Consider the following 230686-nt stretch of genomic DNA (forward strand, 5'->3'; position numbering starts at 1 on the left):
GATGATTTAACAACAATTGCGTTATCAGAAAAAGATGTGGTTGTCGGTATTGCGGCCAGTGGACGAACACCTTATGTATTATCTGCTATGCAATTTGCCAAAGCGCAAGGGGCAAAGGTTATTGGTATCAGTTGTAGTGTTAATAGTAACTATGCTAAACATGTTGATGTGAATATTTGTGCTGTGGTAGGTGCTGAAGCATTAACCGGCTCAACACGCATGAAGTCAGGCACAGCACAAAAACTTATTCTTAATATGTTAAGTACCGCGAGTATGATCCGCAGTGGTAAAAGTTATAAAAACTTAATGATTGATGTGAATGCCAGTAATGAAAAATTATACGCAAGAGCAGTACGTATAGTTATGCAAGCAACAGAATGTGACTTTACCAAAGCAGAGCAGGCATTAGCACAAGCAAACAATCAAACGAAACTTGCTAGTTTAATGGTGTTAACAGGCTTAGATGCTACAAGTGCTCAGCATGTACTTGTTGAGAACAAAGGTTTTTTACGTAAAGCCGTAGAGCAACAAGGCTAATAATAGAACTTATTTACAAAAGATTATTATACTCAGCCTATTTATAAAGTTTACTAATGAGGTTAACTATATTTATATTATGAAATTACGTATTCTTTCTAACACTCTTTTAACGCTATTTTTATCATGCTTCAGTTTATTTAGTGTGCACACTGTAGCTTCAGCAAAAGAGATTAACGAAGCCACAATGCCAAGTAAAAATATAATTGTGGCAGCTGAGCAGCTTGCTCAATACCTGCCATTATTAGCGGATAAAAAAGTTGGATTAGTCGTTAATCAAACATCAAGAGTTTTTAATCAGCATCTTGTTGATGTGCTTTTAGATAAACATATAGATATTAAAATGATCTTTGCCCCTGAACATGGTTTTCGAGGTGATCGTGATGCAGGTGAAAAGTTTGATTCAAGCATAGATGCTAAAACAAGTTTACCACTGGTTTCACTTTACGGTAAAAATCGTAAACCATCAGTAGCAACAATTAAATCCCTTGATGTTATCGTCTTTGATATTCAAGACGTCGGTGTTAGGTTTTATACCTATATAAGTACTATGCACTATATGATGGAAGCGGCTGCTGATGCGGGAGTTAAATTTATAGTACTTGATAGACCTAATCCTAATGGCGCTTTTGTTGATGGTCCGGTACTTGATATGGCGTTTCAATCATTTGTTGGTATGCACCCAATTCCATTACTACACGGTATGACGGTTGGTGAGCTTGCGAATATGATCAAAGGTGAGGGTTGGCTTAATGTATCGAATGTGCTCGATTTAACCGTAGTTCCCATTAATAATTATCAACGTGATCTTGCTTATTCATTACCTGTAAAGCCGAGTCCTAACTTACCTAACGCACAATCTATAACTTTATATCCATCACTGGGATTCTTTGAAGCAACGCCGGTGAGTATTGGCCGAGGTACTACTTTCCCGTTTCAGGTGATCGGTCATGATAAATTAAATATTGGTCAATTTAGTTTTACCCCAGTTTCAATTGCTGGCGCGGCAAGCAATCCTAAATTAATGGGAAAAGTTCTGCAAGGTGAAGATCTTCGACACATGAATTACGCGGTTAATCGCCAAGGTGTAGATTTAAGTTATATCATTAACTGGCATAAATTATTTGCTGAGCAAAAAGAGATATTTTTTAATAGCCCGAGTTTTATGGATAAACTGGCAGGTACAGATAAATTAAGAAAAGCAATAATTGCAGGGCAAAATGAAGTACAAATAAGGAAAACGTGGCAAGATGATCTCGCCACGTTTAAGCATAAACGCCAACCTTATTTGTTATATAAATAAGAAAATAGAGATAACAAAAATGCAGAGTGTATTTGTTCTTATCTCTATTTTAAGTCTTTATACCTAATTTGATTGGTCTTGTGATTCCAATGCAGGTAATAGATTTAAGTGATTGTGAATAGCGTGGTGAATGAAACTCAATTTTGTTCGCACCGCATCTGTTAATACAAAAGGATAAGCATCGGCTAAACCCATACTTCGGTTAAGCGAGTTTAGGATCACAGATAACCTCATCCATTCTTCTAATATTTCAGTAATTGAAGTTTGTGAAGAAAAGTATTGTCTTCCTTGGGGTAAACATAATTTTTCGGTATCACTCTCTTCTACTTCAACACCTGAAATTGATCCATTAATTTCAAAGTTTTTTGCTGTTTCAAGCGTGTCTATAATATGCATGTAATGCGCCCAGGTTTCTGCCCAGTCTTCATAAGGGTGCATTGTCGCATAACTACTGATAAAGGTTTGCGACCAATTAGCGGGCGAACCGTTTTCATAATGATGTTGCAATGCGGCTTGATAATCAAGCTCGTCATCACCAAAGTATGTTTTGCACAAGGCATGTTTTGTTGGTGAATTGGCAATTAACTGATCAAAGTAATAATGACCTAATTCATGACGAAAATGGCCAAGTAATGTTCGATAATTTTCACCCATCGCCAATTGTGTTTGAGAACGAGCAACATCATCTGCTTCGGCTAGGTTAATTGTAATGTGACCACAATCATGCCCAGTAAATACCACATCTTGATGAGGTAATTGACTAGTGAAATGATCATTAACATCTCTATCAGTTATAAAATCAAAACTTAAGCCATTTTCAGGATCTTGAGTTGTATTACGTAAAGGTACAGGTAACACTTTTAAAGTATACAAAGCACGTCGTTTTGCATTTTCCATTTTTTGCCACAATGGAATGTGCTCTTTTATGTTTAAGTCAGGCACAGTGATGTTAAAGCGACAGGCAAAACATAAAATGTCGTCATCACCTTCAACGGGTACAAAGGTACTTAAATTAACCATACCATTACACACTTGATATTTTGCGTTGTTATCACATTTTTGATAATGAATTTTGGGGTAGGCTGCTTTATAAAATAAGCCGGTACTTTGATCAAGTTCATAAGGTTCAACTTGATCAAAGTCATCATCAATACCAAGGGTTCTGCCGCAAGAAAGACAATGGGAACTTTCAAAAAATAAAATGAGTTTATCTTTGCAATTACATTGAAATGTTTTCATGTGAGTATCGAATTAAAAAAGAAATGATAATGATTTAAATAAAATATGAATTCAAGAAAATTATAGTTTGGTAACTCTAAGTTTCAGGCACTAATTTAAGCACTAGTTGAAGCATTGAAGTGCACTTAAATACGTTTTAATAAATCTGCTTTTTTGAGATTATATTCTTCATCGGTTAAAGCGCCATTATCACGTAACTTAGCTAACTTATCTATTATCTCGAGTGTTTCAGTAACGGAATAAGTTGTCGATGAGCTATTCATTGCTTGAGTATTAACCGCTTGAGAATTAACAGGGGGCATTGAAGCCTCAGTAGCTTGATTAACCGGTGTTGCTGTATTGTCTACTGCCTGTTCATTCATCGGCGAGGTTGGTATATTATCTTCCGGTTGTGACTGCCCAGGTCCTGAAATAAGTGGTAAATTACGCACATCAATATTTCCCCATTGGCTAGTAAAGTTCAGCGTTGAGCTATTACCTTGTTGTTGACTTATACCACCAATATTATGATCTAGCGTATCATAGATAGATAATTGACCATTTAATTCAACAACCAGACGATTTGGGAAAATAGCGTAACGAATATTGTTTTGCGCGCCGCTACTAAATGGGCTACCTAAATTAGCCGGCCACCATTGATTACTACCGGGACTACCAGCCGGAACAACAGGAAAAATTTGGTTATTACTCAAAATATTTGCTAATTCAGAGCATAAATTATCAACCGTGGTTTTAAGGCCGTTATTAAACATGTCGCCTACCATAGTCATACCACCGCGCATCCATTGGCCAGAGCCACCCAATTCAGGGCAACTAAATTGTGCCATTGAACCGCCGCCATTATTAATGGCAACCATCATATGGATCACCGCTTCACGGCTTACCCCGTAACGATTACTAATTCCTGAAACTAAATTTTCACCAATGTCTGTTAAATTTTGCATGATATTTATCCTAATAGTTAGGTTGGACTGCGTTGACTAAGCTTATGTAAAGCATTGGTGATAATTTCTTATCTATATATGTCTTATCAATTAGTTTCACTAGGTTACTAAAAAGTAGAAATTAATGAATAACAACATACCAACAACAATGTTTTTTTATACCTATTTCAGTTGAATGTTGTATCTTCAAAGAGAACTAGGTAATGGCGATATTATACCACTTTAACTCAACTTCTTATTAGCTTTATTATTAACTATTTTTTAAAAGCACTTTGAGGTTACTAACGATTAAATTATTCAAAAAACATAGGTCAATAAGTACTATTTTGGTGCGATGAACGCACCAAATAAAAAGTTAATAGTGGCTAATAGCAGAAGATAGTGTTCTTAATGTAATAGTTTGCACTTAAATGAGCCTATTTAACCTGAGTTCGGGATAATGAAAGTGAGTAGAATAATAATATCAATTACTTAGGATTTTACCTTTACAATAGTTTTAATTATTCGTAGTACAAGGCAGGAAAGCGAAGCCAATAACGGGTTATTGGGAGCTTTCATAACGAAGTAATACGGGTAATTAATGCTGTTGTAGCATTTTGCTTATCCCGAACTCAGGTTATTTAAGATAAATTGAGTGAAAATAAGCGATCTATTGAGAAAATTTAATGGAATACTTCTTGCTAAACTAGAGTATGCTAGTGATTAACATAACGAATGTTATATTTACGCTGCTTTATTTTATTAAAGGGGAATTAATCGATGACCATAACAGTTGGTATTGCACACCATACTCAATATAAATACGATCGCTCTGTGAACATGGGGCCACATATATTCCGCTTGCGCCCAGCGTCTCATAGTCGTACTAAGATTAAAAGTTACTCCTTAAAAATAGTACCCGAAGATCATTACATTAATTGGCAGCAAGACCCTTTTGGCAATTATCAAGCCCGGGTAGTATTTAATAAACCGACTACTGAGTTTAGCTTTACCGTTGATCTAGTTGCAGAGTTAACGGTAATAAACCCATTTGATTTTTTCTTAGAAGAATACGCAGAAGAATTTCCTTTTGTTTATGATTCTGTATCAAAATCTGAACTTGCGCCTTACTTAAAAAAACGTAAAGCCAGTGTAAAATTCTTAGCATTAATAGATTCACTACGACCCACAGAAAAAATTCGTAGCGTTGATTATCTCGTTGCTGTTAACCAAGCAATTTATAATTTAGTTGGCTACGGCATTCGTTTAGAGCCTGGTGTACAAACACCCAATGAGACTGTTACTAAAAAAACAGGCTCATGTCGTGATTCGGCTTGGTTACTAGTGCAACTTTTCCGCCATTTAGGTTTAGCCTCTCGATTTGTTTCGGGTTATTTAGTTCAGTTAACCTCAGATCAAAAATCATTAGATGGACCAAGTGGGCCAGAAGAAGATTTTACTGACCTACACGCATGGACAGAAGTCTATATACCAGGTGCTGGTTGGATAGGACTTGACCCTACTTCTGGCTTATTTGCAGGTGAAGGGCACATACCTTTAGCTTGTACTCCAGAGCCTAGTTCAGCAGCGCCGGTAACAGGTGGTATTGATGACTGTAAGTCAGAGTTTAGTTTTTATAATAAAGTTACCCGCGTGCATGAAGATCCACGTGTTACTAAACCTTATTCAGAGCCGCAATGGGCAGCGATTAATCGTTTGGGTCAGCAAGTTGATGATATATATACTGAAGAGGGTATTCATTTAACCATGGGCGGTGAGCCAACGTTCATCTCTATTGATGATATGGAACACCCACAATGGAACACCGAAGCTGACGGTAAAGAAAAAAGAGTATTAGCACAAAACTTATTTGTGGAAATGAATAAAGTCTTCACCAAAGGTGGATTTACCCATTACGGTCAAGGTAAGTGGTATCCAGGTGAGCCGCTACCTCGTTGGCAGTACGCCTGTTATTGGCGCAAAGATGGTGTGGCATTGTGGAAGGATGTAAATTTACTTGCTGATCCTAATAAAGATTACGGTTTGGATCATAAAGATACCAAAAAATTTGCTGAAAAATTAACCGAAGCATTAGGTCTAGATAAAGCTGCGTTAACAACCGCTTATGAAGATATTTTATATCATTTATGGCAAGAGGGCTCATTGCCTAATGAACCTGGTCCTAAAGACTCTAAATTGTTGCATGCAATGAGTCGTAAAGGCTTTTTAGAGAAAATGGAACAAGGTATAGAGAACCCTGTTGGTTATGTTCTGCCATTACAGTGGAACGAGGGGAAAAATTGCTGGCAGTCTTGTACTTGGGATTTTAAGCGTGGTCATTGTTTCTTATTACCTGGTGAATCTCCATTAGGATATCGTCTGCCGCTAGACAGTCTTGCTTGGACTGACAACATCATTGACCGTGACCCGTTTGATATTCCGGAAGAATTCTCTAAAACCAAAAAACTAAAAAAAGGTTTTATTGGTAAAGAAATGATTAAGACGGCCATGGCGTTAGAAGTAAGAGAAGGCCGTTTATATATTTTTATGCCACCAACGAGTCATTTTGAGCATTACTTAGGTTTATTAACTGAAATTGAATCCGTGGCGAAAGCGCTGAAAATGCCATTGGTGATTGAAGGCTATAGTCCACCAAAAGATAGTCGTGTTGAAAAATATGCAGTTACACCTGATCCAGGTGTGATTGAAGTGAATATTCACCCGTCTACCTCGTGGAAGCAATTAGTTGAAAGAACAACAACGCTTTATGGTTTAGCTAAAGAGGCGCGTTTAGGTACCGATAAGTTTATGGCCGATGGTCGTCATACCGGAACAGGTGGCGGTAATCATGTAACTTTAGGCGGCGAAACACCCGATCAAAGTCCATTTTTACGTCGCCCTGATATCTTACGAAGCTTTATTACTTATTGGCAGCATCATCCAGGATTATCATACTTATTTTCTGGTTTATTTATTGGTCCAACAAGTCAAGCACCGCGAGTTGATGAAGCCCGTGATGAAATATTATATGAACTTGAAATCGCTTTTTCTCACATGCCCGAAGGTGAAGTACCAGAGCCTTGGTTAGTTGATAGATTGCTGCGTAACTTACTGGTTGATTTAACCGGTAATACGCACAGAGCAGAGTTTTGTATTGATAAACTTTATTCACCAGACTCGGCAACAGGCCGTTTAGGTATCGTTGAGTTCAGAGGTTTTGAAATGCCGCCGCACGAACAAATGAGTTTAGTGCAAATGGTATTGTTGCGTACGTTATTGGCATGGTTTTGGAAAAAACCCTACCATAAGCCGTTAGTACGCTGGGGCACAGAATTACATGATAAGTTCTTATTACCTCAATACGTAGAAAATGATTTAGGTGAAATTTGTCGTGACTTACAACAAGCAGGTTTTCCATTTCAATTAAATTGGTTGAATCCATTCTTTGAATTTAGATTCCCAGTATGTGGCACACGTGAACTTGATAATGTAACCCTAGAGTTAAGAACTGCAATAGAGCCATGGCATGTACTTGGTGAAGAAGCGAGTGCTTCAGGTACGGCAAGGTATGTAGACTCATCATTAGAAAGAGTACAAATTAAGGTGATTGGTGCAATTAGCGAGCGCTATATTGTTACCTGTAATGGTCGTCGGGTACCACTTAAGCCTGTTAAGGGGAAAGCAAAAGACGAACAGGTTGCTGGTATTCGTTACCGTGCATGGCAACCACCAACGGCTTTACACCCTACAATTGGCGTACATGCACCCTTAACGTTTGACTTAATTGATACATGGGAAGGGCGCTCATTAGGCGGCTTTGTTTATCATGTAAGTCATGCTGGCGGTCGAAATCCTGAGTCTTTACCGGTTAATGCTTTTGAAGCAGAAGGTCGCAGAGTGGCAAGATTCTGGGAGCATGGACATAGTCCATCACTGCAATCATCGGCTTTACCACCGTGGAGTCCGTCAACTATGACACGTAGTTTTAACCCAGCAGAAACAGTAAGTGAATTTGTTGTTCCAGAAGAAGAGAGTATTAACAACGATTATCCACATACTTTAGATTTACGTCGTCAACCCGCCTTTAAATAGACGTGATAACTAAACATAACTAAACATAACTGAACAATACAGAACATAAGCTGAAATAGCTGATAATAGATGTATAATTCCACTTTAAAATTATTTAAAGTGGAATTAGGGTATGTTGATCATTCAGGGTTAAAATTTATTCAATTTAAAACGGATTTAATCGCGGCGCGAGCTTTGTATCATAGTTATTCTATTAAAAAGTGAGCAACAATGAGTATATTCGTTTTAAATGAACCCTAAAGATCAACCGACCTTATTAGTTATGTCTTATATTAATAACAGTATTTCAAAGCCTGAGTCATCTATTTATTCACCATGGAGCATGCGCAGTTTGTATCATAATTATAACGCGATGTCTGAATTGCCTGAATGGTTATCTCTTTACTTAAATAAGTCTCATACTCATGATGAACTTGTAAATCATAGTGGATTAAAACCAGTCCATTGGGATGCCTTATTTAATCGTTTAGCCAGTTTAACGACAGAAGACGTCAGTAGTCGTTCAGTTGAAATAAGTCAACTAATGCAAAATGGTAATGTTAAGCCTGAAAAAAATCAGCAGTGCTATTTTGATCCCTTACCTTTTATGTTTTCAAAGTCTGATTGGGCATTAATAGAAAAAGGCGTTATTCAACGTACTTTGCTATTAAATGATATACAGCAAGATATATACGGCGAACAAAAATTATTAATTGATGGTTATATTAATGCGCGAAAATTATATGAAGACAGTAATTTTCTTCGCGAAGGCTTTAGTTTACCTAGCGATGAATTAAAATTATTTTTTACTGCTGTTGATCTTTATCGTACGCAGTCGGGCGAATTTAAAGTATTAAAAGACCACTGTCAGTGTCCTTTGGGTTTAGGCTTATTATTAAAAAGCCGTATCATTGCGCGTCGGGTTATGGCCGAGGAATTTGCCGATTGTAGTGTCTTGCAAATTAAAGAATTTTTAACTATTTTTCAAGATGCTATCAATGAATATTCACGTTATATGGACGATCCTCGAGTAGTTATTTTAACCCGAGGCATTGACGATCCTAATTATAACGAGCATGCATTTCTATCTACTTATTTTGGCTACACCCTAGTACAAAGTGCTGATTTAACAGTACGTGAAGGTGAAGTTTGTTTAAAATCTTTACAAGGACTGGGCAAAATTAATGTGATTCTACGTTGGTTGCCCGATCGTAATATTGATTCGTTAGAGCAAACGGACTATTCGTTATATGGCATTCCTGGATTATTACAAGCAGTTCGAGAAGGCAGTGTAAAGGTTTTAAATCCTTTTGGTAGTGGTGTGTTATCGTCTCCTGCAATAAAGCGACAGTTGAATAAATTATCTGAATTGCTATTAAATGAACCTTTATTGCTCAGTGAACCTAATAGTTACGATGTTGAGCAAGCCAGTACACTAGACTGGAACACAATAGAGTTACTGAGTTACCAAGACCCTGATTTTAAGCTTGATGCAGCGACTCAAGCTGAAAAGATAAAAAACTTAATAGATACTCAACCGGATAATTATTATTTTCAAGATAAACCTGAATTAAGTACCGCACCCTTTTGGATTGATGGCAAGTTAGTTGCCAAACCTGTGGTGTTTAGATGTTATGTCTTAACTACTGAACACGGTATTGAAGTATTACCTTCGGCGTTATGTTTTTCAACCAAAGCATCAAATGGGGCTGGTGTACCTGGCTGGATAAAAGATACTTGGATTAATACCGAGAAAAATACTGACTTTAATAACACCACAATACCAACAAGACTGCGTATGGATGTCAGCTTATTAGAAGGAGTCATTTCAAGTAGAACAGCAGAACATCTTTTTTGGTTTGGCCGCTATTTAGAAAGAAGTGAAAGTACGGTGCGTATTTTACGTATCTTTATTGATAAATATACAGAGTCAGCTATATATTCAGATGCCGTTCGTAATAGTGTCGTCACTCGTTTTACTGCTGCGATTAAATCACAACGCATTGTTTATCCTTATCTTGAAAACGGTGTAATCTTAAATGAAGGTATCACAGCCACGCCCAAAGATATGGCTTTTCAATTATTAGCAGATAAGCAATTTCCGGGCAGTATTATTAATACCCTAGAATATTTATGTAATACCTCTAAACAGATACAAGAACTATTATCCCATGATAGCCGCAGAATGATGGATGATATTAATGGGCAAATACAAATTTTAAAAAACCTGACGACTCATATTTCAACGCGAACTATGCAGAGTCTATTAGACCGAATTATTGGCTCAATAATGGCCTTTAATGGTTCAATTACCGATTGTATGCCTAATAGTAATGGTTGGTTTTTGTTAGAAATTGGTCGTCGTATTGAACGTAGTATACAAGTAAGCTCATTAAGCTCCACGTTGTTAACTGAAGAGTATGAAGAAGCTGAAGAGCTTGGTGTACTTGAAGCGGTATTGAGTTGTCAGGTAAGTTTAGTCACCCATAAACGTCGTTATCGAATGCATCAAAGTATTGGAACCGGTCTTGAACTGTTACTACTTGATGCAGAATATCCAAGATCTTTACTCTTTCAATTAGAGCAAATAGATGAATTGTGTCGTCATTTACCTACCAAAAGACGACCAGGGGTAATTTCAGCCCATGAAAAAGCGATATTATTGTCTAAAACGAGTTGTTCTATTACCGAAAAAGATTATTTACAGCAAAGTGTTGATGAAAAAAGACAACATTTAGTTGAGTTTTGTCATAACATTCGTATTAATTTAGATACTTTTTGTGATGTATTATTATTGCAATATTTTTCTCATACCCAGACAGCTCAAAAGCTAAACTGGACTAATATTGAACAAGCGCAACCGTGAAATATAAAATAAAACACTCAACTACTTATCAGTATTCTGATTTTGTAACCTTATGTCAAAATCAGGCAAGACTAACACCGAAAACTAACCGAGGACAGATTTGCCACAGTAGTCGTATTGATATTGTTCCCCCTGCAAATTATCAACAGCAATTTACCGATTACTTTAATAATAAGGTAACTGTTTTTGAAATTTCAACTCAATACAAAACGTTAAATGTTACGGTAACCAGTGAAGTAGAATTATTAGTTACTGCAAAAAAGGATTTAGAAAATCTGGATATGCCATGGCATAAAGTGCGAGATTTATTAGCAACCCCTAATTCCAAAGAGCTATTAAAAACGTCGGAATTTATTTTAGCTTCGCCATTAACGCCGATCGAAGAAGGAATAAAAGATTATGCATTAATTTCCTTCACAGCAGAGGAAAAATTAATTTCTGCTTGTAAAGACTTAATGGCACGGATTTTTCATGACTTCAAGTATGATCCTGGTTTTAGCACAATCAGTACCCCTTTAAGTGTCGTTTTTGCACAAAAAAGGGGCGTATGCCAGGATTTTGCACACTTTGCTCTCGCTTGTTTGCGTAGCATAGGTTTAGCTGGAAGGTATGTGAGTGGCTATATTGAAACTCTGCCACCTGAAGGCGAAGAAAAATTAGAGGGGGCTGATGCAACACATGCTTGGTTTTCAGTATTTTTACCTAGCTTTGGTTGGGTAGACTTTGATCCAACTAACAATGTATTACCTAGTGAGCAGCATATAACCTTAGCGGTTGGACGTGACTTTTCAGACGTCTCCCCTTTAAAAGGGGTGGTGTTTGGTGGTGGTAATTCGCTATTAGATGTCGCAGTGGATATGATTCGGTTAGAGTAACTTTAATCGCGGCATATTACAGATTCATAATGAGTTAATGATTTAATAAGGCGAAAGTGTATGAAAATTGATTGGAAAGCGTACCAAACGAATGGTTTCTTTGATGAATTAATTGATGGTCAAGGGAAGGTCAGATTACACGGTAAACAGTTAGCACATTTTTTCTCTAAGTTGTCGGCAGAAGAATTAAGAAAAGCTAGAGCTGTTGCGGATTTAGCCATTAAAGAAATGGGTATTAGTTTCACTGTTTATAATGAAGGCTCAATGATCGATAGAGCTTGGCCTATGGATATTATTCCGCGCACCATTGGTAAAAAAGAATGGCAAGGTATTGAAGTTGGTTTAAAACAACGTACCGAAGCATTAAACCTTTTTATTGATGACTTATATCATGATCAAAAAATTATCAAAGACGGTGTTTTCCCTAAAGGTCTATTAGAAAAATCAGTTAACTTTCGTGAACAATGCGTAGGTATCAACCCACCAAATAAAATTTGGGCGCATATTTGTGGTTCTGACTTAGTACGCGATGGTAACGGTACAATGTTTGTATTGGAAGATAACCTACGTGTACCGTCAGGCGTGTCATACATGCTTGAAAATCGCTCAGTAATGAAACGCGTATTCCCTGAGCTATTTGAACAGGTTTCTATTTTACCTGTTGATGATTATCCCTCGCAATTATTTGATATGTTAGCCGCTATGTCACCACGCCCAGATGATAAACCTGAGGTGGTGGTATTAACACCGGGTATCTATAATTCAGCTTATTTCGAACATTGTTATCTTGCTCAGGAAATGGGTTGTCAGCTAGTTGAGGGCCGAGATTTAGTGGTTGAGAAAGACGACTGTGTTTACATGCGAACCATCACAGGCTTACAACGTGTTGATGTTATCTATCGCCGTATTGATGATTTATTTCTAGATCCCGAAGCATTTTTACCCGACTCACAACTCGGCGTTCCTGGTTTAATGCGTGCTTGGTCTAAAGGCAATGTAGCATTAGTTAATGCGCCAGGTGCTGGTGTTGCCGATGATAAAGTGGTTTATGCTTATGTACCAGACATGATTAAATATTATTTAGGTGAAGAAGCAAAACTAGCCAATGTACCTACCTTTAAATGTATGGATGAAAAAGAGTGTGATCATGTTATCAAAAACATTGATAAGTTAGTGGTTAAACCCGCCAATGAATCAGGTGGCTATGGTTTATTAATAGGTCCTAAATCAACGAAAAAAGAACAACAACAAACCATTGCCGCGATTAAAAAAGACCCACGTAATTGGGTGGCTCAACCTACATTGAGTTTATCTACTGTACCTACGTTAGATGATATTGAACCAGACGGACGTCATGTTGATTTACGACCGTTTATTTTATCGTCAGGTAAAGACACTAAAGTCACAACTGGTGGTTTAACACGTGTTGCCATGGTTAAAGGATCGCTGGTGGTGAATTCATCACAAGGTGGCGGTAGTAAAGATACTTGGATTGTTGACGAAGAGGCTAAATAATATGTTATCAAGAGTAGGTGAAACTTTATATTGGGTATCTCGTTACATCGAACGTGCAGAAAATGTTGCGCGTTTAATCAATGTTAATAATATGTTGATGATGGACTTACCCAAAGGGGTTAGTACAGGGTGGGAACCATTAGTTGATATTATTGGTGCGCGTAAAAGTTACTTAGAAAACCATAGTGATTTTTCTGAACAAAAGGCATTAAGATATTTACTGGTTGGTAGTGATAACAACTCTTCAATTCTCAACTCTATCATTTCAGCTAGAGAAAGTGCTAGAACGATACGTGATGTAATTCCAAGAGATGTATGGGAAGAAATTAATTCACTGTATTATTTTGTTAAAGATAACTCAAAAGAGGGCTTATCTAAACGTGGACGATTTTCGTTTCTAAAACATATTATTGATTCAGCGCATCAAATATTTGGTGCTTTAGATGCGACAATTAATCATGATCAGGGCTATGTGTTTATACGCTTTGGTTCAATGATTGAACGAGCCGATATGACTTCTCGTATTCTAGATATTCGTTCTGAAAGTTTAGTGATCAGTGATGAAGCTAAACCTTACGAAAATATTCAATGGATCAGTTTATTACGCTCCTTAAGTGCTTATCAAATGTATCGTCAACAAATGGGTGTGAGAGTACAACGCTCTGACGTAATTGAATTTGTAATGCACAGCGAAATATTTCCAAGATCGATAATTTTCTGTTTATACGAATTAAAAGAGTTGATATCACCGCTTATTAAGTCGGCAGAGCTGATTAAACTTATTGATGACGCTATTAAAGAGCTGAAGTATAAAAATGTAAGGGCACTTAAAAACGGTTATTTACATGATTATATTGATACCATTCAAATCCGTTTGGCTGATATTCATAATGCTCTGGCTGAGTCATATTTTTTGAAACCACCGGAAGAAGTTTAAACTATTCAACCTGAGGTTAGGTCGTATTGTCTCGCCCTGAAATACACTGACGTTTTTAATGAAAGGCCAGATAGCTATTGCTCCTGGCCTTTTTTGTGCGCTTCATTTAGTGTTTTTGTTCCTAAAACTTTATTCCCTAAACTTTTTAATCCTAAATTAATACAAAGTGCTCACCGTGATTAAATCTGTCTAAAAATAACAAAAAATATTAAATCATTCGTTGGGAAAATCGACTAACGCTGAAGTTAATAAGGCATGTTACTACCCTTAAATTTTTTGTTCAGGTAAACTAAGCTCACTCCTTCAATGTCTTTATTTCTTAGAGCCTGTAACCATTTTATGCGTATTATCCATACATCAGATTGGCATTTAGGCCAGTATTTTTACGGCAAAAGCCGCGCCAATGAACACCAACAATTTCTCAATTGGTTATTAGAACAAGTTAGTTTACATCATGTTAATGCCATTATTGTTGCGGGCGATATTTTTGATACTTCTACACCACCAAGTTATGCCCGCGAAATGTATTTCGATTTTATTGCTAAGCTACATGCCAGTAACTGCCAATTAATTATTTTGGCGGGTAATCATGACTCAGTAGCTATGTTAGCAGAATCGCAATCTGTGTTAGCAAGCTTATCTACTCGGGTCATCACCCAAGTTATCCCAATCTCTATAGCAGAAGAAGCGTTGGAAACAGTAGATGATGAGCAGAGTCAATCTTCGAACGCTTTACAACAACAAGTATTTTCTATTTTAGATGTACACGGTAAAGCCAGCGCAATCATTTGTGCTATTCCTTTTGTGCGTCCTCGCGATGTGAGCAAAAGCCGAGCAGGACAATCCGCCCAAGATAAACAACAAAGTTTACAACAAGGTATCAGTGATCATTATCAAAATTTATACCAACAGGCCTTAGCGTTATCAGTACGTTTGGCTAAAGAGCAGAACTTACCTGAAGGCGAAATACTGCCGATTATTGCCACTGGGCATTTAACTGCTTTGGGGGTTTCGGTAAGTGATAGTAAAAGTGATTCGGTGCGAGATATTTATATTGGTTCGTTAGAGGCGTTTCCAGCAAGTGCCTTTCCACCTGCAGATTATATTGCACTTGGGCATATTCATCGTGCACAAAAGGTGGCTAAATCTGAGCATATTCGTTACTGCGGATCGCCTATACCGTTAAGTTTTGATGAAGCAAGTCAACAAAAAAGGGTATTAGTTGTTGATTTCTCTTCAGGTAAGCTCGCCAAAGTAGATGAGTTAGCCATTCCATGTTTTCAACCATTGTATATGGTGAAAAGCTCGGTAGATGAACTTGAAGTAAAATTACAAGCGACTTTAACTCAATTTAAAAAATATCAAGAAGATTCGCTACAAACGCTATTGGTTAATAAAGCTTGGTTAGATATTGAAATAGACAATGGTGATCACTTAAGTGACTTGTCACAACGTGTTACTGAACTAACTACGGACATGCCGTTTGAAGTGTTGCTAGTGAGACGTAGTAAAAAAGCCCGTCAACGTAGACAAACACAATTTTCACAGCAAGAAAACAGCACGTTGAGCGAATTGTCGTTGGCGGAAGTGTTTGACTCACGCTTATCATTACTTGACTGGCAAACGGATGAAGAAATTGCGCGTAAAAGTCGTTTAAAAGAATTATTTGCACAATTGTCGATTGAATTGTCATTAAATGTAAAACAAGAGAATCAAGTAAAACAAACAGAAAATAGCAATGCGCACCAGAAACACACACAAAATAATACAGATCAAAAAGAGCAAAAGTCGTTATGAGAATTTTAAGTTTACGTTTTGAGAACATTAATTCTCTTAAAGGCAGCTGGAAAATTGACTTTACTCAAGCACCTTTTGACAACAACGGTTTATTTGCGATCACAGGCCCTACAGGAGCAGGTAAAACCACCATACTCGATGCCATTTGTTTAGCACTCTATCACGAAACACCGCGGTTAACTGTGTCTAAAAGTCAAAATCAGCTAATGACTCGCCATACTAGTCATTGTATGGCAGAAGTTGAATTTGAAGTAAAAGGCCAAGCTTATCGTGCTTTTTGGAGTCAAAAGCGTGCACGAAATAAAGTTGATGGTAATTTATTAGAGCCGGTTGCCGAGCTTGCCAAACTTGATGACAGCGCTAATGCTAGTGAAGGAACCATTGTTTCAGATAAGTTAAGAACAGTACGTAGCGATATTAGTGAGTTGACTGGTCTTAATTTCTCACGTTTTACTAAGTCAATGATGTTATCGCAAGGGGAATTCGCGGCGTTTTTAAATGCTCAGCCTAATGATCGCGCACAATTATTAGAGCAACTTACTGGCACAGAAGTTTATGGTGATATTTCTAAACAAGTTTTTGATAATCATAAAAATGCACAAAATGAATTAAAACTATTACAAGCGAAAAGTCAGGGCGTAACTTTATTAGATGACATTAAAGTAGCTGAGCTTGAAGCGTTATTAAGCCAAAATAGTGAAGCAGAAAATGAATTGAGTAAACAATATAATCAAGCTCAACAAGTTAAAAACTGGAGTGTTAGTTTTCATGCTAATGAAGAAGCGTCTAATAGTGCTCAGCAACAATTAACGGCGGTTATTCAGCAAGAGTTAGCCAACAAAGCAGACTTAGATACTTTAGTGCGTGCTAACGTAGCCGAGCCATTACGCTCGGCTTATGAAAAAATAGAGAATGCTAAAGCTGAGTATCAAAAAACGTTACAACAAGTTAATAGCCAAAAAGAACAGTTGTTCACGATTGAAAAAACGCTGTTGGCTAATGAGCAGAAATTAACCGAGTTAAAAAATAGCCAAGCCATTGCTGAAGCTCAACGTAAAACCATAGAGCAAGTCATCAATGAAAAAATTCAGCCACTTGAGCAGGAAATAACACACAATAATAACGCCTTACAAACGATACAAAATGAGTTAACAGCACAAAATAGTACGCTTGCAAGTAGTAAAACTGTATTAATCGCCATTGAAACAGAGCATCAACAGGTATTCACAACAGTTCAAGCACAGCAAACTGTTTTGACTGACGGAGAGTCATTAGCACACCTACACGAAAAACTACCGGTATGGCAGAATAATTATCAGCAGTTAACAAAGTGGCAGCAAGATATAGAAAATACTATTGCAGAGCAAAAACAAGCTGAATTAGCGTTATCGAGATTAGAAGAGCAGCGCCAAGTACAACAAACCGCGATTAAAGAAAGTGAAGGGCACTTACAAGCGTTAAAGGCACATAAAAGTAAATTAATCAGACAAGCAAAGCAGCTTGTTGAGCAAAGCCAAGGCGCACAAATTATATTGCATGATAGCTCACATAATAATTCACATGATAGTTCGAGTAATAGTTCGGGTAATAGTTCGGGTAATAGCCCAGACGATCACAATGTACAAAATAGTGAATTAACCAGTGAGCATCTCAATCAAGCGATACTTGAACAGCAAAACACACAGGTAGGTTTAAAAGAAGCTGAACAGTTAGCTAAACGTTATCATGTGCTGTTATCTGAACAGCATAAGCTCAGCGAGCAACAGCAACACGATACAGAAGCTTTATCGGCTATTGAACAATCACTTGTCGTTCTTCGACAAGAATACAGTGTGGCCAAGCAACAGAAAAAAGATGTTGAAACCTTATTAACACAACAACAAACGATTATGGCGCTAAGTGATCATCGCGCTAAGTTGCAAGCCCATCAATCATGTCCTTTGTGTGGCTCAACAGAGCACCCAGCGATTGATGCATATCAGAGAATTGATAACAACGAACATGAACAACGATTAGCGTACTTAATACAAACATTAGAAAATGTTGAAAAACAGGGTAACGGGCTTAAACAGCAACAGTCTGATCTTAATGCACAAATAAAAGCACAGTATAATAACCTAGAACGCATTAGTGGCGAGCAAAGTGAGATTGAACAACATTGGGCTGCACTTATGGGTAATAATCTTAATTCTCAGCTTGTAAAAGCGAATAACGGAAAAGCTGTAGACTTGTTAGATTTTGTCATCATAGTGCAAATACAAAATGCGTTAATGCAAGTTTTTGAACAACTGACTGATTTACAATTATTACAAAAATCACTCTATGAAAACCACCAAGCCCAACAGCAAAATGCAGAGCAAATTAACCATAGTGATAAAGCACTAACGGCTCAGTTAAACCAAGCTGAAATAGGGCAACAAAAAGCACAATCTTTAGTTGAAAATATTAGCCGTATCACAAATGATTTAGCACAAAAACAGCATGACTTTTCTGCACTAAATGAACAACTTGTTTCGCAAATTATAGCTGAAAAAATACACCTGCCAATAACGCAAAATAATGATGATTTTACACAAATAAAATCTATCTGTATTGACCCTGAGTGGTTATTGACATTAGCGCAAAAAGTACAACAATATCAATTTACCTTGACTAGCTATCAAGCATCTAAAACACAACTTGAAGAGCTTAAACATCAACTAGCTTTACAAAATCAACAGGTCAATCAACAACAAAAGCAAGTTGACCAAAGTAGCGCTCAGTTAAATAGCTGCAGAAGTGAGATATCACGCCTTGAATCGTCACGCGTTACTTTTTTTGTTGAAGCAGGAGTGATTGATGTTAATCTTCAAGATGTTGTTTTATTGAGGGAAAGTATAAGTGATGAAAGAGATCATGCAGTAGCTGAATTGGCTTTAATTGAAAAGGGATTTAACGATAAATTAGCTGATAAACAAGATCGTAAAGGCCAGTTAACGACTGCTGAAAGTCAATTGTCAGCTTTGTTATTACAAACGGAAAGTGTCAATAAACTTTGGCAGACAGCATTAAGAGCAAGTGAATTTGAAAATGAAAAACAGTTTTTATCAGCGTTGATAAGTGCGGAGAAAAAGCAACAACTAACGCAACTTTTTAATGAACTTGATGACAGTAAAAAGCAAGCGCAAACATTGCTAGCGCAAAGCGAAAAAACAGCTGAGAAATTGCATGTCGAAAAGCTAAGTTTATGCGAGCAAGGAGCCACAGATTTTGAATTAAATTCATTGGAAAGTACGTTAGTTAAGTTAAGCGATTCATTAAAACAATGTCAGCAAAAAATAGGGCAGATATCACAGCAAATAACACAAGATAAAACCAATAAAACAGCGCAACAGTCTTTATTAGCTGACATCAAAAAAGCACAAAATGATTTAGATGATTTAAGCCATTTAAATGCACTTATTGGCTCAGCTGATGGTGCTAAATTTAGAAAATTTGCACAAGGTTTAACATTAGCTAATTTGGTCCATCTTGCTAATTTACAACTAGAACGGTTATTTGGTCGTTATCAATTACAATGTCAACAAACAGATACCTTAGCGTTAGAAGTAGTTGATACTTGGCAGGGAGATACCGCGCGTGATATTAAAACCTTATCAGGCGGAGAAAGCTTTTTAATTAGTTTAGCATTGGCTTTAGCGTTATCTGATTTGGTAAGTAATAAAACCAGTATCGACTCACTCTTTCTTGATGAAGGCTTTGGTACCTTAGATAATAATACCTTAGAAGTTGCTCTCGATGCCTTAGATAACCTAAATGCGAGTGGTAAGATGATTGGTGTGATTAGTCATGTTGATGCTTTAAAAGAGCGTATAGGCGTACAAATAAAAGTTCAAAAGCTCAGTGGCTTAGGTGTAAGTAGTTTAGAGAAGCAGTATCAGTTTACTGAAAATCTTGATGAGCAACCTGCAGAGTCTAGTAACGATATATCAAATGGCTCACAAACTAACAGTAAAATAGAGTAGGGAACACTTTTGGAAATTTGGATTTATTTTACTTTACTGGCTGCTTTCATGCAGGCGGTAAGAACAGCAGGTCAAAAACAGTTATCAGGTAAACTTAACTCTATGGCTAATACCGGTGTTAGGTATCTGTTTGCTTTACCTTTTGCTTGGTGTTACTTGTGGTGGTTACTTGATTACCGACAAGCAGTTATTCCTGAACTTAACAGCCAATTTCTTCGATACGCACTGATTGCTTGCGTGATGCAAATAGTAGGAACCGCCTGTTTGGTTGCAGCCTTTCGCTATCGTAACTTTGCTGTTGCAACCAGTTTAGCAAAAACAGAAGCAATTCAAGTGGCTGTTGTTGGTTCTTTAATCTTTGGTATAAGTTTATCCGGTTTAGGTTGGTTTAGCGTTGTGGTTGGTGTTATTGGTGTATTTTTAGTTTCTAAAGTGAAGTTTAATTTACGCGATATTATTTCTGACTCGCAAAGTTTAGTGGGCGTTGGTTATGGTTTAGGTGCAGGTTTAGGTTTAGCCATAACTACGTTATTGATTCGAGAATCAAGCCTGGCTTTAAATACCGACTTAATGATCAGTGCGGCTGTAACTCTAGTATTTATGATCACTGTACAGTCGTTAATTTCACTCATCTATGTGCTTATTGAGGATAAATCACAATTAAATAAAATGTTTAGCCATTGGCGTTTATGTTTATTTGTTGGCATTACTAGCTTATTAGGCTCTATTGGCTGGTTTACTGGGGCAAGCTATCAAAATGCCGCTTATGTTAAAGCGTTAGGGCAAGTCGAATTTTTCATTACCTTAGCCTTAACCTATCGTGTATTTAAAGAAACCATCACTTTGAAGGAATATATTGGAATGGCATTAATTATTTTGAGTGTGATGATCTTATTATTGTGGGCCTAGTTATTATCATTGCAACTGTTGTATACATGGAATAACTTTGTACTGTAAATCGCTCGTAATGAGACACAATACCGACTATTTTAATTGATTACTGGGCTAAGCAAGGTAGAATGGCGGCATTAAATAACATAGCTATATATTTTGCTTATATGCTTAACCTAATGCGTATAAATAATAAATTAAGCCGTAAATCCAAAGTAATAATGAAGAGAATACTATGAAAATCGCTGAAAAAACTGTTGCCCACTTTCACTACACACTTAAAAATGAATCTGGTGAAGAACTAGAATCATCAAATGGTCATGAGCCATTAGCTTATTTACATGGCGCTAATAATACTTTACCTGGTTTAGAAAAAGCACTTGAAGGTAAAGAAAAAGGAGATAAATTTTCTGCAACGTTACAACCTGAAGAAGCTTACGGTGAATATCAGCAAGGCCTAGAGCAACGTGTACCAGTTAAACATTTACACGGCTTACCTAGCAAAAATGCGACATGGAAAAAAGGTATGACAGCGGTTGTACAAACAGAGCAAGGTCAACGTCAAGTAACCGTAGTAAAAGCGGGTAAATTTATGGTAACTGTTGATATTAACCCGCCATTAGCAGGTAAAGTATTAACCTTTGATATTGAAATTGTTGACGTGCGCGCAGCAACTGAAGAAGAAGTTACTCATGGCCATGTACATAGTGCTGATAGCAGTTGTGGGCATGATCACTAGTCGATAAAATAATATACAACACAACTAAAAATGGCTAAGTAGTTTAACTACTTAGCCATTTTTTATGGTATTAACTTTATATTTTAGCAAATTTAAGTTATTTAATAAGAAAATTTAAGCAGCTTTTCTTGCTTTAAGTATTTCTTCTTTAGCTCGACTAATTATATGGTGCAAGTCTTCGCCATTTGCTTGAGAAGCACCTGCGCTGCAGGTAATTTCAGTACCCTTTGACCAAGTCATTCTTTTGATAGTTTGACTAATTTTATTCGCAAGTTTAGTCGCATCTTTCAGTGGCATATCAGGACAAACCAAAACTAGTTCTTTTAAACTCCAGCGTGCAAGTAGATCTCTATCGCCACAGCAGGTGTTAATAATTTGATTAACAATTTTTTGTAAATTTTTATCTGAAGCCGTAGTAGAGAATTGACGAACATGATCGTCAAAATAATCCAGTTCAATAAAAATAAGGCTCATCTTAGATAATTCAGAAGGAACTATTTGATCAAAATAACTACTTAAACCAATACGACTTAATGCCCCTGTTAAAGGACAGATCATGTTGGCGAACTCATCTTCTTCAACGGTTTGAGCACGCTCTTTCACTATTTTTTGTTTAATCGTTTTTAAGAAGCCAAAAGCTTTAGTAAGTTTTGAAGATATGCCTTGTTTTTCAGCTTCTTTATTGACTGCAGTTTTCATCAAAATGTTCTCTTGAGGTTTAATATCTGTTAAATGGCTACTTTTGTGTAACACGATATTAACATATTTTAGTGGGAATAATAGTTATTAAACATAAAAATTTTAAATATTCAGGATTTATTACTCTTGTGTCACCCTATATTAAGTAGCACTAAAGTACAATTTAACAGAGTATTTAAATTTATAAAGCTATAAATTGCAAAGATTTGTAATTACTTTATTTATCAAGTGGCAGGAAGTAAAATGTCAGTTATGGAGCTTTGGAGTTTATTGAACTTTCGATGTAACTTTTACAGAAACATGTTTGATATTTAAATAAGCCAAGGCAGAGCATGCAAGTGTTGCTGGCTAGATGAATACGGGAAAATGAAATTGAGTTAGTTAATTATATGAATAGTCAGTAATTAGTAGCTTAGTAACAAAAATATAACATCGTTTTAGCTATTGTTCTGCAAGTCGAGAAAACGAGTCAAATAACACGGTATTGGAAGCTTTCATTACGCGACTGATTTAAGAAAGCACAAGATAATTAGGTTTGCAGTATTGTGCTTATCCGAGTTAAGTAAAATAATAAGCGTTAAAGAAAGGGCAGCTAATAGTTTAATTAATGACTGATTTTTAAAAACTCAAAATAAAATAGCTAAGCGATCCCGAGTTGCAGCTAAGAAACAAAATATAACTCACCAAAAAACTCGGGTCGATGGTAGTCAGGGGTTGATACCTCGATATTATTCCACACGGCATACTGTGGTTCTATCCTTCCGCCGCAACGGTAAAAATTAGCAAACCACTTTTCTTTATTAACTTTCTCTTCTGTTAGCTGCTCAATGACAGAAAATGGTATGGCTAGCTCGATAGTCCAACTACTATCAGTATCATTTTCTATTTTTGTTAATGTGTTGATAGTACTAGTAGACTTTATTTTTCGAGCTATTTCGGGGCTAATGAACCGACGGTTATCTCGATTACCGCCATAGGCAAGATGCAATGTTCCGCAACAATTTACTTCTACATTGAGATAACTATTACCGAGTATTCCAGATGGGCTAAAAAAGAACTCAACGCAAGAATCTTGGCAAATTAACATGTGATTTAATTGCGTTTGTTTAGCATAACTGTACTTGTCTTGGGCGTTTATTTGTAAAAATAAAGTATCGTTGTTGGCACAAAGCTTTACTTGAGTTTGTTGTTGCAAACCAGTTTCATACCAAGGGAACTGATTAATGTTTAATGCTTCAATGTTTTGCCAATCAGGCATATTGTAACTGTCATTATGTGTAGTTTGTGTACTTTCATTGGTAAATTTCGCGGCTTTAATTACATACTTTTTCATAATTGACCTTGCGTTATGTTCATGACGGTTATGCACTCTAACGAGGTAAACTGCCATTGGATGTTTAAGTTGTATAAACTCATGCCGTAAACTTTATCGTCAGCTTTACCTTGTTTATAAGCGGGTCTTGGATCCTGTTTTAATACTTGCTCGATAAGTAAGATCAAATCATAGTCAGCGTGTAAATGATTATCGCCTTCATCTTGCTTTGATAAATGAGATAACTTTGCTAAATCTATTTTAGCTTGATGACTAAATTCAACGGAAACATTACTTTTGGGTTGTTCTTGTGCAAAACCGCCTATGGCATCACTGATTGAATCTGAGTAGGGCACATAAGGCTTTATATCAATAATTGGCGTGCCGTTTAATAAATCTAACCCCGAGATATGTAAAGTGATTTGTTTGTGTTCACGGGTGACTTTGTCAAGCTTAACCACTGACATACCAATAGGGTTTGGTCGAAAGGTAGAGCGAGTTGATAATACCCCTGTTTTAACATTACCACCAAGACGAGGCGGACGAACAAGCGGTTTCCAACCTTGCTCTTGTGTTTCATGAAATACAAAAATCAACCATAAGTGACTAAATTGTTCGATATCACGCACGAGATCAGTATTATTAGCTTCACCTAAAAGTATTACTTTGCCTTTAGCGGCGCTCACTAAATTAGGTTGGCGTGGTATAGCAAATTTTTCTTGATAAGGTGACTCAATTGTAGCGATAGGCGTAAAACTAAAGTTATTATTCATTTGATGTAACCACTTTGTAAGCTTTCCCGTAGCAAACTATCTGCGCAACACAGTGTTGCGCATCGATATTAATGCAGCTTGTAAAAATTACCGCATTGGCTTTTTGAGCGTAAGCCGATTGTCTTGCTTGAGTTCGGGCATTGATAGGATCTGGTGGTGCTAAGTGTGCTTTGGTTTGGCAATCATCACCTTCGACTAAACCAACGAGTTCAAAAGGCCCTGGAAATTCTTTTATATTGTTATAAATTTTAACATTACTAGCACTAAAGTATTGATCGGCATTGTCAGGTTTAACATTACTATTAAAGGCATAATTACCGCTACAACTTGAGATAAGCGTAGTAATGACAGATATAGTTACTGCGCAGAGTAACAGTTTATTGTGTTGATGAAAAAATTTAATCACGGTTGATTACCTAATATATTGATTTTATGAAATTGTTTACGTTAAATTTATTTTTTAAAATGAATACATAATCCCAATACTTTTAAATCAAAAGTCATAAAAATACGGATATAAAAAAAGGTATAGTGGATACTATACCTTTTATATCATGTAAAAATCCTACATTTGTATAATATTATGTAGCTATTTTGTGTTGATAATTACTTAACTCGCATACCTGCTATAGCGCCTTCATCAGGATTTAATATCCATAAATCTTTATCGCCAGGTCCTGCCGCCAATACCATGCCTTCTGACATACCAAAGCGCATTTTACGTGGGGCTAAATTTGCTACCATTACCGTATGCTTACCAATTAGGTCTTCAGGTTGGTAAGCTGACTTTATGCCGGCAAATACTTGGCGTGTTTCAGTGCCTGCTTCATCAAGGGATAAAGTAAGTTTTAATAACTTATCTGCTTTTTCAACATGTTCAGCGTTAATGATTTTAGCGATACGTAAATCAATTTTTGCAAAATCTTCAAATTGAATTTCTTCAGAAATAGGATCAGCTGCTAACGGATCAGCTAGAGCTGCAGAGTTATCTACAACTTTCGCAGCTTTTGCGGTTTTTTGTTTCTTTGCAGGCTTTTCTGCAGTTGCTGCGCCACCCATGTTTTCTTTAGAAGCGTCAGTCATCGCATTGACTTTATCCATCTCCACACGTTGCAATAAGGCTTTAAACTTATTAATTTTATGGTCAGTTAATAAGACTTTATGTCCTTCCCACGTTAGGTCGTCATTTAAAAAGATTTCAGTGTTTTCAGCTAGAGCAGGTAATACTGGTTTTAGATAAATCATTAACGTACGGAACATGTTAATGCCTAATGAACAGATATCTTGCACTTCTTGCTGTTTAGTTTCGTCTTTAACTAACTGCCATGGTTCTTTAATAGCAATATATTCATTAACTTTGTCAGCCAATGCCATGATTTCACGCATTGCGCGGCCAAAGTCACGTGCTTCATAATGAGCGGCAATACTGTCACCGGCAGCCATTACTTCATCAGCTAAGGCTTGGTTGTCAATATTAATAGACAACATGCCATCAAAGCGCTTGGTGATAAAACTTGCACAACGTGATGCTATGTTAACTACTTTACCTACTAAATCAGAGTTTACGCGTTGGGCGAAATCTTCAAGATTTAAATCTAAATCATCAATTTTGTGCGTTAATTTTGCAGCGAAGTAATAACGTAAGTATTCAGGATTTAAATGCGTTAAATAGGTACTTGCTTTAACAAAAGTACCTTTTGACTTAGACATTTTTTCGCCATTAACCGTAACAAAACCATGGGCATATACAGCAGTAGGTTTACGGTAATCAGCACCTTCTAACATTGCCGGCCAGAAAAGGCTATGGAAGTTAATAATGTCTTTACCGATAAAGTGATAAAGCTCAGCGTTAGAATCTTTATTCCAAAAACTGTCAAAGTCGATATTATCGTTTCTATCACATAGATTTTTGAAACTGCCCATATAACCAATAGGTGCATCTAACCATACATAGAAAAATTTACCTGGGGCGTTAGGGATTTCAAAACCAAAATATGGTGCATCGCGGCTAATATCCCACTGCTTCAAACCTTGTTCGAACCATTCGCTTAGCTTGTTTGCTACTTCTTCTTGCAGTGTACCGCTGCGGATCCAGTCTGCTAACATGGTTTCAAATGCTGGTAAATCGAAGAAGTAATGTTCAGAGTCTTTTAATACTGGTGTTGCACCAGAAATCGTCGATCTCGGGTTTAGTAACTCTGTTGGAGAATAGGTGGCACCACAGTTATCACAGCTATCACCGTTTTCATCTTCACTTTTACATTTAGGACAAGTTCCTTTAACAAAGCGATCCGCTAAAAACATGCCTTTTTCAGGATCATATAATTGCGAAATAGTACGCGTTTTAATATGTCCTTTAGCATGTAAGCTATTGTAAATCTTTTCAGAATATTCTTTGTTTTCATCACTGTGTGTTGTGTGATAGTTATCAAAGCTGATGTGAAAATCAGCAAATTCTTTGATGCGCTCTTCACGTACACCTTTGATCATTTCTTCAGGTGTAATGCCTAGCTCTTGCGCTTTTAGCATAATTGGTGTGCCGTGAGCGTCATCTGCACAAACAAAATAAGTTTCATGGCCGCGCATTCTTTGAAATCGGACCCAAATATCAGTTTGAATATGCTCTAGCATATGGCCTAAATGAATAGCGCCATTAGCGTATGGCAGGGCACAAGTAACTAAAATTTTACGCCTTTGTGGTGTTGAACTTGATACAGCGTTTGAAGGTGCTTTTGATAAAGTAGTGTCAGTCATGAAAAATAGTTGTATTTTGATGGTAATAAAGGCGGCAATAGTACAGAATTTAGTGAAGATTTTCATTAGTTGAATGCAACTAATTTCGTTATTTTTTTATAAAGGTCTAGCAAGTACTATGTCTAACCAAAAGTTTAGTCAAAAATTGGCTAATATTTTCTCGAAAAAAACGACTGAAAAAGTCGAAAAATCAACCAGAACCATGGATAACTCCTCATCTAATGCCTCCTCTAATTCATTGCCTGAAGCTTTAATTAGTGCATCAGACACTAAGCAGTTTATTAAAGAGTCTTTAAACAATTATATTACCGATAATTTCCCACAAGGGGTGTTAGCGGTTTGTAAAAAACTGAGCATTAGTGAAAAAACTGCCAACCATGAAATCCACATTGAATTAACCATGCAATTTGTTTGTCAAGGTGAGTTAGATCTTGTTGCTAAAACACTAAGTTCAGCTTTAGCGAGTAAGGTGATTATTAAGGTAAATTTAGCAATAAAAGCGGTTCGCCAATTCACTTTAGGTAAAGAGCCTGTAAATCCAGTACAAAACAATACACAAGGTAAAGTTGCCAATATCATTGCTATTGCATCAGGCAAGGGGGGGGTGGGTAAATCAACAACAACAGTTAATTTAGCTTATGCCTTAATGAGTGAAGGGGCTCGAGTTGGGGTTTTAGATGCCGATATTTATGGACCATCTATCCCTTCTATGTTGGGTATAAAAAATGAGAAACCAGGCACTAAAGACGGTAAGTTAATGACACCGTTAAATGCTAAAGGTTTAAGTGCCATGTCAATTGGCTTTTTGGTTGATGAAGCTGATGCAACTGTATGGCGAGGGCCTATGGCGAGCTCTGCTTTTAATCAATTACTCAATGAAACAGACTGGCCAGAGCTTGATTACCTACTAATTGATATGCCGCCAGGTACAGGTGATATTCAATTAACCTTAGCGCAAAAAGTACCTGTAGCTGCTGCGGTTATTGTAACCACGCCACAAGATATTGCCTTAATCGATGCAGTTAAAGGTATTGCAATGTTTGATAAAGTTAAAGTACCAGTATTAGGTATTGTTGAGAATATGAGTTACCACATTTGTGAGAATTGTGGTCACCAAAGTCATATCTTCGGTGAGTCTGGTGGTAAACACATGGCTGAAGATTATGAGACTCATTTGTTAGGACAATTGCCGTTGGATATTTCTATTCGTTTAGATGCAGATTTGGGTGAATCAGAGATAATTGAAAATAGCGCTGGTGAAATAGCTAATCATTACCGTAAAATAGCTAGAAATATTTCTGCGCAATTATTTTTACAATGCGACACTGCAAGTTCGTTAAATGCAGATGTGGTTAGAAAGTAACAGCTATTTAAGTACGCTTAATAAAACTAGAATATAAAGCTTCCAACGGTTTAACGTGAAGTAAACTAACAATAAAGTAAACTAATATAAAGACCCGGCATTATGAGATTAAGTGATAAAGATATAGAACAATACCTTGATGATGAAGCAATCATCATTGTACCAAAACCCGACAGTTCAATGATCTCAGGCGTTAGTGTTGATATTCGTTTAGGTAATGAATTTAGAGTTTTTCAAGACCATACCGCTCCTTATATCGATTTAAGTGCACCTAAAGGGGCTGTACAAGATGCGATGAATTCTATCATGAGTGATGAAATTCATATTGCAGATGGGGAAGCTTTTTTCTTGCATCCTGGTGAATTAGCATTAGCGGTAACTTTTGAATCTGTTACTTTGCCTGACAATATTGTTGGTTGGCTCGATGGCCGTTCGTCATTAGCGCGTTTAGGTTTAATGGTACATGTAACGGCACATCGCATCGATCCAGGTTGGTCTGGTCAAATTGTTTTAGAATTTTATAACAGCGGCAAACTACCGCTTGCATTACGTCCGAAAATGAAAATAGCGGCGTTAAACTTTGAGACCATGTCGTCAAGTGCCGCACGTCCTTATAACACCCGTGAAGATGCTAAATATCGTGGTCAAAAGGGCGCTGTAGCGAGTAGAATTAGTCAAGACGATAACAAGTAAGTTTAATAAGGGCTAAGTTTGTCGACCTGTTATATATATTTATTACTTTAAAATCTTGGATTAAATCAGTACACAAATAATTATATAGCTCAGTAGTTAGTCATGAATAAGTTAGTGCTTAAGTTAGTACTTGTTTGAGCAATAGCGAGCAACTGCTCGCTATTTTCTAGGGTCACTTATCCGCTTAAAAGCTAGCCGGCATGACTTTCATCTAAAGGAATTTGTCTTACACACACTTCTAAAGCATGCAACAACTTCTCATTATCGTGATAATGCTCGAAATTATTATGCGCTAAATCTTGGCAAATAATTTTTACTCTATCAGAGCTGATATTTTTATCTTGGCAAATAACAGTGTCAATTGGCATACAACCAATATTACGTTCAATCCAATCAAGTTTTTCATCGAGTGTTAAGGTAGCAGCTGGACTGTGTTCAGCCACTATATTGTCTATAAATACACAGTGTGCCTTACTTTTGTCTATGGCTTTTGCAATATCCATGATTAAAAGTGGTGGCACCACACTCGTTAAAAAGCTACCAGGTCCTAAAATAATTAAATCGGCGTTATCTAAAGCATCGATACAAGGTTCAACCGCTTTAACTAATGGCGCTAACATAAGGTCAGTTGGCATTATTGGCATTTCATCAACAGACATTTCACCTAAGCGACAAAGCCCTTCAGGATAAAAAGCCATTAAATCTGTTGGTGTTTCTGACATAGGTAACACTTTAGTTTTTACACGTAATATGCTGCGAACTAAGGTGATAGACTCCATAGGGCTTGATTGAATTTTACCTAGTCCGTAAAGAATTAAATTACCTAAGTTGTGGCCGCCAAGTTCATCTTCTCCTTTAAAGCGAAAGTTAAACAATTGACTACCAATAGAGTTTTCATCAACCAGTTCGGTTAAACAATTACGTAAGTCGCCCCATGCAATAGTACTACTTCTTTTTCTTAATCTGCCAGTAGAACCACCATTATCTGTAGTGGTCACTATACCTGTTAATTTATTACCCATGAAGGAGAGGGTGGAGAGTACACGGCCTAAACCGTGTCCGCCGCCAATGGCGACAATGTTAATTTTTTTAAGCTGCATACTGTTTTATTTCATTATGGTATGGCTGAGTATTATAAAGATTAACGTTAATTGGTAAATAAATAAAGTAATACCATAATCGATAAATGAGTAGCCTTGCTGTACTATTATGCTTATTCTGCACTGGTATTTAAGTTAAAGTAACTTAAGTGAAATTATATTGACGAGTTATCAGACACGCAATCATCGACGCGCTATCATTTAAATATAATTGAAAGTGTAAATATTAAGACTTGGTTTGCAATTATACTATATTTACAAAATGTTAGCTTATTTAAGGTGATTATTTATTTGTCGATTATCGATGAATAGGTCTTGAATTAGATAATAAATGACCACCTTGGTTGTTATGCAATCAGTTAAGTCGTTTCTAACTATAAAAATGTCTTTTTTTACAAATAAGTGTTGACAGTTTCTAAGCTGCTGCTTAGAATGCGCCTCGTTTTCAGCAAGTGTTAGGTCCACTCGTTGCGAGCATGTTTAATAGCTATTAGGCCAGTTATTAAATAACCCGAATATTTCGGGGCTATAGCTCAGCTGGGAGAGCGCTTCGCTGGCAGCGAAGAGGTCTGCGGTTCGATCCCGCATAGCTCCACCAAGTTAGGTTTTTCGTTACTTTTACAATTAGTTTTTATAACTAATTTAATAACGAAAAATAGATAGTTTAGTTAGTTTTACAATTTGTATAACTACCTTGTGTCCCTATCGTCTAGAGGCCTAGGACACCGCCCTTTCACGGCGGTAACAGGGGTTCGAATCCCCTTAGGGATGCCACTATTATCTTTACTTTATTATTATCAGTTATGATATTTGTAAGGTAAAGGCAATTAAGTTACTTAGACTTATAAAAAACTAAGTGTTTTAGAAAAATGTTCTGAAATAACAAATGATTGTTATGTCTGTGTCCCTATCGTCTAGAGGCCTAGGACACCGCCCTTTCACGGCGGTAACAGGGGTTCGAATCCCCTTAGGGATGCCAATTCTTATTTTTATAATTTAAGGCTTGGGCATTTAAGCTAGAAGAGTTTACATATAACTCGCCAAAACTAAGTGTTTTAGAAAGATGTTCTGAAATAACAAGCAATTGTTATGTCTGTGTCCCTATCGTCTAGAGGCCTAGGACACCGCCCTTTCACGGCGGTAACAGGGGTTCGAATCCCCTTAGGGATGCCAATTTCCTTTATTAAGTTAATTGAAATAGAGCATAGAAAGTAAAGTTATCTTATAACTTAAATAAGAATTTAGAGTTTTAATTGTAATTTTTAATAAATTGCTTAATTAATACAGCAGAGTGATCTGCTAGATAGTTTGAAATGATTTAACTAATATAGGTTAATTCTATCAGTGTCCCTATCGTCTAGAGGCCTAGGACACCGCCCTTTCACGGCGGTAACAGGGGTTCGAATCCCCTTAGGGATGCCACTTTCTTTTAGTTGAATAACAATAAGAAATGTGAACTATACGAGAAAACCCACGCAATATGTCAATATTGCGTGGGTTTTTTTTTGCCTGAATTTTGATGAATAACAAAAATTAGTTCGACACATCTTCAGTTATTAATTAGCCGATCTATTTTAACAAGTATGAAAGGTCACATATTTAATGAGATTGGTATCATACTTGTGTTCGTCTATTTAATAGGATTGCTATAAAATAAAATTTCTTTTAATTCAACTGAATGCAGTTTATAAAGGGTATTAGTTTAACTTAATATAAAAGGATTTAACTTTGTCTAAAATACTACATTATTGTTTATACTCGTTTGTAGGCTGTTTAAGTTATCGATGCCTAGCTATAATTGTGGTTAGTTTTATTCCACATATCGCAATAGCTGCAACTTTAACTCTAAGCGACAACTTGGTGTTACGTGATATTGATGATAAACCGATAGAAAAAAGTTTTTTTTCACAACAGCAAACATTTGAATTACCTGCGGGTGAGCATGTCATCGTTATTAAATATAAAGATGTATTTGAAGATTTAGAACTTGGTGAAGAGAGATTAGTTAGCTCAGATTATTTTGTCGTGAAGTTTAGTTTTAACTCACAACAGTCACTTGCGTTAACTACCGGTAACATTAAAAATCTTACTGCAGCAGAGCTCTATGTAAAGTCACCTGTTTTAACATTACGCGATGAAAATAACCGTGAATTACCATTAGTTTTAGAAACATTAAATGATTATGAAATGGCAAAAGAGGTGTCTAAACAACTCGCTATTTCGTCTACAACTAGTGTGGCGCCCACCAATGTATCACCAACAACTACTTTAAATAGTACTCAACCTAAAACTATATCTGATAATCCTTCAGTAAATAAAGTCAAGACACAAGTAAGCCCTGAAGTAGATGCGGTGCCCATGCTTAAATATTGGTGGCAAAAAGCAAGCAAACAGCAAAAAGCTAGTTTTATGCAATTTATTAATGATAATAATTAACGATATAATTAACTTCGTAAAAATTAAGAGTAAACAAATCACTTTGAATAAATAACTTTAAGGATCTACCATGAACATTCTCTCAAATTTAGCGGACCGGATATTACTCAAGACAAAAAAACGGGTTAAACCTATGTCTTTACTTTGTCTGCCTTTGTTATGTTTATTACTGCCCGTAGAATTACTTGCAGCAGACGATGACGGTATTGAAGTCTCTGGTCAGGGCAGCATTGAGGTTGTACCGGATCAATTTTCATTAACATTAACCATCACCGAGCGCGGTAGAATACCTAATAAACTAAAGTCTTTAGTTGATAAAAAAAGTACTTCGGTGGTTAATGCCGCATTAAAACTTGGAGTAAAAGACACCAATATTTCATCTGCACGTGTGAATTTGCGTATTGTGGAAGAAGTGCCTGCAATTCAGGTACAAGCCATTGAATTAAACAAAGGTCGGGAGGGGAGTGTTTTTGTTGATGGCCAAAATGTTAATCAGCAACAAAATTCAAATAATCAGCATAAAAACCCACTATTTGAGTTAAGCCGACAAGTAAGTGTTAATTTTACTAAAATTGATCAATACGACGATTTTCTTAGTGACATTATTAAAATAAATGTTAGTCACATATCTTCATTATCTATGAATGTTGAAAAGCGTGATGAATACTACCAACAAGCTTTAGTGCAAGCTATCAGTCATGCACAACATAAAGCGGGGCGTATGGCTAACCAAGCAGGAAAAAAACTTGGCGATTTACAGTTTATTAAAGAGGTATCTAGTAATAGTTACCGCCCAATGTATGCTGAGCCAATGATGAGAAGCTCAAGCTCAGTTGCGCATACTTCTTTAACGGGTAATCAAACTATTTCTGCACGTGTATCAGTTAAATTTAGTCTTGAAGATTAAATATTTAGTAATATCAGGCCTTAGTTTGTTATTTGTGCGAGAAAAGCTTTAATTTTACTGAGTTTTTAGGTATGTTAGCGCTTTTTAAATAAGTGTTTTGACTGATAGTTATGCCGTATAAAATAGAGCAATAAAGCGTCAATCCGTTTTATGAGCCTAAAGGTAAATTTGTTTAAAAGTTTATACAAGGTTTTCGTTTGTTGATCTAGTTAACTATAAGCTAGTTAATGCTAAATAATTTGCTTTGTATAATCTTATTACAAGGTACAGTACTAACACGTATTACAAACAAATTAATGTAAAAAGTAAACTCTAACGATCAGCTGATCTTATAATTTAAGCTTTGATTTAACAAACAAGATTAATCAAAATGGCTATTAATGATTTTATAGCCTAAATAAGCAACATTTATCATTAACTATTCAGCCAATTTAAGCGCTAATCGTCAATGAATCTGTTAGAATTGCACATAGAGTGTTTTATCTAAAATATTATCTAAATAGTGTTTATAGGTAAAATAATGTTTATTGATAAAAAGTGAAGGTTTGATGAAAGAATTTGTGGTCATTCATGACTATTTAGTCACCCAAGAATTAGTGGGTGATTGGGATGGCCAGGAAGAAGAAGTCGCTGAACGTATGAATGAAATTTATCATACAATGTACGATTTAGCAGAAGAAGATATTGAAACAGAAGTTTTAGAGCAATTATTGGCACTTATTTGGGATACCTGGATAGGTAACGAAGACATTGCGGAAATTGAAACAAATGATATTTATGATTGGTGTAAGCATGTGCTTGATAATCCTGAGCAACATCTCCAGTCTGAAGAATAACGAAAGATCAACATTGGCGCTATTTTCTTGCTAGAGTAACTTTCTAGGAGTACTGCTTGCAGACAAATGAAGCTAGCTTAATTAATCAAAAGTGTAAAAAAGTGTAGTTATGGAAACTGAAATTAAACGTACAAGTACAAAAGACATCATTGCTTATTTAACTGAAAAGTTTCCTGAGTGTTTTTCAATTAAAGGCCCGGTTAAACCGCTTAAAATTGGTATATTCCAAGACTTAGCAGAAAAGCTTAGTGATGATGAAACGGTGAGTAAAACACGTTTACGTCAAGCGTTAAGACACTATACAAGCAGCTGGCGTTATTTAAAAGTTATCAAAGCAGGCGCTTCTCGTGTTGATATTGATGGCAAAGATGTTGCTGTAATTGATGAAGAGCAAGCCGCATATGCGAGTAAAACGCTAAAAGAAAGCCAAGAAAAATTTGGTAACAAAAAAGCGACAGACAGCGAAGCTAAAAAACCGTATAAAGGTAAAGCAAACGCTACAGCTGACAGCGCAAAAGCACCGAGTAAATCGGTTGATAAAAAGCGTGATTCAGCAAAGTTTAAAACAGTTAAGTCAGCGCCTAAAAAAGTGGCAAATAAAGAAGTTGCTCCGCTTAAACCGGTTGCTACAGACACTATTAAAGTTGGTAGTAGTGTGAGAGTTCAGTTAGGAAACTCGCCAATGAATGCTACCATCACTGAAATATCAGGAAAAGATATCAGTGTACAGCTTGACTCTGGCATGATTATTAAAACCCAACTAAAAAACATCTACGCGTAGTTGCAAGGTATAAAAAAGTAACTATTCTAGCAATATAAAAAGCCGATATTCGTTAAGAATGTCGGTTATTTTTATTCTTTGTAGTAAAAGTTGTTAAGTATAAACTAGGTCTAAGTTAGGCTATAAATTATAGCCTGCTCTAAATTCTAGTTAGATACAAATATCGTTAGAAGCAAAAAATTATTAGGTCAAATCTAAATCGAATAGGAAGTTAATGCATGCAAAAAATTTGTCGTATCGCTATCGCCGTCTCATTATCATTAGGTTTGTCTATAAGCGTTAACGCGTTTGAAAAAATAAAAACACCAGAAGAGCTTCCTGTACTCATACCTGAATCTCAACATGCTACGGCAACTAAGCGCATTACGGCACGATTTACCCGTGCACATTATAAAAAAGTTGAAATTGACGATGCTTTATCTGCGGAAGTTTTTGACCGATATATCAAACAACTTGATTATGCCCGTAATATCTTTTTAGCTAGCGATATTGAAAGCTTTCAAAAATATCGTCTAGATTTCGATACTGTTCTAATGCGCGGCAAACTAGAAGCTCCCTATGCAATTTATAATGTAAATATGCAAAGACGCTTAGAGCGCTACGAATATGCGATTAGTTTATTAGAAACGAAAGATGGTAAAAACCCATTCGACTTTACGCAAAAAGAAGTCTACTCCTTTGATCGTGAAGACGCTGCTTGGCCTGTTAGTGAAGCTGAGTTAAATGAATTATGGCGTTTAAAAGTCAAGTCTGACGTGTTGAATTTAACTCTTACTAATAAAGAGTGGCCGAAGATCAAAGAAGTTCTAACCAAACGTTATAACTATGCGATTAAGCGGTTAAAACAAAATGAAAGCGAAGATGCTTTTCAATTGGTTATGAATAGCTTTTCTCGTGTTGTAGAGCCACATACGTCTTATTTATCTCCTCGTAATGCTGAACGTTTTCAAGTGGATATGAATTTATCTCTTGAAGGGATTGGCGCTGAATTACGTTCAGAAGAAGACTATACTGTTATTCAACGTGTGATCACGGGTGGTCCTGCAGATAAATCCAAACAACTTAAATCTAAAGATCGAATTGTTGGTGTTGCTCAAGCTGATGATGATTTTGAAGATGTCATTGGTTGGCGTTTAGATGATGTTGTTGAACTGATTAAAGGCCCTAAAGGTACAACCGTACGTTTACAAATATTACCGGAAGATAGTGACGATGCAGCAAATATAAAAATTGTTTCTATTGTTCGCGATATTATTAAATTAGAAGACAGAGCAGCAAAATCAGAAGTTTATTTACAAAACCCAGAAATGGAAAACAGTAAAAAACTTGGCGTTATTACTATTCCTAGTTTTTATAATAATTTGTCTCAAGATGTTAAAAAAGAAATTGTTTTATTAAAAGAGCAAGGTGTTGAAGGTATTATCGTTGATTTACGAGGTAATGGTGGTGGCTCTTTACCTGAATCATCATTATTAACAGGGTTATTTATTGATAAAGGCCCTGTAGTTCAAATTAGAGATGGTGCAAATCGTATTGAAGTACAAGGTGACAGAGACGGAGTCAGTTACTTTGATGGTCCGCTTACCGTCATGGTAGATAGATACAGTGCTTCTGCCTCTGAAATATTCTCTGCAGCGATTCAAGATTATGGTCGTGGTATTATTATTGGTGAACATACTTTTGGTAAAGGTACTGTGCAGCAGCATAGAGGTTTAGGTCGCGTATATGACTTATATGAAAAGCCATTTGGCAGCATTCAATATACCATAGCTAAATTTTATCGTATTAATGGTGGTAGTACTCAACATCGTGGTGTTTTACCGGATATTTCTTTTCCAACAGCAATAGACCCAGAAGACTGGGGTGAAAGTAAAGAAGAAAATGCCTTACCTTGGGATCATATTCAAAGAGCTAACTACACACCATTGAATGATTTAAGTGCTGATATTGCTTATTTAACACCACGCTATTTAGAGCGAATTAAAACTAACCCTGAATTTAATTATTTGTTAGAAGACATCAGTATTTATCAAGCAGAAAAAGATGATAAAACAGTTTCCCTAAATCTTGTTAATCGTCAAACTGAACGAGAAGAAAATAAAGCGAAACGTCTAATTAGAGTCAACGAACAGCTAGTACTTCTCGGTGAAGAGAAGGTTACTGACTTAGATGACTTAACGGATGAGTTAGATGATGTAGACCCATTTTTAGATGAGGCTGCTCGGATTACTTTTGACTATATCGCGTTAGATAAACTGGCTAAAAAATAGTGTTGTAATAGAGCCGCCCATTGAGGCGGCTTTATTATTTATAATAACTCTTCTTTTAGGTATTCGATTATTAATAGCAATCATTCACAACATAATAGCAATCAGTCTAGCACTGAGACGACTATAAGTGTTAACTCCAAAGTCAAACAACCTACCTTGTTAGATGCCGCTATTCCTGTAATTACGCTCATTACATTATTAACCATGGCGGTTAATTATTTTGGTGATAATTCATCTTATGGACCGAATCAAATAGCATTGCTTATAGCAATGGGCGTAGCCGTTGTTATTGGTATCAAAAATGGGTATCACTGGTCTGAACTTGAAAATGCAATCATCCAAGGGATTTCACTTTCGTTAGGGGCTGTGCTTATTTTATTAGCCGTTGGCTCATTAATAGGCGCTTGGTTATTGTCAGGCACAGTTCCAACGATGATTTATTACGGATTAAAAATATTAGACCCTACCTGGTTTTACGTTGCTGCGTGTGTAATGTGTGCTGTTGTTTCAATGAGTATTGGTAGCTCGTGGACCACAGCTGCAACCATTGGAGTGGCTTTAATAGGTATTGCCCAAGGCTTAGAATTATCACCAGCAATTACTGCAGGAAGTATCATTTCAGGAGCTTATTTTGGTGATAAAATATCACCATTATCAGAAACAACTAACTTAGCACCGGCTATTGCAGGTAGCGAGTTATTTTCGCATATCCGTTATATGTTTTGGACAACGGCACCATCAATGGTTACAGCATTAATACTTTTTATGTTTCTAGGCTTCACCGAAACAACTCAAACTGATAATCAAGCGATCAATATACTAAGTCAACAACTTGCCGAGCAATTTGATTTATCACTTTATAATTTAGTGCCGTTACTCGTGTTACTACTATTAGCTATAAAAAAAGTTCCTGCGTTCCCCGCTGTGGCTATAGGCGCTATTATTGGCGGTATATGGGCAGTGATTTTTCAACAAGACCTTATTCTTCGTATAGCACAAAGCGGAACAGATACTTTAAGTGCGAATATTATTATTGTATGGACTGCATTTTTTGATGGGGTAGTGATCGAAACGGGTAACAGTGAGCTTAATGATTTACTTAGTGGCGGCGGTATGTCTAGTATGTTAAATACTGTTTGGCTCATTATGTGTGCATTAAGTTTCGGTGCGGTATTAGAGCATTTAGGTATGTTGAAAAAATTTGTTGATACCATACTTTCATCAGTCAAATCGACAGGAGCTTTAATTGCAACCACAGTCGCAACCTGTATTGGCACCAATATATTAACCGCGGATCAATACATGTCTATTGTTATGCCAGGGCGAATGTATAAAGAAGAATATGCGCGCAGAGGATTAGATCCTTTAGTGTTAAGTCGCACCCTTGAAGACTCAGCTACAATAACTTCGCCACTTATTCCTTGGAATACTTGTGCGGTTTATATGTCAGCGGTTTTATTAGTTAATCCACTTGATTATATCTATTATTGTTTCTTTAATTGGATGACGCCTATTTTGGCAGTTGTTTATGGTTTTATTGGATTCAATATTAAGACAATTGTTGTAACAAAAATACGTAGTACAAATACATCGCAGCTTATTACTGATTAATTTTAACTTTACCCAAGGCTTTATCATGTCATCTACAGAACCACGATTTTTAGCAGATTACCGACCAGCTGACTTTACAATTAATACTGTCAACTTATCTATTGAGCTCGCCGATACTAGCACTAAGGTCATCAATGAGTTGGAGTTAGTTAAACAAGGAGATCATCAACAAGCATTAGTGCTAAATGGTGAACACTTAACCCTAATCTCATTAGTACTTAATGATCAACCGTTACACGCCGAACTCTATCAACTTAATGATACATTATTAACGATTCCTGCGAGTAGCTTACCAGAAGGTGATAGTTTTACGCTTATTATTACCACCGAAATAAATCCTTTAGAAAATACCGCGTTAGAAGGTTTATTTAAATCGGGCGATGCTTTTTGTACACAATGTGAAGCGGAAGGTTTCAGACGCATTAGTTATTACCTTGACCGACCTGATGTGATGGCAACTTTCACTACTAAGGTGACTGCCGATAAAACCTTATATCCATTTTTATTATCTAACGGCAATAAAATTGATAGTGGTGATTTACCGGGTAATCAACATTTTGTTACTTGGTATGATCCGTTTCCAAAACCTTGTTATTTATTTGCCTTAGTTGCGGGTAACTTTGATCTACTTGAAGATAAATTTACGACTATGAGTGGCCGTGAAGTGGCTCTTGAAATTTTTGTTGATAAAGGTAATTTAGCTAAAGCAGAACATGCCATGGTGTCATTACAAAAATCAATGGCGTGGGACGAGCAAACCTTTGGTTTGGAATATGATTTAGATATTTACATGATTGTTGCTGTCGACTTTTTCAATATGGGAGCGATGGAAAACAAAGGTTTAAATGTTTTCAATTCAAAATTTGTATTAGCTGATAGTCAATGCGCAACCGATAGTGATTACTTCAATATTGAAGCGGTTATTGCTCATGAATACTTTCATAACTGGACAGGTAATCGTGTAACTTGTCGTGACTGGTTCCAGTTAAGTTTAAAAGAAGGTTTGACGGTTTTTAGAGATCAGCAATTTAGCGGCGATATGCATTCAAGTGCAGTAACCCGTATTCAAAATGTTCGGGTGTTACGTTCATTGCAGTTTGCTGAAGATGCAGGCCCGATGGCGCATCCTATTCGTCCTGAAAAAGTATTAGAGATGAACAATTTTTACACCCTAACTGTTTATGAAAAGGGCGCAGAAGTTATCCGTATGTTACATACCTTAATCGGTGTTGAAAATTTCCGTAAAGGCATGGATTTTTATTTTGCTCGTTTTGACGGTATGGCTGTAACGTGCGACGATTTTATTAACGCAATGAGCGATGCCAGTGGTAAAGATTTAACTCAATTTAAATTATGGTATAGCCAATATGGCACACCAGTAATAAAAGTTGCACAAGCTTTTGATGCAGCAACGGGAATATATACGCTAACGTTATCACAGCAATCCCCGGTTACTAAGAAACAAGAAAATCCACAAGCACTTCATATTCCTATTAAAATAGAGCTTATCAATAAAGACTTTGATACCAATGCTAGCGTAAATACAAGTAATTTAAATCAAACCAAATTACTTGAGTTAACGCAAGACACACAAACGTGGAGTTTTAGTGGCTTTAGCCAACAACCAACATTAGCAATGCTTGCTGATTTTAGTGCACCGGTTAAATTAGATTTTAGCCAAGATGAAACCGCTTTGTTAACCGTGATGAAAAATGCAGAAAATAGCTTTTGTCGTTGGGATGCAGGTCAAAAATTATTAATGTCATATATTCAACATTTAACCTTTGATGCGGATTATGTGATCTCTCCTGCATTAATTGATGCGATAAATTCGATGTTAATGGGGGGGGAAGACCGAGCCTTTATTGCGGAGCAAATTTCATTACCTAGTTTTGATGAAGCTGCAGGGTTAATGATAGATATTGAACCGTTAGCGCTTTTTGATGCTATTTCCACACTATCTCTTTTTATCGCACAGGGTGCTCAACAACAATTACTAGCAACTTATCAAGCTTGTCAGCAAGTAGGTGAAGAAGATTGTGTCGCCAATAGAGCGTTAAAAAATGTTTGTTTAAGTTATTTAAGTCGTTTACCGGAATATCAATACTTAGTTGCGGAGCAGTATCAACAAGCAGCTAATAATAATGATATAACGCAAGAGAATATGACAGATACATTAGCAGCGCTTACTTGCTCTGCAAAAGTTAACTTGCCCGATTTAAGTGAGCAGTTGCAGCATTTTGAGAATAAATGGCACGATACAACGTTAGTGATGGATAAATGGTTTGCAATAGGTGCGTCAATTGTCAGTGACGATATATTCACTCAGCTAAATGATTTACTTAAACACCCACAATTTACCTTGAAAAACCCTAACCGTGCGAGATCAATTATCAGTGCTTTTGCGATGAATAACCCTAAATACTTTCATTGTAAAACAGGTAAGGGCTATCAATTTTTAGCGCAGCAAATTGCTAAAATGAATGAAATTAACCCACAAGTGGCGTCAAGGTTGGTTACACCACTTATTCAATATAAAAGTTTTGCAACTGCGCATCAACAATTAATGAAGGCTGAATTAATAACGCTACACGCATTGCCTAATTTGTCGAATGACTTAAAAGAAAAACTTGATGCGGCGTTAATTGATTAAACTTACTTAACCTGAAAACTGGATAAGCAATATTACTTAATTAAACTACACAACAACGCTATTTTACTCGTTCTTTACGTAATTGATACTTAGTAACAGTTACGTAAAGAATATATAAAAATGCGTTGATAACGAATAAACTATCATTGTTTTGTGAAAATATTATGAGAAAATTATATCGACCATTTAATTTTGAAACGCTTATCAAGTTAATCATCCAGAGTTAGAACTGAGTCAGGTTATCTAATAAATTAACGGCATTAATGCGCATTGCTACCATGAAGCGTTCTAATGTCTATACTATTACAATAGCAAAACATGAAATATTACTTCTCTATTAAAATCACTGCTAACGAGTTTCTGCCTTATTACCAAGGAAAAATTCAAAATGTAGTGGTAACTACAAATCAAGGCATTAAAGTTCAATTTCCCGCGATGCACCTGAGAAAATACCTTACCTTAAATGGTGTACAGGGTAGTTTTTGCTTAGAAACACAGCAAAATAAATTTTTATCTTTATCAAAACTACGCTAATCCAATCTATCTTTAGATATATAGAGCAAATACTTGAAACAGTGGTCTGACCTTTTTTGTGAATTATCGACTATAGTTAAGTAAACTAATGGGTGATATTTCATTAGCTTATAAAATAAATATTATTACGATAATTAATTGTATTTTTGTGATTTAAACGCTAGTTTTAAACGAGAGGATTAAATAGCTGCTTATTATGATGCAAGTCCTTAAAATATAGAGTTTTAACTCCTATTTTTAGACTTGCTACCTAAGTTAAATGATGTAATTATTGATTCGTTAACTACATAATAAAACTAATATTAAATAAAAAGTTAAATAGAAAGTTGAATAAAAAAGATAATAAATAACATTAACAATTTATAGCAATCACTATGGATTAAATCTTAGTGATTTTATAGCTTCTGAGCATATCAGGAATAGGGGATAGATTCGATGGAACATAAGTCGCAACCTGGTTTTTCCAAAAAACCTTTAGCTGTTGGCATTGCCGCAGCAGTTTCAATGTCATTGTTAACGTCAGCATTTAATACGGCACAAGCTGCAAGGTGGGATGTGTCTGATGTAGAGATCACTTTTGATTCTACCTTTAGTGCGGGTACCAGTTGGCGTACCGAAGATCGCAACTGGAACGATAATGTTGGTAAGTCAAATAATGCCAATAATGGAATCGACTTTAGTAACTATAAAGTTTATGCGCCAAACCCAACCAAAGAAGATATTTGGGCGCAAGGCGCTGGTAGCTATTCAACGAATGGTGATAATGGCAACTTAAGCTACAATGCAGGTGAAAGCTTTTCTACCATGCTCAAAGGTTTACATGAGTTAGACGTACATTATGAAAACGTTGGTATGTTCGTTCGTTTTATGTATTTTTATGATTATGCAATGATGAATGAAGACCGAGCATGGACAAATTCATTAACAAACACTACCTATGATCCTTGTCGTGATAAAGATGCTAAAGAACAAGTTTGTGAAGACTTTCGATTTTTAGATGCTTATATTTACGGTAATTTTGAAATTGGTGATATGCCACTTTCAGTGCGCCTTGGTGATCAAGTTATTAGTTGGGGTGAAAGTACGTTAATACAACATGGTGTTAGTGAAATTAACCCTGTTGATATCGCTCGTTTACGCGCACCTGGAGCTGAAATCAAAGAAGCATTTATTCCTTTTGGTGCTTTATGGGCGTCTTTAGGCGTTACAGATAACTTTAGTGTTGAAATGTTCTATCAATACAGCTGGGAAAAAACTGTATTACCACCACCAGGCAGTTATTTTTCTACTAATGATTTTGCTGGTGATGGTGGACAATATAATAATGTTCAACTCGGTTTTGGCGGAAATCCAGACATGAATTTAGATTATTTAACCGCAAACCTTAATGACATTGGCGACTCAATGCGAACTGCTATCGCTAGTGGTGATCCTGAAGTAATAGCTGCAGCATCTGCAGCAGCAGGGCAAATATATTCAGCCTATGCAGCAAACCTTACGCTAAGAGCTCCAGGTACAAGCGCTGAAAACGAACCCGATGACGGCGGCCAATATGGTTTACGTTTATCTTGGTTTATACCCGAGCTAAATGACACCGAATTAAGTTTATACTATGTTAATTATCATAGTCGACGTCCTATATTCTCAGGTATTACTGCAAACTTTAGTCCTGAATCTATTGGCGGTGATGTAGGTTTGTTAGCAACAACAACCATTACCGAAGATAACTACACCGATTTAAATAGCTTCTCTCGTGTTGAGCTAGATTACCCTGAAGATATACAAATGTATGCTTTAAGTTTTAATACCGGGATTGGTACGACAGCTTTTGCAGGTGAAATTACGTATCGTCAAGATGAGGCTTTTCAAATTGATGATGTAGAGCTTTTATTTGCCGCAGTACCACAACAGCTTGCTAATACGGGTAACCCGGCTTATGAAGCTTTAGATGGTGTATCGCAAATGGTTAAACCTGACGGTTCTACTTATGGCTCAAGTGAATATGCTAAAGGTTATATTCTATCTGATACTATTCAAGCGCAAATGACAATAACACAGCTGTTTGGCCCAACTTTAGGAGCAAGTCAATTAGCAGGTCTTATTGAGGTGGGGGGGATTAATATAAATGATATGCCAAATCCTGACGTGTTACGTTTAAACGGCCCTGGAACGTCTCGTAGTGGTGGTATTGCAGATAGCCCTGGTTTGGAGAACGCTCTACAAGGTGGGGTTGAAACCAATCCATTCCCAACTGAGTTTGCTTGGGGTTATCGCGCTGTAGCAAGGCTTGATTATACTAACGTTATTGCCGGTATTAATATAGCGCCACGAGTTGTATTTGCACATGACGTTTCAGGTATCACACCAGATCCACTCTTTATGTTTATTGAAGAAAGAAAAAGCGTATCATTAGGTGTTAATTTTGAGTACCAAAGTAGCTGGTCAGCAGATTTAACTTTTAATAGTTTCTTCGGTGGTGTTGGTACAACCAATCAAATGAGCGATCGTGACTACGCATCTTTTAGCATCAAATATTCAATCTAATTTTAAGGCATACATCATGAAAAAAAGTATGAATAAAGTCACCGCATTATCAATAGCCATTCCTATGGTTTTATCGGTAGGCTTTTCAACAAATGCGCTAGCTAAAATAACAATAGAGCAAGCAGCAACATTATCAACTGATCTAACCCCTCTTGGTGCCGTACGCGCAGGTAACAAGGATGGTACGATCCCAGCTTGGACAGGCGGTATTACAAAGTTTCCTGCCGGATATAAAGTGGGTGATCATCATGTTGACCCTTATCCTAATGACAAAATTGAATATACTATTACAGCTAAAAATGTTGATCAGTACAAAGATGTATTAACTCAAGGTCAAGTTAAACTGTTTGAGACTTACCCTGAAACTTACAAAATGAATATCTATAAAACGCATCGTAGTGCTTCTTATCCCGACTATGTATACCAAGCGGTTATAGATAATTCGACCAGAGCAACGCTAGATGATGGCGGTAATGGTATAAAACAAGCTGCAGTGGGCATCCCATTTCCAATTCCTGAAAATGGTTTGCAAGCAATTTGGAATCATTCATTACGTTATCGCGGTGAAAGTGTTATTCGTCAGACAGGGCAAGCAGCCCCCACCGCTTCAGGAAGCTTTACCTATGTAGGTTTAGATGAAGCCTTGGTATTACCTTATAATATTAAAGGGGCCTCACCGACGGAACTTGAAGAAAGCAATATTTTATTTAAGTTCAAACAGAATGTAACAGAGCCAGCTCGACTGGCGGGCTCTGCTTTACTCGTTCATGAAACCATGGATCAAATTAAAACGCCACGTCAAGCGTGGATATATAATACTGGTCAGCGCCGTGTTCGTCGTGCACCTAATGTTGCGTATGATGCACCAGGTACAGCCTCAGACGGTTTACGTACAACTGATGATTTTGATATGTACAATGGTGCGCCAGATAGGTACAACTGGACTTTAAAAGGTAAGCAAGAGCTATTAATCCCTTACAATGATTATCGACTACACAGCGATAAATTAAAATATGAAGATATTTTACATGCGGGTCATATTAACCCTGAATTAGTGCGTTATGAAAAACATCGGGTATGGGTGGTTGAAGCTAACCTAAAAGAAGGTATGCGTCATATCTATAAAAAACGTATTTTTTATATTGATGAAGATAGCTGGCAAGTTGCAGTAACCGATATTTATGATAACCGAGATGAACTTTACCGCGTAGGTATCGCTCATACGGTAAATTATTATGAAGTGCCAACACTTTGGTCAACCCTAGATGTATTTCATGATCTACAATCACGTCGTTATATTGCTCTTGGTCTTGATAATGAAGCGGATATGTATGACTTTACCACCAAGCTCGATGAAGGCGATTTTACACCAGCCGCGTTAAGACGAGAAGGGCGTAGATAATTGTTAATACTAAACGGCTGACTTATATGTTGGCCGTTTTTATTTTAACTGAAATGAACAACGGAAATTTTTATATCTAATTAAAGTCCCTTGTTGAAAACGTGGGATTGGTATTACTTAACTATACAGCAAGCTATATACTTAACTTAATGCTTAACTTAAATCTTAATCAAGCAATATTCACCTAATCACTTGAACACCCAAAGAGTAGTTTTATGCGCGTATTCGTTACTTTTATCATTTTTACATCCCTTTTGATCACTTCTACTGGTTTTGCACAAAGTATCGACCAAAGCCCAGAAGAATTACTAAAATCTAAAATTAAGCCAGCGACAAAATCCGCATTAGCAAGTCAATCGCTATTATTAGATATTTCACCTGTTGGGACTGATAAAGTAGTTGCTGTTGGTCATTATGGACATATTTTACTGTCTAATGATGGAGAAAATTGGCAGCAAGCCAATGTACCGGTACAAGCTACATTAACCAGAGTTTATTTTTTAAATGAACAGCTTGGCTGGGCAGTAGGCCATGATGCCACTATATTACACAGTAGTGATGGCGGGCTTAATTGGCAAATACAGCAATATTTACCTTTATTGGAAAAACCGCTGTTAGATGTCTACTTTAAAAATGCGCAACAAGGTATTGCTATTGGAGCTTATGGTCAGTTTTTTCGTACAAATAATGGTGGGGTTACTTGGCAGAGTGAATTTCATCAAGAGTTTTTATTAAGCGAAGATGTTGATTATATCAACGATTTGAAAACAGAAGACGAAGCCGCTTATTTAGATGAAATTGCCTTTATTTTGCCTCATTTTAACGGCATTGTGGTTGAAAATGAACGCTTGTTCTTACTCGGAGAGTCGGGATTATTAGCACAAAGTGATAACTTTGGAATATCCTGGCAAAAATTTGATAAATTTTATAATGGTTCTTTTTTCACGTTAGCACGTACTTCACGTGATAGTTTATTGGTGGCAGGGCTTAGAGGACATGTTTATAGACTCAGTTCCAACGACAATGTTTGGCAAGAGAGTGAAACCGATACAACGGCGTTATTAAACGATATTGTCTTAGCGAATGAACAACGGGTTTTTATATTAGGTAACAATGGTATGTTACTCGTAAGTGTTGATGATGGCCTTACTTTTACACATAAACAACAAAAAGATGGTAAACCGTTGATTGCTGGTATTTGGTTTAAAAATAAATTATTAGCGGTATCTGATGTTGGGATAAAAGTGCTTAACATTACGGCTAAATGAGCTTATGGCGTTTAAACATTTTACGTCATAGCTTTTTAACGTAAAACTGTAAATTAAGCATCGTCCTAAACAAAAACTCATCACAAAAGTATTATAAAAATAACGCTCGGAATAACTACTATGAAAAAAACTCTTACTAGCCAAATTGAAACGGCTCTTTTTCGTCATAAACTTGTGGTGCTAATGTTATTTGTTATCACCAGTGTTTTTTTTACTTACCAAGCAACACAAATTAAGCTCGATGCATCATTTACTAAAAATATTCCTTTGAATCATAGTTATATGAAAACATATTTAAAACATAGGGCAAATTTTGGAGGTGCGAATAATATTTTAATTTCGGTATGTGATACTCATGGCGATATTTTTAATGCCGAATTTTTTAACGCACTAAAAGGCGTTCACGACAAACTTTTCTTTATTCCAGGTGTTGATAGAATTCAAGTTAAATCTTTGTTTTCACCAAGTACTCGTTTTGTCGAAGTTGTGGAAGACGGTTTTGCCGGAGGGCCTGTCATTCCTGCTGATTTTCAACCTTCTGAGGAAGGTTTAGGCGTAGTAAAAAGTAATATAGAAAAAGCTGGTATTGTTGGAAGTATGATCGCCGATGATTATAGTTGCGCCATGGTAAAAACTGCACTATTAGACCTTAATCCGGATACTGGTGAAAAGCTTGATACTCTCGAGTTAGCGCAAACGTTAGAGCAAGATGTTCGGCAGAGTTTTGAAAATGAAAACATCAGTGTTCACATCATTGGTTTTACTAAAATGGTAGGTGATGTAGCCAAGGGCGCTAAAGGTGTTGTGTTATTTTTTGCGTTAGCTATTGGTATTACCGCGATAATGGTTTACATCTTTAGTCACTCTATTCGGTTAACTATTTTACCTATATTTTGTTCGCTTGTTGCTGTTGTTTGGCAAATGGGAATGTTGTCAAGCTTAGGTTTTGGCCTAGATCCAATGTCAATTTTAATACCGTTTCTGGTATTTGCTATTGGGGTTAGTCATGGCGTTCAAATGATTAATTCGGTGGTAAAAAAAGTTAGCTCTGGATTAGATGCTGCAGCAGCTGCGCAAGCAAGTTTTGCTGCTTTACTAATTCCCGGTGGTGTTGCTTTATTATCAGATACGGTTGGTTTTTTAACCTTACTTTCAATTGATATTGGTATTATTAAAGAACTTGCGATCACGGCTTCAATTGGTGTGGCGATGATTATTTTAACCAATCTGGTTTTGTTACCTATACTACTTTCATATACAAAAATAAAAGCTAATGCCAAAGTTGGAGTACTTAGTGAAGATAGCGTCTTCTGGACATTTATAGCAAGCTTTGCAAAACGGGGGCGTGCTCGAGTTATTCTATTCATAACCGCTGTCTTATTTGCGGTAGGTTTTTATCAAGGACAAGGGCTTAAAATTGGTGAGTTGCATGCAGGAGCGCCTGCATTGCATGAGTCTTCACGGTATAACCAAGATACTTTTTTAATCACAGATAGATACGCAATAAGTGTTGATTACATGTCTGTTATTGTTGAAACCACAGCTGATGCTTGTACTTCATTTGATATTATGTCAACGATTGATCGTTTTCAGTGGGAAATGGAGAATGTACCAGGGGTGCAATCAGCGGTAAGTTTGTCTTCAATATCTAAGCTAGTTAATGCTGGGTATAACGAGGGGAATCCTAAATGGCGTATTATACCTCGAAATCAACAAACCCTTGTGCAGTCAATTGCGCAAGTACCTTCATCAAGTGGCTTACTCAATAATGACTGTAGTGTAATGCCTGTTATTTTATTTTTAGAAGATCATAAAGCACAAACTATTAATACTGTTGTTGATGCGGTTAAAGCGGCTGCGGTTGACCTAGGTAGTGAACAAGTTAAATTTACCCTAGCTTCTGGTCCGGTAGGCGTTATGGCGGCAACTAATGAAGCCGTAGAAGCTGCACAATTACCTATGATGATATATGTTTATGGCGCTGTGATTGTGTTATGTTTAATTAGTTTTAGAAGTGTTCGAGCAACGTTAGTGGTTGTTTTACCTTTATATGTTGTATCGACTTTAGCGCAATGGTTAATGACCGCTCTTGATATTGGATTAACTGTTTCAACCCTACCAGTAATAGCATTAGGAGTTGGTATTGGTGTTGACTATGGTATTTACATACTGTCTACCATGAGTTTAAAACTTAATAGTGGAATGAAAATACATGATGCCTATCTTGCAGCATTAAAAGAGCGTGGTAGTGCGGTACTGATTACCGGATTGACATTAGCCATAGGTGTATCTACTTGGTTCTTCTCTGATTTGAAATTTCAAGTTGATATGGGGATTTTGCTCACCTTTATGTTTTTGGTAAACATGCTCGCGGCTATTATTATTTTACCAGCGCTTTCAGCTTTTTTATGGGCAGATGATAAACAGGAAAAAATAGGCTAATTAGCAATAATTATTCATAATCTACTCGGTGAATGATAGAGAATAAATACTAAGCACTTAATTAATACATAATAGTATTGATTAAGTGCTTTTTTGTTATAAATATCCCCAATTAACATTAATAAAATTTGAGGCACAAATAACAACTTACAATATTTTAGGTAAAACTTTAGGGAATACTTTAGAGGATATTAAAGAAGATATTTAGCTAAAACAGGATTATTACCTAATTTTGTTTAAAAAATACGAAGAATTCTTGTAAAAGCCTTAAATCTTTCATAAAACTTATGTATTAGTCTATTCTAATTTACAGGTAACTAAGTAACATACTTACAGATTGTACGGATAACTTGCTTTTACTTTTAATAATTACTTTTTAATAAAATAAACAATGGGCAACGGGTTAATTCAAACTTTCTTTATACAAGGAAAAGGAAACTTTCATGGCTTTAGCAAATGGTTCGTCTTCGGTAATAATTAACAATGTAGCCAAACTTATTCATCAAAAAGTTGCGAGTAACACCGCACCGCTTATTGAGAAGTTTGCCGGACTACTTTATGGCAATATGTCATCTTTTGATTTAGAAAATCGCAACGACAGTGATATGTATGGTGCAGTATTAAGTTTATGGGGAACACTAAATAAACATAAAGAAAACACGCCAATTATTCACGTTTATAATCCTTCGGTGAGTGAGAATGGTTGGAAATCAAGTCATACTATTATTGAAGTAATTGTTCAGGATATGCCTTTTTTAGTTGACTCTATTCGTATAGCGCTAAATCGTTTAGGTTTGTCGCCACATTTAATGCTAAATTCTCCGCTTAAAATTGTACGCGATGACAGTTTAGCGGTAATTGAACTTGCCTCAGTGGAAGATAAAAAAATAAAATCTAGCTCGGAAGAAACAGTATTCTTAATTGAAATTGATCGACAAACTAAACAGGCTGAGTTAGATGCCATCCAAGCTGATTTACTCTCTGTGGTTGAAGATGTTCGACTAACAGTAAACGACTGGGAAGCTATGTTATCTCGATTAAATCAGGTCATAAAAGAGGTGAATAAAGCTAAATTACCAGGGACTAAATCGGCTAAAGAAGACACCCTTAACTTTTTAAACTGGGCATATAATAATAATTTTACCTTAATGGGGTATCGATATTACGATGTTGAACCTGTAAAAGGCGACATATCGTTATCGCCAGATCTTAAGACTAGTTTAGGTTTAATGAAAAACTCTACCGGCTCTAAAGCTCGTTTAATCTCTAGCTTAAATGAAGCAGGACGAAACGTTGCCTTGGGTGAAAACCACCTTATTTTAACTAAAACAAATACAAAATCTCGAGTTCATCGACCTGCTCAACTTGATTATATCGGAGTTAAATGTTTTGATCATAATGGTCATATTATCGGCGAACATCGATTTATAGGCTTGTTTGGTTCAACTTATTACACTAACAGCGTATTAGACTTACCACTTATTAGTTCTAAAGTTGCAGCTGTTTGCGCTACCTCGCCATTTTCAAATGGTACACACCACTATAAAGCACTAATCAATATATTAGAAACGTATCCAAGAGATGAAATATTACAGTCATCGGTAGCAGAATTACTTCACATAGTAATGGGTATTTTGCAACTGCAAGAAAGAGACTATACAGGTTTGTTTGTGCGTAAAGATGTATTTGGCCGCTTTTATTCCTGTATGGTTTATGTACCAAGAGAGCGGTATAACACTAAGTTACGTATAGAAACTCAAAGATTATTGAAAAACGCATTTAATAGCACACAGGAAGTTGAATTTACAACGTTCTTCTCAGAGTCTGTACATGCTAGAACCCATTATATTGTTCGTGTTAACTCAACTAAAGCAGAAATCGATGTGAAAGAAATTGAAAATAACATAAATGAAGCCGCACGTAGCTGGGATGATAAATTAGTAAGTGCACTTGGCGCTAATTACGGTGAAAGTGAAGCGAAAACATTAGGTCGTAAATATGTGAAATTTCCGCAATCTTATAAAGATGATGTATTGCCAGGTTCAGCCATTGTCGATATTGAACAACTAGAAAAACTCGATATTGAAAATGAATTAGGAATGCTTTTTTATCAACCTGTTGAAGAAAAAGTAGATAGTCGAATAGTTAAATTAAAGCTCTTTAATAAAGGAGAACCAATTCATTTAAGTACAGTGTTACCTATATTAGAAAATTTTGGTTTACGAGTTATTGGTGAAAGCCCTTATGCTATTAAAACTAATGACCATGAAACGTATTGGATTCATGATTTTTCTATGTCGCTAACTAGTGAAGGTGATTTTGACATAACTAAAGTAAGGATATTGTTTCAAGATGCTTTTGCTAAAGTATGGCGCGGAGACTTAGAGGATGATGGCTTTAATCGTTTAATTTTGGGCGCTGGAATAGAAGGCCGCGCGGTTTCAATTATACGTGCGTTTGCTAAATATGAGCGACAAATTGCAGGGAGATTTAGTCAAAGTTATATAGAAAATACCTTCTCTCGTTATCCTGAAATAGCTAAATTATTGATTGAACTCTTTCTATTACGATTTGACCCCAAAAGCAAGTTAACAGCCGTAGCGAAAGAAAAAGCAAACACCAAATTATTGGCTGATATTGAAAGCTCTCTAGATACAGTTGTTAATCTTGATGATGATCGTATTATTAGGCGCTTTGTTGAAATAAACAACGCTATTTTAAGAACAAACTATTTTCAAAAAGATGTTCGTAAAAAATATAAACCATATATTTCATTTAAATTTTTTCCACAAAAAATCAGTGAAATGCCACTACCAATCCCGAAATTTGAAATTTTTGTGTATTCCCCGCAAATTGAAGGTGTGCATTTACGCGGCGGTAAAGTCGCTCGCGGTGGTTTACGTTGGTCAGATAGGAGTGAGGATTTTAGAACTGAAGTACTTGGTTTAGTTAAAGCACAGCAAGTTAAAAATACTGTTATTGTTCCTGTAGGCGCTAAGGGGGGCTTTGTTTGTAAGCAATTGCCTAATGGTACGCGTCAAGAGATATTTGAAGCAGGTAAAGAATGCTATCGCACTTTTATTCGTGCTTTATTAGATATCACTGACAATATTGTTGCTGGTGAAATTATACCACCTAAAGATGTTGTGCGCTTAGATGAAGATGATGCTTATTTAGTGGTAGCAGCAGATAAAGGGACGGCTACTTTTTCGGATGTTGCTAATGCAATATCTGACGAATATAACTTCTGGTTAGGCGATGCTTTTGCCTCAGGGGGCAGTGTTGGTTATGATCATAAAGCAATGGGGATTACCGCAAAAGGCGCCTGGGAATCAGTAAAACGTCACTTTAGAGAAATGGATATAAATTGCCAGACCACAGACTTTACCTGTATTGCTATTGGCGATATGGCGGGTGATGTGTTTGGTAACGGCATGTTGTTATCAAAACATATTCGTTTACAAGCGGCATTTAACCATATGCATATATTTATTGACCCGACACCTGAAACGGCAAACTCTTATCTAGAGCGAAAACGCTTATTTAATTTACCTGGTTGTACTTGGGATGATTATAATAAAGCGCTTATATCAGCTGGCGGCGGTATTTTCAGTCGGCATGTAAAGTCGATTAAACTCACCCCTGAAATAAAGAAAATGTTAGGTACGCAAAAACAAACCATGGCACCTTCAGATTTGATGCAAGCATTATTGAGCATGAAAGTTGACTTACTATGGAATGGCGGAATTGGGACTTATGTTAAGGGCTCAAAAGAAACTCACTTAGAGGTAGGTGATAGAGCGAATGATGCTTTACGTATTAATGGTGCTGACTTACAGGCGAAAGTGGTAGGTGAGGGCGGAAATTTAGGATTAACACAGTTAGGACGTATTGAATACGCAGCTAATGGAGGGCGAATTAATACTGATGCAGTTGATAATGCTGGCGGTGTTGATTGCTCAGATAATGAAGTAAATATCAAAATACTACTAAATACCTTAGTACAAAACGGTGATCTAACGGTCAAACAACGTAATAAAGTATTGTATGACATGACCGAGGAGGTTGGCGAGATTGTTATTGAAGATTGCTATCGTCAAACCCATTCTTTATCGATTACTGCCATGCGAGGCGTTAGCCAACTAAAAGAGCAAGTTCGTTTTATACAAGAGCTAGAAAGAGCAGGTAAATTAAATCGCTCATTGGAATTTATTCCTGATGATGAAGAGATAGCGGAGAGACTAGCGCAAGGCAAAGGTTTAACTCGTCCAGAATTATCAGTACTACTTGCCTACAGCAAAATGGTATTAAAAGATGATTTAGTACACGTAGAAATCACCGATAACCCATATCATAATCGTTTATTAATTGAAGCATTTCCTAAGCAACTGCGTGACAAATATCAAAATGAAATGCAACAGCATCCATTACGAGCAGAGCTTATTGCAACACAACTTGCCAATAAAATTGGTAATGATATGGGCTTCAACTTTGTTTATAGAATGCAAGAAGAAACCGGCGCCAGTGTTGCTGAAATAGCAAATTGTTATACTGTAGCGAGTGCGATATTTGAGTTAGAAGAGTTTTGGCATAAAATTGAAGTGTTAGATAATAAAATTTCTACTGCAATTCAAACTGAAATGTTATTTCAATATCGCCGAACAATTAGACGTGTTACGCGTTGGTTCTTGCGTCATCGAAATAAAACTATTTCTCTTGCTGAGTCAATTGAATTATACAAGCCAACTTTTGCTATATTAGCTACTCAATTAGCAGACTTTATGATTACAAAAGAAACTGAAGCATTAGCTCGTGTTGCTACTGACCTAATGAATGAAGGAGTTCCTCAAGAAATTGCTACACGTTTATCACAGTTAAGTACTTTATTTTCTACCATGGATATTGCCGAAGTTACCCGGGAAAATAATTGTACCGTGGAGCAAGCGGCAAGCTTATATTTTAAATTAGGTTCACGCTTAGAGTTACATTGGTTCTTAGACCAAATAACTCGCCAACCAGTAGCAAACCATTGGCAAGCATTGGCTAGGGCATCGTTTAGAGAAGAATTAGATTGGCAACAGCGCTCGTTAACATCGGTTGTTTTACGCTGTCAACGTGATGTAGTGGTTGCGGATTTAGGTCAATTGATTAGTGATTGGATTATAACCAACAAACAACCACTCGATCGTTGGAAACATATTTTAGCTGATTTTAAAATTGGACAGTCACACGACTTTGCTAAGTTCTCAGTAGCATTACGAGAATTAATGTTATTAAGTTTAAACTGCCAACCAGTTGAAGCAAAAAAATAACCGAAAAGGCGGCAATAAATAACTCAGTTATTTTAATCAAAGTAAGTTGGTATTATATTGTAATACTAGTGTTTACTGGTAAAATCCTCGCATAGCGGGGATTTTTTAAATTTACTTCCGCATAAATTCAACTTATACCAAATGAATTAAAAATTTGTTCAAAATTCAATAAGGATAAACATTCAAGTTCAAGCCAAGTGATATTGCAATAGTTACCTATTGAGATTGCTCACAACGCAGAACCTGATTATTTATACCATTTGAAGATGATTGATTTATTATTTAAATTGGTTTCTACCTATTAAAATACCGAGGCATTATGTTTTATCCAGCCATTCGTAAAGTACTTTTTCAATTTGATCCTGAAGCCATCCATGAGCTAACCATTAAAGGCTTAAAAAATACAGGCAAGTCACCACTGAACCTTTTTTATAAGCAACAGGTTCAAAATAAACCGGTAACAGTTATGGGTATTGATTTTCCTAATCCAGTTGGTTTAGCAGCAGGACTTGATAAAAACGGTGAATGTATAAACGCTTTTGCGGCAATGGGCTTTGGATTTGTGGAAATAGGTACTATTACGCCGCGTCCACAACCGGGAAATGACAAACCTCGTATATTTAGGTTACCGAAAGCAAATGCAGTAATTAATCGCATGGGCTTTAATAATAAAGGTGTAGATTACTTAGTTTCACAAGTACAAGCGGCTAACTTTAAAGGTATTTTAGGCATAAATATAGGTAAGAACAAAGACACCCCAGAAGAAAATGCTAAAGATGATTATCTACATTGTATGCGTAAAGTTTATAATTTAGCGACCTATATTACGGTTAATATATCTTCGCCAAATACACCAGGTTTACGTTCATTACAATATGGTGATGCATTAAACGATTTATTGTCGGCGCTAAAAGCAGAGCAAAAAATATTAACCGAACAATATGGAAAATATATTCCGCTTGCCGTTAAAATTGCCCCAGACTTAAATGAAGAGGAAGTTAAGTCTATTGCTAAATCGTTAATTGATAATCAAATTGACGGTGTTATTGCGACCAATACCACACTTTCTCGTGAAGGCGTGGAAGGTCTTGAATTTGCAAATGAGCAAGGTGGTTTAAGCGGCGAACCTGTTAAAGATAAAAGCACACAAGTTATCAAGTTATTAAGTGCCGCACTTGATAAAAAGTTACCAATAATTGGCGTTGGCGGTATAGCATCGAGTGCTGATGCTAATGAGAAAATTTTAGCTGGCGCAAGTTTAGTGCAAGTTTATACTGGTTTTATATACCAAGGGCCACCATTAATTAAAACAATTGTTAACGGCTTATAAGAGAATGACTGTATTTTTTGTTTATAATACGATAAGTTAGGGGGAAGTAGTGATTTGACAGTAGTTGATATTACTGTAATTTGTCCTTAACCTGAAAACCGTGCTAGCGGTATAAATCATAACTATCACAAGAGAGAAATTAAATGAGAGCGATTAAAAAAAGTGTTTTAGCGTTATCTGTTTTAACAAGTTTAGTGGTAGCAACCTCGAGTGTTGCACAACCCGCTAACTCTCAAAAACAAGCAGAATCAGCAACTGAATTACGTCAATCTATATTTAAACTACTAGGTAGTAATATGGGGGCTCTAGGCGCAATGGCTAAAGGAAAAATTCCACTAGATGCTGCAGTTGTTGAAACAAATTCAACACGAATTAATCAACTTTCATTAATGATTGCTGATTATACACGCGTTGATACATCAAAGTTTGATGTTAAAACTGAAGCGTTAGCTAAAATTTGGCAAGAGCCAGAGCATTTTAGCAAAGATATAAACAATTTAACCGTTGCATCATCAGCGCTAATGGTAGCTGCAAAATCTGGTGACGAAGGTGCCATTAAAAAAGCGATTGGCGGCGTAGGTAAAACATGCGGCGGTTGTCATGATGACTTTAAGAAAGATTAAGTGAAGTCGTATTGAAAAATATATTTATTGGCTAGAATAATCTGGCTATAAATTATAGAAGTAAGCATTTGTTAACAACATATAGGGATTTTTATTATGAAAAAATTATTAATTACATCAACATTTTTAGCTGCGTCAACGTTATCAACATCTGTTTTAGCTGTTGCTCCTGGTAGTGCCACATGTGGTTGGGGTAATTTACTTTTTGAAGGACAGTCAGGTACACCAAGTCACGTACTTGCTGCAACAACCAATACTTCAACAGGTAATAATACTTTTGGTATGACATTTGGTACTAACGGTTGTTCAACTGACGGTACACTAACTTACGGCGGTAAAAAAATGATCGACGTAAGTATGATTATGGATGAATTCAGCGAAGATGTAGCGCGAGGTAATGGTGAAGCTATTACAGCTGTAGCCGTTTCTTTGGGTGTATCAGAAGAAGATCGCCCTTTATTTAAATCTACGCTTCATAACAACTTTAATACATTATTCCCATCTGAAAATGCTACAACTGAACAAGTAGTTACTTCAATGTTCACTTTAATGAAAAATGATTCAACTTTAGTTAAATATACTGTTTAGTTTTTATTTTTATTAAAGATAAAGGCTACTTTAACAGTAGCCTTTTTTAATTCTCCACATTTTGTTTAGCCAACCTAGTTCAGTATTTACTCCCCCATAACTTATGAAATCAAACATACCTAATTTATCAATAACATTAATTATTTTAATGTTATTGACACCTGTTAAAGCTTATTCAGAGCAATATGAAACTATTACACAGTTATCTAAATCTGAAGAATGGCGAGGCTTATTACATATTGATGTGGAATCATCAGACAGTGCATTAAAGAGTTATGTTGATGACAGCAAATTTTTCCTATCTGCAGATGGTTCAACAAATCCAAGAAGTGAATTGTTAGCAACCATTAAGGCGTTAAAAAGTAATGGCAAAACCCAATGTAGGTATCCGGCGAGAACATTATTTTTATTTTCTCGAATTGAAAACCTTAAACAAGAAGTTACTCCTTTCGAGTGCAAAGATTACCTGGATTGGCGTTCGACTTTAAATACAACCAGTGTAGTGTTGGTATTCGCCTCGGCACAATTAAACAGCCCATCCTCTATGTATGGGCATACTTTTTTACGTTTTGATCCTGAAAATGTTGAGCAAGGATCTACTTATTTATCTTACGCACTTAATTTTGGTGCAACGGTTACTGAAGGGGATAACGGCTTTTTATATGCCGCCAAAGGTTTAACTGGTGGTTATCCCGGACAATTTGCAGCAAACCCATATTTTGAAAAAATTAAAGAATACAGTCGTCTTGAGAATCGTGATCTATGGGAGTACAAGTTAAATTTAACAGCAGATGAAATAAACATGATGCTGGCGCATATTTGGGAGTTGCAAGGGATAAACTTTGATTATTATTTCTTTGATGAAAACTGTTCATTTCGTTTACTGGAATTACTTGATGTAGCAAGACCAGGCTTAGGCTTGGCAAATCATTTTCCTGTTACTGCAATGCCATTAGATACAGTACGCGTGGTTGAACAAGTTAATTTAGTTTCGAGTGTTTATTATAGAGCGTCTGTGTTAACCGAGTTAAAAGCACAATTAGCGATGTTAACTAACGACGAAAAGAATTTAGCGCTTGCCTTGTCTGAAGATATAAAGGTATTAGATAGTCCTGAGTTTATTAAATTAACGACTAAACAACAGCAATTGATTTTAGATAGCGCCTATCGATATTTACGTTATCAAAATACTTTCAATGGCAGAGCTAAGGACACGACACGCAGAAGCTTTTTATTACTACGCCGCTTAAATGAAAATCCGTCGGAGTTGATTATCCCTATTGATGTCCCTGTAAGGCCTGATCTTGGTCATAAAACGACAATGGTAGGTGCAAGTATAGGTGAAACGCAAGACACTCCTTTTATAGAGTTCCAATACCGAGGAAGTTATCATGATTTATTAGACCCTATGCCAGGTTATTACGAAGGTATGTCACTAAATATGGTTAATGTGATGATTAGGGCATATAAGGGAGGGGATATAGAGTTAGCAAAACTTGAGCTACTTGATATAACCTCGCTGTCTGCTAGAGATCGTTTTTTCTCTCCTTGGTCTTGGCAAGCGAATATCAGCCTAGAGCAACAATGGACTATAGATAAAAATGTACTTGTAACTCAAGGCTCAGGTGGTGGCGGTGTAAGCTATCAGCCTTTAGATAACAGTTACTTATTTTTAATGGTCACAGGAAGGTTAGAGTTTAATCGTAAATTTGATCATTATGCTGCAATAGCACCTGGTCTACATGCAGGATTTTTATATTATTGGCCAAAAACCACATTACTGATTGAAGCTGAGCAATATCAATTTTTATTTGATCAAACTAAACGTAGTCGCGTAAGTTTACAACAAAGCTTACAAATAGGTGTTAATGATAGCATACGTTTTTCTGCTGACTTTTATCATATTGACACACAAGACAATGTAAATAATGCTTTTCAAGAGTTAAAGCTTGAATATCGCCATTACTTTTAAGTGATTGATTCTGGGTATTGAGTGTCTAAATAATACCCGAGTCATAATAAGTAAAACATCACTCTTGAATTTAATAATAGTTGGTATTTAAAATTCAAGAGTGACTCAGTTACCAAGGGCTGAATGAGGTTTAATAAAAATATTCTTCAACAACAGGGGCATTGATAATCACTAACCAATAAACAAAAGCGGCGCATATTATTGCAACTATTACTGCCAGTAGTAATTTTGAATTAGGAATTGCATCTGAATCTTTAATTTCTGGATCGGTTTTATTACCAGTTATCATAGGCAGCACTAAATTTTGTTTTTTAACTAGCCCATAATAAGTGATAGCTGAAATATGTAATACAATCGCACCAATCATAACATTAAAACTGTTGTGGTGAATAAAGCTCATCACTTTCTCTAATTCATTACTGATACTACCGTAGTATGGTCCAGATGAAAAAACATCATCATTGATAAATAAGCCACTGACCGCTTGTAGAGTAATTAACACTATCATCAAAATAACCATTAAAGCCCCTAAAGGGTTATGCCCAACTATCGGTTTATCGTGATCTGAATGTTTAAGATAGGCGATTAACTTTTTCGGTGAGGGTATGAATTGGGAAAACCTGGCATGTTTAGGGCCAATAAATCCCCATAGCACGCGAAATACGAGTAAACCTAAAGCCACGTAGCCTAATTGGATATGTAGACCAATATAGTCATCTTTATTTTCTGCGGTGTACCAAGAGCCTAGAATAGTAAGAGCAAAGCTCCAATGAAATATTCGTAAGGGTAAATCCCAGATAAGATGTTTTTTTGTCATAAGTTAACCTGTTAGAATGAATATAAATTATTGTGAGTTGGTGAACTGAATATTATAGTGTTAGAAATAAAAAGACCAGAGGCTATAACCTCTGGTCTTTAGGTAAATATTCAGGATAGAAGCAATATTTTTTATAACTTTTGTATAGATAATTACTATCTAATTATACCGTTATTGCTAGTGTGAATATTAGCTATAACATGCATAAATTATAAAGTTACTTAAGGTGATCTTCACTCACAACTAACACTTTTAATGTGTTAGATGCGCCAATTATTTCCATCAAATCACCGTGTGTTAACATTATTTTATCGCCAACAGTTAGGTTAATTTTATGCTTCAATTCTTGTACTATTGAATGTGATAACTTCTCAGGGTTTTTATCGATTGAATTAAATGATATCGGATACACACCACGATATATTGCACTAGTATTAAGAGTTTTTTCATGACGTGAAAGGGCAAAAATAGGTAAACCTGAAGTAATACGTGACATAAGTTTACAGGTTTCGCCTGATTCGGTTAACGCCACAATTGCTTTAACGCCCTGTAAATGATTGGCAGCATACATAGCTGATAAAGCGATAGTTTCGGATACACCATCAAAGGTTCTGTCAAGTCTATGGCTTGATTTGTTTACCGAACGATGTTGTTCAGCACCTTTACATACATTAGCCATCGCTTTTACCGTTTCAACAGGGTATTTACCTGCAGCAGTTTCAGCAGATAACATTACCGCATCAGTACCATCTAATACCGCATTTGAAACATCCATTACTTCAGCACGGGTTGGCATTGGTTGCTCAATCATGGTTTCCATCATTTGAGTAGCTGTGATAACAACGCGGTTAAGCTTACGAGAGCGCTCAATTATGTGCTTTTGTTTACCTACTAACGCAGCATCACCAATTTCTACACCTAAATCACCACGAGCAACCATAACAACATCGGAGGCTAATATCAGAGCATCAAGGATTTCGTCATCATTTACTGCTTCAGCGCGTTCAATTTTAGAAACCAAACTTGCATTACAACCTGCTTCCTGAGCAAGTTTACGTGCTTCATGCATATCATCAGCATTACGAGGAAATGATACAGCAAGAAAATCAACATCAATTTTCGCCGCCAATTTAATGTCTTCTTTATCTTTTAAGGTAAGAGCGGGAGCTGTTAATCCACCACCTTGACGGTTAATGCCTTTATTGTTTGATAATGGCCCACCAACGGTTACTTCAGTAAAAACAGAAGTGTCTGAGGTTGATAACACCTTCAATTGAACACGGCCATCATCGAGTAATAAAATATCACCAGGGCCAACATCTTGTACTAATTTTTTGTAATCGATTCCAACTTTTTCTTGACAACCTTCGCCTTTTTCTAAGGTTGCATCTAATTCAAACTTGTCGCCAATGGCTAATTTTATTGGGCCATTTTTAAATGTTGAAACACGGATTTTAGGGCCTTGTAAATCGCCTAAAATACCAACATAAATGCCAAGCTCTTTCGCCATTGCTCTAACATCGTTAGCTCTATCAATATGATCTTGTGGATTGCCGTGTGAAAAATTGAGTCTAACTACGTTTACACCTGCAGCTAATACGTTTTTTAGAATTTCTTTATCGTCAGTTGCTGGGCCTAAGGTCGCAACTATTTTAGTTCTTCTAGACATTTGAATCCTCTTACATTTTTAAATAAAGTTTATGAATGATGGATGAAATAATATTTCAAACAAGGGCTTTCACTACCAGTCTTTTCTATCAAAGCGTGAGCTTATTAAACTATCTTTCACTTTTTTCAGGTTATCTCTAAATTTACTACCTCGGCGTAAAGTAAAGCCTGTTGCTAATACATCAATTAAAGCTAACTGTGCAATGCGTGATGACATTGGCATATATAAGTCAGTATCTTCACTCACATCTACCGACAATATTATACTACATTCTTTAGCAAGTGGTGTACCAGTGGTGGTGATGCCTATTACTGTGGCATCGTTTTCTCTGGCTAAACTAGCTACTTCTACTAAGGACTTAGTACGACCAGTATGAGATATAACGACAACAACATCACCTTGTCGACTATTTATAGCACTCATGCGTTGCATTAATATGTCATCAAAGTACACCACAGGTACATTAAAACGAAAAAATTTATTCTGTGCATCATGTGCAACAATTGCTGAAGCACCTAGGCCAAAAAATGAAATTTTGTTGGCTTGCGTTAATACATCTACAGAGCGATTAATGTCATTCGAGTTTAAACTTTTACGAGCTAATTCAAGGTTAGCCATGGTCGATTCAAATATTTTAGCGGTATATTCTTCTGCCGTATCATTTTCATCAACGTGACGATTAACATAAGGTGTACCGTTAGCTAAACTTTGCGCTAAATGTAATTTAAAATCAGGATAACCTTTTGTGTCTAAGCGGCGACAAAAACGGTTAACTGTTGGCTCACTGATATTAGCCTGCTTAGCTAAGGCTGCAATACTAGAGTGGATGACTGTATTGGGTGAAGCTAAAATAACTTCAGCTACTTTACGTTCTGATTTACTTAGCATGTCTAGTTCGTTAGTGATCTTTTCTAATATATTCATTATGGGTTGATCCTAGATCTTAATTTTTATAAAGCTATATTTATAATTATTCGTAAATAAAATTTAATGTAGTCCGACAATATAAAGATGGACTATTTAATACATACTGTAATTTATTTTCTTGTTAAGTAACAGGAAAATGAAATTTTATTTCATTTTTGGTGTTTGTTCAATTACATTTAATTTGAGATAATGGTCTGGTTAGTTTGTTATGTTTTTGTTTATCAGTGACTTAGTGTTTTGTTGTGCGTGTTTGATTCTTCGGTGAAAAATTGGGAAGTGCACAAAGATAGAAAATAAATTGTAGTAAAATTACAAAAAGTTCTTTACTGTCGGCTAAACAAGCGCTAAGTTAATGCATTATGTAATTTAGTTATATTCGATATTCTTTATTTTTATTATCTATATTGGGTTATGGTAATATTGTCGATACTTATTACTGTAATGGTATGAGTAATGATATGGAAGTAGAATGGTAATAATATAAAAGTAGAATACTAAATAGAATACTAAGAATAGAGTAAAAAGCACAGTAATAACATTCAAAATTTAAATAAGAAAGAAGAGAAAATTCTATGAGTAATTTAGATTGTCAATCAGCGAGTGAAATCGTTATTTTTGGAGCCTTAGGTGATTTATCTCGTCGTAAATTACTACCCGCATTATATCAATTAGAGGTTTGTGGTTTAATCAATGAAAATAGCCGTATAGTTGGCGCCGCAAGACCAGAGCATACCTTAGAAGAATTTAAAACAATAGTGCTAGAAAATTTAAACACTTTTGTAAAAGAACAACTAAATGATGAAGTGGTAACACGCTTTATGAACCGTTTGGTATATCAAGAATTAGATTTTAAAGATAGCAGTTCTTTTACTAAGCTAGCTGACACTTTAGCTACGGGTAATGACACACGTATTTATTATTTTTCAACGGCTCCTTCTATTTTTGGCGATATATGTAAAGGTTTACATCATGCAGATTTGATACAGGATCAAGATCGTGTAGTGATGGAGAAGCCAATCGGTCATTCATTAGAGTCCTCTATAGACATCAATAATCAAGTCTCTGATTATTTTAAAGAAAACCAAACATATCGTATCGATCATTATTTGGGTAAAGAGACAGTACTTAATTTATTAGTATTACGTTTTGCTAACTCATTGTTTTCTAATAACTGGGATCGTGACAGTATTGATCATGTACAAATTACCGTTGCAGAAAGTGTTGGTATTGAAGGCCGCTGGGGATTTTATGATGGAGCAGGTCAAATGCGCGATATGGTTCAAAACCATATGCTACAAGTTTTATCGCTGTTAGCAATGGAGCCACCTGCTGATTTGAGTGCTGAAAGTGTTCGTATTGAGAAGCTAAAAGTTGTTAAAGCATTAAAGCCAATTAATAAAGATAATATTAAAGAAAAAGCTGTTCGTGGCCAATACAGCGATGGTTTTTTAGAAGGCTCAGCTGTACCGGGTTATTTAAATGAAGAAGACGCTAACGAAAACAGTAACACAGAGACGTTTGTAGCGATAAAAGCTGAAATAGATAACTGGCGTTGGACTGGTGTACCTTTTTACCTTCGTACTGGCAAACGTATGCCGAAGAAACATAGTGAGATTGTTGTACACTTTAAAAAGCCTCCTCATAATATTTTCAAAGACAGTTATAGTGATTTGCCTGCCAATAAATTAACGATTCGTTTGCAACCTGATGAAGGGGTTGAATTACAAATGATGAATAAAATACCAGGCATTGCGTCACAAATGCGTATTCAAGAAAACAAGTTAGATTTAAGTTTTTCTGACACTTATCAAGATCAGCGTGTAGTTGATGCTTATGAACGTTTAATGTTAGAAATTTTAAATGGCAATCAGTCATTGTTTGTTAGCCGTGATGAAGTTGAAGCCGCATGGATTTGGGCAGATAGTATTATCGATGCATGGAAGACAACAGGGGAATCACCTAAACCATACGCAGCTGGTTCTTGGGGCCCAGTCTCTTCAATTTCATTAATCGCGCGAGATGATCGCCAGTGGGTGGAATAATGCAAACATTAACCGAATTTTTAACACGTAATGATCTCGATCTAGCTTTGACTCAATCTGTCAGTGATATTTTAGCTGCAGCTATCGAATTAAACGGGAAAGCAAGTATCGCAGTCTCTGGTGGCTCAACACCGAAAGGCTTTTTTAATGCGCTATCACAACGCGATATTGATTGGGATAAGGTTACCGTTACCTTAGCTGATGAGCGCTGGGTGGATAATGACAGCGCTGCCAGTAACACGCGTTTAGTCCATGAAAACTTACTACAAAATAAAGCGGCATCTGCTACATTTTTTCATTTAAAGCAAGGTGATGCGTTCAGTGAAGAAGCATTACATAAATTAAATGTTGCTACAGTTGATACTGGTATTTTACCTTTTGATGTATTGATCTTAGGTATGGGAGAGGATGGCCACACTGCATCATTGTTTCCTTGCAGTGAACAAATATCAGAAGGTTTGGCGGTTGATAATAAAGATGCTTTGTTAAAGGTTATCCCAACAACCGCGCCACATGAGCGTATAAGTTTTACTTTTTCTGCATTAAGTCAAAGTAAAAATACCTTTTTACATTTGTGTGGTGATAATAAAAAAGTAGTGCTAGAGCAAGCACTAGAAAATACAGATATTTTTGAAATGCCGATAAGGGCATTTTTATGTCACCCTACGTTAAAGACTCAAATATTTTGGGCTCCTTAACATCCTGTGTGAGCGTAAAACCTCATAAAGTAAACAAAGAGCAACCTTTGTTAGCGACATAAAATGAAATGTATAAATAAATTAAATGTAAGGAATCAAGCAAATGAAACAACAAATAGTTGATATCACCGAGAAGATCATAAAACGTAGTGCAAAAACGCGTGCTGCCTATTTAGCAAAAATTGACGCAGCTCAATCAAATACTGTGCATCGCGCCAGTTTATCATGTGGTAATTTAGCGCATGGTTTTGCCGCTTGTGGTAAAGATGACAAATCATCACTACGTGGTATTCAGCACTCAGATATCGCTATTGTAACTTCATATAACGATATGCTAAGTGCTCATCAACCATATCAGACATATCCTGATATCATTAAAGCAGCAGTTAAAGACGCTGGTGGTGTTGCCCAAGTTGCAGCAGGTGTACCTGCTATGTGTGACGGTGTTACTCAAGGTCAACCAGGTATGGATTTGAGCCTAATGAGCCGTGATGTAATAGCAATGTCAACCGCCGTAGGCTTATCACACAATATGTTTGATGGCGCTTTAATGTTAGGTATCTGTGATAAAATTGTACCTGGCTTACTGATTGCGAGTATGACTTTTGGTCACCTACCAACGGTATTTATTCCAGCAGGGCCTATGCCATCAGGCCTCCCAAATAAAGAAAAAGCGAGAGTACGTCAAGAGTACGCTAAAGGTGAAGCTGATGAAGCAGCCTTATTAGATGCTGAATCCGCATCGTATCATTCAGCAGGTACTTGTACCTTCTTTGGTACTGCTAACTCTAATCAGTTAGTTGTTGAAGTTATGGGGTTACATTTACCTGGTGCTTCATTTATTGCACCTAATACGCAATTACGTGAAGAATTAACTAAAGCTGCCGCACGCCAAGCAACTCGATTAACACCACAAGCAGGCAATTACATGCCTATTGGCAGAATGGTTGATGAACGCTCTATTGTAAATGCGATTGTTGCGTTACTTGCTACAGGTGGTTCAACGAATCTGACAATGCATATTATTGCATTTGCAAAAGCAGCAGGTATTATCATTAACTTCCAAGACTTTAATGATCTATCGGAAGAAGTTCCACTGTTAACTCGTATTTACCCGAATGGACATGCCGATATAAACCAATTTCAAGAAGCCGGTGGTATGGCCTTGTTATTTCGCGAGCTAATTGATGGTGGTCTTGTATTTGAAGATGTAGAAACGGTTTGTGGTCGTGGTTTGTCTCGTTATACTAAAAAACCAGTATTAGAAAACGGTGAATTGAAGTGGGTTGATTGTGTAGAAAAATCACTTGATGATGAGGTTATTGCAACGGTTGCTAAGCCATTTAGTTCTCATGGTGGTTTACGTGTAATGAAAGGTAACTTAGGTGTTTCAGTGATTAAAACATCATCTCTTCAGGACGACCACTTAGTGATCAAAGCTCCTGCAATTGTTTTTGAAGATCAACATGAGTTACAAACTGCATTTGATGCAGGTGAGTTAGAAAAAGACTTTGTTGCTGTTGTACGTTTTCAAGGACCTAAAGCGCGTGGTATGCCAGAACTACATAAATTAACACCACCATTAGGAGTATTACAAGACAAAGGTTTTAAAGTGGCCTTAGTCACTGATGGCCGAATGTCTGGTGCATCAGGTAAGGTTCCAGCTGCTATACATTTATGTCCAGAAGCGCTTGATGGTGGATTAATTGCTAAAGTTAAAACTGGCGATATGATCATTCTTGATGGCGAAACTGGTGAGTTAACATTAGTTGTTGATGAACAAGAATTGGCTAACCGTGAAATTTCTTTGTTCCAAAAGAATGGTCACCACCAAGGTATGGGACGTGAATTGTTCGGTTTTATGCGTCGTAATTTAAGCTCTGCTGAAACGGGGGCTTGTTCTTTATTCGAATAGTATTATTTGAGAGTGCAGCATAAAAAGATATAAAAAAACCTACTAAAGTAATGCAGATTTAGCTCCATTACTTAAGTAGGAATTTAGGTACAGTCAACATTAAAAACATCACTAAGTTCAATTTTTATAGTGATGTTTTTTTGTTTATAAGATGAAAATAAATCATTTGTTCAAGGACATACAATAGTTAATAGTATACTTACAAACAACAATAATAAAACAAGAGGTTCTATTAATGTTGCTAATTATTCCTAAGATAATGGATATAAAACAGAGTAGTAATTATTATGAATAAATGGTTTTTTTCTGACAATGGTAAAATAACGGGTCCTTTAGATTTTACGGAATCAAAAATTTATTTAATTAATAACCCTGCCGTTTACGGGTGGCATCCATCTTTTACGCAGTGGAAGCCAGTAAACTGTATTAATGAATTTTCTGAAATACTGCCTACAGCTATACGCTCTCCATCAATATCAAAGATAATGTCTGATCAATTTATTGCTAAGCAAAAGCGTTTAGCGACAAAATTAATCAATATAACTGACAGTATCAACCATAGTCAAAATTCACTCGGTAATTTAGATACACTAATAGAAGCCTATAAAGACCTTACAGATAATTTAAACGATGACGTTAAAGGCGCTATTGATAACATTGAAAGGAACTATAACAGCTTACGGCGTAAACTAACGCAAGTCAGACAAGCAGTTAGCATAGCTAAAAAAGAAACGAATGATGCTGTAGATGACTTTGAAGCAAGAATGAGTGCAGAGCAAGTTTCTATGCCAATTTGTGTACAAAATAGTAGAACAGCAGATATCGTTAGTATGACTAAAGCAAGTGTTATTGGAGCGGCTTTTAACGACACATCAGCACAGGAAGATTTAATAATAGCTGATAAACCTAAGCTTGTAAGTGTTAAACCAGAACAAAGATATGAGCCTCAGCAAATGTATAGAGGTGCACCTGTAATGAAACATGAGTATATTAAGAGTGTTAAAAGAAAAGTAAATTCACCAGCTAAGGCATCAACTTATGACGCCGAAAACAGTGAAAAAGAGAGTGTTTATAGCGTACATGGTATGATGAAATCAGTCTTTAAAGGCGATAGTCGCTTTGTAGATTAATTGTTAAAGATGTTCAAGTGTACTCTCATTGTTAGAGGCTACACTTTAGTTAGCTTTAGACTTATCCATAGTCTAGAAAAGAACATAAAAAAGCCAGCTGTTAACTGGCTTTTTTGCTTGTGAAATTATGTATGTGAGGCTTAAAAACTTATATTGTTTTTATAACATAACGTACTGATTCTTAATAAGTATTAATGGTTGTTCTGTGCCATTTTTAGACGTTCTGCCATTGATAAAGGTTCTTCTTTACCTTTTTTAACTTCTTCAACTTTATCTACTTTACTATCACCTTTAAATACAGACTTCATCATGCTTTTCATGCCAAAGCTTTCTTTCGTCGCAGTTTCTTCTTGTAGTGATGGTCCGGCTGTTTTCTTCATCGATTCATTGTTATTAACAGCGGTATTATCAGCAACAACTTCAACACGTTTATGTGGTGTTGCTAATTTTTCCTGTGCTAATTTAGCTTTACTAGCTTGAGCACGATCAGAGCGCTCTTGATTAACGTTGCTTTGAGTTACTGCGCTTTGGTTGCAAGAGGGCATGAATATATCATTTGTGCTCATTCTTGTATCAAATTCATCTACAACGACGCTCATTTCTTTTTCAGCAATACTAACTGCTTCTTTAACTTGTGCTAATTTACGTCTGATACTGTTATATTTTCTTTCAATATTATCAATAGCGCCTTTAACGTCATCATTAAGATTTTTAGTCAGATCTTTATAAGCTTCAATTTGATTATCAAACTTATCAAGGGAAGTTTGACTGTTGTTGATACTATCATCAATCGAAGTAAGTTTAGCTTCTAATCGTTGTTGCTTAGCTAAGAATTTATCCGAAATCTCTTTAGGAATTAGTGGAGATTGCTCTGTAGGAGGTAATATACTAGCAAACTCACTTATACAACAGACAGGCTTCCACTGAGTAAAAGATGGGTGCCATCCATAAACTTCTGGATTTTCGGCTAAATAATCTTTAGCTTCATCAAGGTTTAATGGAGCTGTAACTTTACCATTATTTGAAAAAAACCATTTTTTCATCGTAAATACTCTTATCGGTTAACGTTCGTTTTTATCATTAATGTGATTAACGCGGAATTTTATATTAATTAATACTGTGCGTTTAATAATCAGTTTTCATCGCATCAGCTAGGTTCTTTTGTAAAGAGGCATATTGCTCTTCAATTTGTTTAACAACTACTTTAACTTGTTCTGTTAGATTATGGGCTGTTTTACCGTATTTTTCTAACTCGGTATCAATTTCATATAAAGAATCAGAAGTGATCTTAATTGTTTTATCAATACGATCTAATGTGGTGATTAATTCTTTTTCTTCACCTACTAATTCATCGATTAAACCGCTTGGGATTTCGATTGGTGGAGGAGGTGGTGTAATTGAGGTGTTAAATTCACCAATACAGCTTACCGGTACCCAATGAGTATAAGCAGGGTGCCATGCATATAAGTCAGGATTTTTTGCAATTAAATCGTTTGACTCTTCTAATCCGAAAGGACCCGTTACTTGACCGTTGTCTGAAAAAAACCATTTTTTCATAATAATACTACTCTCTTATATTTCAGTTACTTTGTTGTTACTTTCCAACTTCCATCGTTATAATTTGAGTTATAAGTTAAGTTATAGCAAAGAACAATCTAGGTAACAATAATGATCTGTCTAAGACTGGTTTACTCTATTAAGAATTAGTCTTCTACTAATAACAATTTAACGCTAGCACAGGCTAACAGTCAAGTTTTTTGTTAATATTAAGTTAAGTCTATTGTCATTCAATTAAAAACAAGACTAAATCATTCTATACATAACTGATTATTTTACAACAATAATAATACTAGCCCGATTAAATATGTGACCATTTTCCCTTGGTATAAAATAGGTCATCTAATTAATGGAATTGGTAAAATACCAAATGAATTAAAGAATAGAGCAGAATTTAATGAGGATAAATAGTCAAGTTCAAAGCGCGTGATTGAGTTATAGGTGGCTATGAGATTTAGCGCAACGTAGAAATTGATTATTTAGATCATTTGAAGATGGTTGGTTTATTATTTCAATTGGTATAATACTTTAATTTAAATAATAATTTTCTAATAAATATTTATATGGGCAAAAAAAACCAGCTATAAAATTATAACTGGTTTTTAAATTTAAGTGTTGGAACTACTGAACTTTAGTTGCAGGAGCACTACTACGGTTAACAACGTCTGAAATAATAGCTGTTTTACCTGACGATTGATGGCTAGGTCTATCAATATCGGCCATGAAGCTTGTAGGTAATTCATGCATTGTAGTAATAGTTTCCGTTCGCGTCATTGGTGCAGTGGCATGTCCAGATAAACGGTTAGCTTTCTTAACTTGTCTTGCTAACTTTTTGTCTTTTGGTGCCGCTTTATTCGTTGATGGTGTTGCTTTCTTTACTCGAGGTGATTTTTTCTCGGCTACAGGAGCTTCAACCTTATCATCTTCAATAGAAGCTGTTACCTCTTCAGAAGTAACCGTTTGTTCACTTATTTGCGAACCTTCAACTGCTTTTATTGTTGTTTCAGCTTTTACTGCAACAGGCGTTACTTTTTCTACAGGAGCTGTTGTCTCATCAACAACCACATCATTTGATTCTAAAGGTAACTCTTGTTGAATTTCTTTAGTTGCTGCTTCAGCGGTTTCAGTTATAGATACTTCTTCTACAATTTCATTGTTAGCTGTTGGTACTACTTCTTTAACAACAGGTGCTTCAATTGGCGAAGCTATTTTAGCTTCTGTAGGTGCCGTTTGCGCTGCTTTTACTGTTTCGGTCGTAACTTCTTCCGTAGTAGCTGAACTTGCTACAACTCGTTTTTCAACGACAGTGGCTTCAACTTTAGAACTTTCAATTGATGTTTTTTCAACAACATTCGAAACTTCTACTTTCTCAGCTTGTGTGTTAGAGGATTTAGCTTGATTAATTTCGTTATCTTTCTCTGGGTAACGAGCCTCTACAGAGTCAGTTCCTTTATGATCATCATTAGATGATTGTTCAGTTTGAGTTGAATCGGTATCGGTATTGTTGCGACGTCGACGTTGACCATTCGCTCTTAGGTGTCTTGGAGAGCGTCTGTTACGTGGTTTATCTTCGTTATTAGCACCATCTTCTGCAGGTGCATTAACGGTTACTTCTGCTTTTACTTTTACTTCTTCATTTGTAGCAGGAGCAGCTATTAGCTTTTCAGTTTTTTCTTTAGCAGTCTCTGCTTTTTCTACTCTTATTTTTTTGCGGTTCGTTCTGCGTTGACGACGAACAGTTGCAACTTTCTCTTCTTTAACAACGGTTTCTTTATTAGCGTTGTCATTTTTACGAGGCTGTCTCTTTGGTTTGTTCGCATCTTCTGTACGAGCAGGGCGGCTAACTTTTGCTTCACTTTCTTTAGCCGCAGAACGATTAGTAGATTCATCGTTACGATCATTACGGTTACGGTTGCCACCACGATTATTGCGACGTTTAGCTTGTTGATTACCACGACGTTCTTGTGTTTGACGAGGCTTTTGTACTTTAGCTGGTTGTTTTATCTCAACAACCTCTTCAGTAACAAAAAGACTCTTTAACCAGCCAAAAAATCCAGTTGATTTAGTTTTAGTTACAACTGGAGCATCAGCTTTAACCGTAGTAGCTTCTGGTTTAGGTGTACGTGTTGGTGCTGTCATGCCTTGAATTAAAGGTTCATCGGCTTTAGCTACACTTTTATCAAATTTCGGCATTTTAGCTTCTTCAAGTTCAGCTTGTTTTACCGGTACTTCATAACTTGCTTCTACCATAGTATCGTCATTTTTAACGCGCACAACTTCATATTGTGGTGTATCCATATGCGGGTTAGGAATAATCAAAACTCTAACATTATGATGTTTTTCAACGTGCATAACAGAACGACGTTTTTCATTTAATAAATAAGTAGCAACGGGCACTGGAACTTGTGCTTGTACATATAATGTATTGTCTTTAATGGCTTCTTCTTCCATTAAACGTAATACAGATAGAGCAAGAGATTCAACACCACGTACTTGTCCTGTACCGCTACAACGCGGACATACACCTTGGCTTGTTTCACCAATTGATGGGCGTAAACGTTGACGAGACATTTCTAATAAACCAAAACGTGAAATTTTACCTAGTTGAATACGTGCTCTATCTTGATGAACTGAATCACGCATTCTGTTTTCAACTTCACGTTGATGACGTACAGGTGTCATATCGATAAAATCGATAACCACTAAGCCACCTAGGTCACGTAAGCGTAGTTGGCGGGCAATTTCTTCAGCCGCTTCTAAATTAGTATTAAAAGCCGTTTCTTCAATGTCACTGCCTTTAGTAGCACGTGCCGAGTTAATATCTATTGAGGTCATTGCTTCTGTTGGATCAATAACAATTGAGCCACCAGAAGGTAAGCGTACTTCACGTTGGAAGGCTGTTTCTATTTGAGTTTCTATTTGATAATGAGTAAATAAAGGTACGTCACTAGTATATAGCTTTATTTTACTTAAGAAGTCAGGACGTACTACTTCAATGTGTTTTTTAACACTTTCAAAGGTTTTAGGACGGTCAATTAACACTTCACCAATATCGCGACGTAAATAGTCACGAATAGCGCGTAAAATAAGATTGGTTTCTTGATGTATTAAGAATGGAGCAGGGCGGCTTTCAGCGGCTTCACTAATTGCTTTCCAGTGATGTAAAAGTACACTTAAATCCCATTCTAATTCGTCGTAATCTTTACCAACACCGGCAGTACGAACAATTAAGCCCATGCCTTTAGGTAAGTCTAGCTTGCTTAAAGATGCTTTTAAATCAGTGCGTTCATCACCTTCAATACGACGTGAAATACCACCTGCACGAGGATTATTTGGCATTAAAACTAAGTAGCTACCCGCTAGACTGATGAAAGTTGTTAGTGCAGCACCTTTTTGGCCGCGCTCTTCTTTATCAATCTGTACTATAACTTCTTGGCCTTCGTGTAACACTTCTTTAATGTTAGGGCGACCTTGGAATGTGTAACCTTTAGGGAAATATTCGCGACCGATTTCTTTCATTGGTAAGAAACCATGACGATCAGCACCGTAATCAACGAAAGCTGCTTCTAAAGAAGGTTCGATACGGGTGATTTTTGCTTTATAAATGTTCGATTTTTTTTGTTCGTGACCAGGACTTTCAATGTCTAAATCGTAAAGTTTTTGGCCGTCTACTAGTGCTACACGCAATTCTTCTGATTGGGTAGCGTTAATTAACATACGTTTCATAGTTTGTTTGACTCATATAAAGTCACAACACACCATTTGCTTAGGACACAAAGCAATCTGTTTTTCTGGTAACAGCATTATGTCAACCTCACGGTTGTCATGGTTAACCTGTCATAAAACCAAGCTAAGCTGTTATAAATTCTGATTGTTTTTATATCATTGCCTTGTTGAATAGGGCAATGAAGATATATTTCTTTATGTGCTCAGCCTGTGTGCTGTGCAACATACCGAAGCATTAGCTTAGGTATTATTTAATAATAATTGCTTTATGGTGCTGGACTAAATAACTGTTCGATAAATTGTAATAATAGATCAAAAGTTAAAACTGTTTATGCGTTTATGACAAGCTACAACGGGTAAATATCAATGGTGATAATTTACTGTGTCAATAAATGCAATAGGCCGTACTATCAATATGTCTTTTGTATTTTGTTCACAACCATTTTAGTTGTAAGTTAACAAAATTAAATTTCGCATAATGATGTGGCCGCAATTTGCCTCTTACGTCTCTCTTTAAAGCTTCTAGGGTAAATATTGTTACGTTGAGTAGTCTTGTTTGGATAGTTAATTCGACTTTTTTAATACTAGAACACAACTATTTTAAAGCTTTTTAAAGCTAGAAGAATAGGTAGGTAGTGTTAAATATCAACTAATAACCTTGATATTATCCCACTATCTTTAAAATTTAGCCAATTAAAAAGCAAGTTAATTGCATTATTCGTTAAATAAAGTGTGTTAAACTGCGGTTATGAAAGAAATTAATACTAGAAAAGCCAAACACGTGCCAAAAATTAAATTAAAAACCCAACATCGTCACTCTCAAGGGCAAGCTAAAGTGAATATTGCCGCTGATAAAACAGTCAAAAAAGGCGTGGTTACAACTGAAAAGCCAAAGCCTGTAGTTAATGCTGAAGCAGTTGAGCAAGAAAAGCCACAAGTTCGTTATATTACGGTTGACATTGAGGATGCGGGTCAGCGTATTGATAATTTCTTGTTACGTACACTTAAAGGTGTACCCAAAAGTCATCTTTATCGTTTAATGCGTAAAGGGGAAATACGCGTTAATAAAAAACGCATCAAACCTGTTTATAAATTAGCACTTAATGATGAAATACGGGTTGCACCAATACGTATTTCTGAACAAAAAGATAATGTTTCAACTGGACTTGCGGTTGTTGCCAATTTAGAAAAACAAATATTATTTGAAGATGATCGTTTGATCATTATTAATAAACCCTCTGGTATGGCGGTTCATGGCGGTAGTGGATTAAGCTTCGGTTTAATTGAAGCTCTGCGTGCATTAAGACCAGAAGCAAGAATGTTAGAGTTGGTACATCGCTTAGACCGGGATACGTCAGGCTGTTTAGTCGTAGCCAAAAAACGTTCCGCTTTACGTCACTTACATGAGCAATTTCGTGATAAACATGTTCAAAAATTTTATCATGCACTAGTAAAAGGGCACTGGCCTGATAAATTAACCCGCGTTACAGCGGCTTTAAAGAAAAATGATTTAAAATCAGGTGAGCGTGTTGTTATTGTTGATAATCAAAACGGTAAAGAATCAGAAACACGTTTTAAAGTGTTAGAGCGTTTTCGCGGTGCAACCTTGGTAAGGGCTTTTCCTGTAACAGGAAGAACGCACCAAATCCGTGTGCATTGTCAAACTAGCGGACACTCTATTGCTATGGACGCAAAATACGGCCATGAAGATTTTGATATGCAAATGAAAAGCAAAGGTCTTAAAAGACTTTTTTTACATGCAGCAAGTATTGAGTTTACTCACCCACTTACTGAACAGCGTATCAAAATTGAAGCACCATTAGAGGCGAGTTTAGAGTCATTATTATCAAAGTTAGTTAAAGAGTAGCTGGTTATGGCTAATCACACTGATACATTACTAATTGATAGTGTTGTAAAACCAAGAAATATAGAAAAGTCGTTAAACTTAAATAGTAAACTTGCTAACTATAAGTTAGTTATTTTTGATTGGGACGGTACTCTAATGGATTCCATTGACCGTATTGTTTCATCAATGCAAGCTGCAGCTAAACATTGTCTTTTGACTATACCATCTATAGAGCAAGTAAAAGGAATAATAGGCTTAAGTTTCCCACAAGCTTTTGAATTGTTATTTCCTGAGGCAAGTTCACCAAAAATAACGGAGGTATTTAATCGTTACCGACATGAATATCTTGAATGTGACAGTACACCTGCACCGTTATTTGACAATGCATTGTCGTTACTTACTAAGCTTAATGAAAATAATAGATTGGTTGCTGTTGCTACGGGAAAGTCTCGACCAGGTTTAGAGCGGGTATTCAAAGCAACACAAACGGCACATTTTTTTCATGCCTCACGTACTGCAGACGAAGCTAATTCTAAGCCCGATCCTGATATGTTAATAAGCTTATTAGCTGAGCTAAATATTAATCCAAAGCACGCAGTCATGATTGGCGATACCAGTTATGATATGGCAATGGCACAAGCTGCGGGAGTAGACAGCATTGGTATTACTCTTGGTGTGCATGATGAAACGATATTAAATAATTACCAGCCGGTGGCAATAGTTAATTCTATGTTTGAATTAGAGCAGCTATTACTACCGCAATTTTAGCGCTTATGTAAAATAACCAAAACTCCGCAGGTTATCAATCACAGCGGAGTTTTTAATGACAACAGTTATATTAACTGACTTGTTTTTGTTCAGCCAGAACATCTACACCTTGCTCTTTTAACAAGCCAACCAACTTAATTAATGGTAATCCAATGAGTGTATTCGGATCATCGCCTTCAAGTTTTTTAAATAAACAAATACCTAAACCTTCACTTTTAAAGCTACCTGCACAATTGTAGGGTTGTTCAGCTTTAAGGTAATTTTCTATTTCCGTTAAACTTAAATGATTAAAATGCACTATAAAAGGCTCAACTAATGAAACCGCTTTATCTGTTGCACTGTCATAAACACATAGACCAGTATAAAAGGTAATACTTTTACCGCTAAACTTAGTAAGTTGTATAACGCCGTTTTCAAAATTATGTGGTTTACCTAAAATTTCGCCCTCACATACTGCAACTTGATCTGAGCCTATAATTAATGCGTTAGGAAATAAGGCGGTAACCGCTTTGGATTTTTCTATAGCAAGACGCTCTACTAATGCTTGCGGTGTTTCACCCAATTTTTCAGTTTCATCAATATTTGGTTTGGCACATTCAAAAGGAAGTTTTAGCTTTTCTAAAATTGTTTTTCGAAATGGAGAGGTTGAACCAAGAACTAAGGTTTTCATAGTTATCCTTATATGTATGATCATATTTGATCTATTAATGATCTTTTAAAAAGTATTGTCAGCAGTTATAATGTGCACGCAGCGTTATTTTGCCAGTAATTGAGAGAGAAATAATCAATTATTATACAATAATTGCTTATATACAGCCTATCTTGTGCTTTTACGCAAAATAGTGCAATTTTCTTTTGACACTTGCCCTTAGGGGCTATATTATGCGCGCCTTATGCAGAATCTTAAACTTCCAATAACAATTAATCCATCCCGTAGCGCACAACGCAGACTCGTGTGTGAAGGTGTGTTTAAATTGTCGGATATGACTCGACTGCTTGCTGAATGCGAAAGCAGAAGCGAACATGTTCAAGTTAGTGTTAAGTTTGATGTTGATGAACGTGGTCTGACAGTAATGTCTGGTACAGGTTCGACATTAGTTGCATTAACTTGTCAGCGTTGCAACGATAATTTTGATCAGTTACTAGAAGTAGACTTTACTTTTAGTCCTGCTAAAAATGAGGAAGCTGCTGAGAAAATTCCGTCATATTATGACGTAGTCGAATTAGATGAAAATGGCGAAGTAAACTTACGTGAATTAGTGGAAGAAGAGTTAATTCTTATGATTCCATTAATCCCTCGGCATGAAATCAAAGATTGTTCAGCTGATGCTGATTCAGTTTGGGGTGAGTTGCCAGAGGAAGTTGAAAAACCAAACCCATTTGATGTATTAAAACAATTTAAATAGTTAATAAGCATATAGCATTTTAACTTATAACCGATTTAGGAGTAACTCATGGCAGTTCAAAAAAGCAAAAAGTCTCGTTCAAGACGTGGCATGCGCCGTTCACATGATGCATTAACAGTAGAAAACTTATCAGTAGACCCAGTATCTGGTGAAACGCACCGTCGTCACCACGTAACTGCTGATGGCTTTTACAAAGGCGTTAAAGTAATCGCTAAATAAGCGATTACTTCGTTATTGTAAAATAGTTTAGGCTTACCTCGTTTGAGCTTAAATAGTGATCTGACCATCGCGTTAGATGTTATGGGGGGCGATAATGGCCCCTTTATAACTATATCTGCAGCAATAATGGCTATTAAAAAACAGCCTGAGTTGCATTTAATTCTTTGTGGTGATGAATCCATCATTACAAATATTCTTGCCCGTTTAAAAATTCCCAAAGATAAATTAGCTGATCACAAACAGTTAACTATTTACCCGACAAGCCAAGTTGTTCTCATGTCGGATAAGCCTATTGTCGCACTTCGTAATAAAAAAGATTCATCAATGCGTAAAGCACTTGACCTTGTTCATGAAGGCCAAGCACAAGCTTGTGTAAGTGCCGGTAACACAGGAGCTTTACTTTCATTAGCTCACTTTGTTCTCAAAAATATTCAAGGAGTCGAGCGACCAGCACTTATCTCATCATTACCAACTCATGATAACAATAAACATGTTTTTATGCTTGATTTGGGGGCCAATGTTTTTTGTGACTCACATGTGTTATATCAGTTTGGTGTCATGGGCTCTGTTATGGCTGAGCAGGTCGATGGCATAGAGAAACCAAGAATTGCATTGCTTAATATGGGCGAAGAAGATATCAAAGGCAGCGACCATATAAAACTCGCAGCGGTTGAGCTGAGTGAAGATAAAGATATTAACTACATAGGCTTCATTGAAGGATGTGATATTTTTTCAAATAAAGCCGATGTAATTGTTTGTGATGGTTTTGTTGGTAATGTGGCATTAAAAACCTGTGAAGGCGTTGCAAGATTAGTTTATCAAAAATCTAAAACTGCATTTAGTGCAAGTTTATTAGCAAAATTATTTGGTTCATTAATAAAACCGAGCTTTAAAAAGCTGTTTAAAACAATGAACCCTGATCAATATAATGGCGCAAGTTTGATCGGATTACGCGGTATTGTTGTTAAAAGCCATGGTAATGCCAACGCAACAGCATTTTTAGCCGCGATTGAAGAAGCAATTAAAGAAGTTGAAAGGCAAGTGCCAGAAAAAATCAAAGCATCAATAGAATATGGGTTTTCTAACCGCTCATCAACGTTATAAAATGAAAACCTTAAAAGTACAAATCCTTACGGAAAGTACACAAAATTTTACGAATAGTTCACGAATATACAATTAATATAACTTAACAAAAACTTAGATAGAGTATTAATATGCAACATAAATTAGCATTCGTTTTTCCAGGTCAAGGTTCACAAACTGTTGCCATGCTCAGTGACTTTGCAGAAAATAGTATTGTACAAGCAACTTTTGCAGAATCGTCAAAAGCATTAGGTTATGATTTATGGCAATTGGTTGCACAAGGTCCAGCAGAAAAATTAAATCAAACAAACTTCACACAACCTGCATTATTAACTGCGAGTGTCGCTTTATGGCGTGTTTGGCAGGCTGAATCTGATGTAATTCCTGATGTTATGGCAGGACACAGTTTAGGCGAATATTCAGCATTAGTATGTGCGGGGGTTATATCTTTGACTGATGCTGTAGTGTTAGTTGAAAAACGTGGTGAATTTATGCAAAGCTGTGTTCCTGCAGGTGTTGGTGCTATGGCTGCGGTAATTGGCTTAGCCGATAATGATATTATCAGTGCGTGTAAAGCTGCAGAACAAACACAAGTGGTCTCAGCAGTAAACTTTAATTCACCAGGTCAAGTTGTTATTGCCGGACACAAAGAAGCAGTAGAGCGTGCGGGTGAGCTTTGTAAAGCTGCAGGCGCTAAACGTGTTTTACCATTACCGGTAAGTGTACCATCACATTGTGCATTAATGAGTGATGCAGCAACTAAATTGGCTGTTGAATTAGAAAGTATTACTTTTAATGAACCATTAATTGATGTAATTAATAATGTAGATGTAGCGAATGAAACTACCGCAGAAGCAATAAAATCAGCGTTAGTAAAACAGTTATATTCACCAGTTCGTTGGAGTGAAACTATCACTCAATTGGCTGCTGATGGTATAGATAAAGTTGTTGAAGTAGGACCTGGTAAAGTTTTACAAGGGTTAAACAAACGTATTGATAAATCATTGAATAGTATTAGTTTTAATACTACAGAGTCATTACAAGCAACCAAAGAGTTAATTAATAGTTAGATTATGTTTATTAAATAACCTGAATTCGGGATAAGCAAAATGCTACAACAGCGCTAATTATGCGTATTTCTGCGTTGTGAAAACTCCCAATAACCAGTTATTGGCTTCGTTTTCTCGCCTTGAACTACGAATAATTAAAACTATTGTAGAGGTGTAACAATAACTAATTGATATTATTAGGTTATACATATTCATTATCCCGAGTTCAGGTTAAATAGTTTCTTCTATTGTAAATAGATGCTTATTCATTAATGAAGTGTATCAATTTACAGTTGGTAAGAGTTCACTATAAAACATCATCGTAAATACAATAAAAATAGTAGGGAATAATATGTTTTCTTTAGAAGGTAAGATCGCACTAGTGACAGGCGCAAGCCGTGGTATTGGTAAAGCAATAGCGACTCAATTACAAACACTTGGTGCAACTGTTATTGGTACTGCGACATCAGAAAATGGTGCTGCAAAAATTTCAGAATACTTGACCGCTGATAATGGCCAGGGCATGGGCTTAGTACTTAATGTAACAAACGACGAATCAATTGCTGATATGTTTACTGCAATTAAAGATACCTATGGCTCGATTGATATTTTAGTTAATAATGCAGGTATTACCCGTGATAACTTATTCATGCGCATGAAAGATGAAGAATGGCATGATATTATTGAAACTAACTTAACGTCTGTTTTCAAAGTGAGCAAAGCTGCTATTCGTCCTATGATGAAAAAGCGTACTGGTCGCATCATCAATATCGGCTCAGTTGTTGGTACTATGGGTAATGCAGGTCAAGTAAACTATGCAACCGCTAAAGCTGGTTTATTAGGTTTTACTAAAGCCTTAGCCCGTGAAGTAGCTTCTCGTGGTATTACGGTAAATACCGTTGCTCCAGGTTTTATTGACACAGACATGACACAAACGCTTACAGATGAACAAAAAGAAGGGATTTTTTCTCAAGTTCCAGCTAACCGTTTAGGCAAACCTGAAGAAATTGCGAGCACAGTGGCGTTTTTAGCTTCTGATGCGGCAGCTTATGTTACCGGTGAAACTATCCATGTGAATGGTGGTATGTATATGGTGTAAGCCTCTATTTTTAAGGCTTACATTGTTTTTTAATCATATTTTTCAATAGCGAAACAGGTTCGACCAGTTTAAAAAAGTGAATTAGATGCTTGCATGGCAGGCTTTTGACGAATACACTACACGCAATTTGAAAAACTGTACTTTCAGTAAAGGAAATAAAATGAGTAATATCGAAGAACGCGTAAAAAAAATCACAGTTGAACAGCTTGGTGTTAGTGAAGCAGAAGTTAAAATTGATTCATCTTTCGTTGATGATTTAGGTGCTGACTCACTAGATACAGTTGAATTAGTTATGGCGTTAGAAGAAGAATTTGATACTGAAATTCCTGACGAAGAAGCAGAAAAAATCACAACTGTTCAAGCAGCTATTGATTACGTTACTGCTAACCAGTAATTGTTAAATAAGTTTGAGTAATCGAACTTAAAAAAATAATAAAAGCGGTATACTTTATTACAAGTGACCGCTTTTTTTTTATGTTTAAGATGACAATATTACCTGATTGAAGACCCTCTCGTTATCTATTCTAGAGATTGCATCTTAATGTATATTAGGTATGTATTAGCGCATACAATTAAATTTTCGGAGACCGTGCTGTTATGAGACGTGTAGTAGTTACTGGTATGGGGATGATTAGCCCATTAGCCAACACCGCAGAAGAAACATGGCAAAACTTGCTACTTGGTAAAAGTGGCATAGGTAATATTGATCATTTTGATACGACAGATTATCCAACCAAATTTGCAGGTTTAGTTAAAGACTTTGATGCGCAAAACTATATGGAACGAAAAGAAGCCAAGAAAATGGATCTTTTTATTCAGTATGGTATTGCTGCGGGTGTTCAAGCGTTTAATGACTCTGGTCTTGAAGTTACTGAACAAAATGCACCGCGTATCGGTGTTGCTATAGGCTCAGGTATTGGCGGTTTGGGTTTGATTGAAGAAAATCATACCAAATTGTTGAACACAGGGAGTCCTCGTAAATTATCACCTTTTTTTGTACCTTCAACCATCATAAATATGATTGCTGGTCATTTATCAATTATGTGTGGTTTACAAGGTCCTAATATTGCCATTACTACTGCTTGTACGAGTGGTGTACACAATATTGGTCACGCAGCGCGAATGATTGCATACGGTGATGCTGATGCAATGGTTGCGGGTGGCGCTGAAAAAGCCTCAACAACTTTAGGTATGGGGGGTTTTGGCGCAGCACGAGCTTTGTCTCGTCGTAATGATGATCCACAAGCTGCTTCTCGTCCATGGGACAAAGACCGAGATGGCTTTGTACTTGGTGATGGTGCAGGTGTAATTGTTGTTGAAGAATATGAACACGCAAAAGCACGTGGTGCTAAAATTTATGCTGAGCTTGTCGGATTTGGTATGAGCGGCGACGCTTACCATATGACTTCACCACCAGAAAATGGTGATGGTGCGGCACGCGCCATGCAAAATGCCATCAATGATGCGAAAGTAGATATTAACAATATTGGTTATATCAATGCACACGGCACTTCAACTAATGCGGGTGATATTGCTGAAACTAACGCGGTTAAATCAGTTTTTGGTGCACAAGCTTATAATGTACTTATGGGATCAACTAAGTCAATGACAGGTCATTTATTAGGTGCAGCGGGTTCAATAGAAGCTATATTTAGTATTCAAGCATTAATGAATAACCAAGTACCGCCAACTATCAATTTAGATAATCCTGGCGAAGGTTGTGATTTAGATTATATTGCGGGTTCAGCGCGGGATGTTGAACTTGATTATGTATTATGTAACTCATTTGGCTTTGGTGGCACTAACGGCTCATTAATCTTTAAAAAAGTTTAATGTAGTTAGCTACCGGCAGTTAATCAATTTAATAGTAAGTTTCTAAATAGTAAGTTACTAAATGACTTGAAAAAGTCAGAATAAGCCTGAATACTAGCTTCATATAAAGCAGTCTTCAGGCTTTTTTATATTATTAACTTTAACTTATTAATATTATATAGCGATCTTAAATGAATTATTGCTCTGTAAATGGTCAACAACAAACTGAAATAGCAATTCTCGATAGAGGTCTTGCTTACGGTGATGGTATTTTTACTACCGCTAAAATTGAACAGGGAAAAATCGTTTTATTAGAAAAACATATTGAGCGCTTAATTGAGGGTTGTTATAAGCTTAAAATACACTTGCCAAATCATGTTAATTTAACAGAGCAATTAAAAAGTGTTGCTCAAGGTTATACAAAAGCGGTTTTAAAAGTAATGATCACCGCAGGCAGCGGGGGGCGAGGGTATTCAAGATTAGGGCTAGATAATAACGACACAAATATAATTATTGTGATCAGTGATTTTCCTCATCATTATAACCAAATGGCGAAAGCAGGAATAACTTTAGGCATTAGCAAGCAACAGCTTTCAACAAGTACAATGCTTTGTGGCCTTAAGCATCTTAATAGGCTTGAACAAGTATTATTAAAAGCGGAAGTTGATGATCGCCATGAAGATGACTTGATTGTTACTAATGCTTACGGATACGTAATTGAAGCAATAAGCTCAAATTTCTTTTATTACCTTGATGGACAATTATGTACCCCTGAGCTTTTAACCTCGGGTGTTGATGGTATCATCAGACAAACTATTATCACTCATAATCCTCAGATCAATATTCGTAAAACACAACTTGAGGAGCTTGAACAAGCGCAAAGCATGTTTATTTGTAATGCATTAATGGGCATAATACCCGTTAAAACGTATAATAATCATCAGTTAACCCATACTCCGGTGGTTATGCTTCAACAACAAATGCAAGGCCTTATCTAGCGTCATATATTTTGATTTCTTATTTTCTGCGAAAGGAACGTGCGTGTTAAAAAAACTTATCCTCATTACTTTACTCATATTGATAGCTTCACTTGGAACAATTACTTATCAATTAGATAAAGCACTGAACCAACCTTTGGCTATGAGCGAAAGTAGTTTTATTCATATAAAGTCAGGTAGCTCCATAGGTACTTTGGCAACCCTTTTAGTTCAGAAAAAATGGATTTCAACGCCACTTTGGTTGAAAGGTTATGGTCGTATATTTCCTGAAAAAGCAAAGATTAAAGCAGGTATGTACTCTGTAGCGAAGGGAACCACGTTAGCACAGTTATTAATGCAACTTGTTAACGGTAAAGAACACCAATTTTCGGTGACTTTGATTGAAGGTACACGCTTTAAAGATGCCTTAGCGATACTTGCAATGCATCCGTATATTAAACAAACTATTCACAGTGATTCTGTTAGTCAAATAGCAACAAAGTTAGGCATTGACACTGAAAACCCAGAAGGGTGGTTATTTCCAGATACGTATGCATTTACTGCTGGAACAACAGATATAACAATACTTAAACGTGCATATAATAATATGGAAGTGCAGCTAAATAACGCATGGCAAAATCGGGCTGATAACTTACCATATAAAACCCCTTATCAAGCACTGATAATGGCTTCCATTATTGAAAAAGAAACCAGTTATATTGCGGAACAACCCATTATCTCTTCAGTTTTTATGAACCGTTTAAACAAAAGAATGCGCCTGCAAACTGATCCAACTGTTATTTATGGTTTAGGTGAACGATATCAGGGCGATATAACTAGTGCACATTTACGAGAAAAAACAGCGTATAATACATACCGCATAAATGGTTTACCACCTACACCTATTGCCATGGTTGGATTATCGGCTATCAAAGCAACATTAAACCCTGCAACAACAGATTATTTTTATTTTGTTAGTGGCGGTAATGGAAAGCATGTTTTTAGTAAAACACTAAGTGAACATAACCGCGCGGTGAGAGATTACTTAAAACAACAAAAATTAATGAACAAATAAAGTGTCAGTAGGCTAACGTAAATAGCGTATTCATTTTAATGTTTCACTCATCAAATAAATCGTCTAAAGGTTAAAGTTTAACTATGTCTACAGGGTCTAAAAGCTATACAGGGAAATTTATAGTCATTGAAGGAATGGAAGGCGCAGGCAAATCCTCCGCAATTACCATTATTGAGAAAATCCTCACCGAGCAAGGTATCGATTACATTAATACTCGAGAGCCAGGCGGTACACCGTTAGCTGAATCATTACGTGACATGGTAAAATCGGTCAGTCATGACGAAAAGCTTACCGTAGAAACCGAATTATTACTAATGTACGCAAGTCGTAGTCAATTACTGGCCAATAAAATACTACCGGCGTTGGCAGCAGGTAAGTGGGTCATTGGTGATAGACATGATCTAAGTTCTCGTGCTTATCAAGGTGGTGGACGAGGCTTTGACGAAAATACGATGAATACCATTCGTGAAATAACACTAAAAGGCTTTGCTCCCGATTTAACCCTCTACTTAGATATAGATCCACATATTGGGTTATCTCGCGCAAAAGCACGAGGTGATTTAGATCGTATAGAGCTAGAGCAAATGGACTTTTTTGTTCGAGTTCATAATAAATATCGTGAGTTAGCAGCACAAGATCAAACTATTATTACTCTTGATGCCACGAAAACTATGGTGCGGGTGCATCAGGATATAGAAAAATCCATATTAGCTTTTATCGCCCAAACAAACGAAAATTAATAACTATGTTGCAAATTTGTCGCGAAAAACAACGCCAGTTGAGTCAACAATACCAACAGGGTACATTAGCACATGCACTGATAATTCAAGGTGTTGCAGGCTCAGGTAACGAGGTGTTAGGACAATGGTTGATAGACTTGTTAATATGTCAAAAACCTACTCAGTTTATTGATTCAAGCTTCGCAGAAAGTGGTGGGCCTAGTTATATAAGTGAGGCCTGCGAGCAATGTAAAACCTGTTTATTAAGAAAAACGGGTAATTATCCTGATCACCTATTATTAACTAGTGAAAACAAAACCTTGGGTGTAGACGATATTCGTCGTGGTAATGCTTTTTTAGAAAAAACGGCACAACTTGGTAAAGTTAAAACTATATTAATTCCACAAGCTCAGGCAATGACAGTTGCTGCAGCGAATGCGTTATTAAAAACACTTGAAGAGCCGAGTGACAATAGTTATATCGTATTGATCGCTGAAGATCTTGAAAGTTTATTGCCGACAATTGTAAGTCGTTGTGCGGTGTTTTCAATTCGTCCTAAAGTGGGGGAGGCTTTGTTATCTCAACTCAAGGGCTTAAATACAAATAGTTTAGCAACTCAACCTATTGAGCAAGGCAATACCAGTGCGCATGCTTTCGTTAATATTTCACAATTACCAGAGCTTACAGATAATGAAGTATTTAACGTTTTTACCGTATTTAACCAAACTTTACTAGATTATTTATATACAGGGGTAGCTGAGGAAAAATTACTAGCTCAGTTGATTGATAATAAGCACGGGATACGTTGGTTAGAAAAAATAATTGTTAATCTGATCAGACAACATTATCTCATTGAGGACAATGAATTATCCGATGAGGCAGTTGAGCAAAGAATAACAATTGATGTGCTTAATCAAATATATCAAACTATCATCAAAAGTAATAAACTGCTAAAATTGTACAGTCAAGCGAATAGACAATTTGTTGGTGAACAGCTACTTATGATGATAAATAACATCGTTAAGCCATAAAATTAAACATTTAAACCATTTGCATTGTTATCGTTGAATAATATTCGATAAGTCATTACCGTTGAAAACTTAGGAGAGCAACTTTGATACCATTAAATGTAGAGTTTCATACCGAGCGTGATTTATATCTTGCCTTTATGCCATTTCTTAAAGAAGGTGGTGTTTTTGTAAGAACTCCACGTCAATATGATTTAGGTGATGAAGTTGAATTGCATATTTTGTTGCCCGATGCCCTTGAAGACTCAATTGTTTATGGTGAAGTGTCTTGGCTAACCCCAGCAGGTGCACAAAATGGTACGCCACCAGGTATAGGGGTTATGTTTGTTAAAGATCCTGAAAAAATACGCCATCAAATGGAACAAATACTTGCTCGACACTTAAACTCTTCTGAGCCAACATTAACCATGTAGCTGAATGTCATTAATAACTGTATTTATCTTTAAAAATTAAACTTCTTTATAATTCATTCAAAGCCCAGGAGCTTCTCGTTGTTTATAGATTCTCATTGCCACCTAGATAGACTTAACTTATCTCTACATGATAATAACTTAAATAATGTTATACAGGCTGCAGCAGATGCTAAAGTTGATAAACTACTTTGTGTCAGTGTAACCTTAGCTGATTTTCCTAGAATGGCGGAGCAAACCGCTCATTATGCCAATGTATTACTTACCTGTGGCGCACATCCGTTAAATCAAGAAGATGCGATAATACCTGAGCAACTATTAGCGTTAAGTGATAATGATCGCGTGATCGCTATAGGCGAAACTGGCTTGGACTATCATTACGCACCAGAGACTAAAGCGCTGCAATTAGACTCTTTTAAAAAACATATTAAGGTTGCAAAACAATTAAAAAAACCTTTGATTATTCATACCAGAGAAGCGCAGGAAGATACTTTAGCACTACTACGCAGCGAAGGTGCAGCAGAGGTTGGTGGAATACTACATTGTTTTACCGAAACATGGGAAATGGCAAAACAAGCCATTGAGTTGGGCTTTTATATCTCTTTCTCTGGGATAGTAACGTTTAAAAATGCAACAGCGTTAAGAGAGGTCGCAGCTTTAGTACCAGATGATAAATTCTTAATCGAAACAGATTCTCCATATTTAGCTCCAGTTCCATATCGAGGGAAAGAAAACCAACCTGCTTATGTGGTGGAAGTCGCTAAACATTTAGCAAGTATTAGAGGGCAATCTGTGGAAGAAATAGCAAAGCTTTCAAGTGATAACTTTAACCGCTTGTTTAAACTATAACCGAGCGATTACTATCTTTTATTAGCTATTTTCTTAGGCGTTGACGTTAATCAACTGAACCAACGTCAGGAAGTTAACTTCTACATACCCTAATACCAATCAAAAAAAAGCCCAAACAAACGTTTGGGCTAAAAAAATGGCTCAGGGGTGCGAGCCGTGCGCTAATTAATTATGACTAGATCACTAATATAAATTTTCGAGTATTTTTTAAGTAAATTATCCGATAAAATTTCTTATAAAAGTAAAACTAGATAACTAAAAAAAACTAAAAACAAACAAACAGACTACAACGAATATAAACAAAAGGGTATCAACTCACCTTTACAATTGAACAATAATAAATCAACAATGTTACGATTGTGTTACTAAGTGTAGTGACTATTTTAAAAATTGCTAATTTTTATTTAACTTTTTTATTGTTAAGTATATTCAATCATTTAGGTAGGTATTTAATTGTTATTACACAATTGATTTAGCAAGTTATAAACAGGGGAATGTATTTTTGTCGATAGTTTTTCACAGTCTTTGAACAGGCTACCCACAACCAAATAACCAAGGTTTTATCGCACAATGCATATCCAGAGCTAAGGTTATTTAACCTCAGCTCTGGATAAGCACTTTATACAATAATATCAGGTTAGATCGTAATTGGTTTAGCTGAGTGGTGAGGTAATAAGGCTAAACTTTCCTCGGCGAAACCAACCCCAACTTCAGTATAAAAGTTAAATACTTTATCAATACCAAATTCTTCAAGTTGTACCCGCTCATCATCATAACGTGCTACTGCAGCAATTTTACCTTGATAATTTGCGGCACGTAATTGAGTGGTGATAGTAATGGCATCAATAACCGATGGCATGGCAAGTAATACGAGTTCAATTTTGCTTAGATCAATACTCTCCCAAAAATGAATATCTTCGGCATCGCCATAGTAAGCCTCAATTCCTTGTTCGGCTAATAATATTGTCTTATCTTTATCTGCATCTAAACCCCACGCAGGGTTATTACTATGACTATTAATCGCATGGTAAGCACCTTTACCCACTCGACCCATACCTACAATAACAATTGGTCGCTGGCTAGGTTGACTAAAGTTGTCTTCAGCAAGTTTATCTTTACGCTCAAAGCGCGATAAAAACTGTCTGTGTTTAGCAAAAAGATTATGTGCAAATTGGTAAGTAATATTGGTAAATATAAACGATATGGCGACACTTAACGCAAGGATTACTAACCATTCATTACTTAACCAACCTGCAGTAACGCTTAAAGCACCAACAATTAAACCAAATTCACTATAATTACTTAACGATATTGCGCTAAGAAATGCACTACGACAGCGTACTTTTAACAAGCTGAATATGCCAAAAAACAGTACAAACTTTATTGGAATTAATAATAGTAGCAACACCGACAAGCCTAACATTTCAAATGTAGGAATTGCTGTAAAACCAATAGACAAGAAGAAGCCTATTAAAAATATATCTTTAAAGCTCATTAACGCTTTATTAATTTCCGTGGCCTTTATATGAGAGGCTAAAAACATACCTACCAATAAGGCCCCTAAATCACCTTTGATATTAACTAACTCAAATAATTCATAACTGCCTAAAGCGATGAAAAAACCAGTTAAAGGAAGTAGTTCACCATGACCAACATGATTAATTAATTTATTAATTAAGGGTTTAATTAAGAATAAACCAAGCAAAGAAAATGCCCAAATAGACGGCGTTTTACCCGTTGCTACTACTAAAAATGCAACCGCGATAATGTCTTGAATAACTAAAATACTAACCGCTAATCGTCCATGGCGTGTACGCATTTCACCATTTTCTTCCAATAGTTTAATAACACATACTGTACTACTAAAACTCAAGGCAAAGGCGATTAATGCTGAAGTCATTAAATCTAAACTGGTAAAGTAATTAACCGAAAATAACGCCAAAAATTTTATAAAACTAATAGTAAGTACTATCCATACTAAAGTATGCAATGTACAACCAAGCCATACTTCGTTTTGAAATAAGTTTTTTACATTAAGCTTTAAGCCTACTGTAAATAGCATCAAGGTAATTCCCAGGTTACTTAATAAAGTTAAGCTATCATCTGCTTGGTAACCAGCCATATTTAAAATAAAACCAGCAGCAAGAAAACCAATTGACGGGGGAAGTGAAACTGTTTTTGCAGCTAAACCGCAAGTAAAGGCAAAAAGTATCCAGATAAAGTCCATATTCATGCTCTAATTTAAGTAATAGTACAGATGTATAATGTATTTTTTGACACAAAGTATCTGTTTTATTTGTAAAAGCGATAATTGCTGATAGAAAATAAAAGTTGAGTTTTCAAATAACACTAAATATAGGGAGAAATATCCATTTAAAATAGCGCTTATGTATTAGAAGTTTACCTTAAAAACAACTGTTTATACTATTAAAAATTAAAATAAGGAAAATTATAGCTTCTAGCTTTACTTTAGATTTACGGGTTTACTCTTGCCTGATTTAAGCTGAAATATATTTTGTTGTTCATTTAGCCTAGTTTTGCAGCCAATCATTAATTGCACGATACATAAAGTCACGTATTATAGGTTGTGCATCAGCGTTAGGGTGTAAGTTATCGTTTTGCATTAGTGTCGGGTTAACGGCAATATCTGTCATAAAATAAGGCATAAGGTAAATGCCTGTTTTGTTGGCAACCAGTTCATAACTATCAGTAAACATTTTTGTATACCTAGGACCTAAATTGGGCGGGATTTGTATTTCCATTAGCGCAACTTTTGCACCAGATTTTTGACTTTTTGTAACCAACTCGGTGAGATGTTTTTGCAATAACTTCACAGGAAACCCTCTAATGCCATCATTACCACCAAGTTCAATAAGTACATAATCAGGTTGATGTGTGGTTAACCAAGTATCAATTTTTAGTAATGCATTATCAGTAGTTTGGCCACTAATAGCGGTATTGATGAGAGTGATTTCTTTTTTATTTTCAAGGTATTTATTTTGTAACAATTGAACCCAAGCTTGAGCTTGCTCAAGGCCATAGCCTGCGCTTAAGCTATCACCAATAAGTAATATTTTATCATTAGCCGAACTTATAAAAGATAAGTTGGCCGTTATTATAATTAGTATAGATTTTAGGAAAAAACGATTCATGTCAGTACTTTCTCAGGTTAAAGATGCTCAGGTTAAAGATCAGAGTAATACTTCGTTAGATAGTCATTCAGTCAATCCAACAGGTGACCTACTCGAGACGCTAAATATAATCCAAGTATCAGGATTAACTAAAAGTGTTAATACACTTGAAGGAAGCCTAACTATCCTTAGCGATATCAACTTCAGTGTCAAGTCTGGCGAGTCAGTTGCTATTGTAGGAGCTTCTGGCTCAGGTAAATCTACTTTACTAAGTTTATTAGCAGGACTAGATGTTGCTAGCCAAGGAGATGTGCAACTTGATGGTCAAGCCCTAAGTACACTTGATGAAGAAGATCGTGCGCAATTGCGAGCAGAAAAAATTGGTTTTGTGTTTCAATCATTCATGTTGGTGCAAAGTTTAACTGCACTTGAAAATGTAATGTTACCTGCCGAGTTAGCGGGTGATCATGATGCAAGAGCTCAAGCTATAACTTTACTCGACAAAGTAGGGTTGTCACACCGTATTGAACATTATCCTTCTCAACTTTCTGGTGGCGAACAACAAAGAGTTGCTATTGCTAGAGCTTTTATCGGCTCTCCAAAAATATTATTTGCTGATGAGCCTTCGGCAAACTTAGACAGTAAAAATGGTCATTTAATTGAAACCTTACTTTTTGATTTAAATAAACAAAATGGAACCACCTTAGTACTTGTGACTCACGATGAACATTTAGCAAAACAGTGCCAACGTATTATTCATATTGAAGGCGGGCAACTTGAGAAAATAAGTGTTGGTGAAACTACTTCTGAAAATACTGGAAAAAATGTGAATGTAAAGGAGGAAACCTCGCATGTGGGTTAAGTTGGCTTTTAAATTATTTTCACGAGAATTTAGACGCGGCGAGCTAACCATTATATTTGCCGCAATTGCTTTAGCAGTTCTAACTGTGTTTAGTTTGTCATCAATTACCGAACGCATAGGGCTAAATATAACACAAAAAAGTAGTGATTTTATTGCCGCAGATCGACGTTTATCAAGCAATCATGCGATTGATACACAAGTATTGAGTAAAGCTAATGAGTTTGGATTAGAAACCGCTAAATTACTTTATTTTGACTCCATGTTATTTGCTAATGATGAACTTGTTTTAGGCGCTGTCAAAGCAACAACACAGGAATATCCACTACGTGGAAAAATAACAATTAAAGACGCACTGACAGCTGAACCTTATGAAGTAACTACTGGGCCGACAGAAGGCTCCATTTGGCTTAGTGAAGGATTATTTTACACCCTTAATGTTGAAGTTGGCGATAAAGTTGAGTTGGGAGCGGGTATTTTTAATATCAGCAAAGTGCTAGTTAAAGAGCCTGATGCACCATTTTTTTCATTATCGGGTAATAAAAGAGTATTGCTGAATTATAACGATATAGAAAAAACACAAGCTATTCAGCCTGGTAGTCGTATATTCCATCGTTATCTATATAAAGGTGAAGAGCAGCAATTAACGGATTATTATGCTTGGCTTAAACCTTTACTTAAAAGTAATCAAGAATGGCAGGGTATTAAAGACAGGCAGTCACCATTAGGTAATAACTTAGATAAAGCCGAGCGATTTTTATTATTAGCAGGTTTATTCGGTATTATGTTGGCGGCAGTAGCAATGGCTGTCTCTGCGAAGCGTTATTGCGAGCGTCAATATGATCCGGTTGCCATGATGAAAACCTTAGGTGGTAGCCGTCGTATTATTAGAAATATATTTTTACTACACCTTAGTTTGGTGACAGTTTTTTCAATTGCAGTTGGTTTAATGGTTGGTTATGTACTACAAACTATTGGCGCTGATTACCTCATTAGCGTTATGGGAGCTGAGTTGCCTAATGCGGGTGTAAAGCCTTGGTTACTATCTAGCTTTATAGGGTTAATTTGCGCTTTGATGTTCTCATTAAAACCTCTTTTAGACTTGTTTGATATTCCACCATTACGGGTTTTACGTCGTAATTTAGGTGATACCTTAGCCATAAGTCGCGTTCATATTGCTTTATCTTTACTCACTATTTTTGCGCTCATGTGGTTATTTAGTGGCGAGATCATTACCACCTTAATTTTATTTGTATCTACATTATTTGTGATTGCGATTTTATTTGGTATTTCTCGTTTATTATTTGCCGCGGGTCGAAGTTTAGGTTTAAGACCTGGATCAAGTTGGTCGTTAGCCATTGCTACATTACAAAAACGTGCTAATGCAAATGCGATACAGTTAATCAGTTTCGCACTTGCGATTAAGTTGATGTTATTTTTGGTGGTGCTTAAAAGTGACATTATTGATGATTGGCAGCAGCAAGTACCTGAAGATGCACCCAATATGTTTATCATTAATGTTGCAGAAAATGAAATAGCTCCTTTAGAAACATTTTTTATTGATAAAAACATTCCTCATGAAGACTTTTATCCTGTGTTTAGAGGTCGTGTTGATGCATTAAACGGTGAAGCCTTTGCCAGAAAAACGTCTAAGCAAGAAGGTGAAGAAAAAGATGAAGAGGCGAAAGAAGGCAAAAGAAGAGAGCCAAATTTGACTTGGTTATCAACATTACCAGATGACAATGAAATTATCGAAGGTGAGTGGTTTGCCGACAATATTGCTGAAAGTGAACAAATAGAAGTTTCTGTAGTTGATCATTGGCGAGATAGCTTAGATTTAGAGCTTGGAGATGTCATTACTATTTTAGTTAACGAACAAGTTATTGAAGCGAAAGTAACAAGCTTTAGAAAAGTGAATTGGGCGACATTAAAACCCAATTTCGTAATGATTTTAAGCACTAATATGGCAGGCAAAGTACCTGTTATGTATTTTAGTGCAGCACAAATACAGGAGCAACACACTAAGGACGTTAGCCAATTACTGCAACGCTACCCAACCATAAGTATGATTGATATCAAAGCGAGAATAGAGCAAGCGCAATCAATTATTGCTCAAGTATCAATTGCTATTGGTTTTGTCTTATCGATAGTACTTATTAGTGGTGCTTTAGTGCTTATTTCCCAGGTTCAAGCCAGCTTAGCTGAGCGCATGCAAGAGGTAGTTATTTTACGTACATTAGGTGCGAAAGGGCGATTAATTAAATTAGCGACTTTATATGAGTTTATCCTGTTAGGCGCTATTGCTGGTTTAGTCGCGGCCATTGTGAGTGACGTCACCTTATTTGTCATTCAACAACAACTGTTTAATGTTGATGGTAGATTACACTTTTATATTTGGCTTTTAGGGCCATTAAGTGGTGCAGTGTTTGTTTCGGCTATTGGTTATTTTATGGTAGCAAGAACAATGCGACAAAATACCCAAGGATTATTACGTAAGTTAAGTTAGCTAAGTTTAGACTAGTTAAGTTTACTTTAATTCAAGTAATCGGACTCGATGTATTTATACGGTAGGCATAACTATTTGCTTACCGTATATAGATCATTTCATAAGTAAAGTTTTAAACTTTAGTTCCTCGTTTAGAGTGTAGCCAATACTCGTGCTGCGATTAAATTTGTTTTTAAATTTCCCCCCTGAAAGATCAACTAGTGTAAGTTCAACAATTGAGTTATATTGCGAGGATAAAATATAAGGATTGATTTTCATGGTTTTAAACTCAAACATAGGCGTTAACAAAAGCAAACCTTCCTTTGCCAAAATATTTGTAACAATTGCGGCAATTTTCATTATATTTGCAGGCCTCAAAATAGCCGCAAATATATTAGTTCCATTTTTACTTTCAATATTTATTGCCATTATTTGTAATCCTTTAGTTAGTAAAGCGACAAGCTACAAGATACCTAAAGCCATTTCGATTATTTTTGTTATTGCTATATTTGTCACCTTCGCCATTTTCATTACGGGGTTAGTTGGCAGTTCACTTAATGAGTTATCGCAACACCTTCCACAATATAGAATACAACTCAAACAACAGTTTTCCTGGTTAACTGATTTTTTTAGTAAGCATGACATTCAAATTTCAGTAAAAGTTTTGACCGAATACTTTGATCCTGCAGCAGCTATGGGCTTAGCGGCTGAAATGCTTTCAGGTTTTGGCTCTGTCATGGCTAATATGTTTTTAATCATTTTAACCGTTGTGTTTATGTTGTTCGAATCATCAACATTCCCACAAAAACTACATATAGCGTTAGATGATCCGCAAAAAAGGTTAAAACAAATTGGTCGTTTCTTAACCTCAGTGAATCACTATATTGCGATTAAAACGTTAATGAGCTTTATTACGGGTTGTCTTGTATCACTCATGTTGTGGATTTTAGGTTTAGACTTCTTTTTATTATGGGGAGTATTAGCCTTTTTACTTAATTATATTCCTAACATAGGCTCTATTATTGCCGCAGTACCACCGATAACTCTAGCTATTTTACAGTTAGGGATAGGTGATGCGGGCATCATTGGACTAGGTTTTTTATTTATTAATATGGTAGTGGGTAATATGATTGAACCTAGGTATTTAGGTAAAGGATTAGGCCTATCTACCTTAATCGTTTTTCTATCGTTAATCTTTTGGGGTTGGATGCTTGGTACAGTTGGAATGTTATTAAGTGTTCCGCTAACGATGATATTAAAAATAGGTTTAGAGAACTCACCTGAAGGACGTTGGTTAGCTGTATTGTTGAGTGATGAAAGTGAACTTAATGATGAATTTTTCACTTCCGAGTGTGGTGACAACAGCTCAAAATCAAGTGATACACGCAGTCAAACACTTGATAATGCTTAATTCGTTATTCTTGACATAAGCCTTTCTAGCATTTGAGATTGTTAATGGCTAGGTTGTTAAAACTCGCAAAGTATATTGATTGATATTTTGCGAGAAGTATTTTGTTCAGTTTTATATCTTATACGAACTTAATGAGCAGTTGTTAATTCTTCTCTATTTTTAAGTACTGTTATTCTCTCATTAGTTAATATTACATAACATTTCTTATACGCTAAATCTGCGCCATCATCGGGTGATATTGCCAGATATTGCCAACGACAATCATTTTCTCTATAAGTAATAAAGTTACTTTGTCCACGTTTAAACATTTTCAATGCTGAATCACGACCGTTAATTAAAGATTTTTCTTCTAAATTAAAGGTGTGTAAATTAACCCAAGTTTGTAACTCTCGCTCAGTGTGTAAAATTACACTATCTAAACATTGAGACATGGAAAATTGAGCCGGGTTATTGATGGATTTTGTTTGACATTCATCAATGCTTTTAGCTGCATGAGCGGGGGATAATATCAATAAAGGGCATAATAAAAAACCGCTTACTTTTAGTTTAACAAAGTTACTTCTATCAAAAATAAATTTAGCCAAGCGAATAGTATTACAAGTCATTTTATGATTTAACACTCAAGTTTAAAATTAAAAGGAAGAAGTTAGCTATTAGCTTAGCTGAATATTATAAGTTTATTAAACATAAACAATTAAATTTAAAGAAAACAATTCCAAATATATATGGTTTACACACCACTTACCATAAAACTAACGTATAAATTAATTAATATGAGTAATTTTAGTTTGGGTAGCAATATACCTTCATTATTAAAAGTATTTTCCAACGTTACACACAAAAAACTTAAATTACCGCGTTAATTCTATCAATCCTGTTAGCTGGGTAATTAGATAAGTTTGAATCATTGCTATTTGCCCTATGATTGGTGCTAGAGTAGCTTTTATAATTTATAAAAACTCATTAGTGGGCGTACAAGAACAAATTAAACAAGCCGTAAGTACCACTAAAAAAATGGTCGAAGTTTCAAAACATCATCAACAATAAGTGATGAATGAAATAGTACAAAAAATGGGTACTAGTTTTCATATTTTAGAAATGTCACTTGAACAAGAAGAATACCTTACTGAAATGGTGCACGGTGCGCTTAAAAAACACAGTCAGGACGACATTAATTTTCTTGAAGTAACGCAATTACTTGATCAAGCTTTAACAAGTGTTGACCAACTTAAGCAATTAAATACTGAAAACAACAATTGTGAGACGGCAGATATTTTTGATGATGAGGATGAACTGTTTTGAGTTGGTAATCTGTTGCATGCCCTATGATCTGTTTGTCGGCATTGGTGAGAATTATTAGTAACATGATCTCACAACAAAGGATGTTTTTACTCATACCATTTGGTGAGAATACTAGGCTATAAACTGCGTTATATGATTGGTACAGGGTCAGTGATGAGAGAAATGGCCAATATGAAGTATTAATAAAAGTAATCAATTCAAAAGCGTTAGCTGAATTTTCAGTGGTATAATGTTAATCTTTAACTTCTTGATAAAAAATAAAATAAATTTAATAAAATAATAGACTATGCTGTTAAATCATAGACTCAAGTTTATTATCATCTAATGGACCTTAAATAATGTTAGATAATGAATACAAAATTCTAGTTGTAGATGATGCTAAAGACACACAAATGCTTTTGGACTTTGACTTAACTGCTGCAGGCTATAAGGTGACGTGTTGCGATTGTGGTGAAGACGCATTATCAATATTAGAAACCCAAGAAATAGACCTCATTTTACTTGATATGTACATGCCTGGGTTGTCAGGGTTAGAAACATTGGTAAAAGTTAAAGCCATTGATATAAGTGCAGATATTCCTGTGATCATGTTATCAGCTTCAAATGATGAGGATGAAGTGGTCGCGGCATTAGAATATGGTGCAGGTGATTATGTTATCAAACCCTATGTTGCCAAAGTGCTACTAGCACGTATCCGCACAGCGATCAGGTTAAAAGAAAAAACAGCGCAACTTGAATATTTAGCGAAAACTGATTTTCTTACCGGTATCAATAACCGGGGTAGTTTTTTCGAGCTAAGCACTAACGCTTTAAATTTAGCAAATAGAGTCGGGCACTCTTTTGTGGTTGCTATGTTCGATATCGATTTCTTTAAACCAATAAATGATAATTATGGACACGATGCGGGCGATCAAGTATTACGTGTTTTTAGTCGAGCTTTAGCTGATGCGTTTAGAGGTTACGATATAATTGGTCGTGTTGGTGGAGAAGAGTTTGCAGTTTGTCTACCTAATACTTCTATTGAACATGCCTATATTGCTTGCGAAAGGTTTCGTGAATACATAGAACAACTTAGGCTTGTATTAACTACTGATATTGATAAAGAAGTTGTTATAAATATTACCGTGAGTATTGGTTTAGTATTAGCTCAGAATAAAGTTATTACGATAGATGAACTCTTAAAACAAGCTGATACCGCTTTATATTACGCGAAAGAGCATGGTCGTAATCAAGTGGTTGACGCGGGTTTAATTAACAAAGAAAAAGATGTCGATAATTCAAGCTCGTTAACTCAAGATGATAACCTTGCTTTAAAAGTAATTGATATAAATAATAACGATTCAAGTGATGTTAATGTAAATGAGTACAATAAGGATAGTAACGAAATGACTAAATTTGATGGAATTGATTTTGATATAGGTGTTAATAATGTCCTAGGCGATGAATCTTTGTATAAAGAAATATTAATCATGTTTTATCAAGACCATCACCAAGACGGTGATAAGCTATTCGCGGCAATTAAAAGTAAAGATAATGATAGCATTAAGCATATTGCACACACGTTAAAGGGAGTAGCATGCTCGGTTGGTGCAATGGACTTATTTGAGGTAACAAAAGCGGTCGATATTGCTGTTAATGAGGGGCAAGAAGATGAGTTAGAAGGTCTATATTTGCAACTATCACCACAACTAAACCGCGTGATGCAGAGTATAAAAGTAAATTTAGGTTTGAGTGAGTAGGTTTACTCATCAATAAGCAGGGTGATGTCGGTTATCGGTATACAGCAACAAGGTAAGATTTCTTGCTCACCCACAAAAGCTAATGGTTCACCCATAGGGTAATTAATTTCGCCCTCTACAAGCTTTACTCGACATGCACCACAAAATCCATCTCGACAATGATAATGCACTTCTATATCAGCAGACTCTAAACAATCAAGCAGGGTTTGTTTGCTATTTTTATAGCAAACAATTTTACCCTGAACAGATATCTTCGGCTGTAATTTGAGAGTGTCTTTCACATCTTGAGTCGTGTTTTTTATGCTCATACACATACTAAGCGTAAATTAAGTCAAATAGCATTTAGGTAATTATCACCTTTGCTTGGCATAGCTGGTTATAAATCAAAATCATCAAAATCGTCTTCATTCATTGACGCATCAACTTGACCAACTAAATAGCTTGATATTTCTGTTTCCTGAGGCGCTACCTGAACGTTATCACTTACAAGATAAGCATTCATCCAAGGTAACGGGTTACTTTTTACAATAAAAGGAGAGTCAAAGCCAATAGCCGTCAAACGTTGGTTAGCAATGTATTCAATATATTGATTTAAAATCTCGGCATTAAGGCCGATCATTGAGCCATCTTTAAACAGGTATTGTGCCCATTCTTTTTCTTGATCAACCACATCAAGGAATATTTGTAAGCCTTCATCACGCAATTCTTCACTGATACGCTTCATTTCAGGATCGTCATTACCGACTTTCCAGTTATTCAGTATATGCTGTGTACCCGTAAGATGAAGTGCTTCGTCACGAGCAATTAGCTTGATTATTTTAGCGTTACCTTCAAGTAGTTCACGTTCTGCAAATGCAAATGAACAGGCAAAGCTTACGTAAAAACGAATTGCTTCAAGGGCATTAACTGAGCAAACAGCAAGGTATAAACGTTCTTTAAGTTTTCTGGTAGTTACTTCAATTGATTTACCGTCAACTTCATAGGTGCCTTCACCTTGAGATTGAAGTAATTGGGTGGTTAGTATTACCTCATCAAAATATTTTGAAATACTTGAAGCACGTTTTAAAATTGCAGGATTAACAATTATATCGTCAAATATTTCACCTGGCTCGGTAAATAAATTACGTAAAATATGGGTGTAAGAGCGTGAGTGAATAGTTTCACTAAAAGCCCATGTCTCAACCCAAGTTTCCACTTCTGGTAAGGATACTAATGGTAAAAACACTGCATTAACAGAGCGTGCAGCCATTGAATCTAATAGCGTTTGATATTTTAAATTCGAAATGAAAATATGCTTTTCTGAATCTGTAAGGCTCTGCCAATCAGCTCTGTCTTTAGAAACATCAACTTCTTCAGGTCGCCAAAAAAATGAAAGTTGTTTTTCTATTAGCTTTTCAAACGCCGCAAAACGCTGTTGATCATAGCGCGATACATTAACACTGTTACCGAGAAACATAGGCTCAAGTAAAGCATCATTAGGGGTTTGATTAAACGTGGTATACGCCATTTTTTTATTCCTTTAGAGACTACATCCCTGTAGTAACAAAAGCCTAGTAAATTGACTAGGCTTTATATTGATATTTTTAGTGGTAACTGTTTTTACAGTAACCAATTAACTTTGGGTTATTATTTGTTACGCTTATATTTTATTATGTGCTGAGAAAAAATGTCTCACTGGGTGGGTGGGTCGGTTAGAAGCCAGTGCTTTATTATTGTTTCTCATTTTAGTATCCACATTGTTTGATTGTATTCGTATCATTGCCGAATTGTATCACCAAAAATAGTGTAATCAAATAAAGAAAAACACTACATCTAGTGTTTTGTCTGTAAATTAATCACTATTGGATGATACAATTATTTAGCCGTTAAGTTATCACATTTGAAGTGAGTTTGGACAAAAAATTCTAAAATTATTTTAGAATTTGAATTGTGAATAACTTTAAAACACAACCTAACATTCCTATATTCTTAAAACATAGCACCAGCCAAATCAACGTTAACTTTTTTACGGGTAACTTTGCCAATTAGTAAATAGAAGGTATTTGAGGTTTCAAAAATACAGTTTTAATGAAACTTGAACAATAACGAAGTCTGCCATCAGTCTACTTGATTTAAACCGACCTAATTGGTCATCAATTACGTAATCAGCTTTAATTACACAATGTGGTTGAACAGAGTCTATAAATATTTTGACAAGCTTATCAAAAAAGCGAAGAAGCACCTTGAACTATGATTGAGGAATGTGTTGATTCCAGTTTCAAATGAAAAAAAATCCAAGGGTGTGAAACTATGCGAGAGAAGCTTACTTATTACTAGATAGGAACATCGAAGCGAAAAAGTTACCGATACAGTTGTCAATACTTATAACCTAACTAACGAAGAAATAACTTCTTAAAAGTCGCTTCTCCGAGATTAATGACGTTAACATATAGTCCGAAAAGAGCCCAGACTGTGTAAAAACTCATACATATCGGTGTAGTTAACTACTATTTTATTAATTTTGAATAAGAGCTACTTTTGTATTCATCGAAAGGATCCAATGATAACCAATATGATGGTAATTTCTGCAAAGAGATCGCGTTTATATGTATGTTTTTATCGCGAATAGTGAGGTTTGCAGACCGAATAAAGGCGTTATTGCCTAATTGCCTTCATCAAGCCAATAGTACCTTTAATCGACATCATTCGTTTAAGGTTATAAGCAAGGATATGTAGATTAGTCTCTGTACTAACGTTTTTTAAACGCTTAGTAAGATAATGAGTAGCTCCCATCCACATCTTTATCGTACCAAACGGGTGCTCTACGGTTTGTTTTCTGATAAGTGATATATCTTTCGCTTTCTTGAATCGTTGGTGCATGGCATCAATTTCATTTTCATGTTCCCAGCGTCTCATTTTTCTTGGTTCATTGCGTGAGCGAGTACACTTCGTGCGAATATCACAATCTCTGCAAGCGATATGGTTAACATAGACACGTAACTTCAAACCATTTTCCATCGCATTGCGTCGATAAGGTAAAATGTTACCCGCAGGGCAAATGTACTCGTCTTTTATCTTGTCATATTTGAATTGATTTTTATTGAATATCCCTGCTTTTGCAGCACCTGATGTGTCTGTTTTTGGAACAAGCATTTCAGACCCTGTATCTAGCACGTTTTTAATATCCGCTCTGCTGTAATATCCTTTGTCTGCTATAAAGGTTATATCGGTGGTGCCAAGTGCTTCTTGTACTTGACTCGCCACTAAATGAAGCTTTCCTATGTCGGTAGATTGCGTCACTTCGTGACTAATAATCAAGTGATGCCGACTATCTACGGCCGATTGAACGTTATAGCAAACTTGCCTTACCATATTGCTTGTTTTCAGCAGCCTTGAATCTGGGTCGGTAAGTGATATTTTCTTGTCAGGATGTTCATTCACGCGGGTTTCAATGTCGGATAATTCAGCGAGTCTATTCTTCATCCACGCCACCTTTTCATGCATGACAGTGACATCTTCATCAGAATATTCTTGCTTATCTTTATCCGCTAATATTGCTAAATAGTGATTAATACTCGCATCAAATCGAGCAATTAAATCTTTGGTTTTTTTAGGCGTGTAGGTTCTTTGTTTATTGTTCACTGCTTTGAATTTACTACCATCAATAGCAACGACCACATTGGTAAACATATTCATTTCGCGGCATAGCTGGATAAACTGACGACATGTGTTTTTAATGCCTGTGCTGTTATCTTTTCTAAAGTCAGCAATCGTTTTAAAGTCAGGCGTTAACCGTTCTAATAACCACATTAACTCAACATTACGGTGGGTTTCTTTTTCTAATCGACGAGATGATTGGATACGATTTAAATAACCATAAATATAGAGCTTTAGCATCATGCTTGGGTGATAACATGGGCGGCCTGTCGCCTTGGTTTTAACTTTTTCAAACCCCAATGAAGCTAAGTCTAAGCTATCAACAAATGCATCAATGACCCTAACAGGGTTTTCATCGGTAACAAAGTCATCTAATGCTTCGGGGAATAGCGTAGCTTGGTTTCTAGGTTGGCCTTTTATGTGATGAGACATTGCGGTAACCTCCTACTTTCGCTTACCGCTTTATTATACTAAATCTACCCGTTGACTTGGATCTCTTGTTAAGAACGATTGTTCATATCAATTGCGTACTTAGTCCAAAAGGTGATCAAAACTGAGTTTTTACACAGTCTGGGCTCAAAGTGAACTTTGAGTTAAGAAACCTGAGTGGCCGCTTTGTCGGATTTCTTGCCGTTGATGCTTCTATTGTCAGCAGCAACACAGAGCCTAAAGCGGACGTTAATTGATTCCCATAGTTATCAAAACTGATAGTTTTAAAATAAACTCACATATTCCCACATTAATTTTTTAAGCTAATGTGGGTGAGGGGTGGTTTACTATAGAGCATTAACAGTTTAGTTCTTCTATCTTCTTCCTAGAAAAAAACTCATAAAGTGCAGGTAGTACGAATAAAGTAAGAAGCGTTGCTGTAACTAGTCCACCAACAATAACGCTTGCTAATGGACGCTGTATTTCAGCACCAACACCATTTGACATTAACATGGGAATTAAACCTAAAGCTGAAGTGATTGCGGTCATCAAAACAGGTCTCAACCGCGACGTAGCGCCATCAAAAATGGCCTTCGACGTATCTAAACCATCTCTAATGCGCTGATTGATACTTTCTACCATAACTACGCCATTTAACACTGCCACACCAAATAAGGTAATAAACCCGACAGAGCTAGGTACTGATAGATATTGATTTGATATATACAATGAAAAAACACCGCCAATTACAGCAAGTGGAACATTTACGAGTATCAACATGGCTTGGCCAACTGAGCCAAAAGCAAAATATAAAAGTAATGCAATAAGCGCTAAAGAAAGTGGAACGACAATAGCAAGCCTGTTTTGAGCACGTTGTTGGCTTTCAAATTGTCCACCTATTGCTACAGAGTAACCCGAAGGCAAATCAACTTTCTCCGCAATTACCTTTCTAATATCGGCAACTACACTACCCATATCTCGGTTTTGAACGTTGGCTTGGATTACGACACGCCTTTGTACATCATCACGTCTAACTTGCGGAGGGCCTGACTCAAATGATACAGAAGCCACATCACCTAGACGCACCCATGCGCCTGTCGGTGACTGAAGCCTGATATCAGCAATGGCTTCTTTGCTTTTTCGATATTCTTCTTCAATCCGCACATAAATATCATAACGCTCATTACCCTTAATGATTTGACCCGCCTCGACACCACCGATACCGTCGCGCACAATTTCCATTACGTTACTTACTGAAAGTCCAAATCGAGAGAGTTCATGCCTGTTTGGTTTAATGACTAATTGCGCTTCACCTGCAATTTGCTCTAACGCAACATCTCTGGCCCCCTCAATTTCTTTAATGACAGATTCGATTTCTTGACCTTTACTCGCCAATACATCTAGCTCAGGCCCAAATAACTTTATCGCTAGTTGTGCTTTAACACCTGAAAGTAATTCATCAACACGAGTAGCTATAGGTTGAGAAAAATTGAGTAATAAGCCAGGAAACTCTTCTAAAGATCTTTCCATTTGAGCTTGAAGTTCATAGCGGTTATTAGCACTTGTCCACTCAGAAACAGGCTTTAATCCAATATATATCTCAATATTATTTACAGGCTCTGGATCACCACCAATATCAGGGCGACCAATTCGACTAAGTGCGTAGGTTACTTCTGGAAACGCCATTAACTTTGTCTCTAAAATCGGCGCTACTGTTAACGCAGTGTCTAAACTTGAAGAAGGAGCAAGTGTTGCTCTTAAATTAATCGTACCTTCCTCTAACTCAGGAACAAACTCAGTACCAATAAAGGGTAACAATGAAAATGCCAATACAACTAAAGCTAATGCTGCTGAAATGATCAATTTTGTACGTTTAAGTGAGAATGCTAAGGCTTTTCTATAAAGCTTATCTAATGGTTTTAGTACAAAACTTTCCTTTTCTTTGACGCCAGATTTAAACAGGTATGTTGCCAAAGCGGGAACAATGAATAAAGCGACGACAATGGCTGAAACTACCGCCAATATGATACTTATTGCCATAGGCTGAAAGAGCTTAGCTTCAACCCCCTCGAAGCTGAAAAGTGGTGTAAAGACAACCAAGATAATTGAGGCAGCAAAGAACACAGGGCGAGCTACTTCCTTACCTGCTTGTTTCAAACGAAGTTCAATACCATGATCGTCGTGTTCGACGTCAAATGGATCAGTATCTGAATTAGGCACTCTTCTTTTAACGCTTTCAGCATGCGCATCCTCAGGGTGATTTAGGTGTTTGAACATGTTTTCAACCATCACCACTGAGCCATCAACAAGCATACCAATACCCACAGCTATTCCGCCTAGCGACATTAAATTCGCAGAAATTCCCCACCAAGCCATAATCATTAACGCTATTCCTATTGAAATAGGGATAGAAATAAGCACTAACAATGTAGCCCTTAAGTTCATCAAAAATAAAGCGAGTACAATCGCGATGAAAACAAAAGCAAGCAATAAAGCATCTACAACAGTTGAGACTGCCTTTTCAATTAAATCCGCTTGGTCGTAGAATGGTTCAAAACGCACACCTTGCGGAAGTGCTTGGTTAATTAATGGTATTCTTGCATTAATTCCATCAATAGTGGCCTTGGTATTTGACCCCATACGTTTCAGGACAATGCCTGAGACTACTTCACCCAATGCTTCAATTTCACCATTTGGCGCTTTACGCGTCATGGTGACTGCGCCTTGTCGAATTTCACTGCCCAATTCGACTTTGGCAACGTCAGAGATAGTTACTACGGTGCCGTCGATAGTTTTAACAGGTACTTGCTTAATGTTTTCAATACCAGCCATACCACTTTCAAACCAGCCTGTACCACGGATAACAAGTTGCTCTTGACCTCGGTTCATATACCAGCCACCAACATTGGCATTGTTGCTTTCTAACGCCGCGACTATATTTTCTTGAGTGAGTTGATAGGCTAATAATTTAGAGGGATCGATATTGACTTGGTATTGCCTAACATTGCCGCCAAAAGAGAGTACATCAGTGACGCCATCGACAGGCATAATAAGTAATTTGACGATCCAATCATTTAGACTTCTAAGTGCCATAGCATCAAAACCAGCGGCTTTATCTGAAATAAGCAAATATTGAAAAACTTGCCCTAAACCCGAAGTATTTGGCCCCATATTTGGCGTACCAACCCCATCAGGGATCAATTCTTTAGCAGCTTGAAGTCGTTCAAATACCAATTGCCTAGCAAAGTAAATGTCAGTGCCTTCTTTAAACACTACTGTTACACCAGAAAGACCCGTTTTAGATATTGAACGAACTTGCTCAACATCAGGTAAAGCATACATCACGGCTTCAATAGGATAGGTAATAAGCTGTTCAACTTCTTCAGCTGCCAATCCAGGTGCTTCAGTGTTCACCGCAACCTGAACGTTAGTTACGTCAGGGAAAGCATCCAAGTTGAGCTTTGGAATAACCAAAATTGCGGCTGCTACAGAAGCAAAAAGTGCAATTAATATTAGAAGCCTGTTGTTTACTGACCAATCTATTATTTTATTAAACATGAATTAGCATCCTAGTGGTTATGCGGATCAAATCCGCCTTTGGCAATTTCAGATGCAACAAAAAACGCACCTTGGATGACAACGCGCGTACCACTTTCAAGACCGATGACTTCCCTGAAACCACCTAAAGCTCTCCCTAACTCAACTTCAACCGCTTGGAGTTCGCCTGGATGACCTTCTACAAATACAGTCCAATCACCATCAGCACTGCGAATTAGAGCTTCTTCCGGAACTGCCATAACTTTTTCTGAGCTGGTGAACTGAAAGTAAACCTTAACGAACATGCCTGAATGAAGCTGATCTTCAGGGTTTTCTACAGATAGTCTGATAACCCTTGTGCGTGTTTTCGGGTCGATTGTATGAGCTTCTTGAATGACTTTAGCTTCATAATTATTATCTTCTAATTTTATTATCGCAGGGGAGTTCACTGACAGTTCTATCTTTTTATTAGGTGATACTTGCGCTTCAACCCAAAGTTGTTTTTCATCAGCTAATAGCATAATGGTATCTCCAGCAGCCACTCGTTGCCCTTGGATGAAGTCATCTTGTAACACGACACCTTCACGTTGAGCAGTTAAGGTGTATTGTCCAAATGCATTAATGTCTTTGTTAGAAATACCTTGAATGGCTTCTGCAGTTAACCCTAAAGCGATGAGTTTGCCGTAGTTTGCACTGTACGTGGTTTCTGCTTGTAAAAGACTACTTTCACTAACCGTTTTATTACCTAGCTTCTTTATTCGTTGCCACTCGGTTGAAGCAATTAAATAGTCAGCCTGTGCTTGGGCTACAGCTTCACTGAACAAAGTGACCAGTTTTTTCCCTTTTTTTACATGATCCCCTAAAGCAGCATGACGACGAATTACGACTGATTCAGTGCGAGGTGATACCACGTAACTTTTATAGCCATTTGCTTTTATTTCGCCAGGGGCATATACGGTACTAAATTGATATTCAGGTTTAATACTTTCGACTTTGATATTAGCAAGTGACATTTTCTTAGCATTCAGTGTTATACCTTCCTCGTGCTCATCCTCTTCAGCTCCTTTACTTTCATCTTCATGATCGTGGTTGTCATGTCCCACGTCAACATGGCTATCTGGTTCCTTATTAGTTTCTTTTACATGTTCATCTCTATGCTCAGTGTGCTTATTTGGTTCGTGGCTAATATGCGATGAAACAGGACTATTTTTGCCATAAGAAGTAACAGAAAAACTAACAGCTATGAGTAAACACAGGCCTACACCTGCATTTTGAATATATATATACATAATGTTTCTTAATTATTTAATTTATAAAATACGAACCATTTATCCTTTTCGGAGGATATACAGTTCAGTAAAAATCAATCTAATTAAGCAATGGGGGGACGAAATATCGCTTCAAGAAAGCTATTCGTTTCTTCAACTTGGTATGGGGTTTTATTAATAACTTTTAATTTATCAAAGCTGTTTGAATCATTAACTAGGATTGTAGATAAGTGGCTTCCGCTACAGTGCCCGCAATGATGACAATCTTTTTCATTATGCGGTTCACCAGTGGCATTATCATTTGAATGGCTTCGATCATTGGCATGATCGTGTTGAGTTTGCAGATGCTCTATATCTATTTGATGACTCTCAGAAGTTGCGGATGCTACAGCAGTTAATGATTGTATAACAATCGAAATAACTAATATTATCCTTAAAGCAACAGTCGAATTCAAAATAGATACCTACAAAATGTGAATAATGAGTGTAACACTGCGTTACACGTTTTGACTAGTCATGAACACGTTCATCACGACAAGTCTCTTTGGGGAACTCAAACTCAATAGTTGTATGAGACAAGTGATAGGGAAAAAGTTCCTCGTTCAATCGTTCTTTAAGGCGTATTAACTCATCACCCCCAATATTGTTCGTTAACTCTACATGAGCCGTTAATACATGACTTTCACCATCTAACGACCAAAAGTGCATATGATGTACACCATTAAGGGGTTTTGTGCCCATCCCCTCGAAATGAACCTTAAGGTTATTTATTGGCCATTCATAAGTTATGATGGTGTAAAATAACTATAAAGGTCAATTATCATCACTAACCCAACCACTAAACGTATTCAAATTCTTACATCGTCTGAAATAAACGAACTTTACGCTCTTCCTAACTTTAATCATACAGACAGAGAAGACTATTTTTCATTGGATAGTGAAACCCAAAAACTGGTTAATGAGCTAAGACGATTAGAAACCAGAGTATATTTTATTCTGCTATTAGGCTACTTTAGATCGCGGCCTATCATTTTTAATTTTTCATTTGAAGACGTTGTTGTTGATCTTGATTATGTCAGAACTAAATATTTTAATGGTAAATATATGATGTTGACTGACTTACCTCGAACAACAAAAACAAAGTTGTTCAAAAAGTTACTTAACTATACTGGCTTTTCAAATTATCATAGTAAAGTAGATAAAAAACTACTTCTTAAAAGACTTAATGATGTCGTAAAAATAAACTTAGAGCCTAGGTATGTTTTCGATGAGTGTATTGCTTATTTTGGTCAAAACAGAATAGCGCTTACAGGTTATACAACACTACAAGACACTATCTCAACCGTTTTATCAAATGAACGAAGCCGTATTGAGCATATTCTCACTGAAAATTTAACTCATTCCACAAAAGCAATATTACTTAAATTACTTGAATCAAATAGTACCTTTACTGACCTAGCCAAATTGAAAAGAATGGCTAAAGATTTTTCGGCTAGTCAAATAGCACAAGAGTTGAAGACACATAAAACTATACGTTTACTTTACCCTGAAATTAAAGTGCTTATTGCTGAACTCAAATTATCCCCCAAAAACCTTGAATACTACGCGTCATTAGTTAAACACAAGACAGTTTATAAACTCAGAAGACATGCAGACAGCCAAACTATTTTATACCTCGTTTGCTATTTGTTTTTCAGGTACCGAGAAACTAACGATAACCTTGTAGCCGCTTTTATTTACTCCGTGAGAAAGCTCTCTGAATCAGCTAAAGGTTATGCTAAACAACGTATCGTTGAAGATGTAAATATTGTTAGAACTAAATTAAAATTTGCGGGTAGTTTATTAAAGTATTTCATCGATACCGATATGGATGATAATTTAAGCTTTGGAGATGTCCGTAAAAAAGCTTTTGAGCTTATTCCAGCCAATAGCATTAAACTGTTAAGTGATCATTTAGATAATAACGACTTTGATGGCCGTCAGTACGAATGGCAATTCATCGATAAACAATCCAGTAAAATTAAAAAGCTTATCCGATCACTTTTTATGTCTATTGATATTGAATTCATTCATCTTAAAGACGAATTGCGTGAACAATACATCAAGGCTCACGAAGAATTAACCGCATTCAAAACAATAAAAACAATTAATCTCGATGTGGTATCTAAAAGTGAACGTGAATATATTGAAGGTGATAATACCAAGTTAATTGCTAATCGCTTTGAGTATTTCCTTTACCGTAAAGCCGAGCAGCTATTTCATAGCAATAACTTAACAGTTAGAGAAAGCGTTAATAATCGTAGTTTAACGTCAGATTTAATTCAACCTAAAGAATGGAAGCACAAGGCTGAAATCATTGAAAATACTGGCCTTGATAAGTTAATTACGCCCATTAATCAAACGCTAGCCGATAAGAGCCAACAATTAGAAATTAAGCTGAAGAAAGCAAGTGAACATATTTTTAGTGGCGATAATAAGTACGTTGAGTTTATTCCTGGTAAGGCCGAACTTAAGTGGTCAATTCCTAACAGCCGTTGGCAACAAACCATTGAAAATCCGCTTTATAATCAAATTCAACATATGGGTATTGTTGAACTAATGCTATTTGTCGATCAAAAAACAGGTTACTTAAATTCGTTTACCCATATATCAGCAACAAAAGAAAAATCACCGGTAGATAAAGAAGATCTCATTGCTTGTATTTTGGCAAACGGCACGAATTACGGCTTATATAAAATGGCTAATATCTCCGACCGTTCAATGGGGAAATTACGCAGTGTAGACGATAGTTATATTCGATATGAAACGCTGACTCAGTCGAATGATAATATTTCTAATGCTATAGCCACATTGCCAATATTTGCTTATTACCATGTTGATGATAACCAATTTTTTTCAAGTATTGATGGTCAAAAGTTTGAGTGCCGCATTAATACGTTTAAAGCGCGTTATTCATCTAAATACTTTTCAAAAGGCAAAGGGGTTTCTGCACTCACATTGGTTTCAAACCATGTGCCAGTGAGTACGCAAGTGATTGGTGCTAATGAGTACGAAGGTCACTTTGCTTTCGATTTGCTTTACAATAATTCATCAGACATACAGCCAAATACTTTATCGACCGATACGCATGGTACAAACAATGTAAATTTCGCCATTCTAGATTTTTTTGGTTATACGTTCGCTCCTCGATACGCAAAAATGAAAAAAGTATTTTTTAATTTATTTGAAGTGTCTGAAGAGAACGGTGGCCGTATTCAATTGATAAAAGAAATTAACCATAAACTTATTACAGAAGAGTGGGACGAAATCCAACATATAGTATGCTCATTAAGCCGAAAGACTACCACACAAAGCACTATCATTAGAAAGTTAAGTAACGGCAAGAGCCGTACATTGGCAGCTCTTCATGAGTACGACCGTTTAATTAAATCAATTTATGTTTTGGAGTATGTTGATAACTCAACGCTACGCCATTATGTTCAGCAAGCCTTGAACAGAGGTGAAGCATATCATCAATTGAAACGAGCTATTACTTCGGTGAATGGTAATAAATTTCGTGGAGGCAATGACTACCAAGTATCACAATGGAATGATTGTGCTCGGCTCATTTCAAACTGCATTATTTATTATAATTCAGCACTATTATCGGCATTTTTACAAATTCAAGAAAAAAATGGTAGGCAAGACGTAGTTGATATTATTTCAAGGCTATCACCTGTCGCTTGGCAGCATATTAATTTGAATGGGGAATATGCTTTTAATAAAGATCGTAAAGAAATTGATTTACTCGGTTTACTAAATGGCATTGAAGCACTTGGTAGTGCCGATTAAAAAAATAATCTTATCAAAAAGTATACTTTATGATAACTACATTTGACTATTATCAAAACTACTCTCATAATGTTTTTCTCAAAACATCTTAAGATATACGATAAAAAAATGTCTAAAATTGGATACGCAAGAGTCAGTTCGACAGGTCAAAGTTTAGAGGTTCAACTTGATAAATTAAATCAAGTTGGCTGCGATAAAATTTATCATGAAAAACAAAGTGGCAAAACAGCTTCACGGCCTGAGTTTCAAAAATGCATGAATTATCTTAGGGAAGGCGATGTTCTTGTGATCACTCGATTAGATCGCCTTGCGCGTTCCGTTATTCATTTATCACAAGTAGCTGAACGCTTTCAGGCTGAAAATATTGATCTAGTAGTCATTGACCAAGCAATTGATACATCTACTCCCACTGGAAGGTTAATGTTTAACATGTTAGCAGCCATTGCCGAATTTGAAACTGATTTACGCTCTGAGCGACAATTAGAAGGTATTGCTAAAGCGAAAGAGCTCGGTGTTAAATTTGGTCGGCCAACCAAGAGAACCGATGTAATAGATTTTGAAATTTATACTAAACGAAAAGAAGGTGTATCAATTGGTCAATTGGCAAAAAATTATGACTTGGGGTCAGCGACCATTTATAGAATATTGAATGATGTATCTGAAAAACTATCAACTGAAATAACAACTTTGCTTGATTAGAGTACGTCTTATAATTGAATACCTGTTTACCTTCTTATTAAATCGGCAATAACTTGCCTACTTGAAATTATACAGCGCCCCTTATTTGCCGTTTTATTGACCAAAATTACTGGTGTTTCTACTTTAGGGTGTACTTCATACTTAATGCTTTAAAAATAGTAGAGAATATTTTTGGTATGTTATTTGCTTTTTAAAGTATGAGTAAGTATTGATGTTCATATCTCATACAAAAATGCAGCTTTTTATTAAAAATAATTAAGGATAATAACATGATAAATTCTATTGGTTCACAGAACTATGCTGTACAACAAGCCCGTTCTAATGTTGGTAAAGTTGAACAGACCGCCGAAAACTCTCCTAAAGTGCCTGAGAATGTTAATAGCAGTGACGCTCGAAAGGGGGCTATTTCTTTTATTGAATCAGCTACACCAGAAGAGTTAGAGGCTAGAGTTAATTCATTAATAGGCCGAATGCCATCAGCAGGCATGATTAATTTGAGAGAAATTATGAATTCTGATAATGGGGATGAAGTAGTAGGAAGAATAAATCGTTTGAGTGCTCAAATAGAACAAGAAAGTCGTAGTGTACTGAATCAAGAACAAGACTTAATCAGTCAGGGGCGAGCTGAGGGGAAAAGCAACAAAGATATTTTAATGAGTATTGTAAAATTACAAGATGAACAATCAGATGTATATAAATTAGCAATGCACTGGGGAAATGAAGGGCTTGGTTCACCTAAAACTTATGCCAAGCTGGTTGAATTAACGCCTAGCTATGTAAATTATTATGCTTAATGATTTTCTGAATAGCTGTTTTAAGTTAAATTAAAACAGCTAGAGGATATTTTTATTGGTACGTTACAGCAATCGAGCCATTTTGCCCCATTAATGTGGGACTAATGGTGCCACTACCTGCGTAATAAAATGCATATCGCCAACTTCGGTTAGCCGGTATAGCAGGTATAACCGTACTTAAATTAGCTCCCGCACCAAAATTTCCACTTATATTAACACACTGACTAAGCGTGCTTTCACATAAGTAAGTTGTTAAGTTACTATTATAATTCCATATATTCCATTGCCAAGTAATGTTTTGAACTGTAGCTGAGGGAGATGTTCCAGCAGGGGCACTCATCAACGGGCCGAAATACCACTGACCTGCTGTATAAAGGCTTGGATTATATACCACTTTTGTCCATGCACCAGCAGCAGCAAAAGCCTCAATGCCTCCTTCTGATTTTAAAGCGTGTGGAGATTCAAGTTGATCTACAGATATAATTTCTACTGTACTAGGATCAAATTTCAACTCTACATCTTTTTGTTCTACAGCAATTGCGTTCATAGTGAAAGCACTAGTGATAACAGCTAAAGCTAATAACGTTTTATTCATTTTCATAACAAACATCCTTTTATCCATGTTAAATTACTCCCTTAGATATTTAAGGGAAAGTATCTTGAGATATGAGGTCAATATCTCAAGTTTTATTAAAGCAGAAAAACCTTTTCATTTAAATTATTATTTTATGATGGGGTATTGTGCATAAGTTAACAATAATTCGGTTAACACTCTGTAGACAACTGTATTACTAGCGCACAAGGCTGCCTTGAATTTCATAACCCTTTTGCGCCCATCCCCTCGAAATAGGCATTAAGGGATAAATTCCATTCTCAAAAAATGTAATAACAATGAGTTTTTAATATTTTGAGATGGGTTGATAAGACGCGCACAGCGTATTATCACGCAATTTTTTACAAGAATATTTAAGTCTTAATAAACGGTCGTTTTATGAGATAAATTTAAGCTTGCAAGATCGCAATATTTTTCAGTAGCTTAGAGTAAGTAAGGTTAATGTCGAGGGGATGGGTACAAAACCCCTAGTAGTTATATTTTTGAGGGCACCTTATGGTTAATGCTTTTTAAAATAGTTTAAAATATCAAGATGCATTTCGTTGGCATAAATACTGCAATGTAAATAATTATAACATTGCTGTATAAATATTTAAAAGGATCTGATATGTATATTAATAACAATGCCCAATCAAATATTATATATGAAATGCAAAATAGCGTTTCATATAATTCGGAAAAGACTTCAGGTACAACGATTCAGAGACAAAATACAACCGATACTGTGAGCATAAGTAAAGAAGGTTTAAATGCTAAAAATAATTGGCAGGAAATTAGCGAGAACTATGATGTTACTAATATATCGCAAAGAGAAATGGCTAACATGGTTTCAAATTTAATTGATAATAAATTAATATCTTCGACAGATAGTTTGCACCTAATGGCACCTCGTAGCATGAACCTAGATCCTGATGTTAAATTCGATCTTTTAGCTACAACCCGTAAATCATTAGTTTTCGCTAAAGAAAGTGGAGCTTCAATGGAAGAAATAAAGAATAAAGAAAGAGCTATAGACATACTAGAAACACTACGAAATTTATCTAATAGAATTTAAACGTGTAAAAAACGCACGGATATTAATAACTGGTCACGTACGTTTTAAATCCTGAATTCAATCTAATTAATTAATATAAATTGAATCACTCCAATAACCAAATGGTGAAGCTGTTGAGTTCGAACCAACACTAAACGAGCCTGACTGCTGACCACTAAAGTCAAAGCCATATAGCCAACCAGTTACAGTTTCACCCACAGCACAGACATGTAAATCATTACCACATCGATATTCAGATAAACCTGCTGACTTTGAAATACCATTCATAGTAGCGTTAGTCACGTTTCCATATCCAAATTGCCAAATATATATATTCAACGTAGCCCCACCGTGATTTCCACTGGAGGACTGAGTCGGAGTAATATTTTCCCAACCATAATTTGAAGAATAAATGTTCCCTATTTCAAAATATGTAATGCCCGACGCAGCAGCTCTAGATGAAATTTTAGCATCAGAAGACGCCTCTACATATTCATCAGACATACTAGACGGGCTATTGATTGCTAAAGAAGTAGAACTCTCTGCTATCTTATTAACCACACCTGCTTCAATATCAGCAGCTAGTACATTTACTGAAAAAGCACTAGAAACCAAAGCTAAAGCTAAAAACGTTCTTTTCATTTTCATAACAAACATCCTTTTATCCATGTTAAATTACTCCCTTAAATATTTAAGGGAAAGTATCTTGAGATATGAGGTTAATATCTCAAGATTTATTAAAGCAGAAAAAAATTTTTACTTAAACTGTTATTTTATGATTGTCGAGAGAGTTAGCACAACCCCCTTAATGTGCTTTATTTTGATAAACATATTAACTATAAATTAAAAAATTGGTTAAAAAACAGGCTTAAGGTTCATTTCGAGGGGATGGGCACAAAACCCCATTAACTTCAGGTAATTTCATCAGTGCTTGCTTTATACTCGCTTGCGTTTCTTCATTTGGTGTGGCTTGAAGGAACAAGGCAAGAGTTGACTTCAGATTTTTGAAAACATTAAATAAGATAAATAACGTGAAGCTAATTGATAACACAGGATCTAATATTGGCAGCTCTACGAACAAGAGTACAATTGACACAACAAGAACGGCCACCCAACCAAGCACATCTTCAAGAAGGTGCCATGTCAGCACTTTTTCATTTAAAGTTTCACCAGCTTTTAGTTTAAATACCGCATAGCCATTTACGACAACCCCAAGTATAGCAAGTCCTAGCATTCCTTCAGCCATTGGCATTTCAGGATTAGACAACCTGGGTATAGCTTCAAATAATACCCAAATAGACCCAATGACAAGAACAATACCGTTTACTAGTGCTCCGAATAATGAGAGTCGACGATAACCATAACTATATTTATCAGACGCTTCTTTGTCTGATAAATGGCTCAGTATCCATGCAAAACCTATAGATAAACTATCACCTAAATCATGAACTGCATCTGCCATGATAGCCGTACTATTGGTGAGCCATCCACCAATAAACTCGATAATAGTGAATGTGACATTCAGAAAAAACGCCCAACCAATACGTTCGTCTTTTCCATGTTGATGTATGTGGTTATGGCTATGCATTTTCAATCCCTATATTTTTTTATTTCGTAGCTTTTCGACATTCATATTAATTAAATGGCGGATGACTTTCTGGTATAACCAACGCTTTAACCCTGATAAATTTGTGCCTTTTTGAAAATAGAATTCGTCAGGTGAATCATAAAGTCCAAAGTCGTCATGAATACCTTCTTTTTGAATGTAGGTATCTGTTCCTCGCCAATTAGTATCAGGTGATGAAAAACACTTTGTGGCAACACCAAAGCCACAAAAATCATTTGTTGTTTGGTTAAACGTCTGCTGTAAAGATGTTAAGTATTGCTCATCTAGTATAAAGCCTTCTAAGTTTATCCAACGTCCTTCAAAAAAAACTTCTACCCAACTATGAATAATGTATTTAGGTGTTAACCAAAAAACATAAGCAGGGATTGCACCTTTTTGTAATTTTTGATCAATTGTAAAACCATGAAAGCGACATGGGATACCTAACCCTCGCAATAATGCCATCAACAGATTACCTTTAGTATTACATTGCCCGTACCCATCAGACAAAACACTACTCGCCAAAATATCATCGCTTTCATTATAGCCAAATAAAATTTCATCTTTGACGAACTGATAAGTGGCACCGATTTTGTCGTAATCATTAAGATCTTGCCATTTACGATCGGCTAATAATGATTGAATGACGGGGTGTTCAAAATCTACGATCTTGGTTTTGTCTAGATATTGGCTATTCATCTATGTATTCTCACTTGGAACAACAAGAGGTTGATTGTTTATTTTGGTTTGATGTTTCACATGATTTTTCTGCATTAGCTAACTCTTGTTTAGCATCAGTTAAAATGCGATACGCACCACGAAGAATGAGTATTGATATAATGCTTCCTATGACAATATCAGGCCAACGCTCTTCAAGCACCATTACGAGTATACCTGCGATAACGACACCAAGGTTTGCTATGACGTCATTCGCTGAAAATATCCAACTAGCCCTCATGTGTACTTCACCATTATTGTGTTTGCGAATAAGGATTAGACAAATCACATTTGCCACTAACGCAACCAAGCCAACATTAATCATAAACCATGAATGAGGCTCACTATCACCGTAAAGCCTTCTAGCAATATCTAACAGTATTAATATACCTAATCCCAGTTGGCAATACCCGCTTACTAAAGCTGCATTCGCTTTATGTTGGATTGACTTACCCACCGCATATAAGGCTATGGCATAGACAATAGCGTCTGCTAACATATCTAGGGAATCTGCAATTAACGCCGTAGACTCTGATAGCCAGCCGAAAACAATTTCAAAAACAAACATCGAAGCATTAATCGCTAACAGCCAATACAAGACCGTTTTTTGTTGATTATCTTTTAGCTCAACTTCACATCCGCAACCACTCATTTTATATCTCCAATTAACTTGTATGCTTTAACTATAAAATCTATAGTAACTATAGAGTCAAGTTTGTTTGGATATTTTATGAAAATAGGTGAGTTATCGAAAACATCGGGGTGTTCAGTACAAACTATCCGATATTATGAGAGAGAAGGCTTACTGTCGGATCCTGAACGTTCTGAAGGTAACTTTAGGCTATATTCTGATAGGTCATTGAAGGAGCTTGAATTCGTCAAACACTGCCGAAGTCTAGATATCCCACTGAATGATATTAAACGACTCATTGAATTAAAAAACAAACCTGAAGAAAGCTGTTCGAGTGTGAATGCGTTGATCGATCAGCAATTAGACTTAGTTAACAAGCGCATGAAAGAATTAAAGGCATTAAAAAAAGAATTACAGCACATGGCTAGCACTTGTAATTCAGATAATACTATCGAAGCGTGCGGTATTATTAAATCTCTCGACAGCTAAATCACAATTCTAAAAATGGTTTGTTAATAGTGTTACTTGAATGGTCGGTTCATAACGGTGTACCTGTCTGCTTTAGGCTCGATGTTGTCGCTGACAATTGAAATGTCAACGACAAGAAATCCGACTAAGCAGTCATTGACACCAACAACTGCTGAGCAGTCTTTCGTTATTCCTAGATAGAAAATATTTTAATTTATACATTGAACGAATAGTTCTCTTATCAGAGTAAGTGCTTGTTACGCCTTCACTCCAACATAAACAAAAATAGGATAGGAATAAAAAACGTCACCGTTGATAAGTTTAGGATTAAAGCCTGTCGAATTATTCCCAACATCTTGCGTTATTAAATCTCTTATTTTTGTATCGTCACCTTGTTTTGGGAATGACACTGATAATTGTTTTTCTAACTCAACATCAACTGAATATTGGGTTTTCGAGCAAAGAATAAGATCTTCACTTGAAAATAATTGCTCAAATTTATCTAAAGATAAAGCGCTAACATGTGATGAGTCTCTTAAACGCTCAATATGATTAAACTGCTCCATAAATCGTTGTTCAATAGCAACATCCGCAACAACAACACGCCCCCCTGGTTTACACACCCTGATCATTTCTTGTAGCGCTTTCTCTGGTGTTAAAAAGTGGTGAAAACTATAACGCGTTAGCACAACATCAAATGAATTATCCTCATAAGGTAAATTCATAGCATCCCCTTCGCGAAATGACATATTCAATATGTTAGCTTCACTTGCTCTATTTTTGGCTTGCTTTAGCATCGCTGGTGTTAAATCTAAACATTCAACGTTTTTACATTTTTTTGAAAATTCTGTAGCAACTAAACCCGGACCTGAAGCGACATCAAGAACGTTACTGTTTAAATCTACTTGAGACATTTGGACTAATAGCTCTAAAGAATCTAAATGTCCTACTAGTTGAGAAAAAGGAATTGCTTGCTGGGTAAATTGAGATATAACCTCACTATTGTGGTTATCGAACTTAATCATTACGGTGTCCTCTTGAGTTAAAAACTAAGATCAATTATCCTTGATTTAAAAGCGACTGACTTTCGATATAATGACAACTAATAGCGATTTACTGACAAATATAAACCCCGTAGCATTAGGGCATGTAATTGATCATGAAAGACCCATTCTCCCTTATTGGAAACATATTAAGAATGCTATGTGTTCAGACTCGCATTCACACCCCCGTGGGCAGTTTATTTTTTCAAGTGAAGGAGTAACAAAAGTAGTTACTTCAGCGGGGGTTTATCTTATACCCTCATCACAAGCATTTTGGTGCCCTCCAAACCAAAAACATCAGCTATTTTTTTTAGGTGAAGTCAATATTACTAATTTGTTTATTGATCCTTTTTGGGCAAAGAAACTACCTAGTGAACAACAAGTTCTTGATGTTTCACCTTTGGTAAAAGAACTGATTTTAAAAGTAATAAAAATAGGCACTAATTACCCATCAAAAGGAAAAGAACGCAGATTAATGGAAGTCGTTATTGATGAGATATCAGAACTTATTCCTTCTAATTTAGCATTACCTTGGTCTGATCACCCCAAATTACAAACTATCATGCAGATTATTCTCAATGCTCCATCAAGTAATAATACTATTGAGGAATGGGCAAGTTTATCTCATGTATCAGCAAGAACCCTAAGTAGGTTATTTAATAAAGAGCTGAATATGACTTTTAGTAAGTGGCGTATGCAAACACGGTTATTTTATGCTTTAGAGAAATTACATGAAGGAAAGTCGGTAACGTTCATTGCTTTAGAGTTAGGTTATAGCACGCCAAGTTCCTTTATTTCAGCATTTAAAAGAAGCTTAGGAAAATCACCTTTAGAGTACATATCGATTCAAAAAGACTTATATTGAATAGATATGTGAGATTTTTACATCCTCAGCGTTGCCGTTAATAATACAACAACTAGTGACGGCTCTAGGCTCTGAGCAGATGTAATTTGAACTACAACTTAGAACTGTGAGTTCAATCGTTCAACGCCAACACATCCACTACTAACTAATATAGATAGGGATGTAAGATACAATACAAATGGTTTACTATAGTTAACCATTTGCCTACTTACCACTCTATTTATATACTATAGTAAACCAAAATAAAGAAGCCTCTATTGTTAAACATCACAGAAAAACAACTTAAACAGATTGGCGAACTCATCATCGCATCGAGAAAGACACGCTTTCCCAATGACACGCAAAAAAAATTCGGAAAAGGATTGGCGTCAGCAACGTTACAATACACAGAATAGAGTCAGGAACCGGAAACGTAGGAATTACAGCATACTTAACTGCCATCAACACACTCGGATTAAGCGACAAATTAACCAAACTGTGCGACACCGAGTCAATCATAGAAACACAAGAAAGTAACTCATGGTAAAAACACTTACGTCATATTTTACAGAACAATCGCAGCATAGACCGAAATAGATTATCGCTCTAAACAAAAGGGAATACTTACCACAAACGGTACTTTTAACTGAAGAATAAGTGTTAATTACAGAATGGTTTTGTCTATTTTCGTTCATTTACAAACAATAAATCATGTCATTTCTGTTCATTTACAAACAATGAATTAATCAAAACTTAGAATATTGAGTTAGTTTAAGCCTAAAGGAACACTCTTTATTATTGACGTTGTGGGGTGATTGAATATAAGTCCAATTCATCAGCTAACGTTACTTTCTCAATGGTTATCCCACCTGTACCACTGGCTTTTAATATATCATCCAAAACACCACCAGTATAACGAGTGTAAAAACCATCAGTTTTTTTAGGAAGTTCGTACACAGAGCCGCTGACTTGAGGTACAAGCCAAAAAACACCAGCGTCTTTTATGTCTGATAATTGACAGCCAGAGCTCAAACGCCAATCTTCACTACTCCCATAACCTCCTCCCCGCCAAGTACCAAACACTTTATAATACAAATCACCATTTTCACTGGTGAACCTTAAAAATACCCATCCATCTGGATCTTCAATAGCCATAAGTTTCTCCTTTATTAAGTCACTGTTTTTTGCCTAACCTTTGTTAATAGTCCATTAGGACTACCGAAACGCTTTTATAGTTAATGCGTAAATTTCATTAGAAGGTTCGTTAAGTAACTGGGGTTTAGTTGCGTTAAGAGCGTCTCTCATTTTATGAGGCGGGGTAGCTTTAAACCATTCCATTTCGAACTGTTCAATAGTGCTAAACAGCGCTTCTGACTTCTTAAATATATGTAGTTTAATGGAGCCTAAGTCTTCATTATTCTCGATTGGTATAAAACCTATAACCATTTTCCTTATTAATTGGAAGTTCATATAAAGAACCAGACCTTTTAGGTCAAAGCCAATATTTTCCGCAATCTGATAAATGATGTAACTGTTCAGAGCCGGAGCTTAACCGCCAAGACTCACCATTTAATTAATCACCTGACCAAGAAGCAAAAAATCGATGATAACCCTTTTCATTGGCAAGGGTATTTTGGGGTACAACCCAGCCTTTTACATTATATTTCATGGTTTGTTCCAAAACAGTTATAGCTATATGTTGATAAGGTTCATTGAGTTAAGCCTGTTCATCGTACAAGTAGATATTTGAAACATATCTATATCCTCAATTTTTAATTGTTTGTGCTTGAATCTCCCCTCAATATCTATCAAACGAATGTTCTCATCTAAATCTCCTTGGCCGATAGCGGGGAAGCCCTGCTCATCATTATCTGTTTTTAATTGCTCTAGAAGCTTTAATTCAATAGAGCCACAATCGTCAACAATATCCATATTTGAGGTAAGCTCTTCGTCACCGTCTACATCTACAATTTCAGTTTGTAATTCTTCATCCATGTTAATTATAGTGACAGCGCTTAACCCATCAGGAATATCTTGGGCTACTCTAGAAGTAAACTCTAATAGGTTAGGTTCCGCAGGAATGAACATGTAAGCCTCTTGGTTTCGCTCGTTTGTTTTTCTTAAAATCCGTCCTAAAATTTGGCGGAAATACATCTCCGTTTTAACATTAGTAAGGTTGCAACAAACCTGTAACCTAGGAATATTGGTTCCTTCACTTACCATGCCGACACTAATTAACCATTTATCATGACTCTTTCTAAATTGCTTAATGATTGTATTTGGTTTTTTTTCATTGCTAGTCACAATAATTGCTTCTGTATTAAACAGGCTCTTCATTATTTGTTTTATTGTTCTAGCATGTTCAATTGATGAGGCTACTACTAAACCACCTGCCTTAGTATTAATACCTCTTATCTCATTCAGCTTATTTATTGCCCTGTATAAAACTTGTTCGATGACCAGTTGATGTTTTACGATTTGACTATAAGAAATAATGTTTTGGGAAAGTACATCTAGAAAACTAATAAAATTATGTTTTTCATCATTTTTAGTAACTGTTATTTTGTCATTGTCTATTGCTACTATTTGCGGCACGCGGCAAACATCATCCAGAATGGCTTGCTTTAGACCATATATGTAATCACATATTACTTGCCCTGATTTTTTACAATATTCAGATAGCGCAATTGGCAATGAGTCAGATCGCCAAGGAGTACCTGTCAACGCGATAGTATACGCAGCCTTATCTTGTATCCGATTAATGATAGGACTACCCCAAGAGTTGGCATCATATTCACTTGAACCTGCACAATGATGAATTTCATCAAAGATCACAAATACTCTATATTGCTCGAACAGACGCCATGTTTTCTCACCTATAGAACTCAATTTCTGATACGTAAATGAATCGCCTAAAGCGCCGAGAGTCCCATCAAAATGAGTACCGAACTGATCTACTAAAGAATCGCTAAAGTCTGAAGAAACAACTGATGAAGGTGAAAAACACATAACAAGGTCGATTAAACCTTGCTCATGTAGCTTCTTTGCAAGAACTGAAGCCATAAGTGTTTTGCCTGCACCTGGTGTTGCTAAAGTTAAAAAATGTTTTTTAAAATTATATTTAGAAATTGCAGAGTTAATACACTCTGACTGCCAATTTCGTAGTTTCATTAATTATGCCTTTTTATGTTGGTTGATTAGATCATCTAAGATATTTATTTTGCCTATTAGCATGTGGTTTTGTTCTTTTAAAATGTCATGTTTTCTTTTTAAAGTAGTGTATAACCCAGGATATCTACCTCGTAATCTGAGGCACTCGTCAAGAGAACCAAGCCCTTCAATTAACTCTTTTTTATATTGGTTAATTTTAAAAATCAGTTCTTTTTGTATTGAGTTAGTTGGCACTTGTATTGGATTTGATTTAATAAAATCTAACGTATTACTTTCTAAAAAGTTAAAACTCTCAGTTTTAGAATAACGTGTTACTTTCCTTTTTTTTGATGTCACTTTTTCTATCCAACCCCTCCTTTCTAACTTTAATAGCTCTTCATATATAAAGCGGCGCACTTCAGCTGGAACTAACTTTTCATCTTTAGTTATAGCAATATATGCAGTTCTAATTTCAACTGCTGAAAAGTGGTTAATATTCGGCATAGATATTATTTCAATGAATGTCTTATTTAATTTGATTGTCTCCATGCATAAATCCCAACTAATATAGTAAAATACCCATAATTATGCGTATACGCATAAAATATGGATTATATGCAATCGTGAAAGTCAAAGCAATATGGGATATTAACTCTTTTATCCTAGAGACTTTTAAATGGATGATTTTGCGAAAATTATAGGTAAAAACATTAAAGTAATGAGGGTGCAAAAAGATATGAGTCAAGCTGAATTAGCTTTCTCGGCAGATATTGATCAAAGTTACTTAAGTCGTGTAGAAAATGGGACTGTTAATGTTACGGTAATCAAACTAAATAGAATGGCAGTTGTGATGAACTGCACAGTGCAGGAATTATTGCCAGCAATGGATTTGAGCCAAGGCAACAATGTTTAATTGATATTGTTTAGAATTTAAGGATGAGAATGAGCACAACATCAAAGATCAAGTTCCTTTCTTCAGATATAAAAAAGGATAATACTTCAAGCAGAAGAGAACCTCTTGAAATTGATTTAAATAATGAAGAAGAAAGCGATGGTTTAAAATCATTTTGAGTTCTTTTTTAGCTCTAGAATGGTGTGACGTTAATGTGCAATTGTTTGAAGAATACGTTGGTCACTATGCTGAGTTAATTACGGAAAAGCAATTTGCAAGGTTTAGAGAGCAGGAAAATTTAAGTGAATCTTCTCCAGTTTATCGAATTTACAAACTGTGGGGTGAGTTAGTTTTTGAAAATAAGCTAACTCACTAAGAATGGTAGTATCTATTAAATCAATCTATATTTGAATGAAATAAATGTTTTAATAATGTTTGTCGCTTTAACGAATTAGATCGTGAAAGAGCGTTATAAAAATCAGTTTTATTGCCGATAAATACAACTTGTTCTGTAGCTCTAGTTAATGCTGTATAGAGAAGATTACGATCTAAATTTCTACCTTCTCTCACTACCACTATTACTCTAGTAAATTGACTTCCTTGGGCTTTGTGAACTGTCATGGCATAGGCATGTTCGAGGTCACTTATGTCAGAGGAGCTTAGAGTTACAACATTGCCTGAAAAATCTGCAATAATTCCGTCACTAAATTCATCCTTAGCAATGACTTTACCAATAGAGCCATTTCTAAGATCTCTTTGGTAATCATTTCGCTTATACATAACTAATTCACCAGTGCGAACTGCTCTTCCTAATAAACTATGGTTTACCCAGCCAAATTCTTCATGCTCAAAAGTTAACCTCTTACCCTTAATAAAGTTGTCGTGAATTAAAGCATTTAAATTTTGTGTTCCGCCATTGTCATGTCGAACAGGGGAAAGGATCAAAACATCATTATTGCAGCCATCGCCACCTAATTCTTGATAAGTTTTGAGTACATTTGTTTGCAAATCAATTTTTTTTGAGTCTATAAAGCTTACACCAATGCCTTTGCCTCTATAATCTGAAAAGGCAATTGAACTTGATTGTGCATTCCAGAAGCGCATTGCTTCGGAAAGTAGAGGGATTCCAGAACTTTCTTTTTGGCGTTGTATTTCACTTAGATGTGCATGTGGAATACTCAGACTGACTAATGTGTGTAAGGTCAACCCAATGCCAACAGGCGGAAGCTGTTCTTGATCACCTGTTAATATTAAACGTCCATTCTTTGGGATTTTTCTAAGAACTTGGTAAAGCGAAAGGACATCAACCATTGATGCTTCGTCAATGATGATAACAACATCATCAGCTAAACAGTCTTCCTTCACGTTGTGCAAGAAACCAGCGATAGTCATTGCATCTCGACCAGTTGTTTCTGTTATGCGCTGAGCTGCTTTTCCTGCTAAGGCCATCAATAAAATTTGAGTTGTTTGCTTTAACTTTTCAAGTGTAAAGCAAATTGCTTCTAATACGGTTGTTTTGCCGCAACCAGCTCCGCCTGTCAAAATTGTTACTCCATTTCCAAAGCAAAGCTCTACTGCAAATTTTTGTTCTGGTGTAAGGCTAAATCCAGCAATGGACTCATACTTTCTAATATAATATTGTGATTTTTGTTGCGTTGGTTTCGGGTAGGTACGATTTATTAGTTGGTTGGTAAAATCAACTATACCGGATTCAATGATATTCATACTTTTGACTTGAACCATGTCATTTATAATAACAACTTCTCCTTGTTCAATTGAGTGCTGTATTGCTTTCTCGGTATGTTCAGAGTTACCTAAAAGTCTTTTTAATTGGTATCTCCATTTCGAAGTTTTAAGGCAAGTATTTCCGCCTTTGAAGGCATTAAATAATATAGACTTGGCATATGCTGCTAACCTATCAGGGTCAGTTGGATGTCTTTTAAGGCGATCTAAAGCAAAAGCATCGATAAGGTTTAAGTCTGCTTCAAACGCTGTCAGAAAATAAGGGTTTTTAGTAATTTGTTGGTATGCGTCAATTCCCCATATTTTTAGAATTGAATCACCAATTCTTGGTGGTACACCGAGTTTATCTAGTAGTTGAAGAGCAGCTAGTTCTTCATATTCTTGAAGGCCATTGATTAATCGTTTTGCAACATTCTCACCTACGATAGGTAATAATCGTTCAATGTTGTCGTTCAAAGCTATGGTTATCAGCTCACCTCCAAAAAATGAGATTAACTTTTCTGCCTTAATTTCACTTATGCCTCTAAACGATGGGGATTCAGATAGCAGTTTCTTAAGATTTTCGTGTGCTGCTTTAACGAAATCAAGGCTCTCTGGAATGATCACTTGCTCAGTATGCTTTGTTCCATCTTTCCATTCTATGACTTGTTGCGAGATTTCTCCTTTCACTTTCCAAATATGAGTCTCTTTGAAAAGTTTTGGAGAGCGAGTGACTTTATAACTTGCCTTGATAACAAAACGCCTAGGTGTAGGCTCTAATGTAATAGACGAAAAAATAATTCCTCCTGAGAACCCCCTTTTTCTAATCCTCCTGATCTGTATTTCACCGTTAAAAGTTGCCATCACAGCTTGCCTGTTCTCATCATATATTCTTCAAGCATGATTAATTTTTCTAGTTTTTTCTGGGCCGATTTTAGCTCTCTTTTTGTGTCATAAAGCTCTTGCTCAAGGGTTGCGTATTTTTCTTGCTGGATTTTAGAACGTCGATTTTCAATAGCCTGCGTGGTTACATAATTGGTATTATTTAGCTTTTGAGATGGGCTTCTTTCATCTTCTATTAGTATGCCTTTATTTAGAAGTTCAGCTTCAATTTTTTTCCAAACTTTATGTATCTGTCCATTTCCGGTAATTCTCTTTCGATCAAATTCACACTCTCTGGCAACCATTTTTTTATTTAAGCCTAATCTATTTGATAATACATAGTCTTCCCAGTCACACAGCTCATCCCGTTGCCGCTTCCATTCTATGAACTTGTTAAAATTTATTATTGATTGAGGATTACTCATGACTAAGCCTGTCTATGCTTCATTAATTTATTAGGGTATATAAATTGAGGGTCAATGCCATGATCTTCTAACATTTGGTAGCAATCATTAAGGCGTAACTGAAGCTCAGATTTTTCTAGTTCTAACCGTTTTATTTTTTCAGCTTGTGTTTCTAGTTGAGTCTTTTCGCCTGTTGTCTTCGCTGGGCCATATATTGGGTTGGTGGATTTGTAGTTTTTTAAAAATTTCTTAACTTCTTGGAACTCTTTTAAATATGTTTTATTTCGATTTAATGTTGCTCTACCCAAATCTAGATTATCCATGAAGTATTTATGCCCAAATTCAGATTTATATTCGGGATTATCTCTAAAAAACTGTAAGGATAAAAGAGCCTTATTCGTCCAATCATCTTTAGCCATTTAATCTTTCTCCGGTACAAATACTTGAACTATGTCTATTTGACCTTTCTGGTTCTTTTTAGCTTTGTTATATGATGAAATGGCTTTTTCACAACCATTAATAGTATCAATACAATATTGAATATGTTGATCTAAAGGCTCTTGTCTATTTAGTGTACTCATTAACTCTTTATAATTTGGTAAAAGAGCACTCAGTTGGTTTTCGTATAATATTTTTGTGTTTTGTATATTAATCAAAGCTTCATGATCATCAGGATCAATACCGAAATGTTGGCATCCGTCACCATTTTCACCTCTTAAACACATCATACCTTTATCACAAGGATTAATGTCCAAATCGCGTTTGCATGTTCCCCAAGGTGTGAAATGTAAAACTGATAGGCTATGAATCACAGCACTCTCAATTTCATCGAGTGAAACGTTGTTATCTCTCATTCTTTTTATTCTGGCTCCTAATGCATCATCAGGGGGAGGATCACTTAAATATTTTCTTCTTAATGCTTCAGCCCGTTCTTTAGCAGTCTTATGATCGTATTGTCTTGATTGCCCTGGTTGTCGTCCCATGAACTTATCGATCATCATTTCATTTTTACCTGATCTTTTTAAAGCGGTTGTGAGCCAATGCCTAAATTTTTTAGATGTTATTGACACTGTAATACCATCATCATTATTAATATCATAACGTTGAAAGACGGTAAGACTTTTAGAGCTGTCTTTGGAAAACCAATTAGATATGTTTCTCGGAGTCATAGGTCGAGGTAGTAAACCTTGACCAACAGATTGAGCGCTAAATGTATCTTCAAATATGCAAAATAGATGTTTACTAAAAGGTAAATTATATTGGTAAGTTTTAGACTTTATTTTAGTCTTTAGTACGCCATCTTCAGTAATGTTTTCTTTAAAAACGATGCTATGAGATTTATTCCATCGATTAATTAAAGCTTTAATTACCATTGTCTTTGAATAAATAACAGTATATCTTTTTGCTCTATCATTCGAATTTTTTACTGAAATTTTTCCCTTAGCTGCTGTTTCAAAGTCTTTATGGCGTAATGTAGACCAGGGTAAAGTTGTATCTGTTGGTGTGGGCTTTTGATTTATCTCACTTCTAATAAAATAATCGTTCGCTGAAAAGCCTGCTGAGGTTATTGCTTCAACTATTTCCTGAGAGCGATTACTAAAATTTAAAAGTTTAGATAGAGCTAATTCTGCATTTTTCTCAATTTTAACAGATCTTGCTCTTGACGTTTTTGTTAACTCTAAAATTCGTTCAATGGACGTTTTAATGATGTCTTGCCAAATCCTAGGACATGGACGAGCAGCAGCTAGCTCACCTTTTTCTGTTAATACCCGTAAAAAATATTTTTCATTCTTTTCATCATATCCTAAGGCGTTTTCAGGCAAACGGCATAATTCTCCAACTCTTAGCCCAAATGCAAGGAAGAAGGGTATCGCTAATAAGCGTAGTTCATCGTACCCTGGTTTTGGTTGTCCATATATAGGGCGTTTATTCATCTTAATTAATTCAATATCGTTATCAAACCTCTGTCTGACAAACCCGACATACTTATCAATATCTTCTAAATATACATCACTACTTCTTTGCTTGAATTCTTCAGTTGTGACATTAGATTGCGAAACAGCAGGATTTACCATATTAATTTTAGGTTCAAATGAGCTTACAAGTTTGGTTGGTATTAATAACTTACTTATAAATGAACGAACAATTTTTACTCTTTCATATGGGCCACGCTTAACAAATTCTTTTTTCATTAAAGGTATAAATGAATCGAGTTTATCTTGATTTACTTTGGAGATATTTTCTAATTTAAAATTTATATGATGGAAGAACCAGGCTATTGCTCCAACTTTTGCTGATGTTGCTTTAGCAGATGTGCCCTTTTTCAATGAACGAATACAATATACTTTTAATAAATCAGAAAATAGATCTGGGATGATAACTCTTTTATTCTCATGTGTTTTACTTGTAACTACATTTTCATCTAAATCGAAAGGTTTAGTAAAATATATTCGCCTACCACTACACACCCAATAGTAGTGACTCCAATCTCCCAAAATATCCCCTTTGATTTTTAATGAGTTGAAAGAACTTCTTTCATCATTAGTGATGCTTTTTATGCGTTTGCTAAGCTGTGTTAGTTTTAGAGATGTCTTAGTTTCTGAAATATCAATTATTTTAGTCATTGTTTGAAGCCTCGATAATTCGTTGAGCTTCGACTATTTCTAACGCACCTTGATATGCTTCATCCAATTGGTGCTTTACAGGGCCTGTAGAATTATTTTTTAAAAACTCTCTTTGCTCAGTTATAAAAATAAGTTGGCCTTTATGGTTTGCTTTTTTATAAGGTCGAAACCTAGAACAACCGTAACAACTAACAGTGGGGTGCATATCACAAAGAGATTTTTTAAGACACTTTCCAAGTGATATGATATCTGTAAGTTTTATCACTGAACCGTCAATCGAATCATCGGCTTCGTCAATCAAAAAACCTTGCCAACGTTGAACAGAATTTTTCAATGTTATAGAAGAGTCAAAGGTGTCATCTATAAAGTCTATAACGTCACGATTGTATTTAAAGTAATGCTTCACAGAAGCTGTTGTACTGTGATCAAGGGCAATGGCAACTTCTTCAGGTGTCTTGCCGTCCATGACCATTCTAGTACCAAGAGTATATCTGAACCGATAACAATTCATTTTTAGGATAGCAGGACTACCATCATCGTTATTTATATGTTTTGATTTTATTCTTAGTTTGATCCCCAAACGTCTAAAGGATTGATAAACCCTGGATGAATCAATGTGCCAAGCATAATCAGCTAGTTTTTTATGTTTTAATAGCTCGTCATTAATTGTTTTTCTTTTAAATAAAGGTCTTGGAAGTTCTTCTCCATCGTTTCGATAAAAGTATTTTGATTTGTCTGATTCGATTAAAACATTTAAATCTTGCGCTATTTCAAGTGGTAGCTCTCGAAGTACAAAGTTATTTTCATTACGTCTTAATTGAGAAACCCTTCCTTTTACCCTCGTTATATTTATGTACCAAACTAGCTTTTTTGTATCAAACCATATATCTGACTCTCTAATTAAAGCTAATTGTAATGGGCGTAATCCATATTGTTTTGCAAGTTTTACTAAGCAACGCTCAAAAATAGAAATGTTTCTATTTTGTATTAATTGACATATTTCAAAAATTTCTGAACGAGTAAATGGGCCATTTTCATGATCAAGTAATGAAACATTAGCCTTATTACCAAGAGTTGGGATTTTTATTTCATCTAACTTAAAAATTAGTTGTTCGTTGAACCCCCAATAATCATTTTCAATCAGATAGTTAGCTAACATCCTCAAAGATAAATATATGCTTTGGGTATCTGAATACTTTAGAACTAGTGATGATAACTGGTTATTAAACTCAGTTTTAAAAAGAACTTCATTTTCTAAAGCTTTTTTACTTAGGTATATTTCTGATAGGGCTTTCAGGCCAATGGTTAAATGATTTACACTGGCTGGACTTTGCTCAATAGCTTTGTCGATAATGCACATTATTGCTAAAAAATTGAGATATGGATAATCACTATAGTTATCGCTAAAAGGATAACTAACAATATCCTTAGCCAAATTAACTATACGAATAGATTTAATTAATTTACCGTTGCTTTGTCTAATAGTTATATTTTGCCCATGAAATGTTTCAATTGCATAAGGAATATTCTCATAGTCGCCGTTTAACCTTAATACCTCATCGTACATGTATTGATAATAATCAACTCTATCTTCAGGTAGGTAAACTGTATGAGCATGCGCCATTTTACTTCTCCTTTCCTGCTAAATAATCACGAATCTTCTTCTGTATATGGCTATTAGTGTATCGTTTTGGCATAGGACTAGTGCTAGACCACCCCCCCCAAGTTGTTAGTGTATCTTGCATATCACCAGACTTTATTATTGGGGAGTTACTATTCTCATATTCACTATCTACAGCTTCTCTTATGATGATCCCACGAGTAACCCTTAATCGATGGGAGGCGATAGCATCCTTTAATTCAGGAACTTTTTTATATAGGGAGTCCAAAATATAGTCAACACCAGAAGTGGTTAATGCTCCACCATCTTTCTCACTGAGAAATAAGTAATCAGAAGCTAAAAAACTGTGAGGCTTTTTCAGAGTAGGGCGATATTCTTCAATGTAAATAATCAATAGATCTTTTAAACCTGGACTGATGGGAAGCTCTCGGTTCAGGGTTTTATGTGATGCGCCGTCTTTTCGATTACGACTTGGGGCATCATCATTGTGTTCAATGACAATGGTGGCGTTGGTTGTTAATTTTAATTGTTTGTCGATATTTCTAATTAATACTAACTCAGATTTTCTACAACCTAGTTCAAAAAATAACAGGATAATGCAAGCATTTCTGACTTGTAGTCCTGGTCGAAACGGATTGATTTCATTAACAATAGATTCATCAGATGGACGTATTATATCTTTAATAAGGTTGATTTGATCCTCATCAATAGGCTGGGCATATCTTGTTGCATTTTCTACTTCAGCCTTGCTGAATTTGTTTTTCTTTATTAGTTTAAGAACTCTTACTAATTGTTTGTTGTAAGCATCAATCTTATCAATGTCATTTAATCGCTCTATGTAGCGAGTATAGTTAAAGCGGAAAAAGGAGGTTATAGAATCTATTCGGCGATTAAAAGTGCTGGGTTTTACTTTCACAGCATCTTCAAAGTCGTATTTAAAGTTTAATAAAAGAGTAGATATAAGGTCAGTTAATTGCCTTTGACCCAAGAATTTAAGTTGTGCAGCATCATCAAGAAATAATGGATAATGCCTATCTACGTATTCATAGAAAACACTTAAGTCTTCTAAGCGCGATTTACAAGTATTGTATTTTGAAGATAACCATAGATGCCACCCCCACAACGCAGCGGATGGTAAAGGTAAGTCAAATTGTTCACTATCTACTAATATTGGTATTAGCTGATTATTATATTGGGGGTGAGGTATGCTCTTTACAATATATCTCATAATGAAACAAAAATAACACAAGGAAGATATCTTAAAGATAGTACAAAAAAAGGATGTGTCAAGCACATCCTTTAACTAACTTAAATATATGAACTTTTTTAAGTTACCCACAAAAATGAGACATTATGGATAACTCAGGAACTATATTTTACAAGCGCCGCCTGAACAATCGTCATCATCATCTACTCCAACGTTGTCGCTAGCACCGTCACGGGTATTATGATAATAAAGTGTTTTAACTCCAAGCTTATAGGCAGTTAGTATGTCCTTTAAAATTTGCTTAACAGGTACTTTACCGCCTTCAAATTTATTTGGATCATAGTTAGTGTTCGCCGATATAGTTTGATCTACAAACTTTTGCATTATAGCAATTAGCTCTAAATAGCCTTGATTATCAGGAATGTTCCATAATAATTCATAGTTACTTTTAAGTCTTTTATACTCAGGAACTACTTGCTTCAATACACCATCTTTACTGGCTTTAACACTGATTAAACCACGCGGCGGTTCAATACCATTAGTTGCATTCGAAATTTGTGATGACGTTTCTGATGGCATTAACGCCGATACTGTAGAGTTTCTGACGCCATGTTCAACTATACTTTTACGTAAGCCTTCCCAGTCAAGATGTAAAGGCTCTGCGGTAATATCATCAACTGTTCTTTTATACGTATCAATAGGTAATATACCTTGTGATAAACGAGTTTCATCAAATTTAGGACAAGCGCCTTTTTCTTTTGCTAATTCATTACTTGCTTTGAGTAAGTAAAATTGAATTGCTTCAAAAGTACGGTGAGTGAAATTATTTGCACTACCATTTGAATAATAAAGACCATTTTTAGCAAGGTAGTAGGCAAAGTTGATAACACCTATACCTAGTGTTCTACGCGCCATACTTGCGCTTTCTGCGGCTTTTATTGGATAGTCTTGATAATCTAATAAGTTATCTAAGGCACGAACCGCTAGGTCTGCTAACTCTTCTAATTCATCTAATGATTCGATAGCGCCTAAGTTAAAAGCAGAAAGCGTACAAAGTGCTATTTCACCGTTTTCATCATTAACATCGTTCATTGGCTTAGTTGGCAAGGCAATTTCTAAACATAAATTACTTTGGCGGATAGCCGCTTTTTCTGGTTGGAATGGACTATGTGTATTACAGTGATCAACGTTTTGCAGGTAAATACGACCGGTGCTAGCACGTTCTTGAGCAAATAAGGTGAATAACTCTACCGCTTTAATTTTTTTCTTACGAATAGACTCATCGTTTTCATATTGCTCGTATAAAAGCTCAAACTTATCTTGATCTTCGAAGAATGCGTCATAAAGGCCTGGAACATCACTTGGACTAAACAAAGTAATATAACCGCCTTTAATTAAACGCTGGTACATTACTTTGTTAAACTGCACACCGTAATCTAAATGGCGAACTCGGTTTTCTTCTACGCCACGGTTATTTTTAAGTACCAGTAAGCTTTCAACTTCTAAGTGCCATAATGGGTAGAATAATGTCGCTGCGCCGCCACGTACACCACCTTGCGAACAACTTTTAACAGCTGTTTGAAAGTGTTTATAAAACGGAATACAACCAGTGTGGAATGCTTCACCACCACGAATATTACTTCCTAATGCACGAATTCGACCTACATTGACACCGATACCAGCACGTTGAGAAACGTATTTAACAATAGCGCTTGATGTTGCGTTAATTGAATCTAAGCTATCACCACATTCAATTAATACACATGAAGAAAATTGACGGGTTGGGGTACGAACACCTGCCATAATAGGGGTAGGTAATGATATTTTGAAAAGCGAAATCGCATGATAAAACTTTTCAATATAACGTAAACGGGTTTCAGCTGGGTATTTAGCAAATAAACAAGCCGCCACTAAAACATAAAGAAATTGAGCGCTTTCGTAAATTTCACCATTAACACGGTTTTGAACTAAATATTTACCCTCAAGTTGTTTCATTGCTGCATAACTAAAGTTTAAGTCTCTGCTATGATCCATAAACAACGCCATATGCTCAAAATCATCTTTGGTATAATCGGTTAGTAAATGTTCATCATACTTGCCAGCCGCAACTAACTTCACAACATGATCATACAGGGCAGGAGGCTCAAATTGACCATAGGCCTTTTTACGTAGGTGAAATACCGATAAACGTGCCGCTAAATATTGATAGTCAGGTGTTTCTTCTGAAATTAAATCAGCTGCTGATTTGATAATGGTTTCATGAATATCTTCAGTTTTTATGCCGTCATAAAATTGAATATGAGATTTTAATTCTACTTGCGAGACAGATACTTGTTCTAAGCCATCAGCAGCCCAAGCAATGACGCGATGGATTTTTTCTAAATCGATGGTTTCTTTTTTACCATTACGTTTAGTTACAGAAAGGTTATTGTTCATGAAGTACCTGCAAAGCGGTTGTGTTATTGATTTTTTATCATCCTTAATAGAAGGATTTAAAACGTCCCTAATAAAAACCCATGTATGCGTTAAATAATCACTTATTAAGTTCGCAATACTTAAAATAACAACTGAGCATCAAATGCACAATATCTAGGGCTTTTTATAATTCTAGACACAAGATAGTGAGATTTGACCTTTTTTGCAAGAGTTTAAATTACTTGTTTTAGACTATTTTTTTAGGATGATTTTAATGGTTAGTAATGACTAACCTAGCAAGACTATCTATTTTTTGGAATTTAGTAAAAGCAATGATTATTTTAGCTAATTTATCTTAGTAAAAAAATAGTTTAGTTTTTCCAATTAAAAATGCATGAAGACTTGCTTGTTTATATTGATTAAAAATAAATACTTAAATAACAGTTGGTTAGATGTTGTTTTTGAGTAGCGATTAATCTTCAAACAACTTGCTTACTTAACAAACTTGTTATGGGTGATTTAACAACAGCTTTAAAAAATTGTTTTCAAATAACGGACTTTATAACTATTTATCCCGAGCTCAAGTTTTTTTATTTCATCACCCCATAAATACGAAGAGTATTCAGAATTTTTATAGTGATGGGTTTGTTAAGTTAAGTATCACAATTTACGGCAACACAAAATGTAGTTTACATCGAGAGAATCGATTAATTTATGATTTTCAGTAAGCGGATTATAATGAATCCCCGCGGCATCAATACATTTTAAATCGAAGTCTTCAGCCCAAGTGATTAATTGAGAAGGTTTTATAAATTTATCGTGATCATGAGTACCGTTTGGTACTAGCTTTAATACTTTTTCCGCAGCAACTATTGCGAGTAAATAAGATTTTATACTTTTATTTAATGTTGAAAAGAATACTAAACCACCGGGTTTTACTAAGGTTGCACAGGCGTGAATTACTGATGCAGGGTCTGGTACATGTTCAAGCATTTCCATACAGGTTACAACATCAAAGCTATTCGCACTTTCTACAGCTTTTTCTTCTGCGGTGGTTTTTTGGTAACTAATAGGTAAACCCATTTCAAGAGCATGTAACTTTGCCACGTTAAGTGGCTCTGTACCCATGTCAATACCAGTAACACTTGCCCCTAGTTTAGCTAAAGACTCCGATAAAATACCGCCGCCACAACCAACATCTATGGCTTGTAAGTTTTGTATACCATCAAATTGTTGGGCAATATGTTGACAAATAAACTGCACTCTTAACGGGTTAATTTGATGAAGTGGCTTAAAGTCCCCGGTTAAATCCCACCATTGACTAGCGACTTCTTCAAATTTTGCAATTTCATCTTCATTTACGTTAAGTGGTTTGGTTGTCATATCATTTTATTCTAGTTAACTTTAAGTTTTTTGATTCTAAACTAAAGTCCTTTTTAAACAAAGTAGATAGATCATTTTTAACGATTTTAGATGTTTTTTTAAACGGTTATTATTATGCGTAAAAACCTTTAAATAAAGCAGTATTGCATCAAACATTTTTATGCTAGTATGCTGCGTTGAAAACTATTATTAGTGTCTTTTTAGGCGCCTAGTTAACCATAAAATAGTTAATAGAATTATTAATAATAAAAATCTTTAAAATAGCGCTTAGCTAATATTTATAAAGCCTAGCTACAAACGTAGTGAAGTTATATGTATTGTTAAGCAAAAGAATTAGTTAAGGGATACCATCGATTTATGTCCGATCTGGCCAAACAAATAGTTCCAGTTAATATTGAAGATGAACTAAAAAACTCCTATTTAGATTATGCTATGAGCGTAATAGTTGGGCGAGCACTGCCTGATGTACGTGATGGCTTAAAACCAGTACATCGTCGCGTTTTATTCGCCATGGATGTTTTAGGGAACGACTGGAATAAAGCTTATAAAAAATCTGCCCGTGTGGTTGGTGACGTTATAGGTAAATATCACCCGCATGGTGACACTGCTGTTTACGATACCATCGTTCGTATGGCTCAGCCGTTTTCATTACGTTATATGCTTGTTGACGGGCAAGGTAACTTTGGTTCTGTTGATGGTGATAGCGCGGCTGCAATGCGTTATACCGAAATTAGAATGTCAAAAATAGCACATTCCATTCTTGCCGATTTAGATAAAGAAACCGTTGATTTTGTACCTAACTATGACGGCACTGAACATATTCCTGCAGTAATGCCTACACGAGTACCGAACTTATTAGTTAATGGTACATCGGGTATTGCTGTTGGTATGGCAACTAACATTCCGCCACATAACTTAACTGAAGTTATCAACGGCTGTTTAGCGCTTATCGATAACAGTGAAATAACTTTTGAAGAGTTATTAGAACATATTCCTGGTCCTGACTTTCCTACCGCAGGCATCATTAGTGGTCGTGCAGGTATTGAAGAAGCTTACCGTACGGGGCGTGGTAAAATAAAAATCCGTGCTCGTGCCGAAATTGAATGTCATGAAACTACGGGTAAAGAAACGATAATCGTTCATGAATTACCTTATCAAGTTAACAAAGCACGCCTTATTGAAAAAATGGCAGAGCTTGTTAAAGAAAAACGTCTTGAAGGTATTTCAGCTTTACGTGATGAGTCTGATAAAGACGGCATGCGTATGGTAATTGAAATCAAACGTGGTGAAGTAGGCGAAGTTGTTTTAAATAACTTATATAAGCTTACCCAAATGCAAGTCTCTTTTGGCTTAAATATGGTGGCGTTAACTAATGGCCAACCGAAAATATTTAACCTAAAAGAAATGTTAGAAGCGTTTGTACTTCATCGCCGTGAAGTAGTGACACGCCGTACTATTTTCGAATTAAGAAAAGCCCGTGATCGCGCGCATATCTTAGAAGGTTTATCTATTGCGCTAGCAAACATTGACCCAATTATTGAGCTAATTAAGCAATCTACTAACCGTAAAGAGTCGGAAGAAAAACTTATCGCTCAAGGTTGGCAGTTAGGTGATGTTGCCCATATGCTTAGCGAAGCGGGTAATGATGCAGCACGTCCAGAATGGTTAGAGCCTCAATACGGTATTCGTGATGGTTTATATTATTTAACTGCAGAGCAAGCTAAAGCGATTGTAGATTTACAATTGTACAAATTGTCTGGCATGGAACATGAAAAAATTCTTAGCGAGTACAAAGCGTTATTAGACTTAATTGCTGAGTTAATGCACATTTTAGCGACTCCAGCACGATTAATGGAAGTTATTTGTGAAGAACTTATTGCTATTCGTGATGAGTTTGGTGATGAACGTAGAACTGAAATTACCAATGCTTCACATGACTTATCTCTTGAAGACTTAATTACCGAAGAAGATGTGGTAGTTACCTTATCGCATGAAGGTTACGTTAAGTATCAAGTATTAAGTGATTACGAAGCGCAGCGTCGTGGTGGTAAAGGTAAAGCCGCTACTAAAATGAAAGAAGAAGATTTTATTGAGCGTTTATTGGTTGCCAATACTCACGATACTATTCTTTGTTTCTCAGATCGCGGTAAGCTTTATTGGTTAAAAGTATTCCAATTACCGCTTGCAAGTCGTACTGCACGTGGCCGTCCAATTGTAAACATTTTACCACTTGAAAGTGATGAACGTATTACGGCTATTTTACCCGTACGTGAATATGCTGATGACAAGTATATTGTAATGGCAACCGCCTCTGGTACAGTTAAGAAAACGCGTTTAGATGCATACTCTAATCAACGTGCTAACGGTATAATTGCCTTAAATCTTCGTGATGACGATACCTTAATTGGTGTTGATATCACTGATGGTAACAACGACATTATGTTGTTCTCTGATGAAGGTAAAGTCGTTCGTTTTAACGAAAAAGTACGTGATAGCGAAACAGGTGAAATTAAATTAGACCCTGAAACTGGCGAACAACGTTGGGCATTAAAACCTATCGGTCGTACAGGTACTGGTGTTCGTGGTATGAAACTTGAGGGTGAGCAGAAAGTTGTTTCTCTTATCGTACCTAAAAATGATGGACCAATCTTAACTATTACTGAAAACGGTTTTGGTAAACGTACAGCTTTAGCTGAATATCCAGCGAAGAGTCGTGCAACTAAAGGTGTTGTTTCAATAAAAGTAAGTGAACGTAACGGTAAAGTTGTTGGCGCAGTACAAGTTGAAGAGCTTGACGAAATAATGCTAATTACAGATAACGGCACCTTAGTTCGTACACGTGTTAATGAAGTAAGTGTTATTGGTCGTAACACGCAAGGTGTTCGTTTAATTCGTACCGCAGAAGATGAGCATGTAGTTGCCCTTCAACGTATCGATGAAATTGAAGAGCCTGCAGTGATTGAAGGTGATGTACTTGTTGAGGGTGAAATACCTGAAGGTGAGAGTACTGCTTCAGTAAACACAGCAGATGCTGGTGAGCAAGATGTTGAACAAGACGATATCGACACCGAAGAAAAAGATCTAAACGAATAATTTTCGTTTTAATAAGTAAAAAGGGCGGCTAGTATCCGCCTTTTTTACTATGTAAAGATAAGTAAAATCCATATCGATGTACTTTAAAATGTTCGTCGAACGTATTTAAATAATCGTTAATCAACGAGTTAACCAAGTAGTAAAGTGAGTAGAACAGAAAATGTCTGAAATTTTTAATTTTTGTGCTGGCCCAGCCATGTTACCAAAACCTGTTATGGCTAAAGCACAACAAGAGTTTTTGAATTGGCAAAATACTGGTAGCTCTGTAATGGAGTTAAGTCATCGTAGTAGCATATACATGAAAATGGCAGCAAAAGCTGAAGCTGACCTACGTGAGTTAATGTCAATTCCAGACAATTATAAAGTATTGTTTTGCCATGGTGGCGGCAGAGGACAGTTTTCGGCAGTTCCATTAAACTTATTGCCAACTGGAAAGTCAGCAGACTATATCGTCTCAGGTTCATGGTCAGAAGCTGCAGCGGCAGAAGCACAAAATTTTGGTGATATTAATGTGATCAACATTAACCAAAACAAAGATTCTATTTCTACCTTATTAGACAGTAATGAATGGCCGCTTAATCAAGATGCTGCCTATGTTCATTATTGTCCAAATGAAACGGTTAATGGTTTAGAAATTAATAATATTCCTGACACAAATGGTGTGCCATTAGTTGCTGATATGTCTTCAACTATCTTATCGCATGAAATTGATGTCAGTAAATTTGGTTTAATTTATGCGGGTGCACAAAAAAATATTGGTCCATCAGGTTTAACGATCGTAATTGTACGTGAAGATTTACTTGGCAATGCACACAAAGCTACGCCATGTATTATGAATTACAAGATGTCAGCTGATAACGATTCAATGTACAATACCCCGCCAACTTACGCTTGGTATCTAGCGGGTCTTGTATTTCAATGGTTAAAAGATTTAGGCGGTGTAAAAGCTATTGAAAAAGTTAATAAAGCAAAAGCTGAATTACTTTATCAAGCTATTGATAATAGCTCATTTTATCTTAATCATATCGACTCGCAATATCGCAGTAAAATGAATATTCCATTTTGGTTAGCTGATGAATCATTAAATGAACAGTTTTTAAAAGAATCTGAGCAAGCAGGTTTAACTGCCTTACTAGGTCACCGAATTGTTGGTGGTATGCGTGCCAGTATTTATAATGCCATGCCACTTGAGGGTGTAGAAGCGTTAGTTAATTTTATGCAAGAATTTGAAAAGAGGGTTAGATAAATGGAACAGTTAACGTTAAATCCAATTAATAAAATAAATGGTGAAGTATTTTTACCTGGTTCAAAAAGTTTATCTAACCGTGCATTATTAATTGCTGCATTGGCAAAAGGTACAACTAAAATCACTAATTTATTAGTCAGTGATGATATTAAGCATATGTTAAATGCTTTATCGCAGTTAGGAATTAAATATAGTTTAAGTGACTGTGGTACTGAATGTGTGGTTGTCGGTAACAATGGCTATTTTAGTGCTAGTGAGCCGTTAGAAATATCATTAGGTAATGCCGGTACAGCAATGCGCCCGTTATGTGCTGCACTTGCAGCAAGTAATGGTGAGTTTGTCTTAACAGGTGAACCGCGTATGAAAGAAAGACCGATAGGTCACTTAGTTGATGCTTTAGCGCAATTAGGTGCAGAGGTTGATTACTTAGAAAATAAAGATTACCCGCCAGTTAAAATTATAGGTAAAGCGTTAACAGGTAATACAGTTAGTATTGATGGTTCAATATCAAGCCAGTTTTTAACTGCCATTTTAATGATTGCACCGCTATTAACAACTGATACAAATATTCATATTGAAGGTGAGTTAGTATCTAAGCCGTATATTGATATCACCCTTGATATTATGTCCCGTTTTGGCGTAACCGTTACGAATAACGATTACCAATCTTTCACCGTTAAAGGTAAGCAATCTTATCAAGCTGTTGAAAAATATATGGTTGAAGGTGATGCATCTTCAGCCTCTTACTTTTTAGCTGCTGGGGCGATTAAAGGTGGCGAAGTTACTGTACATGGCGTAGGTAAACTAAGTGTACAAGGTGACAAACACTTTGCTGATGTGCTTGAAAAAATGGGCGCTGAAGTTATCTGGAATGATGAGTCAATTACAGTTATCGGTAAACCATTAACAGCGGTTGATATGGACATGAACCATATCCCCGATGCAGCGATGACTATAGCAACAACAGCTCTTTTTGCTAAAGGCACAACCACAATACGTAATATTTATAATTGGCGTGTTAAAGAAACAGACAGATTATCTGCGATGGCCACTGAACTTAGAAAAGTGGGCGCGACCGTAGTTGAAGGTGAAGATTACATTTCAGTAACGCCACCTGCAGTTCTTAAACATGCGGAAATTGATACCTACGATGATCATCGTGTTGCCATGTGTTTTTCACTGGTCGCTTTAAGTGATACACCGGTAACAATTAATGACCCTAAATGTACCTCAAAAACATTTCCAGATTATTTTGAAAAATTAAAGCAGGTTTCTTGCTAGTTTGAGTTACTTTCTAGGGGGAGTAACCTTGAACAATACATTGATTTCAACGTTACATATTCAATGTTAAATAAATAATTTAATGCGATATCGTTAATAAGTATTGAGTACACTATCAATCGTTATATCACGTATCATTTCGCCAATATTTGAAGTAGGAGAAAAACTTATGCAGGAAAGCATTCCAGTTATTACCATTGATGGTCCCAGTGGTGCAGGAAAGGGCACTATAGCTCGATTACTTGCCGAACAATTAGGTTGGCACTTGCTAGATAGTGGTGCCATTTACCGTGTATTAGCCGTTGCTATTCATCATCACCAATTATCACTTGATGATGAAGAGCCACTTGTCCCGGTTGCAGCACATTTAGATGTGCAATTTGAAATTAGTAGTCAAGGTGAAGCGAAAGTCATTTTAGAAGGTGAAGATGTTACCGATATTATTCGCACAGAAGAAATTGGTGAACTTGCTTCTAAAGTTGCAGCATTCCCTCGTGTGCGTGAAGCATTATTACGCAGACAGCGTGCTTTTAGAGTTAGCCCTGGTTTAATTGCTGATGGCAGAGACATGGGAACGGTTGTTTTTACTAATGCGCAGGTTAAGGTATTTTTAACTGCTAGTGCTGAAGAACGGGCACAAAGAAGATTTAATCAGTTGAAAGAAAAGGGTATTGATGTTAACATCGGGCGCCTTTTGAATGACATACGTCAACGAGATGAGCGAGATCAGAACCGCAAGGTTGCTCCACTTGTCCCGGCAGAGGGTGCGTTAATTATTGATTCTACTGATATTTCCATTGAGGAAGTGGTCAATGAAATCCTTATATTTGCCAATGGTAAATTAACATAATTATACGAAAGAAAACGTAAGAATACGAAAACACACCTTTGAACTAGTAAATTATTTTAATTTATTAGGATTAGAGACCTTTTAATAGAAAGCCTACTGTATGGACACACGGGGCATACTTAACCACCCCATGAAACAATGATGTTGAATGGATTAATAGCTGAGTTTATATACAAGTTATGACTGAAAATTTTGCACAACTTTTTGAAGAAAGTTTAAAAGAAATCGAAACACGTCCGGGTTCAATCATCCGCGGAACAATCGTTAAAGTTAACAAAGACAATGTAATTGTTGATGCTGGCCTTAAATCTGAGAGTGTTATCTCAATTGATCAATTTAAAAACGCCGCTGGTGAAGTTGAAGTAGTTGTTGGTGATGAAATTGACGTAGCTCTAGATGCAACTGATGATGGTTTCGGTGAAACGATTCTTTCTCGTGAAAAAGCAAAACGTCACGAAGCATGGCAAGTGCTTGAAAAAGCATACGAAGAAAAAGAAACTGTTATCGGTGTTATCAACGGTAAAGTTAAAGGTGGTTTCACGGTTGAAGTTAGCGATATCCGTGCTTTCTTACCAGGTTCTTTAGTAGATGTACGTCCAGTACGTGACACTGCTCACCTTGAAGGCAAGCCATTAGAATTTAAAGTTATTAAGCTTGACCAAAAGCGTAATAACGTTGTTGTTTCTCGTCGTGCTGTTATCGAAGCTGAAGGCAGTGCAGAACGTGATGAATTACTTGAGTCATTAGCTGAAGGCCAAGAAGTTAAAGGTATCGTTAAGAACCTTACTGACTACGGTGCATTCGTAGACTTAGGCGGCATCGACGGTTTATTACATATCACAGATATGGCTTGGAAACGTGTTAAGCACCCAAGTGAAATCGTAAATGTTGGCGATGAAATTCAAGTTAAAGTATTGAAATTCGACCGTGAGCGTACTCGTGTATCTCTAGGTATGAAGCAGTTAGGCGAAGATCCATGGGTAGCAATTGCTAACCGTTACCCAGAAGGTTCTAAACTTTCTGGTCGCGTAACTAACTTAACTGACTACGGTTGTTTCGTTGAAATCCAAGAAGGCGTTGAAGGTTTAGTTCACGTTTCTGAAATGGATTGGACTAACAAAAACATCCACCCATCTAAAGTTGTTAACTTAGGTGACACAGTTGAAGTACTAGTATTAGAAATTGACGAAGAACGTCGTCGTATTTCTCTAGGTCTTAAACAGTGTATTGCTAACCCTTGGGAAGAGTTTGCTAAAAACTTCAACAAAGGCGACAAAGTATCAGGTAAGATCAAGTCAATTACTGACTTCGGTATCTTCATTGGTCTTGACGGCGGCATTGACGGTTTAGTTCACTTATCTGATATTTCATGGGCTGGTGGTGAAGAAGCTGTTCGTGAATATAAGAAAGGCGATGAAATCGATGCTATCGTACTTCAAGTTGACCCAGAACGTGAGCGTATCTCGTTAGGTGTTAAACAAGCTGAAGACGATCCGTTCAATATGTATCTTGCAGATAAGAAAAAAGGTGCTATTGTTACAGGTAAGGTAACTGAAGTTGATGCTAAAGGCGCAACTATTGAGTTAGCTGAAAGTGTTGAAGGTTACCTTCGTGTTAGCGACATCTCTGTAGACCGTATCGAAGATGCATCTACAGTATTAAAAGTTGGTGACGACGTTGAAGCTAGATTTATGGGTGTGGATCGTAAGAACCGTACTATTAGTCTATCTATCAAAGCAAAAGATCAAGCTGATGAACGTGAAGCAATGGAAAACCTAAACCAAGTTGAAGAAACTGGTTTAAGTGCTATGGCTGCAGCGTTTAAAAATGCTAAAAACTAATATCCCTTTTGGGAACTAGTTTTACTTTGCAATGGTGCTGTAATTAATACAGCAGGTGAAAAGAGTATTTATCACTGTCGTGGTGGTACTCTTTTCTTATTTTAAACGCCATTGGCGGAGCCCATTTTTACTGTGAATTATTATTTTTGAAACAGTAAAGTTGCGCGGTGCTAGGTAAATACTGAGGTGTCACTATGACTAAGTCAGAACTTATTGAAAAATTAGCCGATAAATTAAGTCATTTATCCGCTAAAGAAGTGGAAAAATCTATAAAAGAAATCTTAGAATTAATGGTACAGTCACTATCTAAAGGTGATCGTATTGAAATTCGTGGTTTTGGTAGCTTTTCATTGCATTATCGCGCACCACGAGTTGGAAGAAATCCGAAAACTGGTGAATCGGTTGAATTAAGTGGGAAATACGTTCCTCACTTTAAACCAGGTAAAGAGTTACGTGAAAGAGTTAATCTTTCAGGTGCTTAAATTGCAAAGCGAACTAAAAAATTAGATAATAAACGGCATGTTAACCATGCCGTTTTTTTTTGCCTAAGTGAACTAGAGCTATTAGAGCTTAAGCATTATAATAGATCTAATACCAATTTGATTAAGTTTCTTCTCAACTCAGAGCTATATTCGATACTCATTAACAAGGCAAATTTGTTTCGGTTTAGTCATTCTAAATCAAATAAATTTAACGATGTTAGTGGGTATCGAGATAGCTCCCAGAGGGCGATTTTAAAAGGTTTACAAGCTGCGTTATTGATTTTGACAAGGGAATAACCATTCTCTTCAATCAATGCCTTGCTTTTAAACCTTTTAATTCTCGCTGAGTGGGAAAGAACTTAATCAATTTGGTATAATACCAAATGAATTAATAATCATCTTCAAATGGTATAATAGTTAATACTCTTTAGTTTTTTCTTTTAAGGCTGATAAAATGCGTTTATACATCACACTATTTTTTATATTAGTTTTACTGGCCATCGCATTTATTTTTGGCAGTCAAAATGATCAATTACTGACGTTAAATTACTTAATTGCGCGAACAGAAATTTCTGTTGCAGCTGCGGTCAGCTTATTTACTGGTATTGGGTTTTTACTCGGTCTGCTAGTCACTATTTTGTGGCGTATAATACGTAAAAGTAAAAAAGTATTCGCTAAAAATAAATCACAAGAAGTGTAGTCGTTTCTACCTCTTTTACTCTCACATTCACTTTTCTCAAGAGCTCTAATGATTGAATTACTCTTTTTATTATTACCTGTTGCTATGGCCTATGGTTGGTACATGGGACGTAATAGCATTAAACAAAACCAGCAAATAGCGAAACAAGATCTCTCTATAAAATATTCAACAGGATTGAACTATTTATTATCAAATCAACAAGATAAAGCCATTGATTCACTACTTGATGCGTTAAAAGTAGAAGACGATAGTGTTGAAGCGCATTTTGCCATGGCCAACTTATTTAGAAAACGTGGTGAATTAGACCGAGCACTAAAAGTACATGAACATTTGGTTAGATTAAATCACCTACCTACTAAAGATAAACAACAAGCTGTTTTTGAATTAGGTAAAGACTTTCTCAGTGCTGGTTTATATGATCGCGCGGAAACCATGTTTTTAAAGTTATTAAAATCTAAAGACTACGGCTTAAAATCATTAACGTATTTATTAAGAATATTTCAATCAACTAAAGATTGGAAGCAGGGCATATCTCATCAAAAACAAATTGTTAAATTAAATGATAAACGCTTATTACATACCTTAGCCAACTTTTATTGCGAGTTAGCAACAACGGCTTTTGCTAAAGATCAATTTATCGAAGTGATCGAATTATTAGAGCAAGCATTAATACTTGATCCAGACTCTTGTCGCGCTAATTGGTTAATGGCAAAAATATATGAAAAACATCAACAATGTGAATTAGCAGCAAAGTGTTACCAAGCTATATACCAACAAGATAAAGAGTTTTTCCCCGATGTTATTGAAGCGATGTTAGATTGTTATACACGTTTAGATGAAGTTGATGAGTTTTATAAGTTTATAAAAAATGTATATGACGAAACGGCAGGCTCAAGTGCATTAATCTTTTACCTTGCACATGTAGAAAAGAAACATGGTAAGAAAAAGGCCATTGAATTTATTTTGTCAGCTCTTAAACGTAGACCAACCATACGTGGTTTTGAGCACTTTGTAACTATGCAAAGATTACCGTCTGATACAGAAGTTAATAATAAGAGTTTAGATTTAATTACTGATTTAATTAGTGGTTACTTAAAACTTAAGCATAGGTATAGTTGTCGAACCTGTGGCTTTGATAGTTCAACACATTACTGGTCTTGTCCATCATGTCACGAGTGGGAACAACTTAAACCAGTGCGTGGGCTCGAAGGCGAATAAATCTTTGCTTCTTTGCTATTTGCATCAATATTTTTGTCAACCGTACTCACTGACATTCGTCAGCTCCATGCGCTTTCCTCAATATTGAAGAAACTAGCTTTGAATCAAATATTTAGTAAGTTTAATATTTATAATATAAGTATATTAATCAGATAAAGAAAATTATCGTCATTCCCGAAGTCTCCAGTCGGGAATCCATTGTATTAGAACACAGGAAATCCTATGTTAGATCCAAAAGTAGTCGTCGCGTTAGATTTTGATAAAAAAGCTGAAGCGTTATCATTTGTTGATAGAATTTCACCACAAGATTGTAAACTGAAAGTGGGTAAAGAAATGTTTACGTACTTTGGTCCTGAGTTTGTAAAAACGTTAACAGGGAAGGGCTTTGATGTTTTTCTTGATCTTAAGTTTCATGATATTCCAAATACCGTGGCCAAAGCGGTTACTGCAGCTGCTGATTTAGGTGTATGGATGGTAAACGTGCATGCTAGTGGTGGTAGCCAAATGATGACTAAGGCGAAGCAAGCACTGGAGCATTACGGTAAAGATTCGCCATTACTAATCGCAGTTACAGTGCTAACAAGTATGTCAGAAAATGATTTACGTGGTTTAGGTATTAATAAAACCCCAGCAGAACAAGTAAACTTTTTAGCTAACTTAACCAAAGATAGCGGCTTAGATGGCGTAGTTTGTTCAGCAATGGAAGCAGAGCAGTTAAAAATTGATTTAGGTAAAGAATTTAAATTAATTACCCCTGGTATAAGACCTTCAGGCTCAGCGCAAGATGATCAACAACGTATTATGACCCCAGAGCAAGCAATAGCAGTTGGCGTTGACTATTTGGTGATCGGACGCCCAATTACTAAAGCGGTAGACCCACAATTAGTGCTACAACAAATTAATGCTTCAATAAGCTAATGAAGGGTAACTATATTAAGTGATCAATTATTTAGTCGGTAGTTATCTAAGTAGGTAGTAATCTAAGTAGGTAATTATTTAAATAAGTTATCGATAGGGCAGTTCAGTTTTTCTGAACTGCTTTTTTATTTGTACTGTTTTAATTTATATTTGAGGACGTGAAACAGCTACTAGTTAACACTTATACCAATTTCATTAATTAAGTGATCTATTTTAGGCGTAGGAAAAAGCAATAAATACAAGGCATTTATTTACATAACTAGTTGTTCTAATTATTAAATAAAGACGCAGTAGTTAGTGGTTTTAACCCGTATAAATGATCACTTAGTTTGTGAGGTTGGTATTATTGTCCAACATCAAATTTTAGACAAAAAAAAGCTAGGTCATCATTTGACCTAGCTTTTTATTTTTAAGATATTATTTAAATAAAATCTTATTTTTCATATGCGCTGATGAAAGCAACAAGATCTAATACTTTGTTTGAGTAGCCGATTTCGTTATCGTACCAAGATACAACTTTAACGAAAGTATCAGTTAATGCGATACCTGCTTTAGCATCAAAGATAGACGTACAAGTTTCGCCTAGGAAATCGTTAGATACAACTTCATCTTCAGTGTAATCAAGCACACCTTTAAGTGGGCCTTCAGCAGCTGCAGCTTTCATTGCATTACAAATTTCTTCGTAAGTTGCTGGGTTTTTCAAGTTAACAGTTAAATCAACAACAGAAACATCTGGAGTAGGTACGCGGAAAGCCATACCCGTTAATTTACCGTTTAATTCAGGAATTACTTTACCAACAGCTTTTGCAGCACCAGTTGATGAAGGAATAATGTTTTGACCAGCACCACGGCCACCGCGCCAATCTTTAACAGAAGGGCTATCAACAGTTTTTTGTGTTGCTGTAGTTGCATGAACAGTAGTCATTAGGCCATCTTTGATGCCCCAGTTATCATTCAATACTTTAGCAATTGGTGCTAAACAGTTAGTAGTACAAGAAGCGTTAGAAACGATATCTTGACCAGTGTAATCTGTTAAGTTAACACCACATACGAACATTGGCGTATCATCTTTAGATGGAGCACTTAAAACAACTTTCTTCGCACCAGCAGTAATATGTTTACGCGCAGTTTCGTCAGTTAAGAATAAACCAGTAGATTCAACAACAACGTCTGTGTCGATTTCATTCCATTTTAAATCTTCAGGGTTACGCTCTGCAGTAACACGAATAACGTTACCGTTTACAACTAATTGACCATCTACTACTTCAACAGTACCTTTAAAACGACCATGTGTTGAATCGTACTTCAACATATAAGCCATATAATCAATATCCATTAAGTCGTTAATACCTACAACTTCAATGTCACTACGCTCTGCTGCAGCTCTAAATACAAAACGACCAATACGGCCAAAACCGTTAATACCAACTTTAATTTTCATGGTTAACCTCTAATGCTAAAAAACACGTAAAACAGTGCATATTAAATAATGTAGTAAAATTACATCATTCTGAGATTATTACAAGCTAAAGATAGGTTTTGGCCCGAAAAACGCGATATTTTTTATATTTTTTTGTTTAAATTACTAAAATGATCTATTTTAACCGAATTAATTACTCTTATGGGTACACTACCGTCAAGCTAGCGTGCTAGAATGCTAAAATTTTTAAAAATAGTCGATACTTTACGGCGATTGACCTTAATTTACATAGGATAAATATTATGACACAAGAGAAATTTTTGTGTGACATTGGCTTTATTGGGCTAGGTGTTATGGGTAAGAACCTGGTACTTAATTTAGCTGATAACGGTTTTAATATTGCAGCGTTTGATTTGAGTGCTGAAAAAGTTCAAGCGGTTATTGCGCAAGATGAAGAAGAAAACACTACAGGTAAACAACGTGTTTACGGTTGTTCTTCATATACAGAATTACTTTCTCAACTTAAAGCGCCGCATCTTATTGTATTAAGTGTTCCTGCTGGAGCACCTGTTGATCAGGTTTGTGAAAACCTTATTGGTGCTGGTATTCAACCTGACGATATTATTATAGATACTGGAAATAGCCTTTGGGTTGATACTGTAGCTCGAGAAGCTAAATATAAAAATAACTTCTTATTATTCTCTTCCGCTGTATCTGGTGGCGAAGTGGGTGCACGTTTTGGTCCATCATTAATGCCAAGTGGCTCTCCTTATGCTTGGGCACGTGTTAAACCTATTTGGGAAGCCATTTCTGCTAAAGTAAATAGTGAAACAGGCAAGCCGATGGAACGTACAGAGCCAGGCCAAATTATTACTGAAGGTGAACCATGTGCCGCCTACATTGGTCCTGCAGGTGCTGGTCACTATGTAAAAATGGTACACAATGGTATTGAATATGCTGATATGCAAATTATTTGTGAAGCCTACCATGTATTAAAAGATGGCTTAAATTTAAATTGTGCAGAGATTGCTGATATTTTTGAAGAGTGGAACAACGGCCCGTTAGATAGTTATTTGATGGAAATATCCGTAGAAGTATTACGTCATCACTCTAGTGATACTAATACACCATTGGTTGAATTAATCTTAGATAAAGCAGGGCAGAAAGGCACTGGTCTTTGGACTGCTATGAGTAGTTTAGAATTAGGTTGTCCAGCGCCAACAATTGCACAAGCTGTTTATGCGCGCTCTATCTCTTCATTTAAAGACTTAAGAGTTCAAGCATCTTCATTACTTGGTGGTGCTGAAGAAGCATCATTCTCACACGATGAAAAATCACAAGTTATTGCTCAGTTACATGATGCAATGTATTGTGCAAAAATTTGTGCTTATGCCCAAGGTTTCCAATTAATGAAGCTTGCTGGTAAAGAGCATGGTTGGACGTTAGACTTCGGTAGTATTGCTAAAATATGGCGTGCAGGTTGTATTATCAGAGCTGTTTTCCTACAATCGATCACTAATGCGTACGATCGTGATGAGAAATTAGAAAACTTATTGTTAGATGATTTCTTTATTAAAGAGCTTAATAGTCGCCAACAAAACTGGCGTAAAGCTATTTGTCATGCAACGATGCAAGGTGTGCCTATTGGTGCATTATCTTCATCACTTGCTTATTATGATTCAATGCGTAGTGAAACGTTACCAGCTAACTTGTTACAAGCTCAACGTGATTTCTTTGGTGCTCACACTTTTGAAAGAACAGATAAGCCAGCAGGTAAAAAGTACCATGTTGAATGGTCTACTAAAGACAAAAATACTATCTTGATTGATGGTTAATATTAATAGTTAATTTGACGGTTAATTAAATACTTATGAATAATGATGATTATAAAGAAAAGTTATCTGATGCAGCTTATAAAGTGTGTCGACTAGCCGCTACTGAACAACCATTTACTGGTATTTATAATGATCACTGGTTGGCAGGCACATACCTTTGTGCCTGCTGCGATCAGCCGTTATTTGAAAGTGATAGCAAATTTAACGCTGGCTGTGGTTGGCCTAGCTTCTTTGCCTCAATTGAGGATAAAGTAGCGTACCTTCCAGATAATACACATAATATGCAACGAGTTGAGATACAGTGTAAAAACTGCCAATCTCACTTAGGTCATGTTTTTGATGATGGGCCAGAGCCAACAGGCAAACGTTATTGTGTTAACTCACTTAGCTTAGCGTTTAAACCTGCTTAACTGAAATATTAACAATTAAAAAATTATTTCCAGCCGGTGGCAACGTCGGCTGACATTACAGAGTTAATATCTAAACAACTTATCTGAAAAATACCTGCACAGCCTTTAATTTTAAGCCCATACTCCTATGGTCTAATAATTAGGACTGGTAAATTTCCCCGCAAGAATTTTATCTAATGTGCTACTTGCCACATCATCTAAAAACTCTGTATTGAGATCTCCCACCACTTGATAACTTTTCAAACTCTGCTCTAACATTTTATTTGGTTTTTCGAGTAATAGTTGATAAGCACGTAACCAAATATATGCCTGTTTATACTGTTTTTTATTGGTAAATATTGTTGCTAAGGTTTCTAATATTTCAGGGTTAAGTGTAGTATCAGGCTCATGTAACTCTAATGCCCGGTATAGTAAACCTAAGGTTTTCTTTCTATCACGCTTCACATAATAAGTGGCTAAGTGATATTGCGAGGTTGAATTATTTAATGCTTCTGTGCCTTCTAAAACAAGAAGTTCCGCTAGTGCTTGTTCATTAGTATTTCTAGACCACAGATAATAAAGAATATGAGGGTGGTTAGAATGAGCCACCTCAGTTGATAGCTGGGCAAAATTAGCTTGAGCATTGTTTAAATTATTTATTCGCTTAGTGGTTTTTTCTTTTAATTTAATGTGTTGTATCTGAGCCGCTAACGACATACATTTGATATAGCCTTCATAAGTGATTAATAATTTATACTTGTCATCATCTCGGTTGTTGTTTTTAACCCTATCATGATTGACTAATAAGCTGATTCGTTCAGCCTTACACCAGTTATCTGCGCGAATTTGATCACAAAACTCAACGTTATTGTCACAAAGCTCAGTGACATTGACTTTGTCACTGCAAGCGGCGGTCAAAAAACTAAAAAAGAGAATACCAAAACTGATTTTTAAATTAGCCTGGAATAGTGGTAACTGTTTAAAATTAATCATAATAAATGCCAAAAAAAATTGTAACCTACGGGGAATCTTTTACACTGAATATTAGAGACTGTTGAAAATACTACTAATGCGTTGTTATTACATCCTTGATGATAATAGCCTACTGTTTACGTAACTGATAGAAAAGGTTTACATTATGGATTCTCATCCCGAAGAAAATTATCAAGTAAGTTGGCAAGAGCGACAAACGTTTGCTGAAAATATGCAGCCTAAAATAGGCTTGTTATTTCGCAACAAAGGCATCGAAATTTTAGTATACGGTCGTACCTTGTTAAATGCTTCTGCTATAGACATTATAAAAGCGCATAAAGCAGTTACTCTTCACGAGGATAAAATATTATTAGTACGAGAAAGCTTTCCGTTTATTGATGCGATAAATAACATGAAGCTGGCACCTGCACGAATTGATGTGGGTAAGCTAGCTTATAATTATTATCATTCAGAAAAAAGTGGGGGCTTGTCAGTTTCTCAATATTTAGCACAAGAATTAGACGATATTATTGATCAAGCGGGCACTATCAATAATTCAGAAAACAAAAGACAAGATGTTGTTCTTTATGGGTTTGGTAGAATAGGTAGAGTATTAGCGCGTTTATTAATAGAGCGTTCTGGGCCAAATTCACAACTTAACCTTAGAGCCATAGTGTTACGGCCTGGAAAGTCAAATGACGACATTGAAAAACGAGCTAGCTTATTGCGTAGAGACTCAGTTCATGGCGCTTTTAATGGTAGTATTAGTATAGATAAAGAACGCAATGTTATTCGCGCAAATGGTGCTTTTATTAAAGTTATATATGCGAAATCACCTGCAGAAATAGATTATACCGAGCATGGTATAGAAAATGCGTTAGTGGTTGATAATACGGGTATTTGGACAGACGAAGTAGGTTTAAGTCAACATTTACAAGCCAAAGGTGTCGCTAAAGTACTCCTTACTGCACCAGCTAAAGGCGATATTAAGAATATTGTGTTTGGTGTTAACCAAGAAATGATTTTAGCGACTGATAAAATTATTTCGGCGGCAAGCTGTACCACTAACGCCATAACACCGGTGTTAAAAGCCATTAATGATGAGTTTGGTATTCGAAATGGTCATGTGGAAACTATTCATTCTTATACCAATGATCAAAACTTAATTGATAATTATCACCCAGCGCCTCGACGCGGTCGCAGTGCACCATTAAACATGGTTATTAGCACCACAGGTGCTGCACAAGCCGTTGCAAAAGCATTACCTGAACTAAAAGGCTTATTAACGGGTAATGCGATTCGGGTTCCTACGCCAAATGTATCCTTGGCTATCATGAACTTGAATTTGAAAAAGTTAACAGACAAAGCCTCGCTCAATGATTATTTAAGAACCATGTCATTAAAGTCACCGCTTCAAAATCAAATTGATTACACTGCCTCAAATGAAATTGTATCAACCGATTTAGTGGGCTCTCGTTATGCAGGGGTTGTTGATTCACAGGCAACTATTGTTGATGAAGACCGCGCTGTTCTTTATGTTTGGTATGACAATGAGTTTGGATATAGCTGTCAGGTTATGCAGGTAATGCTTGAAATGGCGGGGATCACAGTTCCTAATTTACCTAAATAGTTGTTATTAATGTAAAATAACAATCTAGAATGACAAGTTAAAACTACAAGATAAACATTGTAGTTTTAGTTTAAGTTTTTCTGACTTTGGCCGATAACATTATTATTGAATTTATTAATTATGTTTATAAATATAAAAGGGTAGGGTTTATGTCTATCAGTATTGGTCAAAGTAGTTCTGTGGCAGCACAGTCATCAGCAAGCGCTGAGTTTCTTAACGCAGCAGTGGCTAAAAGCCAGCAAGAGTTAGAGGGGCAAATGGCATTACAGCTTATTCAATCTGCAGGTCCTGTAGCATCAGCTACAGCACCGTCAGGAAATATTGGTAATCATATTAACATTAAAGTTTAAGCTTGCTTAAAACACAAAAATCAAGCTATAAAGTTTCAGTTAAATACAACGTGCAGGTTTTGGTAAGCCTGCATATTTAGTTGCTTGTTTAGCTGGCCCTTCAGGAAACAATTTATATAAATATCTACTACTTGCTTTGGCTTCGCCAAACTCAGCTTTCATTGCTTTGGTTAACGCACGAATTGCAGGAGAGGTGTTATAGGTTAAATAAAACGCTCGTACAAAGTTGATAATTTCCCAGTGCGCATCGGTTAATTCAAAATCATCGTTGTCAGCCATCACTACCGCTAATTCTTTTTCCCACAATAGATGATCAAGTAAGTAACCTTGCTTATCAGTTGCTATATTCTTTTCTTTAAAAACCAATGCTACTGCCATGTGACCACCTGTTGATGAGTAAAAGTTAACGCCACAAGCGCAGACATTTCAATATTATTCACATTCGCTTGAATATCAATGGCTCTTGCGCGAGCGTGACTTGTTATAACATTAAGCTGCGATGTAGTTACAGTATTAAGTAAAGTATCAAGCAAAGTGTGTTTAAGGTTATAACAACCATCATCCATCAAAACGATAGTGTCACGTTGTCCAAGTATATTAATACATTGGGCAAAATCATTTGTTGTAAAGGCTGATTGCCTAACAAGATGTAAAGTACTCATATTATTTCTCTAAAACCGTAACTGCTATTACTCACGCAAGTATTGCTTGAGCCGCTATTAAAAGTATAACTTGAACAACTTAAAACCTAAGTACGTGTTGGTGTTGTTTAATAGCTTCACCAAACTCACGGGGTGTTAATACTTGAACATCATCTATATGAAATTTCTCATTAAGGTTTCTTTCAAATAACGACTGTTGGCAAACATAAATATCTTCAATATCGTAAAACTCAAAAGCCGAAAAGGTTTTTAAATAATCTTTAATCGAAATTAAGCTACCATCTTGCTTAGCCATTAATTGATATACACCATCACCTTGAAAAAATAGTGATACCTTTTGCTCAAAAGAGCCGAAGATTAATGCAATATCAAGCGCGTCTTTTCCATCAGTACTACCAAAGGGTGCTTTGGAGTTGATAATAGCTAAGCCTTCAATTGTTATATTAAGTGAAGTCATTAAAACTGTACCAATCGAGAAGCTTTTGTTGATAATTCAACTAATTCACCTAAACCCGATACAGTAAAAGCGCCATTAAGTTTTTCACCGTCAATGGCGTCACACGCAATACCGCGCTTTTCGGCTGCAGTAATACAAATATGCAAAGGTAATTGATACTGCTGCGCTAATTGTTGCCAGTGCTCTATCGCTTGATATTCATCACTCGCAATACTTATATTGCTATTAGCATGCATAGCGCCGCCTTGATAAAAGAACACACCAATAACGTTAATGCCAGCAACTAATGCTGATTCAACATAATTAATGGCTGTTGCTGTTAACGGGCTATGTGGGGGGGTAGTTATCACTACAGCTAGAGTATTCAAAACATTTCCAAATTTATTACAAGTAAAAAAAAGCCCCGCAATCGCGAGGCTTTTAATTATAAATCATTCTAAATGTTTTTTAACGTTAATTATTAGTAATTACTAATCGTCGTTGTTAAATACACCTAGTAACTGTAATAAGCTAACAAAAATATTGTAGATATTTAAGTATAAAGAAATAGTTGCGCGAATGTAGTTACGTTCGCCACCATTAATTATACGGCTTGTATCATACAAGATTAAACCAGACATAATCATGATAATTGCAGCACTTAATGCTAACGATAATGCTGGAATTTGAAAGAAGATATTAGCAAGACCGGCCACTAATACTACAATCAAACCTACCATTAAAAAGCCGCCCATAAATGAGAAGTCTTTTTTACTTGTTAATGCATAACCAGAAAGGGCGAAGAATATTAATGCCGTGCCACCAAGTGCTTGCATAATTAATGCGCCGCCATTTGGCATTGCAGCATAAACGTTTAAAAGTGGCCCTAATGAAGCCCCCATTAAACCAGTAAAAGCAAATATCCAATAAACACCGCTAGCAGAGTCAGCTTTTTTATTTACAACAAACATTAGGCCAAACGCAACCAATGTCATTATAAGCGCTGCACCGTGTGGTAGGTTCATTGCCATTGAAATACCCGCTGTTACGGCACTAAATGCTAGTGTCATAGATAACAACATGTAAGTATTTCTTAATACTTTATTAATTTCTATCGCCGAGCTTTTACTCGCCGTTTCAAAACTCATATTCGATTGCATAAAATTTCCTTAAGAATGTAATTCTAATAACTTGTTATAAGATTAGATAAGGTCATTCTAGATAAGTTCAAGGTTATTTTCATCATATTAAATGTATAAAGGTTAAATTAATTAACGATATATATTCAATACAATAACCGACTTACCCTAACTAACTGCCTTGTGACATATTATGGCATGGTGATTTTTAAAATACTATGATTACTAGCGTTTAAAAGTAAGAATTATTTGTTTCAATGTGTAACAACTTATCTAAATACATATAGTTATTAACATTGTTGCCATTTTACACCCAAGCTATTGTAACTATCTATAATCTGTTGTTTTCGATAACAATCATTACTATGATCATTAATTAAACCTGACGCCTGTAAATGCGCATATATAGTAGTAGAGCCAACAAACTTAAAACCACGTTTCTTTAAATCTTTACTTAATGCATCAGAAATAGGGCAGGTAGCAGGATAATCACTCATCTTATTTAAATTACTTACTTGAACCTTATTATCAACAAAGCCCCAAATGTAATTAACAAAGCTGCCGAACTCTTTTTGAATGGCAATAAAGCATTTCGCATTGTTGACCGTTGAAGCAATTTTACCTTTATGACGAATAATAGCAGGGTCGAGCACTAAACGTTCTTCATCAGCTTGGGTAAATAGCGTAACCTTATCTACATCAAAATTAGCAAAGGCTTTTCGATAACCATCACGTCTTTTTAAAATGGTATACCAACTTAAACCGGCTTGGGCAGACTCAAGTACCAAATATTCAAACATCTTATTATCTTCAAGAACAGGAACTCCCCATTCTTCATCATGATATTGCACATAATCCGCTTTAGAAGTGTCTAACCAAGGGCAGCGACACGTGTTTTTAGTTGAAACCGAATCAACTTCAATATTAGAAGTTATCTCAGAAATTGAATCAGGAAAAGTGTCAGTCATATATCTTTCATCATTTAATTAACGGGTAAATCAGTGAAATGCTTTAAGAATTGTTGGAAAACAAAGCAAGCTGGTTGTTTTTTTAGCAAACAAACTGAAAACAAGCATAAATTGTAAAATAGTACTTTACAACTTATTAGAGAGACTTTAATATTCGCCTCGTTCTCAAGCAAGCCTATTTATAAGCTAGTTTGTTTACTTCAGGTGAGATGGCTGAGTGGTCGAAAGCACCGGTCTTGAAAACCGGCAAGGGTTTGTAGCCCTTCTAGAGTTCAAATCTCTATCTCACCGCCACATTCTAAGAAACCGCAACTTTAACAAGTCGCGGTTTTTTTTCGTCTGGAGTTTGTAAATACAAACTATGCGTTTGTAGCGCTAAACCTTCGTGTAGAGTTCAAATCTCTATCTCACCGCCAAACTTTATAGGTAGGCCTATGTTTTACAAGGGCTTTTTTACACCTATAGGTTTCTGAAACGTCAAGAAGACCGTCAAATACTCTCGTTACAATAAAAATATACCTCAAATAAAATTAATCGAACCTGATCAAAGATCAGAACCCCATAATTTTCTATAAGGTTGCTGGTGAAGAAGACAATTACATTCGTTGTATCACCTAATTTCATCAAAACTGCCAATCATCACCTAAGACTTCTCAGTAACACACCTCAATCAGTTAATTTACTGCTTTAAGCACATGAACATATATTAATTTACATTGTTTTAGATCAGGATATTACAAAGAAGGCTCAGTAATATCTTAGGTTTGACAAAAATTATAAAACTGTAGTTTCTAATAGTTTGAAATTATGGGATATTAATACTAATTAAATAAGTTTTATGGGGCAGACATTACTGAAAGGTCTCCATAATAAGTTGTTAGTACTATTAATTGAGGCTTCACACAATGTTAACTTTGGAAGTTTTTACTCAAATAGCTGTTTTATTTGGTGGAGTATCAGTTATCTTAGTCGCTTTAAGCACATTTCTTGCCAATATATGGACTAAAAGAATTATAAATGGCGAGCTTGCTGAGCATAAAAGAGAGCTACAGAAGCAAGTAGATGATGCTAAAAAGGAATTACAAAGAGAAGTAATTAGGCATGAGGCATTTACCTCAATATCAAAAGAAAAGTATCAAGAGCTTTTTGAAGACAGAATTAAATTATATAAGAACTTACTGCTGGTTAAAAAAGGTATAGATGACTCTACTTTAGAGAATGCTGAGATGTTGGAATATTACTATGATGATCCTAGTCCTTTTGTTGAAACCATACAAAAGATAAACTCTGCGGCTAGGGATAATCCGATGTTGATGTCAAATGAACTAGCAAAGTTATCAAACAAGCTTTACAACGAATCAGTTTCAATTTTTTCCAAAGCTAAAATTGAAGTGTTTCATGTAGAACAAAATTGTAGTGATGAACAACCTGAACTTTTAATTGATACTGAGAATTCAGTTCTATCTGAACTAGGCTCCGCTTGCGGGGAAACATATAAAAGTTGGCTTGAACAGCTTGAAAAAGATGTTAGCAAAATACGTGTATCACTGGATTTTACTGATGTAGTTTGGCATGCAAAGTACTAACAAGTGTTTAAACGGAATAAAAACAGTTGGCCATAGCTTCGCAAATTATAGCCAACAAATTTTTGTCTCTTAATGAGGCGTTATATCCTTTCTTACTTTTGGAGTCACATGGAAGTTTTTTATAATTTACTACAAAATCAAAGCTGGAGTGATATTTTAGCCAAAGCAAAATCTGACCAAATTAACTTGAAGAAAAATCCGGCTGAGTGGACAAACATTTGTTCATTACTCCAAAGTGAGTTCATCAAATATGCCACAAACGAAAAGGCAGTATTAGTCTCGAAGCTATGCTTTGAATATATTAAATTAAAAACAGCTGGTTATCTCACTGTAACCGATGAAAATACCCAAGTAATTGAAGAGTTAGGAATTAAGGCTTTTGAAGAACAATCAAGCCCTCAGTTAAGTTCCTTTATCAAAATATGTCAGTTTACTCCTGTAGCTAAACAAGCTGTTGAAGTTAATTATGCAAAGGAGAAAACTAATAGTTTAGATACTAAAAAAGTAACTCTGTTTCCAAGAACTGATTGGTTAAACCCTTTATTTAAAAGCTCATTAGAGACTCACTTTTATCAAGCATTAAAGGACGTTTTTCCTTCTTATTTTATTTATCCAAATGTAGCGTTGAGCAATATTTTTGATAAAGAACAAATCTTTCCACATTTAAACTCCGAACAGCGTAGTTTTTACTTTAATGGTGTTGTCGATTTTGTAGTTTATGATCCTACTGATAAGCATATGCCCAAATACTTTTTTGAAGTTGATAGTTTTTATCATGATAGGCAAGAGGCTATGATTAGGGATGCTAAAAAGAATGCAATTTTTAACGCGGCTAATATATCGCTTCATAGAATTCGTCCTGACTCAGATTCATTAACAACTAAGCATGACTTTTTTTGTGAAATAAATAAATTGGTCAGAGAAAGCAGCACATAAGCTGTTCAAGCGAGACAAAATATAGGTGGCTTTTTCGTTCCTCAACATTTTAGCAAACTATTTTATTGCCACTTAATGTGGGCGTTAGGCATTCTATTTAAATGGAGTTTTCGTGATAATTAACAAGCAACCAGCAGGGATACAGTATTTAGGAGAAAATGGCTTAACTGAATCCTGTAAACAAGCTGTTATACAACTTATTCATTTTGGTGAAGCAATTGAAGAAGTAAAGATACTTACTGCTGAAGGAGAGCATTCTAACTCTCATGGTCTTCTATTAACTGTGGGTTATGGTACTCAAATAGCAATTAAAAATGGTTTTTCTTCTGGTTACCCAGGTGAAGGGCCTAGAGGATATGCCTTTATTTTAAATTTACTCAGTAAATATACTGAAAATATTGGCGAATACATTGTGCATCACAAAATTATTCAACGTCTCTGTAATTCAGCTTTGACAATTCATGATATTGAATCAATTAATCTTCTACAAAAAATAAAGCCTGCTAGGTGGTATGATTTCGTTCCTTATAAAAAAGAAGATAGACCTGCTGTATTTCATGAATTCCCTCTAACAATTCCTATGGCCTTGATTGATAACCGCTTGATAGAGATAGCACTAGATTTTGTGGATAACCCTGATAATTCAATACTTAATGCCTATCGAAAAATAGAGTCTATTGTCAGAGGAAGATCAAAATTAACTCATGAGAGTAGTACTAAATTATTTGCTAAAGCATTCCAAGGGGATGAATCTATACTTTACTGGGAAAATTTAGATTCTGGAGAGAATAAAGGTCGAGCATCTCTTTTTACTAGTACTTTTATGGCTTACAGAAACAATAGAGCGCATCAAGAACCCAAGCATAATTTAGATGATGATATCCGTGAGTTTTTATTAATAAACCAACTGTTTATTTTAGAGCGAGAAGCAATAATACGAGAAGTTATTACTGTGGAGTAAAATGCCTATAAGTCATTTAAAAGGTCAAATAACAGTGTTTCTTGCCTCTTAATGAGGCTAACTATGAAATAGGATATGACTGTGCGTAATTAATCTTATATTTGCACTTGTTATACTTTTGAATAGCAGGGTTCTTTGTTTATATGTTACTTACTGATTGTTAAGGTTATTAATTTTTAGTGTTCAGTACCCATACTCGTCCCATTCCTCCCGCCACATTAAGATAAACCCGTTAATTCGAGACAGTTAACGTTTTTTTGCTTTCACAAGCTGTATAAAACAAGGAGTTTGTAGAGCTAATCCTATCCAAGAGTCCAAATCTCTATATCTCTTTCACATCCTAAGAAACCTTGATTTAACAGGCCTATTACTTTCCGCTTTAAATTTGATAAATTAACAATGCCTTCGGCAATACTCATAGTTACTATATAATGCTGTTCATAAGCACTTATAGTTGATTATTAAACGCGGAATTTTAAATGAATCTAGAACAAACTTTATTGGCAATAAGTAATCCCAATGACGACGAGTTAACAATTAAAGGTATAGAAGCGGCAAAAGCTAATTGGTCTGAATTTTATCCTGAGTTAGAACGCTTAATTGATCAATTTATTGCGGATGATACTTCGTTAACCGACGAACAAGAGGCGATTGTATTTTTTGGTACCTTACTCATTGCCGAACTGAAATACACGCCTGCCTTAGAAAAGTGTTTGCAGTTATTCGCGCGAAGCGATTCCTATTTAACACCTATTGAAGCAATATTTGGAGATGCGCTCACCGAGTTAACCTCTACTTTATTTTATAATGTGGCAGATGGTAATACGCAGGCATTGTCAGACTACATTGTTGATGATCATCAAGCGATGTATTGCAAAGCGGCTGCTATTGAAGCAGTATTTGCTCAATACGAAGCGGGTGATATAGAAAAGGCTGATTTAACTGAGTATGTAAGCCGATGGTTAAATAGCTTTTTGGCGGTACCAAGTTCAAACAATCGCTTTTTAATTAGCGCCTTAGCTGATTATTGTATTCAATATCAACTTGATGACTTTAAAGGTAAGTTTGTTACCTTATGTGATAATAATGAGAGTGACAATAATCAGGGTGATAATAATGGCAGTGACAAGAATGCAGGTGATAAAGACTTATTTGATGAAGATCGTTTTAAGCAATCTGAGGTAATCGCCTGGACTAAAGATAATTCACCTAAACTTATTGAGTCAGGTCTTGTTCAAGGTAATTTTAATGTTATCGATACTTTAAAAGCTTGGATTGAAAATGGCACCGCTGATACAGAATTTGGTATTTCTGGCAATGGAAATTTGGACACTGGAAATATTGATGATTTTGATGCGTTAACGGGTAAGGGCGGTCTATTTGATAGCATCTTGTACGATGAAAATACAATTTTAGAGAACAGTGTACCTGTTAGTTCATTAGTAACTGCTGGCCGAAACGATCCTTGTCCGTGTGGTAGTGGTAAAAAATATAAAAAGTGTTGTTTACGTTAATGGGGAATACAGAAGTAAGGCATATGCGAATTTATATTATTATTAGCGTTGTATTGTTTATTAGTGCTTGTTCAAGTACTGATTGGCGTAAGGCGAGTCGAGAGCCAGCAGGTATTGCTTCACCTCCTAATGAAGACAGCAGAGCCATCATTGAAGTTTATGCTGCAGATGCTTTTAGCTGGCGTGGTTGGTTTGCGGTTCACCCTTGGATTGCAATTAAAGAAGAACAAGCAAATAAATACAGTGTGTATGAAGTGATAGGCTGGCAAGTAGACAGAGGCTTATCTGCTATAAGAGAATACGAAACTCTAACTCCTGATAGATATTGGTTTGGTTCAAAACCTGAATTACTACTTTCTATTAAAGGAGAGAAGGCTGCCAAGCTTATTCCCCAGATTAAAGCAGCCATAGCGGTTTACCCTTGGGCAAATGAATACACTGTTTTCCCTGGCCCAAATAGTAATACCTTTGTCGCTTGGGTGGCACTTCAAGTACCAGAGCTTGAACTAGAGTTACCGTTTAGTGCTATTGGCAGCGGTTATGCCGATTAAAGCGCGTAGGGTCCTACTCAACTAATTTAATCTACATCAACTAATTTAACTTATGTTTCGTGTAATACCTCGTTCATTATTCTTTCGTACAACAACATCACAAAATTAATGAGATTGGTATAAATCCTGTAACCCCAGTATAATTGCGGCAATATTTATAATGTTACAACTTTTAGCTGTTAAACTTTTAGCGGTTCAAATAATAGGTAATTAAAGCCAGTATGACCGAGCAAAAAAGCAATCAGCAAAACGTTAAGCAGAATGATCCTGAATTAGTCATTACCCAAATGCCATTAGTGGATGAAGGTGCTGAAGCGGTCTCCCTAGGAAACTCTTCTGTTTCAAATGAGCATGTAAATATTGAGCCTGTAGCTATTGACCCTGAAAAGAAGGTTTCATCGTTAACAAATCCCATTGATAAAGACTCTCCAAAGATTGTACTGGCGACACTTAATGCTCGCTTTTTTCATACTAGCTTCGGTTTACGATATCTTTACGCTAATTTAAAAGAATTACAAAGTAGCTGTGAAATTAAAGAGTTTATTATCCAAACTCGCGCAATTGATATTGTTGAACAAATTTTAGAATCAAAACCCGACATTGTAGGTTTTGGTGTTTATATCTGGAACATTGTTGAATCAACTGACGTTGTAAACTTACTAAAAGTTATCGCGCCAGAAATTACGGTAATTTTAGGTGGCCCTGAAGTTAGCTACGAAACTGAAGATCAAGCTATCGTAAAATGCGCTGATTATGTATTAACAGGTCCTGCAGATTTAAGTTTTTATCAACTGTGTAAAGACCTTATCAATAATACGCCACCAGATAAAAAAGTCGTTCACTCAAAACCTGTTGAGCTAAAAGAGCTGGCGCTGCCGTATGAGTATTATACCGATGAAGATTTAACGCATCGTTTACTCTATGTTGAAGCCTCGCGTGGTTGTCCTTTTAAATGTGAATTTTGTTTATCGTCGTTAGATAAAACCTCTGTACCGTTTGAAATAACCGTTTTTCTTGATGAAATGGAAATTCTTTATCAGCGTGGCGCACGTAATTTTAAATTCATCGATAGAACCTTTAATTTAAACATTAATACCACGATGCATATCATGCAGTTTTTCTTAGATAGAATGACTGATGATTTATATCTTCATTTTGAAGTGGTGCCCGATCATCTACCTAGAAAATTAAAAGAATTGTTAGCTCAGTTTCCTGAAGGCAGTTTACAGTTTGAAATTGGTATACAAACTTTTAACGTTGAAGTGCAAAAGAATATTAGCCGTAAGCAAAATAACGCTAAATCAAAAGACAATTTAATTTGGTTAAAAGACAATACTTCTGCGCATATTCATGCGGATCTCATTTTCGGCTTACCGGGCGAAACGTTCGAAACCTTTAAAGATAGCTTCAATCAACTATATCATTGCCGACCGCATGAAATTCAAATGGGTATTTTAAAGCGATTAAAAGGCAGCCCGATCATAAGGCATACAGAATCGTTCGATTTACGTTTTAATCCATTGCCGCCTTTTAATATTTTAAGTACCGACCGTGTGAGTTTTAGTACCATGCAACGTATCAATCGTTTTGCTAGGTATTGGGACATGATAGGAAACTCAGGGCGATTTAAATATTCATTGCCGCATATATTGTCGGTTGAGCCGTTTGATGATTTTATGGCAATTACCGAATGGATTTTTAACAAAACGGGGCAGATACATAAAATTAACCTGAAAAAGTTATTCGAGCTTATTTCGCAAGCCGTTGAAGCCTTATACCCAGAAAAACATGAATTAGTTATTACAAAAATTGAAGAAGATTACGAAGCAGCTAAACTCAAAAGTTTGTTCAGTAGTTTGAACCTGTATGCGCTAAAAGATAATGCTAACGCGGTAGAAACGGTGGCAAAAAATAAGTCATTAAAGCGACAGCAACAACATATGAGTTAACTACTATCAATGGAATTAAAGCCTAAGTAATACACTTAGGCTTTATGTTTATCTAGGATTTATGACTATCGTTTAAATCGACGTAAGGTTAAACCTAACATTGCTGATAACAATAACACCAATGTCGATGGCTCTGGAACAGCAATGGGTGTGCTGGGTATTGACGAACTAGGGAAACGTACATCTTGTACATTTGCGACAATACTTTCGGTAGAATAGAATCGTGAATTATTTAAAGTTGCACCATCACCTAAAATAAAACTACGCCCAGAAGATAAAAAAGTACCGCTAATGTTTGCGCCACCTATTTCAAAACTATGATTTACTGGGTTTTCAACAAAATTAAAAATTACATTATCAGCAGTTATACCACCTTGTAGTAGTATATTTGCACCTGAGCCTAATTGAGCCTGGCCGAACACATTGAAAACAAGGCTATCAGTTAAGCCACCTGTTATCGTTAATGTTTCACCGCCAGAAAGTAATAAATCTTTAATATTAAAACTTTGAAAACCTGAGCCTGTAATTGCAGAGCTTTCAGTAATATTTCCTAGCTCAGTACTTGCAAAAGCTTGTGCTTGGGTTGCAGCTCCAGTTATATCATTAGCTAACTGAGAAAAACTATCACAAGTACTAACACCGTTAACTATAGCTCCCCAATTGTTGGTAGTTTTAGCGCAGGCATTGCCATCAACAATAACTCCATCGCCTAGCTCTAAGGTGTTTGATGCAGCAACACTACCAAAAATATGTGCTTCTGAGCCAAGTAATAAATTTCCACCCCATTGCTCATTACTCGCAGTAGCAAAAATATAATCTTCAGCGCTACCTAAATTGATCACACCCGCAGATGCAATAAATGGGAGGTTTAGTGATAATAGTATTACACTCGTTAACACGTTTTTCATTGAATAGGGTTCCTTTTGACAACACAGCTAAAAGTTAAGTCGCTATTATAGCGTTATTCTTGTACAGATGTAATAAAAGATCAGACTATTTGATTGGCTAGATCATTTAAGTTTTAGATATTTAGCGAATACTAAAACAATAGAAATATTGTAACTTATAATACTTTATGAAATTTTAAAGGTACTTTTCTGGCACAAATCTATAATGCCCAGTAATTTTAAAGTCAAAAATCATATCGTCTATTTTAGGGCCTTGACCAATATTATGCACGATCATCAGATTACCTGTTTGGGGATTAACTTTATCTATAATCATGCCAATATGGGGTAAATTACCAGGTAACATCCAAGTAATAATATCACCAACAGCGTAATCCTCACTTTTTGTGCTAACGACTAAACTTTGTCCATGTCTTGTAAAAAATGTTTGTAAGTTTGGCACACGTCTATGGTCTATGTTTTTATCGGTTGAGTTTAATCCCCATATCCGCTTAGAAGGATAAAGTAAAAAGTTTGCTTTCATATCTTCATGAACGAGTTTTTGTAGATCAGTCCCTATGTTTCGATAAGCTCTAATTATCAAATCTGTACACACACCTATATTAGGGGGAACATCGCCGTTTGGATAAGGGATAGATAAATAAGCGCCATCATAAGTAACCTGATGAGTTGTTCTGTCAAGTAAGCTTGATACTATGTCCTTATTAAACTCCGATGCGTTAACTTGCAAAGACGTTAAAGAAAAAATAGCCAACTTTAATAAAAAGTAAAACGGTGTAAACTTATTCATAAATCATCCTTGAAGTTATCTTAAATTCATCTTGAAGTCATAATGCGACTGTTGTTTTTACTATTTTCTTCCAAGTATTCTAAGTATACGCAAGAACAAGTTAATAATGTCCATATACAAGGCTGCAGCGCTATCAATCGCATTGTCATAGGTTTTAGGAATAGCATTTGCTCTAGCCCAGTCATAACCTATGTAACCACAAAATATTATGGCGACAATCCAATCTAAAATCCCGTGATGGGTGTTAAATATAAATATTTCAATTAGTTCTACTACAATCACGCAAAGAAGTGCGATGGTAAGTCCGCCGGATATTTTTTTTAAAAAAGCAGGGTACATGGATCCTAAAAGCATCATAACAAAGGTAACCATACCGGTAACTCTTATTGCTTCTAATACAATGTTAGGATCGTATTGACTGACCGCTAAATTAATAATTAAGCCAAACGGAACAACCACAAGGTTATAACCAATAAAGCTAACTAATGGATTAATAGATTTAGAAAATAGATAAATACCCAAAAAAGCCGAAGCGAAAAAACCAATAAAGAAAATTATGGGGTTAACGTGACTTATCGACTCAACAGGAATGTTTAATACCATAAACCAGTTGACCACAAAGCCCCACAATAACGTCAAGCCAATGACAATATTGTAAGTTGATGCGCTAATTATTTTGCTATTGGTTGTGGTTCTATCAAATACATTTACTTCCATTTTATTCATTCCTTATAATTTTTATGTTGATGATTAAATTTATATCTATTATAACCGTTTCATTAATTCATCTGTTTCGTTATCGTTATTTTTTGAGTGGTATTCTTGGGCTGTATTCGTGAAGTAAAAGCCTTATTAATTTTTATTCGCAGCACTCGCCATTTCAATAAAGTTATGTAAATAATCTACTTCAATATCCTTTTCACGCATACCAATAAATATCTGCTTATTGATACCTTTTTCACCTAAGCGAACCGCTTTAATCGGTAATTGTTTTGCATATTGACCAACAAGCCAAGCGGGTAAAGCGCTTACGCCGCGTTTACTAGCAACCATTTGCAACATAATATCAGTGGTTTCTATTACTTTATGTTTATTCGGACTACATTGTGCGGGTAACATAAACTGGCTAAATATATCTAATCGCTCCATTGCAACGGGATAAGTTATTAAAGTTTCGGTACTTAATTGCTCTGGCATTACAGTTTTTTGTTGAGCAATGGGATGATCTTCATGTACAACTAATACAAGTTCATAATCAAATACAGGTGTAAATATTACGCCTTTATTGAATAATGGATCAGGTGTTACCAATGCATCAATATCATGACTAAAAAGCGCTGCCATGCCACCAAATTGAAAGCGTTGTTTTACATCAACGTCAACTTCAGGCCATTTAGCTAAATAGGGCGAAACCACCGTTAATAACCATTGATAACAAGGGTGGCATTCCATGCCTATACGTAATGCGCCTTTTTGACCTAGGGCAATTTTGGAAACTATCGCTTCGGTATGGTGAAGTTGAGGTAATATTCGGTTTGCTAACGCCAATATGGCTTGTCCTGCTTGGGTTAGTCGTAGGTTTCTACCTTCCTTTTGCCAAACTTTGGTTTTCAATTGGCCTTCTAGCTTTTTAATTGCGTGACTCAATGCCGATTGTGTTAAACATAACTTGTCGGCAGCTTCGGTCAACGTGCCTAGTTGATCTACTTGCTGTAAAATTTCTAAATGAGTACGTTCAATCATAAAGTGTTTAGCCAAATTTAAAAAACAAAGTATGAGTATAATTCATATATCAATATAAATTAATTGTTTTTTTTCATGCTATAACGAACTTATAACCTCTTAAATATTTAAATAACGACAACCAATAAGGTGCATTAATAATTGCTTTAGCCAAACATTGCTTGAGTGTTTAATGCAATTTGTGAGTGTTTTATAATCACTTTGTAAAGTATTTATGGCTTGTTTCGTTTTATTCTTTACTACGCTGGCAGTAGTTCTGCTAGCGTAGCAAAAATTAGAGGGATAAGTTAACCGTTGATTTACTTATGCCGTTCAAAACCTTATTGATATGTTATGAATAAATAGCTTAATGCTTGAAGTATACGTAAATAGGGCGTATCCGTAATTTACACAACTTAAATTCATTGCTATTTTTCACCTTTTACGTGAATAGATTAAACCTTTAAAGCGTTACGCGTTACATTTTTAGTAGGTTAATTAATTGATTATTTTTAACTTATGGTATATCTATCGTTGACAACACAAATGATAATAATTATCATTTGTGTTTCTTGGTGGTTTACTTGAGTATTATTGTTAGCAGGTTTGAATCATTAAAGAATTTCATTCATAAGGAATAATAAGGAGAATTAAATGATTTTCGAACTATTAAACAAACTTGATGAGAAATACCCCTTTGATTGTGCTGCTGCGCAGTGTGATATTCCTTATAAAAATTCGCAGCCTATATCATTGCAATGTGTAGTGATTGCCATATTACGTATATTCGGACTTAATTTGTTTAAAGTTACTGGAGAAAGTATGGCACCTGCAATTCCATCGGGTTGTTTTATACTGTCTGCAAAGTTGTTAATGATGCTGCCAATAAAAGAAGGGCAAACCATGGTTATTAACCATCCTCAATTTGGCGTGATTGTTAAAACGGTGGCAATGGTTGACAAAAATGGTTTTGTTTGGAGCCGAGGAGCAAATAATAATAGCTTGTCGGTAGAGCAATTAGGCCCTGTTTATAAACATCAAATACTTGGCCGAGTTGTCCGAGTTTTTACGCCCCCGTTGACAAAAAAGGCTTATCTTTAATCAGCAGGCCGTGGAACATCATCCATACTCACTTCTTGCGCTTGGGCTATATTTTTTGACCTTTCTCTGTCATCGGCATCGGGCTGCAAACCATGCTGGTTAGCTCCTCGTATAGGTGAAAATACCAAACGTGTTAAAAGCGGAAAATGATCTGAACCAATTGAAGGTAAACGTTGAATCGAGTGTAGTGTGAAGTGTTGGCTGTGAAATAAATGATCTAAAGGCCAGCGTAAAAAAGGATAATCAGCATGAAACGTGTTGTACATACCTCGGCCAACCCTTGGGTCTAATAAGCCACTTATTTTACGAAATAGGCGTGTAGTACTAGACCAGGCAACATCATTAAGATCGCCCGTTACGATAATAGGGAGATCACTTTTATTTATGTCTTTACTAACACTTTCACCAATACTTTTAGCTATTATTACCAATTCAGCATCACGCTCTGCAGATTCTGTATTTTCGGTAGGGCTTGGTGGCGCGGGATGAACAAAGTGAACCCTAATTTTATCCCCCGTTTTTAATACTAAACAAGCGTGTATCGATGGTACATCTTTTTCAACAAGAAATGATATTTCTTGCTCTTCTATAGGTAAGCGTGAATACAGGTGCATGCCGTATAAATTATCTAGCGGGCACTTTACGCTGTAGGGCATTTCTGCTTCTAGTACATTAAGTTTATCTTCCCACCATTGATCGGACTCTAATGTAACCAGAATATCGGGTTTGTGTTTTCTTACTAATTGTATTAACGCATCACTATTGCGATTTGGTGTAAGCACATTAGAGGTGAGAATACTGAGTTGTTTGTTTGGATTATTATTTGTGGCACTTTTAACTTCTTTACGGCATAAAATTGTGTAAGGCAGTATCCACCATAATTGCCAAATTAAACAAAAAGCAGTGGCAGCAATAGCTCCCTTTGTTATCGGTAATTGAATATCAAGTAAAGTTAAATTAGCGATCAACAAAGCTGCGGCAATAATAGCAATTTGTAAACGAGGAAAATCTAGCGCTCTGACAATCCAGTGTGAATGTCGAGATAATGGTAGTAACGTTGCAATAACAATGAAACATGTGCAGATTATAAGCAGGTGAAGCATAGAAGTTTAGTTCTCAGTTGATCATTAATGGAAAATGATAAAGGTAAATAGAGGATGTTAGCAACGAAATATGTCAGTAACCTGAATATATCAGAAAAATAATAAATTCCTTAGCTTGAGTTCAGGGCAACCGCATACTTTGATGGATATTTAACCAAATATAATTTCGGTTCTAAATTCATCAATCCTCGCTGCTCGCTTTAATTTCCTACGCATACTGATTTTACTAGGGTGTAGCCGTGATAGGTTCAAACCAAACCGTCTGATAATACCGACATTTTCAGCACCATCTTCTTTTCTTATTCGGCAATCATCTTCCTTAAAGGTTACATCTAACACCCAGTGGACTTTGTTCTCAACTTCCCAATGCCCTCGTATAGCATCACTGATTTGGACAACATTAGGAGATAAGCTCGATATATAGTAAAGCGTTTCAGCTTGTTCTTTATCCTTGGTTATACGCTTTCGTGTGACCTCTATAATTGTCTGTATTCCTTGCCATTTATCTCCCTCTTCAATCCATTCGCTCATTCTCAGTTGGCGATAGTGACGACTTTCTATCCTGCCATGCCCGCTATCTATTTCTTCATGACCTTGGATGTGTTCGGGGCTATCTCGTGTCACTTTATGAAAATAAGCTGCTATCTCTTCTTTTAACTTTTTATGATTGTTCTTGACGCATAAAACATAATCACCACCATTATTAAGAATTTTAGCCACGATTTGTTTTTGTGTATTCATTGCATCAGCACTGACAATTGCGCCTGAGATATTTAGCGTATCTAACATTTCCAACACGCTACTATTTTCATTCTTTTTACCTTCACTGCGTGCTTGTGCCAAGACTAACCCGTTGGATTTGCTCCATGCTGTTATGCTGTGTAGAGCGCTATTACGTTCCCCATCAAAGGAGTGGCGTAGCGTTTTACCATCAATCGCTATTTGTTCTTTTCCGTTGTCTCGCCTAACTTCGTTGACCCAATTTATAAGTGCTTGATTGAACTGCTTCGGTGAAATAGCACGAATAATACGCGCTATGGTGTCATCAACTGGAATACCTTGCTGGAATGGCCTATGTAATCTTAGCCAATCAAGCTTGTCGTGACCGAAGTCTTCAATATCCTGCCATCCTTCAGCGCCGGATATCACAGCGCTAACGGTAAGAAATAAGATATCGATGAAATCATATTTAACATTAATATCTTTACGTGGGTCTTCAATAATAGAAAAGTGATCAATAAATGACATAGCAAACTCCTGTTTTAAGGAGTCTATTAGATCACGTTATCGCATAAAGTACGATCTTGCCCTGAGCTTGAGTTGGGATGAATTAGGGTCTGTTGATCTTTCGAGATTACTTTTACTAATCTTTTTATAGACTATAATTTATTTACTTTACGAACAAACTTTACCGACAATTAAAATATGTTAATTGAATTAACTACACCGATATTTAAGTGTCAGGAGGATGAAAATATCTTTTATTTACGCTTAAATGAATTTCCTCACCTGCAAAAGGTGACTAATACTCAAAAGCTGTCAGGTAAGGGCGGTATATTGCTGTATTTTACACTGAACGAAGTTAGCAGTGAAGTTAGCAGCGAAGTAAAAGTGGAGTTAACCCGTGACCAACAAAAGCAAAATGTTAAGTCCAAATTGGCGGTGTTAGCAGCTGTGCAAGAAGTAGCTAATATATGGGTTACTAGTTTTAAGGTATTAATTTAAGGTATTAATTTAAGGTATTAACACCTTAATATTATGGCGATAAGCAAGTACAATTTGATTTCTTTTCGAGTTTGTCTATTGCTTTATTGCCAACATACTATTGTTATTGCTAGCTTGAATAACTTTCTCTACATTGACTCCAAAGGTAACAACCGCGACTGAAAGATCGTTATTCGAAAGTGAATTATCTCTACGCTCATTTTTACTATCTTTATTTACTGTTTTATCGGCATCGGCAGTTTGATAGGCTAGCGCAAAACTAACTTGGCTTTGAAAAACTTGAGTTGAAGCATCGTATTTTATATCGCTTATATAAAATGTTCCGGCTCCACCAGGAAATGTATTTAAAAATTGAGGTTCATCACCTTGAAACAAGTCAGTAGTATCCTTGCTTAAACCAATAGTATAACCGCCATTATCTATAGCAATAATTTCAGTAACAGCCCCCTTAGAGTCATTCTGTAGTTGAGATAGAAAAACACTCAGTTGCGAAGTCGTAATAAAGTTATAGAGAGAGCCGTCTTGTTGCTTAGCCTGGGTTTGCCATAGTTTGTCTAATGTTGTTAACTCTTGTGCTGAAAAAACATCACTTAATTTAGTTGGATGTGCAGTGGCATTTAAGTAATGCGAAAGCTTTTCTAAATAAGGTGTTAAGTAATTTATAAGGAGTTGTTGTTCATTGTGAGACAACCTTAAACTAAGCGGGTTACAGCTTGGAATATTTTCATTAAATTGCTCAACAATATTAATATTTTCATTCAAAACTTCATCAGAAAAAGCGAAATGATGAGATTCAAATTTTATAAATTGCCAGTTGTGCTCAACCGACCTAATCATTTGATGAAATTCTATATCTCTATTAGCTTCATTATCATCAATAATTATGGCGTCAACTCTACCCGCAATGAACATATTTAATAACTGCTCACGGGTTGTAACCGATACAGCAACGCTGAACTTGTTCTTTAATAACCAATTATGTGCAGGACTGCCATTGACAGCACCAATGAGTTTTTTATTAAATCCTTTAGCGTTATTTTGATCTGCTAAGGGGAAATTAGTTAACCAGTACCATTTCTCGATAGAGATAGGTGTTGAGGTGTTCATGTATGTTTTATCGTCAGGACTAATAGGAAACACACCGCTAATGTTGTTACGTGCTAATTCACGTAAGGATCTTTTTAATGGGTAAAAGTCTATTGATATTTTTTTGTTTAGTTTATGAAAAATACACTGCACAGTACTAACAGTAATACCTTTAATTACTTTGTTTTCTATAAACTGGTATGGTGGGGCATTATAAGTTGCTAATTCAAAATCAGGGCGCTCATTAGCAACAGCATTGGTAATGAATAATACTGCTGCCATATAAATAATTATTTTCATGTATCTTCCTTGAGAAAAATCACCGCGAAACTATAATTGTAACTTTAAACTGTTATACCTTAAAACGACCAACACCATCTTCGATGTTTTTAGCTAGCTGTTGTATTTGAGACGATGCATCATTAGTATCGGTTGAAATATCTTTAGTTAATATGATTTGCTCGTTTAAAGAATGTAAATTTCGATTAATGTCATCTGTTACAGCGGTTTGCTCTTCGGTTGCTGTGGCTGTTTGAATTGACATGTCGCTTACCGTTATTACACTGCTTAAAATACGTTGTAATGAAGATTCAGTTTCTTTAGATAACTCTACCGTGTTGGTTACTTTTGCAAAGCCATCGTCAATAAAACTAACAACATTATTTACCCCTGATTGTAAAGATTCAATCATGGTTTGAATGCTGTCGGTAGACTCTTGGGTTTTTTGTGCTAAGTTTCTTACTTCATCAGCAACAACCGCAAAACCTCTGCCTTGCTCACCCGCACGAGCCGCTTCTATGGCTGCGTTAAGAGCTAATAAATTAGTTTGCTCGGCAATACCTCGAATAACATCTAATACGCCCGAAATATTTTTAGAATCTTCTGATAATTTTTTAGTGCCCTCAGATGCATTTTCAATAGTGATATATAATTGCTCTACCTGAAGAACTGAGGCGCCAATTTTAGTTACACCTTCTTCTGAACAAACCATTGCATCTTTAGTTTCGTCCGCTGTTTTTAAGGCAATATTTGCTAACTCTTTAGTAGCCATACTCATTTCATGTACAGCGCTAACAATCATATCTGAAGCAGTATTTTGATTATCAGCAACCTCAGAACCTTTATTGGCAAATTCTTTTAAGGTTTCGCTGCTTGTTGTTAACAGAATAACTTCATTACGAACGCCTGATATTAATCCTCTTAAGCTTTCTACAAAGGCATTAAATGCGGTACCGAGATCGCCTATTTCGTCATGTTGTTTAATTTCTATTTTATTGGTTAAATCACCACCGCCAGAGGTAATGTCATTGATACCATTTTTAATTTCGTTAAGTCGTTGCAGTAAAAGTTGTTGGCTATAAAAAGCCGCCAGCGTGGTAAAAATGATGACTATAATAGCAATAGTTAAGCTAACCGCTTTAGAGTTACTATTCGCTTCACTAATTTCATCTTGCAATAAACCCGCTTTATTAAAGGCACTTTCACCTGCAACATCATAAAGTTTTCTTAAATTTGAGAATGCTGTTTTTGAACTACCTTGCATAATTGCTTGAGCAGTTTCGCTGTTACCTGAGTTTGCTGCAGCGATAACTTGTTCAACTTGCATAAACCACGCATTATATAAGTTATCAAACTCTTTTAAGGCATTGATTACGTCGGGGTACTCTTGCATTAACTTACGATAGTTATTAAAACGCTCTTTTGCCTGCGCTGCATTTTCATTAATTTCTGCTATAAAGTTAGAATTTACACTAGTAGAGGAAGCTAATTGAATTTCTGCTACTCGTGCTTGATATAAATCACGATCAGCATTAAGCACCGAATTAATTGCAGGCATAAATCGATTAGGGAAAATTTTTGCATTACTTTCAAGTGTTTCAGTCAGCGAGTAATTTGCCATGGTAATACCTACTAACGAAATTAAGGCAATGGCGAGAGGAATAGAATACTTTACTTTGATACTTAAGTTATCGAACATGTTAATTGCACCTTTTGTACACGTAAAAATTATTTTCAATTTAATTGATTAAATGAGCACTTTGCTAAACCTTGGGTTTAAATATATGCCTCAAATAACAAAGCAGGTTGATAGTATTAGATTTATTAAACTAAATTTAAGTAAATATTAGTCTAAACATTTGAAATGTGAAATTTAATAGTAATTTTTTATGAAAATTATTTTTTATGTTAATTAATTGATTAATAATTGATATAGCTTGCTATATAGAGATAGTTACTTTGGTTAATTTAAATGTTGAGATAACCCCACTAATAGACACTATATAAATAGGCATAGAGTCGGCGCATAAAAAAGGTTAGAATGAGTAATCTAGTAGGTTGAGACAACGCGTTTAATTGGTATCTATTGCCTATTTTTGCCCGTTAAAATAATAAATGACAGCGTTATTTATTCAAAAAAACTGCTTGAATATACACATAATGATTGACTCTGAAGCGTTTTACGGGTATTTTTCCCGCCGCTTTTAAATATGATTAAATCAATAGCGTCTCGTCTCATAAAGACCCAATAAAAATCTAGCGCACATGTTCAAGAAATTCTAAATAATATCCTGAAGGGTCGATAGCGTAAAATTTGAGCATTTTAAATATATAGCTAAATTAGCAGGCAGCTTTTTTACAAAGCATTTAGCTGCTAATAGAAATAGTTTGATGAAATAGGAACAAGCAATGAATGATATGAGCAAAAAATCCCAAGGCCTTTATCGCGCCGAATTCGAACACGATAGTTGTGGTATTGGCTTTGTTGCCAATTTAAAGGGTAAAAAATCTCACGATATTATTGAAAATGCACTCACAATGTTGAGTTGTATGGAACATCGTGGTGGTACTGGTTTCGACGTCAAAAGTGGTGACGGCGCTGGTATACTTATTCAAATACCTCACGACTTCTTAAAAGAAGAAACGGCAACCTTAGGTTTTAGCTTACCTGACGCTGGTGATTACGGCGTAGGCATGATCTTCTTTCCTAGCGATAATGCACAAAGTGAGCAGTGCAGAGAGATTTTAAATCAAAATATTACTCAACTAGGTTTAACCTTATTAGGTTACCGTAGTGTACCAGGCGATAACTCAATGCTTGGTGCAGCGTCTCTTAATAGTGAACCGAACATTGAACAAGTGTTTATTGCTAAACCAGCTGAATTATCAGCGCAAGAGTTTGAGCGTAAATTATTTGTATTACGTAAATACACTTCACATAAAATTAATGGCCTAGCTATTACTGAACGTGACGAGTTTTATGTTACGTCTATGTCATCGACTAAAATTGTTTATAAAGGACAATTTACTACTGAGCAAGTACGTCAGTATTATTTAGATCTACAAGACGAACGCACTGTATCAGGTTTAGCGATGTTCCATTCTCGCTTTTCAACCAATACATTCCCAGCATGGCGTCGTGCTCAACCATTCCGCTATATTGCGCACAATGGTGAAATCAATACAGTACGCGGTAACATTAACTGGATGAATGCGCGTGAAGCATTATTTAGTTCTGTTAACTTTTCTGATGCTGAATTACAAATGCTTAACCCGATTTGTAACAAAGACAACTCAGATTCAGCCAACTTAGATATGGCGATTGAATTATTAGTATTAAGTGGCCGTTCGCTTGCACAAGTTATGATGATGATGGTACCTGAAGCTTGGCAAACTCAAGCAGATATGGACCCAACTAAACGTGCATTTTACGAGTACTATGCTTGTATTATGGAACCGTGGGATGGTCCAGCTTCATTATCATTCACTGATGGTAAAATTATTGGTGCAACACTTGACCGTAATGGTTTACGTCCTTCACGTTACTTATTAACTGAAGACGGTACTTTGGTAATGGGCTCTGAAACTGGCACGTTATGTGTTGATCAGTCAACTGTTGTTGAAAAAGGTCGTTTACAACCAGGTAAAATATTTATTGCTGACTTAGTTGAAGGTCGTATCATTAGTGATGACGAAGTTAAAACTCAAGTAAGTTCATCACAGCCGTACGGCGAGTGGTTAGAAAAAAATAAAATTGAATTAGCTGATATTCCAGTGCCAACTGCTTCAATTGCGCAGCCGCCTTTAAAAGAGCTACGTAAAATACAAAAAGCATTTGGTTATACTAATGAAGATCTTAACGTAATTTTGGCCGGTATGGTCGGTACGTCTAAAGAGCCTCTAGGTGCTATGGGTACTGATACGCCATTAGCGGTATTGTCTCATCGTCCACAACAGCTTTCTCACTACTTTAAGCAATTATTTGCACAAGTAACTAATCCACCAATCGATCCTATTCGTGAAGAATTGGTTATGTCGTTACGTGGTTATGTTGGTAAGTCATTAAACTTACTTGAAGAAACTGCAGCACATTGTCATAAAGTTGAAATTGATCAACCTGTATTAACTAACGAAGATTTACGTAAGTTACAACATATTGATAATGATCATCTTCAATCTAAAACGATTAGCATTGTATTTAAAGCAAGTGGTGAAGCTGGTGCACTTAAAAAAGCCCTTGACCGTGTTTGTGCTTATGCAAAAGATGCTGTTGAAGATGGTTATGCGTTATTAATATTAAGTGATCGTGAAGTAGACAGCGACCATGTTGCTATTCCGTCTATTTTAGCAACAGCAGCGGTTCATCATTATTTAATTCGTGAAAACTTACGTTCTTACGCAGATATTATTCTTGAGTCAGCTGATATTCGTGAAACTCATCATTTTGCAGCGGTTATCGGTTACGGTGCTGCAGCGGTTAACCCATATTTAGCATTAGAAAGTATGTATGGTTTACGTGATGAAGGTATTTTAAGCAAAGACTTAACTAACGAACAAATCGTTACTAAATACACTGCTGCCGTTGGTAGTGGTTTATTAAAAACCTTCTCAAAAATGGGTATTTCAACATTACAATCTTACTTAGGTGCTCAAATTTTTGAAGCCTTAGGTATTAACTCAGATGTTGTTGACGAGTACTTCACTGGTACTGTTAGTCGTATTCAAGGTTTAAGCCTAGATCAAATTGCGCAAGAAGCTGTTTTGCGTCATCGTGAAGGTTTCCCTGAAGCAAGCCGTATAGCTGTAGATAATTTATTACCAACAGGTGGTGAATATTCATGGCGTCATGATGGCGAACGTCATTTATTTAGCCCAACGGTTATTCGTTTACTTCAGCATTCAACCGCAAGTAACGATACCAACCAGTTTAAAGAATATGCAAAAGTCGTAGATACACAAAGTAAAGAAGCCTTTACCTTACGTGGTTTACTTGATATCAGCAGTGATCGTCCTTCAATTCCATTAAGTGAAGTTGAGCCAATTGAAAATATCTTCAAACGTTTTGCATCAGGTGCTATGTCATTTGGTTCAATCTCGTGGGAAGCTCACACTACATTAGCTATTGCTATGAACCGCATTGGTGGTAAGAGTAATAGTGGTGAAGGTGGTGAAGATCCAATTCGTTTTACGCCACTAGAAAATGGCGATTCAATGAACTCACGCATTAAGCAAGTTGCGTCTGGCCGTTTCGGTGTTACCAGTCATTACTTAGCAAATGCTGACGAATTACAAATTAAAATGGCGCAGGGCGCTAAACCAGGTGAAGGTGGTCAACTACCTGGCGATAAAGTAGATGCTTGGATTGGTAAAACACGTGGCTCAACACCAGGTGTAGGTCTTATTTCACCACCACCACATCACGATATCTATTCAATTGAAGATTTATCTCAATTAATTTTCGATTTGAAAAATGCTAACCGTGAAGCACGTGTTAACGTTAAATTAGTATCAGAAGCAGGTGTTGGTACTATCGCTTCAGGTGTAACTAAAGCTTACGCTGATGTTGTATTGATTGCAGGTCATGATGGCGGTACTGGTGCTTCTCCACTTAGCTCTATTAAACATACGGGCTTACCGTGGGAACTTGGTCTAGCTGAAACGCATCAAACATTAGTACGTAACAAGTTACGTAGCCGTATTACGGTTCAAACTGATGGTCAACTTAAAACACCACGTGATTTAGCCATTGCTACCTTATTAGGTGCTGAAGAGTACGGTATGGCTACAACAGCATTAGTTGTTGAAGGTTGTATCATGATGCGTAAGTGTCACTTAAACACTTGTCCTGTAGGTATTGCGACTCAAGATAAAGGTTTACGTGATAAGTTTACTGGTCGTGCTGATATTCTTGTTAACTTCTTCACTATGATGGCAGAAGGTTTACGTGAAATCATGGCTGAGCTTGGCTTTAAGAGCATTGACGAAATGGTTGGTCAAACGCAGTGTCTTAAACAGCGTGATGATGTAGACCATTGGAAATATAACGGTGTTGATTTAAAACCACTACTTCATAAAGAAGAAGGTGATGCAGGCGAAACGCTTTACAAATCTATTGATCAAAAACATTTGATTCATAAGATTATTGATCGCCAAATGATAAAAGATGCAGCTGCTGCACTTGAGTCACAAACAAGCGTTTCACTTGCTTATGACGTAATTAACACTGACCGTACCATTGGTGCCATGATTTCTAACGAAATTTCTAAAAAATATGGTGCTGAAGGTTTAACTGAAAATACTATTAACGTTAAGTTTAATGGTTCTGCTGGTCAAAGTTTTGGTTGTTTCTCTGCTAAAGGTTTACGTTTTGAACTTGAAGGTGATGCCAACGATTACTTCGGTAAAGGTTTATCAGGTGCAAACTTAGTTGTTTACCCAAGTAAAGAAGCTAAGTTCTCACCACGCGACAACATCTTAATTGGTAACGTGGCATTCTTTGGTGCTACTTCTGGTACTGCGTTTATTCGTGGTGTTGCAGGTGAGCGCTTCTGTGTACGTAACTCAGGTGCTACCGCAGTTGTTGAAGGTATTGGTGATCACGGTTGTGAATACATGACTGGTGGTAAAGCAGTAATACTAGGTACTACGGGTCGTAACTTTGCGGCGGGTATGTCAGGTGGTGTTGCTTACGTACTAGATACCAAAAATGATTTTGCTCCAAAATGTAATCTGGAAATGGTTTCATTAGAAACGGTTGACACAGATGCAGAAAGTAGCGAATTAAAAGCCTTAATTACTGAGCATTTAGAAGCTACAGGCTCTGATGTTGCTAGTGAATTATTAGCTGATTGGGATAATAGTGTTAAGAAATTTGTTAAAGTTATGCCGGTAGATTATAAGCGTATGCAAGGTTACATGAATGACGTACGTGCAAGCGGTAAGTTTGAGTCAGAGTATGACATTGCCGTTCAAGCATTCGATATCCATTTAAACAAACTAGCTAGCGCAAAAGCTTAAGCTGCCAAGGAGAATATATTATGGGAAATCCAACAGGGTTTATCAACGTAGGTCGTGCCTTGCCAACTGAACGTAACGCAGGTGAACGTTTAATTGATTGGTTAGAAGTATATGAAGAAATTCCACTTAAAGACGTAGAGAAGCAAGCTTCTCGTTGTATGGATTGTGGTGTACCATTTTGTCAATCAGCTAAGTCAGAGTTCGCTCCGGCAGTAGCTGGCTGTCCAGTAAATAATGTTATTCCTGAGTGGAATGACTTAATTTACCGTGGACGTTGGAAAGATGCAGTAGAGTTATTACATAAAACCAATAACTTCCCTGAATTTACAGGGCGTGTATGTCCTGCGCCATGTGAAGGTGCTTGTGTACTAGGTATTAATGAAGACCCAGTAGCAATTAAACTTCATGAAAAAGAAATAATTGATCACGCCTTTGCAGAAGGTTGGGTTGTTGCTGAGCCACCAACAGCACGCACAGGTAAAAGCGTTGCAGTAATTGGCTCAGGACCTGCAGGTCTTTCAGCAGCTGCACAGCTTAATAAAGCAGGTCACATGGTTACTGTTTATGAACGCGCTGATAGAATTGGTGGTTTATTAATGTATGGTATTCCAAACATGAAGTTGCAAAAAGAATTAGTGCAACGTCGTGTTGACCTACTTGCTGAAGAAGGCATTGTATTTGTTGTAAATACAGAAGTAGGTAAAGACATCAGTGTTGAACAACTTGAGACTGACTTTGACTCAGTTGTGGTATGTACTGGTGCTACTGTACCACGTGATTTACCAGTAGAAGGTCGTGAGCTTAATGGTGTACATTTTGCCATGGACTTCTTAAAAGCTAACACTAAGAGCTTACTTGATAGCGAACATAAAGATGGCCAGTTCATTAACGCTGAAGGTAAAAATGTTGTTGTTATTGGTGGTGGTGATACAGGTACTGACTGTATTGGTACTTCATTACGTCACAAGTGTGCAAGTGCGATTCAATTAGAAATCATGCCTCGCCCACCAGAAAAACGTGAAGAAGCAACAAACCCATGGCCACAATGGCCAAAACGTATCTTAGTTGATTACGGTCAAAAAGAAGCGATTGCTATTCAAGGTCAAGACCCACGTCAATACTTAGTAATGACTAAGAAAATTGAAAGTGACGGCCAAGGTAATGTTAAAGCAGTTCATACTGTAGATATCACTTGGGAGAAAAACGACAAAGGTCAAATGTTCCCACAAGAAGTTGCTGGTAGTGAAAAAGTAATTCCTGCTGATATCGTACTTATCGCTATGGGCTTTATGGGTCCAGAGGGCGGTTTGATTGAGCAATTCGGTCTTGAGCAAGACAGCCGTTCTAATATCGCTGCAGAATACGATAAGTTTGCGACAAGCAAGCCAGGTATTTTTGCTGCGGGTGATAGTCGTCGTGGACAAAGCTTAATTGTTTGGGCAATTGATGAAGGTCGTCGTTGTGCACGTGAAGTAGATTCTTACTTAATGGGTAGCAGCTATCTTCCATAAGCATAATGCTTAACTGATGGCATGGTTGCGCTAATTTAATGTGACTATAACTAACCCTATAAAGCCTTATCATATTTATTATGGTAAGGCTTTTTTTATGGCTGATTTTAAATCCATGTTAATTAATGGGATTACTAACAATATAGCCTAAAGTCTTATAGACAAAATATTTCGTTTGGTTAAGCTGAAATACCTTGTCACTTAATAAGAATAAAAATATGAAAAGATTAAAAGAAGCACAAGCAGCACTGACATTTATTTATACCGAATATAATAAAGTCACTGACAATCCACTTGCCGATTTAGATATTAATGATGAGGCAGCACTAAAAAAATTATTGAATACGGTCATGAATCGAGAATCGATTGCGCATATGCAGCATAAAAAAGCGCTTAAAGAGAGTTCTGAACTACGAAGTTGTATAGCTGATGTACTGTTATTACTTGATGATTGCGATATTAAAGCAATAAAAGCAAAAATGAAAAAATCAACAGCACTCGCAGAAGAAGAATAAAGCTTGTTAATTAATAGTGTTCAATGTGATTTACTAGCTATGCAACTTGAGTTAAGGGTAAATAAGCTGCTACAACAGCTTTAACCTTGTACCATATCAACATTTTCTATATAGCCAAATATTATCTTCGTTATAAAGCTCCCAATAACCCGTTATTGAGAGCTTTTTTGTTTTTATTAATGGGCACAACCCTCAATAAACCAGTTATCTTATTTTTGTATCGTCTTGACGTAAATTTATCTCTTGGGCAGTACTTGTCTCATTATCTAACCATGATAGCTCATTCTCTTTGAAGCTTGATTTTATTTCACTCATGATGGACGGAGATTTTGCTTGATGATTTACAGTGAGAGTAAAATTAAAAAAATAATAAATATATTTATCAATTAAATAGCATGGACTTTATAGATAATAAAAGTTTCTAAATAGATTAATAAATGCATTTTGATAAAGCTAAAGAGGGAGTTATAAATGAAAATTAAGTTGGTTAGTTTTGCCATTATTTGCCTAGCCTGTTCACCAATAGGTAATACCGAATCATTGAAAAAAACTGAAAAAGAACCCCATTTGTCACAAGCATACAGCTATATTCAAAACCCTGATGCTCGACCAAGCTTAAGCTTAAATGGAGCATGGTCGTATATTATCGACCCATACGAAAACGGTTACTACAATCACCGTTACCAACCGTATGACCAAGGTTACTTTCAAAATAAGCAAATGACATCACCAAGTGATTTAATTGAATATGATTTTTCTACCGCTGAAACCTTACAAGTACCAGGTGATTGGAATACTCAGGCAAAAGAGTTGTTATTCTATGAAGGGACTATTTGGTATCACCGTAATTTTCAATTAAATAAACAATTAAATAAGCGTTACGTTATTAATTTTGGCGCGGTTAACTATGCAGCAATAGTTTATGTAAACGGTAAAAAAGTAGGGCGACATGAAGGTGGATTCACTGGGTTCCAGTTTGATATCAGTGATTATACTAATAACGGTGATAACTTTATTACCGTAAAGGTAGATAATCGACGTGAGAGAGATCAGGTACCTACCGTAAATACAGATTGGTGGAATTATGGTGGTATAACCCGCGAGGTTAGTATTTTAGAATTACCTGATAGTTATATTGCTAATTATCGTCTTCAGTTATCTAAAGCTAATCAGAATCAAATTACTACCGATATTTGGATTGACGGTAAGCTAAAATCTACTTCGGAAAAGCCTGCACTTGTGCAAGTGAGTATTCCAGAGCTTGGCATGAAACAAAATGGATATCCGGATAAAAATGGTAAAGTAAATTTCACCTTTAAGCCAAATACTGATGTAAAAGATGAAAATAGTTTACAACAATGGAGCCCAAAAAATCCTAAGTTATATAGCGTTGAACTTAGCTATAACGGCGAAGTTGTAAACGATAAAGTTGGTTTTAGAACCATTGAAACTAAACAAGATAAAATATTGTTAAATGGTAAACCAATTTTTTTACGTGGTATAAGTATTCATGAAGAGTCACCACTTACGGATGGTCGTGCTTGGAGTGAGGCAGACGCGAGAATATTATTGGGTTGGGCAAAAGAATTAGGCGCTAATTTTGTTCGTTTAGCACATTACCCACATAACGAAACTATGCTCAAAGTCGCAGATGAATTAGGGTTATTGGTTTGGTCTGAAATTCCCGTATACTGGACCGTGATGTTTGACGATGAAATTGTTTATAACAAAGCTGAATCGCAGTTAGTTGAAATGATCCGCCGTGACTTTAACCGTGTTTCAGTGGCTTTATGGTCGGTTGCCAACGAAACTCCGAATAGCGAAAGTAGACTAGCTTTTTTAACTCGTTTAATTGCTAAAGCTAAAACCCTCGATGAGTCTCGATTATTCACTGCTGCGATGGACACACACAGTAGTTCAAGTAATGGTGTTGTGATTGATGATCCATTAATTGAGTTTGTTGATGTTATTGGTATTAACCACTATTGTGGTTGGTATTATTCGGTTGCGGAAAAATGTGCTGAAATTGTGTGGGAAAACCCATATAACAAACCTGTGATGATTAGCGAGTTTGGTGCAGGTGCACTTCAAGGAAAGCACGGTGACAAAGATGACCGCTGGACTGAAGAATATCAAGCCAATGCATATAAATATAATTTACAAATGTTAATGAATATCCCTGGTATTCAGGGAGTAAGTCCTTGGGTATTAAAAGATTTTCGTTCTCCGCGTCGACCTTTAGCCAATATTCAAGACTTTTGGAATAGAAAAGGTTTGTTATCTGAGACAGGTATCAAAAAGCAAGCTTGGTGGGTGTTAAACGACTTTTATGTAAACATGGCAATTAAAAAGGATAAATAACTTAAGTTTGGTAATACAGAAACCCTATAGTTATTAACCATTAATGTTAGCGCTTATATATCAATTAGTAATATTTTTGAATATATAAGCGCTTTATAGATTAATCTGAAAATTCTTTGCTATATCTTTCTTCCCCTATTTATCCTTTAGTTAGCTGTCTTTAATAGCAATCCGCGATATACTGCTATTTCAATAGCGCTAAGCTTTAAATATTACAGTGCAAATTTTTAGTATACTGATTCGGTGTGCTAGTTTAACAACAGTAATTTACTTTTTAGTACTTATCACTCTTCACTTTTACAAAATGGCATGACATACACAATGAATGATCTAACTATAGCAACGCACAACGGTAATTTTCACGCAGACGATGTGTTTAGTATCGCGGCACTTAAGGCCATTTTCCCTAGTTTTACCTTGGTACGCACCCGTAATTTAGACATCATAGGGAAAGCTGACATTGTGATCGATGTTGGTGGCATATACGACGCCGATGCCGGACGTTTTGATCATCATCAACGCGGCGGAGCAGGTCAACGTGAAAATGGTATTCCTTATTCATCCTTTGGTTTAATTTGGCAAAAGTATGGCTTACAAATTTGTAAAGACAATCAAGAGGTTGCTAACTCTGTTGATGCTGGTTTAGTTTCTATTATTGATGCGATAGATTGCGGCCATGTAGAGGGGGTTTCAAAAGGGATTTCTCTTAGCCAAACCATTTCAATGTTTAACCCAACATGGCAAGAAGAAAGTAACTATGATGCTTGTTTTGACGAAGCGGTTGAGTTTGCATCACGAGTGTTAACACGTTTTATTGCCTCGGCAACAGGTGGTATCAGCGCTAAAGTAATTGTTGCAGAAGCAATCGAGAAAGCGGCCGATCCAAGAGTGATTGTTTTAGAAAAATACACACCGTGGAAAAGAACAGTACATGCGCTATCAACAGAAGCGTTATATATGGTTTACCCATCAGAAACAGGACAATGGCGCATTCAAACAGTACCAGTAGAGCCAGGCTCATTTGAAGATAGAAAATCGCTACCAGCGCCATGGGCAGGTTTATCTGATAATGAATTGAAAGATGTTACAGGTCTTGCTGATGCAATGTTTTGCCATAATGGTTTATTTATTGCGGGTGCCGAGTCTTATGAAAGTACCATGAAAATGGCTGAAATGGCGCTTGAAGCATAAATATCAGCTAATAACTTGATAGGTATCTTTAACTTAGTTTATTAATTTGAATAATTCTATTTAAAGGCGATTGATTTGTAATTTCAACGGCTATTGTTAATAAGATACAAAAAGTTAAATATAAAAGCTTGTGATGCTTAATGCCTCACAAGCTTTTTTGTAATATCAAATTCCATTAATTAGATGATCTATTTTAACTATTTTAAATGGTCACATAGTTAATTGGCTTGGTATAATTGCTGTTTCAATAATTGCTTAGCTATTATCAAGCTAGACGCTTTGTATAACTAACAAAATAAAAAGAATTACGCTAATAGATTGCCAAAACATCACAGGATCACGTTGAATTAACGGTGGCTTTGTTTTCGCCAAAAACGCTTTATTTGGCTCTCGTAAATCTTGCATAAATTCAGACAACACCAGTTGACGTTTTAGTGGATCAATTTTTAGCGCTTTTTCTAAACTGTCATCTATCCAACGTGGTAGTTCAGAATCATCATTAATAATTGATTTATACTTTAATTTACGTTGTGCTGAAACACTGTTAGCTTGAGCTATTTCACTACCATAAGGAAATTTACCCGATAACATTTGGTAGGTGATTACCGCTAATGAGTATATATCAGATTGCGTGGTACCTAATTGCCCTAAAAAATATTCAGGGGCTGAATAACGTATAGTTCCGCGCATAATTTCTTCTGTATCAACATCAGTAACACCGGCAATGAAGGTAGAGCCAAAGTCTATAATTTTTACCGTGCCAGTCGTATCAATCATGATGTTAGCAGGCCGTAAGTCTTGGTGAATCATTTCTTGGCGGTGAAATGCTTGTAAACCTTTCACTGTTTGCTCAATTATATTTCTAACTTGCTCTAGTTTGGGTTTTGGGTTGTCTATCATCCATTGGTTCAATGAAATACCGTCAATAAACTCAGTTACTAAATATAAAAAATTTCGTTTTCGTTTTGGCACAATGGCTTTAGCAACATGTGGATTATTAATGCGTTTAGCAATCCATTCTTCAAGCATGAATCGCTCAAGGTATTGACTATCATTTCTTAATTCGGTTGACGGGGTTTTAATTACCACTGTTTGTTTTGATTCACTATCAAGCGCTAAAAATACATGACTGCGACTACTGATATAAATTTCACGGAGAATTTCATAGCCGTCAAATTGCATACGTGGTGTTAACCTTGGTGGTAAGGGGAGCATAGTTAATTGATGCACTTCATCTAGCTGATATTCGGGGACGTTATCAATACGTACAATTTGAATGCTTAAATTATCATTACTTCCTTGTGCAAGTGCTTGTTTAATTATCGCCTCTGCTGCGGTATCAAGGGTGTCATTATCAGCAATAGCCTTGGTGATATCTTGTGCCTTTAAAAACTCGTAAACCCCATCGGTGGCAATAATATAGACATCACCTTGTTCAAGTATTTCATTTTGATAATCAATCTCAAGAGTTTGGTCTATACCTAAAGCACGTGTTAAATAGCTTAACTCCGCAGAAATAACCCGTCGGTGATCCACGGTTAGTTGTTCTAATTGTTTGCCAGATAAGCGATAAATTCGCGTATCGCCAGAATGAAAGAGGTGAGCGGTATTTGATTTTAAAACTAAGGCGCTAAAGGTACAAATATAGCCACGGTCTTTATCAAATCGATATGGGCTATTTTTGGTTTGGGCAAATAACCAAGAGTTGATTGATCGGATAACTTTTTGTGCTGAAGTTTTTACCGACCATGAATCAGAGGTGCAATAATAGTCTTCTAAAAAGCTTGAAATAGCGGTTTCACTGGCTATTTGGCTTACGTTACTTGAACTAATACCATCAGCCATTGCAAGAACAATTCCTTTACTACTAAGCATTGGCTCTTTTGGAATAATACTACCAAGAAAATCTTGATTAAGCTCTTTTACACCTTTGTTGGTTGCGCTGCCAATACTTACAGCTAATGGTTTACTCATAACTCAATTCCTGTGTTATTAAACCGAGGGATATAGTGGTTAGAAATCTGATCTAAATTAGCATTTTAACGCTGCTAGCGCTTAATTTCTTATAACTATGCCATTATGGGAAAATTACAAAAAATTAAGCGGTAACAGGTTACTAAACAATCTCTTATAAAATATCTTATAAAAATACTTAATAAATAATACCAATATAAACTACTTAAAACCAAAAAGTCTTCGCAACCTAAATTACGAAGACTTTTACGGTTAATCGTTTATCGTCGATAAATGAATTTTACCAATTAAGTTAATGATTAACCAAGCTTTCTATTAGGTGAGGTTCTTACGTGAGTTAAGTACAGCGGTAAACCAACTAATAATAAACCACCGGCAAGGTTACCTAATACAGTAGGAATTTCATTCCATAATAAGTAATCATATACAGTGAAGTCACCACCCATGATCATAGAGAATGGGAATAAAAACATGTTAACGATTGAATGTTCAAAGCCCATGAAGAAGAACAACATTACAGGCATCCACATGGCAGCCATTTTAGCACCAGCAGAAGTTGAAATCATTGCACCAACAACACCCATTGATACCATCCAGTTACATAACATGCCACGAATGAAAATAGTTAACCAACCACCTAAACCATGCTCTTGATAGCCAACGGTTCTTGATTCACCAATATGTGCAACTTTTGCAGCAAGAGCTCCACCATCAGTTGAGTAACCATAGGTTAAAATAAAGGACATAAAAAACGCTGTTAACATTGCACCAGCAAAGTTACCAACGAATACTAATCCCCAGTTGCGCATTACGCCGCCAAAAGTAACACCGGGACGTTTATCTAATAATGCCAGTGGTACTAATGTAAATACACCCGTAAGTAAATCAAACTTCATCAAATAGAGCATGATAAAGCCAACAGGGAAAAGGCAAGCACCTAAAATTGGGCTACCAGTTTTCATTGCTACTGTTATTGCGAAAACGGCAGCCAATCCTAATATTGCACCTGCCATAATGGCACGAATAAGGGTGTCTTTAGTAGACATGTAAACTTTTTGTTCACCGGCGTCTACCATCTTGGTTACAAATTCACTCGGTTCTATATAAGCCATATGGATCTCACTCTTTTATTGATGGATATGTTGTTTAATATGTTGTTATAAGTGTTAATGGGGTAATTATTTTTATACTAATTGTCTATACTACCTATAGTCAGCAAATAAAATGCCAACAAAGCAAGCGGTTGATTTTAATGAATTAATTCAAATTTCGGTTGTTTTTTTAGTAACTTTGTAAACTAAGCGCACAATGGTAATCATTATGTTGCACCAAAAAGGAACAAAGTAGTTAACTTTATGAATTAAAGTAATTATTTAATTACCAAGTTGCATAAGGCAAAAACTTACCATTTAAAGTTAATATAACCCGATCACCTTTAGGGTTTTCTTCTTTATCTACCTCCATTGAAAAGTCAATTGCGCTCATAATGCCATCGCCAAATTTTTCTTGAATCACTTCTTTTAGCGTATCACCATAAACACCAACAACTTCATATAGACGGTAAACTAATGGGTCTTGTGGAATTGCTTTATCCCATTCTTTAATAGGAAACTCCATTAATGCTTGCTTTGATTCTAATGGTAAACCAAGGTAGCTAATTATTTTATCAGCTTCAGCCTCTGGAAAACTGTTCATGCCAAGACAAGCCGAAGTTGTCCATACAACAGACTTACCAATGCCGTCTGCTATTTCTTGCCATTTTAGTGATTTTTCATTTTTGATAATAAAAATTGCTTCTGTTACATCAAGTTTGTTCATGTGAATTCCTTACGGGTTAATATTATAAAATTGTGTTGATAAAAACGTTTGCTAATTGTTGGTGCTAAATCGTAAATAGTCGTGTGAAAACAGTGCAAAGTTGTTTAAACAGATAGTATTTACAGTAAAAATAACAATCGCAAAATTAATATTTTTACTTATCGTTATTACTAATAGCTATTATCGTGCCAAATATTGGGTTGTGTTTAACCTATTGTTTTTTGTGGTGTTTGTTGCAATTTTTAAAGGTTTGTGACTTTCTGCCTTGCAACGATATTTCGTTATCAACGAAGGTCCGTTGTTACTTAGCACGAGTTTTCGTTGTTTGGCTTGAAAATTGTATATAGCAATAGATAAGTAAAGTAGCGGAGACCGTTTATGAAAGCGCACTTATTTTTAAATGCACCTAAAGCATTGTTATATATCGACCCATTTACTAACCAAATTTTAGAATTTAACAACAAGGCCTCGGCATTATTTGCTATCGACTTAACGTTGAAAAAAGCACCTAAACTAACTTGCTTAACCGCAACGAAAATTTTTAATGGCTGTTTAGATAAACTTATCCACTTTACTCAGCAAGTACTAGAGCAGGGCGAAGCTTGGTCAAATGATTTATTTATTATAGTTAACGGTGACAAGGTATATTTAGACATTACCGCTAGCGTCGTTGACAATAAATTATTGTTTTCTTGTCAAGATGCAAAACTTACTTACAGCCGTTATCACCAAGCAATAGCGCAAGCTCAATATCAGGCGGGTATAGTACACTGGAATGCCAATGAAACAATTTTTGAAGAAATTGAGCGACAAAACCAATTGTTACTTAGTGCGGTAGGTGATGGTATTTATGGCGTTGATGTTAATGGCAATACAACTTTTGTGAATAAAGCAGCTGAGCATATTTTAGGTTGGACTAAAGCTGAGCTGGTTGGTAAAAACATTCATGATGTTATTCACCATTCTCATGAGAATGGTGAACATTATAAAGATGTTGAATGTCCTATTTATGCTGCGTTTAAAGACGGAGAAATTCATAGTGTTGATGATGAAGTCTTTTGGAAAAAAGATGGAATACCAGTAGCTGTAGAATATAAAAGTACACCAGTCACTGAAAATGGTTTATTAATCGGTGCTGTAGTCATCTTTAGAGATATTACCGAGCGTAAAAATATTCAAGGCAAGTTGCTTAATGCAATAAAAGAAATAGATACACTTAAACACCGTTTAGAAATGGATAACGCTTATTTACTTGAAGAGCTAAATGCAGACTTTAATCATCACCAAATAATTGGACAAAGCATTAACGTTCAACAGATGGTTAATCGAATAGAACTTGTTGGCGCGACTAACGCTAATGTATTGATAACTGGCGAATCAGGTACTGGTAAAGAACTTATTGCAAGAGCTATCCATGAAGTTAGTGAGCGAAAAGCTCGGCCTTTAATTCGTGTTAACTGCGCAGCTATTCCTGCTGAGTTATTTGAAAGTGAATTTTTTGGTCATGTTAAAGGTGCCTTTTCGGGGGCCGTAGCTGACAGAGTAGGTCGGTTTGAATTGGCTGATGGTGCAACTATATTTTTAGACGAAGTGGGTGAAATACCTATACAGTTGCAAGGTAAATTATTAAGGGTGTTACAAGAACAACAATTTGAACGTGTAGGGGAATCTAAAACCCGACATGTTGATGTTAGGGTAATTTCTGCGACTAATCAAAACTTGCAGAGCTTAGTTCGCCAACAAAAGTTTAGGGAAGATCTCTATTTTAGGCTTAATGTATTTCCTATTCATTCACCGGCATTACGAGAGCGAGCAGAAGATATTCCTTTACTCGCGAAGCATTTTATAGACAAAGTGTGTGTTAGTTTGAATAGACCACAACCTCATGTGTCATTAGCGCAAATGCAATTTTTGACACAGTATGATTGGCCAGGAAATATTCGAGAGCTGGAAAATATTATTGAGCGGCAAATCATTTTAGCGAAGAGTAATAAAATAAGTTTTACCTTTTTAGCTAAAGAAAGCTTAAAAAATAAGAGTTACGCGAACAAGACCTTTACTGATGATTTGTTCTCAGATGCACCAATCTCACACGATAGATTAGAAGACCAGTCCATAAGTCACGACCATTTTTTAAAAACAACAATAGTGCCACCACTTATGAGTGCTAGCGCACATAAATTACTAGAGAAAGCTAATGTTGAAAATGCACTTAGGCAGTGTAAGGGTAAAATTTATGGTGAAGATGGCGCCGCTGAAATATTAGGCTTAAAACCAACAACCTTGTCATCAAGGCTAAAGAAATATGGCTTGAATAAAAATGATTATATTAATTAGTTAAAATTATTCACGTAAAATAGTTCACGTAAAATAATAAAGCACACACGTTACTATAGATATGATGATATTATTAGCTCCTAGGGCTTGGCTTCATTTATAAGCACAAATTTACCGTTCTTTTTAAGTGAGAGTACAAGTAGAGAGTTATAATTGAAAACAATGAGTAGTATTAATATGAATAGCATTGATGCCTTTGTTAATAATTGGGCAACCAAACAAGCTATGGTGCCAATTTCTTCACAAGATATAACCGCACTCGAAGAAAATTTATCGGCATACTTACCAGAGTCCTATAAATACTTAATTACAACCTACGGTTTAGTTCATACCCCAAACGTTTTAACTAAAATCTGTGATTTAAATGTCGCCATCTCTGAAGTACAAGATTTTTTAAGTCTTGATGATGTGTTTTCATTATCTAACTTGTATGAAATGAGTGGTATGCCCAAAGGTCATATTTTATTTGCCTCAGACTGTAAGGGAAATATGTTCTGTTTTAAACGTATTGATTGTGAACAACAGCAACATGACGTAGCAGTTTGGTTTTATAATCACGATTTAGCTATAGTTAAACAAGTTTCAACTTCTTTTATCGGCTGGCTAGAACAGTTTAATAAATTATCATAAGGCTAATATGACAACAGTTAATGTAACGAGTGACATAACAAATGCTCCAATGGTAGATGCCAAGATAAGCTTTCGTTTTCTTGCTCTTGATAAATTTCAAGCTTACTCAATGGTGCGTGAAATCATCGGCTCTAGCCACGCAGAAAATACTGACACAAAACGTTATGTTTGTTGCGTGCCGTTATCAGTAAAAAATTTTGAAGACATTAATGATTATTTCATCAGACAAAGAATAGCCATAACAGACTGTGATATTTTAGTTTCAGTGAGTGCAAGCGTAAATAATGGTATTGTCGATATTCCAGCCATAGTAAACCGCATGCTTAAGTACATTGACTGTAAATTAACTTTTGCTTATACCGTAAGCTGATTTAGCGTATCCTATCGATAATTAACACCATCGTTGCCAATATTGTCCTATCTATGATTATTTACGCATGACTATTGAAGTAAAAAACATACCTATTTCTGAACCAAACTCTGATCAAAACTCTGATCAAATTACGGAAATTACCTGCGCAAACTGCGAAGCTTGTTGTTGTAGTTTAGAGGTGATGCTTCTAACCGATACCGGAGTACCAGATAAACATGTTTATGTTGATCGTCACGGTAAAGAAACCATGTTGCGTTTCGATGATGGTTGGTGCTCAGCTTTAGACCGAGATACCTTAATGTGTACCATATATGACAACAGACCTTGGGTATGTCGAATATTTGAAATGGGTTCACCTGAATGTATAGAAGAGCGCGAAGAAAAGATGTAGTTATTTATGTTTTTCATTCAACCTCACTTCTCTGTTCATTTTCTACTATGTACATTTATTAGCATGTATAATAAAGCAATAAACGCTATTGCTAACAACCACCTCGTAAACTAAAAGAGTTAAACCCCTATGATATTAAACCCATATACAGATACTGCAGAATTAATTGCAGCTTTAGAAAGTCAAATAGCAGTATTAAGTGAAAAAATAACCACCTTAAAAAAAGAGCCACAAAGCTTTAACGAGCAAGTGATCTTTAAATACATCGACACAGCAAGTACTGGTAAAACAAAAGATTTCGTAAGATCTTTAGGCGTAAAGTCAGAACGTGGTTCATTATTTTCATCAGGTGATGTAAGTAAATTAATAAAATCAGGGGCCGATGATATATCGCCTGAATTACTCGCTATTGCACGTGAAGTTGTAAATTTGAAAAACAAAAAACGATAAGTTTCTTGATTGTTCAAAGTTAATATCTATATGCTTGGTAGCTCTAGTTTTAGCTACCAAGTTCTCATATTTAAGGTCTACATTTTATGAATAAAACAGCGTTACCGACACTCATTGGCGCTTTTACTAGTTTGCTCGCCATTTGGGTTTTACATACCCTGTTAATGGTTAATGATTGTGTAGATCAAGGCGGCAAATTTGAGCATTCTACAGGTAAATGTTTACTTGAAAATGGGCAAATTTATGATTCAGGTATTGCAGAGTATGCGTTAGCGTTATATTTTGTTGTTGGTTTTTCAGTGTCATTTTTTGTAGCAAAATTAGTAAGAAAACTGTTAAATATTCGAAGATAAGCTAAATTCTCAATAAGGATCATTATGAATTTTTCAGTCGAAACAACCATCAATAGACCTGTTAACGAAGTGTGGGCGGCAATAACAGATATTGCCAACAGTGCAAATATGATTAGCGCTATTATAGACTTGACCGTTCTTAAACAGGGCGATGATGACTTAATAGGATTCAAATGGTCTGAAACTCGAGAGATGTTTGGCAAAGAAGCTACTGAAACCATGTGGATCACTGACTGCGAACATGAGCAGTATTATTGTACTCGAGCGGAAAACTGCGGAGCAATTTATTTAACAACCATGTCGGTGACCGGTGTTGAAGATCAATGTGTATTGACTATGACTTTTACCGGTACGGCCGATTCAATTTTTATTCGTGCTATGTCAAACATTATGGGTTTTTTCATGAAAAATTCGATGACTAAAATGTTAAAGCAAGATCTACAAGATATTAAAACGTTTGTAGAAAATAAGCAGAAATAGTCACATATTATGTCTGGTTTGCGCTACCTTCATCCTATCTTCGTTGTAATCATTTCAAAATAAAACACTGGCTATAATAAATAAATTTAAGAAGTTAAATAGCCCTTGTCAGGTCTTTATAATTATCCCAGCTTAAGCTATGCGTATAATCTGAAGCTTTAATTATTAGGAATTTATCGTGTTACGAAGAATTATCATACAAGTTGTTATTTTTATTATTGCTTTCCAACTGATCTCTTTTTTAAGAGAAACCAGTATGTTATCAACTGATACACCATTAAACGACATCATTACATCACAACAAAAAGTTAACATTGATAACATTCCAACTTTAATGGGGGAAACTGTGTCGTTAAACGCGCAGGGTAAAACTACTATTTTATACTTCTTTGCACCTTGGTGTCAGGTGTGTCACGCCAGTATTGGTAATCTACAAGCTTTGTATGAAAAAAATGAGCATATTAATGTGGTTGCTATCGCAATGGATTACAGTAGAACAGCAGAGGTAATGAAATTTACCAGTAAACACCATTTAACATTTCCTGTGGCGTTAGGTAACGAAATAATTAAACACGCATTTGAAGTTACGGGTTATCCAAGTTATTACGTGGTGGATAAGGAAAATGTTATTGTTGCCAAGTCTATGGGGTATTCATCAGAATTGGGCTTATATCTTCGTACTTTATAGCCCGATTAACGCTGATATTTATAGTTTTTTATTAATTACCATATAGTGATCCGTGAACAGTTTGTGTACACTGTGAATTACATCAATTAATCAAAAATAAGAAATATTTAAGATGCAAATTACGGACAATTTTGACAGCGGCAATATTCGCGTTATCAATGCGACGGACGCAAGCAATATTCAATTAGAAATAAAACATGATAATCAATCAGAGTTTTATCAATGGTTTCACTTTAAACTACAAACCGAATTAAATGCTAATGGCGAGCGCCAAGAGCATGTTTTACACCTAAACAACGTTAAAAATTCAGCTTTTCCTGGTGGTTGGAATAATTATCAAGCGGTAGCATCGTATGATCGTGAGCATTGGTTTCGTGTTCCTACACAATATGATGGGGAAAAAGTCACGATTAGCTTTACCCCTGAATTTGATTCTGTTTATTTAGCTTATTTCGCCCCATACAGTTATGAACGTCATCAAGACTTAATTCATAATGCGCAACTTCACCCGCTATGTCAGCTTCAAGTTTTAGGGCAATCAATAGATGGGCGTGATATGAGTCTATTAACTATTGGCGAGCCTAGTGAAGGTAAACCTAATATTTGGATAACAGCCCGACAACATCCCGGTGAAACCATGGCAGAGTGGTTTGTTGAAGGCCTACTTGACCGGTTATTAGATGAAGATGATGGTTTAGCCCGAGTATTATTAAATAAAGCCGTCTTTTATATCGTACCAAATATGAATCCTGATGGCAGTGTTCGAGGTCATCTTCGTACTAACGCAGTAGGCGCTAATTTGAACCGTGAATGGCTAGAGCCAACAATGGATCGTAGCCCTGAAGTTTATCTAGTACGCGAGAAAATGTTAGAAGTTGGCGTAGATATGTTTCTTGATGCGCATGGCGATGAAACTATACCTGCAAATTTTGTTGCAGGTTGTGAAGGTATCGTTGCTTACGATGCCCGTCACAAGGCATTAGAAGATAAATTTAAAGATATTATGCTTGTTATAACGCCAGAATTTCAAGACACACTCGGATACGCAAAAAATGAACCGGGCAAAGCTAACCCAACCGTTGGTACGAATTGGGTAGGTAACCAGTTTAAGTGTTTAGCTTATACGATTGAAATGCCGTTTAAAGACAATGATTTCTTACCTGATGCTAGTGTTGGTTGGTCTGATGAACGCAGCCGTATACTCGGACGAGATTTTTTAACGGGTATTTATCACATGGTTGATGATTTACGTTAAGCATTTAATATAAAAAATAATCATAATGAAATAACATTAGGAGCAAACCTTGCAAGATTTTGTCGATAGTATTAACGCTATTATTTGGAGCCCAGCACTTATTTATTTGTGTTTAGGTGCAGGATTATTTTTCACTGTAGTTACCCGTGGCGTACAAATACGTCACTTTAGTGAAATGTGGCGTTTATTATTGTCAGGTAAAAGCTCAGAGCAAGGTTTATCTTCTTTTCAAGCCTTGAGTATTTCACTTTCTGGGCGTGTAGGCGCTGGTAATATTGCAGGTGTTGCTACAGCAATAGGCTTTGGAGGTCCTGGTGCTGTATTTTGGATGTGGGTAGTCGCCTTTTTTGGCGCCGCTACCGCTTATATTGAATCAACCAATGCACAAATATATAAAGAAGAAACTGATGGTTTTTATCGTGGCGGTCCTGCTTACTACATAGAGAAAGCTATGGGGCAAAAATGGTACGCATGGATATTTGCTATTGCAACCATTATTGCCTGCGGAATAATGCTGCCAATGGTGCAGTCAAACGGTCTTGGTGAAGCAATCGTTTTGGTATTTGGTCGTGGCGATATTCTTGAAACATCTCTCGGTAATTTAAGTACCGTTAAAATCTATACTGCAACAGGCATTGTATTATTACTTGGTTTTATTATTTTTGGTGGTGTTAAGCGTATAGCTACATTCGCTCAAGTTATCGTTCCTTTTATGGCACTGGGATATATTTTAGTGTCACTTGTGATTATTGGTTTACATATACACCGACTGCCTGAAATATTTATGATGATTATAAATGATGCGTTCACGCCGATGGCAGGAGTTGGTGCAGCAATAGGTTGGGGTGTAAAACGTGGGGTTTACTCTAACGAAGCAGGGCAAGGCACAGGTCCTCATGCAGCAGCAGCTGCTGAAGTTGAACATCCGGCTCAACAAGGTTTAGTTCAAGCATTTTCAGTTTATATCGATACTTTATTTATTTGCTCGGCTACAGCATTTATGATTTTAATTACTGGTGCGTATAATGTGCATGGAGCGGGTGACGTATTTCTAGTTCAAAATGTTGCGGCTGATGTTGTAGCTAATGGTCCCGCTTTTACGCAGCTAGCCGTTGAAAGTGTGTTTAGTGGTTTAGGCAAGCCTTTTGTTGCTATTGCCTTATTCTTTTTTGTTTTCACAACTATCTTGGCATACTACTTTATTGCTGAAAGTAATATTTACTATATTCGTAGAACCTTCAAGATACCAGGTTTAGTTTTAGCCTTAAAAATAGCTATTGTCAGCGCTACTTTTTACGGGACGGTAAAAGCAGCTGATTTAGCTTGGGGTATGGGAGACATTGGTGTTGGCGTAATGGCCTGGCTAAATATCATAGGTATTATCATTATCTTTTTCATGGCAAAACCTGCTATTAAAGCCCTTAGAGATTATGAATCGCAACAAAAATCAGGAGTTAAAAAATTTACGTTTGATCCCAAATCACTCAACATTAACAATGCAGACTTTTGGGATAATCGCATTGCCAATGAAAAGAGATCATTAGCTGTAAACAGCAAAGAGAAGAGTCAATCTAAAGCAGAAAGCTAGAATTAAATAACACTCATAAAGTAAATTATGCATTTAACTTAATTGTATAATTATGCTCACAGTGACTAGTGAAATAGCCAATAAGGTCAGGTATACTATGCGATATTTACAGTTAGCTTCTTTAAGAGCTTGGTATTGCTATGACGTTTAGCTTATTGTCCTGAATTAATAGTTAACCTGAGTTCGAGATAAGCAAATGCTACAACAACCTTTAAAGTTACTAATAAACTATTATTGAAGGTGCTTTCTCGCCCTGAACGACGAATAACTAAAACTTTTATTTATATACATTATTAAGATATTGATATAATGAACTTACTTAATTTCATTTTCTCGATTATAGATAAGTTAAAACCTAATTTAACTTATCCTAAAAAACATAAAAATAAACATAAACATAAAATTTAATCTCAATGCAAAGGTAGCTAAAATGGCCGTTATTAATTGCCCTAGTTGTAAAAATAAAATTTCTGATAAAGCCAAAATTTGTAATCATTGCCAACTAGATTTAACCGATATCGATACAGATAAAATTGATAACTTAAACCGCGTGAGTTCAATCAAAAAAATACAGCGCTTAATGAATTACTCATTTGTTGCCATGCTATTATTTTGCGGTGGTTTTTTATTAATGTTTTGGGATGATGTTGTTCCGGGAACTTGGCAACATACAGGCGCGATGATCATCACTGTTATCGGTTTTATCATGTATATTGTAATCCGGACCTTATTATTATTTAACAAGCGTAAAACGGATTAGTAGTTAAACAATCAAACCTTATCAAATTATAGTTACACCAATTTTATTACCTTATTTCACTTTGGAACTCTAATGGATTTAATTAAAACCATAGACGCAATGTCACATGACATGTATTTACGTTTACTCTGTGCTGCAGAAACCGGAAAATGGCCTGAAGGTACTGTTGTAGATCAAGAGCAACGTGCAACGGCTTTACAATTAAGTATGGCATATCAAGCAAGACATTTGGACAACGATCAAATGCTAACTATCGGCTCAGATGGGCAAATAGTAGAAAAAAATAAAAGACAATTAAAAGCTGAATTTTCTAATAATAAAGCTAGCGATAAAGCAAGTAATAAACCAGAAGAAGCGATTAAAAGTTGTAGTAAACCAACCAAAGCGGATATCGCTTATTTCAGTAATAACGAACTTTAATAGAAGATTTCATTAACTTATTAATGCTTGTTAACTTTATTGTTATACCTACCTGATGAACCTAAACAAATTATGATCTTCTCTAAATTATTTAAAGTAAAAGTCAATTGGCAACATAAAGACGCAAAAGTGCGCATAATCGCTATTAATGATGAATTATCAGCGGATAATCCAGAACAATTAGCTATATTAACAGACCTCATAAATCAAGATGTGAGTGATTTAGTAAGACGTGCTGCGTTGATCAAAGTAGGTTCGTTTGAGCTTTATTTAGATGCTAGTTGTAATAATTCTCAAGACAAAGTTAAACAATTCGCTGCCAAACAAATACATGATATTTTGACGACCGATCACAGTATTGTTTTAACTAACCAATTAAAACAAAATTTAATAGACAAGCAAGAGAATAATGGGTTTTTAACTACGCCATTATTAGAAGCTTGGTTAATGCACGAGCAAGATGGTGCATTAATGATTTCACTTTATGAGTTAATAAGTAAGCGCAAAAAATCAGCTAATTTCTTAATACAAAGCTTTGGTCAAAAACAAAATTTAGCGTTTCAAACCTATATTGTTGATCAGGTAGGTGATGTAAAAGATTTAGAAAAATTAACTAAAAAAGCCTGTAATACTTCTATAACGGAGTATATTCAAGAAAAAATAAACACGATTCAAACTGAGTTAGAAAAGCCACAAAAACTAACTAAACAGACCCAACTCACCTTAGCAAAACTTCAAGCACTTAAAGACGTAACTGATTATGCTGAATATAAAAAGCGTAAAACACTGTTAATAAGCGAATGGCAAACATTAGAAACAGACTTTAGTGTTTTTTCTGCCGAGGAGGTTTCGCAGTTCAATGATAAATATCAAACCATTATTAATTATCTTGAAAAATTGTTTATTGCTAAAGCAGAGCAATATCAACAGCAAATCATTAGCGATAAATTAGCACATGACAAACAACAAGATAAAAAAGAATTTACCCAACAACTTAATCAAATCAGTCAAGCAATAACCACAGCGGTATTTGCCAGTGATGAATTTGATCAAACCTCGTTTAAACAATTATTACATACCTTAAGTGCATCAATTAAAGCCTCTGTACTTAATACTTCTGAGCAAACAGTTTTTCTTAATCAAGTTGAAAAACTAACACTACGTTTAAGCCAAATTCCTGAAATTGCCGAGTCTGTTAGTCAAGCGACACATTTAATTTCCAAAGTATCGCAATTAACCTTACCAAAAACCTTGCAAGACCTAAATGCTCGTCAACAAACTTATAACGAGTGGTTAAAAGCATGGCGCATCATTGAACAAAAAACGGCGGGCATATTACCGGAAGAAATTGTACAAGCGCAAAAGCAAATTGTAAGCACTTGGCAGGGCGGTTTAAAACCATTACAAAGTCAGCAAAAAGAGTTGTTTTTCCAGCTTAAGAAAAAACTACAAGACATAAAACGTTTACTTAATAACGGTAAATTCAAAGTATGTTTTGGCTTGTTCAAAGGCGTAAAAGAAAGTATTGAACAATTATCGGCTCAACAACAGCAACAATTACAGCGAGACTTTGAGCAAGTTAGTGAAAAAATGGCGGAGTTGAGCGATTGGGAACATTATATTGCAACCCCACGTAAACAAGAACTATTGTCAGAAATTCAAACATTAGTTGAAACACCATTAGATAACCCTAATGAACAAGCAGAAAAAGTTAAAACATATCGAAGCACATGGAATTCTTTAGGTCATGCTGATGAAGATGTTGATAAACAGTTAAATGAACAATTTAATCAATTATGCGAACAAGCTTTTGCGCCATGTCGTTTATTTTATGCTGAGCAAGATAATATTCGTAAACAGCACTTAGCTCAACGCCAAGAAATATTGGTAAAAGCGGCAGAACTTGCCAGCGAGGTTAATAGTGAAACAACTGATAACAGTGAAGAACATTTGCCAACTGAAACGGTAGTTGAACACACGCCCACCGATTTTAAAAAACTTGAAGGCCAGCTCAATGCCTTGCAAAAACTTTGGCACAATGCAGGTGAAGTAGACCGTAATCAATATAAAAAATTGCAACAACAATTTAAAAATACGGTTGCACCAATTCAACAAGCAATTAATACGTTTCAATTACACAATGCACAATTAAAACAAGCATTAATTGTAAAAGCTGAAGCGCTTATTGAAAATGATGATATTTTTACTGCTATAGAGTCCGCTAAAAAATTACAAAGCTCATGGCGTGAAGTGGGCTTTGCTGGAAACCCAAAAGAAAATGCATTATGGCAAAAGTTTAGAGAAGCAAATGATTTATTATTCGCCAAACGCAGTGAAATAAAATCTGAGCAAGACGCAGCGTTAAATGCTCAGCAACAAGCATTTGAAAAAAAACTTGTGGATATTGAAGCATTATTGAAAGATGCGAGCGAGCAAAAAGATAATACTCAATCACTGATAACAGTAAAAGAGCAAGCAGAATCATTACTTGAAGAAATTATTGCTAATAAACCAGTTATCAAGTCCGTGGCTATACGCAGTGAAAAAATTATTAAAAAAACTGAACAATCGCTTATAAATACACTTGAAGATAAAGAAAAACAAACATGGGTTAACCTTTTTGATTTATTGTCTGTGCAAGCGGAAAATGAGCAAACTATTGAACAATTGCAAGTATTACCAGACTTTGAAGAAATGCCAGCCTTTTGGCAAAAACGTTTGTTAGATAGTGTTAAGCTAACAAAACCAGTGCAGGGTACTAGTCGCTTTGATAAAACGTTAGAAATTGAAATACTTGCTAACAGTGAATCGCCAAGTGAATTATCTAATCAACGTATGAAAGTTCAAGTACAGTTGATGCAAGAGCAAATGCTTTCAGGTGGTGAAATAGATTTAACGCAGTTATTGGTTGATTGGTTAATGTTAGGCGCCTTAGTGAAAAGTGAATTACCATTAATCGCGCGTTTACAGAAAATATATTGTAAATAATCTGTTCAATTTAATTCTCAACAAACAAAATCAGTTTAATCTCATGGTGAGTTAAACTGATTTTTTTATAAAAATAGAGTATTGATAATGTATATCAGAGCTGTAAAAAAAGAAGACGTCGATGCAATTTGCACTATTTATAATAACTATATTGCCAATACAGTAGTCACTTTTGAAGAGCAGCAAATTACATCAGCTGAAATGCTTAAACGCATAGAAAAAATAACCGCTGATCAATTGCCTTGGCTAATTGCAGAAGACGATAGTGGTCAGTTGATAGGTTATGCATATGCCAGCAAATGGCACGATAGATATTCTTATCGTTTCGCTGTAGAAGTAACAATATACTTGTCTTCAACCGCCACAGGCAAAGGCGTGGGGACAAAGCTATATCAAAAATTATTTAACGAATTAAAATTAAAAAATATTCATACTATTATTGGTTGTATTACATTACCTAATGCCGCAAGTGTTAATCTACATGAAAAACTTGGTATGGTTAAAGTCGCGCACTTTAAAGAAGTTGGTTGGAAGTTTGAACATTGGTTAGATGTAGGATACTGGCAAGTAATACTTTAAATAGGGCCTGTGCAACTACAAGAGAAGCTGTAATGAAGTTTAAAATTATAATAGTATTTTTTTGCGTCTATTCGTCAATCAATTTACAACATAATCAAAAATATAATAAGCCTGAGAAATCGTTTTAAACGTATCTTTGGTATACTTGAAGTAGTAGCTACCGTCACTTACTTGGTTATTTTCGTGCATTCATAGTCTATAAACTACAAAAAATGAGAATAATATTGTTCAAAATGGGTTAAATGAACTAATACTAATACCATAAACGTTCTTAATTTAAGGTGTTTTTTTGTTCTTGTTATAATTTACAATTTCATTATCCCTAGCTCAGGTTAAATATTATGTTGCAGCTATTTTATTAAAAACATAAGCCGCTATCATTCTTATCACCAAGTCCCGTGTCAATATCTAAGGGTCCTAAACTCATAAATTAACAAGATAAATTGTAAACCAGGATTATTATTTACCATGAAGTCTTTTATATTAATTTCGATAATGTTCTGTTTTGTAATAGCTACTGCAGTTAATGCCAGTCAAGCACCTTTATCTATTGAAAATACTACCTTTTATACTGAAAGTTATCCTCCCGCTAATTACATTGAAAATGGAAAAATTAAAGGACTTTCCGTTGATACATTAAAAGCCATGTGGAAACATTTAAACATGGCTGAGCAAGAAATATTTGTAGTGCCTTGGGCTAGAGGTTATCGCTTCACTTTAGATAATCCAAATACTGTATTATTTACTATGTCGAGAACACCTTCACGTGACAAATTATTTAAGTGGGTTGGTCCTATTTTTAATTCAACTCACGTTTTAATCGCTAAGAAATCTAAAGGTTTTAAGTTTGAACATTTAGGGCAAACTTTTGATTATAGCGTGGCAACAGTAACAGGAGACATATCTGAAATTTCATTACAACAAGTTGGTTTTCCTACCGAAAATATGGCTAATATTTCTACATTAGAGCAAGCTTATTTGATGACTAAAGCTGATAGGGTAGATATGTTTGTCATATCAATGCATGGTTTTAACCATTTATCGTCTCAACTTAATATTGACCAAAATGACTTTGAGGTGGTTTGGGAGATAAACACTATTGGTAATTATTTTGCTTTTAATATCAATACTCCAGATGAAATTATACAAAGCTATCAAAATGCTTTTGATCAAATCAAAAAGCAGCGTTTAAAAATTAAATCAGATTATGAATAAACTATCTGTGATCTAGCTGTCGTATATATGCGGCCATGGTATTTATATTTAAGCGTTTCATATTCAGGAGAAAAATCATTGTAACTTGGCCATGTATTTTAAAGCTCGGTGGTGATAACGAACTTATTTATTTAACGTCAATAGTCGATCTAAACGCTGAATGTCGAGACTTGATATTAACTAGCGATGATTATGTTATCGATTCAGTAGGTAAGAGTTATTTTATTTCAGATCAACTAACATTAACAAAGCAAAATAAAATATTTAACGTTGAAGAAGTAACGGAATTAATTAGAGCCAATGAATTTAGTAAAGCAGAAGTTTGTCTCACTAAAATACAATTTTTAACGGTTTCTGAGGCGATTAAGGCAATACAACCTTAAATTGCCTCAGTCTGCTTATCTTTCAGGGTAAAACTTATTTAATTTAAAAAATACAAAATTTAAGAGGAAGCGCTGTGCGTAATAGTTTACGAGAAAAAATAATTGATGTTTGTGATAAAAAAGTAGCGCAAAAGGGCACTAATGTAGGGTTGTCCTTTTATGCTTTTTTTGCCAATAAAAATGATGATCCTGAGCTACTAATGGAAGCGGCTAACTGGTGGATTATCACTCATAAATTAGACCATTTTGAGAAAGCTATAAAAATAAAAAACTTAGTACAGACAGGCCAATAATTTGTTGTTAATGTAAATGCCGTTTTGACACACTAGTCACTAACTTATTTATTTGTAGGAGTATCGTTAATGAAACTTGAATCAATTGCCTTACACGAAGGCTATACCTCTGAAGCAACAACTAAAGCAGCTGCAGTACCTATTTATCAAACAACCTCATACACTTTTGATGATACCCAGCATGGTGCAGATTTATTTGATTTAAAAGTACAGGGTAATATTTATACTCGCATTATGAACCCGACTACCGATGTGTTAGAAAAACGTATTGCAGCCATGGAAGGAGGTATTGGTTCAGTTTGTGTTTCATCGGGTATGGCGGCTATTACTTACTCGCTGCAATGTATTTGTGAAGTTGGTGACAATATTGTTAGCACAAGTGAATTATACGGCGGCACTTATAACTTATTTGCCCATGCTCTACCTAAACAAGGTATTGAAACACGCATGGTAAAACATAATGATTTTGCTAAATTTGAACAATCAATAGATGATAAAACCAAAGCGATATTTTGTGAATCAATAGGTAATCCGGCAGGGAATGTTGTTGATATAAGCCGTTTAGCTGAGATTGCACACAAACATGGTGTGCCGTTAATTGTTGATAATACCGTGGCAACACCTTATTTATGTCGTCCTTTTGATTTAGGTGCCGATATTGTTGTGCACTCCTTAACCAAATATATAGGAGGTCACGGAACTTCCATTGGTGGGGTAATTATCGACTCAGGAAAGTTTGATTGGGTAGCTAATAAAGCTCGCTTCCCAGTCCTTAATGAACCTGATCCTGCTTATCATGGGGTGGTATACACTGAAGCATTGGGTGCTGCCGCTTACATTGGTCGTTGTAGAGTGGGACCGTTAAGAAATACAGGTGCTGCAATTTCACCAATGAATTCATTCCAAATTTTACAAGGCCTAGAGACACTTGGTTTACGAATGGATAGACATTGTGAAAACTCAGAAAAATTAGCTGCTTATTTACAACAACATGAAAAAGTAGCTTGGGTTAATTACGCAGCTTTACCAGATAGTCCGTACCGTGAAAATTGTGAAAAAATCACATCAGGCAAAGCTTCAGGCATATTAAGCTTTGGTATTGTGGGTGGTATTGAGTCAGGCACTAAATTTATTGATTCCCTTGAAATGATTTTAAGACTGGTTAATATTGGTGATGCTAAATCTTTAGCTTGTCATCCTGCATCAACTACACACAGACAGCTAAATGATAAAGAATTAGCTGCGGCTGGTGTTAGCTCTGATTTGATCCGTATTTCTGTGGGTATTGAACACATTGACGATATTATTGCTGATGTTAGTCAAGCTTTAGATAAAGCTTAACTATTAGCTCTAAGTCAATTTAGCTAAAACGTGTTATTAAAACGACTTCATCTGTTATTTAAACATAAAAGGTGAAGTCGTTTTTTGTAAGTCTGGGTTAAAAAATTTAGGCTGAGTTTAATTGAACAGTCGACTATTTATTACTTTACGTTATACTGCCGCGCATAAATCAAGTAATTAACGAATTGAGCTATTTCACTCAATTTGAGAAATAGCATTCAACTAGCGGAGAGCATCATGCACGATCTCTATTATAAAGGGCGTATTCATACCCGTCACAATCACATCACAACGGGTTATAATACCAAGCGTAAAGCAAAAATTGGTACCGAAAAACACCCATTAACGCTAGTAGTTACCAGCGAAGAAAGAAAGTTAGAAATTGTAGAGCAAGTGGCACAACATCAACTTTTCGCTGACATTACTGTTGATAGCACAGCAGAAGAAAATATAGCCGAGTTAGATGGTATGTTAATCAAAGCAACAACAACTACTTTTGATAAAACACCTAACCGTAACGATCCTTGCTCATGTGGTAGTGGTAAAAAATATAAAAAATGTTGTGGTTAGGCTCACTGTTTATAACGAGTAGATTTTAACTTTATAATAAAAAGAGGTAGTTAATTGCTTAACTACCTCTTTTTATATCTACAATTTATACTTATAACTTTTACTGAGTTATTCCAGTTTCATTAATTAACACCACAAGCAAGACATAAAGTATAACGACCTTGAGGATCATTAAACTGATTCAATTGCTTTAATTCATTTTTCATTTTTATCATTAATTGATTTAATGGTTGTTTGGCAGTGGCGTTGACAACATTACTGTCTAAACCAATATCAGAATCAATATTATCAAGCTGACTGAACATGAATGAAGATAATAACGATGATTTCCCCATTAGCTGTTGTAATATTTTGCTTCGTGATGATTGCTCTTTCTTAATTAATAAGGTGTCGTATTGCTCTAATTTTGCCAATTTAGCGGCAGCGAATATGGCGTCATCTAAATTACCTAGTTCGTCAACTAAACCAAGCTCCTTTGCTTTTCGCCCAGACCAAACACGACCTTGTGCAACCGCATCTACTTGCTCCAATGTCATGCTGCGATTAGTGGCGACTAATTGAATAAACTCTTGGTAACCTTTATTTACAGACAATTGAAATAACGTTGCCATACCTGGTGAAAGCGATTGAGTTGGGCCAAAGCCCGCAATATCTGTAGTACCAACACCGTCAGTATAAATCCCTAATTTACTTAACGAGTCTTCAAAAGTCATCATCATACCAAAAATACCAATTGAGCCGGTGATAGTAGCAGGAGAGGCGTAAATGAGATCTGCAGGAGCAGAAATCCAATAACCGCCTGAGGCTGCATAATTTCCCATAGAAGCTACAACAGGTTTGCCTGCAGCTTTTAATAACTCTACTTCTTGACTAATAATTTCTGAAGCAAAAGCACTACCACCTGGGCTGTCAACTCTTAGAACAACCGCTTTAACATCGTCATTATTTCTAGCTTTACGTAATAACTGGGCGGTACTATCACCGCCAATAGTCCCAGGTTTTTGTTCGCCATCTAAAATGGTGCCTTTAGCAACAATTATCGCTATTTTATCTTTACTTAATGGGGTTAACTCATTGCTTTGTTCTAAGCTATCTTCCAGCGGAGAACTCGTTGCAGCAATATAATGTTTATAACTAATTTTGCTGTAGCTATCACCTTTCTTATTTTTTCCCACTAAACTAATAAGCTCATCACGCATTTGTTGACGAGACAGAAGTTGGTCAACCCAATGATTATTTAGCGCGTATTGAGCGAAACTTCCTTCAGCCGCAGTAAACTTTTCTACCAAGGTATTTATGTCATCATCAAAGTTATCGATAGAGAATTTACGTCGTTTTGCTACAGCGGTTTTATATTGCAGCCATAGATCATCTAGCCAAAGTTCATTAGCTTCTTTTGCAGCTGACGACATATCATCGCGAATAAATGGTTCAACGGCTGATTTGAAAGTACCCACTCTAAAAATATGTTGATTAATTGATAACTTTTCTAATGCGGATTTAAAATATGTTTGATAACGGCCATAACCATCAAGTAATAGGTAACCTTGCGGATTTAACCAGATATCATTGGCGGTACTGGCAAGGTAGTATTGATCTTGGCTAAACTGGTCGCCAAGGGCGATAATTTTTTTACCTGAAGTTTTAAAGTCTTCAAGTGCTGTAGCTATATCTTGTAGTATATTTAAACCTGTACTGTTGAGGCCATGAAGTTGGAGTACTAATACTTGTATGCGTTCATCTTCCCTTGCTGTCGCAAGTACATCAATTATGTCAGTTAGTAATACTTCAGGATTATCTTCTTGTTGCTCCATGGCTTCGCTTAAAAATGCTTCCATCGGATCTATTTCACGTTTTTGCTCTACAATATCGCCGGTAAGATTTAATACTAGCGCTGTTTGGTCGGGCACTAGAATAGGCTCTTCACCGTCGGAAATTATGGCAATAAAACCAAATAGAAGTATAAAAAATACTAGGTTGACTACCACAGAGCGCGAAAAGCTTATTACAGCCCATAGCGAAGAAAATATCCGTTTTATAATGCCAGGTTTATTGTTCATAGTTGTTTCTTTAGTTATGTATTAATTGTTAATTTCAAAGTAGATATTAAAATGTATAAATTAGATCGCTTATACTACCTTAATGCACTAATAAGTTTAACAGCAGTAATGATCTAGATTGTAATTATTTTTCAGGTAATTAAATCATTAAGTTAGTTGTAAATAATAATCGAGATTTAAACTATTTATGCGTAAATTAAAGCGGAACATCAATAAAATTTTCCGCTTTAATTTGCAATAAGCTCACCTTGATCAGCGCTTATCTGTTATGGATTAAATACTTTTTAATACCGCCAATTAGTTTTTGATAGCGATGCCCAAAGTGATAAAGCGTTAAGCCCATTAATATTAAAAATGCACCAATGATCAATTCATTATTAATATTCTCACCATTGAGCAAAGCTCCTAAGGTTAAAGCAATTACTGGTGTTATTAAGGTGATTAACGTTACATTACTCGCAGACAGTTTCTGTAATACGGTAAAGTAGGCATAAAAGCCAATTAACGAACCAAACACACCCAAATAGACTGTTGCCCAAATAGATTTTGCCAGCCAAAGCTCGGTAGTTAAATTACCATCAAGTAACAACCAACTGATAAAAAACATTGGTGTAGCGACGGTTAAAGCACCTACAGTAGTGGCTAATGGGTGTATGGCTAAGGTAATGCTTTTAACTAACACGCCACTTAAACTAAAGAAAAACACCGCCATCAATATAAATATCACGCCATAAAAACCACCGTCGGTTAAATTAAAATTGTCTGAGCAAACAATTCCTAAGCCCAATAGTGAAATAGCCATAGAAATTTTACGAATATTACTAATATTTGGCTCATTTAAAATGTATTTCGCTAGAACGGCAGAAATAACCGGCGAAAAGCCAAACACTAATGAAATGATACCGGATGATAAATACGTTGCCGCAAGATACGAGCATAGCATGCCTCCAAAAATACCTATTGCAGAATAAGTGTATAAGGTTAAAGCCTTTTTGTGCCATGGTAAATTAATACGGCGCGCTTTAATCACAATAGCACCAAGCAGTACAGCAATAAGCATACGTACTAATACCGCTAAACTTGGGCTAATTGATTCGCTACTCCACACAATTCCCAACGGGGTGGTGGACCATATTAATAAAACTGCCAAATAGGCAATAGACACAGACATTTTCCTTCTCCTTTGTAAATATCTCAATTATTGAGTTTTTGATATTAAACAGCGACATCAAAAATTGCGGATTAAGGTGAATAGAAAACAAAAAACCGCAAGAGATAACTGTTGCGGTTTAGAAGTGAACTTTTTATTTAACTAATCGATTTAGATCTAATTAGTTTGTTTGAATAAAATTAACTTTTCAATACTCCGCATTTAGGGGCTAGTAACAAGCGAACAACTAACCACAGTCGAACATGCATAAAAGTACAGCGAGTAGCTGCAGCTTTATGGGCTCGGTTATGTTTCATGGCGAGTATAAGGTGTTGCATGTTATTTGACATTCCTGAAATGCGATAAAGTTCTTCTGCATAGTGGCTATTCATAGCGGTTAAGTCAAGAATAAAAGCGAAGGAATTTATTAAATTATCAAAAGCTCAAGTTAAGTTATAAATTGTGTAACTTAAGCGCACACAGTACGCCGAAAAGTGATAAAATTTATAAATAATTAAAAGAGTTAGAGGAAAGCGCATTATGAATGCAATTGAATTATTATTACAACGACAATCAACCCCTATGTTAACGTCTCCGGCTCCAACGGATGATGATTTATCAACTTTATTAGCTGCAGGCATGCGAGTGCCTGATCATGGGGGATTAAAGCCATGGCACTTTCAGGTGGTTTCAGGGCAGGGGTTACAGAAATTAAGTGATATTTACCTACAAGCTGTTTCTGTAGAGTTAACTAACTCCGATTTTGAAGAGCAAGTAATCTTAGATAAAAAAGAAAAAACTGCAAAAATGCCTTTTAGAGCGCCTATGATAATTGTCATTTCTACTAACTATGCCGAGCACAGTAAAGTACCTAAACAAGAGCAACTTGTTGCTGCTGGTTGTTGCGCACATGCTATGCAAATGGCAGCATTTGCTTTAGGTTATGGTGCAATGTGGCGAACCGGTGATTTTGCATACAACCCAATAGTAAAAAAAGGTTTAGGCGTTACAAATGACAATGAAATTGTAGGCTATCTGTACTTAGGAACGCCAACAAAAGAAGCCAATGCAAAACCGGCTAAAGACTATCAAGCGCATGTTAGCTATTGGCAATAACCGATTATATTTTGAAACTATGTATTACTTCATTTAAATGATTAGTTTGCTCAACCATATTATCAAGTGAGTTTGCTGTATTTTTTGCACCCTCAGCGGTATTACTGGCTAATCCATTGATAGCAAATATTTTTTCATCTATATCTTGAGCTACTAAAGACTGTTCATCAGTAGCTTTTACTATCTGTTCATTAACATCTACAATATTTTGAGCAGATAGTAATATTCTAGCTAATGATTCACCAACTTCCTCTGAGGAAGCAACACTTTTACCTACATTTTCAAAGCTAATTTCCATTGCTTTGGCTGTATCAGCAACACCTGTTTGTAGGCGCAATATTATTTGTTCAATTTGTTGGGTGGATTGTTGTGTTTTTTGCGCTAATGTTCTTACTTCATCTGCTACAACCGCGAATCCACGGCCTTGCTCTCCTGCTCGAGCCGCTTCAATAGCCGCATTTAAGGCAAGTAAATTGGTTTGGTCGGCAATATTTTTAATTACATCAAGCACCACAGAAATACCATCACTTTCTTTAGCGAGTAACTTAATCATGGCAAGAGAATGATCTATGTTAGAGGAAAGTACCTTGATACTGGTGATAGATGATTCAACTAAGTTATTACCCGTGTTTGCTTCATCGCTAACTTTAACTGAAGCGGTAGAGGCTTCTGATATTTTATTGGCTACAGCATCAACACTCAATGACATATCTTTTACTGAGTGGGTAATTTGGTCTATTTCACTGCTTTGTAAAGCAATCGCTTGACTGCTTTGGGTAGCAATTTCATCAACTATTGTGGTTTGGGTAACTACCACAGTAGCCGTATTACTTACTTCGCGAATAAGGTTACGTATATTAGCGGTCATTTGGTTAAATTCTTCACCTAGTTGACCAATTTCATCTTTACTGTTTGAAATCACTTGAACCGTTAAGTCGCCCTTAGACACTTCACGCGCAGTGGTTAAAATTTCATGAATACTACGTCTAACCGATAAGTTAAAACCTAACATTAAATAACAAACAAAGACTAATACCAATATACAGGTAACTAGCAGTATATTGAAATCTTGCTGCTGTTGATTGGCTCTGAGTTGTAAATCTGATTCAATCATACCGATAGATAGGTCAATAAAATCATTGATGACGGTTAAAGCCTTTACGCCTTCATTGAAGTAAACTAGCCAAGGTTGGTTAAACTCTTCCGCAAGAAGAATATCGTCTAAGGTAATAACATCCTGTTGTAATTGTTGTACAACACGTGCGCTAATATCGGCTAATTCATCGTGGCTAGCTAACGGCGTTAGCTTTATCTTGATACCGTTCGCATCTTGATCTAAAAACAGTAAAACTTGGTCAAAGGCATCTAATGATCGGCTTGATAGTTGCCCAGTTTTAAACGCCATACTAGCAAAGCTTCGGTGCATACCTTGGTGTTTAATAGCGAGTTCCAGATCATCAATAATTAATTTCATTAAAAAGAAATTTTGAGCGTTCTTATCTCTTGATAATCCAGCTTCATGAGCTATGGTACGTATTAATTCCCAGGTTTTATTAACTGATTGGTTCAAAATATTATATTTCTCTACCAAACTCATTCTTGCAGTAGTTTTGCTGCGATCAACGGCTATTTCTGTTGATAAGTCGTTTATTTTGTCAATATATGACATTTGCTCATTGTTGACGGCTAATTCTTTTAATGTATTTAGTGTTTGTAAGTACTCTGACCCTTTTTGCTCAATTTGCTTAGCAAGATTTACATCTACACGTGTATCGGTGCCACGAATAAGTATTAAGTCATTACGCTGACCGGCAATATCAATCAAGTTAAAAGCTAAAGCTAGTTCTTGCAGTCCGTTTAATTCTTTTTGGGTAATTTGTTCAGCCTGATGGAAGGTTTGTAGCTGCATATAAGCAAGCACTAATAAAGGCACAACACTAATTAAACTGATTAATATGAATTTTTGCAAATAGGTCAATTGATTCATTAAATTGGTAGCAGGTCGCAATATTACATTCATTTATGAGTCTCTTGTTTTTTAATTCACATCAGTTACGTTATTGTTTAATTAACAATATAGCCGTTAAATATTTTACTTATGTTGCACAAGCTTAAGTTTGGGAGGAGTGCATAGTTAATATATTATAACTATAGCTGAATTTGATGACAAAAAGAGGGAAATAAAAAAGGCAACAAACGTTGCCTTTTCAAATAATGTAATACCTAACCTAAGGATATTGAAATTAAGTAAGTATACTTTTTCAATATCTTAGTATTAATTATTAAAACGCTGCGTTATTTGGCGTTCTTGGGAAAGGAATTACGTCACGTACGTTTTGCATACCTGTTGCGTAAGCCACTAAACGTTCAAAACCTAAACCAAAACCTGCATGAGGTACAGTACCGTAGCGGCGTAAATCTCTGTACCAAGAGTAATCGGCAGTATCTAAGCCCATTTCACCTAAACGACTGTCTAATACGTCAAGACGTTCTTCACGTTGACTACCTCCGATAATCTCACCAATACCTGGGGCAAGAATATCCATTGCAGCAACAGTTTTGCCATCGTCATTTAAACGCATGTAGAAAGACTTAATATCTTTCGGATAGTTTTGTAAAACAACAGGGCCGTTAAAATGCTCTTCAGCTAAGAAACGTTCATGCTCAGAATTTAAATCTACGCCCCAAGATACTGGGTTTTCAAATTGCTTACCGCAGTTTTCTAAAATAGTAATTGCATCAGTGTAATCAAGACGAACAAAATCAGTATTAATAACAGAGTTTAAACGCTCAATTACTGTTTTATCGACACGTTGTTGGAAGAAGGCCATATCATCAGGACGTTCTTCTAAAACAGCTTTTAATACGTATTTAAGCATTTCTTCTGCTAAATCCGCAGCGTCAGAAAGATTAGCAAAAGCGATTTCCGGTTCAACCATCCAAAATTCAGCTAAGTGTCTACTTGTATTGGAGTTTTCCGCTCTAAATGTTGGGCCGAATGTATACACTTTTGATAACGCGTTACAATAAGTTTCTACGTTTAATTGACCTGAAACCGTTAAAAACGTCTCTTTACCAAAAAAGTCTTTCTTGTAATCAACTTTACCTGCATCGTCACGTGGTAAGTTCTCATTGTCTAATGTACTAACACGGAACATCTCACCAGCACCTTCGCAATCACTTCCTGTAATAAGTGGTGTGCTGATCCAAAAGTAACCTTTGCTATGTAAGAAACGATGAATAGCTTGTGCTAAACAGTTACGAACACGAGTTACCGCGCCGCCAATGTTGGTGCGCGGACGTAAATGTGCTTGTTCACGTAAAAATTCAATACTATGACGTTTTGCCGCCATTGGGTAAGTATCTGGGTCTTCAACAAAACCTAATACTTCAACAGCTGTTGCTTGAATTTCAAATGCTTGACCTTGGCCTGGAGATTCAACCAAAATACCAGTAACTTTTACTGAACAACCAGTAGTAAGCTTAAGTACATCACTTTCATAATTGTCGAGTTCACTTGGTACAATGGCTTGAATAGCATCGAAACATGAACCATCATGCAATGCTAAAAATGAAATACCCGCTTTCGAGTCACGGCGTGTTCTGATCCAACCGTGAACGGTAATGCTCTCATTAACTGGAAAATTTCCTGCTAATACATCAGTAATTGATATAACTGACATTAATGACCTCTTATACTTATTTAATGAATTGAAATGCAAAATACAGTTAATAAGCCAACTCTCCATAATTTAAGTGAAGTTAGCAATAATCTATTTGTACTATGCTTATGTTAATATGTAAAAATTGGGTGTCATGTTACCGTGACAAGGCATAAATGCAATGCTTAATTGTATAGAAGCCGTTAAAACAACTAAATAATGACTACTACGGAGCTAATTAACCCATTTATGTAATCTGTTACATGAAGCAGTGATTATATTATTTTTAAATCGAGGCAATTACTAGTTATGACACACACATCAGAGCAGCAAGTTGATCCTCAGACAAAAAAAAGCGCCGAGCGACGAAAAACAGCCGATATTTGGGTGCATGCCAAAATCGGCCTAATGATTATTAGTTGGGTACTATTTTTAATCGCCTTAGTCATGGCATATTACGCGGCACCTGACACAGAATATGGCGTGCTTCGTTATTATGATATTGAAGTACGTCAATTTTGGTTAACACCACTTACAGGTTACTTATATATAATGTTATGGCTTAGTGCATTAGGAAGTTATTGTGCGTTGCTAGTTGATAAATACCGAAGTAGGCGAGAAAGTGACAATCCGCATTTTAATTTACTGTTTTTAATTACCGTTAATATGATTTGGTTGGTGTTTATTCTTGTTAATATTTAACCTATGCTCAGGGAAATGACATTGAGTTAGTTATTTGTTATCCATTCTGCAGTGTAAAAAAGCTTGATAATTCATTAGTTTTGGGAGTATTTATTTTATTCTCAGGATTTATAAACTCAAACTGCTTATGCCTCCTTTCATTTATGGCTTTGCTACTAAGCATCAGTGGGTGAAGATAAGTTCGGTAATGATTCGATACTTGTCGCAGAACGTATTGATGCTTGGGCTTCATGTTGGTGTATTCGTCAGTTTCAACAAATTGGTGGTGCGAGTGTTTCAATTTGGCGTGAGTTAAGGCGATTACGAACTAAGTTTATAGATAAAAAAGATGCGTTATTAGAGCAAGCGCGTTTTGCTGCGGACAATAACGATTGGCAAGGTTACACGCTTGCAATGGGCGGATTACATATCAAGAAAAAAGATAGACCTATTCAATTATATTCTGATTTAAATGTTAACGAACAAACAGGCGAGTGCTTGCAGAGTTTTTATACTTAAGAGTTGCCGTCAGTGAATAATAAACAATGTCAACTGAGTGCAAAATAAACTTAATTTATTGGCGGCAAACCCAATGCAATTGAGTGGTCAGGTAACCAAAAACTTCAGCAACACCTTTAATTAGAAGCCCACCTTTGCAAAGAACATCGTAGCTTTGTCATTTCCTATATTCATCATCTTAAATCACACAGCATTCGATCATAATTTAAGATATTAACTTCTAAATATTCTAATAAACCACTATACTGTATTTATGTACAGCTCACTGGTGTGTTTATGAAAGTAATACCCGTTTATATTGAAGCAGGGATATCAGGTTTTGAATCTCCAGCTGCGGAATATAAAGAATTAAATTTATCTTTGGAAGAGTTACTGCTTAAACACCCTAATGCGACCTTTTTTGGTTTAGCTAACGGTCGCTCAATGGAGAGGCGGGGAATATTTAATGGTGATGTCCTTGTGGTTGATAGGGCTGAGTACGTAAGCAATGGCTCTGTCATCGTAGCCAACTTTAATGGTTGCTTCGTATGCAAAATTATTGATACGGATAAAGCACTTTTATTATCGGCATCCGATGACCACAAGCCAATTGAAATAACTGCCTCAGATGATTTTCAGATAGAAGGCGTGGTAACAGTATCTTTTAGATTACATAAAAAATTACCCGCGTTATTGTCATGTTTGGGTTAGTTGATGCGGTTTCATTTTATGCCCGTTGCGAGAAGGTATTTGACCCGAGCATAAGACATAAACCCGTTGTAGTTTTAACTAACAACGATGGTTGTGTATGTGCTGTTTGTCCTTTAGCGCGAGAACTTGGCGTACCTAAATTTATACCTTACTTTAAAATTAAACATTTTTTAGAAAAACATAACGTTGTTGTTCGTTCATCTAATTATGAGCTTTATGCAGATTTAAGTGAGCGAATGATGAATGTTATTGCTCGGTATTCTGATAATCACTACGTCTATTCTATTGATGAGTCCTTCTTGCACTTCAAAAACTTCAGCTGTATTGATGATTGGCATCAATATGGTCATGTAATACGTAAGGCAGTTTGGCGAGAAACACGATTACCCGTCGGTGTAGGCTTTGGTGCAACATTAACACTGGCTAAAGCGGCTAATCATGCCTCTAAAAAGCTCCCTGGTTTTGATGGTGTTGCTGTTATTGAGGATAGTAGCGATGGAACTAGCTCACGTAAAGATATACTCACCTGTATGTCGTTAACTGACATATGGGGCGTAGGTAACAAACTTGGTAAAAAATTAAGTCAATTAGGTATTAAAAACGGTTGGGACTTAGCTAATCAATCACCCAAAGCAATGCGTAGTCAATTTGGTGTCACTGTTGAACGTACCGTAAATGAATTAAATGGAATACCGTGTTTAAAATGGGATGAGATAGGGCAAGACAAGCAAGAGATATTTTCTACGCGAAGCTTTGGACAACGAGTCACCGACGAGCATGTACTTAAAGCTGCGCTAGCAAGTCACGCAAGTATCGTCGCGACTAAAGTTAGAAAACAAGGGTCTTTAATTAAGCGACTAGTTATTTTTGCATCGAGCTCACCACATGACGATAACTATTATAAAAAATCATTTATTTACGAGTTCCCCATAGCAACAGATAATACCTTAAAAATCGTCGGTGCAATTTCTTATGTATTTGATAATATTTATAGGCAAGGTGTAAGTTTTTATCGCTGTGGAGTAGGTGGCGTTGAACTAGAAAATAGCCAGTTTCAACAGCAAGATATGTTTACGCTGAGCTTAAATAATCCACCATTAATGAAATGCTATGACCAAATAAATTATCGTTACGGTAGAGGAGCTGTCGAAGTAGCAGTTGCTGAAAAAAGTGATAAATGGGCAATGAGGCGAAATTTTTTATCCCCCAGTTACACCAGTAAATGGTCAGATATACCTAAGATAATATGTTAATTTAGTTTGTTAATGTTGTTTGTTGAGATAATCATGTTGAGGTCAGTATGTGCGGTAGGTTTAGTGTAGACAAAAGTTTATCCCCTATAGTGAGTGAGCTATTTAATACGCATTACAGTGTAGAAACTAACGCTGATTTACGTCCTAGTCAATCGGTAGCAACAATTGTTAATAATGGCTCAAGCTTTCAACAAGTAAATGCTTTGTGGGGGATTAAACCTAACTGGTCAAAAAAGCTCATCATTAATGCCCAAGCTGAAACAGTAGCGACTAAACCAACATTTAAGCAAGCATTCCAAAGCCAACGTTGTTTAGTGCCTTGTAACGGATGGTTTGAATGGCGAACAGAAGAAGGTAAAAAGGTTAAATACCTCTTTGAACATGCCAATAAAATGCCTTTGTATATGGCTGGCATTTTGTTTCAAGGTGACCATACAGAGCTTGTAACGCTAACAACTCAACCTAATGATAAGTGTGGAGAGTACCATAAACGAATGCCTGCTTTGATTCTAGCAAGAGACAAAGACGTTTGGTTTAATGCTCCGGCTCAAGAGCTTGAACCATTACTGCAACATGTAGAAGATAGAGTTATTAATATTAAACGCGCTGATTAAATTCAGGAAGGCAGCAGATCCGACAAAGCCGCTTCACACCTGAACACTTATAGCCCAAGAAATCATTTGACAAAAACAGTACGATTTTTACTTCAAGACAGTTTGATTATAATTCATTATATTTTCATGTGAGTTGTTTAACTCTTAATAATCACAGGAGTTATTATAAAAACGCTATACAACTTCAAGCAGTTTAAATTTAATCTATATTAATTATTTTAAAAAAATTAATGAACTAGCAATCTCAATCAATATTCTTTTACTGCAAGATATAAAATCAACTTAAGATAATGAACCAGAGAGTAAATCAGATCAAATGAGTAATCTCGAACAAAGTATTATTAGAGTGTGCGATTACATCAATCAGAATCTTGATGATGACTTAACGCTAGAAATGTTAAGTGCAGTTTCGGGCTTTTCTAAATATCATTTTCATCGTGTTTTTTCTGCTTATACAGGCCTTAACTTAATTAAGTTTATTCAGATGTCACGCCTAAAACGCGCGTCTTTTAGGTTAGTGTTTAAAACTGATATTAAAATTATCGACATTGCTTTTGAAGCTAGGTTTGAAAGTGCCGAGGCATTTTCAAGGGCATTTAAGCGCGAGTTTGGCCAAAGTCCTTCTGAGTTTAGGAAGTCTCCGATGTGGCATAACTGGCATGAGAAAATTAATACGTTAACCTTACCTGTAACTGAAAGACAAGATGACAAAATGACTGTAAATATTGTTGATTTTAAAGAGCAGAAAGTAGCGGCATTAGCGCATTATGGCGATCCTAAACTTCATTACCAGACATCAATGAAGTTTATTGCTTGGCGCAAAGCAAGCAAGTTATCGCCATTCACAAGCAGCAATACTTACGGAATCCCTTATTCTGATCCGAATGTAGTCAAAGCAGAAGATTTTCATTTTGATTTATGTGGCGCGGTAAAAGCAGATATTCCAGAAAATGAATTTGGTGTGGTTAACCAAATTATTCCAGCAGGGCGTTGCGCAGTTGTTCGTGATATTGGTAATCGCGATGACTTAAAAAAAGGTGTTTATTATTTATATGAACAATGGTTACCAACAAGTGGTGAACAATGCCGAGATTTCCCTGTGTTTTTTCATTATGTAAATTTTGTTCACGACGTGCCAGAGCATGAGGTGATCACTGACATTTATTTGCCCATTAAATAGCTTTTTGCTGATGCGCTTTAACAAATTAGGAATGTTTAAAATATGACTACTTCTTCTAACAATATGTTTTTAGTGGGTTCGTTGCCGTCTGTTTTTATGAAAACCGCGGCACCTATTATTTTCATGATGCTGGTTAATGGTTCGTTTTCATTAGTTGATGCTTATTTTCTTGGCGAATATGTTGGCGCACACGCTCTTGCTGCCGTGACCTCGGTATTTCCTGCCTTTATGTTATTGGTAGCTTTATCAAGCTGGGTGTCTGCTGGCTTTTCCAGTGTGATGGCAAGGCTTTTAGGGGCCAATAAAAAAGACCAAGCTATCTCGGCCTACGGACAAGCGATGACACTCTCTATGTTTGTTTGCATTTTACTGATTTTACTGTTTTTAATGGGCGGTGAACAATTGGTGTTGTTTGTTAATAATGGCTCAGAAAGTTTATCTAGCATGAGTTATGATTATTTATCTTTAATGATCTTTTTCTCACCATTATTGTTTATTCTTACCGTTAATAGCGACAGTTTACGTTGTGAAGGGCAGATGTCTTTTATGGCGGTTGTGCCTTTGTTATCAGTGTTTTTTAATGTTGTATTTAACTATATTTTTATTGCAATGCTTGAGTGGGGGGTTGTTGGTTCTGTTTATGGAACATTGTTAGCGCAAATCTTATCCTTATTTGCTGTGTACTTATTTCGTCGTTACAGTAAAACAGCGTTAAAAGTTGCTCTTGTGCGCTTTACTACCAACCGTACATTATGGTCAGATTTTTTAGCGTTAGGCGCGCCAACGAGTTTGTCTTATATAGGTGTAGCACTTTCTTCTGCTTTTATTTTATATAACTTACAGGTTTGGAGTCATAACAACTACAGTATGATAGTTGCAGCTTATGGCATTATCACCCGAATTATGACATTTATTTTTCTACCTTTATTGGGCTTGAGCATGGCGTTTCAAACCATTTTAGGTAATAACATTGGCGCAAAAAAATGGTTAAGAGCAAACAGCGCTATTAAAATCGCCATCATCATCGCTTTGATTTATTGTGTATTTTGTCAATTATTTGTTTTACTGTTTAAAAATCAATTGGGAGCTGTATTTGTTAACGACATACATGTGATTGCAGAAGTCGCACGCATTTTACCTATTATGTCATCGGCCTTGTTTTTATTAGGTCCTTTAATGATGATAGGTGTGGTATTTCAAGCCATGGGGGATGCCAAAAGAGCCGCTATTTTACGCCTAGCAAAAGTATACATTTTTACCTTACCGTTGATTTTTATACTTCCAATGTTGTTCGCGGAAATTGGCATTTGGTTGGCGGGTCCTAGTGCAGAATTTTTAGGATTGTTACTGACTATCTTCATTTTATATCAACGTCGCCAACAATCAGGTAATCCGTTTGGCTTGTTATTCAAAAATGAATAAAAACTGCAATTTTCATAACGATTAATATACTTAATGTAGATAATTGGACTCTCCGATACCTGAAAGTGTAGTGGCATAATTAATTTTGTCACCTAACTGATGTTTTAACGCTTACACTTAATGTCTGCAAAAGGCTCTGAACTGCAATTGAGTAAATCGAACGAATGACCTCTTTATGGAATTATTGATATATATTTAGTGGCGCAGCCACTTGTTACTTTCCAGTGTCTGGAGATTTTAATAGTTAAACCATTTTACCAACATTATACTCCAGAGACTTAGTGTCATAGTAAACGAATCAGATAAAAGATACTGGCTTGAATTCAAATCAGTAGCCAAGATTAGCCGACTACTACAAAAATTTTCAAGATACCGTTCCTCACAAGTGCCTATTTCATCTTGAGCAACCTGTGGACTCTTTTTATCAACAAAAATAATTTAACTTTAGTTAGCCATCGGTTAGCCAGACACAAAAAAGCCACTTGGATAGTCATCACAACTTTCACTAAGTGGCTAATTTATAAAGATATATTTGGTCGGAGTAGCAAGATTCGAACTTGCGACCTCACGTCCCCCAGACGCACGCGCTACCAAGCTGCGCTATACCCCGACATTGTAAACTTTTTGGAGGTGTTAATAAATTTACAGCGTGTATATTAACGCTTTATTGACGTAATGCAATGACAATTAAACGAAATATTAGTGTTAGTAATTCAAATGTCTAACATATGCTCAATTATATTAACTAATCATTATACGTTACCTTTAGGGTTTTTGTTGTTGACTAAAAAGTTTAATAAAGTGCACACCATCAATCATTAACGGAAAATCAGCATTAACCGTTATAGGTGATGAGAACTGGCTTGAGTAGCTTTGAAAGTTACCATTTTGGTCAATAAACACAGACTTATCTTTATCAAATACAATAATGCCATTGTTTGTAGTATTAGCAATAACACGATCTTTATTCAATTTGGTCAAGTCCATGCCATTATTTTTCCCGTTCAAAGAGCAACCAAGCCACTTGTTTAGTAATGTTGGTTGTAAATCCATTGTACTGGTATTAAATGTAACTTCTTCATACGTAACGTCATTACTAGCTTCAGGATAAATAAACAAAGCAGGCTTAGTATTTAAACGCGTTTTATTATTTAGATTACCAATTGCACTAATCCAAATAATATCTTTTTGTGCTTTTTGTTTTTGAGCAAGAAGCAGGGCATCAACAAATAATTCAAATTGATATTGATTATTAATGTCGTTTTTATTTTTACTATTAGACTCAATATTTTGCTTATTTTTAAAGTAGATAACGTGAAGTCCAATTGGTTTATTATTTAATTTTTTAGCAAACAGTAAACTTGAAACATTTTCTAATGCTACTTGTTCAGTAAAAAATGAATCGAACCAACGTGGCTCACTAATAACCTCTTCAGTTACGCCATCAACAGTATTGGTAACCGAAGTAGTTGCAGAATCATCAGAAATAACGGTTAAGCTAGTAGCAAGGCCTTGTTGCTCAATACGTTGAAATAAAAGTGGTTTAATACCTTGTTTTAGAATGTCGTCTTGATAAAGACTAGGTAATGAATAAAGCATATTAAACCAAGCGTCATCTTTCATACCTGTATCAATATTGTTTGTTAAATATAGGTTAGTAGCAGTAGCGCGTCTGATAAACTGGTTAAGTTGCGCAACAGATACTTGCTGTTCATTTAACACTAAAAACACTGAGTTTTTAACCGTTTCATTTTCAATCGCAGGACAATTTATCGCTGAAGTTACACCATTACCTATTGTGGGGTATTTCGGAATTGCTTGACTAAATGATAACGGGCTATTTTTGCGCTCTATATAATCGTCCTTGTTAAATAAACCATACTTAGTCAACAAGGTTCTGGCTGTTGTTGGGTAAGATAATGGCAAAACAGTGTCTTGACGTAAAATATCATAATTAAGATTCACGTCTGCTTGAATGTGAGTTAAGTGACTAAAAAAGAATGATAAAACTAAACCAAAAATCACATAACGGGCAAAAACTGTTTTTTGTAATTGCTTTAAATGTTTCCAAGCATAATTACTCACAATGAACTCAAAACCTAATATTACAATGGCCAATGCGCCACTAATGAAATAAAACAGTACATTTGCTTTTGCTATATCTTGTATCAAGCTAATTATTTGCTCACTAGAAGAAGCATTTAAATGGTAACCCAAACGGCTGTATATAAAGGCATCTAGTACTAATAGTAGTAGGCCAAGGGTAAATATGATCGAAGCACTTGTTCTGATGAATTTGGTATTAGGCAGGATCAGGGTTAGTGGAAATAACACTAAAACAAAACTCATAAAGGTTAAAAACGCAATATGGCTTACCCAAGTCGTCACTAAATAAGCTTGCCCCAATAATGTTGTTGGCGCGTCTTCACTAAATACATAATAAGAGGAGAGGGCAATTGCTGCTATAATATTGAAAAATGTGAACCAATGGCTCCAACTAATCAAAAGTAATAGTTTTTTGCTGTAGCTTTTTGTATCAAATGAAACCATTGATAATATTTCTTCTTTTCGGGTTAATGGAAAATGTTGCTCTTTGTGGTGATTTGGCCGTTTATACTAACCAAGTCACCCACCGCTATCTAATCTAAACGGTCTTTTTTAACGCCGCGGTAAAGTTATCTACCACAGCGGCTCTATTACTTTCAGGTATTTGACTAATCACGCTGGTAATAGTGTTTCCTAAGCACATTAGGGCTAAATCAGGTGTCGCTTCTTCTTCAACAAGTACATCCAATAAATTTTGAATGATTTTTTCTACACGTTCGTTTGAATATTTAGATACAATAGGCATAATAATTTCGCTAATAAGAGTTTTAGTTAGGGTATAGATTTAATTTCGCTAGTTTATCAAATGCCTGAACACTTTAATATATAGCAAATATAAAAAGAATATGTACAAGATAGCAAAACGTCCAATTAATTTTAACAATCAGAACAAGAACATAAAAATCATATGAGCTTAATAATTCAGAACATAGCACTACATTTTTTGACTAAAAAAGAAGAAACCGGAGAGGTTGTGTTACGCCTAGGACCTGAAAATTCTGATTTCGCCCAAGAAACCACCAAAACCGCAAACTTTGTAGATGGTTTACATGCTATTTATAATGCCAAAGGTAGTAAAGCCTACGGTAGCTTCTCATCCATGCCAAGCGAAGGAGACGCAGCTCGATTTATAGATTTGATGGAAAGTTATTTAACTGAGCAACAAAACTTTTACGACTTTAGCGTACAAGCAGCAAACGTGTTAAAAAATGAAATTGAAAAATACGATTTAGATGAAACAGGGTATTTAGTGCTGTGTCATTATGAGCACATGGGTGGACGTTACTTATTCGTGGCAGTGATTCCTGTGTCTGAGCATTACAGTGTTGATGGCGAGCTGAATATTTCTGCGGCGCAACATTTAGATACTAATAAAATACAACTTGCTGCCCGTATTGATTTGTTTGATTACAAAGACAATACTCAAGGTAATCGTTATATTTCATTTATTAAAGGTAGAGCGGGACGTAAAGTATCAGACTTCTTTTTAGACTTTTTAGGTTGCCAAGAAGGTTTAAACGCGAAAGAGCAAACCCAAACACTAGTACAAGCTGTTGAAGATTACGTAACGGTTAATCAATTAGACGCAGCTGAAAAACAAAAAACGCGCAAAGATTTATTAAATTACTGTAAAGAGCAAAAAGCCAGTTCACAAGATGTGTCAATTCAAGAAGTAGGAAAGGTGATTGAAAGCGCGGGCAACGAGCAGGATTTTTATCAATTTTGTCAAACGCAATCATATCCAATTGAAGACACATTTCCCCATGAACAAGCAGTAGTTAACAAAATCACTAAATACTCAGGTTACGGTAATGGCATAAGTTTAAGTTTCGAACGTAGTCATTTTGGTCAAGACGTAGTGTATAATCCGCATAATGATTCGTTGACTATTTATAAAGTACCACCGAATTTGAAAGAACAATTAATGGCATTGTTAGCAAGTAATGCCAATGACGATATTGTCGAATAATTTTTAGCTGAAAAGCAAAGTATTGATTATTAATCGATAGTAAACTCATTACCTAGAAGTATCGCGTTACCGTAATGGTTTTGCGTTACATGAGATAAAGAATTTATAAAACAGTGGGTTATTGTCTTTTTAGTAAAATCCCCTGTATTCATCAAAATATATAAAGTTGGAAACATTAACATGTCACAAAGCAAAAATATTACTACTAATAATAGTGAAAATAGCGCCTTAACAATCATACGTCCTGATGATTGGCACGTACATTTACGTGATGGTGAGGTATTAAAAAATACTGTCGCAGATATTAGTCGTTATTTTGGTCGAGCGATTGTGATGCCAAATTTAGTTCCACCTGTTACAGATGCTAAATTAGCAAAAAGTTATTACGACCGTATTATGGCTGAACAACCAAAAGCCAGTTTCAAACCGTTAATGGTTTTGTATTTAACTGACAACACCACAGCACAAGATATTTTAGAGGCAAAAAAATCTGGTTTAGTTTACGCAGCTAAATTATATCCGGCAGGGGCTACCACTAATTCATCTTCAGGCGTCACTAATGTTAATAATTTAAGTGACGTTTTTGCAGCAATGCAAAGTGTTGAAATGCCGTTATTAGTGCATGGCGAAGTTACCACCCATGAAATTGATATTTTCGATAGAGAGCAAGTTTTTATCGAGACTGTTTTACAACCATTAGTAGCTAACTACCCAAACCTTAAAATAGTGTTAGAGCATATCACTACTAAAAACGCGGTCGATTTTGTCAAGGCAGCGGGTGATAATATTGGCGCAACTATTACAGTTCATCATTTATTATATAACCGTAACGACATGTTAGTTGGCGGTATTCGCCCACATTATTTCTGCTTACCTATTTTAAAGCGTAATATTCACCAACAAGCATTAAGAGAAGCTGCAACAAGTGGTAGTACAAAATTCTTTTTAGGTACAGATTCTGCGCCACATGCACAAAGTGCTAAAGAATCATCGTGTGGTTGCGCTGGTGTTTATTCAGCACATTCTGCTATTGAGTTATACGCCGAAGTCTTTGAACAAGAAAATGCGTTAGATAAGTTAGAAGGCTTTGCTAGTATTAACGGTGCTAATTTTTATCAACTACCAATAAACACTGACAAAATCACTTTAGTTAAAAAATCGTGGTCAGTACCTGCAACTATGAGTTTTGGTGATGATGTTGTAGTACCTGTTCGTGCTAACGATGAAATTTTGTGGCAAGTACAAGAATAATCTTCTATTTGCTAAAAAGTATTTATTAAATAGAGTTTTAGTTATACAAACTATTATTAAGTTAATTTAAACTTAAGCAAAGTTACATAAAGCAAACGTAGCAAACATAATTTAAGGAAAAAAATGCAATTATTTGTAGATGATCTTACCGTTATTGATTTTTCATACCTGTGTACAAAGCGTGGTATCGTCGGTGAAAGCTGGATTGTTGATGTATTACTCGAAGGCTCATTAAACGAAATGAGTATGGTGCTTGATTTTGCTGTGGTTAAAAAGCAAATTAAAGCAATTATTGATGATGCAGTTGATCATAAACTGTTATTACCAATACAAGAGAAAGCATTAACACTTGCCGAATCTTCACATAACGAAGGTCATCAAACAGTTGATTTTGTAAGTGATATTGCAAGTTATTATTTACAATCACCCAAATGTGCATTTGCTTCTATTGATTGTTTAACTATCAATATTGTTGAAGTTACCAAACATTTAACGGCAATAATTTTAGCTCAATTACCAAATAACGTAGCTGGTTTAACCTTAGTATTACGTCCTGAAGATATTCCAACGGATTATTATCATTATACCCACGGTTTAAAGTTACATGATGGTAATTGCCAACGTATTGCACATGGGCATCGCTCTAAAATTCAAATACTTGTAGATGGTAAAAGAGATGCAGCATTAGAGTCGGCTTGGTGTAAACGTTGGCAAGATATCTATATTGCTAGTGAAGCAGATAGAATTGGCAAAGATGATATTCAGTTATCAACCCAAGCTATGTGTAATTTAACACCCGATCACCAATATTTTAGTTATTTTGCACCACAAGGTCGATTTGACATTGCCGTAGAAACTAAAATATTAGATGTGGTCGATTGTGATTCAACGGTAGAATTACTTGCCGATTTTATTTTACGCCAAATTAAAGCTACGCACCCAGAATTAAGTAACAACACTGTTAAAGTTATTGCTTATGAAGGTGTAGCAAAAGGAGCAATTGTTTGTGGCTAATTTTCTTTTAAAAAATAAAACATTAGTGAATCTAGCTATTGTTGCTAGTTTTACTTTCTCTGTGCAACTCTATGCGCAGAGCGAACCTTCAAATAACACACAAAGTAAAACCAAAAGCTCAGCTAAAATAATTACTGAAGGTAGCACCGAAGTTAGCAATGGAGAAGAAGTAGTTATTGAGTCTAAAACAACCATTAAACATGAAATTACAAAAAGTGCGTTCAAGCTAACCGGTGAAATTGAGCAGGGTGGCCTAGTGGTTGGTAAAACGTTACCTAACAATAAGGTGATGTTAGACGACAAAGAGTTACCGGTTTCTGCAAACGGTGATTACACTTTTGGTTTTTCTCGTGATGATACAAAAAATTATAAACTAACCATTATTAGTGTTAATGGTGATCGGGTAGAGAAAATATTAACGCCATCTAAACGTGAATATAATATTCAACGAATTGAGGGTATTAAAAAAAGTATCATGCAACCTAATCCTGAAGCTATTGCACGCTCAAGACAAGACAGCAAACAAATTAAAGCGGCTCGAAAAATAGCTAGCTCAGATACTTATTTTGCCCAAGGTTTTATCCCACCAATCGAAGGAATTATCACTGGAGTTTACGGCAGCCAGCGTGTTTATAACGGCGTACCTAAAAACCCACATTATGGTTTAGACTATGCAGGCAACACCGGCGATCCGGTTAAAGCCCCCGCATCAGGTACTGTACTGTTATGGGTGCCAGATATGTTTTTTTCAGGCGGCACTATGATCATCGATCACGGCCAAGGTGTTAGCTCAACCTTTTTACATTTAAGTGATTCCTATGTAAAACAAGGTGATAAAGTAGAGCAAGGTCAAGTTGTGGCCGCCGTTGGTAAAAGTGGAAGAGCAACAGGCCCTCATTTAGATTGGCGTATTAATTGGTTTGATGTGAAAATTGATCCCGCATTGGTATTGAAGTTACAACCGCTTTAACGGGTGATTTCAATTTACACATTACTAAAGCATAAATGAACCTTCATCAATATCTAGTTAACATTGAAGCAAACAAAGCGATAAACCTTACCAAGTTCATCGCTGTTTTACCTGCACAACATAAGTTAAATTGGAAAAGTATATTTACCCATACACCAGCATCAGGTAGAAACCAATATCACTTAGCCGTTATTGACCAAATAAGCTTCAAGCAGCTGTTTGATACTTCTAAACCAAGCCATAACCGGGTTGATGCCGCCACTAAAGGCAATTCTCATACCCATAAAACATCAATGAGTTATTTACTTGTTTATCCTGATGTCTTTAACTGCTTGGTTCAATCAGATGTTATTAATCCTCAACCCCCTAAAGTCGTTGTTTGTGACAAGAAAAAGTGTTCAATGTCATTCAAACCACAAAAGCGCTTAATAATTATAGAAAACCAAGAAACTTTTTTTCGTTATCAGGCTTTTATACTTCGATTACGTAACGATATTACTGACAATAATAAATCTGTTGATATCGCTTTTGGAAGTGGTAATAGTGTCACAAATAGTTTTAATTCAATGTATTTCAACCAATATGATGAGGTATTATGTTGCTTTGATTACGATCTTGGTGGCCTAACTATGTTTGCATCGTTACAAAAAATGATTTCAACTAAATTGACTTTTGTTTTGCCTGATAAAGCACTGTTAACCGATGAAGCATTTATAACATCACACTTTAAAAAATCACCAAAACATGAACAAGATTGGAGACAGGCAATAACTTTAGCTAAACATCTAGGCTTTGAAAATTTAGCACAAG

The 230686-nt window shown here is 36.0% G+C and carries 188 protein-coding genes, 7 tRNA genes and 1 pseudogene (2 of these 196 only partly in view); 127 read left to right on the forward strand and 69 right to left on the reverse strand.

The window, feature by feature from the left end:
- On the forward strand, positions 1–537 hold the 3' portion of the coding sequence (murQ, locus tag CWS31_RS02815; protein ID WP_101343804.1) for an N-acetylmuramic acid 6-phosphate etherase. The gene continues 387 nt to the left of window position 1, outside the view; only the last 537 of its 924 coding nucleotides appear in the window; the start codon falls outside the window, past its left edge; it ends in the stop codon at positions 535–537.
- Between the two features lie 79 nt (positions 538–616).
- Positions 617–1840: an exo-beta-N-acetylmuramidase NamZ family protein gene (locus tag CWS31_RS02820; RefSeq protein WP_101343805.1), complete on the forward strand. Its 1224-nt coding sequence runs from the start codon at positions 617–619 to the stop codon at positions 1838–1840.
- Positions 1841–1903: 63 nt separating this feature from the next.
- Here CWS31_RS02820 and CWS31_RS02825 read toward each other — a convergent pair whose 3' ends face one another.
- Both CWS31_RS02825 and CWS31_RS02830 read right to left on the reverse strand, forming a co-directional pair.
- A complete protein-coding gene (locus tag CWS31_RS02825; RefSeq protein WP_101343806.1) occupies positions 1904–3079 on the reverse strand; it encodes a zinc-binding metallopeptidase family protein in 1176 nt (391 codons plus the stop codon).
- Positions 3080–3204: 125 nt separating this feature from the next.
- Positions 3205–4023, reverse strand: coding sequence for an SHOCT domain-containing protein (locus tag CWS31_RS02830; RefSeq protein WP_101343807.1), 819 nt, complete (start codon positions 4021–4023; stop codon positions 3205–3207).
- 759 nt (positions 4024–4782) lie between these two features.
- Between CWS31_RS02830 and CWS31_RS02835 the strand changes: the two genes are divergently transcribed.
- The 9 genes from CWS31_RS02835 (at position 4783) to CWS31_RS02875 (ending at position 21697) form a co-directional block, all read left to right on the forward strand.
- Complete coding sequence (locus tag CWS31_RS02835; protein WP_101343808.1) at positions 4783–8094, forward strand: transglutaminase family protein; 3312 nt, start codon at positions 4783–4785, stop codon at positions 8092–8094.
- A gap of 229 nt (positions 8095–8323) precedes the next feature.
- On the forward strand, positions 8324–10939 hold the full coding sequence (locus CWS31_RS02840) for a circularly permuted type 2 ATP-grasp protein (RefSeq protein WP_246143302.1): 2616 nt from the start codon (positions 8324–8326) through the stop codon (positions 10937–10939).
- Positions 10936–11814: a transglutaminase family protein gene (locus CWS31_RS02845; protein ID WP_101343809.1), complete on the forward strand. Its 879-nt coding sequence runs from the start codon at positions 10936–10938 to the stop codon at positions 11812–11814. Before CWS31_RS02840 ends, CWS31_RS02845 begins: the two co-directional genes overlap by 4 nt.
- 60 nt (positions 11815–11874) lie before the next feature.
- Positions 11875–13329 carry a circularly permuted type 2 ATP-grasp protein gene (locus CWS31_RS02850; RefSeq protein ID WP_101343810.1) on the forward strand — a complete coding sequence of 485 codons (1455 nt, stop codon included), beginning with the start codon at positions 11875–11877 and terminating at the stop codon, positions 13327–13329.
- Between the two features lies 1 nt (position 13330).
- The gene (locus CWS31_RS02855; RefSeq protein WP_101343811.1) at positions 13331–14266 is read left to right on the forward strand and encodes an alpha-E domain-containing protein; all 936 of its coding nucleotides are present in this window, start codon (positions 13331–13333) and stop codon (positions 14264–14266) included.
- A 339-nt stretch (positions 14267–14605) separates the two neighbouring features.
- Positions 14606–16063 (forward strand): exonuclease subunit SbcD, encoded by a 1458-nt coding sequence (gene sbcD, locus CWS31_RS02860; RefSeq protein ID WP_101343812.1) that lies wholly within the window; start codon positions 14606–14608, stop codon positions 16061–16063.
- A complete protein-coding gene (locus CWS31_RS02865) occupies positions 16060–20067 on the forward strand; it encodes an AAA family ATPase (protein ID WP_101343813.1) in 4008 nt (1335 codons plus the stop codon). The genes sbcD and CWS31_RS02865 overlap by 4 nt, the downstream gene beginning before the upstream one ends.
- A 9-nt stretch (positions 20068–20076) precedes the next feature.
- Positions 20077–20976, forward strand: coding sequence for a DMT family transporter (locus CWS31_RS02870; protein WP_101343814.1), 900 nt, complete (start codon positions 20077–20079; stop codon positions 20974–20976).
- A 217-nt stretch (positions 20977–21193) separates the two neighbouring features.
- Entirely contained in the window at positions 21194–21697 is a 504-nt protein-coding gene (locus CWS31_RS02875) for an FKBP-type peptidyl-prolyl cis-trans isomerase (protein ID WP_101343815.1), read from the forward strand.
- 114 nt (positions 21698–21811) lie between these two features.
- Here CWS31_RS02875 and CWS31_RS02880 read toward each other — a convergent pair whose 3' ends face one another.
- The 5 genes from CWS31_RS02880 to metG all read right to left on the reverse strand — a co-directional run bounded on the left by CWS31_RS02880 (position 21812) and on the right by metG (position 27235).
- Complete coding sequence (locus CWS31_RS02880) at positions 21812–22396, reverse strand: GGDEF domain-containing protein (protein ID WP_101343816.1); 585 nt, start codon at positions 22394–22396, stop codon at positions 21812–21814.
- A 661-nt stretch (positions 22397–23057) separates the two neighbouring features.
- Entirely contained in the window at positions 23058–23729 is a 672-nt protein-coding gene (locus CWS31_RS02885) for a carbohydrate-binding family 9-like protein (protein WP_246143304.1), read from the reverse strand.
- Entirely contained in the window at positions 23726–24481 is a 756-nt protein-coding gene (gene tsaA, locus CWS31_RS02890) for a tRNA (N6-threonylcarbamoyladenosine(37)-N6)-methyltransferase TrmO (RefSeq protein WP_101343817.1), read from the reverse strand. Before tsaA ends, CWS31_RS02885 begins: the two co-directional genes overlap by 4 nt.
- A complete protein-coding gene (gene rcsF, locus CWS31_RS02895) occupies positions 24474–24887 on the reverse strand; it encodes an Rcs stress response system protein RcsF (protein ID WP_246143306.1) in 414 nt (137 codons plus the stop codon). Before rcsF ends, tsaA begins: the two co-directional genes overlap by 8 nt.
- Before the next feature lie 200 nt (positions 24888–25087).
- Positions 25088–27235, reverse strand: coding sequence for a methionine--tRNA ligase (gene metG, locus CWS31_RS02900; RefSeq protein WP_101343906.1), 2148 nt, complete (start codon positions 27233–27235; stop codon positions 25088–25090).
- 118 nt (positions 27236–27353) lie between these two features.
- Here metG and apbC point away from each other — a divergent pair, with 118 nt between their 5' ends.
- On the forward strand, positions 27354–28598 hold the full coding sequence (apbC, locus tag CWS31_RS02905) for an iron-sulfur cluster carrier protein ApbC (RefSeq protein ID WP_246143307.1): 1245 nt from the start codon (positions 27354–27356) through the stop codon (positions 28596–28598).
- A 102-nt stretch (positions 28599–28700) separates the two neighbouring features.
- Complete coding sequence (gene dcd / locus CWS31_RS02910; RefSeq protein ID WP_101343818.1) at positions 28701–29291, forward strand: dCTP deaminase; 591 nt, start codon at positions 28701–28703, stop codon at positions 29289–29291.
- Positions 29292–29482: 191 nt separating this feature from the next.
- Here the strand turns inward: dcd and CWS31_RS02915 are convergent, their stop codons facing one another.
- Positions 29483–30391 carry a gluconeogenesis factor YvcK family protein gene (locus tag CWS31_RS02915; protein WP_101343819.1) on the reverse strand — a complete coding sequence of 303 codons (909 nt, stop codon included), beginning with the start codon at positions 30389–30391 and terminating at the stop codon, positions 29483–29485.
- Between the two features lie 522 nt (positions 30392–30913).
- Between CWS31_RS02915 and CWS31_RS02920 the strand changes: the two genes are divergently transcribed.
- From CWS31_RS02920 to CWS31_RS03025, 22 genes are all read left to right on the forward strand, one after another.
- A tRNA-Ala gene (locus CWS31_RS02920) sits at positions 30914–30989 on the forward strand.
- A gap of 100 nt (positions 30990–31089) precedes the next feature.
- Positions 31090–31165, forward strand: a tRNA-Glu gene (locus CWS31_RS02925).
- A 129-nt stretch (positions 31166–31294) separates the two neighbouring features.
- Positions 31295–31370, forward strand: a tRNA-Glu gene (locus tag CWS31_RS02930).
- A 118-nt stretch (positions 31371–31488) separates the two neighbouring features.
- Positions 31489–31564 (forward strand) — tRNA-Glu (locus CWS31_RS02935).
- Positions 31565–31737: 173 nt separating this feature from the next.
- Positions 31738–31813 (forward strand) — tRNA-Glu (locus tag CWS31_RS02940).
- Positions 31814–32119: 306 nt separating this feature from the next.
- Positions 32120–32827, forward strand: coding sequence for a YccT family protein (locus tag CWS31_RS02945; RefSeq protein ID WP_246143309.1), 708 nt, complete (start codon positions 32120–32122; stop codon positions 32825–32827).
- A gap of 70 nt (positions 32828–32897) precedes the next feature.
- On the forward strand, positions 32898–33734 hold the full coding sequence (locus CWS31_RS02950; protein ID WP_246143311.1) for an SIMPL domain-containing protein: 837 nt from the start codon (positions 32898–32900) through the stop codon (positions 33732–33734).
- A gap of 560 nt (positions 33735–34294) precedes the next feature.
- Positions 34295–34570, forward strand: a complete 276-nt coding sequence (locus CWS31_RS02955; RefSeq protein ID WP_246143313.1) for a hypothetical protein — start codon at positions 34295–34297, stop codon at positions 34568–34570.
- Positions 34571–34679: 109 nt separating this feature from the next.
- Positions 34680–35351, forward strand: coding sequence for an RNA chaperone ProQ (gene proQ, locus CWS31_RS02960; RefSeq protein ID WP_101343822.1), 672 nt, complete (start codon positions 34680–34682; stop codon positions 35349–35351).
- Between the two features lie 218 nt (positions 35352–35569).
- Positions 35570–37621 carry a carboxy terminal-processing peptidase gene (gene prc / locus CWS31_RS02965; protein ID WP_101343823.1) on the forward strand — a complete coding sequence of 684 codons (2052 nt, stop codon included), beginning with the start codon at positions 35570–35572 and terminating at the stop codon, positions 37619–37621.
- A gap of 156 nt (positions 37622–37777) precedes the next feature.
- Positions 37778–39232, forward strand: a complete 1455-nt coding sequence (gene nhaC / locus CWS31_RS02970) for a Na+/H+ antiporter NhaC (protein ID WP_425457508.1) — start codon at positions 37778–37780, stop codon at positions 39230–39232.
- Positions 39233–39257: 25 nt separating this feature from the next.
- Entirely contained in the window at positions 39258–41885 is a 2628-nt protein-coding gene (pepN, locus tag CWS31_RS02975; RefSeq protein ID WP_101343825.1) for an aminopeptidase N, read from the forward strand.
- 318 nt (positions 41886–42203) lie between these two features.
- Positions 42204–42419: a DUF2835 domain-containing protein gene (locus CWS31_RS02980; RefSeq protein WP_101343826.1), complete on the forward strand. Its 216-nt coding sequence runs from the start codon at positions 42204–42206 to the stop codon at positions 42417–42419.
- Between the two features lie 435 nt (positions 42420–42854).
- Positions 42855–44963 carry a DUF1302 domain-containing protein gene (locus tag CWS31_RS02985; RefSeq protein WP_101343827.1) on the forward strand — a complete coding sequence of 703 codons (2109 nt, stop codon included), beginning with the start codon at positions 42855–42857 and terminating at the stop codon, positions 44961–44963.
- 28 nt (positions 44964–44991) lie between these two features.
- On the forward strand, positions 44992–46365 hold the full coding sequence (locus CWS31_RS02990; RefSeq protein WP_101343909.1) for a DUF1329 domain-containing protein: 1374 nt from the start codon (positions 44992–44994) through the stop codon (positions 46363–46365).
- A gap of 215 nt (positions 46366–46580) precedes the next feature.
- Positions 46581–47633, forward strand: coding sequence for a WD40/YVTN/BNR-like repeat-containing protein (locus CWS31_RS02995; RefSeq protein ID WP_101343828.1), 1053 nt, complete (start codon positions 46581–46583; stop codon positions 47631–47633).
- A gap of 120 nt (positions 47634–47753) precedes the next feature.
- Positions 47754–50075, forward strand: a complete 2322-nt coding sequence (locus CWS31_RS03000; protein WP_101343829.1) for an efflux RND transporter permease subunit — start codon at positions 47754–47756, stop codon at positions 50073–50075.
- Positions 50076–50518: 443 nt separating this feature from the next.
- Positions 50519–55387, forward strand: coding sequence for an NAD-glutamate dehydrogenase (locus CWS31_RS03005; RefSeq protein WP_101343830.1), 4869 nt, complete (start codon positions 50519–50521; stop codon positions 55385–55387).
- A gap of 319 nt (positions 55388–55706) precedes the next feature.
- Positions 55707–56717 (forward strand): quinone-dependent dihydroorotate dehydrogenase, encoded by a 1011-nt coding sequence (gene pyrD, locus CWS31_RS03010; RefSeq protein WP_101343831.1) that lies wholly within the window; start codon positions 55707–55709, stop codon positions 56715–56717.
- Positions 56718–56860: 143 nt separating this feature from the next.
- A complete protein-coding gene (locus CWS31_RS03015) occupies positions 56861–57340 on the forward strand; it encodes a c-type cytochrome (RefSeq protein WP_211355787.1) in 480 nt (159 codons plus the stop codon).
- A 96-nt stretch (positions 57341–57436) separates the two neighbouring features.
- On the forward strand, positions 57437–57928 hold the full coding sequence (locus CWS31_RS03020) for a DUF3015 family protein (protein ID WP_101343832.1): 492 nt from the start codon (positions 57437–57439) through the stop codon (positions 57926–57928).
- A gap of 103 nt (positions 57929–58031) precedes the next feature.
- Positions 58032–59900: an Lnb N-terminal periplasmic domain-containing protein gene (locus tag CWS31_RS03025; RefSeq protein WP_101343833.1), complete on the forward strand. Its 1869-nt coding sequence runs from the start codon at positions 58032–58034 to the stop codon at positions 59898–59900.
- Positions 59901–60030: 130 nt separating this feature from the next.
- Here the strand turns inward: CWS31_RS03025 and CWS31_RS03030 are convergent, their stop codons facing one another.
- The 3 genes from CWS31_RS03030 to CWS31_RS03040 all read right to left on the reverse strand — a co-directional run bounded on the left by CWS31_RS03030 (position 60031) and on the right by CWS31_RS03040 (position 63310).
- Entirely contained in the window at positions 60031–60717 is a 687-nt protein-coding gene (locus CWS31_RS03030) for a cytochrome b/b6 domain-containing protein (protein ID WP_101343834.1), read from the reverse strand.
- A 217-nt stretch (positions 60718–60934) separates the two neighbouring features.
- Positions 60935–62386 (reverse strand): pyruvate kinase, encoded by a 1452-nt coding sequence (pyk, locus tag CWS31_RS03035; protein WP_101343835.1) that lies wholly within the window; start codon positions 62384–62386, stop codon positions 60935–60937.
- Positions 62387–62458: 72 nt separating this feature from the next.
- Positions 62459–63310, reverse strand: a complete 852-nt coding sequence (locus CWS31_RS03040) for a MurR/RpiR family transcriptional regulator (RefSeq protein WP_101343836.1) — start codon at positions 63308–63310, stop codon at positions 62459–62461.
- A 575-nt stretch (positions 63311–63885) separates the two neighbouring features.
- Here CWS31_RS03040 and zwf point away from each other — a divergent pair.
- From zwf to CWS31_RS03060, 4 genes are all read left to right on the forward strand, one after another.
- Entirely contained in the window at positions 63886–65355 is a 1470-nt protein-coding gene (zwf, locus tag CWS31_RS03045; RefSeq protein WP_101343837.1) for a glucose-6-phosphate dehydrogenase, read from the forward strand.
- Positions 65355–66053, forward strand: coding sequence for a 6-phosphogluconolactonase (gene pgl / locus CWS31_RS03050; protein ID WP_101343838.1), 699 nt, complete (start codon positions 65355–65357; stop codon positions 66051–66053). The genes zwf and pgl overlap by 1 nt, the downstream gene beginning before the upstream one ends.
- A 103-nt stretch (positions 66054–66156) precedes the next feature.
- Positions 66157–67968: a phosphogluconate dehydratase gene (gene edd / locus CWS31_RS03055; RefSeq protein WP_101343839.1), complete on the forward strand. Its 1812-nt coding sequence runs from the start codon at positions 66157–66159 to the stop codon at positions 67966–67968.
- Between the two features lie 287 nt (positions 67969–68255).
- Positions 68256–69098, forward strand: coding sequence for a hypothetical protein (locus tag CWS31_RS03060; RefSeq protein WP_101343840.1), 843 nt, complete (start codon positions 68256–68258; stop codon positions 69096–69098).
- A gap of 191 nt (positions 69099–69289) precedes the next feature.
- On the opposite strand, the gene CWS31_RS03065 is transcribed toward CWS31_RS03060, so the two are convergent.
- The 3 genes from CWS31_RS03065 to rne form a co-directional block, all read right to left on the reverse strand.
- Positions 69290–70141, reverse strand: a complete 852-nt coding sequence (locus tag CWS31_RS03065) for a DUF4339 domain-containing protein (RefSeq protein ID WP_101343841.1) — start codon at positions 70139–70141, stop codon at positions 69290–69292.
- An 82-nt stretch (positions 70142–70223) separates the two neighbouring features.
- Complete coding sequence (locus CWS31_RS03070; protein ID WP_101343842.1) at positions 70224–70655, reverse strand: DUF4339 domain-containing protein; 432 nt, start codon at positions 70653–70655, stop codon at positions 70224–70226.
- Positions 70656–71276: 621 nt separating this feature from the next.
- A complete protein-coding gene (gene rne, locus CWS31_RS03075; protein ID WP_101343843.1) occupies positions 71277–74381 on the reverse strand; it encodes a ribonuclease E in 3105 nt (1034 codons plus the stop codon).
- A gap of 748 nt (positions 74382–75129) precedes the next feature.
- Between rne and rluC the strand changes: the two genes are divergently transcribed.
- Together rluC and CWS31_RS03085 are read left to right on the forward strand one after the other, a co-directional pair.
- Entirely contained in the window at positions 75130–76248 is a 1119-nt protein-coding gene (gene rluC / locus CWS31_RS03080; protein WP_246143316.1) for a 23S rRNA pseudouridine(955/2504/2580) synthase RluC, read from the forward strand.
- Positions 76249–76254: 6 nt separating this feature from the next.
- Complete coding sequence (locus CWS31_RS03085) at positions 76255–76995, forward strand: HAD-IA family hydrolase (protein ID WP_101343844.1); 741 nt, start codon at positions 76255–76257, stop codon at positions 76993–76995.
- 70 nt (positions 76996–77065) lie between these two features.
- Here CWS31_RS03085 and CWS31_RS03090 read toward each other — a convergent pair whose 3' ends face one another.
- Positions 77066–77665, reverse strand: coding sequence for a Maf family protein (locus CWS31_RS03090; protein ID WP_101343845.1), 600 nt, complete (start codon positions 77663–77665; stop codon positions 77066–77068).
- 223 nt (positions 77666–77888) lie between these two features.
- Here CWS31_RS03090 and yceD point away from each other — a divergent pair, with 223 nt between their 5' ends.
- From yceD to CWS31_RS03155, 13 genes are all read left to right on the forward strand, one after another.
- Entirely contained in the window at positions 77889–78401 is a 513-nt protein-coding gene (gene yceD / locus CWS31_RS03095; protein ID WP_101343846.1) for a 23S rRNA accumulation protein YceD, read from the forward strand.
- A gap of 48 nt (positions 78402–78449) precedes the next feature.
- Positions 78450–78620, forward strand: a complete 171-nt coding sequence (rpmF, locus tag CWS31_RS03100) for a 50S ribosomal protein L32 (RefSeq protein WP_033094454.1) — start codon at positions 78450–78452, stop codon at positions 78618–78620.
- A gap of 42 nt (positions 78621–78662) precedes the next feature.
- Complete coding sequence (gene plsX / locus CWS31_RS03105) at positions 78663–79724, forward strand: phosphate acyltransferase PlsX (protein ID WP_101343847.1); 1062 nt, start codon at positions 78663–78665, stop codon at positions 79722–79724.
- Positions 79725–79834: 110 nt separating this feature from the next.
- Complete coding sequence (gene fabD, locus CWS31_RS03110; RefSeq protein ID WP_101343848.1) at positions 79835–80773, forward strand: ACP S-malonyltransferase; 939 nt, start codon at positions 79835–79837, stop codon at positions 80771–80773.
- 331 nt (positions 80774–81104) lie between these two features.
- The gene (gene fabG, locus CWS31_RS03115) at positions 81105–81851 is read left to right on the forward strand and encodes a 3-oxoacyl-ACP reductase FabG (protein ID WP_101343849.1); all 747 of its coding nucleotides are present in this window, start codon (positions 81105–81107) and stop codon (positions 81849–81851) included.
- Positions 81852–82011: 160 nt separating this feature from the next.
- Positions 82012–82245: an acyl carrier protein gene (gene acpP / locus CWS31_RS03120; protein WP_011043112.1), complete on the forward strand. Its 234-nt coding sequence runs from the start codon at positions 82012–82014 to the stop codon at positions 82243–82245.
- A gap of 203 nt (positions 82246–82448) precedes the next feature.
- On the forward strand, positions 82449–83684 hold the full coding sequence (gene fabF / locus CWS31_RS03125; protein WP_101343850.1) for a beta-ketoacyl-ACP synthase II: 1236 nt from the start codon (positions 82449–82451) through the stop codon (positions 83682–83684).
- Between the two features lie 170 nt (positions 83685–83854).
- Positions 83855–84661 carry an aminodeoxychorismate lyase gene (gene pabC, locus CWS31_RS03130; protein WP_101343851.1) on the forward strand — a complete coding sequence of 269 codons (807 nt, stop codon included), beginning with the start codon at positions 83855–83857 and terminating at the stop codon, positions 84659–84661.
- Positions 84662–84704: 43 nt separating this feature from the next.
- Positions 84705–85715 (forward strand): endolytic transglycosylase MltG, encoded by a 1011-nt coding sequence (mltG, locus tag CWS31_RS03135; protein ID WP_101343852.1) that lies wholly within the window; start codon positions 84705–84707, stop codon positions 85713–85715.
- 83 nt (positions 85716–85798) lie between these two features.
- On the forward strand, positions 85799–86455 hold the full coding sequence (gene tmk / locus CWS31_RS03140) for a dTMP kinase (protein ID WP_101343853.1): 657 nt from the start codon (positions 85799–85801) through the stop codon (positions 86453–86455).
- 5 nt (positions 86456–86460) lie between these two features.
- On the forward strand, positions 86461–87465 hold the full coding sequence (locus tag CWS31_RS03145; RefSeq protein WP_101343854.1) for a hypothetical protein: 1005 nt from the start codon (positions 86461–86463) through the stop codon (positions 87463–87465).
- 83 nt (positions 87466–87548) lie between these two features.
- A complete protein-coding gene (locus CWS31_RS03150) occupies positions 87549–87875 on the forward strand; it encodes a PilZ domain-containing protein (RefSeq protein WP_101343855.1) in 327 nt (108 codons plus the stop codon).
- A 78-nt stretch (positions 87876–87953) separates the two neighbouring features.
- The gene (locus tag CWS31_RS03155) at positions 87954–88721 is read left to right on the forward strand and encodes a TatD family hydrolase (protein ID WP_101343856.1); all 768 of its coding nucleotides are present in this window, start codon (positions 87954–87956) and stop codon (positions 88719–88721) included.
- A gap of 637 nt (positions 88722–89358) precedes the next feature.
- Here CWS31_RS03155 and CWS31_RS03160 read toward each other — a convergent pair.
- A complete protein-coding gene (locus tag CWS31_RS03160; RefSeq protein ID WP_101343857.1) occupies positions 89359–90948 on the reverse strand; it encodes a cation:proton antiporter family protein in 1590 nt (529 codons plus the stop codon).
- Between the two features lie 304 nt (positions 90949–91252).
- Positions 91253–91873: an arylesterase gene (locus CWS31_RS03165; RefSeq protein ID WP_101343858.1), complete on the reverse strand. Its 621-nt coding sequence runs from the start codon at positions 91871–91873 to the stop codon at positions 91253–91255.
- Between CWS31_RS03165 and CWS31_RS03170 the strand changes: the two genes are divergently transcribed.
- From CWS31_RS03170 to CWS31_RS03180, 3 genes are all read left to right on the forward strand, one after another.
- Positions 91872–92714, forward strand: coding sequence for an ABC transporter ATP-binding protein (locus CWS31_RS03170; protein ID WP_246143318.1), 843 nt, complete (start codon positions 91872–91874; stop codon positions 92712–92714). The genes CWS31_RS03165 and CWS31_RS03170 overlap by 2 nt on opposite strands.
- Positions 92704–95217, forward strand: a complete 2514-nt coding sequence (locus tag CWS31_RS03175; RefSeq protein ID WP_101343859.1) for an ABC transporter permease — start codon at positions 92704–92706, stop codon at positions 95215–95217. The genes CWS31_RS03170 and CWS31_RS03175 overlap by 11 nt, the downstream gene beginning before the upstream one ends.
- Before the next feature lie 256 nt (positions 95218–95473).
- Positions 95474–96607, forward strand: coding sequence for an AI-2E family transporter (locus tag CWS31_RS03180; RefSeq protein ID WP_101343861.1), 1134 nt, complete (start codon positions 95474–95476; stop codon positions 96605–96607).
- A 128-nt stretch (positions 96608–96735) separates the two neighbouring features.
- On the opposite strand, the gene CWS31_RS03185 is transcribed toward CWS31_RS03180, so the two are convergent.
- Entirely contained in the window at positions 96736–97212 is a 477-nt protein-coding gene (locus CWS31_RS03185; protein WP_101343862.1) for a lysozyme inhibitor LprI family protein, read from the reverse strand.
- Between the two features lie 445 nt (positions 97213–97657).
- Between CWS31_RS03185 and CWS31_RS03190 the strand changes: the two genes are divergently transcribed.
- Positions 97658–97909: a hypothetical protein gene (locus CWS31_RS03190; RefSeq protein WP_148747686.1), complete on the forward strand. Its 252-nt coding sequence runs from the start codon at positions 97658–97660 to the stop codon at positions 97907–97909.
- Between the two features lie 338 nt (positions 97910–98247).
- Positions 98248–99648 (forward strand): diguanylate cyclase, encoded by a 1401-nt coding sequence (locus CWS31_RS03195; protein WP_101343864.1) that lies wholly within the window; start codon positions 98248–98250, stop codon positions 99646–99648.
- Between the two features lie 2 nt (positions 99649–99650).
- Here CWS31_RS03195 and yfaE read toward each other — a convergent pair whose 3' ends face one another.
- The 7 genes from yfaE to CWS31_RS03230 all read right to left on the reverse strand — a co-directional run bounded on the left by yfaE (position 99651) and on the right by CWS31_RS03230 (position 109259).
- On the reverse strand, positions 99651–99956 hold the full coding sequence (yfaE, locus tag CWS31_RS03200) for a class I ribonucleotide reductase maintenance protein YfaE (RefSeq protein WP_425457509.1): 306 nt from the start codon (positions 99954–99956) through the stop codon (positions 99651–99653).
- A 68-nt stretch (positions 99957–100024) separates the two neighbouring features.
- Complete coding sequence (gene nrdB / locus CWS31_RS03205) at positions 100025–101155, reverse strand: class Ia ribonucleoside-diphosphate reductase subunit beta (RefSeq protein WP_101343866.1); 1131 nt, start codon at positions 101153–101155, stop codon at positions 100025–100027.
- Positions 101156–102282: 1127 nt separating this feature from the next.
- Complete coding sequence (locus CWS31_RS03210; protein ID WP_101343867.1) at positions 102283–103716, reverse strand: IS1182 family transposase; 1434 nt, start codon at positions 103714–103716, stop codon at positions 102283–102285.
- Between the two features lie 354 nt (positions 103717–104070).
- A complete protein-coding gene (locus CWS31_RS03215) occupies positions 104071–107271 on the reverse strand; it encodes an efflux RND transporter permease subunit (protein ID WP_101343868.1) in 3201 nt (1066 codons plus the stop codon).
- A gap of 11 nt (positions 107272–107282) precedes the next feature.
- The gene (locus tag CWS31_RS03220) at positions 107283–108539 is read right to left on the reverse strand and encodes an efflux RND transporter periplasmic adaptor subunit (protein WP_246143320.1); all 1257 of its coding nucleotides are present in this window, start codon (positions 108537–108539) and stop codon (positions 107283–107285) included.
- Positions 108540–108622: 83 nt separating this feature from the next.
- The gene (locus tag CWS31_RS03225; protein WP_101343869.1) at positions 108623–108973 is read right to left on the reverse strand and encodes a hypothetical protein; all 351 of its coding nucleotides are present in this window, start codon (positions 108971–108973) and stop codon (positions 108623–108625) included.
- A gap of 55 nt (positions 108974–109028) precedes the next feature.
- Complete coding sequence (locus CWS31_RS03230) at positions 109029–109259, reverse strand: cation diffusion facilitator family transporter (protein ID WP_246143323.1); 231 nt, start codon at positions 109257–109259, stop codon at positions 109029–109031.
- A gap of 111 nt (positions 109260–109370) precedes the next feature.
- On the opposite strand from CWS31_RS03230, the gene CWS31_RS03235 reads away from it, so the two are divergent.
- From CWS31_RS03235 to CWS31_RS03245, 3 genes are all read left to right on the forward strand, one after another.
- Complete coding sequence (locus CWS31_RS03235; RefSeq protein WP_281286818.1) at positions 109371–112349, forward strand: Tn3 family transposase; 2979 nt, start codon at positions 109371–109373, stop codon at positions 112347–112349.
- A gap of 108 nt (positions 112350–112457) precedes the next feature.
- Positions 112458–113048 (forward strand): recombinase family protein, encoded by a 591-nt coding sequence (locus tag CWS31_RS03240; RefSeq protein ID WP_101343870.1) that lies wholly within the window; start codon positions 112458–112460, stop codon positions 113046–113048.
- Positions 113049–113317: 269 nt separating this feature from the next.
- Complete coding sequence (locus CWS31_RS03245; protein WP_101343871.1) at positions 113318–113842, forward strand: hypothetical protein; 525 nt, start codon at positions 113318–113320, stop codon at positions 113840–113842.
- A 52-nt stretch (positions 113843–113894) separates the two neighbouring features.
- Here CWS31_RS03245 and CWS31_RS03250 read toward each other — a convergent pair whose 3' ends face one another.
- A complete protein-coding gene (locus CWS31_RS03250) occupies positions 113895–114443 on the reverse strand; it encodes a flagellar protein FlhE (RefSeq protein WP_170252753.1) in 549 nt (182 codons plus the stop codon).
- Between the two features lie 619 nt (positions 114444–115062).
- Between CWS31_RS03250 and CWS31_RS03255 the strand changes: the two genes are divergently transcribed.
- Positions 115063–115509: a hypothetical protein gene (locus tag CWS31_RS03255; RefSeq protein ID WP_101343873.1), complete on the forward strand. Its 447-nt coding sequence runs from the start codon at positions 115063–115065 to the stop codon at positions 115507–115509.
- Between the two features lie 66 nt (positions 115510–115575).
- On the opposite strand, the gene CWS31_RS03260 is transcribed toward CWS31_RS03255, so the two are convergent.
- The 4 genes and pseudogenes from CWS31_RS03260 to CWS31_RS03275 all read right to left on the reverse strand — a co-directional run bounded on the left by CWS31_RS03260 (position 115576) and on the right by CWS31_RS03275 (position 118463).
- A complete protein-coding gene (locus tag CWS31_RS03260) occupies positions 115576–116157 on the reverse strand; it encodes a DUF4879 domain-containing protein (RefSeq protein WP_246143324.1) in 582 nt (193 codons plus the stop codon).
- A gap of 229 nt (positions 116158–116386) precedes the next feature.
- Positions 116387–117076, reverse strand: a pseudogene (locus tag CWS31_RS03265) (cation diffusion facilitator family transporter); the annotation flags it as partial.
- A 9-nt stretch (positions 117077–117085) separates the two neighbouring features.
- The gene (locus CWS31_RS03270; protein WP_101343875.1) at positions 117086–117793 is read right to left on the reverse strand and encodes a transglutaminase-like domain-containing protein; all 708 of its coding nucleotides are present in this window, start codon (positions 117791–117793) and stop codon (positions 117086–117088) included.
- A 10-nt stretch (positions 117794–117803) separates the two neighbouring features.
- Positions 117804–118463 carry a cation efflux transmembrane domain-containing protein gene (locus CWS31_RS03275; RefSeq protein WP_101343876.1) on the reverse strand — a complete coding sequence of 220 codons (660 nt, stop codon included), beginning with the start codon at positions 118461–118463 and terminating at the stop codon, positions 117804–117806.
- Positions 118464–118541: 78 nt separating this feature from the next.
- Here CWS31_RS03275 and cadR point away from each other — a divergent pair, with 78 nt between their 5' ends.
- Entirely contained in the window at positions 118542–118931 is a 390-nt protein-coding gene (gene cadR, locus CWS31_RS03280; protein WP_101343877.1) for a Cd(II)/Pb(II)-responsive transcriptional regulator, read from the forward strand.
- A 236-nt stretch (positions 118932–119167) separates the two neighbouring features.
- On the opposite strand, the gene CWS31_RS03285 is transcribed toward cadR, so the two are convergent.
- Complete coding sequence (locus CWS31_RS03285) at positions 119168–119935, reverse strand: class I SAM-dependent methyltransferase (protein ID WP_101343878.1); 768 nt, start codon at positions 119933–119935, stop codon at positions 119168–119170.
- Between the two features lie 70 nt (positions 119936–120005).
- On the opposite strand from CWS31_RS03285, the gene CWS31_RS03290 reads away from it, so the two are divergent.
- Positions 120006–120818 carry an AraC family transcriptional regulator gene (locus tag CWS31_RS03290; protein ID WP_101343879.1) on the forward strand — a complete coding sequence of 271 codons (813 nt, stop codon included), beginning with the start codon at positions 120006–120008 and terminating at the stop codon, positions 120816–120818.
- 774 nt (positions 120819–121592) lie between these two features.
- Here the strand turns inward: CWS31_RS03290 and CWS31_RS03295 are convergent.
- The 3 genes from CWS31_RS03295 to CWS31_RS03305 all read right to left on the reverse strand — a co-directional run bounded on the left by CWS31_RS03295 (position 121593) and on the right by CWS31_RS03305 (position 124496).
- A complete protein-coding gene (locus CWS31_RS03295) occupies positions 121593–121952 on the reverse strand; it encodes a hypothetical protein (RefSeq protein ID WP_101343880.1) in 360 nt (119 codons plus the stop codon).
- Between the two features lie 537 nt (positions 121953–122489).
- Complete coding sequence (locus CWS31_RS03300; RefSeq protein WP_101343882.1) at positions 122490–123968, reverse strand: DEAD/DEAH box helicase; 1479 nt, start codon at positions 123966–123968, stop codon at positions 122490–122492.
- A 3-nt stretch (positions 123969–123971) separates the two neighbouring features.
- The gene (locus CWS31_RS03305; protein WP_101343883.1) at positions 123972–124496 is read right to left on the reverse strand and encodes a hypothetical protein; all 525 of its coding nucleotides are present in this window, start codon (positions 124494–124496) and stop codon (positions 123972–123974) included.
- A gap of 127 nt (positions 124497–124623) precedes the next feature.
- Here CWS31_RS03305 and CWS31_RS03310 point away from each other — a divergent pair, with 127 nt between their 5' ends.
- From CWS31_RS03310 to CWS31_RS03315, 3 genes are read left to right on the forward strand one after another with little or no spacing between them, the layout of a single operon-like run.
- Positions 124624–124860, forward strand: a complete 237-nt coding sequence (locus tag CWS31_RS03310; RefSeq protein ID WP_101343884.1) for a helix-turn-helix domain-containing protein — start codon at positions 124624–124626, stop codon at positions 124858–124860.
- 29 nt (positions 124861–124889) lie between these two features.
- Positions 124890–125018 carry a hypothetical protein gene (locus tag CWS31_RS17915; protein ID WP_281286817.1) on the forward strand — a complete coding sequence of 43 codons (129 nt, stop codon included), beginning with the start codon at positions 124890–124892 and terminating at the stop codon, positions 125016–125018.
- The gene (locus CWS31_RS03315) at positions 125015–125215 is read left to right on the forward strand and encodes a hypothetical protein (RefSeq protein WP_101343885.1); all 201 of its coding nucleotides are present in this window, start codon (positions 125015–125017) and stop codon (positions 125213–125215) included. The genes CWS31_RS17915 and CWS31_RS03315 overlap by 4 nt, the downstream gene beginning before the upstream one ends.
- A 20-nt stretch (positions 125216–125235) precedes the next feature.
- Here the strand turns inward: CWS31_RS03315 and CWS31_RS03320 are convergent, their stop codons facing one another.
- From CWS31_RS03320 to ubiG, 8 genes are all read right to left on the reverse strand, one after another.
- Entirely contained in the window at positions 125236–127425 is a 2190-nt protein-coding gene (locus tag CWS31_RS03320; RefSeq protein WP_101343886.1) for an ATP-dependent DNA helicase, read from the reverse strand.
- Positions 127425–127868 carry a hypothetical protein gene (locus tag CWS31_RS03325; RefSeq protein WP_101343887.1) on the reverse strand — a complete coding sequence of 148 codons (444 nt, stop codon included), beginning with the start codon at positions 127866–127868 and terminating at the stop codon, positions 127425–127427. Before CWS31_RS03325 ends, CWS31_RS03320 begins: the two co-directional genes overlap by 1 nt.
- 2 nt (positions 127869–127870) lie before the next feature.
- Entirely contained in the window at positions 127871–128266 is a 396-nt protein-coding gene (locus CWS31_RS03330; protein ID WP_101343888.1) for a hypothetical protein, read from the reverse strand.
- Positions 128267–130471, reverse strand: a complete 2205-nt coding sequence (locus CWS31_RS03335) for a site-specific integrase (protein ID WP_101343889.1) — start codon at positions 130469–130471, stop codon at positions 128267–128269.
- Positions 130464–132095, reverse strand: coding sequence for a site-specific integrase (locus CWS31_RS03340; protein WP_101343890.1), 1632 nt, complete (start codon positions 132093–132095; stop codon positions 130464–130466). The genes CWS31_RS03335 and CWS31_RS03340 overlap by 8 nt, the downstream gene beginning before the upstream one ends.
- A gap of 1 nt (position 132096) precedes the next feature.
- Positions 132097–133320, reverse strand: coding sequence for a tyrosine-type recombinase/integrase (locus CWS31_RS03345; RefSeq protein ID WP_101343891.1), 1224 nt, complete (start codon positions 133318–133320; stop codon positions 132097–132099).
- Positions 133321–133461: 141 nt separating this feature from the next.
- Entirely contained in the window at positions 133462–135735 is a 2274-nt protein-coding gene (gene nrdA, locus CWS31_RS03350; RefSeq protein WP_101343892.1) for a class 1a ribonucleoside-diphosphate reductase subunit alpha, read from the reverse strand.
- Between the two features lie 639 nt (positions 135736–136374).
- Positions 136375–137097, reverse strand: coding sequence for a bifunctional 2-polyprenyl-6-hydroxyphenol methylase/3-demethylubiquinol 3-O-methyltransferase UbiG (gene ubiG / locus CWS31_RS03355; protein WP_101343893.1), 723 nt, complete (start codon positions 137095–137097; stop codon positions 136375–136377).
- 357 nt (positions 137098–137454) lie between these two features.
- On the opposite strand from ubiG, the gene gyrA reads away from it, so the two are divergent.
- The 9 genes from gyrA to pyrF all read left to right on the forward strand — a co-directional run bounded on the left by gyrA (position 137455) and on the right by pyrF (position 148726).
- Positions 137455–140190, forward strand: a complete 2736-nt coding sequence (gene gyrA, locus CWS31_RS03360; RefSeq protein ID WP_101343894.1) for a DNA topoisomerase (ATP-hydrolyzing) subunit A — start codon at positions 137455–137457, stop codon at positions 140188–140190.
- Positions 140191–140350: 160 nt separating this feature from the next.
- Positions 140351–141436, forward strand: coding sequence for a 3-phosphoserine/phosphohydroxythreonine transaminase (gene serC / locus CWS31_RS03365; RefSeq protein ID WP_101343895.1), 1086 nt, complete (start codon positions 140351–140353; stop codon positions 141434–141436).
- Positions 141437–142717 carry a 3-phosphoshikimate 1-carboxyvinyltransferase gene (aroA, locus tag CWS31_RS03370; RefSeq protein ID WP_101343896.1) on the forward strand — a complete coding sequence of 427 codons (1281 nt, stop codon included), beginning with the start codon at positions 141437–141439 and terminating at the stop codon, positions 142715–142717.
- 169 nt (positions 142718–142886) lie between these two features.
- Entirely contained in the window at positions 142887–143567 is a 681-nt protein-coding gene (gene cmk / locus CWS31_RS03375) for a (d)CMP kinase (RefSeq protein ID WP_101343897.1), read from the forward strand.
- A 179-nt stretch (positions 143568–143746) separates the two neighbouring features.
- Positions 143747–145408 (forward strand): 30S ribosomal protein S1, encoded by a 1662-nt coding sequence (rpsA, locus tag CWS31_RS03380; protein WP_101343898.1) that lies wholly within the window; start codon positions 143747–143749, stop codon positions 145406–145408.
- A gap of 194 nt (positions 145409–145602) precedes the next feature.
- The gene (gene ihfB / locus CWS31_RS03385; RefSeq protein WP_101343899.1) at positions 145603–145890 is read left to right on the forward strand and encodes an integration host factor subunit beta; all 288 of its coding nucleotides are present in this window, start codon (positions 145603–145605) and stop codon (positions 145888–145890) included.
- Between the two features lie 454 nt (positions 145891–146344).
- Positions 146345–146590, forward strand: a complete 246-nt coding sequence (locus CWS31_RS03390; protein ID WP_101344499.1) for a lipopolysaccharide assembly protein LapA domain-containing protein — start codon at positions 146345–146347, stop codon at positions 146588–146590.
- Positions 146591–146638: 48 nt separating this feature from the next.
- A complete protein-coding gene (lapB, locus tag CWS31_RS03395; RefSeq protein ID WP_101344498.1) occupies positions 146639–147808 on the forward strand; it encodes a lipopolysaccharide assembly protein LapB in 1170 nt (389 codons plus the stop codon).
- Positions 147809–148030: 222 nt separating this feature from the next.
- Positions 148031–148726 (forward strand): orotidine-5'-phosphate decarboxylase, encoded by a 696-nt coding sequence (pyrF, locus tag CWS31_RS03400; protein ID WP_101344497.1) that lies wholly within the window; start codon positions 148031–148033, stop codon positions 148724–148726.
- A gap of 433 nt (positions 148727–149159) precedes the next feature.
- On the opposite strand, the gene gap is transcribed toward pyrF, so the two are convergent.
- Positions 149160–150167 (reverse strand): type I glyceraldehyde-3-phosphate dehydrogenase, encoded by a 1008-nt coding sequence (gap, locus tag CWS31_RS03405; RefSeq protein WP_101344496.1) that lies wholly within the window; start codon positions 150165–150167, stop codon positions 149160–149162.
- Positions 150168–150448: 281 nt separating this feature from the next.
- On the opposite strand from gap, the gene gndA reads away from it, so the two are divergent.
- Both gndA and msrB read left to right on the forward strand, forming a co-directional pair.
- Entirely contained in the window at positions 150449–151981 is a 1533-nt protein-coding gene (gene gndA, locus CWS31_RS03410; protein WP_101344495.1) for an NADP-dependent phosphogluconate dehydrogenase, read from the forward strand.
- Positions 151982–152016: 35 nt separating this feature from the next.
- Positions 152017–152391 (forward strand): peptide-methionine (R)-S-oxide reductase MsrB, encoded by a 375-nt coding sequence (msrB, locus tag CWS31_RS03415; RefSeq protein ID WP_101344494.1) that lies wholly within the window; start codon positions 152017–152019, stop codon positions 152389–152391.
- A gap of 132 nt (positions 152392–152523) precedes the next feature.
- Here the strand turns inward: msrB and CWS31_RS03420 are convergent, their stop codons facing one another.
- Complete coding sequence (locus tag CWS31_RS03420) at positions 152524–153363, reverse strand: DUF2989 domain-containing protein (protein ID WP_101344493.1); 840 nt, start codon at positions 153361–153363, stop codon at positions 152524–152526.
- Between the two features lie 145 nt (positions 153364–153508).
- On the opposite strand from CWS31_RS03420, the gene CWS31_RS03425 reads away from it, so the two are divergent.
- Together CWS31_RS03425 and CWS31_RS03430 are read left to right on the forward strand one after the other, a co-directional pair.
- A complete protein-coding gene (locus tag CWS31_RS03425) occupies positions 153509–154972 on the forward strand; it encodes a glyceraldehyde-3-phosphate dehydrogenase (RefSeq protein WP_101344492.1) in 1464 nt (487 codons plus the stop codon).
- A 149-nt stretch (positions 154973–155121) separates the two neighbouring features.
- Positions 155122–155322 (forward strand): hypothetical protein, encoded by a 201-nt coding sequence (locus CWS31_RS03430; protein WP_101344491.1) that lies wholly within the window; start codon positions 155122–155124, stop codon positions 155320–155322.
- Between the two features lie 39 nt (positions 155323–155361).
- Here CWS31_RS03430 and CWS31_RS03435 read toward each other — a convergent pair whose 3' ends face one another.
- From CWS31_RS03435 to CWS31_RS03460, 6 genes are all read right to left on the reverse strand, one after another.
- The gene (locus CWS31_RS03435; RefSeq protein WP_101344490.1) at positions 155362–155700 is read right to left on the reverse strand and encodes a TusE/DsrC/DsvC family sulfur relay protein; all 339 of its coding nucleotides are present in this window, start codon (positions 155698–155700) and stop codon (positions 155362–155364) included.
- Positions 155691–155984: a sulfurtransferase complex subunit TusB gene (gene tusB / locus CWS31_RS03440; protein ID WP_101344489.1), complete on the reverse strand. Its 294-nt coding sequence runs from the start codon at positions 155982–155984 to the stop codon at positions 155691–155693. Before tusB ends, CWS31_RS03435 begins: the two co-directional genes overlap by 10 nt.
- A gap of 79 nt (positions 155985–156063) precedes the next feature.
- Positions 156064–156441: a sulfurtransferase complex subunit TusC gene (gene tusC / locus CWS31_RS03445; protein ID WP_101344488.1), complete on the reverse strand. Its 378-nt coding sequence runs from the start codon at positions 156439–156441 to the stop codon at positions 156064–156066.
- A complete protein-coding gene (tusD, locus tag CWS31_RS03450) occupies positions 156441–156809 on the reverse strand; it encodes a sulfurtransferase complex subunit TusD (protein WP_101344487.1) in 369 nt (122 codons plus the stop codon). The genes tusC and tusD overlap by 1 nt, the downstream gene beginning before the upstream one ends.
- A gap of 102 nt (positions 156810–156911) precedes the next feature.
- Positions 156912–157580: a Bax inhibitor-1/YccA family protein gene (locus CWS31_RS03455; protein ID WP_101344486.1), complete on the reverse strand. Its 669-nt coding sequence runs from the start codon at positions 157578–157580 to the stop codon at positions 156912–156914.
- A 269-nt stretch (positions 157581–157849) separates the two neighbouring features.
- A complete protein-coding gene (locus tag CWS31_RS03460; RefSeq protein WP_101344485.1) occupies positions 157850–158527 on the reverse strand; it encodes a DNA-3-methyladenine glycosylase I in 678 nt (225 codons plus the stop codon).
- A gap of 203 nt (positions 158528–158730) precedes the next feature.
- Here CWS31_RS03460 and CWS31_RS03465 point away from each other — a divergent pair.
- From CWS31_RS03465 to CWS31_RS03495, 7 genes are all read left to right on the forward strand, one after another.
- Positions 158731–158821, forward strand: a tRNA-Ser gene (locus tag CWS31_RS03465).
- Between the two features lie 611 nt (positions 158822–159432).
- Entirely contained in the window at positions 159433–160113 is a 681-nt protein-coding gene (locus tag CWS31_RS03470) for a hypothetical protein (RefSeq protein ID WP_101344484.1), read from the forward strand.
- A 108-nt stretch (positions 160114–160221) separates the two neighbouring features.
- A complete protein-coding gene (locus tag CWS31_RS03475; protein WP_170252754.1) occupies positions 160222–161049 on the forward strand; it encodes a DUF2726 domain-containing protein in 828 nt (275 codons plus the stop codon).
- A 112-nt stretch (positions 161050–161161) separates the two neighbouring features.
- Entirely contained in the window at positions 161162–162010 is an 849-nt protein-coding gene (locus CWS31_RS03480) for a TIGR02391 family protein (RefSeq protein ID WP_101344482.1), read from the forward strand.
- A 479-nt stretch (positions 162011–162489) separates the two neighbouring features.
- On the forward strand, positions 162490–163524 hold the full coding sequence (locus tag CWS31_RS03485; protein WP_101344481.1) for a DUF1186 domain-containing protein: 1035 nt from the start codon (positions 162490–162492) through the stop codon (positions 163522–163524).
- A gap of 23 nt (positions 163525–163547) precedes the next feature.
- On the forward strand, positions 163548–164075 hold the full coding sequence (locus CWS31_RS03490) for a DUF3750 domain-containing protein (RefSeq protein ID WP_101344508.1): 528 nt from the start codon (positions 163548–163550) through the stop codon (positions 164073–164075).
- A 221-nt stretch (positions 164076–164296) separates the two neighbouring features.
- Complete coding sequence (locus CWS31_RS03495; protein WP_246143325.1) at positions 164297–166024, forward strand: B12-binding domain-containing radical SAM protein; 1728 nt, start codon at positions 164297–164299, stop codon at positions 166022–166024.
- 65 nt (positions 166025–166089) lie between these two features.
- Here CWS31_RS03495 and CWS31_RS03500 read toward each other — a convergent pair whose 3' ends face one another.
- The 4 genes from CWS31_RS03500 to CWS31_RS03515 form a co-directional block, all read right to left on the reverse strand.
- Complete coding sequence (locus CWS31_RS03500; RefSeq protein ID WP_101344480.1) at positions 166090–166932, reverse strand: PEP-CTERM sorting domain-containing protein; 843 nt, start codon at positions 166930–166932, stop codon at positions 166090–166092.
- A 175-nt stretch (positions 166933–167107) separates the two neighbouring features.
- A complete protein-coding gene (locus CWS31_RS03505) occupies positions 167108–167722 on the reverse strand; it encodes a DUF1287 domain-containing protein (RefSeq protein ID WP_101344479.1) in 615 nt (204 codons plus the stop codon).
- Positions 167723–167782: 60 nt separating this feature from the next.
- Positions 167783–168439: a Bax inhibitor-1 family protein gene (locus CWS31_RS03510; protein WP_101344478.1), complete on the reverse strand. Its 657-nt coding sequence runs from the start codon at positions 168437–168439 to the stop codon at positions 167783–167785.
- A 135-nt stretch (positions 168440–168574) separates the two neighbouring features.
- Positions 168575–169465, reverse strand: coding sequence for a LysR family transcriptional regulator (locus CWS31_RS03515; RefSeq protein ID WP_101344477.1), 891 nt, complete (start codon positions 169463–169465; stop codon positions 168575–168577).
- A 633-nt stretch (positions 169466–170098) separates the two neighbouring features.
- On the opposite strand from CWS31_RS03515, the gene CWS31_RS03520 reads away from it, so the two are divergent.
- Positions 170099–170545: a S24 family peptidase gene (locus CWS31_RS03520; RefSeq protein WP_101344476.1), complete on the forward strand. Its 447-nt coding sequence runs from the start codon at positions 170099–170101 to the stop codon at positions 170543–170545.
- On the opposite strand, the gene CWS31_RS03525 is transcribed toward CWS31_RS03520, so the two are convergent.
- Both CWS31_RS03525 and CWS31_RS03530 read right to left on the reverse strand, forming a co-directional pair.
- On the reverse strand, positions 170542–171648 hold the full coding sequence (locus tag CWS31_RS03525) for an endonuclease/exonuclease/phosphatase family protein (RefSeq protein ID WP_101344475.1): 1107 nt from the start codon (positions 171646–171648) through the stop codon (positions 170542–170544). The genes CWS31_RS03520 and CWS31_RS03525 overlap by 4 nt on opposite strands.
- A 150-nt stretch (positions 171649–171798) precedes the next feature.
- Positions 171799–172896 (reverse strand): ISAs1 family transposase, encoded by a 1098-nt coding sequence (locus tag CWS31_RS03530; protein ID WP_101344474.1) that lies wholly within the window; start codon positions 172894–172896, stop codon positions 171799–171801.
- 177 nt (positions 172897–173073) lie between these two features.
- On the opposite strand from CWS31_RS03530, the gene CWS31_RS03535 reads away from it, so the two are divergent.
- Positions 173074–173373 (forward strand): hypothetical protein, encoded by a 300-nt coding sequence (locus tag CWS31_RS03535; RefSeq protein WP_101344473.1) that lies wholly within the window; start codon positions 173074–173076, stop codon positions 173371–173373.
- 75 nt (positions 173374–173448) lie between these two features.
- On the opposite strand, the gene CWS31_RS03540 is transcribed toward CWS31_RS03535, so the two are convergent.
- Together CWS31_RS03540 and CWS31_RS03545 are read right to left on the reverse strand one after the other, a co-directional pair.
- Positions 173449–174759 (reverse strand): substrate-binding periplasmic protein, encoded by a 1311-nt coding sequence (locus CWS31_RS03540; protein WP_101344472.1) that lies wholly within the window; start codon positions 174757–174759, stop codon positions 173449–173451.
- 52 nt (positions 174760–174811) lie between these two features.
- A complete protein-coding gene (locus CWS31_RS03545) occupies positions 174812–176437 on the reverse strand; it encodes a methyl-accepting chemotaxis protein (protein WP_101344471.1) in 1626 nt (541 codons plus the stop codon).
- A 710-nt stretch (positions 176438–177147) separates the two neighbouring features.
- Between CWS31_RS03545 and gltB the strand changes: the two genes are divergently transcribed.
- The 5 genes from gltB to CWS31_RS03570 all read left to right on the forward strand — a co-directional run bounded on the left by gltB (position 177148) and on the right by CWS31_RS03570 (position 187333).
- Positions 177148–181755 carry a glutamate synthase large subunit gene (gene gltB, locus CWS31_RS03550; RefSeq protein WP_101344470.1) on the forward strand — a complete coding sequence of 1536 codons (4608 nt, stop codon included), beginning with the start codon at positions 177148–177150 and terminating at the stop codon, positions 181753–181755.
- 20 nt (positions 181756–181775) lie between these two features.
- Positions 181776–183266: a glutamate synthase subunit beta gene (locus CWS31_RS03555; RefSeq protein ID WP_101344469.1), complete on the forward strand. Its 1491-nt coding sequence runs from the start codon at positions 181776–181778 to the stop codon at positions 183264–183266.
- 218 nt (positions 183267–183484) lie between these two features.
- Complete coding sequence (locus CWS31_RS03560; protein ID WP_101344468.1) at positions 183485–183781, forward strand: hypothetical protein; 297 nt, start codon at positions 183485–183487, stop codon at positions 183779–183781.
- Between the two features lie 471 nt (positions 183782–184252).
- Positions 184253–186142, forward strand: a complete 1890-nt coding sequence (locus tag CWS31_RS03565; protein ID WP_101344467.1) for a glycoside hydrolase family 2 protein — start codon at positions 184253–184255, stop codon at positions 186140–186142.
- A 321-nt stretch (positions 186143–186463) separates the two neighbouring features.
- Positions 186464–187333 (forward strand): MYG1 family protein, encoded by an 870-nt coding sequence (locus tag CWS31_RS03570; protein WP_101344466.1) that lies wholly within the window; start codon positions 186464–186466, stop codon positions 187331–187333.
- Between the two features lie 270 nt (positions 187334–187603).
- On the opposite strand, the gene CWS31_RS03575 is transcribed toward CWS31_RS03570, so the two are convergent.
- From CWS31_RS03575 to cynS, 3 genes are all read right to left on the reverse strand, one after another.
- Positions 187604–189307, reverse strand: a complete 1704-nt coding sequence (locus CWS31_RS03575) for a bifunctional protein-serine/threonine kinase/phosphatase (protein WP_101344465.1) — start codon at positions 189305–189307, stop codon at positions 187604–187606.
- 299 nt (positions 189308–189606) lie between these two features.
- Entirely contained in the window at positions 189607–190419 is an 813-nt protein-coding gene (locus CWS31_RS03580; RefSeq protein WP_101344464.1) for a formate/nitrite transporter family protein, read from the reverse strand.
- Between the two features lie 265 nt (positions 190420–190684).
- Positions 190685–191125, reverse strand: a complete 441-nt coding sequence (cynS, locus tag CWS31_RS03585) for a cyanase (protein WP_101344463.1) — start codon at positions 191123–191125, stop codon at positions 190685–190687.
- A 378-nt stretch (positions 191126–191503) separates the two neighbouring features.
- Between cynS and CWS31_RS03590 the strand changes: the two genes are divergently transcribed.
- From CWS31_RS03590 to CWS31_RS03680, 19 genes are all read left to right on the forward strand, one after another.
- Positions 191504–193462 (forward strand): sigma-54 interaction domain-containing protein, encoded by a 1959-nt coding sequence (locus CWS31_RS03590; protein ID WP_101344462.1) that lies wholly within the window; start codon positions 191504–191506, stop codon positions 193460–193462.
- Positions 193463–193624: 162 nt separating this feature from the next.
- Positions 193625–194092, forward strand: a complete 468-nt coding sequence (locus tag CWS31_RS03595) for an SMI1/KNR4 family protein (RefSeq protein ID WP_342780216.1) — start codon at positions 193625–193627, stop codon at positions 194090–194092.
- Between the two features lie 7 nt (positions 194093–194099).
- Positions 194100–194462: a hypothetical protein gene (locus CWS31_RS03600; protein WP_101344461.1), complete on the forward strand. Its 363-nt coding sequence runs from the start codon at positions 194100–194102 to the stop codon at positions 194460–194462.
- 67 nt (positions 194463–194529) lie between these two features.
- Complete coding sequence (locus tag CWS31_RS03605; RefSeq protein ID WP_101344460.1) at positions 194530–194856, forward strand: YkgJ family cysteine cluster protein; 327 nt, start codon at positions 194530–194532, stop codon at positions 194854–194856.
- A 129-nt stretch (positions 194857–194985) separates the two neighbouring features.
- Positions 194986–195306 (forward strand): hypothetical protein, encoded by a 321-nt coding sequence (locus CWS31_RS03610; RefSeq protein WP_101344459.1) that lies wholly within the window; start codon positions 194986–194988, stop codon positions 195304–195306.
- 86 nt (positions 195307–195392) lie between these two features.
- Complete coding sequence (locus CWS31_RS03615; protein ID WP_101344458.1) at positions 195393–195659, forward strand: hypothetical protein; 267 nt, start codon at positions 195393–195395, stop codon at positions 195657–195659.
- A 24-nt stretch (positions 195660–195683) separates the two neighbouring features.
- Positions 195684–196139, forward strand: coding sequence for an SRPBCC family protein (locus CWS31_RS03620; RefSeq protein ID WP_101344457.1), 456 nt, complete (start codon positions 195684–195686; stop codon positions 196137–196139).
- A 178-nt stretch (positions 196140–196317) separates the two neighbouring features.
- Entirely contained in the window at positions 196318–196827 is a 510-nt protein-coding gene (locus CWS31_RS03625) for a TlpA family protein disulfide reductase (protein WP_246143326.1), read from the forward strand.
- Positions 196828–196939: 112 nt separating this feature from the next.
- Complete coding sequence (locus CWS31_RS03630) at positions 196940–198082, forward strand: M14 family metallopeptidase (protein ID WP_101344456.1); 1143 nt, start codon at positions 196940–196942, stop codon at positions 198080–198082.
- A 49-nt stretch (positions 198083–198131) separates the two neighbouring features.
- Positions 198132–199670, forward strand: coding sequence for an alanine/glycine:cation symporter family protein (locus tag CWS31_RS03635; protein WP_101344455.1), 1539 nt, complete (start codon positions 198132–198134; stop codon positions 199668–199670).
- A gap of 430 nt (positions 199671–200100) precedes the next feature.
- Positions 200101–200430, forward strand: coding sequence for a hypothetical protein (locus CWS31_RS03640; protein ID WP_101344454.1), 330 nt, complete (start codon positions 200101–200103; stop codon positions 200428–200430).
- A gap of 72 nt (positions 200431–200502) precedes the next feature.
- Positions 200503–200850: a YeaC family protein gene (locus tag CWS31_RS03645; RefSeq protein WP_101344453.1), complete on the forward strand. Its 348-nt coding sequence runs from the start codon at positions 200503–200505 to the stop codon at positions 200848–200850.
- Between the two features lie 72 nt (positions 200851–200922).
- Entirely contained in the window at positions 200923–203838 is a 2916-nt protein-coding gene (locus CWS31_RS03650) for a DUF349 domain-containing protein (protein ID WP_101344504.1), read from the forward strand.
- An 87-nt stretch (positions 203839–203925) separates the two neighbouring features.
- A complete protein-coding gene (locus tag CWS31_RS03655; RefSeq protein WP_101344452.1) occupies positions 203926–204417 on the forward strand; it encodes a GNAT family N-acetyltransferase in 492 nt (163 codons plus the stop codon).
- Between the two features lie 468 nt (positions 204418–204885).
- Positions 204886–205632 (forward strand): substrate-binding periplasmic protein, encoded by a 747-nt coding sequence (locus CWS31_RS03660; protein WP_101344451.1) that lies wholly within the window; start codon positions 204886–204888, stop codon positions 205630–205632.
- A 35-nt stretch (positions 205633–205667) separates the two neighbouring features.
- Positions 205668–206015 carry a DUF4144 domain-containing protein gene (locus CWS31_RS03665; protein ID WP_246143327.1) on the forward strand — a complete coding sequence of 116 codons (348 nt, stop codon included), beginning with the start codon at positions 205668–205670 and terminating at the stop codon, positions 206013–206015.
- A gap of 74 nt (positions 206016–206089) precedes the next feature.
- Positions 206090–206308 carry a DUF6500 family protein gene (locus CWS31_RS03670; protein ID WP_101344450.1) on the forward strand — a complete coding sequence of 73 codons (219 nt, stop codon included), beginning with the start codon at positions 206090–206092 and terminating at the stop codon, positions 206306–206308.
- A 69-nt stretch (positions 206309–206377) separates the two neighbouring features.
- Entirely contained in the window at positions 206378–207649 is a 1272-nt protein-coding gene (locus tag CWS31_RS03675; RefSeq protein WP_101344449.1) for an O-acetylhomoserine aminocarboxypropyltransferase/cysteine synthase family protein, read from the forward strand.
- Between the two features lie 237 nt (positions 207650–207886).
- Complete coding sequence (locus tag CWS31_RS03680) at positions 207887–208219, forward strand: PBPRA1643 family SWIM/SEC-C metal-binding motif protein (protein ID WP_101344448.1); 333 nt, start codon at positions 207887–207889, stop codon at positions 208217–208219.
- Positions 208220–208341: 122 nt separating this feature from the next.
- On the opposite strand, the gene sppA is transcribed toward CWS31_RS03680, so the two are convergent.
- The 3 genes from sppA to CWS31_RS17525 form a co-directional block, all read right to left on the reverse strand.
- A complete protein-coding gene (sppA, locus tag CWS31_RS03685; RefSeq protein ID WP_101344447.1) occupies positions 208342–210279 on the reverse strand; it encodes a signal peptide peptidase SppA in 1938 nt (645 codons plus the stop codon).
- A 259-nt stretch (positions 210280–210538) separates the two neighbouring features.
- Entirely contained in the window at positions 210539–211450 is a 912-nt protein-coding gene (locus CWS31_RS03690) for a DMT family transporter (RefSeq protein WP_101344446.1), read from the reverse strand.
- A 179-nt stretch (positions 211451–211629) separates the two neighbouring features.
- Positions 211630–211767 carry a hypothetical protein gene (locus tag CWS31_RS17525; RefSeq protein WP_170252755.1) on the reverse strand — a complete coding sequence of 46 codons (138 nt, stop codon included), beginning with the start codon at positions 211765–211767 and terminating at the stop codon, positions 211630–211632.
- Positions 211768–211969: 202 nt separating this feature from the next.
- Here CWS31_RS17525 and CWS31_RS03695 point away from each other — a divergent pair, with 202 nt between their 5' ends.
- Positions 211970–212545, forward strand: coding sequence for an NAD(P)H nitroreductase (locus CWS31_RS03695; protein WP_101344445.1), 576 nt, complete (start codon positions 211970–211972; stop codon positions 212543–212545).
- A 4-nt stretch (positions 212546–212549) separates the two neighbouring features.
- Here the strand turns inward: CWS31_RS03695 and CWS31_RS03700 are convergent, their stop codons facing one another.
- Together CWS31_RS03700 and asnS are read right to left on the reverse strand one after the other, a co-directional pair.
- A complete protein-coding gene (locus CWS31_RS03700) occupies positions 212550–214565 on the reverse strand; it encodes a methyl-accepting chemotaxis protein (RefSeq protein ID WP_101344444.1) in 2016 nt (671 codons plus the stop codon).
- 262 nt (positions 214566–214827) lie between these two features.
- Positions 214828–216228 (reverse strand): asparagine--tRNA ligase, encoded by a 1401-nt coding sequence (gene asnS / locus CWS31_RS03705; protein WP_101344443.1) that lies wholly within the window; start codon positions 216226–216228, stop codon positions 214828–214830.
- Positions 216229–216516: 288 nt separating this feature from the next.
- Between asnS and CWS31_RS03710 the strand changes: the two genes are divergently transcribed.
- From CWS31_RS03710 to CWS31_RS03740, 7 genes are all read left to right on the forward strand, one after another.
- On the forward strand, positions 216517–216909 hold the full coding sequence (locus CWS31_RS03710) for a hypothetical protein (protein WP_211355788.1): 393 nt from the start codon (positions 216517–216519) through the stop codon (positions 216907–216909).
- Positions 216910–217074: 165 nt separating this feature from the next.
- Positions 217075–217407 (forward strand): hypothetical protein, encoded by a 333-nt coding sequence (locus CWS31_RS03715; protein WP_101344442.1) that lies wholly within the window; start codon positions 217075–217077, stop codon positions 217405–217407.
- Positions 217408–217683: 276 nt separating this feature from the next.
- Positions 217684–218097: a LexA family protein gene (locus tag CWS31_RS03720; RefSeq protein ID WP_101344441.1), complete on the forward strand. Its 414-nt coding sequence runs from the start codon at positions 217684–217686 to the stop codon at positions 218095–218097.
- Positions 218085–219350, forward strand: coding sequence for a Y-family DNA polymerase (locus CWS31_RS03725; RefSeq protein WP_101344440.1), 1266 nt, complete (start codon positions 218085–218087; stop codon positions 219348–219350). Before CWS31_RS03720 ends, CWS31_RS03725 begins: the two co-directional genes overlap by 13 nt.
- Positions 219351–219397: 47 nt before the next feature.
- Entirely contained in the window at positions 219398–219964 is a 567-nt protein-coding gene (locus CWS31_RS03730) for an SOS response-associated peptidase (RefSeq protein WP_101344439.1), read from the forward strand.
- Between the two features lie 316 nt (positions 219965–220280).
- Positions 220281–221144 (forward strand): AraC family transcriptional regulator, encoded by an 864-nt coding sequence (locus CWS31_RS03735; protein ID WP_101344438.1) that lies wholly within the window; start codon positions 220281–220283, stop codon positions 221142–221144.
- Between the two features lie 42 nt (positions 221145–221186).
- On the forward strand, positions 221187–222566 hold the full coding sequence (locus tag CWS31_RS03740) for an MATE family efflux transporter (protein WP_101344437.1): 1380 nt from the start codon (positions 221187–221189) through the stop codon (positions 222564–222566).
- Positions 222567–223099: 533 nt separating this feature from the next.
- Here the strand turns inward: CWS31_RS03740 and CWS31_RS03745 are convergent.
- The 3 genes from CWS31_RS03745 to CWS31_RS03755 all read right to left on the reverse strand — a co-directional run bounded on the left by CWS31_RS03745 (position 223100) and on the right by CWS31_RS03755 (position 225417).
- Positions 223100–223176: transfer RNA gene (locus CWS31_RS03745), tRNA-Pro, on the reverse strand.
- 155 nt (positions 223177–223331) lie between these two features.
- Positions 223332–225116 (reverse strand): DUF3413 domain-containing protein, encoded by a 1785-nt coding sequence (locus CWS31_RS03750; RefSeq protein ID WP_101344436.1) that lies wholly within the window; start codon positions 225114–225116, stop codon positions 223332–223334.
- A 94-nt stretch (positions 225117–225210) separates the two neighbouring features.
- Complete coding sequence (locus CWS31_RS03755) at positions 225211–225417, reverse strand: YejL family protein (protein ID WP_101344435.1); 207 nt, start codon at positions 225415–225417, stop codon at positions 225211–225213.
- A 162-nt stretch (positions 225418–225579) separates the two neighbouring features.
- Here CWS31_RS03755 and yejK point away from each other — a divergent pair, with 162 nt between their 5' ends.
- From yejK to CWS31_RS03780, 5 genes are all read left to right on the forward strand, one after another.
- Positions 225580–226641: a nucleoid-associated protein YejK gene (gene yejK, locus CWS31_RS03760; protein ID WP_101344434.1), complete on the forward strand. Its 1062-nt coding sequence runs from the start codon at positions 225580–225582 to the stop codon at positions 226639–226641.
- A 180-nt stretch (positions 226642–226821) separates the two neighbouring features.
- Positions 226822–227892, forward strand: coding sequence for a dihydroorotase (pyrC, locus tag CWS31_RS03765; RefSeq protein WP_101344433.1), 1071 nt, complete (start codon positions 226822–226824; stop codon positions 227890–227892).
- A gap of 123 nt (positions 227893–228015) precedes the next feature.
- A complete protein-coding gene (locus tag CWS31_RS03770) occupies positions 228016–228906 on the forward strand; it encodes a 6-carboxytetrahydropterin synthase (RefSeq protein WP_101344432.1) in 891 nt (296 codons plus the stop codon).
- The gene (locus CWS31_RS03775) at positions 228899–229876 is read left to right on the forward strand and encodes a M23 family metallopeptidase (RefSeq protein WP_246143331.1); all 978 of its coding nucleotides are present in this window, start codon (positions 228899–228901) and stop codon (positions 229874–229876) included. Before CWS31_RS03770 ends, CWS31_RS03775 begins: the two co-directional genes overlap by 8 nt.
- A 35-nt stretch (positions 229877–229911) precedes the next feature.
- Positions 229912–230686, forward strand: partial view of a hypothetical protein gene (locus CWS31_RS03780; RefSeq protein WP_101344431.1) — the 5' portion only. It continues 59 nt past the right edge of the window; 775 of the gene's 834 nt are visible here — the first part of the coding sequence; the start codon lies at positions 229912–229914; the stop codon falls past the right edge of the window.

It is taken from the genome of Colwellia echini (genome assembly GCF_002843355.2).
GTDB classification, from domain to species: Bacteria; Pseudomonadota; Gammaproteobacteria; order Enterobacterales; family Alteromonadaceae; genus Colwellia; species Colwellia echini.

Bases quoted from the DNA above. Each gene is read 5' to 3' on its own strand.
- tusC (WP_101344488.1), bottom strand. From the start codon at position 156,441: ATGACTTCACTTAATATAACAATTGAAGGCTTAGCTATTATCAACTCC.
- yceD (WP_101343846.1), top strand. From the start codon at position 77,889: ATGCAGAATCTTAAACTTCCAATAACAATTAATCCATCCCGTAGCGCA.
- CWS31_RS03340 (WP_101343890.1), bottom strand. From the start codon at position 132,095: ATGGCGCATGCTCATACAGTTTACCTACCTGAAGATAGAGTTGATTAT.
- CWS31_RS03660 (WP_101344451.1), top strand. From the start codon at position 204,886: ATGAAGTCTTTTATATTAATTTCGATAATGTTCTGTTTTGTAATAGCT.
- CWS31_RS03090 (WP_101343845.1), bottom strand. From the start codon at position 77,665: ATGAAAACCTTAGTTCTTGGTTCAACCTCTCCATTTCGAAAAACAATT.
- CWS31_RS03510 (WP_101344478.1), bottom strand. From the start codon at position 168,439: ATGGAAGTAAATGTATTTGATAGAACCACAACCAATAGCAAAATAATT.
- CWS31_RS03300 (WP_101343882.1), bottom strand. From the start codon at position 123,968: ATGAAACTACGAAATTGGCAGTCAGAGTGTATTAACTCTGCAATTTCT.
- CWS31_RS03730 (WP_101344439.1), top strand. From the start codon at position 219,398: ATGTGCGGTAGGTTTAGTGTAGACAAAAGTTTATCCCCTATAGTGAGT.
- CWS31_RS03610 (WP_101344459.1), top strand. From the start codon at position 194,986: ATGATATTAAACCCATATACAGATACTGCAGAATTAATTGCAGCTTTA.
- acpP (WP_011043112.1), top strand. From the start codon at position 82,012: ATGAGTAATATCGAAGAACGCGTAAAAAAAATCACAGTTGAACAGCTT.
- sbcD (WP_101343812.1), top strand. From the start codon at position 14,606: ATGCGTATTATCCATACATCAGATTGGCATTTAGGCCAGTATTTTTAC.
- CWS31_RS03245 (WP_101343871.1), top strand. From the start codon at position 113,318: ATGATAAATTCTATTGGTTCACAGAACTATGCTGTACAACAAGCCCGT.
- CWS31_RS03770 (WP_101344432.1), top strand. From the start codon at position 228,016: ATGCAATTATTTGTAGATGATCTTACCGTTATTGATTTTTCATACCTG.
- CWS31_RS03470 (WP_101344484.1), top strand. From the start codon at position 159,433: ATGTTAACTTTGGAAGTTTTTACTCAAATAGCTGTTTTATTTGGTGGA.
- CWS31_RS03255 (WP_101343873.1), top strand. From the start codon at position 115,063: ATGTATATTAATAACAATGCCCAATCAAATATTATATATGAAATGCAA.
- CWS31_RS03290 (WP_101343879.1), top strand. From the start codon at position 120,006: ATGACAACTAATAGCGATTTACTGACAAATATAAACCCCGTAGCATTA.
- CWS31_RS03605 (WP_101344460.1), top strand. From the start codon at position 194,530: ATGACTATTGAAGTAAAAAACATACCTATTTCTGAACCAAACTCTGAT.
- CWS31_RS03520 (WP_101344476.1), top strand. From the start codon at position 170,099: ATGATTTTCGAACTATTAAACAAACTTGATGAGAAATACCCCTTTGAT.
- rpmF (WP_033094454.1), top strand. From the start codon at position 78,450: ATGGCAGTTCAAAAAAGCAAAAAGTCTCGTTCAAGACGTGGCATGCGC.
- gltB (WP_101344470.1), top strand. From the start codon at position 177,148: ATGAATGATATGAGCAAAAAATCCCAAGGCCTTTATCGCGCCGAATTC.
- ubiG (WP_101343893.1), bottom strand. From the start codon at position 137,097: ATGACAACCAAACCACTTAACGTAAATGAAGATGAAATTGCAAAATTT.
- metG (WP_101343906.1), bottom strand. From the start codon at position 27,235: ATGACTGACACTACTTTATCAAAAGCACCTTCAAACGCTGTATCAAGT.
- CWS31_RS03640 (WP_101344454.1), top strand. From the start codon at position 200,101: ATGGCCGTTATTAATTGCCCTAGTTGTAAAAATAAAATTTCTGATAAA.
- cmk (WP_101343897.1), top strand. From the start codon at position 142,887: ATGCAGGAAAGCATTCCAGTTATTACCATTGATGGTCCCAGTGGTGCA.
- rluC (WP_246143316.1), top strand. From the start codon at position 75,130: ATGAAAGAAATTAATACTAGAAAAGCCAAACACGTGCCAAAAATTAAA.
- CWS31_RS03320 (WP_101343886.1), bottom strand. From the start codon at position 127,425: ATGGCAACTTTTAACGGTGAAATACAGATCAGGAGGATTAGAAAAAGG.
- CWS31_RS03295 (WP_101343880.1), bottom strand. From the start codon at position 121,952: ATGGCTATTGAAGATCCAGATGGATGGGTATTTTTAAGGTTCACCAGT.
- CWS31_RS03555 (WP_101344469.1), top strand. From the start codon at position 181,776: ATGGGAAATCCAACAGGGTTTATCAACGTAGGTCGTGCCTTGCCAACT.
- CWS31_RS03530 (WP_101344474.1), bottom strand. From the start codon at position 172,896: ATGTCATTTATTGATCACTTTTCTATTATTGAAGACCCACGTAAAGAT.
- pabC (WP_101343851.1), top strand. From the start codon at position 83,855: ATGAATTATTGCTCTGTAAATGGTCAACAACAAACTGAAATAGCAATT.
- CWS31_RS03455 (WP_101344486.1), bottom strand. From the start codon at position 157,580: ATGCAATCGAATATGAGTTTTGAAACGGCGAGTAAAAGCTCGGCGATA.
- CWS31_RS02855 (WP_101343811.1), top strand. From the start codon at position 13,331: ATGTTATCAAGAGTAGGTGAAACTTTATATTGGGTATCTCGTTACATC.
- pgl (WP_101343838.1), top strand. From the start codon at position 65,355: ATGCAAACATTAACCGAATTTTTAACACGTAATGATCTCGATCTAGCT.
- aroA (WP_101343896.1), top strand. From the start codon at position 141,437: ATGGAACAGTTAACGTTAAATCCAATTAATAAAATAAATGGTGAAGTA.
- pyrC (WP_101344433.1), top strand. From the start codon at position 226,822: ATGTCACAAAGCAAAAATATTACTACTAATAATAGTGAAAATAGCGCC.
- CWS31_RS03740 (WP_101344437.1), top strand. From the start codon at position 221,187: ATGACTACTTCTTCTAACAATATGTTTTTAGTGGGTTCGTTGCCGTCT.
- CWS31_RS03305 (WP_101343883.1), bottom strand. From the start codon at position 124,496: ATGGAGACAATCAAATTAAATAAGACATTCATTGAAATAATATCTATG.
- CWS31_RS03750 (WP_101344436.1), bottom strand. From the start codon at position 225,116: ATGGTTTCATTTGATACAAAAAGCTACAGCAAAAAACTATTACTTTTG.
- CWS31_RS02825 (WP_101343806.1), bottom strand. From the start codon at position 3,079: ATGAAAACATTTCAATGTAATTGCAAAGATAAACTCATTTTATTTTTT.
- CWS31_RS03690 (WP_101344446.1), bottom strand. From the start codon at position 211,450: ATGTCTGTGTCTATTGCCTATTTGGCAGTTTTATTAATATGGTCCACC.
- yfaE (WP_425457509.1), bottom strand. From the start codon at position 99,956: ATGAGCATAAAAAACACGACTCAAGATGTGAAAGACACTCTCAAATTA.
- CWS31_RS03240 (WP_101343870.1), top strand. From the start codon at position 112,458: ATGTCTAAAATTGGATACGCAAGAGTCAGTTCGACAGGTCAAAGTTTA.
- CWS31_RS03390 (WP_101344499.1), top strand. From the start codon at position 146,345: ATGCGTTTATACATCACACTATTTTTTATATTAGTTTTACTGGCCATC.
- fabG (WP_101343849.1), top strand. From the start codon at position 81,105: ATGTTTTCTTTAGAAGGTAAGATCGCACTAGTGACAGGCGCAAGCCGT.
- cadR (WP_101343877.1), top strand. From the start codon at position 118,542: ATGAAAATAGGTGAGTTATCGAAAACATCGGGGTGTTCAGTACAAACT.
- CWS31_RS03085 (WP_101343844.1), top strand. From the start codon at position 76,255: ATGGCTAATCACACTGATACATTACTAATTGATAGTGTTGTAAAACCA.
- CWS31_RS02950 (WP_246143311.1), top strand. From the start codon at position 32,898: ATGAACATTCTCTCAAATTTAGCGGACCGGATATTACTCAAGACAAAA.
- gyrA (WP_101343894.1), top strand. From the start codon at position 137,455: ATGTCCGATCTGGCCAAACAAATAGTTCCAGTTAATATTGAAGATGAA.
- CWS31_RS03220 (WP_246143320.1), bottom strand. From the start codon at position 108,539: ATGTATATATATATTCAAAATGCAGGTGTAGGCCTGTGTTTACTCATA.
- CWS31_RS03230 (WP_246143323.1), bottom strand. From the start codon at position 109,259: ATGGGCACAAAACCCCTTAATGGTGTACATCATATGCACTTTTGGTCG.
- CWS31_RS02915 (WP_101343819.1), bottom strand. From the start codon at position 30,391: ATGCAGCTTAAAAAAATTAACATTGTCGCCATTGGCGGCGGACACGGT.
- CWS31_RS03590 (WP_101344462.1), top strand. From the start codon at position 191,504: ATGAAAGCGCACTTATTTTTAAATGCACCTAAAGCATTGTTATATATC.
- CWS31_RS03600 (WP_101344461.1), top strand. From the start codon at position 194,100: ATGACAACAGTTAATGTAACGAGTGACATAACAAATGCTCCAATGGTA.
- CWS31_RS03060 (WP_101343840.1), top strand. From the start codon at position 68,256: ATGAATAAATGGTTTTTTTCTGACAATGGTAAAATAACGGGTCCTTTA.
- CWS31_RS03215 (WP_101343868.1), bottom strand. From the start codon at position 107,271: ATGTTTAATAAAATAATAGATTGGTCAGTAAACAACAGGCTTCTAATA.
- CWS31_RS03575 (WP_101344465.1), bottom strand. From the start codon at position 189,307: ATGAGTAAACCATTAGCTGTAAGTATTGGCAGCGCAACCAACAAAGGT.
- CWS31_RS03700 (WP_101344444.1), bottom strand. From the start codon at position 214,565: ATGAATGTAATATTGCGACCTGCTACCAATTTAATGAATCAATTGACC.
- CWS31_RS03755 (WP_101344435.1), bottom strand. From the start codon at position 225,417: ATGCCTATTGTATCTAAATATTCAAACGAACGTGTAGAAAAAATCATT.
- CWS31_RS03310 (WP_101343884.1), top strand. From the start codon at position 124,624: ATGGATGATTTTGCGAAAATTATAGGTAAAAACATTAAAGTAATGAGG.
- zwf (WP_101343837.1), top strand. From the start codon at position 63,886: ATGAGTAATTTAGATTGTCAATCAGCGAGTGAAATCGTTATTTTTGGA.
- CWS31_RS03505 (WP_101344479.1), bottom strand. From the start codon at position 167,722: ATGAATAAGTTTACACCGTTTTACTTTTTATTAAAGTTGGCTATTTTT.
- CWS31_RS02850 (WP_101343810.1), top strand. From the start codon at position 11,875: ATGAAAATTGATTGGAAAGCGTACCAAACGAATGGTTTCTTTGATGAA.
- nrdA (WP_101343892.1), bottom strand. From the start codon at position 135,735: ATGAACAATAACCTTTCTGTAACTAAACGTAATGGTAAAAAAGAAACC.
- CWS31_RS03250 (WP_170252753.1), bottom strand. From the start codon at position 114,443: ATGAAAATGAATAAAACGTTATTAGCTTTAGCTGTTATCACTAGTGCT.
- CWS31_RS03545 (WP_101344471.1), bottom strand. From the start codon at position 176,437: ATGTTCGATAACTTAAGTATCAAAGTAAAGTATTCTATTCCTCTCGCC.
- ihfB (WP_101343899.1), top strand. From the start codon at position 145,603: ATGACTAAGTCAGAACTTATTGAAAAATTAGCCGATAAATTAAGTCAT.
- CWS31_RS03490 (WP_101344508.1), top strand. From the start codon at position 163,548: ATGCGAATTTATATTATTATTAGCGTTGTATTGTTTATTAGTGCTTGT.
- CWS31_RS03270 (WP_101343875.1), bottom strand. From the start codon at position 117,793: ATGAATAGCCAATATCTAGACAAAACCAAGATCGTAGATTTTGAACAC.
- CWS31_RS03065 (WP_101343841.1), bottom strand. From the start codon at position 70,141: ATGAAAAAATGGTTTTTTTCAAATAATGGTAAAGTTACAGCTCCATTA.
- CWS31_RS02820 (WP_101343805.1), top strand. From the start codon at position 617: ATGAAATTACGTATTCTTTCTAACACTCTTTTAACGCTATTTTTATCA.
- pyrF (WP_101344497.1), top strand. From the start codon at position 148,031: ATGTTAGATCCAAAAGTAGTCGTCGCGTTAGATTTTGATAAAAAAGCT.
- CWS31_RS03190 (WP_148747686.1), top strand. From the start codon at position 97,658: ATGAATGAAATAGTACAAAAAATGGGTACTAGTTTTCATATTTTAGAA.
- CWS31_RS03475 (WP_170252754.1), top strand. From the start codon at position 160,222: ATGGAAGTTTTTTATAATTTACTACAAAATCAAAGCTGGAGTGATATT.
- fabF (WP_101343850.1), top strand. From the start codon at position 82,449: ATGAGACGTGTAGTAGTTACTGGTATGGGGATGATTAGCCCATTAGCC.
- CWS31_RS03330 (WP_101343888.1), bottom strand. From the start codon at position 128,266: ATGGCTAAAGATGATTGGACGAATAAGGCTCTTTTATCCTTACAGTTT.
- CWS31_RS03425 (WP_101344492.1), top strand. From the start codon at position 153,509: ATGGATTCTCATCCCGAAGAAAATTATCAAGTAAGTTGGCAAGAGCGA.
- CWS31_RS03665 (WP_246143327.1), top strand. From the start codon at position 205,668: ATGGTATTTATATTTAAGCGTTTCATATTCAGGAGAAAAATCATTGTA.
- CWS31_RS03540 (WP_101344472.1), bottom strand. From the start codon at position 174,759: ATGAAAATAATTATTTATATGGCAGCAGTATTATTCATTACCAATGCT.
- CWS31_RS03420 (WP_101344493.1), bottom strand. From the start codon at position 153,363: ATGATTAATTTTAAACAGTTACCACTATTCCAGGCTAATTTAAAAATC.
- CWS31_RS02990 (WP_101343909.1), top strand. From the start codon at position 44,992: ATGAATAAAGTCACCGCATTATCAATAGCCATTCCTATGGTTTTATCG.
- sppA (WP_101344447.1), bottom strand. From the start codon at position 210,279: ATGAACAATAAACCTGGCATTATAAAACGGATATTTTCTTCGCTATGG.
- nrdB (WP_101343866.1), bottom strand. From the start codon at position 101,155: ATGGCGTATACCACGTTTAATCAAACCCCTAATGATGCTTTACTTGAG.
- serC (WP_101343895.1), top strand. From the start codon at position 140,351: ATGTCTGAAATTTTTAATTTTTGTGCTGGCCCAGCCATGTTACCAAAA.
- CWS31_RS03615 (WP_101344458.1), top strand. From the start codon at position 195,393: ATGAATAAAACAGCGTTACCGACACTCATTGGCGCTTTTACTAGTTTG.
- CWS31_RS03345 (WP_101343891.1), bottom strand. From the start codon at position 133,320: ATGAGATATATTGTAAAGAGCATACCTCACCCCCAATATAATAATCAG.
- CWS31_RS03000 (WP_101343829.1), top strand. From the start codon at position 47,754: ATGAAAAAAACTCTTACTAGCCAAATTGAAACGGCTCTTTTTCGTCAT.
- CWS31_RS03040 (WP_101343836.1), bottom strand. From the start codon at position 63,310: ATGAATATATTAGAAAAGATCACTAACGAACTAGACATGCTAAGTAAA.
- CWS31_RS02865 (WP_101343813.1), top strand. From the start codon at position 16,060: ATGAGAATTTTAAGTTTACGTTTTGAGAACATTAATTCTCTTAAAGGC.
- CWS31_RS02995 (WP_101343828.1), top strand. From the start codon at position 46,581: ATGCGCGTATTCGTTACTTTTATCATTTTTACATCCCTTTTGATCACT.
- cynS (WP_101344463.1), bottom strand. From the start codon at position 191,125: ATGAACAAACTTGATGTAACAGAAGCAATTTTTATTATCAAAAATGAA.
- CWS31_RS03025 (WP_101343833.1), top strand. From the start codon at position 58,032: ATGAAATCAAACATACCTAATTTATCAATAACATTAATTATTTTAATG.
- CWS31_RS03165 (WP_101343858.1), bottom strand. From the start codon at position 91,873: ATGAATCGTTTTTTCCTAAAATCTATACTAATTATAATAACGGCCAAC.
- CWS31_RS03020 (WP_101343832.1), top strand. From the start codon at position 57,437: ATGAAAAAATTATTAATTACATCAACATTTTTAGCTGCGTCAACGTTA.
- CWS31_RS03485 (WP_101344481.1), top strand. From the start codon at position 162,490: ATGAATCTAGAACAAACTTTATTGGCAATAAGTAATCCCAATGACGAC.
- CWS31_RS03180 (WP_101343861.1), top strand. From the start codon at position 95,474: ATGGTTTTAAACTCAAACATAGGCGTTAACAAAAGCAAACCTTCCTTT.
- CWS31_RS02880 (WP_101343816.1), bottom strand. From the start codon at position 22,396: ATGAAAACTGCAGTCAATAAAGAAGCTGAAAAACAAGGCATATCTTCA.
- pyk (WP_101343835.1), bottom strand. From the start codon at position 62,386: ATGTCTAGAAGAACTAAAATAGTTGCGACCTTAGGCCCAGCAACTGAC.
- msrB (WP_101344494.1), top strand. From the start codon at position 152,017: ATGAATAATGATGATTATAAAGAAAAGTTATCTGATGCAGCTTATAAA.
- CWS31_RS03335 (WP_101343889.1), bottom strand. From the start codon at position 130,471: ATGACTAAAATAATTGATATTTCAGAAACTAAGACATCTCTAAAACTA.
- CWS31_RS03500 (WP_101344480.1), bottom strand. From the start codon at position 166,932: ATGAAAAACGTGTTAACGAGTGTAATACTATTATCACTAAACCTCCCA.
- fabD (WP_101343848.1), top strand. From the start codon at position 79,835: ATGCAACATAAATTAGCATTCGTTTTTCCAGGTCAAGGTTCACAAACT.
- CWS31_RS03275 (WP_101343876.1), bottom strand. From the start codon at position 118,463: ATGAGTGGTTGCGGATGTGAAGTTGAGCTAAAAGATAATCAACAAAAA.
- CWS31_RS03175 (WP_101343859.1), top strand. From the start codon at position 92,704: ATGTGGGTTAAGTTGGCTTTTAAATTATTTTCACGAGAATTTAGACGC.
- CWS31_RS02840 (WP_246143302.1), top strand. From the start codon at position 8,324: ATGAACCCTAAAGATCAACCGACCTTATTAGTTATGTCTTATATTAAT.
- CWS31_RS03560 (WP_101344468.1), top strand. From the start codon at position 183,485: ATGAAAAGATTAAAAGAAGCACAAGCAGCACTGACATTTATTTATACC.
- CWS31_RS03650 (WP_101344504.1), top strand. From the start codon at position 200,923: ATGATCTTCTCTAAATTATTTAAAGTAAAAGTCAATTGGCAACATAAA.
- yejK (WP_101344434.1), top strand. From the start codon at position 225,580: ATGAGCTTAATAATTCAGAACATAGCACTACATTTTTTGACTAAAAAA.
- CWS31_RS03070 (WP_101343842.1), bottom strand. From the start codon at position 70,655: ATGAAAAAATGGTTTTTTTCAGACAACGGTCAAGTAACGGGTCCTTTC.
- apbC (WP_246143307.1), top strand. From the start codon at position 27,354: ATGTCTAACCAAAAGTTTAGTCAAAAATTGGCTAATATTTTCTCGAAA.
- prc (WP_101343823.1), top strand. From the start codon at position 35,570: ATGCAAAAAATTTGTCGTATCGCTATCGCCGTCTCATTATCATTAGGT.
- CWS31_RS03580 (WP_101344464.1), bottom strand. From the start codon at position 190,419: ATGGCTTATATAGAACCGAGTGAATTTGTAACCAAGATGGTAGACGCC.
- CWS31_RS02830 (WP_101343807.1), bottom strand. From the start codon at position 4,023: ATGCAAAATTTAACAGACATTGGTGAAAATTTAGTTTCAGGAATTAGT.
- CWS31_RS03495 (WP_246143325.1), top strand. From the start codon at position 164,297: ATGACCGAGCAAAAAAGCAATCAGCAAAACGTTAAGCAGAATGATCCT.
- CWS31_RS17525 (WP_170252755.1), bottom strand. From the start codon at position 211,767: ATGCAACACCTTATACTCGCCATGAAACATAACCGAGCCCATAAAGCT.
- CWS31_RS03620 (WP_101344457.1), top strand. From the start codon at position 195,684: ATGAATTTTTCAGTCGAAACAACCATCAATAGACCTGTTAACGAAGTG.
- CWS31_RS03435 (WP_101344490.1), bottom strand. From the start codon at position 155,700: ATGGCAGTAGCATTGGTTTTTAAAGAAAAGAATATAGCAACTGATAAG.
- CWS31_RS03030 (WP_101343834.1), bottom strand. From the start codon at position 60,717: ATGACAAAAAAACATCTTATCTGGGATTTACCCTTACGAATATTTCAT.
- CWS31_RS03525 (WP_101344475.1), bottom strand. From the start codon at position 171,648: ATGCTTCACCTGCTTATAATCTGCACATGTTTCATTGTTATTGCAACG.
- CWS31_RS03195 (WP_101343864.1), top strand. From the start codon at position 98,248: ATGTTAGATAATGAATACAAAATTCTAGTTGTAGATGATGCTAAAGAC.
- CWS31_RS03725 (WP_101344440.1), top strand. From the start codon at position 218,085: ATGTTTGGGTTAGTTGATGCGGTTTCATTTTATGCCCGTTGCGAGAAG.
- dcd (WP_101343818.1), top strand. From the start codon at position 28,701: ATGAGATTAAGTGATAAAGATATAGAACAATACCTTGATGATGAAGCA.
- CWS31_RS03260 (WP_246143324.1), bottom strand. From the start codon at position 116,157: ATGGATAAAAGGATGTTTGTTATGAAAATGAAAAGAACGTTTTTAGCT.
- pyrD (WP_101343831.1), top strand. From the start codon at position 55,707: ATGTTTTATCCAGCCATTCGTAAAGTACTTTTTCAATTTGATCCTGAA.
- tmk (WP_101343853.1), top strand. From the start codon at position 85,799: ATGTCTACAGGGTCTAAAAGCTATACAGGGAAATTTATAGTCATTGAA.
- CWS31_RS03695 (WP_101344445.1), top strand. From the start codon at position 211,970: ATGAATGCAATTGAATTATTATTACAACGACAATCAACCCCTATGTTA.
- edd (WP_101343839.1), top strand. From the start codon at position 66,157: ATGAAACAACAAATAGTTGATATCACCGAGAAGATCATAAAACGTAGT.
- gap (WP_101344496.1), bottom strand. From the start codon at position 150,167: ATGAAAATTAAAGTTGGTATTAACGGTTTTGGCCGTATTGGTCGTTTT.
- proQ (WP_101343822.1), top strand. From the start codon at position 34,680: ATGGAAACTGAAATTAAACGTACAAGTACAAAAGACATCATTGCTTAT.
- CWS31_RS03210 (WP_101343867.1), bottom strand. From the start codon at position 103,716: ATGTCTCATCACATAAAAGGCCAACCTAGAAACCAAGCTACGCTATTC.
- CWS31_RS03565 (WP_101344467.1), top strand. From the start codon at position 184,253: ATGAAAATTAAGTTGGTTAGTTTTGCCATTATTTGCCTAGCCTGTTCA.
- CWS31_RS02985 (WP_101343827.1), top strand. From the start codon at position 42,855: ATGGAACATAAGTCGCAACCTGGTTTTTCCAAAAAACCTTTAGCTGTT.
- CWS31_RS03595 (WP_342780216.1), top strand. From the start codon at position 193,625: ATGAGTAGTATTAATATGAATAGCATTGATGCCTTTGTTAATAATTGG.
- CWS31_RS02875 (WP_101343815.1), top strand. From the start codon at position 21,194: ATGAAAATCGCTGAAAAAACTGTTGCCCACTTTCACTACACACTTAAA.
- CWS31_RS03630 (WP_101344456.1), top strand. From the start codon at position 196,940: ATGCAAATTACGGACAATTTTGACAGCGGCAATATTCGCGTTATCAAT.
- CWS31_RS03005 (WP_101343830.1), top strand. From the start codon at position 50,519: ATGGCTTTAGCAAATGGTTCGTCTTCGGTAATAATTAACAATGTAGCC.
- CWS31_RS02885 (WP_246143304.1), bottom strand. From the start codon at position 23,729: ATGAAAAAGTATGTAATTAAAGCCGCGAAATTTACCAATGAAAGTACA.
- rpsA (WP_101343898.1), top strand. From the start codon at position 143,747: ATGACTGAAAATTTTGCACAACTTTTTGAAGAAAGTTTAAAAGAAATC.
- rne (WP_101343843.1), bottom strand. From the start codon at position 74,381: ATGAAACGTATGTTAATTAACGCTACCCAATCAGAAGAATTGCGTGTA.
- CWS31_RS03645 (WP_101344453.1), top strand. From the start codon at position 200,503: ATGGATTTAATTAAAACCATAGACGCAATGTCACATGACATGTATTTA.
- CWS31_RS03680 (WP_101344448.1), top strand. From the start codon at position 207,887: ATGCACGATCTCTATTATAAAGGGCGTATTCATACCCGTCACAATCAC.
- pepN (WP_101343825.1), top strand. From the start codon at position 39,258: ATGTCATCTACAGAACCACGATTTTTAGCAGATTACCGACCAGCTGAC.
- CWS31_RS03285 (WP_101343878.1), bottom strand. From the start codon at position 119,935: ATGATTAAGTTCGATAACCACAATAGTGAGGTTATATCTCAATTTACC.
- tsaA (WP_101343817.1), bottom strand. From the start codon at position 24,481: ATGAATAATAACTTTAGTTTTACGCCTATCGCTACAATTGAGTCACCT.
- CWS31_RS02835 (WP_101343808.1), top strand. From the start codon at position 4,783: ATGACCATAACAGTTGGTATTGCACACCATACTCAATATAAATACGAT.
- CWS31_RS17915 (WP_281286817.1), top strand. From the start codon at position 124,890: ATGAGCACAACATCAAAGATCAAGTTCCTTTCTTCAGATATAAAAAAG.
- CWS31_RS03460 (WP_101344485.1), bottom strand. From the start codon at position 158,527: ATGACTGACACTTTTCCTGATTCAATTTCTGAGATAACTTCTAATATT.
- CWS31_RS03430 (WP_101344491.1), top strand. From the start codon at position 155,122: ATGTCTATCAGTATTGGTCAAAGTAGTTCTGTGGCAGCACAGTCATCA.
- CWS31_RS03735 (WP_101344438.1), top strand. From the start codon at position 220,281: ATGAGTAATCTCGAACAAAGTATTATTAGAGTGTGCGATTACATCAAT.
- CWS31_RS03535 (WP_101344473.1), top strand. From the start codon at position 173,074: ATGTTAATTGAATTAACTACACCGATATTTAAGTGTCAGGAGGATGAA.
- CWS31_RS03160 (WP_101343857.1), bottom strand. From the start codon at position 90,948: ATGGACTTTATCTGGATACTTTTTGCCTTTACTTGCGGTTTAGCTGCA.
- lapB (WP_101344498.1), top strand. From the start codon at position 146,639: ATGATTGAATTACTCTTTTTATTATTACCTGTTGCTATGGCCTATGGT.
- CWS31_RS02980 (WP_101343826.1), top strand. From the start codon at position 42,204: ATGAAATATTACTTCTCTATTAAAATCACTGCTAACGAGTTTCTGCCT.
- CWS31_RS03710 (WP_211355788.1), top strand. From the start codon at position 216,517: ATGACACACACATCAGAGCAGCAAGTTGATCCTCAGACAAAAAAAAGC.
- CWS31_RS03145 (WP_101343854.1), top strand. From the start codon at position 86,461: ATGTTGCAAATTTGTCGCGAAAAACAACGCCAGTTGAGTCAACAATAC.
- CWS31_RS03015 (WP_211355787.1), top strand. From the start codon at position 56,861: ATGAGAGCGATTAAAAAAAGTGTTTTAGCGTTATCTGTTTTAACAAGT.
- CWS31_RS03570 (WP_101344466.1), top strand. From the start codon at position 186,464: ATGAATGATCTAACTATAGCAACGCACAACGGTAATTTTCACGCAGAC.
- CWS31_RS03720 (WP_101344441.1), top strand. From the start codon at position 217,684: ATGAAAGTAATACCCGTTTATATTGAAGCAGGGATATCAGGTTTTGAA.
- tusB (WP_101344489.1), bottom strand. From the start codon at position 155,984: ATGAGTACTTTACATCTTGTTAGGCAATCAGCCTTTACAACAAATGAT.
- CWS31_RS03185 (WP_101343862.1), bottom strand. From the start codon at position 97,212: ATGACTTGTAATACTATTCGCTTGGCTAAATTTATTTTTGATAGAAGT.
- gndA (WP_101344495.1), top strand. From the start codon at position 150,449: ATGACACAAGAGAAATTTTTGTGTGACATTGGCTTTATTGGGCTAGGT.
- CWS31_RS03675 (WP_101344449.1), top strand. From the start codon at position 206,378: ATGAAACTTGAATCAATTGCCTTACACGAAGGCTATACCTCTGAAGCA.
- CWS31_RS03170 (WP_246143318.1), top strand. From the start codon at position 91,872: ATGTCAGTACTTTCTCAGGTTAAAGATGCTCAGGTTAAAGATCAGAGT.
- asnS (WP_101344443.1), bottom strand. From the start codon at position 216,228: ATGTCAGTTATATCAATTACTGATGTATTAGCAGGAAATTTTCCAGTT.
- CWS31_RS03325 (WP_101343887.1), bottom strand. From the start codon at position 127,868: ATGAGTAATCCTCAATCAATAATAAATTTTAACAAGTTCATAGAATGG.
- CWS31_RS03515 (WP_101344477.1), bottom strand. From the start codon at position 169,465: ATGATTGAACGTACTCATTTAGAAATTTTACAGCAAGTAGATCAACTA.
- CWS31_RS03655 (WP_101344452.1), top strand. From the start codon at position 203,926: ATGTATATCAGAGCTGTAAAAAAAGAAGACGTCGATGCAATTTGCACT.